This window comes from Amycolatopsis orientalis (genome assembly GCF_000943515.2).
Taxonomy (GTDB): Bacteria; Actinomycetota; Actinomycetes; order Mycobacteriales; family Pseudonocardiaceae; genus Amycolatopsis; species Amycolatopsis orientalis.
This window is the reverse complement of sequence record NZ_CP016174.1, coordinates 5,997,221-6,227,906: the sequence shown is the minus strand read 5'-3', so window position 1 is coordinate 6,227,906 and position 230,686 is coordinate 5,997,221. Positions and strand designations below refer to the sequence as shown.

Annotated in this window: 110 protein-coding genes and 2 pseudogenes (1 of these 112 only partly in view); 62 read left to right on the top strand and 50 right to left on the bottom strand. The window is 70.0% G+C overall.

The features are described 5' to 3' along the window. Positions 1–766 precede the first annotated feature (766 nt). Positions 767–994, top strand: a complete 228-nt coding sequence (locus SD37_RS42815) for a hypothetical protein (RefSeq protein ID WP_145926740.1) — start codon at positions 767–769, stop codon at positions 992–994. A gap of 366 nt (positions 995–1,360) precedes the next feature. Continuing rightward, a complete protein-coding gene (locus SD37_RS44125) occupies positions 1,361–1,489 on the top strand; it encodes a hypothetical protein (RefSeq protein ID WP_256376516.1) in 129 nt (42 codons plus the stop codon). Positions 1,490–1,620: 131 nt separating this feature from the next. On the opposite strand, the gene SD37_RS26820 is transcribed toward SD37_RS44125, so the two are convergent. Continuing rightward, positions 1,621–2,682, bottom strand: a complete 1,062-nt coding sequence (locus SD37_RS26820) for an ATP-grasp domain-containing protein (protein WP_044849904.1) — start codon at positions 2,680–2,682, stop codon at positions 1,621–1,623. Positions 2,683–3,176: 494 nt separating this feature from the next. Here SD37_RS26820 and SD37_RS26815 point away from each other — a divergent pair, with 494 nt between their 5' ends. Further along, a complete protein-coding gene (locus SD37_RS26815) occupies positions 3,177–3,797 on the top strand; it encodes a hypothetical protein (protein ID WP_145926739.1) in 621 nt (206 codons plus the stop codon). A gap of 6 nt (positions 3,798–3,803) precedes the next feature. Here SD37_RS26815 and SD37_RS26810 read toward each other — a convergent pair whose 3' ends face one another. From SD37_RS26810 to SD37_RS42805, 3 genes are all read right to left on the bottom strand, one after another. Continuing rightward, positions 3,804–4,700, bottom strand: a complete 897-nt coding sequence (locus tag SD37_RS26810) for an SDR family oxidoreductase (RefSeq protein ID WP_044850147.1) — start codon at positions 4,698–4,700, stop codon at positions 3,804–3,806. A 174-nt stretch (positions 4,701–4,874) separates the two neighbouring features. Then, the gene (locus SD37_RS26805; RefSeq protein WP_044849902.1) at positions 4,875–5,381 is read right to left on the bottom strand and encodes a hypothetical protein; all 507 of its coding nucleotides are present in this window, start codon (positions 5,379–5,381) and stop codon (positions 4,875–4,877) included. A 104-nt stretch (positions 5,382–5,485) separates the two neighbouring features. Then, entirely contained in the window at positions 5,486–5,641 is a 156-nt protein-coding gene (locus SD37_RS42805) for a hypothetical protein (protein ID WP_145926738.1), read from the bottom strand. Positions 5,642–5,905: 264 nt separating this feature from the next. Here SD37_RS42805 and SD37_RS26800 point away from each other — a divergent pair, with 264 nt between their 5' ends. Together SD37_RS26800 and SD37_RS26795 are read left to right on the top strand one after the other, a co-directional pair. Further along, positions 5,906–7,510, top strand: a complete 1,605-nt coding sequence (locus tag SD37_RS26800; RefSeq protein ID WP_145926737.1) for a hypothetical protein — start codon at positions 5,906–5,908, stop codon at positions 7,508–7,510. A 173-nt stretch (positions 7,511–7,683) separates the two neighbouring features. Further along, the gene (locus SD37_RS26795; RefSeq protein ID WP_044849900.1) at positions 7,684–8,547 is read left to right on the top strand and encodes a hypothetical protein; all 864 of its coding nucleotides are present in this window, start codon (positions 7,684–7,686) and stop codon (positions 8,545–8,547) included. Between the two features lie 31 nt (positions 8,548–8,578). On the opposite strand, the gene SD37_RS26790 is transcribed toward SD37_RS26795, so the two are convergent. Beyond that, positions 8,579–10,147 carry an MFS transporter gene (locus SD37_RS26790; protein ID WP_044849899.1) on the bottom strand — a complete coding sequence of 523 codons (1,569 nt, stop codon included), beginning with the start codon at positions 10,145–10,147 and terminating at the stop codon, positions 8,579–8,581. 186 nt (positions 10,148–10,333) lie between these two features. Between SD37_RS26790 and SD37_RS26785 the strand changes: the two genes are divergently transcribed. Further along, the gene (locus tag SD37_RS26785) at positions 10,334–11,242 is read left to right on the top strand and encodes a TetR/AcrR family transcriptional regulator (protein ID WP_201788849.1); all 909 of its coding nucleotides are present in this window, start codon (positions 10,334–10,336) and stop codon (positions 11,240–11,242) included. A 91-nt stretch (positions 11,243–11,333) separates the two neighbouring features. Here SD37_RS26785 and SD37_RS26780 read toward each other — a convergent pair whose 3' ends face one another. The 4 genes from SD37_RS26780 to SD37_RS26765 form a co-directional block, all read right to left on the bottom strand. Then, entirely contained in the window at positions 11,334–11,918 is a 585-nt protein-coding gene (locus SD37_RS26780; RefSeq protein ID WP_044849898.1) for a hypothetical protein, read from the bottom strand. A gap of 339 nt (positions 11,919–12,257) precedes the next feature. Then, on the bottom strand, positions 12,258–13,031 hold the full coding sequence (locus SD37_RS26775) for a DUF2310 family Zn-ribbon-containing protein (protein WP_044849897.1): 774 nt from the start codon (positions 13,029–13,031) through the stop codon (positions 12,258–12,260). Positions 13,032–13,189: 158 nt separating this feature from the next. Then, entirely contained in the window at positions 13,190–13,843 is a 654-nt protein-coding gene (locus SD37_RS26770) for a hypothetical protein (RefSeq protein WP_044849896.1), read from the bottom strand. 95 nt (positions 13,844–13,938) lie between these two features. Then, positions 13,939–14,157: a hypothetical protein gene (locus SD37_RS26765; RefSeq protein WP_174567859.1), complete on the bottom strand. Its 219-nt coding sequence runs from the start codon at positions 14,155–14,157 to the stop codon at positions 13,939–13,941. Positions 14,158–14,387: 230 nt separating this feature from the next. Here SD37_RS26765 and SD37_RS26760 point away from each other — a divergent pair, with 230 nt between their 5' ends. Both SD37_RS26760 and SD37_RS26755 read left to right on the top strand, forming a co-directional pair. After that, on the top strand, positions 14,388–15,443 hold the full coding sequence (locus tag SD37_RS26760) for a terpene synthase family protein (protein WP_044849894.1): 1,056 nt from the start codon (positions 14,388–14,390) through the stop codon (positions 15,441–15,443). A 38-nt stretch (positions 15,444–15,481) separates the two neighbouring features. Next, a complete protein-coding gene (locus tag SD37_RS26755; RefSeq protein ID WP_044849893.1) occupies positions 15,482–16,333 on the top strand; it encodes a hypothetical protein in 852 nt (283 codons plus the stop codon). 48 nt (positions 16,334–16,381) lie between these two features. On the opposite strand, the gene SD37_RS26750 is transcribed toward SD37_RS26755, so the two are convergent. Both SD37_RS26750 and SD37_RS26745 read right to left on the bottom strand, forming a co-directional pair. Further along, entirely contained in the window at positions 16,382–17,491 is a 1,110-nt protein-coding gene (locus SD37_RS26750) for a serine hydrolase domain-containing protein (RefSeq protein ID WP_044849892.1), read from the bottom strand. A 143-nt stretch (positions 17,492–17,634) separates the two neighbouring features. Continuing rightward, on the bottom strand, positions 17,635–17,931 hold the full coding sequence (locus SD37_RS26745) for a YkvA family protein (protein ID WP_044849891.1): 297 nt from the start codon (positions 17,929–17,931) through the stop codon (positions 17,635–17,637). Positions 17,932–17,997: 66 nt separating this feature from the next. Here SD37_RS26745 and SD37_RS26740 point away from each other — a divergent pair, with 66 nt between their 5' ends. Next, the gene (locus SD37_RS26740; RefSeq protein ID WP_044849890.1) at positions 17,998–18,549 is read left to right on the top strand and encodes a hypothetical protein; all 552 of its coding nucleotides are present in this window, start codon (positions 17,998–18,000) and stop codon (positions 18,547–18,549) included. Between the two features lie 61 nt (positions 18,550–18,610). Here the strand turns inward: SD37_RS26740 and SD37_RS26735 are convergent, their stop codons facing one another. The 4 genes from SD37_RS26735 to ccrA form a co-directional block, all read right to left on the bottom strand. After that, a complete protein-coding gene (locus SD37_RS26735; protein WP_044849889.1) occupies positions 18,611–18,835 on the bottom strand; it encodes a hypothetical protein in 225 nt (74 codons plus the stop codon). A 76-nt stretch (positions 18,836–18,911) separates the two neighbouring features. After that, positions 18,912–20,720: a feruloyl-CoA synthase gene (locus SD37_RS26730; protein WP_044849888.1), complete on the bottom strand. Its 1,809-nt coding sequence runs from the start codon at positions 20,718–20,720 to the stop codon at positions 18,912–18,914. After that, positions 20,717–22,309 (bottom strand): HAL/PAL/TAL family ammonia-lyase, encoded by a 1,593-nt coding sequence (locus SD37_RS26725; protein ID WP_044849887.1) that lies wholly within the window; start codon positions 22,307–22,309, stop codon positions 20,717–20,719. Before SD37_RS26725 ends, SD37_RS26730 begins: the two co-directional genes overlap by 4 nt. Positions 22,310–22,343: 34 nt before the next feature. After that, positions 22,344–23,567 (bottom strand): crotonyl-CoA carboxylase/reductase, encoded by a 1,224-nt coding sequence (gene ccrA / locus SD37_RS26720; protein WP_044849886.1) that lies wholly within the window; start codon positions 23,565–23,567, stop codon positions 22,344–22,346. Positions 23,568–24,177: 610 nt separating this feature from the next. Between ccrA and SD37_RS26715 the strand changes: the two genes are divergently transcribed. After that, positions 24,178–26,544, top strand: coding sequence for a penicillin acylase family protein (locus SD37_RS26715; RefSeq protein WP_052674811.1), 2,367 nt, complete (start codon positions 24,178–24,180; stop codon positions 26,542–26,544). Positions 26,545–26,618: 74 nt separating this feature from the next. On the opposite strand, the gene SD37_RS26710 is transcribed toward SD37_RS26715, so the two are convergent. From SD37_RS26710 to SD37_RS26700, 3 genes are all read right to left on the bottom strand, one after another. Further along, a complete protein-coding gene (locus SD37_RS26710; RefSeq protein ID WP_044849884.1) occupies positions 26,619–29,366 on the bottom strand; it encodes a helix-turn-helix transcriptional regulator in 2,748 nt (915 codons plus the stop codon). A gap of 388 nt (positions 29,367–29,754) precedes the next feature. Next, the gene (locus SD37_RS26705; protein ID WP_044849883.1) at positions 29,755–30,948 is read right to left on the bottom strand and encodes a DUF418 domain-containing protein; all 1,194 of its coding nucleotides are present in this window, start codon (positions 30,946–30,948) and stop codon (positions 29,755–29,757) included. Further along, entirely contained in the window at positions 30,945–31,271 is a 327-nt protein-coding gene (locus SD37_RS26700; RefSeq protein ID WP_236725126.1) for a hypothetical protein, read from the bottom strand. Before SD37_RS26700 ends, SD37_RS26705 begins: the two co-directional genes overlap by 4 nt. Before the next feature lie 265 nt (positions 31,272–31,536). Here SD37_RS26700 and SD37_RS26695 point away from each other — a divergent pair, with 265 nt between their 5' ends. Next, positions 31,537–32,310, top strand: coding sequence for an ABC transporter ATP-binding protein (locus SD37_RS26695; RefSeq protein WP_044849881.1), 774 nt, complete (start codon positions 31,537–31,539; stop codon positions 32,308–32,310). Further along, complete coding sequence (locus SD37_RS26690; RefSeq protein ID WP_145926736.1) at positions 32,295–33,851, top strand: hypothetical protein; 1,557 nt, start codon at positions 32,295–32,297, stop codon at positions 33,849–33,851. Before SD37_RS26695 ends, SD37_RS26690 begins: the two co-directional genes overlap by 16 nt. A 200-nt stretch (positions 33,852–34,051) precedes the next feature. Here SD37_RS26690 and SD37_RS26685 read toward each other — a convergent pair whose 3' ends face one another. Further along, positions 34,052–35,317: a cytochrome P450 gene (locus tag SD37_RS26685; RefSeq protein ID WP_044849880.1), complete on the bottom strand. Its 1,266-nt coding sequence runs from the start codon at positions 35,315–35,317 to the stop codon at positions 34,052–34,054. Positions 35,318–35,520: 203 nt separating this feature from the next. On the opposite strand from SD37_RS26685, the gene SD37_RS26680 reads away from it, so the two are divergent. From SD37_RS26680 to SD37_RS26635, 10 genes are all read left to right on the top strand, one after another. After that, entirely contained in the window at positions 35,521–37,026 is a 1,506-nt protein-coding gene (locus tag SD37_RS26680; RefSeq protein ID WP_044849879.1) for an ArnT family glycosyltransferase, read from the top strand. A 173-nt stretch (positions 37,027–37,199) separates the two neighbouring features. After that, on the top strand, positions 37,200–38,612 hold the full coding sequence (locus SD37_RS26675) for a class I adenylate-forming enzyme family protein (RefSeq protein ID WP_044849878.1): 1,413 nt from the start codon (positions 37,200–37,202) through the stop codon (positions 38,610–38,612). Next, positions 38,609–39,532, top strand: a complete 924-nt coding sequence (locus SD37_RS26670; RefSeq protein WP_044849877.1) for an ACP S-malonyltransferase — start codon at positions 38,609–38,611, stop codon at positions 39,530–39,532. The genes SD37_RS26675 and SD37_RS26670 overlap by 4 nt, the downstream gene beginning before the upstream one ends. Positions 39,533–39,588: 56 nt before the next feature. After that, positions 39,589–54,897, top strand: coding sequence for a type I polyketide synthase (locus tag SD37_RS43910; protein ID WP_145926735.1), 15,309 nt, complete (start codon positions 39,589–39,591; stop codon positions 54,895–54,897). Positions 54,898–54,958: 61 nt separating this feature from the next. Further along, entirely contained in the window at positions 54,959–57,307 is a 2,349-nt protein-coding gene (locus tag SD37_RS26660) for a PQQ-dependent sugar dehydrogenase (protein WP_236725125.1), read from the top strand. 313 nt (positions 57,308–57,620) lie between these two features. Next, positions 57,621–74,414, top strand: a complete 16,794-nt coding sequence (locus SD37_RS26655) for a type I polyketide synthase (RefSeq protein ID WP_065912992.1) — start codon at positions 57,621–57,623, stop codon at positions 74,412–74,414. 25 nt (positions 74,415–74,439) lie between these two features. Beyond that, positions 74,440–92,457 (top strand): type I polyketide synthase, encoded by an 18,018-nt coding sequence (locus SD37_RS26650; RefSeq protein WP_083255320.1) that lies wholly within the window; start codon positions 74,440–74,442, stop codon positions 92,455–92,457. A 277-nt stretch (positions 92,458–92,734) separates the two neighbouring features. Then, positions 92,735–108,427, top strand: a complete 15,693-nt coding sequence (locus tag SD37_RS26645) for a type I polyketide synthase (RefSeq protein WP_065912991.1) — start codon at positions 92,735–92,737, stop codon at positions 108,425–108,427. Positions 108,428–108,474: 47 nt separating this feature from the next. Then, positions 108,475–129,426: a type I polyketide synthase gene (locus SD37_RS26640; protein WP_065912990.1), complete on the top strand. Its 20,952-nt coding sequence runs from the start codon at positions 108,475–108,477 to the stop codon at positions 129,424–129,426. A gap of 28 nt (positions 129,427–129,454) precedes the next feature. Next, a complete protein-coding gene (locus SD37_RS26635; RefSeq protein WP_044849875.1) occupies positions 129,455–134,857 on the top strand; it encodes a type I polyketide synthase in 5,403 nt (1,800 codons plus the stop codon). A 235-nt stretch (positions 134,858–135,092) separates the two neighbouring features. On the opposite strand, the gene speB is transcribed toward SD37_RS26635, so the two are convergent. Continuing rightward, positions 135,093–136,082: an agmatinase gene (gene speB / locus SD37_RS26630; protein WP_236725123.1), complete on the bottom strand. Its 990-nt coding sequence runs from the start codon at positions 136,080–136,082 to the stop codon at positions 135,093–135,095. 178 nt (positions 136,083–136,260) lie between these two features. Beyond that, positions 136,261–136,491 carry a hypothetical protein gene (locus SD37_RS26625; protein WP_044849873.1) on the bottom strand — a complete coding sequence of 77 codons (231 nt, stop codon included), beginning with the start codon at positions 136,489–136,491 and terminating at the stop codon, positions 136,261–136,263. A gap of 182 nt (positions 136,492–136,673) precedes the next feature. On the opposite strand from SD37_RS26625, the gene SD37_RS26620 reads away from it, so the two are divergent. The 7 genes from SD37_RS26620 (at position 136,674) to SD37_RS26590 (ending at position 146,336) form a co-directional block, all read left to right on the top strand. Continuing rightward, positions 136,674–137,684 carry a daunorubicin resistance protein DrrA family ABC transporter ATP-binding protein gene (locus tag SD37_RS26620; RefSeq protein ID WP_044849872.1) on the top strand — a complete coding sequence of 337 codons (1,011 nt, stop codon included), beginning with the start codon at positions 136,674–136,676 and terminating at the stop codon, positions 137,682–137,684. Further along, entirely contained in the window at positions 137,681–138,487 is an 807-nt protein-coding gene (locus tag SD37_RS26615; protein WP_037309219.1) for an ABC transporter permease, read from the top strand. The genes SD37_RS26620 and SD37_RS26615 overlap by 4 nt, the downstream gene beginning before the upstream one ends. A gap of 290 nt (positions 138,488–138,777) precedes the next feature. Continuing rightward, on the top strand, positions 138,778–140,436 hold the full coding sequence (locus SD37_RS26610; RefSeq protein WP_065912989.1) for a flavin monoamine oxidase family protein: 1,659 nt from the start codon (positions 138,778–138,780) through the stop codon (positions 140,434–140,436). Between the two features lie 91 nt (positions 140,437–140,527). Continuing rightward, positions 140,528–141,685 carry a sensor histidine kinase gene (locus SD37_RS26605; RefSeq protein ID WP_418189830.1) on the top strand — a complete coding sequence of 386 codons (1,158 nt, stop codon included), beginning with the start codon at positions 140,528–140,530 and terminating at the stop codon, positions 141,683–141,685. Positions 141,686–141,758: 73 nt separating this feature from the next. Beyond that, complete coding sequence (locus SD37_RS26600) at positions 141,759–142,397, top strand: response regulator (protein WP_037309211.1); 639 nt, start codon at positions 141,759–141,761, stop codon at positions 142,395–142,397. A gap of 4 nt (positions 142,398–142,401) precedes the next feature. Then, the gene (locus tag SD37_RS26595) at positions 142,402–145,362 is read left to right on the top strand and encodes an AAA family ATPase (RefSeq protein ID WP_044849869.1); all 2,961 of its coding nucleotides are present in this window, start codon (positions 142,402–142,404) and stop codon (positions 145,360–145,362) included. Between the two features lie 224 nt (positions 145,363–145,586). Then, positions 145,587–146,336: a thioesterase II family protein gene (locus SD37_RS26590; RefSeq protein WP_044849868.1), complete on the top strand. Its 750-nt coding sequence runs from the start codon at positions 145,587–145,589 to the stop codon at positions 146,334–146,336. A gap of 127 nt (positions 146,337–146,463) precedes the next feature. Here the strand turns inward: SD37_RS26590 and SD37_RS26585 are convergent, their stop codons facing one another. Together SD37_RS26585 and SD37_RS26580 are read right to left on the bottom strand one after the other, a co-directional pair. Beyond that, complete coding sequence (locus SD37_RS26585) at positions 146,464–147,282, bottom strand: MBL fold metallo-hydrolase (protein WP_044849867.1); 819 nt, start codon at positions 147,280–147,282, stop codon at positions 146,464–146,466. A gap of 66 nt (positions 147,283–147,348) precedes the next feature. Beyond that, positions 147,349–147,957 (bottom strand): TetR/AcrR family transcriptional regulator, encoded by a 609-nt coding sequence (locus SD37_RS26580; protein WP_044849866.1) that lies wholly within the window; start codon positions 147,955–147,957, stop codon positions 147,349–147,351. Positions 147,958–148,058: 101 nt separating this feature from the next. On the opposite strand from SD37_RS26580, the gene SD37_RS26575 reads away from it, so the two are divergent. Next, positions 148,059–149,189: an FAD-dependent oxidoreductase gene (locus SD37_RS26575; RefSeq protein ID WP_044849865.1), complete on the top strand. Its 1,131-nt coding sequence runs from the start codon at positions 148,059–148,061 to the stop codon at positions 149,187–149,189. Beyond that, positions 149,186–149,806, top strand: coding sequence for a DUF3159 domain-containing protein (locus SD37_RS26570; protein ID WP_044849864.1), 621 nt, complete (start codon positions 149,186–149,188; stop codon positions 149,804–149,806). Before SD37_RS26575 ends, SD37_RS26570 begins: the two co-directional genes overlap by 4 nt. 8 nt (positions 149,807–149,814) lie before the next feature. Here SD37_RS26570 and SD37_RS26565 read toward each other — a convergent pair whose 3' ends face one another. Both SD37_RS26565 and SD37_RS42800 read right to left on the bottom strand, forming a co-directional pair. After that, the gene (locus SD37_RS26565) at positions 149,815–150,627 is read right to left on the bottom strand and encodes an arginase family protein (RefSeq protein WP_044849863.1); all 813 of its coding nucleotides are present in this window, start codon (positions 150,625–150,627) and stop codon (positions 149,815–149,817) included. Then, positions 150,620–151,327: a GntR family transcriptional regulator gene (locus SD37_RS42800; RefSeq protein ID WP_052674807.1), complete on the bottom strand. Its 708-nt coding sequence runs from the start codon at positions 151,325–151,327 to the stop codon at positions 150,620–150,622. The genes SD37_RS26565 and SD37_RS42800 overlap by 8 nt, the downstream gene beginning before the upstream one ends. A 99-nt stretch (positions 151,328–151,426) precedes the next feature. Here SD37_RS42800 and SD37_RS26555 point away from each other — a divergent pair, with 99 nt between their 5' ends. Then, positions 151,427–152,413 (top strand): Rossmann-fold NAD(P)-binding domain-containing protein, encoded by a 987-nt coding sequence (locus tag SD37_RS26555; RefSeq protein WP_044849862.1) that lies wholly within the window; start codon positions 151,427–151,429, stop codon positions 152,411–152,413. A 117-nt stretch (positions 152,414–152,530) separates the two neighbouring features. On the opposite strand, the gene SD37_RS26550 is transcribed toward SD37_RS26555, so the two are convergent. After that, positions 152,531–153,538 carry an RNA polymerase subunit sigma-70 gene (locus tag SD37_RS26550; RefSeq protein WP_044849861.1) on the bottom strand — a complete coding sequence of 336 codons (1,008 nt, stop codon included), beginning with the start codon at positions 153,536–153,538 and terminating at the stop codon, positions 152,531–152,533. A 1,020-nt stretch (positions 153,539–154,558) separates the two neighbouring features. On the opposite strand from SD37_RS26550, the pseudogene SD37_RS43905 reads away from it, so the two are divergent. The 4 genes and pseudogenes from SD37_RS43905 to SD37_RS26540 all read left to right on the top strand — a co-directional run. Beyond that, positions 154,559–155,077: pseudogene (locus tag SD37_RS43905) on the top strand (ABC transporter permease); the annotation flags it as partial. Positions 155,078–155,143: 66 nt separating this feature from the next. After that, a pseudogene (locus SD37_RS43900) lies at positions 155,144–156,067 on the top strand (ABC transporter ATP-binding protein); the annotation flags it as partial. A 3-nt stretch (positions 156,068–156,070) separates the two neighbouring features. Continuing rightward, the gene (locus SD37_RS43895; protein ID WP_418189829.1) at positions 156,071–156,928 is read left to right on the top strand and encodes an ABC transporter permease; all 858 of its coding nucleotides are present in this window, start codon (positions 156,071–156,073) and stop codon (positions 156,926–156,928) included. Between the two features lie 28 nt (positions 156,929–156,956). Further along, entirely contained in the window at positions 156,957–157,931 is a 975-nt protein-coding gene (locus SD37_RS26540) for a glycine betaine ABC transporter substrate-binding protein (RefSeq protein WP_044849860.1), read from the top strand. A 41-nt stretch (positions 157,932–157,972) separates the two neighbouring features. Here SD37_RS26540 and SD37_RS26535 read toward each other — a convergent pair whose 3' ends face one another. After that, a complete protein-coding gene (locus SD37_RS26535) occupies positions 157,973–158,866 on the bottom strand; it encodes a LysR family transcriptional regulator (RefSeq protein ID WP_044849859.1) in 894 nt (297 codons plus the stop codon). An 82-nt stretch (positions 158,867–158,948) separates the two neighbouring features. On the opposite strand from SD37_RS26535, the gene SD37_RS26530 reads away from it, so the two are divergent. From SD37_RS26530 to SD37_RS26515, 4 genes are all read left to right on the top strand, one after another. Beyond that, complete coding sequence (locus SD37_RS26530) at positions 158,949–160,169, top strand: MFS transporter (protein ID WP_052674805.1); 1,221 nt, start codon at positions 158,949–158,951, stop codon at positions 160,167–160,169. Between the two features lie 84 nt (positions 160,170–160,253). Continuing rightward, positions 160,254–160,907, top strand: a complete 654-nt coding sequence (locus SD37_RS26525; protein ID WP_044849858.1) for a TetR/AcrR family transcriptional regulator — start codon at positions 160,254–160,256, stop codon at positions 160,905–160,907. Continuing rightward, positions 160,904–162,568 (top strand): FAD-binding dehydrogenase, encoded by a 1,665-nt coding sequence (locus SD37_RS26520; protein WP_065912988.1) that lies wholly within the window; start codon positions 160,904–160,906, stop codon positions 162,566–162,568. Before SD37_RS26525 ends, SD37_RS26520 begins: the two co-directional genes overlap by 4 nt. Positions 162,569–162,741: 173 nt before the next feature. After that, the gene (locus SD37_RS26515) at positions 162,742–164,700 is read left to right on the top strand and encodes a pentapeptide repeat-containing protein (RefSeq protein ID WP_065912987.1); all 1,959 of its coding nucleotides are present in this window, start codon (positions 162,742–162,744) and stop codon (positions 164,698–164,700) included. On the opposite strand, the gene SD37_RS26510 is transcribed toward SD37_RS26515, so the two are convergent. After that, complete coding sequence (locus tag SD37_RS26510; protein WP_167369661.1) at positions 164,670–165,626, bottom strand: GlxA family transcriptional regulator; 957 nt, start codon at positions 165,624–165,626, stop codon at positions 164,670–164,672. The genes SD37_RS26515 and SD37_RS26510 overlap by 31 nt on opposite strands. Positions 165,627–165,746: 120 nt before the next feature. Here SD37_RS26510 and SD37_RS26505 point away from each other — a divergent pair, with 120 nt between their 5' ends. Both SD37_RS26505 and SD37_RS26500 read left to right on the top strand, forming a co-directional pair. Then, the gene (locus SD37_RS26505) at positions 165,747–166,337 is read left to right on the top strand and encodes an isochorismatase family protein (RefSeq protein ID WP_044849855.1); all 591 of its coding nucleotides are present in this window, start codon (positions 165,747–165,749) and stop codon (positions 166,335–166,337) included. A gap of 70 nt (positions 166,338–166,407) precedes the next feature. Beyond that, on the top strand, positions 166,408–168,147 hold the full coding sequence (locus tag SD37_RS26500; protein WP_044849854.1) for a pyruvate dehydrogenase: 1,740 nt from the start codon (positions 166,408–166,410) through the stop codon (positions 168,145–168,147). Positions 168,148–168,187: 40 nt separating this feature from the next. On the opposite strand, the gene SD37_RS26495 is transcribed toward SD37_RS26500, so the two are convergent. Then, positions 168,188–168,586 carry a winged helix-turn-helix transcriptional regulator gene (locus tag SD37_RS26495; protein WP_044849853.1) on the bottom strand — a complete coding sequence of 133 codons (399 nt, stop codon included), beginning with the start codon at positions 168,584–168,586 and terminating at the stop codon, positions 168,188–168,190. Between the two features lie 65 nt (positions 168,587–168,651). On the opposite strand from SD37_RS26495, the gene SD37_RS26490 reads away from it, so the two are divergent. Continuing rightward, positions 168,652–169,530 carry an alpha/beta fold hydrolase gene (locus SD37_RS26490; RefSeq protein WP_044849852.1) on the top strand — a complete coding sequence of 293 codons (879 nt, stop codon included), beginning with the start codon at positions 168,652–168,654 and terminating at the stop codon, positions 169,528–169,530. A 39-nt stretch (positions 169,531–169,569) separates the two neighbouring features. Here the strand turns inward: SD37_RS26490 and SD37_RS26485 are convergent, their stop codons facing one another. The 7 genes from SD37_RS26485 to SD37_RS26455 all read right to left on the bottom strand — a co-directional run bounded on the left by SD37_RS26485 (position 169,570) and on the right by SD37_RS26455 (position 188,154). Further along, positions 169,570–170,610, bottom strand: coding sequence for an ornithine cyclodeaminase family protein (locus tag SD37_RS26485; RefSeq protein WP_044849851.1), 1,041 nt, complete (start codon positions 170,608–170,610; stop codon positions 169,570–169,572). Further along, positions 170,607–171,533: an ornithine carbamoyltransferase gene (locus SD37_RS26480; protein ID WP_065912986.1), complete on the bottom strand. Its 927-nt coding sequence runs from the start codon at positions 171,531–171,533 to the stop codon at positions 170,607–170,609. Before SD37_RS26480 ends, SD37_RS26485 begins: the two co-directional genes overlap by 4 nt. A gap of 9 nt (positions 171,534–171,542) precedes the next feature. After that, positions 171,543–172,538 carry a 2,3-diaminopropionate biosynthesis protein SbnA gene (gene sbnA / locus SD37_RS26475; protein ID WP_044849849.1) on the bottom strand — a complete coding sequence of 332 codons (996 nt, stop codon included), beginning with the start codon at positions 172,536–172,538 and terminating at the stop codon, positions 171,543–171,545. Further along, positions 172,525–173,469 (bottom strand): threonine ammonia-lyase, encoded by a 945-nt coding sequence (locus SD37_RS26470; RefSeq protein WP_044849848.1) that lies wholly within the window; start codon positions 173,467–173,469, stop codon positions 172,525–172,527. The genes sbnA and SD37_RS26470 overlap by 14 nt, the downstream gene beginning before the upstream one ends. Beyond that, positions 173,466–180,305: a non-ribosomal peptide synthetase/MFS transporter gene (locus tag SD37_RS26465; protein WP_065912985.1), complete on the bottom strand. Its 6,840-nt coding sequence runs from the start codon at positions 180,303–180,305 to the stop codon at positions 173,466–173,468. The genes SD37_RS26470 and SD37_RS26465 overlap by 4 nt, the downstream gene beginning before the upstream one ends. Before the next feature lie 20 nt (positions 180,306–180,325). Continuing rightward, positions 180,326–185,344 (bottom strand): non-ribosomal peptide synthetase, encoded by a 5,019-nt coding sequence (locus SD37_RS26460; protein WP_145926732.1) that lies wholly within the window; start codon positions 185,342–185,344, stop codon positions 180,326–180,328. A 365-nt stretch (positions 185,345–185,709) separates the two neighbouring features. Continuing rightward, positions 185,710–188,154, bottom strand: coding sequence for an ATP-binding protein (locus SD37_RS26455; RefSeq protein ID WP_065912983.1), 2,445 nt, complete (start codon positions 188,152–188,154; stop codon positions 185,710–185,712). A 262-nt stretch (positions 188,155–188,416) separates the two neighbouring features. Between SD37_RS26455 and SD37_RS26450 the strand changes: the two genes are divergently transcribed. From SD37_RS26450 to SD37_RS26435, 4 genes are all read left to right on the top strand, one after another. Continuing rightward, complete coding sequence (locus SD37_RS26450) at positions 188,417–189,892, top strand: cellulase family glycosylhydrolase (protein WP_083255087.1); 1,476 nt, start codon at positions 188,417–188,419, stop codon at positions 189,890–189,892. An 81-nt stretch (positions 189,893–189,973) separates the two neighbouring features. Beyond that, the gene (locus SD37_RS26445) at positions 189,974–190,495 is read left to right on the top strand and encodes a DinB family protein (protein ID WP_044849845.1); all 522 of its coding nucleotides are present in this window, start codon (positions 189,974–189,976) and stop codon (positions 190,493–190,495) included. Between the two features lie 90 nt (positions 190,496–190,585). Further along, on the top strand, positions 190,586–191,086 hold the full coding sequence (locus SD37_RS26440; RefSeq protein WP_065912982.1) for a TetR/AcrR family transcriptional regulator: 501 nt from the start codon (positions 190,586–190,588) through the stop codon (positions 191,084–191,086). 14 nt (positions 191,087–191,100) lie between these two features. Further along, positions 191,101–191,451, top strand: a complete 351-nt coding sequence (locus SD37_RS26435) for a hypothetical protein (protein WP_044849843.1) — start codon at positions 191,101–191,103, stop codon at positions 191,449–191,451. A 680-nt stretch (positions 191,452–192,131) separates the two neighbouring features. Here SD37_RS26435 and SD37_RS26430 read toward each other — a convergent pair. Continuing rightward, on the bottom strand, positions 192,132–193,064 hold the full coding sequence (locus SD37_RS26430; RefSeq protein WP_044849842.1) for a carbon-nitrogen hydrolase family protein: 933 nt from the start codon (positions 193,062–193,064) through the stop codon (positions 192,132–192,134). 113 nt (positions 193,065–193,177) lie between these two features. Here SD37_RS26430 and SD37_RS26425 point away from each other — a divergent pair, with 113 nt between their 5' ends. From SD37_RS26425 to SD37_RS26405, 5 genes are all read left to right on the top strand, one after another. Beyond that, the gene (locus tag SD37_RS26425) at positions 193,178–194,242 is read left to right on the top strand and encodes a DUF4037 domain-containing protein (RefSeq protein WP_044849841.1); all 1,065 of its coding nucleotides are present in this window, start codon (positions 193,178–193,180) and stop codon (positions 194,240–194,242) included. After that, positions 194,239–194,898: a helix-turn-helix domain-containing protein gene (locus SD37_RS26420; protein WP_044849840.1), complete on the top strand. Its 660-nt coding sequence runs from the start codon at positions 194,239–194,241 to the stop codon at positions 194,896–194,898. Before SD37_RS26425 ends, SD37_RS26420 begins: the two co-directional genes overlap by 4 nt. Positions 194,899–194,902: 4 nt before the next feature. Continuing rightward, a complete protein-coding gene (locus SD37_RS26415; RefSeq protein WP_052674802.1) occupies positions 194,903–196,054 on the top strand; it encodes a cytochrome P450 in 1,152 nt (383 codons plus the stop codon). Next, positions 196,051–198,057, top strand: coding sequence for a HelD family protein (locus SD37_RS26410; RefSeq protein ID WP_044849839.1), 2,007 nt, complete (start codon positions 196,051–196,053; stop codon positions 198,055–198,057). Before SD37_RS26415 ends, SD37_RS26410 begins: the two co-directional genes overlap by 4 nt. 213 nt (positions 198,058–198,270) lie before the next feature. Continuing rightward, entirely contained in the window at positions 198,271–206,583 is an 8,313-nt protein-coding gene (locus SD37_RS26405; RefSeq protein ID WP_044849838.1) for a SpvB/TcaC N-terminal domain-containing protein, read from the top strand. A gap of 294 nt (positions 206,584–206,877) precedes the next feature. Here the strand turns inward: SD37_RS26405 and SD37_RS26400 are convergent, their stop codons facing one another. Next, the gene (locus tag SD37_RS26400; protein ID WP_044850132.1) at positions 206,878–208,221 is read right to left on the bottom strand and encodes an NAD(P)-binding domain-containing protein; all 1,344 of its coding nucleotides are present in this window, start codon (positions 208,219–208,221) and stop codon (positions 206,878–206,880) included. 103 nt (positions 208,222–208,324) lie between these two features. Between SD37_RS26400 and SD37_RS26395 the strand changes: the two genes are divergently transcribed. Next, positions 208,325–209,170 carry a helix-turn-helix domain-containing GNAT family N-acetyltransferase gene (locus SD37_RS26395; protein WP_044849837.1) on the top strand — a complete coding sequence of 282 codons (846 nt, stop codon included), beginning with the start codon at positions 208,325–208,327 and terminating at the stop codon, positions 209,168–209,170. Here SD37_RS26395 and SD37_RS26390 read toward each other — a convergent pair. The 7 genes from SD37_RS26390 to SD37_RS26360 all read right to left on the bottom strand — a co-directional run bounded on the left by SD37_RS26390 (position 209,167) and on the right by SD37_RS26360 (position 215,558). Beyond that, positions 209,167–209,622 (bottom strand): DUF2243 domain-containing protein, encoded by a 456-nt coding sequence (locus SD37_RS26390; RefSeq protein ID WP_044850131.1) that lies wholly within the window; start codon positions 209,620–209,622, stop codon positions 209,167–209,169. The two genes, SD37_RS26395 and SD37_RS26390, sit on opposite strands and share 4 nt — an antisense overlap. Before the next feature lie 126 nt (positions 209,623–209,748). Then, positions 209,749–211,221 carry an FAD-dependent oxidoreductase gene (locus SD37_RS26385; RefSeq protein ID WP_044850130.1) on the bottom strand — a complete coding sequence of 491 codons (1,473 nt, stop codon included), beginning with the start codon at positions 211,219–211,221 and terminating at the stop codon, positions 209,749–209,751. Positions 211,222–211,322: 101 nt separating this feature from the next. Further along, the gene (locus tag SD37_RS26380; protein ID WP_044849836.1) at positions 211,323–211,643 is read right to left on the bottom strand and encodes a lycopene cyclase domain-containing protein; all 321 of its coding nucleotides are present in this window, start codon (positions 211,641–211,643) and stop codon (positions 211,323–211,325) included. Continuing rightward, a complete protein-coding gene (locus tag SD37_RS26375) occupies positions 211,640–211,984 on the bottom strand; it encodes a lycopene cyclase domain-containing protein (protein WP_044849835.1) in 345 nt (114 codons plus the stop codon). Before SD37_RS26375 ends, SD37_RS26380 begins: the two co-directional genes overlap by 4 nt. After that, positions 211,985–212,947 (bottom strand): phytoene/squalene synthase family protein, encoded by a 963-nt coding sequence (locus SD37_RS26370; RefSeq protein ID WP_044849834.1) that lies wholly within the window; start codon positions 212,945–212,947, stop codon positions 211,985–211,987. It lies immediately after the preceding gene. Beyond that, positions 212,944–214,461: a phytoene desaturase family protein gene (gene crtI, locus SD37_RS26365; RefSeq protein WP_044849833.1), complete on the bottom strand. Its 1,518-nt coding sequence runs from the start codon at positions 214,459–214,461 to the stop codon at positions 212,944–212,946. Before crtI ends, SD37_RS26370 begins: the two co-directional genes overlap by 4 nt. Continuing rightward, positions 214,458–215,558: a polyprenyl synthetase family protein gene (locus tag SD37_RS26360; protein ID WP_044849832.1), complete on the bottom strand. Its 1,101-nt coding sequence runs from the start codon at positions 215,556–215,558 to the stop codon at positions 214,458–214,460. Before SD37_RS26360 ends, crtI begins: the two co-directional genes overlap by 4 nt. A gap of 409 nt (positions 215,559–215,967) precedes the next feature. Here SD37_RS26360 and SD37_RS26355 point away from each other — a divergent pair, with 409 nt between their 5' ends. The 4 genes from SD37_RS26355 (at position 215,968) to SD37_RS26340 (ending at position 218,833) form a co-directional block, all read left to right on the top strand. Continuing rightward, the gene (locus SD37_RS26355) at positions 215,968–216,858 is read left to right on the top strand and encodes a MerR family transcriptional regulator (protein ID WP_044849831.1); all 891 of its coding nucleotides are present in this window, start codon (positions 215,968–215,970) and stop codon (positions 216,856–216,858) included. A gap of 92 nt (positions 216,859–216,950) precedes the next feature. Continuing rightward, entirely contained in the window at positions 216,951–217,964 is a 1,014-nt protein-coding gene (locus SD37_RS26350) for a DUF5914 domain-containing protein (RefSeq protein WP_174567856.1), read from the top strand. A gap of 43 nt (positions 217,965–218,007) precedes the next feature. Further along, the gene (locus SD37_RS26345; protein ID WP_044849829.1) at positions 218,008–218,232 is read left to right on the top strand and encodes a DUF6480 family protein; all 225 of its coding nucleotides are present in this window, start codon (positions 218,008–218,010) and stop codon (positions 218,230–218,232) included. 127 nt (positions 218,233–218,359) lie between these two features. Beyond that, a complete protein-coding gene (locus SD37_RS26340) occupies positions 218,360–218,833 on the top strand; it encodes an SRPBCC family protein (protein ID WP_044849828.1) in 474 nt (157 codons plus the stop codon). Between the two features lie 54 nt (positions 218,834–218,887). On the opposite strand, the gene SD37_RS26335 is transcribed toward SD37_RS26340, so the two are convergent. Both SD37_RS26335 and SD37_RS26330 read right to left on the bottom strand, forming a co-directional pair. After that, on the bottom strand, positions 218,888–219,703 hold the full coding sequence (locus tag SD37_RS26335) for a serine hydrolase (RefSeq protein WP_044849827.1): 816 nt from the start codon (positions 219,701–219,703) through the stop codon (positions 218,888–218,890). Between the two features lie 147 nt (positions 219,704–219,850). Next, the gene (locus tag SD37_RS26330; RefSeq protein WP_044849826.1) at positions 219,851–220,423 is read right to left on the bottom strand and encodes a dienelactone hydrolase family protein; all 573 of its coding nucleotides are present in this window, start codon (positions 220,421–220,423) and stop codon (positions 219,851–219,853) included. A 150-nt stretch (positions 220,424–220,573) separates the two neighbouring features. Between SD37_RS26330 and SD37_RS26325 the strand changes: the two genes are divergently transcribed. Further along, positions 220,574–221,206 (top strand): hypothetical protein, encoded by a 633-nt coding sequence (locus SD37_RS26325; RefSeq protein WP_052674801.1) that lies wholly within the window; start codon positions 220,574–220,576, stop codon positions 221,204–221,206. A gap of 47 nt (positions 221,207–221,253) precedes the next feature. On the opposite strand, the gene SD37_RS26320 is transcribed toward SD37_RS26325, so the two are convergent. Beyond that, positions 221,254–221,652 (bottom strand): hypothetical protein, encoded by a 399-nt coding sequence (locus tag SD37_RS26320; protein WP_044849825.1) that lies wholly within the window; start codon positions 221,650–221,652, stop codon positions 221,254–221,256. Between the two features lie 653 nt (positions 221,653–222,305). Here SD37_RS26320 and SD37_RS26315 point away from each other — a divergent pair. Continuing rightward, positions 222,306–225,620: a fibronectin type III domain-containing protein gene (locus SD37_RS26315; RefSeq protein WP_236725122.1), complete on the top strand. Its 3,315-nt coding sequence runs from the start codon at positions 222,306–222,308 to the stop codon at positions 225,618–225,620. 64 nt (positions 225,621–225,684) lie between these two features. On the opposite strand, the gene SD37_RS26310 is transcribed toward SD37_RS26315, so the two are convergent. Next, a complete protein-coding gene (locus SD37_RS26310; RefSeq protein WP_044849824.1) occupies positions 225,685–226,125 on the bottom strand; it encodes a hypothetical protein in 441 nt (146 codons plus the stop codon). Between the two features lie 154 nt (positions 226,126–226,279). On the opposite strand from SD37_RS26310, the gene SD37_RS26305 reads away from it, so the two are divergent. From SD37_RS26305 to SD37_RS26295, 3 genes are all read left to right on the top strand, one after another. Then, entirely contained in the window at positions 226,280–227,224 is a 945-nt protein-coding gene (locus SD37_RS26305; protein WP_044849823.1) for an RNA polymerase sigma-70 factor, read from the top strand. An 85-nt stretch (positions 227,225–227,309) separates the two neighbouring features. After that, a complete protein-coding gene (locus SD37_RS26300) occupies positions 227,310–228,494 on the top strand; it encodes an NAD(P)/FAD-dependent oxidoreductase (protein ID WP_044849822.1) in 1,185 nt (394 codons plus the stop codon). A 58-nt stretch (positions 228,495–228,552) separates the two neighbouring features. Further along, positions 228,553–229,407 carry an NAD(P)H-binding protein gene (locus SD37_RS26295; protein ID WP_044849821.1) on the top strand — a complete coding sequence of 285 codons (855 nt, stop codon included), beginning with the start codon at positions 228,553–228,555 and terminating at the stop codon, positions 229,405–229,407. 194 nt (positions 229,408–229,601) lie between these two features. Here SD37_RS26295 and SD37_RS26290 read toward each other — a convergent pair whose 3' ends face one another. Continuing rightward, on the bottom strand, positions 229,602–230,686 hold the 3' portion of the coding sequence (locus SD37_RS26290; protein ID WP_044849820.1) for an FAD-dependent oxidoreductase. 508 nt of this gene lie beyond the right edge of the window; 1,085 of the gene's 1,593 nt are visible here — the last part of the coding sequence; its start codon lies beyond the right edge, outside the window; it ends in the stop codon at positions 229,602–229,604.

The following is a 230,686-nucleotide window of genomic DNA, read 5'->3' as shown; positions in this document are numbered from 1 at the left end:
CCACTCCAGCCGACGGCCGGGCCCCCCACGGGCCTAGGCGACCTCTGCCGGGCCACGGAACGTGACCGGGCGCGTGGCCGGATAACCCCTACTATTTGAGGGGTAAGCCAAATGTGGCGCGTCCCGGTGCGGGTCCGGACTGGCTGACGGAAGCCGGGCCGTGACCACGGGTGTCCACAAGGGACACCTTCCCGGCGATCAATGTCCGACTTGGGCAGTTTGCCCGACCCCGCACAGGACCGCACAGATCGACATCAATCGGACACCGAGTCGCTGGAAACTGTCCTTTATGGACAGTCAGGAGGCGCGCCCCGCCTCCTCGGGGAACCCCTCGCCAACCTCACGGTAGTGAAGGCCTCCTTCACTACCGTGAGGGCAGACAAGGGGGACCTTCACGGCGGCGACCCGATCGCGCCACGTTTGCCTTACCCCTCTATAACCGGCCGCCGGCGGGGAGTTCAAACTGATCCGAACGAAAGGCCGTTCATCACCAAGATGCTCGGCGCGGGGTCGATCGCCGAAGCCGACGTCCGGGAGTCCGCCCACACCGAACCAGTGGACACCACCAACCCAGAGGATCCGCGCGACGTCGCGCTCACCGCCCAGCGGTCCCGTTGCCCGGGGCCGCGAAGAGTACGGACGTTCGCCACAGCGCCTTGGTACGAATGGATCAACGTCGGCGTCCACAAAGGCGGCTGCGTTTGGTCAGTAGGGGATAAGGGCATCACGGTCTTGCCGTAATTCGTTCTATGTGGGGAGTCGATCGGTGGCGTCGTACAACGTGAAACCCTCTAAACCTGTCGCTGTTTTCGGGGCGGTGGGCGGGATGGCGATGCTGGTGTTCGTTCTGGTCAGCGGAATCGGCCGCGGCAATGGCTTTGTCTGGTTGTGGGCGGTTCTCTGCGTCGGGGTGGTGGGTTTCAACCTGTGGGCGGCGTTCAGCAAACGAGGCGCCACCGAGGTGGTCGAAGGCCGTCCCGCGGGCAAGCCGTGAATTGACGGGCTGAAGAGTCGTCCGCGGTGTGACCTTGGTTTCAGCCGCGCGTTGTCGGGTGCCTCGGGCCAGCTCCGCCGTTCGTAGCGCGGTCAAGTCCGATGTGGATAGATGGCTGGCATCCCTGGCACCGAAGCATGTCCCGTGGTCAGTCCCTTGCACGCCAAGGCCATGATCCGGGCTGTTCGAGGGCGGCTCCGGGGCGGTGTGGATGTCGTGATCCGCACCGTCCCGGAAACCACCCGCGCGACGCGTCAGTCGAGATCGTCCTGGATCCAGTCCAAGACGGAGGTGTGTGCCGGTCGCCAGCCGAGTCCGGCGGAGGCGCGGCCTCGGATCCGGCTGTTGGAGGCGAGAACGTACAGGGTGAGTTCTTCTCCCCAGTGGGCGACGGCGTCGTCGATGTCCCACGCCTCGGCGGGGCCGAGGCCGTACTTCCGGGCGATCCCGGCGGCGATGTCGCGGAACGACGCTTCGCCGTTTTCGGCGAAGTAGAACGACCCGGACGGACACTCCTGGGAGCTGCTGGCCTACAACGCACACGCCCTGGGCGACGACACGAGCGCCGGCCAGGATTGACGCCGCGGGACGTCTGGACCACGCCCGCCCTCTGGCACGGCTGAGCGTCACCGGCCGGTCTTCTCCTCCAGAGAACGGCGTCGAGCCGTCACGTCGTCGGGGTCGTCGCCGAGGACCAGTAGTTGCAAGGTGCTTTGCCTGAATGGGTTGTCCGTACGGCCGGTGTCATGACCGGCCACGATGAGCAGGCCACCGGCGGCTAATGCCGGGCGTATCTCGGCGAGCAGGTCGGTGAGTGCGCCGGCGACGGTCAGCTTCACGGACTCGGCGGGGCGGTCGAGGGCGTCGGGGCGGACGGACTGCATCGCCAGCAACGGGATCGACCCACTGGTGATCCGGAAGTTCAGGTCGAGCACGACCTGCTGACCGTCCTGGGTTTGGGCGCAGTCGAGGCTGCACAGGCCGCGGTAACCGACATCGGCCGCGCGCTGGGTGATCGCCAGGCATTCGGCGAGCAGTTCGACGGGAGGAGCGGTGACCGCGCCGAATCTGCCGCCGGTATAGACCCCGGTCGTGTCGACGCGTTGTTCGGTCACGGCCAGCAGACGGGCCCGCGCGTCCGTGCCCACGTAGAACTGCAGGCCCCAGTTACGCAGGATCTGCAGGTACTCCTCGACGACGAACTCGGTGAGCACGTCGGTGAACGCCGGCAGCATGATCTGCTCGTCGGCCCGGTGCAGGTAGACGTCGAGGCTGCCGCCGTGCGCGTCGTTGGTCGCGGCCTTGAGCACCCACGACTTCTCCGCCGGTGCCGCCTCCGCGAGTTGCCCGCGGGTCACGACGCTGCGGTGCGCTTGAAAACGCGGATCGACCAACGTGGTGATGCTGGCCTTGTTGTTCAAGTAGCCGACGAGTTGCGCGCTTTTGAGCGCGCGTTCGTCCGGGCAGAGCGTGGTCGGCTGAGGGTACTCCATCGACAACAGCAGGCCGTCGGACATCGCTTCGGTCACGCGGGCGGCGAATTCTCCTTCGCTTCGGAACTCGCGCAGGTCTGTGCCGACCGGCAGGCCGCTGTCACGCAGGTGCGCCAGCAAATCCGGGTCCGTGCCACCGGCGCTGCAGATCACCGGCGTGTCGGCCGCGACCGCGATCGGTCGCGCGGAGACCACGTCACGGCTGTGGCGGTGCCTGTTCACTGGTTCGGTGGCGGCCAGTTCGGGGCGCGCGCAGACGGCGATGCCGGGACCGTATACATCGGTGAGAGAACGAGGAGCGCTGACGGTGTGCGGCAGAACGACTGGAACAGTGATGGAGGGTCTCCTGTGGAGTGAGTTGGGCCTGCCGGAACCGGCTTTGGCAGGTGAGGAGAGCCGAGGAGGGACGACAGCGTCGGCCAATCGACTGCGGCGACCACCGGCAGCGGGGAGCCTTGCCCCGGACCGGCGTCGTCAACAGTGTCACGCCTGCTGCCTGGTCACCATGCTACGTCTTGACCTTGGTGTATGGGTAGGCACGCAGGGTGGCCACGTCGGTACGGGATCTCGGCATGAGCGTGCGGTGGTACGACCCGACCTAGTCCATGCGAGTGACAGATGCTGGCCATCTGTCACATCGCGCAATGATCTTTGCTAGCGTCCGGGAACCGACTTGAGGAGACTGGACGATGGCAGGAGATCTCGGGCGACGGGCGGCCTTCGGGATGGCGGCGACCGCCGGCGGCGCGTTACTGGCAGGCGGCACCGCGGCCGCGACGGAGTCCACTGTGGACTCCACGGTGGAAGGCAAGCACCAGGTGAGCCCGTCGTTCACCGTGGTGGACAAGCGAGGACGGCAGCGGTTCCTGCTCGACAGTCGTAAGCCGCCGCTGATCATCGACGGCCAGACCTACCCGCCCGAGCGGCGCTCCGGACCGGAGAACGGGTCCTATCTGATCTTCAACGACGAGACCGGTGACGAAAAGGGCGGCCTGCTCGTCCATCCCAGCGGCGGCCATATCGCCTTCGACTATCCGCACGCGGTGGACGGGATCAATCTCAGCCTGTCCGCGAAGGACGGCGTAGGTGGTGCGGGCCTGACCATCAACGGCATTCCGGATCCCGATGCGGGGCCCGGTGTCCGTGCCACGCCGCGCGCGGCCTTTGGCTGCCACACCAACTTCGGCGCGCAGCTGGTGTTGTGCGATTCCCAAGGGCGGCCGCGAATCGTGCTCCAGGTCGACGAGAACGACCGGCCGACCATCAAGATCCTGGACGGGGACGGCAAAACGGTCAACGAACTGGCCTAGCGCCTCTCAGGTCAGGGGCTGGCCGCCGGTGATGCCCAGCATCTCGCCGCTGACATAGCTGGAATCCTGCGAAGCGAAGAACACGTAGGCGGGTGCTAGTTCGGCGGGCTGGCCGGCCCGGCCCATGGGCACCTGCTCACCGAAGGATTCGACCTGTTCCTTCGGCATGGTTGCCGGGATCAGCGGCGTCCAGATAGGACCCGGCGCGACCGCGTTCACCCGGATGCCCTTGTCGGCCAGATCCTGTGCGAGCCCCTTGGTGAAGTTCGCGATCCCCGCCTTGGTCGTGGCGTAGTCGAGCAACTCCGGTGACGGCTGCGAGGCCTGGATGGAGGACGTGTTGATGATGGCCGACCCTCGCGGCATATGCGGCACGGCGGCCTTGCAGAGCCAGAACATCGCGTAGAGATTGGTCTTCAGTACGCGGTCGAACTGCTCGGTGGAGATTCCGAGCAGGCCTTCTTGGCTGCTCATCTGGTAAGCGGCATTGTTCACCAGCACGTCGATGCCGCCGAGGGTGGACACCGCCGTGTCGATGATGTGCCCACAGTGACGCTCGTCGCGAATGTCACCGGGTACGAGTTCGACGCGCCTGCCGGCTTCGCGCACCAGTTCGGCGGTGCGTTCGGCGTCGTCCTGTTCTTCCTCCAAATAGGACAGCACGAGATCGGCGCCCTCCCGGGCGAAAGCGATCGCCACGGCCCGTCCGATACCGGAGTCACCGCCGGTGATCACGGCCTTGCGGTCCAGCAGTCGCCCGCTGCCGCGATAGGACTCCTCACCGTGGTCGGGTGGAGGATCCATGGTTTCGCCCGAGCCGGGGTGTCGCTGCTGTTGCCCCGATTGCTCTTCCGGGCTCGGATGCCGCTCCGCGGTTTCCTGGCTGTGCTGGTCTTCCGTCATGTTCGCCTCCTGAACCGGGGACGAGGGTTCGAAGTCACCGCCTTGATACCACCGGTCCGCCACGACAAAACCCGCCGAGGGCTGAATTACGCTCACCCACCCGGGTTCGTATGTTCGAACTGGTCGGTCTCGGGCATCAGCCCGAAATGGTCGGCCTGCGGTGCAGGAAGCCGGTCAACTGTTCGCCGCCGTGTCATCGAAGTACTCGATGCTGCATCCGTCCAGTCGCTGTGCGGCGTCTGATGCGTGGGCTGTGCAGAGCGAGCCGGTCGCGCCGTCGCGATCGGTGGCGATCGCCGCGGCCGGTTCCGTGCAGGGGGTGTGCAGCCGGTCGTAGTCCCACGTGTTGCCGCAACCGGTGGTGGTGCACCAGGCCCGGTCGCCGAGCGAGTGCAAGGTGACGCCGTGGACAGGACAGATGCCCCAGGGGACGTCGCATAGATGGGGATCGCGGGAGACCCGGACGCGGGTCAGGTACTCGGCGGCCCGGGCGATCTCGCCGGTGTAGCCGGCCAGATCGTCGGTGGCTTCGTTCATCGGCTGGGCGAGGCGTTGCAAGTGGCTGTCGTCCGCGGCCTCGAGGCGGGCGGCCACTTCCGCGGTCCGCTCGGCGAGAGCTTCGGCGTCGGCGGCTAGGGCCCGAAGTTCGGCTGGGACGGGTTCCGGCGTCGGCTCAGGCATGGTGGTCCTCGTTGGTGCGGTGGACTGGAAGTGTTACGCGTAAGCACGTGGCCCCGGTCCGGCCGAAGCGCGGACCGGGGCCCTCGGTACGAACGACATGAGGCTCAGAACCAGTGGGCGCGGCCGCCTACCTTGCGTCCCGTGCCGCCGAGGATCGCGAGAACCACGCCCACGACGGCGAGAACGGCGCCGATGGTGGTCAGTACGGGAATGTCGACGATAAAGCCGATCACGAGAATGATGACTCCGAGCACGATCATGGTGACTCACTTTCCTGGTGCGGCAGGAGGGATCCGCCGCCGCGATGGGGACAGGGCTCGTATTGCCCACACTGGAGTCACGTCAAACACCGCCGCGCGCCGCGTCTCAGGGTTTCGGGGCGGTCATTCGTGGGTAGGGCGTTGAGTTGTCGTGACGCGCCGTCGTCGGTACGTGTGTGCGTCACCTCAGCGCTGTCAGCGCCATGAGAGTGCGTTGCGGGTGGTCGCCGGTGCTGTGAGGGGGCGGTAACCTGCACGCTACCGATGGGGAGGGTGGTCGCCGGCATGGTCGTCATGGACAACCTGACCCTGCAAGGCGCGTTACGCGTCCTCGATCCGGATCTTCGCCACGCGCCAGGGCTCGTCGATCGGACCGGTGACGGCAAATGGGACTACGAGCTGAACCAGGACCTGCGCTGTTGCGTGGATCTGGCGTGTCTGGGTCAGCTGGTGCAGAACATCGTGCTCTTCGACGAGATCGGCACCGGCCGCGGGCTGCTGCGGTCGTGGTATCCGCAGCCGCGGCAGGCGATGCGGTTCCGGCGCCGGCCGCTCTGGCCGGACACCACGCTGGTGGAACCCCTGAGCCTTCCGCCGGAGTTCGACGGTCTGGACACGGTGCTGTCCGTGGTCGAGGACGGCGACTGGTTGGACTCCGTGGCGGTGTCCGCCGTCTTGGCACGAGACTGCGTGGACAGTGAACTGTTCGCCGGCTACATCGCCCGGCTGGCACAGGAAGGAGCGCTCGGCACGTTCCTGGACATCACCAGCGCGTACTTCGAAACCGGCTACTCCGATAGCGGGATCTTCCCCGACCTGGGCGAAACGATGGAATTCCTTCACCTGCTGTACCTGATCCGGGACGAACGCGATGCCGCCGGGCCGATCCCGCCCACCACGGCCGGCGAGCAAGATGTCGAAGTGCTGGAGGAGCGCGTCCGCGCGCTGAGGGAGAGGGCCCGTGTCCTGGAGGCGACGACCACCGCCGCCGAGAGGTTCATCGCGGCCGAGGAATGGGCCCGGCAACGGCAGGACAGGACGAAGGCGGGGGCCGAGGAGTTCTTCGGCATCCCGGTGGCGGGCTCGAACCTGGTGGAGAAGAAGTTCGCCGAAGGGGATGTGCTCCGTACTGTCTGCGCCACCCTCTACTACCAGCGCTTCGCCGACTCGATGGCCGCCTCGTACATGCCGCACCCGTTGCGTGCCCCGTTCGCAGTGCTTCAGGAGGCGGTCGAGAACCGTCGTGCCGGGGTCAGCGAAGCTGAGGTGGTGGCGACCCTCGAGTATCTGCGGGCGTGCCGGGCCCGTGAGATCAATCGGGTCGTCGCCGATCGCGGTGCTTCGGCGGGACTGTATGTCGACGTCGAACTGCCGTTCGTCCTGGCGGCTGTCCTTCACGAAGCCGACTCCTCCACGAACGTCATCGAAGCGGCGCTGAGTCTTCGTGAGACCAGGAAGGCGAAGAACCTGCGCTCGTGGTTCACCGACCTGCACCTCCGGGTAGCGCAAGGAGACATCGCGTTGGGGGAGCTGGAAAGCAAGTTGGAGGATCTGCGCGACGCTGTCCGGAAATGGCAGCCAACCGGTCCTGAGTTCCAGGTGACGGCAGGGCTCAACCTCGGGTTCGCGTCCGTGCAAGCGAGTGCCAAGAAACAAACCTTGTCACGGCTGCCGAGACCACCGAGGCGCTTGCGGTTCCTTCAAGACCTCAACCGGATCGGCGAGGCCACCCCGCGGCTCGCACCGGTGCTGGCTCGCGTCTTCGGAGAGGACATGGCACGTTCCTGGACCACCGGCCAGGCAGTCTTCTCCCGTGCGACAGGCGTCGCCAAGGAGTTTCCGTTACTCGACTTGCGCACGCCGAAGTAAGGATTGCCGTTATGGGCCTGCCACTCCACGACTTGAGGTGCCGGGTTCCCCGGGTGTGAGGACCGTGCGATGGCGGCGGGGCCGGGCTGAGCGGGACGGATGTGAAGGGATCATCACACGTGGGCAGGCGCAGGAACCGGGACTACGAGCGACACTTCCGTCACGTTGCCGGTGTGGTGGTGGGCCGTGTGCTGGACGAGGACACGCAGTCGATTCTGCGGATGCTGCCCGGGCAGCCGTTCGTCTCCGCGACCGCGTTCGCCGCTTCGATGAGCGGGAGAGATCACTCCTCGGAGATGAACGCCTTCGTCGAGAAGACCTTCGATGCCTGGCTCTACTTCGACAACCACGGACCCCGCCAGGTTGGATTCCGGGTACCTCAAAGCGTGCTGCCGGAGACGACTGCCGCCGGTTACGCCGTGGGAGATGGCCTTGAGGGGCTCGCTGTGGAGCGCGCAGGGAGTGACCTGCTGCTCCGGTTCCGGTATTACGCCGAGGACGACGAGGGATTCAACATGGGGGAGGAAGGTGACGGGTGGCTGCATCGCATCCTTCCTGTCCGTGAGGAGCTGCTCGCGGGCCACCTCGACACACTGGAACTGGCTGGCCTCCTCGGGGAGTACGGGGACCGGATGGACGGAGACCTGCCCGCCGAGTACGGCCTGTCGAAGGCGGGCCGGGCGTTGGCCGCCTACCTGCTCATCGACCCGGCGATCCTGGAACGCTGGTCTTCCGAACGAGGTGGGATGCGCTCGGTCGAGTCCTTCCGGGACTGGATCGCCGGCCGCGGTGATCTCATCCCGGTGGCGCGCTGGGAGTTCGCCGCCGCCGATCCGGCCAAGTCGTTCCAGATCCGGCTGGGCCGCTTGCCCGAGAACTGTGAATACGGACGCTGGTACGTGACCGCTACGGAGGCCCGTGGTGAACCCTTGGCCTTCGCTACCGAGGACGAGGCCCGACGCGGCTATCACGACGAGGCCCTCCGGCTGCAACGCCTCAACGATCCAGGCCGGTGGCGCGAACTGGACCCGAACTGAGCCCGGTGATCGCCGATGGGAGCCCCGCGAGTCACGACGTGGATTTCATGGTGGGCGGTTCGTCGGCTTGGTCGTGGCCGTCGTGCTGGGTTGTGTTCGCGGCTCGGAGCATGGCGGCGATCAGGATGGCTCCGCCTGCCGTTACGAGAGCGCTGACCATCGCGGCGATCCGCATCTCGTGGGTGAAGGCGTGGAAGGCCACGCTCCGCAACGCTTCCGCGGTCTGGTGCGGTAGCGCCAGTGCGGTGTCGACTGCTCCGCCCAGAGTTTCCTCCGCTGCCGCCAGTTGCGGGGGGTTGAGGCCGGCGGGGGCCTGGGACGCGAGTTGTGAGCGGTAGACGGCGGTGCCGATGCTGCCCAGGACCGCGATCCCCAGCGCGCCGCCGAATTCGGCGGAGGTCTCCGCCAGCGCGGAGGCGGCACCGGCCCGCTCCGGCGGTGCGGCGGACAAGATCACCTCGGTGACGACGGCGGCCACGCCGCCGATGCCGAGCGAGACCACGGTCAGGGCACCGACCAGATAGCCGATGCCCGAGTCGGTGCGGATCAGGGCCAGCCCGATGTATCCGGCGGTCGCCACCACCAGGCCGGCGACCATCACGGCGGGCTTGCCGATCCGGTGCGCCATCGCGGTGGCCAGGGCGATACCCGCGGGCATCACGAGGAACGTGGGCAGCGACCACAAAGCGGACTCGAAGGGGCTCATGCCGAGCACCAGCTGCATGAACTGCCAGTTGAACAGCGAAAAGCCGATCATGGCGAAGGTGTCCAGTGCGTTGATGAGCAGTGGCACGGTGAAACGGCGAGTGCGGAAGAGCGCGAGGTCGATCATCGGGTTCACGGTCGTGCGCTGGCGATGGATGAACAACGCGCCCACGGCGAGGCCGGCGAGGACACTGACGGCCGGGGTCCAACCGAAGCCGTGCTCGGCCATCAGTTTGATGCCATAGATCACCGCGAGGATGGCGACCAGGGACAACAGGGCACCGAGCAGATCGAACCGGCCTGGCCTGGAGTCGCGGTACTCGGGCAGCAGCACCGGCCCCAGTGTCAGCAGCAGGATCATGACGGGGACGTTGACGAGGAAGACCGAGCCCCACCAGAAGTGCTCCAGCAGCAGACCGCCGATGATGGGTCCGATGACGGCGCCGCCCGCGAAGCCGGCCGTCCAGACGCCGACGGCGGTGGCTCGTTGCCGGTCGTCATGGAACATGTTCCGGATCAAGGAGAGGGTCGAGGGGGCCAGCGTGGCCCCGGCGATTCCCATGAGAGCGCGTGCCGCGATCAGCACTTCGGGGCTGGACGTGTAGGCGGACAGGACCGAGGCGATACCGAAGGCCGCGGCGCCGGTCAGGAGCACTCGCCGTCGTCCGATGCGGTCTCCGAGGGTGCCCATCGTGATCATCAGGCCGGCCAGCAGGAAGCCGTAGACGTCCATGATCCACAGGAGTTCGGAGCTGCTCGGCTGGAGGTCGGCCGTCAGGGAGGGGAGCGTGACGAACATGACGGACAGGTCCATGGACGCCAACACACAGGGCAGGACCAGGACGGCCAGTCCGGCCCACTGCCTGGTTCCGGCTCTCTTGCCTTCTTCGATCATTCCGTCGCTCCCGAGCTTATTTCGTCACGTTTTGCGTACTTAATACGCATGAACGCGTACAAGATACACATGCGGGCACGGGCGGCAGCAAACGAATTATTCGCGCGAGAAACACCTGTTCAGTGCGATGTGATCGATGTGGGATAGAATTTCGTCACAACCTCGTAGCTTGTGACGATAAGGGGCATGATGGCAGAGTCGTCGGCTTGTATGTCCTGCGGAAGGGCGCTGGAGCCCGCGGAACGGGGACGCCCGCGGCGCTACTGTTCCCGGGCCTGCCAGGCGCGGGCCTATCGGGCGCGCAGGACGGAAGAGCTGGTCGACGTCCCGGAGGAGAGCGGCACCGCTCCACATCTCACGATCGAGCGCATCGTGAGGGCGGGGATCGGGGTCGCGGACGCCGAAGGGCTTGACGCGCTGTCGATGCGGCGGGTCGCCACAGACCTTGGAGCGAGCACCATGGCCCTGTACCGGCACGTGACATCCAAGGACGAACTGGTGGCTCTGATGGTGGAGGCCGCGCTGGCCGACGCCCCGCTGCCCGACGTGCCGCCGCGTGACTGGCGGCACGGCCTCGAACGAGCCGCCTATCGCGATTGGGAGCTCTACCACCGCCACCCGTGGATCCTGTCGAAGGTCCTCGTGACGACCCGGATCCACTCCAGTCCGGCACTCGCGGCAGACAGCGAAGTTGCCTTCTCCTCCTTCGACGGACTCGGCCTCGACCCTGCCGACGCCTTCCGATACATGTTCACCTTCGCCTCCTACGTGCAGGGTGTGGCCCTGACCTACGTCAGCGATGTGGAGGCGGAACGACAGGCGCGGACCATCGCGCCGCGGTCGGCGCGCACCCGGGACGAGGAACGCCGCCGGATCTTCGACCATGGCGCGTACCCGCGGCTCGCCCCCGCGATGCGCGCGGGCGCCGACCCCTGGAACCTCGACGCCCTGTTCGCCGCGGGTCTCGACGGTGTCCTGGACGGCATCGCGGCCGACCTCGAACGGCGGCGAATCGAAGCCTCCGCTACGGCAGACGGCTCCGCCGCGCACCCCAGGACGTCCGCGGACGACCAGGCCGACCCCGCGAGCCGATAGGTCCCCACGCGACGACTCACCGAGCACTGTCCTCCGGGTTCAGAAGGAACTGGATCTCGTGGACGGATCCCGAAGGTGTCCACCGAGACTTCTATCGCGCCTCGCGGATACTGAAAGTCGTGATGCAGAAGCCGCCGTCCGCCGTCCGATCCGCGATCACGGTGCCCCTGGCGGACCGTCCTTTGACGACTCCGGTGACGTCGGCCAGGACGAACTTGGCGGTTCCGCCGGCCCTGGTGACCTCGACGCGGGAACCTAGCGGGAGAAGTGAGTCGATCTTGTCGTCCATGAACCGCTTCCGCGCCTCGCAGGCCGCCGCCACCGCACCCGCCCTGTCGCTCCCTGCGATCTTCGCGAGGAAGTTCATGACCACCTGAACACCCTCCGCGGGCGGCTTCGGAGCCGGGCGTACGGTCACGGTGACCCTCGGGCGGGTCGTGCGGCCGGCCGTGGTCCTGCTCGGGCTGCTCATCGGAGTGGAGGTTGTCGCCGGGCTGGAGGACGGGGCGGGCAACGAGATCCCGGCGCTCTTGCGGAGCAGGAACCCCGGGGCGGCGAAGCCGGTGACGCAGAAGGCGATCAAGGCGATAACCGCGACCAGGATCCCGAGGGCCACGCGGGGTTCGACGGTCGAGGGCGGGGTGTGCTGCTGGTCGGCCGGCCTTGGACAGGTCATCGGATTCACCTTTCGCGCGGATCTGAATTGGCGATCCGACGGAGCCTTCGGGGCGTGGGTTCCGAACCTTTCGGAGTCCTTACGGATCCGAGTAAACTGTTCCGTGGCAAGGAAAATCGTGCTTCGGGCAGTTTTGGTGATCTTCGCCGGGTGAATCTTCGATGGGCCTGCTTGCGAACAGTGACCACACCTCGGGATAGCGAACAGAGCGGGGCCTTCCTCGATCCTGGAAGCCGTTGCCAGTGAAATGTGTTCCGTAGCCGGGAAAGTCCGTTCGCGGGTGAGTTGTGAGACCGGACGGCCGCGGGGGGCTTGAACCGGTGCGTTCGCAGGGCGAGGTCAGTCGCAGGCGAGGTTGGACAGCAGCCGGCAGTGGTCACATCGGAAATCGAAATGATCGAGCAAGGGCTCGGCCAGCCGCCACCCGCGGTGGCAGGATGGGCAACTGAGTTGTTCCTCCCCGCGGCGGCGGCCGTGATACCGGAACAGGTAGTAGTAGGTGGGGTGTCCGGTGGACTCGGTGATCCGGTCGCAGATGTCGCGGCCGCGTCGGGTCAGGCTGCTGCGTAGACCGCTCATCTCGGTCAGGCCGGGGTATTCCAAGGTCGAGCAGTTCATTTGCAGCGTGTCGCACGCCTGGTAATCGGACTGCCAGGACATGACCAGGTTGTAGCTGGACGGGTCGGTCGGCGGGATCCGGTACAGCGGGACAGGGCCGAAGCAGTCCAGGCACCGTAGCGGCGACTCCACGTGCAGGTAGGTGGTCCAGAGCAGGTACCCGCCGGGTTCCCGGCAGGTGCACGGCTGCGCGCTTCCGGGATCCGGACCCAGGACCTCGACCAGCGGTGTGTCCAGCCCAGCTGGCGTGAGCCCGTCCAGGCCGCGACGGACCCACTGGTTGTGCAGTCGCGGCTCGAGGCTGACCGGCTCGGGCACCATCACCACGGCGCGGTACTCCGGGCCGGTATCGAAGACCGGCCAGTCCTGCCCGAGGATCTGGCCGTTCTGCCGCAGCGCGCCCAGCAGCCCGCTGATCGCGCCGGCCCGGGCGTCCTCGTCTGCGACGGGCAGCACGCTGACCTTCTTGAAGGTCAGCTGTATGACATGGACCATGGCAAGATCATCACACCGCTCCCCCGCCCGCGACCACCCGATTTCCGCTGTGGCCGTACATGGTGCAGGTGGCCCTACGGGTCATGCCCGCGGGGCGGACTTTCACCCTCGACGGCGTCCAGGGTGCGTCATCTCGGAAGCGGAGAGCGTTCTCCTGGTCAGCGATGACCGAGTTCGCGGAACCTCGTCGGTCCGGGGAAGCTGACGCTTTCGTAGCGGACCCATTTGCGTTTCCGGCCGCGGACCTCCTCGCAGGTGAGTTCGATGCGGAGGTACACCAGCCGAGGATTGCCGGGTTGAGCGCAGTCGATGACGAATTCGCGGGTCGTGTTCCGCACGAAGGTGTGAACCCGGTTCTCCGCGGCGACCGAGACTTCCTCGTGAGGCACCGAACTATCGGGGCGTACGGCCGTCAGTGTGACCCGGACCTGAGGGCCCTTGGTCATGGTGACCGCCACGGCCTTCTTGCCCGGTTTCGACGAAGTCCCCGGTTTCAGCTCGAATTCTGGACCGTCCGCTTCGTCTCGGACGGCGCGGGCGTCCTGCAGGGCGGCGTCGGCGATGTCCGCCTGTCTTTGCGTGGCGTGGGCCGAGGTTTCCGCGCTGTCGGCGGCCCGCCAAGCGGCGGACGCGGACTCCTTCGCCGATTCGGCTTGGTCCAGCGCAGCCTTCAGGGCGGCTTCCGCTGTCGCTACTTGCTTCTCCGTCGCTTTCCGTGCTTTGCGTGCTTCTGCCGCTTGCCAGGCGGTGATGCCCATCGCGACGAGAGAGACGCTCGCCGCGATCGTCGCCACGATCGTCTGTCCGTCCATCCCGGGCCTCCCTTCGGCGACGTTCGGGCACGCGCACCGCCGCTGTGCTCGGTAGGGTAGCCGTGGCGCGACGAGGTCCCCGCTCGGCTCTCGACCTACTCCTTGCGGCGGCTGACGGCCAAACCGACGGCGAACTTGATCTCGGTGGAGATCACGGCGGAGGTCTGGATGATGGCGCCTACCCCGATGGCGACGGCCGTGGCGGCGACGAAACTGCCGATCGCCCCGCCGTCACGGTCATCAGCGCGCTCCGCCTGCCGTATGCCAGGGCGCGGCTGATCGCGAACAGCACGGCGGGGCCCGGGATGAGTCATGTCCTCCGGCGAGGTCGAGGAACTCGCCGCCGCTGTGGCCATAGTGGACTTTCGTCGTGCCTCGGTGCCGCTGTCCGCTGCGTCGATACGCTCATGGTGAATGCCCGGTTCATTCGGGTGAAGCCAAAGAACACCTCTACGCGAGCCCTCTGAGAGTGGCTTAATGTCAGAGGTCGTTGACATCGTCGCGAAGGAGGACAAGCAGGCCGGCCGAGAGACGTGGAGGACTTGTGAGTCTGGACGATGATCATCGGGAGGTCTCCGAACCCCTCAAGTTCCCCATGCCGTTCCAGGCGCGGGTGAACCCTCACTTGGACATGTTGCTCCAGCGGTCGGAATCCTGGGCCCGGGCCATGGGAATGCTCAGCGGCGGTGGGCATCCCGACGACTGGGCGGTCTGGGACGACTTGTCGGTGTTCCACACGATCGCCGCACCTGAGCTGACTGCTTATTGCTGGCCTGTCGCGCCGCCTCGTGCAGCTGCGCTGCTCCACGACATCATGGTCTGGTACTTCGCGTTCGACGATCATTTCCAGTGCCGGTACAAGGTCACGAGGGATACCGACGGTGCACGAGAGCATATCGAACGCCTGCCGACCTTCATGCCGCTGACGCCGGATGAACCCGTTCCCTCGCCGAGGAACGCCGTGGAGGAAGGGCTGGCAGACCTGTGGCCCCGGCTCATCGAGTCGCGACCGGCACGCTGGCGTAGAGACTGGAAGGACGGGATAACCCGGTTCTGCGCCGGTGCGATCCAGGAGATGGTCCACCTCGCGACGGGCAGGGTCCTCGACCTCGTGGAATATGTACAGCTGAGGAGAGAGACCTTCGGCTCGTACACCGCGGCGTTCTATGTGGACATTTCCACCGGTGTGACGATTCCCGAGAAGATCAGGAACAGCCGGGAGATCCAGGTCCTGCTCGATTCCTTTATGGATTACATGGCCCTGAGCAACGATATCTTCTCGTACGAACGGGAAATCGACGACGAGGGATGTGCGACCAACCTGGTCTTGAGCGTCCAGAATCTACTGGGCGGTCCCTTGCCGCAGGCCGTGAGTATCGCCAACGACCTCGTCAGCGCGCGCTTGCGCCAGTTCGAATACACGCTGGACGTGGAACTTCCCGAAGCTGCCGCACGGCTGAAGCTGAATGACGCCGAACGTGCCGATCTCGCTGCCTGGGTGGAAGGTGCGAGTGACTACTTGTCCGGCATACTCGCGTGGCACGTCAAAGCGGCACGTTATCGAGCCCGGGTCCCTCTGTCGCGCGGCGAGCGGACCTGAGGGGGAGCGGGGCTGACCACGGCTGACAGACTGCGGGGATGATCGTCGGATACGTCCTCGCGCTGCTGGCCGCGCTGGCCTCGGGTGCCGGCTCGGTGCTGGAGTCGATCGGTGTCCGTCGCGCGGGCGCCTATGGCGGCAGCGCGCTGGACCTGGTGCACCTGCGGCGCCAATGGGTCTACTTCCTGGGCATCGGCGTCGACCTGGTCGGCTTCACCGCCGCGGCGGCCGCGTTGCATCGGCTGCCGCTGTTCCTGGTCCAGTCGGTGCTGGCGTTCAGCGTCGGCGTGACCGCCACGATCTCGGCGTTCATGGGCACGCGCCTGGCGGCGCCGGGCTGGGTCGCGCTGGGAGTCGGGGCGATCGGGCTGATCCTGCTGGGCCTGTCGGCGCAGCCAGGGCCGGCCAAGGTGCTCCCGTCGGCTTGGCGCTGGGTCCTGCCCGCGATGGCGCTGGTCGTGGGGGCGATCGCGTGGTACGTCAGGCGGTTCGACCGACCGTGGGCCGCGCAGGTGCTCGGCTTCGCGACAGGTGTCGGCTTCAGTGTCGTCGGTATTTCGGCGCGCACCCTGGACGTCTCGTCGTCGGGCTGGGCGATCCTGGTGGAACCGGCCGTGTGGGCGATGATCCTGAACGGCCTGGCCGCGGCGGTCTCGTTCGCACTGGCCCTGCAGAAGGGCGGCGCGACGGCGGTCAACGCGATCATGTTCACCACGAACACGGCGTTGTCCTCGGTCATCGGCCTGGTCTTCCTCGACGACAGGGTTCGCGACGGCTTCGCCGCCTTCACCATCGTGGGCCTGATCCTGGCCATGTCGGGCGCGATCGTCACCGCCCACTTCGCCACGCAGGCCAAGGAACCCGTCCGTGCCACCGTGGCGGCTTCGTAGCCGAGAGTGCCCGTGCTTTCGGCAGGGAGAGCACGGGCACCTCTCTCGTCAGCAGAACACTTCGGTGAGCAGCTTGCGGAGCGCCTCGTCGGCGTCGCCGCCGGTCGGCGCGCTGGTGACCGAGAGCTCCAGCCGCTTGGTGGTGTCGGGCGTGGTCAGCAGCTGCGAGGAGTAACCGGGGATGCCTCCGCCGTGACCCCAGACCTTGCTCCCGCACGGCAGGGTCTCCACCTGCAGGCCCAGGCCGTACCCGGGGCTGACCGCGGTGGTCCTGGTGATCTCCTGTTGTTGCGCGGGCTTGAGCAGCCTGCCGCTCGCCAGCGCGACGCCGAACGTGTCCAGGTCCCGGGTCGTGGAGATCATCTCGCCCGCGGCCCAGGCGACCGACGGGTTGATGCGGGTGATGTCGTTCGGCTTGCCCGCCACGGTCACGTAGCCGTGGGCGTGTGGCCCCGTGATGTCGACGTCGTCGCCGGGAAGTTCGGTGTCACTCAGGCGCAGCGGCTTCAGGATCCGCTGCTCGACGGCCTTCTCGTACGGCCGGCCGGTCAGCTTCTCCACCAGCAGGCCCGCGACCACGTAGTTGGTGTTGGAGTAGCTCCACCGGGTGCCGGGGTCGAAGTCGAGCGGCTTGCCGGTGGCGATCTTGAGCAACTCCTCGGGCGTCCAGTGCTTGAAGCGGATCGGCTCGAACTCGTCCGGCCTGAGCGGCAGGGCTTGGGTGTAGTTGTAGAGGCCGCTGGTGTGCTGCAGGATCTGGCGCACGGTGATGCGGCCGTCGACCAGGCCGGGCAGGTAGCGGACGACCGGCGCGTCCAGGGCGACCTTGCCTTCGCCCGAGAGTTGCAGCAGCACCGTCGACACGAAGGTCTTGGTGATGCTGCCGATACGGAACCGGCCGTTCTCCGGCACCGGGCGGTTCGAACCCAGTTCCGCCTTGCCGGAGCGCGCGGTGAACCGTTGGCGACCGTCGGTCACCCTGGCCTGCACGCCGAGGGCCGCGCCGCTCGCGGTGATCTGGTCCAGCGCCTCCTGCACGACGTCGCGGTCGGCGCTGGTGTCGGCGAGCGCGGTGCCCGTGGTGGTGATCAGGCCGGCCACGGTGAGCGCGGCCACGAGCTGGAGCTTCTTCAAAGGGCGTGAAAATCTTCGGTGCATGATGAGGTGAATCTCCCCTCGGATTCCGGATTTCCCCTGCCGACGCTAGCCGCGGGTGATCAGCGGGCGCCGTAACGGAAAAACACAACCACTCGAACAGAGCAGTACACCCGGCGATCGCATCCCGATTCGGTTCGCGGTTCTCAGTCCAAGCGGCGGTCGTCGCGCGTCTTCTTGTTGAGCGAGCTGCCGACGTAGATCAATCCGCCGGCCAGGACCACGATATCGTCGAAGTAGATCGGGTCCGGCAAGAGATCGAACGGGAAAACCGTATAGACCAGAGAAAGCCAATAGGCGATCTTGGTGGGCACCGGCGTGTCCGGCCGGTGGACCTGACGGTGTTTCCGGACCAGCTTGATCACGAGGAAAAGTGCGGCCAAGACGAGGACGACGAGCACCACGATGGCCACGACGCCGAGTGTCGCCGGCAGGGAGTCCACGGATCTCCTCTCGTCGCAAGGTCGCGGCTGCCCGATGGTAGCCGTGTCAGGACGGGAAGGGGGGATATGCACAGAGATGCCTGGCGGGGACCGCCCGACGACATCTTGGGCCATCCCGTACCGATCGAGCAGTTCGTCGTCAGGACGGACGACACGGTCGTCGCGTTGCAGCACGTTCTCGCTTTTCGGGAGGGCTGTTGTTTCACCCTGCAGTCGGCCGTCCGGCGGGGTTCCTTGGACGAGGCGGCCTGGAGGGCGTTGACCGACAGACAGGCCACCAGAGGTTTCCCTCCCGAACCGACCGACATCGACCTGAAGTTCGGAGTCCGCTTTCCCGACGGCTCGAAGGCCAGTACGGTCGGCGACGTCCACCAAGGCTGGACGAATCCCGCCGCTCGGCCGGAGGTTCCCAGGCTCGTCGACGCGGGCAGCGGATTCAGCAGCGACGACCGGTATTACCAGAGCGAACAGCGCCTTTGGCTCTGGCCGCTCCCTCCGCCAGGTCCCTTCGAGTTCATCATCGAGTGGCGGAAAATGGGTATCGGCGCCACCGCGACGACGATCGACGGAAGAGCCATCGTCCGCTCCGCGCAACGGGCTCGCCCGTACTGGCCGTGATCTCCGGTCCCAAGGGCCGAAGAGATCACATCGAAGTGGCCGGACGGGGCGGCGGCGGCTGTTAGGGTCCGGCCATGCGGGTGTGGTGCTGTGGCCTGGTGGTGAGCGCGAGTGTGCTGCTCGGCGCGTGCGCCGGGGGCGGGCCGGGCGTGGGCCAGGTGGTCCCCGTGACCACCACGAAGGCCCCGAAGACGGTGGAGACAGGTCCCGTGAAGACGACGACGTCGCCGCCGGGAACCCCGACGACCACCACGACCCAGCAGACGCCGGGGACGACGCGGACCACGACGACTCATCGCGCCACGACGACCGCGAAGCGCCCGACGACTCCGCATCGGGCCCCCACTACCCGCAGACGCTAGTCAGGTCGAAGCGGGCAGTTCGGCAGCCGGGGGCGCCGCGTACGCCGGGCGGACGACAGCAGGATCCAGCGGCTCCTGGTACATCGAAGCGATCAGAGCCGCTCTCCGGGTGACGACGGCGCGCTGGTTGATGTAGCCCTTGTCGGTGATTTCACCGTGATCGAGACTGGGTGGTTCGGTGACCAGCAGCAGACGTTCGATCCGGGAGGCCGATCCGGCGCCCTGATTCAGCTCGGCCAGCTTGCGCGCCAGGTGCAGCCGCACGTCCGGATCTTCGTTGTGGCGTCCGGGCCGAAGCCAGCACAACGCCGAGACGGACGATCGGTCCGCTCCCACCACCACCGCGTCGGCCAGGATCCCGGTCGTGGCGAGCAAGGTCTCCCTGAGACGCCCGGGTGCGACCCACGTTCCGCTGGACAGCTTGAAATCCTCGGCGATACGGCCGTCGAACACCAAGCCTTGGCGAGGATCGTCGTCGTCGACGAGCCGGACAGCGTCACCGGAGCGATAGTATCCCTCGTCGTCGAACACGGTGTCGTTGTTCATGCCGACATAGCCCGCGGTCACCGAGGGGCTGAGCACTCTGATTTCCTGACGGGCACCGTGGGGTACGAGCTTGACCGAGACCCCGGGCAGCGGCACACCGATGCCGTCGCGGGCCGAGCCGTAGGTCGAAGTCGCGGCCGGTCCCGTTTCGGTCGCTCCCCAGGACGAGACCACGGGGATGTCGCGTCCGGTCGCCTTTTTCGCGAGCCGGTGAAGTCGGCCTCGGAGGCCGCCGTCGAGCGCGGCTCCGGCATAGAGGATCAGTTCGGCCGCACTGAAAACCTGTGACGCGAGTTCGTGGTCCTGCTCGAGCCGATGTACGAGCATGGCGTAGCCGGCCGGGACGTTGACACAAATGGTGGGAGGCGCGGACCGCAGTGCTTCCAGGGTGCGGTCGAAGAGATCCGGCGTCGGCTTCCCGTTGTCGATGAAGAGACTTCCGCCGTTGCGCAGCGCGAGATGCAGGTTGTGATTACCGCCGAATGTGTGGCTCCACGGCAGCCAATCGGTCAGCACCGGCGGGGTCCTTGCCACGAAGGGCCAGATCTGCCGGAGCATCTGCTGGTTGGCGGCCAGCATGGCGTGCGTGTTGAGCACGCCTTTGGGGACATCGGTGGATCCCGACGTGAAAAGGATCTTGGCGACGTCGTCACCGGTCACCGCCTGGAACGCCCGATCGACGTCGGCGGTCACGGTCGTCCGCAGCAGTTCATCGAGTGACTCGTGGCGTGGCCCGCGGGCATTGCGGGCCACCAGCTCGCGACAGGCCGGGCCGCGGACAGCGGTCACGGCGTCGAGCGCGGGGCCGAACAGCTCACCATCGTCGGCGAACACCAGGCCGGGCCGCACGAGTTCGGTGATCGCCCGCAGGCGAAGGTGGGTGTCCGACCGTACCGAGTACGCCACGCTCACCGGAACGATCGGTGCTCCGATGGTGTAGCACGCCAACGTGAGCAGGAGATGGTCGATCGTGTTCCCGGACAGGACGAGCAAAGGGCTCGTCCGTCCGAGACCACGATCGAGCAACGCCTGGGCCAGCGCGTCGACCCGCGTTCTCGCCTCGCCATACGTGACGGGAAGCCAGTCACCGGACGGACCGCGTTCGGCCGCCAGGACTTGGTGAGGCGTCTCGCGTGCCCAGGTGCGGAGCGGATCGGCGAGCGAGCGCGGGTAGGGCCCGAGCGGCTCGGTGGAACGAAGGATCCGTACGCCGTCCGCCCCGTTCTCGCACGTGATCGCCGGCTCCGCGAAGACTTCTTTCATGGCATGGGATCGATGGTCAGTTCGCCGGATTTGATGAGGGCGGTGACCTGCTCGATGTCCTCGTCGAGCGCGCGGTCACGGTCGAGAAACGGGGACACCGCGCGAATCTGGTGGTAGACGGCGAGCGTCGGGCTGCTGAGGTAGTCGAGCCCGCGGAGGTCGGCCGCCTGGCACAGGGCGATCAGCTGGATCGCGGCGATCTGCTGCACGAGTTCGACGACGGAGCGCGCGTCACGGGCAGCGATGGTGCTCATGCTGACCTTGTCCTGGTTGTGCGCTTCGGTCGACCGGGAGAACGACGTCGCCGGCATCGTCCACTTGAGGGCTTCCGCCGCCAGCGCGGACGCGGTGATCTGCATTCCCTTGAACCCGTGGAAAAGGCCGGCTTCGAAATTGTCGTGGGCGAGCCGCGGGATCAGGTTGGGGGTCAGCCCGTTGTTGAACTTCTCGTCGACGATCAGTTCGAGTTGGCGATCCAGGAGGTCGCCGACGCTGGCCACGGCCGTCTTCACCGAGTCCATCGCCTGGCTGACGTGTCCACCGTAAAAGTTCCCCCCATTGTGGACGGTGCCGGAAGCCGTGTCGAACAAGGGATTGTCGTTGGACGAGTTGACCTCCACGGTGAGCCACTTGCGTGCCCAGCCGACCGTGTCCCGTGCCACCCCGATGACATGCGGGGCGCAGCGAATCGAATACCGGTCCTGGATCGGTTGTTCGAGTTCGCGGAAGTTCACATCGGGATGGATCGTGGGTTCGTCGATCGGCGCCACGGAGGAGAGCAACCGCCGGATGGCGCGTGCGCTGGTCATCATCCCGTCGTGCGGTTTCTGCAGAAACAGGAACTCCGCGAAGTGGCCAGGGTTTCCGGCGAGTACCTGACTCGCCATGGCGGTGCAGCACTCCGCGACCTCGGCGACACGCTCGGCGTCGTGCACGGCGAGCGCGGCGTACGCCGAAGAGAAAGACGTTCCGTTCACCAGCGCGAGGCCTTCCTTGGCCTCCAGGGTGAGCGGCTGGATCCCGCACTCTCGCAACGCGTCCGCCGCTTGCTTGAGGACACCTCGATGGGACACGGTGCCCTGTCCGGTGATCATGGCGGCCAGATAGCTGAGCGGGACCAGGTCGCCGCTGGCGCCTACCGAGCCACGCTCGGGAATACGCGGCAGGATCTCCGCGTTGAGGCAGTCCACAATGGTCTGGATGAGTTCCGGGCGCACCCCGGACGCACCGCGGGCGAGGCAATTGGCCCGGACGACCATCGTCGCCCGAGCTACTTCCGGGGTGGCGTACGGACCCACGCCGGTGGACAGGAAGCGGATCAGATTGTCCTGCAGCTGGGCGGTCTTGTGCTTCGAAACCTGGCGGGTGTTGCTGTCGCCGAATCCCGCGGTCACGCCGTAGATCGGCAGTCCGGACGTGACGAGCTCGTGCTTGAGGGCGTTGGATGCTTCGATGCGCCGCCGCGAATCCGCGGATAGCGCGAACACCTGCGTACCAGGAGATCGTGCGGCGAGTACGAGCTCGTCGATCGTCAGTTCGCGACCGTCGATGGAGATCTCGTCAAGTTGGTGCGAGGTGGTCAAAGACATGGGCCGGGCTCCTCCTAGTGCAATCCTGCGAGTATTACTCGGTCGCGTTGATGAGGGCGGCCGCGTTGCCGGGAGGCAGCTCGTTGGAGTGCATCCGCTGATGCACCTGCCCCAGCTCGTGGAATCCCACCGTCGTCGACAGACACGGGTCCAGGCGTTTCGCTCCCACCAGTTCGATCACCGCGCGGCACTGTTTGGCGTTGGCGAAATGCGATCCCTGGAGCCGCTTCTGGCGCATCCACAGGAACCGCAGGTCGATGTCGGCGTGGTAACCGGTGGTGGCGCCGCAGATCACGATCATGCCGCCGTTGTCACCGACGTACACCGAAGTGGGCAGCGTGTCCTTACCCGAATGTTCGAAGACGATACGCGGGTTGCGGCCCTCGCCGACGATGCTCCACAGAGTGGAACGGAACCTTTTGACCTCACTCATCCATGCTTTCGTCGCGGCGGCGTCCGCCGCGTCCGGGATCGGGCCCCAGTGAGTGAAATCATTGCGATTGATCACGCCGGCGGCGCCGAGTGCCTTGCAGTAATCCGCCCTGGATTCCGTGGATACCACCGCGACCGGTATACCCCCGAAAAGGCGGACGATCTGAATGGCCATCGAACCGAGTCCGCCGGCGCCACCCCAGATGAGGACGACGTCGCCCGGCTGGACCGTATGGGGCTGCCAGCCGCAGAGCTGCCGGTACGCCGTCGCCGCCGAGACCATGAAGCACGCCGCCTCCGGCCACGAAAGCTGGACAGGCTTGGGATGGCACTGGTACTCGTCGACCAGGGCGAATTGCGCGAACGAACCATAGTTCGATTCGTAGCCCCAGGCTTTCTGGGTCACCGAGGCGATCGGATCGACACCCATTCGGATGTCCGCCGCACGCTCGTCCCATTGGCAGCCTGAAACGACGACCTCGTCGCCGACCTTGACCTGGCGGACACCGTCACCGACCGCCCACACGATGCCCGCCGCGTCCGAGCCGCCGATGTGGAAGTCTTCCGGCGCACCGTGCCGTTGCCGCATCGCGATGACGTCCAGCGGTTTGCCGAGGGCGGCCCACACGTTGTTGTAGTTGATCCCCGCGGCCATCACGAAGACGAGGACTTGACCGTATCCGGGCCGCGGGGTCGGCAGAACCTCGTGCTGAAACGCTTGGTCCGGTTGGCCGTAGCGGTCTTGGCGGATTACCTGCGCATGCATCTGATCCGGGACATAACCCACGGGAGGGAGTTCCCCGATATCGTAGAGATTTTTTCCCATTGAGGCACTTTCCTGCGATCGTGAGGAGGGAATTCAACGGCAATACACTCGATTAGCGGCCTCTGTGCAAGTAGCCCCCAAGGTCAACTATTCGCTGTGCTGATCGCTTCGCGCCGCTCCCCGGTATTCCGCGCGTGCCCGGGTCGGTCGGGCGGGTGCCGAACATGACGCCGTCGAGCAGGAATTCAGCCATGGTGCTGAGCCTCCGTGTTCGTCCGGCAGTGAGGTTTCGCGGAGAAATGACTCTCGGGAAGTCGCGGGTATGGTGCCGGAAAGAAGATTCCCGCGTCGGTGCGTCCGGGTTTCCCAGGATGTCCGTCGCGCGAGGGGACCGTCAACCCCTAGCGATGCCCCTAAGGCACCCAGTACCGCGACCGGATACCAGCGGTAACACCGGTTGTCAGCGGCGAATCGAGTGTTTCGCGACGAATAGGGGTCAGTTGGTGGCGGCTAGGGGCTGCTTTCCCGTCGAGGCCCTCAGTAGCGTGCGGACGACAAACTATCGTCGTGCCGCCGTGCGCGAAGACGGCTCGGATGTTCGCGTGTTTCCGTGACACGTTCGGCAATCCCACCCGTGCCGCGAGACGGGGTGAAACAGGGGGAGAGTGCGATGCGTTGGCGGCTGTGTCTTCTTGGGACGGTCTTCCTTGTCGGCCTGGCGGGGATGCCACCCGTCACGGCCGACGCGACTACTCGCTGGCCGTCGGTCACGCAGCAGGTGCGCGGCGTGACCGAACCGGTGGACCTGCTGGTCGACAAGTGGGGTGTACCGCACATCTACGCGCGGAACACCCCGGATGTGTTCCTGGCACAGGGTTTCGGCGCCGCCCGCGATCGAATCTTCCAGATGGACCTGTGGCGGCGCAAGGGTTTGGGCCTGCTTTCCGAAGTACTCGGCGAATCGTTCGCGGAGCAGGACAGGGCCGCCCGGCTGTTCCTCTACCGCAAGGACATGACGCAGGAGTGGGCCAAATACGGTCCGGAGGGCAAGCTCGCCGCGACGCGGTTCGCCGAGGGCGTCAACGCCTATGTGGACTTCCTGGCCGCCAATCCGGCCGCGCTGCCCGAGGAGTTCCGGAAACTGGGCTATTCCCCGGCCCGCTGGAGCGCCGAGGACGTGGTGCGGATCCGCGCGCACGGGCTCAGCCAGAACCTCAGAAGCGAGGTGTCGCGCGCGAAGATCGCCTGTGCCGGCGGGATCGAGGCCGATCGGTACCGGGTCCGGCTCGAACCCGCGCACAGCCCGCCGGTTCCGGCCGGGCTGGACCCGTGCGCGCTGCCCGACGATGTGACGCGGGTGTTCACCCTCGCTACGGGCGGGCTGGACTTCAGCGCGGGTGCGAACGTGGCCGACCCGCTCGTCGAGGCACCCGAGGGCAGCAACGCCTGGGTGGTCGGCACGAACCGGAGCAGCACCGGACGACCGGTGCTGGCTTCGGATCCGCACCGCGCCCTGCCGGCGCCCGCGTTGCGGTACGTGTCCCATCTGAACGCGCCAGGGCTCGACGTGATCGGCGCCGGTGAGCCGTTCGCACCCGGGATCTCGCTGGGGCACAACGAGGTCTCCGGGTTCAGCCTGACGATCTCGGCGATGGACCAGGAAGATCTCTACGTCTACGAACTCGATCCCGCCGATCCGAGCCGGTACCGCTACGGCGGCGGCTGGGAGAAGTTCACCACCGTCACCGAGCGGATTCCGCTGCGCGAGGGGGGTGCCAGGGAGGTCGTGCTCCAGTTCACCCGGCACGGTCCGGTGATCAAGACGGACACCGCCGGCAACCGTGCCTACGCCGTGCGTGCCGCCTGGCTGGAGCCGGGGATGTCGCCCTATTACGGCAGCCTGAAGCATCTGCGTGCCAAGAACTTCGGCGAGTTCAAGCAGTCGGTGGACACCTGGGGCGCGCCCGGGCTTAACCACGTGTACGCGAACACGTCCGGGGAGATCGGCATGGCCGTCGGCGGACTCGCGCCGCGGCGCACCGGGTACGACGGACTCCTCCCGGTGCCGGGGGACGGGCGATACGACTGGAACGGCTTCATACCAGCCTCGGAACTGCCACGCGTCCACAATCCCGCGAACGGACTCGTCGTCACCGCCAACGAGTACAACGGGACGACGCCGGGGGTGGGCTACGAATGGAGCAATGCCGCGCGGTACCAGCGGATCAACGAGGTGCTCGGGTCGAAGCCGCGCAGCACACCGGCCGACTCCGCGACGCTGCAGAACGACCAGCTCTCCCTGCAGGCGCGGCGGCTCGTCACGCTGCTGCAGCCGTTGAGCAGTACCGATCCGGCGGTGGCCGAAGCGTTGTCGTTGCTGAAGAGCTGGAACGGGGTGCTGGACGCGGGGAGCGCACCCGCGATGCTGTTCGAGGTGTGGTTCATGTGGCACCTCGGGCCGAACTTCCTGTTCTCGGTGCTACCTCCGGCGGTGGCAGGCGCGATCTTCCTGCCGGACCAGGCGGTGCTGATGGACGCCATGGAGAACCCGGACCGGTACTTCGGTGCCGGTGGCGCAGCCGCCAGGGACCAGCTGCTGCTGAGGACCCTCGGTACCGCGCTGGCGGACGCCAAGCGGCGCGGCGGCGCGGATCCGGCCCAGTGGCAATGGGGCGGGCTGCACCAGGTGACGTTCGCGCATCCGCTGGCACCCAAGGTCGACCAGGCGACGGCCGCCCGGTGGAACGCGGGGCCGGTGCCGATCGGCGGGTCGTGGCATACGGTGAATTCCTCGGTCTACAGCCCGGTCGATTACCAGGGCCTGGCCGGACCCTCGTTCCGGATGGTGCTCGACGTCGGGAACTGGGACGCCGCGCAGATGATCAACGCGCCCGGGCAATCCGGTGACCCGAATTCGCCGGGCTACGAAGCGATGACCGAGAAATGGCGCACCGGCAAATACGTCCCGCTCGTCTACAGCCGCGAGGCGGTGGAGCGGAACACCGTCCTGAGTATCCGGCTGGTGCCGAAGCCCTGACGATCCCGCCCCCACGGACGGCAGCCCCGCACTACGGCTAAGTGCGGGGCTGCCTTGTGTGGTGAGAAGAGCTGTCAGGCGATACCCGCCAGCTCGGTGGGCAGGTCGGTGCGGCGGCTGACCTTGAGCTTGCGGTAGGTCTTGGTCAGATGCTGCTCGACCGTGCTCACGGTGACGCACAGCTTCCGGCTGATCTCCTGGTTGCTGTGGCCGAGCGCGGCGAGCACCGCCACCCGCCGTTCCGCCGTGCTCAGCGGCTCCAGCGGGTTGAACTCGTCCGCGACCTCGGCCGAGCCCGGCAGCGGTTTGCTGTGCACGATCAGCCTGCTGTGGAGCACGTTGGCGTGCGCGACCTTCGAGAGCTGGATCGCCCGCCTGGCGAACATCCTGGCCCGGTTCGTCTCGCCCAGCACCTGACCGGCCTGGCTCAGATCGGCGAGGGTGTAGGCCAGTTCGTACGGGTCACCACAGTGCTGGAGCAGGTCCACGGCCTCCTGCAGCAGCGGCACCCGCTTGCGGAGATTGTCGGTGGAGGCCAGCACCCGCAGCGCGACCGCCCTGATCCGCGGCCCCCGGCTGCCGGGCAGCTCCAGCTCCTCGGTGACGAGACGCTGAGCCACATCGCCGCGGCCGAGGCGGACGTACACCCTGGCCGCGTCGCTGCGCCACTGGGTGAGCGCGGGATAGTCCAGCCCCCATCGGCCTGCGCGGTCGCCTGCCATCTGGAAGTCGTCCAACGCGGCGTGCAGCCGGTCGGTCGCCAGGTGGTAGTGCCCGCGTGCCTGCAGGTACTGCAGCCAGAACCGGGTCTGGTGCGTCGTGCGCGGCATCATATGCGTGAGCTGCTCGGCCGCTTCGTCGAATTTGCCCATCATGGTGTTGGCCAGCACCAGATGCGCTCGCGGCGAACCGATCGCCACCCCCCAGCCCTGCGGCGGCATGATCTCCAGCGCCTTGAGCGCGTGGGCACGCGCCTCGGACGGGTTGCCCAGCTGGAGCGCGATCGCCGCGCGCAGATCGGTGAGGATCGCCCGCCAGGTGGTCGCGTTGCGGTTCTCCGCCTCGGCCAGCAACTCCTTGCACCACTCCGTGGCACGGTTGGGGCATTGGGCGTACAACAGCGTCTGCAGCGCCGACAACGCGCACTCGATGGGCATGTCGCTCATCCGCCAGCTCTGCAGCACCTGCTCGGCGTCGTGCACGCTGTCCGAGGTCGTGCCGTCCTTCAGCACGGTGAACAGGGTGCTGCCGGCGGCCTCGCCCCGATCCGCGAAGGCCGGGTCGACGGTGTCCTCCACCAGCCGCGGATGGAAGAACCGCAGCCACTGCACGGTCATCCGGTAGTCGGCGGTCAGTGCGGGGCCGGCGTCGGCGATCGTGTCCCGGAGACCAGCGAGCACTTCCTTGGCCTCGTCGGCGAAACCGTGCCAGGCCAGCCATCGGGCCAGCGGCGGCGCGTGCTCCCGTGCCAGCAGTCCGTGCCGAAGGTCGGCCGTGAGCCGGCTGAGGTGCTGACCGGCCGCGGCCGGATCCACCAGCCACTGCACGCCTGCCAGCCGTACGGTCAGCTCCGCACGTTGCCGCTCGTCGGCGCAGGTGCGCCGCGCGAGGTCCAGATAGGACACGGCGGCCCGGAGATTCGCCTGGGCGACAGCCTGTTCCGCGGTGTCCCGCAGGAAGGTGGTCGCCCACGTCTCGCCGGACTCTCCCGAAGCGGCGATGTAGGCCGCGACCTCGGCCGCCTCGGCGCCCTCGTCGTGCAGCAGCTTGGCCGTGCGCAGGTACAGGGCCGTGTGCTCCTGGCGATCGAGGTCGGCCAGCACCGCGTTCCTCGCCGCCGGGTCACGGAACCGGCCGTCCACGGTCAGCCCGCCGCCGTCCACAAGGGAGAGGAGGTCGGCGACGTGTGACGGGTACATGTCCGTCACCTTGGCCACGTTGGCTGTCGTGGCGAGTTCGTCGAGCACGGCCACCGCCCGCAGCACGCGAGCGGCGTCGGGATCGGCGCGGTGACAGTAGGACAGCACCGCCTGCCGGTAGTTCTCGCCGGTGACCGGGGCCGACGGTGGGGTCTGGTCGTTTCCGGCCGTCGCGGTGGCGGCCAGCCAGTCCTCCGCCAGCGCGCACACCAGCATCGGATTGCCGCCGGTCAGTTCCGCGCAGGCGGTGACGAAGGATTCGGCGGGAATACCGTCCAGCCGTTCGGCCAGCAGTTCGCCGACTCCGGTGGCGGACAGCGACTGGAGCCGGACGTGCCGCGAATGCGGCTGGCGCATGACCTCGGTCCGGAGCCGTGCCGAGCCCTCGCCGGTTCGTTCCGCGAGGACCATCAGAACCCGGGCGGACCGGATCCGCCGCTGGAGATGAAGCAGGGTGTCGGTGGACGATCGGTCCGCGAAATGCGCGTCGTCCACGGTGATCACTACTGGCCGTTCCTTGGCCATTTCGAGCACGAGCGCGCAGATCTCCTGCGCGAGCAACAGGGTCGTCTGATCGAAGGCCGGCGGGTCTTGGTCGGGCTGCCTGCTGGTGGGCAGGCCGGCCGAAAGCAGGTACTCCGCTTTCGCCGCGACGTCTTCGGGCACGGCCGCGTTGCGGAACAGCTGTCCGACCACACCCATTCGGAGCGTCTGCTCCACCGGCGAGGCCGTCGCGCTGAGGACTAGCGCACCGGAGTTGATCGCCTGGTCGTTGAGTCGTTCCAGCAGCTCGGTCTTACCGCTGGCCACGCCACCGGAGACGAGACAGGCTCGACCCCGGCCGCCGTTTTCGAACACTTTGTTCAGCTGGTCAGAAAAGACATCTCTTTCTGCGATGGACATAGTTAACCCCCCATAGGGCTTTTGTGACATCACCGTTCCATTGACTCAGCGTCAATTCCCCAGAATCCACGTGTGAGTGAAGTTACCGTACCACCTGATCGGGTGTAACGGTGACAGTTCCCACCGGGACCGATCTCAGGGTAGCGGTGAGCGGAGCGCTGCTTCTTCAGGCGAGTTCACCTGAATGGAGCTGCGGGAACGGCGTTTATGGGGAGGGGCGAGTAGGGGGTCCTATCAGAATAGGGGTTGAGTGGGGTCGTTCTTTCCGCATGCGGGCATGACGGTACCGCCACTCGTCCCGACTCTAGTCGGTTGGTTAGTGGCCAACTGGCCTGCGGGTCACGCCGCAGCCAAGGATTAACGAGGCTTTTACCTCCTCAGTCTGAGATCAGGTGACCACCTTCGAGGTCTGCGCGCCGGTGGGCGCCGGGGACCAGGAGCCATAGGTGACCGCGCGTAGCAGCCATTCGACCGGGCCGTAACGGAACAGCCGCAGCCACAGCTTGCTCACCACGAGCTGGACGACGAACAGGCCGAGGGTCAGCAGGAGCACGGTGCCCGGCCGCAGCTTGCCGATCAGTCCGGCGCCGAGGCCGGTGAAGATCAGGGCGCAGACGAGCGACTGGGTGAGGTAGTTGGTCAGGGCCATCCGGCCGCCGGCGGCCAGGAAACCGGTCGGTATCTTCAGGCGCGGCGACTGAAAGACCCGCAGGGCCGTGGCCACATAAGCAGCGGTCAGCAGGGGTGCGGTGGCATAACCGACCGCGGTGGCCAGTGTGTCGTGGGTGCCGCCGAAGCTGGCGAAGATCAGCGCTCCGGAGAGCCCGATCGGCAGGCCGACCCACTGGAGCAACCGCAGTGCCTGCCCGTGTGCGCTCGGGTCCGCCAGCGCCCGGCGCTTGCCCAGTGCCAGCCCGATCAGGAAGGAGGCGAGGGCGAGCGGGCCCTGCACGGCGAGCGTGCCGAGGCTCCACGGCAGCGTCTTGAGGTGTTCGGACAGCACTTGGCCGGCGCTACCGCGCAGTGCTTCGGTGGATCGGGCGCCCTCGATGAGCGCCGACGCCGGGTCCGTGGCGATCGCGCCGGACAGGCCGACCAGCACCATCGCGATCGTGGTGGCGACGGTCAGCAGACCCGCGATCACCATCGCTGTCCGTGGGCGAATGTTACGGACAGCGAGCAAAATCAGACCGAGAACGGCGTATGTCGCCAATATGTCACCGGGGAACAGCAGTACGGCGTGCGCGATGCCGAGGGCGAACAGGGCCGCGAGCCGCCTGAGGAAGGCGGGCTTGAAGGGGTTACCCCTACGCTCGGCCGAATCCATCTGCAGGGTGAAGCTGTATCCGAAAAGGAACGAGAAAAGCAGATAGAACTTCATCGTGAACAAAAAGAAGATTGTCCACTCGACCGCGTCGTCCAGCCAGGAATTTAATGTCGGGTCCGCGATTCCGGTGAAGGCGTAACCGGAGGAGAACAAGGCCATGTTCACGGCGAGCATGCCCAGCAGGGCGAACCCGCGGAGCGCGTCCACGTGTATCAGGCGGGTGCCGCCTGAGCCTGTCGCGCCGCCGTTGTTCATGAGATGCACACCTGTTTGAGCTTGTCGATGTTGCGGACGGTGTCCCGGACCCAGGTGGCGAACGTCTCGACCGTCTCGCGCTTGTTCCGCTGGGACTTGGCGTACTGGTCGGCGAGTCCGCCGACGGCCCCGCCGACCTCCTTGTCGGTGACCTTTCCGGCCAGATCGCGCAGCCGGTTCGCCCGGCTCTGGAGCTCGTCGGCGTCCCGCTCACGGTTCTTGTAGTCCGGCACCATGGCGGCCAGGTTGAGCGCCTGCACGCACGCCTTCGCCTTGCTGGTCGTGGCGTTGGCCTGGTCGGTCTCTTTGCAACCGCTTGCCAAGACAAGCAACGTGACCAGCAGTAATGAGCACTTCCGAGCCATTCGCGCGGTCATCTGCACCCTCCGCCGTAGCCGGAAAATCGGACATAATGATCTGATTGCACCGATGCTATTGATCTCCGCATGTCCTGACGATCGGCGTAGAGAGGGATATCGGCCTCATCAAAAGGGAGGAGGCGACTGCCGAGCCTGGTACCGATTGACGAGGGTGTGCGGCGGCGGGCTGTGCTCCAATCGAGCGGTGCGAGAAGCGACGACGGCCCCTGTGACGACCGACGACGCCTCGGCCCCGCTGGAGATCTCCGGGCTGCGGAAAGTGTTCGGTGACAAGGTCGCGGTCGACTCGGCCGAGCTCACCGTCCGCCGCGGCTCGTTCTTCGGTCTGGTCGGGCCGAACGGCGCCGGAAAGACCACCACCCTGTCCATGGCCGTCGGCCTGCTGCGACCGGACGCCGGCTCGGTGCGGATCTTCGGTGTGGACGTGTGGCGTGAGCCTGCGAAGGCCAAGGCGTTGATCGGGGTGCTGCCGGACGGCCTGTCCGTGCCCGAGCGGCTCACCGGCCGTGAGCTGCTGGTCTACAGTGGCCTCCTTCGTGGCCTGGACCGGGAGACCGCCAACTCGCGGGCCGCCGAGCTGCTGCAGGTGATGGGGCTGGCCGAGGCCGAGCGGACGCTGATCGTGGACTACTCCGCGGGGATGCGGAAGAAGATCGGCCTGGCCAACGCGTTGCTGCACGCCCCGAAGCTGCTGGTGCTCGACGAGCCGTTCGAAGCGGTGGACCCGGTGTCGGCGGCCACCATCCGGATCATCCTCAACCGGTTCGTCGCCGCGGGCGGCGCGGTGGTGCTGTCCAGCCATGTGATGGCGCTGGTGGAGCTGATGTGCGACCACGTCGGCGTGATGGCGGACGGCAAGGTGGTCGCGGTCGGGCCGGTGGACGAGGTCCGGGGCGGCGAACAGGGTCTCGAGCAGGCGTTCGTCGCGCTGGTCGGCGGGCACACCGAAGGGGCGGAGGGGCTCGCGTGGCTGTCGTCCTGATCCGGATGCGCCTGCGGGTGCTGGCGCATTCCTTCCGGCCGGAGCAGGCGATCACCAGTATCGCCAAGCTGCTGCTCGGCCTGCTCGGCGCCGCGCTCACCATCGGGCTGGCGGCGGTCGGCCTCGACACCGACGAGATCACCGCGGACCTGCTCGGCCTGGTGTTCCTGGCCTGGTTCGTCGGCTGGATCATCGTGCCGCTGCTCTCCGGCGGCGGGGACGAGACCCTGCGCCCGGAGCATTTCGTGCTGTTCCCGATGACCTCCCGCCAGCTGGCGACCGGACTGCTCGGGGTCGCCTTCGTCGGTGGCGGAGCGCTGGTCACCCTCCTCGCCGGAGTCGCGCTGGTGGTGTTCGGCGCCGGTCTCGGCGCCGCCGCGACGCTGGTCGCCATTCCGGCACTGCTGCTGCAGACGGCGTTCTTCGTCCTCGCCTCCCGGGTGGTCCTCGCCGCCCTCGGCGCCGCGCTGAGGTCACGCCGTGGGCGGGATCTGGCGCTGCTGCTGGTCGCGGCGCTCTGCGTATGCGGCTTCCTGCTGCGGTACCCGATCCAGTCACTCGGCCCGGAGATCGTGCGCGGGAACGCGCCGGGGTTCTCCACGCTGCTGCACCTGCTGCCGTCGGGCTGGGGGATGGCGGCGGTCGAGGCGGCGGCACGGGCCGACTGGCCGATCGCGCTCGGCGCGCTGCTCGGACTCGCGGTGCTGATCGCGCTGCTCCTGCTCGCGTGGGCGCCGTTGATCGAACGCCGGATCACGGCCAGGGCCGCGACCGGCCGCAGCCGCCGGGCCGGATCCGACGGGCTGCTCGTCCGGCTGCTGCCGGCGACCCCGCTGGGCGGCGTCGTCCAGAAGGAACTGCTCACCTGGGGCCGCGACGCGCGTCGCCGGGCGGTCCTGGTCACTTCGCTGGCCGCGCTGCCGGGCGCGGTGGTGCCGGCGTTGAGCGGCGCCGAGCTGTTGCTGCCGTTCGCCGGGTTGTTCGTGCTGGGCCTCGCCTGCGCGGAGACTTCGAACCTCTACGGACTCGACGGTGGCGGTATGTGGCACACCCTGGTGGCGCCCGATTCCGCGCGGGCCGACGTCCGTGGCCGTCAGCTGGCGTGGGCGCTCGTGGTGGCGCCGTTCTGTATCGCGCTCACCGTGGGCTTCACCGTCTTCAGTGGACTGGACTGGGCTTGGCCGTGGGTGCTCGCGCTCCTGCCCGCGGGCATCGGTGGCTGCGCGGGCTCGGTGGTGCTGCTCTCGGTGATCGCCGCGTACCCGGTGCCGCAGAACTCCGACAGCAATCCGTTCACCTCGGGCACCAACCCGCACTACCTCCAGCTGGGCCTCGTCCCGCTGCTGCTCACCGCGATCGGACCGTCGACCGCACTGCTGATCCTGGGGTTGGCCGAGGGCCGCCCCGCGCTCAGCTGGCTGGCCGTGCCCGTCGGCGTGTGCGTCGGTGCGCTGATGTGGTGGCAGTGCGGCCGTCAGGCGTATCGCCGGCTCGAGCTCCGTGGCCCGGAGCTGTTCAAGGTGGTACGCCAGGGGGTGTGAAGGGGGCCTTGTGGTGCGACCGAGTCCTGTGGCGCGCGTCTACCTCTTCATCGTCGCGGGTTCGAGCCCGGTCGCCTAGGTTGATCAACACAGGATCAGGGACATGCCCCGGGACCCGGCGCACCCCCGAGCGTGGAGGATTTGGGACGTTCAACGTCCCAAATCCTCCACACTCGAACCCTCTCACCCTGAGTGACGCCTCACTGCCCGCTCAGCGGCAGGGTCCGCAGACCGCGGATCACCAGCGACCGGCGTACTTTCGGCTCGCCCGCCAGCTTCAGCTTCGGCATCCGGGCGGCGAGGGCCTGGAACGCCACCTCGCCCTCCAGCCGGGCCAGCGGCGCGCCGATGCAGTAGTGGATGCCGCTGGAGAAGGAAAGGTGGTCCGGGCCGTCCGTGCGGTTGAGGTCGAACCGGTCCGGTTCGGTGTAGACCTCGGGATCGCGGTTCGCCGCGCCGATCAGCAGCACCACCTGGGTGTCCGCGGGAATGACCGTGCCGTTCAGCTCGACATCCTCGTGCGGCAACCGTTGTGACTGCTGCACCGGCGACTCGTAGCGCAGTGTCTCTTCGACGGCTTTCGCCGCCAGGTCCGGGTTTTCGCGCAGTTGGTCCCACTGGTCGGGATGCCGCAGCAGCGCGAGCGTGCCGTTGCCGATCAGGTTCGCCGTGGTCTCGGACCCCGCGATGGCCAGCAGGCCGAAGATGTTGACCAGTTCCTCGGCGGTCAGCTTCTCCTCGGCCCTCGCCTGAACGAGACTGGTGGTCAGATCGTCACGGGGATCGGCCCGCCGCTGGTCGATCAGCTCGCCGAAAAGGACCGTGAGTTCCTGGATCGAGATACGCAGCTGCTTGGCGAACTTCACCGAGCTGACGCCGTCGAGCGTCGCGCCGATCACCGCGCCGTGGCGCAGGAAGTCCGTCCAGCGCTCTTCGCCGATGCCGAGCAACTGGCCGATCACGACCAGCGGCAGCCGGGTGGCGAACCCGGACATCAGGTCGAAAGTCTCTTCGCGCTCCAGCTCGTCGAGCAGCTCCTCGCAGGCGCGTTCGACGGCGGGCCGGAACCGCTCGATCGTGCGCGGGCCGAACGAGGGCGCGACCAAGCGGCGCAGCCTGCCGTGGTCCGGCGGGTCCAGCTCCAGGAAGGACACGTCCAGTTTCGGCGCGTCCTTGAGCCCACCGTTCATCAGTTTTCCGTCGGTGGTACGGATTCCGAAGCGTTTGTCGCGGAGGATCGAGTCGATCAGCGGATGGCTGGCGGTGAGCCACGGCCCGAGTTTGCTGCGGTGCAGCGGCCCGAGCTCCCGGACCCGTTGATGCACCGGGTACGGATTCTCCTGGCCGCGCAACAGATCCGCGAACGGATCGCCGAGCACCCCGCTGAGCCGGACCAGCGCCTTGGCGGCGAGCAGGGTCGTGCCCAGCCGGAGATCACCGACGCGGCTCTGGGTGGCGGTCACCATGGAAAGTCCTCTCCGCGAAACGGGAACAACCAGTGACCGCAATCGTTCCACGGAAGTCTTCCCCGCCGTGCCGGGACGAACCCCTAGCCATCCCCTACGCGGCCCCAGAACACTTTCCCGCGGTAGAGGAAGGAGCGCGCCCGACAGTACGGTCGGGCGAAGTCGCCCGGGAACCCCGGGGCCCAGCGCGGTGGGGGATCTCAGTGGAGCAGAGCGTTTCGGCGATCTCGACGGCAAGCGAGGTCCAGGAAGTCGACGCCGATCGTCGACCGGTGTTCGCCCGGGCACCGGTCGCGATCGTGGCCGCCGTCGTCGGGCTGGCGCTGTTGGTCACCAGCGGCTCCTACGGCTACCACCGGGACGAACTCTACTTCCTCGCCGCGGGCGCGCATCCGGACTGGGGTTACGTCGACCAGCCGCCGCTGGTGCCGCTGCTCGCCTGGGCGCTCGACCAGATCTCGGGCGGTTCGCTGGTCGTGCTGCGGCTGCCGGCGATCCTGCTGGCGGTGCTGGGCGTGTTCGTCACGGCGATGATCGCCCGCGAGTTCGGCGGCGCGCGACGGGCGCAGGTGATCGCCGCGGCGGCCTATGGCGCGGCGCCGATCACGCTGCTGGCCGGGCATTGGCTGGCGACCAACTCGGTGGACATGTTCTTCTGGGCGCTGGCCACCCTGCTGCTGGTGCGCTGGGTGCGCACCAGAGACGACCGGCTGCTGCTCCTGCTCGGGATCGCCGCCGGGGTGGCGTTGCAGGCCAAGTACCTGATCGTGTTCTTCCTGGTGTTCGCGGTGGCGGCGGCCGCGCTCGCCGGACGGCGGGAACTGCTGCGCCGTCCGATGCTCTGGGCGGGTGCGGCGATCGCGGGCGTCTGCGCGCTGCCGACCGTGCTTTGGCAGGCGGCGAACGGCTGGCCGCAGATCGAGATGAGCGAAGCGATCGCGCAGAGCGCCGAAGCCACCGGCGGCCGGGTCGGCTACCTGCCGACGTTGCTTTCGCTGGCCGGGCTGCCCGCGCTGCTGCTCCTGTTCGGCGCGGGACGGCTGCTGTGGTCGGACAGGCTGCGGCAATGGCGGTTCCTCGGATTCACCGTCGTCGCCCTGCTGGTGGTGTTCATCGCGATCAACGGCCGCGCCGACTACCTGGCCGGGGTCTTCCCGTTGTTGCTGGCCGCGGGCGCCGCCGGGCTCGGACCGTCGCCGCGTACCCGGTGGGTGCCGTGGGTGGCCTGGCCGGTGCTGCCGGTTTCGGCCGCGCTGGCCGCCGCGTTGATGCTCCCGATCTATCCGGTGGCCTCCTTGGCGAGCTCCCCCCAGGGGCCTGCCGAATCGGCGCAGACCGTGGGCTGGCCGGAGTTCGCGGACGCCGTCGAGCGGACGCGGCGGACGATGCCGCCCGGCACGGTCGTGCTCACCGCGGACTACGCCCAGGCAGGTGCCCTGTACAAGTTCGCGCCGGGGCTCGCCGTCTACAGCGCGCACCGTGGCTACGCGTATTTCGGTGTCCCGCCGGAGAACACGACGACGGTGTTGTTCGCCGGGTCCGATCCCGGCGAACTGGGGAAGTACTTCGGCTCGGTGCGACCGGTCGGCACGACCGGAAACGCTTACAACGGACTGAAGAACCTGGCGCTGGACATCCCGCTTTGGATCTGCGACAAGCCGCTGGACAGCTGGCCGCGGCTTTGGGAACGCATGCGCCATATCGCCTGAACCGGCCGGTCCCGTTCGCGGGACAGGGGTTGGGGCGGGGTGCGGGGTGAAGGGGGTGATAGGGGTATCCCTTCCCGAACAACGGTTTTAGGCTCGCTTCGGCGGTACTTGCGTTGGTTCGCCCATGATGCCGGGTAGTTCCGGCGATTTCCGTCCCGGTGTGGAGGAATACCATGACTGCGAGAATTTTCGCCCCGGACTCGGTGCGTACTTTTTCCGAACTCGAACGCGAAGTGGTCGGCGTCGCCGAGGCGCTGCGGCAGCGGGGTGCGGGACCCGGCGTCCGTGTCATGCTCAAGGCAGGCAACTCCGCCGGGTACGTGAGCACGCTGTTCGCGCTGATGCACGTCGGCGCCTCGATCGTGCTGGTGGACCAGCAGGAACGTCCGGAGGAGACGCGCCGGATCGCGCAGCGCGCCAGTGTGAAACTGATCATCGCCGACGACGACGCGCCGCTGGCCGACGTCGACGACACGTCGTTCATCTACGAGCTGATGATCGACGCGCCGGGCTTCGCCCCCGCGTATCCCCGAGTGTCCTTTGAGGACTGGTGCGAGCTGCCGGACAGCCTGCTGATGTGGTCCTCGGGCTCCACCGGCGAACCCAAGGGCATCGTCAAGAACGGTGGCCGGTTCCTGCGCAACCTGCGGCGCAACGCCGACCAGGTGGGCCACACCGAACAGGACGTCCTGCTGCCGCTGCTGCCGTTTTCGCACCAGTACGGCCTTTCCATGGTGGGCATCGCCTGGCTGGCCCGGTGCTCGCTGGTGATCGCGCCCTACCGCCGCCCGGACCGGGCGATGCTCATGGCGGGGCAGTGCGGGGCCACCGTCGTCGACGCGACCCCGGCCACCTACCGGAGCATGCTCAACATCCTCCGCAAACGCCCGCAGGTCAAAGACCAGCTGCGCACGGTACGGATGTTCTGCAGTGGTGCCGCGCCGCTGGACGGGCCGCTGGTGGACGCCTACGTCGAAGAGTTCGGGCTGCCGCTGCTGGACAGTTACGGCAGCACGGAAGCGGGTAACGTCGCCTTCGCCACCTCGGAGAACGCTGTCGGCTGCGGCCGCGCGATGCCGGGACTGACGGTGGAGGCGGTGGACGACGAGGACCGGCCGGTGGCCGCCGGCGAGGTCGGCGAGCTGATCATCCACACCCCGGACATCCTGACCGGCTACCTCGCCGAAGACGGCACTGTCGCCCCTGTCGACCAGGAGACCTACCGCAGCGGCGACTTCGGCTATCTGGACCCGGACGGCAACGTCTTCGTCCTCGGCCGTAAGTTCGCCGTGCACCGCAACGGCTTCACGCTGTATCCGGAGATCATCGAGCGCAAGTTGAGCGCCGCGGGCTGCTCGGCGAAGCTGATCGCGCTGCCGGACGAGCAGCGGGGCGCGCGCCTGACGCTCTTCGTCGAGGACGAACAGCTGCGGGAACCCGCGCACTGGCGGCCGCTGGTCGACGACGTGCTGGCGGAGTCCGAACGGCCGAACCGGATCCGCGTGATCGAGCGGTTCCCGTTGAACCGCAACGGAAAACCGGACCGCGGTCAGCTCACCGAACTCGCCACCGGGGCCGGGGAATGACCGCGGCGGAAACAGCGTACTTCTTTCCCGGCCTGGACGGGTTCAAGCTGGCCGAGATCGGCAAGTTCCTCGTACTCAGCCCGTTCGCGCGCGATCGGCTGGCGGTCGCCGACGAGGTGCTCGGCTACTCGGTCACCCGCGCGCTGCGCGAATCCGACGACTACGCGTCCCCCGCGGCTCGTGCCGCCACTCTGGTGAACGCGCTTTCCCTGGCGGACTGGGCGAAAGAGAACCTGGGGGAGCCCGGCTTCTGCGTCGGCATGAGCTTCGGCGAGCTGATCACCGCGGCGTACGCGGAATGCCTGCCGTTCGCCGACGCCGTCCGGATCGCCGCCGGGGTCGGCGAGTGCGAACTCGACTACTTCCGCACCGCGCACCAGGATCTCGTCACCCAGGTGGTGACCAGGGTGGCCGCCGAACGGATGGACGAGCTGCTGTCGGATCTGTCCGATCGCGGGGTCTGGTACGACCTGTCCGGGCACGTGGACGACGGCCACTACCTGATCACCATGGCGGAGAAGCATCTGGAGGAGTTCACCGCCGGGGTCGGCCGGGCAGGCGGGTACTCGTTGTACGCCATGCGCCCGGCCGCGCACTGCAGTGCCTTCGGGCCACTTCGCGACCGGATCGAGGCGGAGGTGCTGCGCGGCACCGTGTTCGCCGACCCGTCCGTGCCCGTCGTGTCCGATGTGGACGGTTCGGTCCTGCGGACCGGCCGTGCGGTGCGGGAACTGGTGCTCAGCGGCTTCCTGCGCCCGCTGGAGTGGCGCTCGACGGCCGGTGCGCTGGCCGGGCTCGGCGTGCGCAGGCTTTGTGTGGTGGGACTGGACCGGATGTGGTTCCGGCTCGCGGTCACCAAGAAGAACTTCATCGTGGAACAGGTGAACCAGACCACGGTGCTGCGGCACCGGCGGGGCTGACCGCGGCGCGGTGCCGGTTCGCTCGGACAACAGGTTGAGATGGGGAGTCGTTGGCCATGGCCAGTGCGGATGATGTCATTGAGAACTCCGTCCGGACGGCCGCGCTGCGCGACCGCTTGACGGCCGCGTCCGCCGCGGAGCGCGCCCGGACGCTGCTCCGGCTGGTCCGGGACCAGGTCGCGGACGTGCTGGCGCATGTCCGGCCGGAGACGGTCGGCCCGCGAACGGTCCTGACGGACCTCGGCTTCGACTCCCTCGCCGCGGTGGCCCTGCACCGCGGGCTGGTCGAGGCGACCGGGCTCGATCTCCCGGTGACGATGGCCTTCGACCAGCCGACGGTGTCGGCGCTGGTCGAGTTCCTCGAAGGTGAACTGCTGGGCCGCACCGCGTCCGGAGCGGCCAGCGCGCGGACGGTCCACGACGACGGTGAACCGATCGCCATCGTCGCGATGGGGTGCCGTTTCCCCGGCGGCGCCGAGACCCCGGACCGGTTCTGGGAGCTGATCGCCGAAGGTGCGGACAGCACCGCCGGATTCCCCGAGGACCGCGGCTGGGACCTCGCGGCCCTGTTCGGCCAGGACGACGGTAACCGTGCCGTGAGCACCACCCGCCGGGGCGGGTTCCTCGCTGACGCCGACCGGTTCGATCCGGCGTTCTTCGGCATCAGTCCGCGTGAGGCGCTGGCCATGGATCCGCAGCAGCGCCTGTTGCTGGAAACGTCATGGGAGACCTTCGAGCAGGCCGGGCTCACTCCGGATTCGCTGCGCGGGAGCCGGACCGGCGTCTTCGTCGGCGCCGAGAACCACGAATACGGCCCGCGTACGGCCCAGGCGCAGGACGGGCTCGAGGGCTACCTCGTCACCGGGACCGCGGCGAGCGTGGTCTCGGGCCGGATCGCCTACACCTACGGCTTCGAGGGTCCGGCGATCACCGTGGACACCGCGTGTTCGTCGTCCCTGGTCGCCCTGCACCTCGCGGTGGCCGCACTGCGCCGCGGCGAATGCGACCTGGCGCTCGCCGGCGGGGTCGCGGTCATGTCCGGCCCCGCGTCGTTCGTCGCCTTCAGCCGCCAGCAGGGGTTGGCCGCCGACGGCCGCTGCAAGCCGTTCGCGGCCGCCGCCGACGGGACCGGCTGGGGCGAGGGAGCCGGTCTGGTCCTGGTCGAGCGGCTGTCCGACGCGAAGCGCAACGGACACCGCGTGCTGGCGCTCGTCCGCGGCTCCGCGGTGAACTCCGACGGCGCGAGCAACGGCCTCACCGCGCCGAACGGCCCCTCCCAGCAGCGGGTCATCCGCGAGGCACTGGCGTCGGCCGGACTGGAGCCCGCCGAGGTGGACGTCGTGGAGGCACACGGCACCGGGACGAAACTGGGCGACCCGATCGAGGCGCAGGCCCTGCTCGCCACCTACGGCCAGGACCGGCCGGGCGACCGCCCGCTCCTGCTCGGCTCGGTCAAATCGAATATCGGGCACACCCAGGCCGCCGCCGGTATCGCCGGGGTGATCAAGATGGTGCAGGCGATGAGCCGCGGCGTCGTGCCGCCGACCCTGCACGTCGACGAGCCGACGCCGTTCGTGAACTGGGCCGCGGGCGCCGTGCGGCTGGTCACCGAGACGACGCCGTGGCCGGAACTGGACCGCCCGCGCCGGGCGGCGGTGTCCTCGTTCGGGATGAGCGGGACCAACGCGCACACCATTCTCGAACTGCCCGAGCCCGAGCCGGTGCCCGCGTCCGAGTCCGAAAAGGACACTCACCGTCGGGTGCCCTGGGTGCTGTCGGCGCGGTCGGAAGCCGGGCTTCTCGCACAGGCCGCCAGGCTGAAGGACTTCGTGGCGGAGCTCGAAGCGCCTGGCGTGGCCGAGATCGGTACCGCGCTCGCCACTACCAGGACGGCGTTCGAGCACCGCGCGGTGGTGACCGGCTCGGTGCTCGACGAGCTGCTCGCCGGGGTGTCCGGCCTGGCCGAGGGTTCGGTGCCGGCGGGCACCGTGCGCGCGACCGTGGCGGAGAACGCCGACAAGGTCGTGTTCGTCTTCCCCGGCCAGGGCTCCCAGTGGGCGGGCATGGCGGTTGACCTGCTGGAAAGCTCGCCGGTGTTCGCGAAGCGGCTGCGTGAGTGCGCGGCCGCGCTGGAGCAGTTCGTCGACTGGTCGCTGCTCGACGCGCTGGGCGCGGACGCGCAGGACCCGTGCTGGACGCGGGTCGACGTGGTGCAGCCGGTGCTGTGGGCGGTCATGGTGTCCCTGGCCGAACTTTGGCGGTCCGCCGGGGTGGAACCGGCCGCGGTCATCGGCCATTCACAGGGCGAGATCGCCGCCGCCTGTGTCGCGGGAGCGCTGAGCCTCGACGACGCCGCGTGGGTGGTGGCCCTGCGCAGCAAGGCGATCGCGGCGAGCCTCGCCGGTCGTGGCGGCATGCTGTCCCTGGCCGCGCCGGTGGCCGACGTCGAGCGGCGCCTCGGCGGCTGGGGTGACCGGTTGTCGGTGGCCGCCGTCAACGGGCCGAGCGCCACAGTAGTCTCCGGTGACCCCGAAGCACTGGAAGAGCTGCAGGCCGCCTGCACGGCGGACGGTATCCGCGCCCGCCTGGTGCCGGTGGACTACGCCTCGCATTCCGCGCACGTGACCGAACTCGAGACGCATCTGCTCGACGTGCTCGCCCCGATCGACCCGCGCACCCCGCGCATCCCGTTCTATTCCACTGTGGACCAGTCCTGGCTGGAATCCCCCGTCGTCGACGGCGGCTACTGGTACCGGAATCTGCGCCAGACCGTGCGGTTCGCCGAGTCCGTGCGCGCGGTGCTGGACGCGGGGCACGGCGCGTTCATCGAGATCAGCGCGCATCCGGTGCTCACCGCCGCGATCGGGGAAACGATCGAGGCCGCCGGTGCCGACGCGGCCGCGCTCGGCACACTCCGCCGCGACGACGGCGGGCAGGATCGTGTGCTGGCCTCGCTGGCCGAAGCTCATGTCCGCGGCGTCACGGTGGACTGGAGCGGCTACTTCGCCGGAGCGACCCCGTCACCGTTGCCGACCTACGCCTTCCAGCGCGAGCGGTTCTGGCTCGACGCCGGGGAAAGCGGGCCCGCGGACCTCGCCGCCTACGGCCTCGGCCCGGCCGGGCACCCCATGCTCGGCGCGCTGGTCGGGGTGGCGGGCGACGACGCGCAGCTGTTCACCGCGAGCCTGTCGGTCGCCGCACTGCCCTGGCTGGCCGACCACGCCGTGGCCGGGAACATCCTGGTGCCGAGCACCGCTTTCGTGGAACTAGCGCTGCACGCGGGCAGCCGTCTCGGCGCGGAAGTACTGGAGGAACTCACCCTCGAAGCGCCGTTGATCGTGCCGGAGCGGGACGCGGTGGAACTCCAGCTGACCGTGGGCAGCCCCGATGGCGAAGGCCGCCGGACGCTGGTGGTGCACGCCCGGCCCGCCGGGGGAGAACTGCTGGACACGCCTTGGACGCGGCATGCCGCCGGCGTGCTGGGGCAGGCTTCGAACAGCGAAGGGCAGCGGTTCGCCTGGCCGCCGCCGGGAGCGGAACAGCTTTCGCTCGACGGTCTGTACGACCGGTTCGCCGCCCAGGACTGCGTCTACGGTCCGGCCTTCCAGGGGCTGCGGGGCGCTTGGCTCGCCGGGGACGAGGTCTTCGCCGAAGCCGTGCTGCCCGAAACGGAGGAGTCCGCCGGGTTCGGGTTGCATCCGGTGCTGCTGGACGCGGTGCTTCAGGCGACCGAACTGGCCTGGCCGGTCACCGGCCCGGCCCGGCTGCCGTTCGCCTGGTCCGGGGTCACGCTGCACGCCGCGGGCGCGACGAACGTGCGTGCCAGGATCACCCGGGCCGGCGCGGAGTCGGTGCGGGTCGAGGTCACGGACGGCACCGGTGCCCCGGTCGTCTCGGTGGACTCGCTGGTGACCCGCCCGGTGGCGCTGGAGCGCGAAGGTCATCTGCCGCCGGATTCGTTGTTCCGGCTGGACTGGACCACCAGGCCGCTCACCACCGGGGAGACCCCGGAGCACGAGATCGCCGACCTGTCCGACGATTCGGCGCAGGTGCACGAAACCGCCGCCGCGGCGCTCGCCGCCGTACAGCGGTGGCTGGCGGACGAGAGCCGGGGCGCGGCGAAGCTCGTGGTGGTCACCCGGGGCGCGACCGACGGCACGAACCCCGCGCAGGCCGCCGTCTGGGGTCTGGTGCGCTCGGCGGAGGTGGAACACCCCGGCCGGTTCGTGCTGGTCGACCTCGACGGTGAACCGGCTTCCGCCGCCAAGCTGCCCGTGGTGATCGCGTCCGGGGAGCCCGAGGCCGCCATCCGGCGGGGAACGGTACTGCTGCCCAAACTGACCAGGGTGCCCGCACCGGCCGTGCGACGGCTCGACGACGGCGGGACGGTGCTCGTCGTCGGCGGCACCGCCGGGCTGGGCGCGCTGCTCGCCCGGCATCTGGTGGCCGCGCACGGGATACGGAAGCTCGTGCTGACGAGCCGCCGCGGGATCGGGACGCCGGGCGCCGAGGAGCTGCGGGCCGAACTGGTGGCCGCCGGTGCGGAGGTCACCGTCACCGCTTGCGACGTCGCCGACCGGGAGTCGGCGGCCGCGCTGCTCGACGGTATCGCGGACTTGACGGCGGTGGTGCACACCGCGGCCGTCCTCGACGACGGCCTCGTCGAGGACCTCACCCCGGACCGCCTGTCCGCGGTGCTCCGGCCCAAAGTGGACGGTGCGCGCAACCTGCATGAGCTGACCGCCGGTACCGGGCTGGCGGCGTTCGTGCTCTTCTCGTCCGTGGCCGGGACGTTCGGTGGCGCCGGGGTAGCCGCGTACGCCGCCGCGAACTCCTTCCTCGACGCGCTCGCGCAGGCCCGTGTCGCCGGGGGTGCGCCCGCGGTGTCGCTGGCGTGGGGTGTCTGGGGCGGTGGCGTCGGGATGACGGCGCGACTGTCCGAAGTGGACCTTCGACGGCTGGCCGCGGAGGGGCAGGCGCCGCTGACCCCGGCTCAGGGACTCGCGTTGTTCGATGTTGCCCTCGGCGGGGAAAACCCTGTCCTGCTGCCCATGTCGCTCGATCGCGCGACTCTGCGCGCCCAGCCGGACACGCTTCCCGCCCTGCTGCGGGGCCTCGTGCGCGGGCCTCGGCGCGTGGCCGCGGCCGCCGCCTCGGCCGACGGCTCGCTGGTGGGCAAGCTGGCCGGGCTGCCGTCCGCGGACCGCGACCGGATGCTGCTGGAGCTGGTCCGGGCGCAGGCGTCGGCGGTGCTCGGGCACAGCGGTACGGACGCGGTGGGCGACCGGAAGGCCTTCCGTGAACTGGGTTTCGACTCGGTGAGCGCGGTGGAACTGCGGAACCGCCTGAACTCCGCGACCGGGTTGCGGCTGCCCGCGACCCTGGTCTTCGACTTCCCGTCGCCGCTGAGCCTGGCCACCCACATTCGCCGGTTGCTGCTCGGCGAGTCCGAGACCCCGGTCGCGGCGACGACCGCGGTGACGGCGGACGAGCCGATCGCCATCGTCTCGATGAGCTGCCGGTTCCCCGGCGGCGTCAGCACGCCGGAACAGTTCTGGGACATGCTCGCCGCCGGCGGCGAGGGGATCGGCGACTTCCCCCAGGACCGCGGGTGGGACCTGGCCGGGCTGTACTCGCCGGACCGGGACCGCACCGGTACCAGCTACACCAGCCGTGGCGGGTTCCTCTACGACGCGGCCGAGTTCGATCCGGGGTTCTTCGGGATTTCGCCCCGTGAGGCGCTGGCGATGGATCCGCAGCAGCGGTTGCTGCTGGAGACCTCGTGGGAGGCGTTCGAACGAGCCGGGATCGACCCGCTGTCCCTGGCGGGCAGTGCTTCCGGTGTCTTCGTCGGTATGTCCTATCAGGACTATGCCTCCCGGCTGAACCGCATCCCCGAAGAGGTCGAGGCGTATACGGGCAACGGCACGTCGCTGAGTGTGGCGTCGGGTCGGGTGGCGTATGCGTTGGGGTTGGAGGGTCCGGCGGTGACGATTGATACGGCGTGTTCTTCGTCGTTGGTGGCGTTGCATTTGGCGTTGCAGTCGTTGCGTCGGGGTGAGTGTGGTTTGGCGTTGGCTGGTGGTGTGGTGGTGATGGCGTCGCCGGATATGTTTGTGGAGTTTTCTCGTCAGCGTGGGTTGGCGGTGGATGGTCGGTGTAAGGCGTTTTCGGCGGATGCTGATGGTTTTGGGTCTGCTGAGGGTGTTGGTGTTGTTGTTTTGGAGCGGTTGTCGGATGCTCGGCGTAATGGGCATCGGGTGTTGGCGGTGGTGCGTGGTTCTGCGGTGAATCAGGATGGTGCGTCGAATGGTTTGACGGCGCCGAATGGTCCTTCGCAGCAGCGGGTGATTCGTGCGGCGTTGTCGGATGCGGGTCTTTCACCGTCTGATGTGGACGCGGTGGAGGCGCATGGTACTGGGACGACGTTGGGTGATCCGATCGAGGCGCAGGCGTTGTTGGCGACGTATGGCCAGGATCGAGAGCGGCCCTTGTGGCTCGGTTCGGTGAAATCGAACCTGGGACACACACAGGCCACGGCCGGGGTCGCCGGGGTGATGAAGATGGTGCTCGCCATGCGACACGGCGTGCTGCCGAAGACCTTGCACGTCACCGAGCCGAGCGAGAAGATCGACTGGGACTCCGGCCCTGTCGAGCTGTTGACCGAGGCAAGGGACTGGCCGGACACCGGCAAGCCGCGGCGGGCGGGAGTGTCCGCGTTCGGGATCAGCGGGACCAACGCCCACGTCATCCTGGAGCAGGCGCCGGAGATCGTTCCCGCGCCCACCGTGCCGGTTTCCGTGCGGCCATGGGTGATCTCGGCTAAGACGCCGGAGGCGGTGGAAGCGTTCGCCGGTCGGCTCTCCCGGTATTCCGGTGACGCCGCGGGTGTGGCGGCGGGGCTCGCCGGTCGTTCGGTGTTCGAGCATCGTGCGGTGCTCGTGGGCGAGGACCAAGCCGGTCTGGCGGCCGCGTTGGCGTCGGGCGGGTTGCCTGCTGGGGTAGTGCGGGGTTCTGGTTCCGGTGTTGAGCGTGTGGTGTTCGTCTTCCCTGGTCAGGGTTCGCAGTGGCTGGGTATGGCGTCGGCTCTCTTGAAGGAGAGCCCGGTTTTCGCGTCGCGGATGGCGGAATGTGACAGCGCTTTGCGGTCCTTTGTGGACTGGTCGTTGTTTGACGTGCTGGACGACGAGGCTGCGTTGGGCCGGGTTGATGTTGTTCAGCCGGTGTTGTGGTCGGTGATGGTGTCGCTGGCCGAGGTGTGGCGTTCGCTCGGTGTGGTTCCTTCTGCCGTGGTGGGTCATTCTCAGGGTGAGATCGCGGCGGCGGTGGTGGCTGGTGGTTTGAGCCTGGAGGATGGGGCTCGGGTGGTGGCCTTGCGGAGCCAGGCCATCGCTGCCGAGCTGGCTGGTCTCGGCGGGATGCTGTCGGTGGCCGCGCCGGTGACCGAGGTCGGCGAGGGTGTGTCGATCGCTGCGGTGAACGGCCCGAACGCGGTAGTGCTCTCCGGTGACCCCGAGGCGTTGGCCGCGACGAAGGCCCGATACGAGGCCGAGGGTGTCCGGGCTCGTTTGGTGGCGGTGGATTACGCGTCCCATTCCGCCCATGTCGAACGGATCGAAACGCAGCTCGCGGAGTTGCTCGCGCCAGTGACGCCGCGGTCTGGCGATGTTCCGTTCTATTCCACAGTGGACTCCCGATGGTTGGACACCACGGAACTGACGGGTGGCTACTGGTATCGGAACCTGCGCCAGACAGTGCGGTTCGCTGATGCGGTAGAGCAGCTGGCCAGCGAAGGTCAGCAGATGTTCGTCGAGGTCAGTGCTCATCCGGTGTTGACGATGGCGATCGAGGACACCGTCGACGTTCCGGTGGTCGGCACACTACGCCGCGACGAAGGCGGATTGGACCGGTTCCTCCTTTCGGCGGGTGAGGCGTTCTGCCACGGCGCCGACGTCGACTGGCACACGCTCCTCGGCAAGGCCGGGACCGTCCCCGAGGATCTGCCCACGTATCCGTTCCAGCACGAGCGCTTCTGGCTGACCGATGCCCAGCCGGATCTCGCGGTCGCAGCGGAGTCCACTGTGGATGCTCGCTTCTGGAACGCGGTCGGCCAGGAGGACCTCGCCGGTCTGGCGAAGACCCTCGGTACGTCCGAAGACCAGCAAGCCGCGCTGCAGGCCGTGCTTCCCACCCTCACGTCCTGGTATCGCGGGCATCAGGAGCAGGCCGAAAAGGACAGCAAACGGTACGGCGTTTCCTGGCAGCCGCTCGATCCGCCCGGCGTCCCGAAACTCGACGGCACGTGGGTCGTGCTGTCTTCGGCCGCGGACAGCGGGCACCCGTGGGTCCGCGGCGCACTCGACGCGATCACCCGGGCCGGTGCGGCGGTGCGGCACCTCGAACTCGACGAGCAGGACACCGATCGCGCGGTGCTCGCCGGGAAACTCCGGACGGCGCTCGAAGACGGGGTCGAACCCACCGGTGTCCTTTCCCTGCTCGCGTTCGACGAAAACGGCCACAGCGTCCACCGTGCGGCACCGCTCGGGCTGGCGCTCACCGTCGCGCTGGTCCAAGCGCTCGGGGACGCCGGTGTGCGGGCGCTGCTGTGGTGCGCCAGTGACGGCGCGGTGTCCGTGACCCCGGCCGAGGCGCCGCGGAATCCGGCACAGGCCCAGGTGTGGGGGTTCGGCCGGGTCGTCGGCCTGGAACACCCCGAGCGTTGGGGCGGCCTCGTGGACCTGCCCGCCGACGTGACCGACGGCGCCCTCGCCGGACTGGCGAGCGCGCTCGGCAACGTCGCGGAGGAAGACCAGCTCGCCGTCCGTGCCACCGGCGTCCTCGTCCGCCGCCTGCTGCGCACCCCGGCCGGGGACGTCCCGGTCCGGACCTGGCGACCGGAGGGCACCGTCCTGGTGACCGGGGGAACGGGCGCGCTGGGGGCACACGTCGTCCGCTGGCTCGCGCGCAACGGAGCCGGGCACGTGCTCGTCACCAGCCGCCGCGGCCCCGACGCCCCCGGCGCCGCGGAACTCCGCGACGAGCTGGCGGAGCTGGGATGCCCGGTGACGATCGTGGCCTGCGACGTCGCCGATCGTGCTTCGCTCGCCGAAGTACTCACCGAACACCCGGTCAGCGCGGTGTTCCACGTGGCGGCGGTGCTCGACGACAGCCTGATCGACTCGCTCACCACCGCGCAGATCGACCGGGTCACCCAGGTCAAGGTCGGCGGCACCCGCAACCTCCACGAGCTGACCAAGGACCGCGACCTCTCCGCGTTCGTGCTCTTCTCCTCGTTCGCCGGCACCACCGGCGGGCCGGGCCAGGGCAACTACGCGCCCGGCAACGCGTTCCTCGACGCCTTCGCGCAGCAACGCCGTGCGCACGGCCGCACCGCGACCGCCGTCGCCTGGGGACCGTGGGCAGGCGGCGGTATGGCCGAGGGCGACGGCGGGGAACTGTCCCGGCGGCACGGGCTCAAGGACGTCAGCCCCGAGCTGTCGCTGGCCATCCTCCAGCAGGCACTCGACCACGACGAAACCTTCCTGACCGTCGCGGACATCGACTGGGAACGGTTCTTCCTCGCCTTCACCTCGTCGCGGGCGCGGCCGTTCCTGCACGGGGTGGACGACGTGCGGCGGATGCTCGCCTCCGGCGCGGGCGGCGACATGGTCGGCGCGGGCACGGCGAAGAACGCGGCCCCCGCGTCGGCCTCCGAACTCGGCGCACGGTTGGCGAACCAGCCGGCCGCCGACCAGGATCGCGAGCTGATGCGACTCGTCCGCGAGCAGATCGCCACCGTGCTCGGACATGCCGACGCCGAACGCATCGAGGCCAAGAAGGCCTTCCGTGAACTGGGCTTCGACTCGGTGACCGCGGTCGAGCTGCGGAACCGGCTGAATGTGATCACCGGGCTCCGACTGCCCGCCACGCTGATCTTCGACTTCCCGTCACCGGCGGCGCTGGTCGCGCATTTGCGCAAGGAGGTCCTCGGCGAGGCCGAAAGCACCGCGCCGGTCACGGCCGTCCCCGTGGCAGCCACGGACGAACCGGTGGCCATCGTGGCGATGAGCTGCCGTTACCCGGGCGACGTGGAGACCCCGGAAGACCTGTGGCGAATGCTCGCCACCGGCGGCGAAGGCATCACGGACTTCCCGGTCGACCGCGGCTGGGACGTCGAGGCGCTCTACGACCCGGACCCGGCGGCCGAGGGCAAGACCTACACCCGCCGCGGCGGTTTCCTGCACCGGGCAGGCGAGTTCGATCCAGGCTTCTTCGGGATTTCGCCCCGTGAGGCGCTGGCGATGGATCCGCAGCAGCGGTTGCTGTTGGAGACGTCTTGGGAAGCCTTCGAGCGGGCAGGCATCGACCCGCTGTCCCTCGCGGGCAGTTCGTCGGGAGTCTTCTTCGGAATGTCCTATCAGGACTATGCCGATCAGCTGAACCAGGCGCCTGACAGCGTTTACGTCGGAGTCGGCAACACCGCGAGTGTGGCGTCGGGTCGGGTGGCGTATGCGTTGGGGTTGGAGGGGCCGGCGGTGACGATTGATACGGCGTGTTCTTCGTCGTTGGTGGCGTTGCATTTGGCGTTGCAGTCGTTGCGTCGGGGTGAGTGTGGTTTGGCGTTGGCTGGTGGTGTGGTGGTGATGGCGTCGCCGGATATGTTTGTGGAGTTTTCGCGTCAGCGTGGGTTGGCGGTGGATGGTCGGTGTAAGGCGTTTTCGGCGGATGCTGATGGTTTTGGGTCTGCTGAGGGTGTTGGTGTTGTTGTTTTGGAGCGGTTGTCGGATGCTCGGCGTAATGGGCATCGGGTGTTGGCGGTGGTGCGTGGTTCTGCGGTGAATCAGGATGGTGCGTCGAATGGTTTGACGGCTCCGAATGGTCCTTCGCAGCAGCGGGTGATTCGTGCGGCGTTGTCGGATGCGGGTCTTTCGGCGTCTGATGTGGACGCGGTGGAGGCGCATGGTACTGGGACGACGTTGGGTGATCCGATTGAGGCGCAGGCGTTGTTGGCGACGTATGGCCAGGATCGGGATCGGCCCTTGTGGCTCGGTTCGGTGAAATCGAACCTGGGGCACACGCAGGCGGCCGCGGGTGTCGCGGGCGTGATGAAAATGGTCATGGCGATGCAACACGGGCTGATCCCGGCGACGCTGCACGTGACCGAGCCTTCTCCGCATGTGGACTGGTCTTCCGGCGAGGTGCGGCTGGCGACGGACTCCGTCGAGTGGCCCGAAACCGGCAGGCCGCGGCGGGCGGGCGTGTCCGCGTTCGGGATCAGCGGGACCAACGCCCACGTCATCCTGGAAGAAGCACCACCCGTCGAAGCCGAGGTTTCCGCGGCCCCACCCGTGCTGCCGTGGGTCATGACGGGCAAGACCCCGGAAGCACTCACCGCGCTGGCGTCCCGGGTGGCCGAATACGGCCTCGACCGCAATCCGGCCGACGTCGCCGCCGGGCTCGCGGGTCGTTCGGTGTTCGGGCATCGTGCGGTGCTCGTCGGTGAGGATCAGGCTGGTTTGGCGGCCGCATTGGCTGGGGGTGAGCAGCCCGCGGGTGTGGTGCGGGGTTCCGGCTCTGGTGTTGAGCGTGTGGTCTTCGTGTTCCCCGGTCAGGGTTCGCAGTGGCTGGGCATGGCCTCGGCTCTCTTGGAAGAGAGCCCGGTTTTCGCGTCACGCATGGCGGAATGTGACAGCGCTTTGCGGTCCTTTGTGGACTGGTCTCTGTTGGATGTGCTGAACGATGAGGCTGCGCTGAGCAGGGTTGATGTTGTTCAGCCGGTGTTGTGGTCGGTGATGGTGTCGCTGGCCGAGGTGTGGCGTTCGCTCGGTGTGATTCCTTCCGCCGTGGTGGGTCACTCCCAGGGTGAGATCGCGGCCGCGGTGGTGGCTGGTGGTTTGAGCCTGGAGGATGGGGCTCGGGTGGTGGCGTTGCGAAGTCAGGCCATCGCCGCGGAGTTGGCTGGTCTGGGCGGGATGCTGTCCGTGGCCGCACCGGTGACGGAAGTCGATGAGGGTGTGTCGATCGCTGCGGTGAACGGTCCGAACGCCGTGGTGCTCTCCGGTGACCCCGACGCACTCGCGAAGGCAAAAGCTCACTATGAGGCCGACGGTGTCCGGGCCCGTTTGGTGGCGGTGGATTACGCGTCCCATTCCGCCCACGTCGAACGGATCGAAACGCAGCTCGCGGAGTTGCTCGCGCCAGTGACGCCGCGGACGGGCGAGGTTCCGTTCTATTCGACTGTGGACTCCCGATGGCTGGACACCACGGAACTAACGGGCGGCTACTGGTATCGGAACCTGCGCCAGACAGTGCGGTTCTCGGACGCGGTAGAGCAGCTGGCCAGCGAAGGTCAGCAGATGTTCGTCGAAGTCAGCGCTCATCCGGTGTTGACGATGGCGATCGAGGACACCGTCGACGTCCCCGTGGTCGGCACACTTCGCCGCGACGAGGGCGGTCTGGCGCGATTCCTGCTCTCTGCGGGTGAGGCGTTCTGCCACGGCGCTGACGTCGACTGGCGGGGCTTGCTCGGCAAGGCCGGGACCGTCCCCGAAGACCTGCCCACGTATCCGTTCCAGCACGAGCGTTACTGGCCGGATGGCGTGAACGGCAACGGAAACGTCGTGTCCGCCGGACTCGGCGCCACCGACCATCCGCTGCTCGGCGCGGCGGTCGAACTCGCGGACGGTGAGGGGCTCCTCTTCACCGGCCGGGTGTCCGTGCACAGCCACCCCTGGCTGGCAGAGCACGCCGTCGCAGGCACGATCCTGTTCCCTGGCACCGCATATCTCGAACTGGCCATCCACGCAGGCGACCAGATCGGCTGCGGTCACCTCGAAGAACTGGCCATGGAGACCCCGCTGGTCCTGCCTCGCAGCGGCGGCGTGCAACTGCAGCTGGTCGTGGCCGAGCCCGGCGAGGGCGGTCGCCGCGGCGTCGAGTTCTACTCCAGGCTCGACGACGGCGAGTGGACCCGGCACGCCGCCGGGGTGCTCAGCCCGGCCGCACCGGCGGCCACCGAGGACCTGACGGCCTGGCCCCCGCCGGGCGCGGAAGCCGTCGACGTCGCCGGGTTCTACGCCGGGCTGGCCGAACAGGGTTACGAGTACGGACCGGCGTTCCAGGGCCTGCGGGCCGCTTGGCGCCGGGACGACGAGGTGTTCGCCGAGGTCGCCCTGCCCGAGGCGCACCGGTTCACCGCGGACCGGTACGGCCTGCATCCCGCCCTGCTGGATGCGGCGATGCAGGCCACCGAACTCGGCGGCTTCGACGAGGACGGGGAGACCCGCCTCCCGCTGCTGTGGACCGGCGTCACCCTGCACGCCACCGGCGCCGCCGCACTGCGCGTCCGGGTCGCGCCCGCCGGGCCCGACGCCGTGGCCGTCGACGTGGCCGATCTCGCCGGGGCTCCGGTGGCGTCGGTCGCTTCGCTGGTGGCGCGCCCCGTGTCGGCGGAACAACTCGCCGCGGCCAGGTCCGCCGGCCGGGACGCGCTCTACCGGCTGGACTGGACGCCCCTGCCGGTGGAACCACGGACCGGTGAACGGCCGGTACTGGTGGGCGGCGACCACCTGGGCCTCGGCGCCGCCGGCCTCGAACCGGTCGAGTACGCGGATCTTCCGGTGCTCGCGAAGGAACTCGCCGAAATCCCGCCGATCGTCCTCGCCACCTGCCCCCCGGCCGCCGAGGACGAGCTGACCACCGCGATCGGGGCGGCGACCGGCCGGGTGCTCGGGTTGGCGCAGGACTGGCTGGCCGACGAGCGGTTCGCCGACGCGAAACTGGTGCTGGTGGTCCGTGACGCGACGGCACAGTCCGCGATCACCGGTCTGATCCGGTCCGCGACCGCGGAGAACCCCGGCAGGCTGGTGCTGGCGCACGTCGACGATGACCCGGCTTCCCTGCGGGCGCTGCCCGGCGCGCTGGCCACCGGGGAACCGGAGTTCGCCGTGCGCGCGGGACAGGTGCTCGTCCCGCGGCTTGCCCGAGCCGGGCAGCCCACCGGGGAGCCGGTGACGCTCGACGCGGACGGCACGGTACTGATCACCGGCGGCACCGGCACCCTCGGCCGTCTCCTCGCCCGGCATCTCGTCTCCCGGCACGGTGTCCGCCACTTGCTGCTCGTCAGCAGGCAGGGACCCGAGGCCGAAGGTGTCGGCGCACTGGTCGCGGACCTCGCCGAACTCGGCGCCGAAGCGACGGTCGCCGCCTGCGACGTGTCCGAACGGGAGGAGATCCGAGCCCTGCTGGGAACGATCCCGGCCGACCGGCCGCTGACCGCGGTGGTGCACACCGCCGCGGTACTGGACGACGGCGTGTTCGGCTCGTTCACCCCGCAACGGGTGGACAAGACCTTGCGCCCCAAGGCTTACGCCGCGATCCACCTGCACGAGCTCACGAAGGACCTCGACCTCAGCGCCTTCGTGCTCTTCTCCTCCGGCGCCGGGGTCTACGGCAGCCCCGGGCAGGCGAACTACGCGGCCGCGAACTCGGTGCTGGACGCGCTGGCCGAGCAGCGCCGGGCAGCCGGGCTCCCCGCGATCTCGCTGGATTGGGGACTGTGGGCGAGCACCAGCAACCTCACCGGCACGCTGGGCGCGGCGGACTTGAGCCGCATCGCCAGGGAAGGCGGCCTCGCGATCTCCGACGAGGACGGTCTGGCGCTGTTCGACGAAGCGCTGCGGCACAACTCGCCGGTGCTGATGCCGTCCCCGATGGACACCGCGGTGTTGCGGGCCCAGGCCAAGGCGGGCACGCTGCCGCCGCTGCTGAGCGGACTGGTGCGGGCGCCCGCCCGTCGCGGCGCGGCGGGTACCGCCTCCACCACGAGTGGGGACGACCGCGAACAGGCCGCGTTGCTCGGCAGACTGGCCGGGCTGGACCACGACGGCCGGGCCGAGGTGTTGCTGGACCTGGTGTGCGGGCACGCGGCCACCGTGCTCGGGCATCAGAGCGCGGCAGCGGTGGATCCGCAGCGGGGCTTCCTCGAGATGGGCTTCGACTCACTGACCGGGATCGAGCTGCGCAACCGGCTCAACGCGGCGGTCGGGCAGCGGCTGCCCGCCACGCTGATCTTCGACTACCCGGCGCCGGAAGCGGTGGCCGGTCTGCTCGCGGAGAACCTGGCGGCCATCAGTTTGTCCACTGTGGACGCTCCGCCGTTGCTGGGCAGGCTCGACAGCCTGGACGCGGAGCTGGCCGCGCTGACCCTGGACGAGCGGTCGCGCGCCCAGCTGGTCGAGCGGCTCACCGCGCTGGCCGCCCGGTACGGCGGCGGCACGACGGCGGACGGCGGACTCACCGAGAAGATCGACGCCGCCTCCGACGACGAGATCTTCGACTTCATCGACAACGAACTGAAGGCGTGATCGGTCGAGAGACCCGACCACTGCCGGAGTTCGGTAACCGAACAGATCGAGGCTGAATGTGATGCGAAAGATGACACGACGGCGGTTACGGCCCTCAGCGCTGCTGGTCGCGGCGCTGTTGGGGACCACGCTGGTCTCCGGCGTCGGCGGCCAGGCCGCCCAGGCGGCGCCGCCGGTCCCGGCGCGCCAGCCGGACGAATCGGTACTGCGCCCGGCCGAGGCCCGGCACGAACCCACGAGCGCGCTGCCGCCGGGATTCGCCCAGCAGACCGTGGTCTCGGGCCTCACCGAACCGACCGCGGTGGCGTTCGCGCCCGACGGCAAGACCTTCATCGCGGAGAAGTCGGGGATCATCCGGGTCCGGGACTCCGTCGACGCCACGACCGGCAAGGTCTTCGCCGATCTGCGGACCGAGGTGTTCGACGGCTGGGACCGCGGCCTGATCGGGCTGGCCGTGCACCCGAAGTTCCCGCAACAGCCCTACGTCTACGCGCTCTACACCCACGACGCGCCGCCGGGGGAGACCGCGCCGAAGTGGAACGACAAGTGTCCGTCGCCGCCGGGGTACACCGAGGACGGCTGCGTGGTCACCAACCGCATCGTCAAGCTGACGATGGGCGCCGACGGGATCGCCGGCGCGCCGGAGACGCTCGTCAGCGGCTGGTGCCAGCAGTACCCCAGCCACACCGCGGACACGCTCGCCTTCGGTCCCGACGGCCTGCTGTACGCCAGCGCCGGTGAAGGCGCCAGCTTCAACTTCGTCGACTACGGCCAGCAGAAGAACCCCTGTGCCGACCCGCCGGGCGGCGCGGGCACCAATCTGACCATTCCGGACGCCCGTGGCGGTTCGCTGCGCTCGCAGTCACCGCGCCGCCCCGGGGGCGAGCCGATGGTGCTCAATGGCACCGTGATCCGCGTCGACCCGCTGACCGGCCAGGGCGTGCCCGGCAACCCGTACGCGTCGAGCACCGACGAGAACGCGCGCCGGATCGTGGCCTACGGCATGCGCAACCCGTTCCGGTTCACCCTGCGCCCGCAGACCGGTGAGGTCTGGCTCGGCGACGTCGGCGAGACGCTGGCGGACGAGATCAACCGGTTCACCCCGGACCCGGCGAAGGCCCCCAACATGGGCTGGCCCTGCTTCGAGGGCAAGGATCCGCATCCCGGCTGGAAGGCCGCCGGGCTGAAGCTGTGCGAATCCCTCTACGCGGAGGGCGGCGATCACAAGCCGGTCCTGCAGTACGCCGGCGGCGCCAAGGTTTCGCCGGACGACACCTGCCCCAACACCAGCGGTGCCTCGTTGTCCGGGTTCGCTTTCGCGGACGGCCAGACCCTGCCGGAGCCCTACCGGAACTCGCTGTTCTTCAGCGACAGCACCCGCGGCTGCATCTGGGTGATGGGCAAGGACGCGCAGGGCGCGCCGGACCCGGCCAAGGTGACCACCTTCGCCAGCGGTCTCGGGGTGCCGGTGCAGCTGGCGTTCGGACCCGGCGGCGGCCTGTACTACGTCTCGGTCGACACCGGCGAGCTGCGCCGGATCACCTACGACAACGACCCGAACGTCGCGCCGAAGGCCGTGATCAAGGCCAGGCCGACAGCCGGGCGGTCCCCGCTGTTCGTGCGGTTCGACGGCCGCGGCTCCACCGACCCCGAAGGCGCGCGCCTCCGGTACGAATGGGACCTGGACGGCGACGGGCAGTTCGACGACGCGAGGGGGCCGGTGACGAGCTGGGTGTACCTGAAGAAGCAGTTCGTGCGCCCGGCGCTGAAGGTCACCGATCCCGGCGGCAAGAGTTCGACGGCCAAGGTCGACGTGGTGGTGGACAACGCCCCGCCGCCCGAGCCGGTCCCGGTGATCACCACGCCCGCTCCCACCCTCACCTGGCAGGTCGGCCAGCGGGTCTCCTTCTCCGGTGGGGCTTCCGACCCCCAGGACGGCGCGTTGCCCGCCTCGGCGCTGGACTGGAAACTGACCATGCGGCACTGCGCCGGGGACGGCCACTGCCACAGCCACGACATCGAGACGTTCGCGGGCACGGCCTCGGGTGAGTTCGCCGCGCCCGACCATCCCTATCCATCGCATCTCGAGCTGACGCTCAGCGCCACCGACTCCGACGGCAACGTCAGCACGAAGACCGTGGAGCTGCAGCCGCAGACCGTGGACGTCACGTTCAAATCCGATCCGCCGGGTATCGGGGTCACCGTCGGCAACTACGGCGTGGTGACGGACTCGACGGTGAAGGTCATCGTCGGCACCGCGCTCTCGGTCAGCGCCGCGGGCAAGATCGAGATCCCACCGTACGAGCTGGTGTTCGACAAGTGGGGCGACGGCGCCGGGGCCAGCCGCATCATCAAGGCGCCCGAGCAACCGGCGACCTACACCGTCTATTACCGGGTCTGTCCCTGTTGACGTCGTGAGTGGTAAGTGTCGTTCTAACGACACTTACCACTCACGACCAGCCCGAGGTGGGGCCCGCCATGCCTTTCCGGTGTGGTGGGCCCCGCTTCGGTGTGCCCGCGTTTCGCCTGCTCCAGCTGTTGACCTAGGGGCGGTTAGGGGTTGTCGGTCCTTCTCCGGCGCAAATATTCTCAGCGGGAATTCTGGGGAAACGTGCGTGTACGGGCAATTCTTTGTTTCGCGGATTCCCGCGGACGCGGTCAGACCGCGAGGTTTTCGCGCGGGCCGCGCGCGTGGGGAGTTCGTCGTGAAGAGGTGGCGTTGAGTGAGCAATGAGCAGAAGCTTCGGGACTACCTCAAACGTGTGACCGCGGACCTGGCGCAAACGCGCCAGCGGCTGCAGTCGGCAGAGGCGGCCGAGAGCGAACCGATCGCGATCGTGGGCATCGGCTGCCGGTTCCCCGGCGAGGTGCGCTCCGCCGAGGACCTCTGGGAGCTGGTCCGCGCCGGTGGCGACGCGATCGGGCCGTTCCCCGCCGATCGCGGCTGGGATCTCGAGGCGCTCTACGATCCGGACCCCGACCGGCCGGGCAGCAGTTATGTCCGCGAAGGCGGGTTCCTGTCCGACGCCGCTGATTTCGATGCAGGGTTCTTCGGTATCTCGCCGCGTGAGGCGCTGGCGATGGACCCCCAGCAGCGGCTGCTGCTCGAGGTTTCGTGGGAGGTGCTCGAAAACGCCGGGATCGTGCCCGCGTCACTGCGCGGCAGCCGGACCGGGGTGTTCTCCGGCGTCGCCTACTTCGACTACCTGAGCCGGTTCGCCGGCGCCGAGCTTCCCGCCGACCTGGAGGGTTACGTCGGCAACGGCAACGTCGGCAGCATGGCTTCCGGCCGGATCGCCTACACCCTCGGCCTCGAAGGCCCCACCCTGACCGTGGACACCGCGTGCTCCTCGTCGCTGGTCACCCTGCATCTGGCGGTCCGTGCGCTGCGGGCGGGCGAATGTGATCTGGCGCTGGCGGGCGGGGTCACCGTCATGCCGAGCCCGGCCACGTTCCAGGACTTCAGCCGTCAGCGCGGGCTCGCCGCCGACGCGCGCTGCAAGGCCTTCGGTGAAGGCGCCGACGGCACCAGCATGAGTGAAGGCGTCGGCATGTTCCTGGTGGAACGGCTCTCCGACGCCAGGCGCAACGGGCACACCGTGCTCGCACTGGTCCGCGGCACCGCGGTCAACTCCGACGGCGCCAGCAGCGGGCTCACCGCTCCCAACGGGCCTTCCCAGCAGCGGGTCATCCGCGCCGCGCTCGACAGCGCCGGGCTCAAACCGTCCGATGTGGACGCCGTCGAGGCACACGGCACCGGGACTTCGCTCGGTGACCCGATCGAGGCGCAGGCGCTGATCGGGGCGTACGGGCAGGATCGGGCGACCCCGCTGTGGCTGGGCTCGGTGAAGTCCAACATCGGGCACACCCAGGCCGCCGCCGGGGCCGCGGGCGTGATCAAGATGATCATGGCCATGCGGCACGGTGTGCTGCCGAAGACACTGCACGTCGACGCACCCACGTCCAAAGTGGACTGGACCGCGGGCGCGGTCTCGGTGCTGACCGAAGCCCGGCCGTGGCCGGAGACCGGGCAGCCCCGCCGCGCCGGTGTCTCGTCGTTCGGCATGAGCGGGACCAACGCCCACGTCGTGCTCGAACAGGCGCCGTCGGACGAACCCGCGGAGCTTCCGTCGAACGTCCCGGCGGTGGTTCCGTGGGTTCTTTCGGCCAAAACGCCCGAGGCGCTGCGGGGCCAGGCCGCACAGCTGAAGCAGGCCATCGGCTCGTCGGCGGACGTCGCTGACGTGGCGTACTCGCTGGCGACCACCCGGTCGTCGCTGGAACACCGAGCGGTCGTACTGGGCGAAAACGGCGACGACCTCCTCACCGCCCTGACGGCTCTGGCCGACGGAACGACGTCACCGGATGTGGTGACCGGTGTCGCGACGCGCGGTAAGACCGCGTTTTTGTTCGCTGGTCAGGGTTCGCAGCGGGTTGGTATGGGTGCTGAGTTGTATGCGGAGTTCCCGGTTTTCGCTGAGGCTTTTGATGCGGCGTGTGAGTTCCTGCCGCCGCTAGGGGATCTTGGTCGGACTGAGTTTGCGCAGCCTGCGTTGTTCGCTCTTGAGGTTGCGTTGTATCGGCTTGTCGAGTCGTGGGGTGTGCGTCCCGATTTCCTGTTGGGTCATTCGATCGGGGAGATCGCGGCTGCGCATGTCGCGGGTGTGTTCTCGTTGGAGGACGCGGGCAAGCTGGTGTCGGCTCGTGGTCGTTTGATGCAGGCGTTGCCCGCTGGTGGTGTGATGGTCGCGATCGAGGCGACCGAGGACGAGTTCACACCTACGGCCGAGTTCGGGATCGCGGCCGTGAACGGTCCGAACTCGGTAGTGATCTCCGGTGCTGAACCTGTGGTTACCCGGATTGCGGAAGAGTTCGCGGCTAAGGGGCGTAAGACGAAGCGTCTTGAGGTGAGTCATGCGTTCCATTCGCCGTTGATGGAGCCGATGCTCGCCGAGTTCGCCGAGGTTCTTGAGAGCATCACGTTCGCTGCACCGCAGATCCCGGTGGTGTCCACTGTGTCCGGTGGGCTGGTCGCAGACCTGACGTCGCCGCAGTACTGGCTCGATCACGTACGTCAGGCAGTGCGCTTCGCCGACGGCGTAGGAACTCTTGCCGCACAAGGCGTGACCCGGTTCGTCGAACTCGGACCCGACGGCGTGCTGACGGCGATGGCCCAGGGCTGCCTCCCCGAGACCGAAGCCCTTCTCGTGCCGTTCCTGCGGGCCGACCGGCCCGAGGTCCGCAGCGCGGCGGGTGCCCTGGCCGCCCTGCACACCCGCGGCGTCCCGGTCAACTGGACCGCGCTGGTCAGCGGGCGCCGGATCGGGCTGCCCACCTATGCCTTCCAGCGCGACCGGTACTGGTTCGACGCGCCGCCCGCCACCGGGCGCTCCGCCGCGACCGGGCTCGGGCTCGCCGCCACCGAGCACCCGCTGCTCGGTGCCGTGATCGAACTCGCCGCCGGTGAGGAGACCGTCCTCACCGGCCGCCTGTCCCTCGCCACCCACCCGTGGCTCGCCGGGCACGCGGTGCACGGGCGGATCCTGGTGCCCGGCACCGCGTTCGTGGAACTCGCCGTCCAGGCGGGCGATCGCGCGGGCTGCGACCAGGTCGACGAGCTGATCATCGAGGCCCCGCTCTACCTGCCGGAAACCGGTGGCATCCGGCTGCAGGTGTCGATCGGTGGCCGGGACGAGCGCGGACGTCGTGAACTCGGCCTGTACTCCCAGCCCGAGGACGACCCGGACGCCGCATGGACCCGCCACGCGGCGGGCTTCCTCAGCTCCGCCCCCCGGCGGACGTCGGACGCCCTCGCCACCTGGCCGCCGGCGGACGCCGAACCGGTCGAGCTCGGCGACTTCTACGCGGACGCCGCGCGCCAGGGATTCGCCTACGAGCCCCCGTTCCAGGGGCTGCGGGCTGTCTGGCGCCTCGGCGACGACGTGTTCGCCGAAGTCGAACTGCCGTCCGAAGCCAAGGCGGACGCGGACCGGTTCGCGGTCCATCCGGCCTTGCTGGACGCCGCGCTGCAAGCGCTCGCGTTCGGGGACCTGATCCCCGGTGGCACCGCGGGCAAACTCCCCTTCGCCTGGACCGACGTCGCGGTCCACGCGGTGGCAGCCACCGCGCTGCGGGTCCGGCTGAGCCCGGCAGGGGCCGACGCCGTGGCCGTACTGGTCGCGGACGGAGCCGGTGAACCGGTCGCCGAGATCGGCTCGCTCACCCTGCGACCGCTCGCCGCGGACGCGCCGGCCGACACCCATCGCGACAGTCTGTTCCGGCTGGACTGGCTCCCGGTTCCCGCCGGGGACGCGCGGCCGTCCGTCGCCGTGTTCGGCGACGATTTCACCGATTTCGCGGAACTGGCGGCACGGGACGAGCTGCCCGGCCACGCGGTGGTTCCGTTCACCGCGACGACGGCGGACCTCGCCGGGCAGGTCGGCCGGGTGCTGCGGCTGGTACAGGACTGGCTCGCCGAGGAGGCGCTGGCGGACACCCGGTTCGTCCTGCTGACCCGTGGCGCGGTGACCACCGGCGAGGACGCCGCGCCGGAGCCCGCCGCCGCGGCCGTCTGGGGACTGCTGCGGTCGGTCCGCGAGGAGAACCCCAGCCGGGTCGTGCAGATCGACGCGGACGACGGCCACGCGTCCGTCGTGGCCGCGTTGTCCTCCGGCGAACCGGAGGTGGCTGTCCGCGACGGGAAGTTGTTCGGTGCGAGGCTGGTCAGGGCCGAGCCGGTGGCCGCGCCCCCGTCCGGTCCGTGGCGACTGGAGAGCCGCCGGAAGACCACCCTGGCCGAACTCGCGCTGCTGCCGTGCCCCGAGGCCGCCGCGCCACTGGCGCCGGGGGAGGTCCGGGTTTCGGTCCGCGCGGCCGGCCTGAACTTCCGTGACGTGCTCAACGCGCTCGGCATGTACCCCGGCGACGCCGGGCTCATCGGCGTCGAAGGGGCCGGGGTGATCACCGAGCTCGGCTCGGAGGTCACCGGGCTCGCGGTCGGCGACCGGGTGCTCGGGCTGCTGCCCGGCGGTTTCGGCCCCCTCGCGGTCACCGACGCCCGCACGGTCGTGCGCATGCCGGAGCACTGGAGCTTCACCGAAGCGGCTTCGGTCCCGGTTGTGTTCCTCACCGCCTTCTACGCGCTGCGGGACCTCGCCGGTCTGCGCGCGGGGGAGTCGCTGCTGGTGCACGCGGCGGCGGGCGGTGTCGGCATGGCCGCCGTCCAGCTGGCGCGGCACTGGGGCATCGAGGTCTTCGGCACCGCGAGCGCCGCCAAGCAGCCGGTACTGCGGGAGCTCGGCCTCGACGACGACCATCTCGCCTCGTCCAGGGACCTCGAGTTCGCGGACAAGTTCCTCGCGACCACCGGCGGCCGCGGGGTGGACGTCGTACTGAACGCGCTCGCCAACGAGTTCGTCGACGCGTCGTTGCGCCTGCAGCCGCGCGGTGGCCGGTTCCTGGAGATGGGCAAGACCGACATCCGCGAACCCGAAGAGGTCGCCGCCGCCCACGAAGGCGTGCGCTACCAGGCATTCGACCTCGGCGACGCCGGTCCGCGGCGGATCGGCGAGATGCTCGGCGAGGTGCTGGCCCTGTTCGACGAGGGCGCGCTCGACTTCCTGCCGATCCGCACCTGGGACGTCCGCCGGGGCGCGGAGGCGTTCCGGTTCGTTTCCCAGGCCAAGCACATCGGCAAGGTGGTGCTCACGGTGCCGCGCCCGCTCGACGAGCAGGGCACCGTCCTGATCACCGGTGGCACCGGCACCCTCGGCGGGCTGGTCGCCCGGCACCTGGTCACCGAACACGGCGTGCGGCATCTCGTACTGGCGAGCCGGACCGGCCGCGCCCCCGCGCTGGAGGCCGAGCTGACCGGTCTCGGCGCGCGGGTCCGGATCGCGGCGTGCGACGTCGCGGACGCGGATCAACTGGGCGCGCTGCTGGCGGAGATCCCGGCCGGGCATCCGCTCACCGCCGTCGTCCACGCGGCGGGGGTGCTCGACGACGGGACCATCCCGACGCTCGATGACGACCGGCTCGCCGGGGTGCTCCGGCCCAAGGCGGACGCGGCCCTCGTGCTGCACCGGCTGACCCGGCACCTCGACCTCGCCGAGTTCGTGCTGTTCTCCTCCGGTGCCGGGGTTTTCGGCAGCCCGGGCCAGGGCGCCTACGCCGCGGCCAACGCCTGTCTCGACGCGCTGGCCGAGCAGCGCCGCGCCGCCGGCCTGCCCGCGGCCGCACTGGCGTGGGGGCTGTGGGCGGAAGCCAGCGGGATGACCGCGGGACTCGGGGAAACCGACCGCGCCCGGCTGGAACGCGGTGGCAGCACGGCTTTGTCGAGCGAGCAGGGGCTCGCGTTGTTCGACGTCGGCCGAGGCGGTCCCCACGCGACGCTCGTGCCCGCCCCTCTCGATCCGGCCGAACTCCGTGCCGAGGCCCGCGCGGGCACGCTCCCGGTGCTGCTGCGCGGCCTGGTGTCCGCCGGTTTCCGGCGAACCGCTTCGGCCGCGACGACCGCACAGGGCGGTGAACTCGCCAGGCGGCTGGCCGGACTGTCCGAAGTGGACCGTGAACAGGCGCTGGTGGACCTGGTCCGCGCCGAGGCCGCGGTGGTGCTCGCCCACCGTTCGGCCGACAGTGTCGATCCCGGCCGCGCCTTCAAGGAACTCGGCTTCGACTCCCTGACCGCGATCGAACTGCGCAACCGGCTCAGTGCCGCCACCGGGCTGAAGCTCCCGGCGACCCTGGTCTTCGACTATCCGGCGCCGATCGTGCTCGGCCGGTTCCTCGGCGAGGAGCTGCGTGGCGGCGCCGCGGGCACCGCCACCCCGGCCCGCGCCACCGCCGGGGTGACCGACGAACCGATCGCCATCGTCGGCATGGCCTGCCGCCTGCCGGGCGGCATCGACGGCCCGGACGGGCTGTGGCGGCTGCTCGAGGACGGCACCGACGCGATCGGCCCCATGCCGTCCGACCGCGGCTGGGACATCGACCGGCTCTACGACGCCGACCCGGACAAGGCCGGGACGATGTACACCGTCGACGGCGGCTTCGTGACCGGTGCCGCCGACTTCGACCCAACGTTCTTCGGGATTTCCCCGCGTGAAGCGCTCGCGATGGATCCGCAGCAGCGGCTCTTGCTGGAAACCTCGTGGGAGGCGCTGGAAAGGGCGGGTATCGACCCGCTGTCCTTGCGCGGCTCCGCCACCGGGGTGTTCGCGGGGGCAGGCGGCTCCGACTACGCGAACGTGCTGAAGAACGCGCCCGCGGAAACGGAGATGCACGTCCTCACCGGTACGGCGGGTGCGGTGGTCTCGGGCCGGATCGCCTACGTCCTGGGGCTGGAAGGTCCCGCGGTCACCGTCGACACCGCGTGCTCGTCCTCACTGGTCGCGTTGCACCTGGCGACCCAGTCCCTCCGGCAGGGTGAATGCGATCTCGCGCTGGCCGGGGGTGTCACGGTGATGGCCACCCCGGCGACGTTCGTCGAATTCAGCCGCCAGCGCGGTCTCGCCGCCGACGGCCGGTGCAAGCCCTTCGCCGAGGGCGCGGACGGCACGGGCTGGGGCGAGGGCGCCGGAGTGCTGCTGGTGGAACGGTTGTCGGACGCCCGGCGGCTCGGCCACCCCGTGCTCGCGGTGGTGCGCGGCAGCGCGGTGAACTCCGACGGCGCGTCGAACGGCTTGACGGCGCCGAACGGTCCTTCGCAGCAGCGGGTCATCCGGGCGGCGCTGGCGAGCGCCGGTCTTTCACCGTCCGATGTGGACGCTGTCGAGGCGCACGGCACGGGCACCGCGCTGGGCGACCCGATCGAGGCACAAGCGCTGCTGGCGACCTACGGCCAGGACCGGGACGAACCGTTGTGGCTGGGTTCGGTGAAGTCGAACCTGGGGCACACCCAGGCCGCGGCCGGGGTCGCGGGCGTGATCAAGATGGTGCTGGCGATGCGGCACGGCGTACTGCCGAAGTCGTTGCACGTGGACTCGCCGTCGTCGCAGGTGGACTGGTCGGCCGGGGCGGTGGAACTGCTCACCGAGGCCAGGCCCTGGCCGTCGGCCGGGCGTCCGCGACGGGCGGGGGTCTCGTCGTTCGGGATCAGCGGGACCAACGCGCACACCATCATCGAGCAGGCACCCGCCGGGGCTCCGGCCCGCCCGTCCGCCGCGCCGTCGGTACTGCCCTTGGTGCTCTCGGCGAAGAACGGCGCCGCGTTGCGGGCGCAGGCTGCGCGGCTGCGCTCCTTTGTGGACTCTCCGGCGGACCTGGCCGATGTGGCGTTCTCACTGGCGACCACCCGGGCCGCGCTGGAGCACTGCGCGGTCGTTCTCGGCGAGGACAAGGACGAACTGCTGCGGTCGCTGACCGCGCTGGCCGACGGCGAACCCTCGGCCACCGTCGTGACCGGGACGCCCGTGCGGGGCAAGCTCGCGTTCCTGTTCAGTGGTCAGGGTGCCCAGCGGGTGGCCATGGGACGGGAGCTGTACGCGGAGTTCCCGGTGTTCGCCGAGGCGTACGACGCCGCCTGCGCCCACCTGCCTTCGGGGTTGCGTGAGGTCGTGGCCGGTGACGCCGAAGCGCTGAACCGGACGGAGTTCTCCCAGCCCGCCCTCTTCGCGATCGAGGTCGCGCTCTATCGGCTGGCCGAGTCCTGGGGGATCCGGGCCGACTTCCTGCTGGGGCATTCGATCGGCGAGGTCGCGGCGGCCCATGTGGCCGGCGTGTTCTCCCTGGCCGACGCGGGCAAACTGATCACCGCCCGCGGACGGCTGATGCAGGCGCTGCCCGCCGGCGGGGCGATGGTGGCGGTGCAGGCGACCGAGGACGAGTTCGAACCGGACGGCGAATTCGGGGTCGCCGCGGTGAACGGTCCCGATTCGGTGGTCCTCTCGGGCGCCGAGGACGTGGTGAGCCGGATCGCGGCGGAGTTCGCGGCCAAGGGCCGCAAGACGAAGCGGCTCGCGGTCAGCCACGCGTTCCATTCGCCGTTGATGGAGCCCATGCTCGCCGGGTTCGCCGAAGTACTCGACACCCTGACCTACCACGAACCGGCGATTCCGCTGGTGTCCACCGTGTCGGGGACCGTGGCCACCGGACTCGCTTCACCCGGATACTGGCTCGACCATGTCCGCGCCGCGGTGCGGTTCGCCGACGGGGTGGGGGAACTGGCCGCGCAGGGCGTGACCACCTTCGTCGAACTGGGCCCCGACGGGGTGCTGAGCGGACTCGCCCAGCGCGCCCTTCCCGACGCGGAAAACCTGTTCGCGCCGGTGCTGCGCGCGGACCGGCCCGAGGTGCGTTCGGCGCTGAGCACGGTGAGCGAGCTGCACACCCGCGGGATCGCGGTGGACTGGACCGCCCTGCTCACCGGCAACCGGGTCGAGCTGCCCACCTACGCCTTCCAGCACGAACACTTCTGGCCGAAGGGGATGGGCGGGAACGGCGACCTCACGGCCGCCGGGCTCGGCAACGCCGACCACCCCCTGCTCGGGGCGGAAGTGGAGGTCCCGGACGGCGAACTGGTCCTCACCGGCCGCCTCGCGCTGGCCACCCACGGCTGGCTGGCCGACCACGTGGTCAACGACCGGGTGCTCCTGCCGGGGACCGCGTTCGTCGAACTGGCGCTGCAGGCCGGGAAACGGACCGGATACGACCGGCTCGCCGAGCTGACGCTGTCCGCGCCGCTCGTCCTGCCGGAGAGCGGCGGGGTACGACTACAGGTGGTCCTGCGCCCGGCCGACGAAGCGGCGGGCCGGGAGATCGCGATCTTCTCGCGTCGCGACTCCGACGGGGAGGAGTGGACTCAGCACGCCGTCGGCACGCTGGTCGCCGAGCCGTCGGCCGCGCAGCCGGGCGCGCTGACCGCCTGGCCGCCACCCGGCGCGGTACCCGTCGAAGTCGGTGAGTTCTACGAGAGCTTCGGCGAGGGCTTCCGCTACGGCCCGGCCTTCCGCGGCCTGCGTGCCGTGTGGACTCTCGGGGACGACGTCTACACCGAGGTCGAGCTGCCGTCGGAAGAACACTCCGAGGCCGCCAGGTGTGGCCTGCACCCCGCGCTGCTCGACGCCGCGTTGCACGGAATCGGGTTCGGCGGGTTCGTCTCCGACGCGGACGCCGGTTTCCTGCCGTTCGTGTGGACCGACGTGACGCTGCACGCCACTGCGGCCACGACCGTGCGGGTCAAGATCGGCCCGGCCGGACCGGACGCGGTGTCGGTGCTGGTCGCCGACGCCGAAGGGGCCCCGGTCGCCGAGGTCGGCTCGTTGGCCCTGCGTGCGGTGACCGCGGATTCGGTACGGGACTCGGCGATCCCGGCGGACACCCTCTGGACGGTCGACTGGGTCTCGCTCCCGGCCGGACCTGTCGTCGACACCGAGGTGACCGTGCTCGCGGAACTTTCGGAGTTGACCGGCGAAGTACCCGCGACCGTGGTCGTCGACTGTGCCGCTGTCGGAGCGGCTGCGGGCGACCTGACTTCGTCGACCCTCGCACTCGTCCAAGAATGGTTGCGGGACAAGGCTTCCGAGGACTCGCTGCTGGTGATCCGGACGCGAGGCGCGGTCGCGACGAGCGCGGGCGAGGACGTCCGCGACCTCGCCGCCGCCGCGGTCCACGGCCTGCTGCGCAGTGTTCAGTCCGAGCACCCCGGCCGCGTGCTGGTGGTGGACGTCGACGACGACCCGCGGTCCCTCGGGCTGGCGCTGTCCCTCACCGGCGAGCCGGAGATCGCGGTACGGGGTGGCGAGCTTTTCGTGCCCCGCCTCGCCCGCGTTTCCCGTACCGCCGAGCTGGCGGTGCCCGCGGACGGGCCTTGGCGGCTCGACAGCGTCGGCAAGGGCACGCTCGGAAACCTCAGCCTGCTGCCTTGGCCCGCCGCGCGGGAACCGTTGGGAGAGCTGGACGTCCGCGTCGCCATGCGGGCCGCGGGGGTGAACTTCCGTGACGTGCTGAACGCGCTGGGCATGTATCCCGGCGACGCCGGGCTGATGGGCATGGAAGGCGCCGGGGTGGTGCTGGAGGTCGGTGCGAAGGTCACCGGGCTGGCTCCCGGCGATCGTGTGCTCGGCCTGATCTCGGCGTCCTTCGGTCCGGTTGCGGTGGCCGACTCCCGGATGCTGGCCAGGATCCCGGCCGGATGGTCCTTTGTGGACGCCGCATCGGTGCCACTGGTCTTTCTCACGGCGTTCTACGCTTTGCGCGATCTGGCCGACGTCAGGTCGGGTGAGGCGGCGTTGATCCACGCGGCCGCGGGCGGTGTGGGTATGGCCGCTGTGCAACTTGCCCGGCATTGGGGTCTTGAGGTTTTCGCGACGGCGAGTGCTGCCAAGTGGGACGCGGTTCGTGCGCTGGGTGTGTCGGATGATCATCTGGCGTCGTCGCGGGATACCGGCTTCGAGGCGAAGTTCCTTGCCGCGTCTGAAGGTCGTGGTGTGGATGTGGTGCTCGATGCGTTGGCGGGCGAGTTCGTCGATGCGTCGCTGCGGTTGCTTCCTCGTGGTGGCCGGTTCGTGGAGATGGGCAAGACCGACGTTCGTGAGCCGGAGCAGGTCGCGGCCGAGTTTCCCGGTGTTGCCTATCGGGCGTTCGATCTGATCGAGGCCGGTCCGGCGCGGATCGGTGAGATGTTGTCCGAGCTGGTCGGCTTGTTCGAGGCCAAGGTGTTGTCGCCGTTGCCGTCCCGGGTGTGGGATGTGCGGCAGGCGCCGGAGGCGTTCCGGTTCATGTCGCAGGCGAAGCATGTGGGCAAGGTCGTGCTCAGCGTTCCGCAAGCGCTTGATCCGGCTGGGACGGTGTTGATCACTGGCGGTACCGGGAATCTGGGTGCCTTGGTGGCAAGGCATCTTGTCGGTCAGGGTGCGCGGAAGCTGTTGCTGGTGAGCCGTCGTGGTGCGGCGGCCCCGGGTGCGGACGCGTTGGTCGCTGAGTTGACCGGTCTGGGTGCCGAGGTGTCGGTAGCCGCGTGCGATGTGGCCGATCGGGACGCGCTGGCCGACCTTCTGTCCACTGTGGACTTGACGGCGGTTGTGCATACCGCCGGGGTGCTGGACGACGGCGTGGTGGAGTCGCTGACTCCTGACCGTGTCGCCGGAGTGTTGCGTCCGAAGGCGGACGCCGCGTGGAACTTGCACGAGTTGACAAAGAGCCACGATCTTGCGGAGTTCGTGGTGTTCTCCTCGGCCTCGGGAGTCTTCGGCAACGCCGGGCAGGCGAACTATTCAGCGGCGAATGTCTTCTTGGACGCACTCGCGGCTCACCGCCGGGCCGAGGGTTTGCCTGGACTTTCGTTGGCGTGGGGGCTGTGGGACCAGGAAGACGGCGGCATGGGGGCGACCCTCGGCGCCACCGACCGCGCCCGCACCGCCCGGTCCGGTAGTGCCGCGATCCGCCCGGAACAGGGGCTGGCCCTGTTCGACGCCGCCCGTGCGCGGGCCGCGTCGCTGCTGGTCCCCGCACCGCTCGCCCCCGCCTCTCTGCGGGACACGGCCGTCCCGGCACTGCTCCGGGGACTCGCCCGGCCGTCCGCGCGGCGCGCGGCCTCCGGCAAGGTGGGCGACGGCGGTTCCCTGGTACGGGAGCTTTCCGGGCTGTCCCAGGCGGAGCAGGACAAACAGCTCACCGACCTGGTGCGGGCCAACGCGGCGATCGTGCTCGGATACGCCTCGGCGGACCGTATCGAACCGCTGCAGGCGTTCAAGGACCTCGGGTTCGACTCGCTGACCTCGGTCGAACTGCGCAACCGGCTGGCTTCCGCCATCGGCGCGAAACTGCCGGCCACGCTGATCTTCGACTACCCCAGTCCGGCGGCGCTCGGGACCTACCTGCGCACCGAACTGCTCGGCGCCGAACCCGCCCCCGACGCCGCACCGGTGCGGCGGCAGGCGGTCACGGACGATCCGATCGTCATCGTCGGCATGGCCTGCCGCTTCCCCGGCGGGGCGAACTCGCCGGAGGAGTTCTGGGACCTGCTGCTCCAGGGCCGCGACGCGATTTCGGAGTTCCCGGCCGACCGCGGCTGGGACGCCAAGGCGCTGTATCACCCGGACCCCGCCCACGAGGGCACGACCTACACCGTCGAAGGCGGGTTCCTGCACGACGCCACGGAGTTCGATCCCGGCTTCTTCGGCATCTCGCCCCGCGAGGCGCTCGCGATGGACCCCCAGCAGCGGCTGCTACTGGAGACCGCGTGGGAGGCCTTCGAACGCGCCGGGCTGGACGCCACCGGTCTGCGCGGCACCGCCACCGGCGTCTTCGCCGGGACGATGGGCCAGGACTACGCCAGTGTCCTGCGGAACGCTCCGGCGGAGACCGAGGCACACGCGTTGACCGGCAACGCGGCGTCCATCGTGTCCGGGCGCATCGCCTACACCCTCGGGCTGGAAGGGCCCGCCGTCACCGTGGACACCGCCTGCTCGTCCTCACTGGTGGCCTTGCACCTGGCCATGCAGTCGCTCCGGACGGGCGAATGCGACCTGGCACTGGCCGGTGGCGTGACCGTGATGGCCACTCCCGCGGCCTTCATCGACTTCAGCCGCCAACGGGGGCTGGCGGAGAACGGACGCTGCAAGCCGTTCTCGGCCGACGCCGACGGCACGAGCTGGGGCGAAGGCGCCGGCATGCTGGTCGTCGAGCGGCTCTCCGACGCCAGGCGGCACGGACACCCCGTGCTCGCCATCGTGCGGGGCAGCGCGGTCAACTCCGACGGCGCGTCCAACGGACTGACCGCGCCCAACGGTCCCTCGCAGCAGCGGGTGATCAAGGCGGCGCTCGCCGGGGCCGGTCTCACACCGTCCGATGTGGACGTCGTGGAGGCACACGGCACGGGGACCTCGCTGGGTGACCCGATCGAGGCGCAGGCGCTGCTGGCGACCTACGGCCAGGACCGCGAGCGGCCGCTGTGGCTGGGTTCGGTCAAGTCGAACCTCGGGCACACCCAGGCCGCGGCGGGCGTCGCGGGCATCATCAAGATGGTCATGGCGATGCGGCACGGTGTGCTGCCGAAGACCTTGCACGTGGGCCAGGCGTCACCGCATGTGGACTGGTCGTCCGGCGCGGTGGAACTGCTCACCGAAGCCCAGCCGTGGCCCCGGAACGGGACCCCGCGCCGGGCGGCGGTCTCCTCGTTCGGGATCAGCGGGACCAACGCGCACACCGTCCTCGAAGAGGCACCGGAAGCGCCGCCCGCCGCGGTGACGCCCGCCCGGCCGCTGGTGCCGTGGGTGCTCTCCGCCAAGTCGGCGCCCGCGCTGCGGGCACAGGCGAGCAGGCTCCGAGACCGTGTCCTCACCGGCACGGCCCCGAACCCGGTCGACCTCGGCTGGTCGCTCGCCGCTTCCCGCGCCGCTCACGAACACCGCGCGGTGGTGCTCGTCGAAGACCTCGCGAGCGCGGGCGCCGGCCTCGGCGCGGTGGCGGCGGGGGAGGCACTCGCAGGTGTGGTGGAAGGTACCGCGAAAACCGGCAAACTGGCCTTCCTCTTCACCGGACAGGGCGCCCAGCGCCAGGGAATGGGCTCAGGGCTGTACCGCGAGTTCCCGGTGTTCACCGAAGCCTTCGACGCCGTCTGCGCGGAACTCGATCCGAAGCTCGGCCGGTCACTCCGGTCGGTGCTCGAAGACGAACCGGAGCTGCTCGACCAGACCCGCTTCACCCAGGCGGCGCTGTTCGCGCTCGAGGTCGCGTTGTTCCGGCTGGTCGAATCCTGGGGCGTCCGCCCGGACTTCCTGCTGGGGCACTCCATCGGTGAGATCGCCGCCGCGCACGTCGCCGGTGTGTTCTCCCTCGCGGACGCCGCCGCTCTCGTGGCGGCTCGCGGATCGCTCATGCAGGCACTGCCCTCCGGCGGCGCGATGATGGCGGTCGAGGCCACCGAGGACGAAGTACTGGTGCAGCTGAAAGCCGTACCGGACGCGGTGGACGTCGCCGCGGTCAACGGGCCGCGGTCGGTGGTGATCTCCGGCGCCGAAGCCGCGGTGCTCTCGGTGGCGGACCGCTTCACCGAACAGGGCCGCCGGACCAAGCGGCTGGCCGTCAGCCACGCGTTCCACTCGGCACTGATGGAGCCGATGCTCGCGGAATTCGCCGAGGTCCTCGGCGGACTCACCTTCGCCGAGCCGCGGATCCCGATCGTTTCGAACGTGACCGGCGAGGTCGCCACGGGATTGTCCGAGCCCGCGTACTGGACCGCGCATGTCCGCCAGGCCGTCCGGTTCGCCGACGGGGTCGGTTTCCTCACCGGTGCCGGCGTGACGACGTGGCTCGAACTCGGGCCGGACGGCGTGCTGTCCGCGATGGCCCGCGAGTGCCTGCCGGAGCAGGGGACCGAGGCCGCCTTCGCCTCGGTGCTGCGCGGCGAGCGCGACGAAGCGCGCGCGGCGCTCGGTGCGCTGGGAAAGGTGTGGGCGAGCGGCGGGAAGGTCGACTGGGCCGCGTACTTCGGCCCGGCCAACCGGGTCGACTTGCCGACCTACGCCTTCCAGCGGCAGCGGTACTGGCTCGACGCCCCGGCCACCACACCGGTGGACCAATCGTCCGAAGTGGACAGCCGGTTCTGGGAGGCGGTGGACCGTCAAGACCTCGGTTCCCTGGCGGAGGATCTCGCCCTCGACGTCGACCAGCCGCTCAGCGCGGTGCTCCCGGCGATGGCGGCGTGGCGGCGGCAGCAGCGCGATGAGTCCGTTGTGGACGGACTGCGGTATCGCGTGGACTGGCAACGGCTGCCCGAACGGCGGACCGGGGGTGTCCCCGGTTCCTGGTTGCTGCTGGTACCCGCCGACGGCCATCCGGCCGCCGAGGTGCTGGGCCGGGCACTCGGCGCCGAGGTCCGGACCCTTCCGCTGCCGTCGGACCCCGGCCACCGGGAAACCGGGTACACCGGCGTCGCCGCCTTGCTGCCCGCAGGCGCACGCGCGGCGACGGACGCCCTCGCCCTGATCCAGGCGCTCGGCACGGCCGGGATCGACGCGCCGTTGTGGCTGCTCACCCAGGGAGCGGTCGCCACCGGTGGCGGTGACCGGCTCGCCGACCCCGCGCAGGCACAGGCCTGGGGTCTCGGCCGCGTCGCCGGGCTCGAATTCCCCGGCCGATGGGGCGGCCTCGTCGACCTGCCCGCCGACTGTGACGACCGTGCCGCCGAGCGGGTACTGGACGTGCTCGCCGGGGACGAGGACCAGGTGGCCGTGCGGTCCACCGGGACGTTCGCCCGGCGGCTCGTCCGGTCCGCGAAACCGGCGGGAGCCGGGGCTTGGCGGCCGTCGGGCACGGTGCTGATCACCGGCGGTACCGGCGCGCTGGGCGCGCGGGTGGCTCGCTGGGCGGCACACAACGGCGCCGGCCACCTGGTGCTGACCAGCAGGCGGGGCGCCGAGGCGCCCGGTGCCGGTGACCTCGCCGCGGAACTGCGCGGACTCGGTGCCGAAGTCACAGTCGCCGCCTGCGACGTCGCGGACCGCGACGCCGTCGCCGCCCTGCTCGAAAGCCTGCCCGCCGGGCCGCTCTCGGTGGTGCACGCGGCCGGGGTGTCCCGTTCGGCGCCACTGGAAGAGACCTCGGCGGCCGAGTTCGCCGAGGTGCTCGACGGCAAGGTCGCCGGTGCGGACCACCTGCACGAACTCACCCGCGACCGGGAGATCGACGCGTTCGTCGTGTTCTCCTCCATCGCGGGGGTCTGGGGCAGCGCCGGGCAAAGCGGTTACTCGGCCGCCAATGCCGCGCTCGACGCGTTGATCGAGCAGCGCCGCGCCGACGGGCTGCCGGGGACGGCGGTCGCCTGGGGCCCGTGGGCCGAAGGTGGCATGGCCGATGGTGAGGGCGGTGAACAGCTGCGGCGGCTCGGGCTGTCGGGGCTGGCGCCCGAGCGGGCGCTTCTCGCGCTGGCCGGGGCGGTCGGCGCCGGTGACGTCGCGGTGACCGTCGCCGACGTGGACTGGGCGCGGTTCCTGCCGGTCTTCACCTCGGCCCGGCCCGCCCGGCTGTTCGACACGCTGCCGGAGGCCGCCACCGGAGCGGCCGAGGCCGGGGAGCCGGGGCGGCGGGACGAGCTGGCCGGGATGAGCCCGGCCGAACTCCGGCGCACCCTGCTCGACCTGGTCTGCGCCGAGACCGCCGCGGTGCTCCAGCTGCCGGGCGGCGGCGACGTCGGTCCCGCGCGCCCGTTCCGCGACCTCGGGTTGGACTCGGTCACCGCGGTGGAGCTGCGGGACAGGCTCGCCTCGGCGGCCGGGGGCCCGTTGCCCGCCAGCGTCGTGTTCGACCACCCGAGCCCGGACGCGCTCGTCGCGCATCTGGCCGCGGAGATAGCCGGGGACGGTGACGAGTCCGGCGAGTCCGATGAGGACGGTCAGCTTCGCCGCGCGCTGGCGCTGATCTCGCCCGCCGCGCTGCGGGAGGCCGGGCTCACCGGCACGCTGCTGCGGCTGGCCGGGCTGGCGGCCCCGGATTCGCCGGACCAGTCCGGGGACGGGGATCTCCTCGACACGATGGATCTCGACAACCTGGTGAAGATCGCGCTCGACGGCAATTCCTGATTGACACGGCCAGATGGGGATGATGATGGGTACGCCTTCCGAAAAAGTCGTCGATGCGCTGAGGGCGTCGCTCAAGGAGACCGGCAGGCTGCGCGAACAGAACCAGCGCCTGCTGGACGCCGCGCGTGAGCCGATCGCCATCGTGGGCATGGCCTGCCGGTACCCCGGCGGGGTCGCTTCGCCGGAAGACCTCTGGCGGCTGCTCGCCGACGGGACCGACGCGGTCGGCGGTTTCCCCGCCGACCGCGGCTGGAAGCTGGCCGAGCTTTACCACCCGGACCCGGACCACGCGGGCACCAGTTACGCCCGCGAAGGCGCGTTCGTCCACGAAGCCGGGCAGTTCGACCCCGGACTGTTCGGCATTTCCCCGCGTGAGGCGCTGGCGATGGACCCCCAGCAGCGGCTGCTGCTGGAGACCTCGTGGGAGGCCTTCGAACGCGCGGGCATCGCCCTCCCTTCGGTGAAGGGCACCCGGACCGGCGTGTTCGCCGGTACCAACAACCAGGACTACGTCTCGTTGCTCGAGAACGGCCCGGACGAGCTGGAAGGCTTCCTCGGCACCGGGAACGCGGCCGCGGTGCTGTCCGGCCGGGTGGCCTACACGTTCGGGCTGGAAGGTCCGGCGGTCACCGTCGACACCGCCTGTTCCTCGTCGCTCGTGGCGCTGCACCTCGCGGTGCAGGCACTGCGCAACGGCGAGTGCGACCTGGCGCTGGCCGCCGGAGTCACCATCATGTCCACCCCGGCGGCGTTCCTGGACTTCAGCCGTCAGCGTGGCCTCGCGGTGGACGGCCGGTGCAAGCCGTTCGCCGAAGCCGCCGACGGCACCGGCTGGGGAGAGGGCGCCGGTGTGCTGCTGGTGGAGCGGCTGTCGGACGCCCGGCGCGCGGGACACCAGGTCCTGGCCGTGGTGCGGGGATCGGCGGTGAACCAGGACGGCGCTTCCAACGGGCTGACCGCGCCGAACGGCCCTTCGCAGCGCCGGGTGATCCGGGCCGCGCTGGCCAACGCCGCGCTCACCGCGTCCGAAGTGGACGTTGTGGAGGCGCACGGCACGGGGACCTCGCTGGGTGACCCCATCGAGGCGCAAGCCTTGCTGGCGACGTATGGCCAGGACCGTGAGCGGCCGTTGTGGCTCGGCGCGGTGAAGTCGAACATCGGTCACACGCAGGCCGCCGCCGGGGTGGCGGGCGTGATCAAGATGGTCATGGCGATGCGGCACGGAGTGCTGCCCAAGTCGCTGCACGTGGACACGCCTTCGTCCAGGGTGGACTGGACGGCCGGTTCGGTGGAGCTGCTCACGGAAGCCACGCCCTGGCCGGAAACCGGGCGCCCGCGGCGGGCGGGGGTCTCGTCCTTCGGCTTCAGCGGCACCAACGCGCACGCGGTGCTGGAACAGGCCCCGGCGGACGACGCCGTGCGGGTCGAGCCCACCGCGCCGTCGGTGGTGCCTTTCGTGCTGTCCGGCAAGACCCCGGCAGCCCTGCGGGCACAGGCCGACCGACTCCTGTCCGTTGTGGACAGTGGGGCGGACCTCGTCGATGTGGCTTTCTCCCTGGTGGCCACCCGCACGGCTCTGGAGCATCGCGCCGTGGTGCTCGGGGACGACCTGACGGCCGGGTTGACGGCGCTGGCAGCGGGAACTTCGACGTCTTCCGTGGTCACCGGGGCGGTTTCCCGTGGCCGTTCGGCGTTTTTGTTCGCGGGTCAGGGTTCGCAGCGGGTGGGTATGGGGGCGGAGCTGTATGCGGAGTTCCCTGTTTTCGCTGAGGCGTTTGATGCGGCGTGTGAGTTCCTGCCGCCTCTAGGGGATCTCGGGCGGACTGAGTTTGCGCAACCGGCGTTGTTCGCTCTTGAGGTTGCGTTGTATCGGCTTGTCGAGTCGTGGGGTGTGCGTCCCGATTTCCTGTTGGGTCATTCGATTGGTGAGATCGCGGCTGCGCATGTTGCTGGGGTGTTCTCTCTGGAGGACGCGGGCAAGTTGGTGTCGGCTCGTGGTCGCCTGATGCAGGCGTTGCCCGCTGGTGGGGTGATGGTCGCGATCGAGGCGACCGAAGGCGAGTTCACGCCGACGTCCGAGTTCGGGATCGCGGCCGTGAACGGTCCGAACTCGGTAGTGATCTCCGGTGCTGAACCTGTGGTTACCCGGATTGCGGAAGAGTTCGCGGCTAAGGGGCGTAAGACGAAGCGTCTTGAGGTGAGTCATGCGTTCCATTCGCCGTTGATGGAGCCGATGCTCGCCGAGTTCGCCGAGGTTCTTGAGAGCATCACGTTCGCTGCACCGCAGATCCCGGTGGTGTCCACTGTGTCCGGTGGTCTCGCCGCGGACCTCGCTTCACCGCAATACTGGCTCGATCACGTTCGTCAGGCAGTGCGCTTCGCCGACGGCGTAGGAATCCTTGCCGCACAGGGTGTGACGTCCTTTCTCGAACTGGGCCCCGATGGGGTGCTGAGCGGGCTGGCGCAAGGCTGCCTGCCGGAGTCGGACGCCCTGTTCGCGCCGATCCTGCGGGCCGACCGGCCCGAGGTCCGCACCGCGATCACCGCGCTGGGCGCGCTCCACACCCGGGGCACCGAGGTGGACTGGACCGCGCTGGTCACCGGGAACCGCGTCGAGCTGCCCACCTACGCCTTCCAGCACGAGCGGTACTGGTTCGATCCGGCCGACGCGGCCGAGACTGGGGCCGGTGCCGACCCGATCGACGCGGAGTTCTGGGCGGCCGTCGAACGGGACGACGTCGAATCGATCGCCACCACGTTCTCCGTCGACGCCGACCAGCCACTGCGCGCCGCACTGCCCGCACTGGCGGCGTGGCGGCACCGTCGGCGGCAGGAAGCCGAGGCGGACTCCTGGGCCTACGAGATCGACTGGCGGCCGCTGACCCCCACGGACCCCGCCGATCCCGACGGCCGCTGGCTGGTGGTGCTGCCCGAGCCGCACCAGGACACGCGGTTGCTGGCGGCCTTCGGTGACCGCGCCGAGGTGCTGGTCCTCACCGGCACCCCGGACCGCGCGGAGCTGGCCGCCCGCCTCGCGGACCTGGCCGGGTTCACCGGCGTACTGTCCAGAATGGATGGTGCGGGCACCTTGGTGCTCCTGCAGGCACTCGGCGACGCCGGGTTCGAAGCGCCGCTCTGGGCGGCGACCCGGCAGGCGGTGTCCGTCGAACCGGCCGACCGGGTTGCCCGGCCGGAAGAGGCTCAGCTCTGGGGCCTCGGCCGGGTGGCCGCGCTGGAACACCCCGACCGCTGGGGCGGGCTGCTCGACCTGCCCGCCGAAGACGACGAACAGACACTTAGGCACACACTGGCCGTCCTGGGCGGCACAGAGGACCAGCTCGCGATCCGGCCGTCGGGTGTGTTCGCCCGCAGGCTGGTCAAAGCCGCCGTGACCACGGGAACCGACCGGTCGTGGCAGCCTCGGGGCACCGTCCTGATCACCGGCGGCACGGGCGCGCTCGGCGCGCAGGTGGCCCGCTGGGCCGCGACCGCCGGAGCCGACCGGCTCGTGCTCGCCGGCCGCCGGGGGCCGGACGCGCCGGGCGCCGCCGAGCTGACGGCGGAACTCCGTGACCTCGGCGCCGAGGTCACGATCCTGGCCTGCGACGTCGCCGACCGCGCCGCGGTGGCGGAACTCGTCGCCACCGCGGGAACGCTGACCGCGGTCGTCCACACCGCCGGGATCCTCGACGACGGTGTGCTCGACAGCCTGACCGCAGACCGCCTCGCCGCCGTGCTGTCCGGCAAGGCGGACGCGGCCCTCCACCTGCACGAACTCACCCGCGACCTCGACCTCGACGCGTTCGTCCTGTTCTCCGCCTTCGCGGGCACGATCGGCAGCGCGGGGCAGGGGAACTACGCGGCCGCGAACGCCGTGCTCGACGCCCTAGCCGAGCAGCGGCGTGCCGATGGCCTGCCCGCCACCGCGATCGCCTGGGGCCCCTGGGCCGGGGCCGGGATGGCCGCCCGCGCGGCGGGCGGTCTCGACGCGCTGGGGCTGCCGTCGATGGCTCCGGACGTCGCGCTCGAAGCGCTCGGCCGGGCCGCCGGGGGAGACAGGGCGGTCACCGTGGTGGCCGATGTGGACTGGGACAGGTTCGCGCCTGCGTTCCGCGCCGGACGGCCCAGCCCGCTGCTGGCCGAACTCGCGCCGGTGCCCGAGGAGACCGGGCCCCGCCTCACCGGGCTGGCCGCCCGCGTCGCCGGTCTCGATCCGGCCGAGCGGGAACGCGTCGTGCTCGCCACCGTCCGCACCGAAGCCGCCGCGGTCCTCGGGTATCCCGATCCGGCGCTGGTGGACTCGGGCAGCGCCTTCCGCGAGCTCGGTTTCGACTCACTGACCGCGGTCGAGCTGCGCAACCGGATCGCCACCGCGACCGGTCTGAAACTGCCGAGCAGCCTGGTTTTCGACTATCCGACCCCCGCCGCGCTCGCCGCGCATCTGCTGGCGGGACTTCTCGGCGCCGAGGCGGAAACCCCCACGGCGGTCGCCGCGCCCGCCGTCACCGACGAGCCCATCGCGATCGTCGCGATGGCCTGCCGGTTCCCCGGCGGGGTCGCGACCCCGGAGGACTTCTGGCAGCTGCTCGTCGACGGCCGCGACGCGATGACCGGCTTCCCCGCCGACCGCGGCTGGGACCTCGGCCCGCTCCGGACGGGTGCCTCCACCGCGCTGAACGGCGCCTTCCTCGATGACGTCGCCGGATTCGAGCCCCGCTTCTTCGGGATCTCCCCGCGCGAGGCGCTGGCGATGGACCCGCAGCAGCGGCTGCTGCTGGAGACCTCGTGGGAGGCCTTCGAACGTGCCCGCATCGCGCCGGATTCGGTCCGTGGCAAGCGGATCGGCGTGTTCGCCGGTACCAACGGCCAGGATTACGTCGCGCTGGTGGACCAGGGCGGCGAGGAGACCGAGGGATACCTGGGTACCGGCAACTCCGCCAGCGTGCTGTCCGGCCGGGTGGCCTACACCTTCGGGCTGGAAGGCCCGGCGGTCACCGTCGACACCGCCTGCTCGTCGTCGCTCGTGGCGCTGCATCTCGCGACGCAGGCACTTCGTGGCGGCGAATGCGAGATGGCGCTGGTCGGCGGCGTGACGGTCATGTCGACACCGAGCGCCTTCGCCGAGTTCAGCGCACAGGGCGGACTCGCCGCGGACGGCCGTTGCAAACCTTTCGCGGCCGCCGCCGACGGCACCGGCTGGGGTGAAGGCGTGGGCATGCTCCTGGTGGAGCGGCTGTCCGACGCCCGCCGGCACGGCCGCCGGATCCTGGCCGTCGTCCGCGGCAGCGCGGTCAACTCCGACGGCGCCTCGAACGGGTTCACCGCGCCGAACGGTCCCTCGCAGCAGCGCGTGATCCGCGCCGCGCTGGCGAACGCGGGGCTGCGACCGTCCGAAGTGGACGTTGTCGAAACACACGGCACCGGTACCGAACTGGGCGACCCGATCGAAGCGCAGGCACTGCTCGCCACCTACGGGCAGGACCGCGAGGAGCCGTTGCTGCTCGGCGCGGTGAAGTCCAATATCGGTCACACCCAGGCGGCGGCGGGCGTGGCGGGCGTGATCAAGACGGTGCTCGCCCTGCGGCACGGCACGCTGCCGCGCACGCTGCACTTCGACGGGCCCAGCCCGCACGTCGACTGGTCGGCGGGCCGGGTTTCCGTGGTGGACCGGACGCGGGCCTGGCCCGAAACCGGCCGTCCGCGCCGGGCCGGGGTCTCCTCGTTCGGCCTGAGCGGTACCAACGCGCACACCGTGCTCGAACAGGCGCCCGCCGAGGTCCTGGCCGAGACCGTGCCGGAGCGGCCGGATCTCCCAGGTCTCCTCGCTCTGCCGCTGTCCGGCAAGACACCGGACGGACTGAGGGCGCAGGCGAGCAGGCTCCGCGAGAACGTGACCGACGCGGAAGACCTCGTGGCCACCGCGTATTCGCTCGCCGTGACCCGATCGGCACTGGACGAGCGGGCCGTGGTCCTCGGCGCCGACCGTGACGAGCTGCTGGCCGGTCTGGACGCGCTCGCGGAGGCCAAGTCGTCGGCGCAGGTGATCCGCGGCTCGGCCGCGCCGGGCGGGGGCGCCTTCCTCTTCACCGGACAGGGCGCGCAGCGGCCGGGCATGGGTCGTGAGCTGTACCAGCGTTTCCCCGTCTTCGCGAAGGCGTTCGACGAGGTGTGCGAGAACGTCGACGGCCTGCTCGACCGCCCGCTGCGCGAAGTGGTTTTCGCCGCCGCCGGGACACCGGAGGCGGATCTGCTCGACCAGACCGGCTACACCCAGGTCGCGCTGTTCGCCGTCGAGGTCGCGCTGTTCCGCCTCACCGAGTCCTTCGGCATCCGGCCGGACGTCCTCCTCGGCCACTCGGTCGGTGAGATCGCCGCCGCGCACGTGTCCGGGGTGCTGTCGCTCGCGGACGCGTGCAAGCTGGTTGCCGCTCGCGGCAGGCTGATGCAGGCACTTCCCTCCGGGGGCGCCATGGCGGCGCTCGAAGCGACCGAGACCGAGGTGCTCGCCCTGCTCTCCGGCGACGTGGGCATCGCCGCGCTCAACGGCCCACTGTCCACTGTGGTCTCCGGAGCCGAAACCGACGTCGACGCCGTGGTCGCGCGGCTCGCGGCGACCGGGCGCAAGACCCGGCGCCTGCGGGTGAGCCATGCCTTCCACTCGCCGTTGATGGAACCGATGCTCGAAGACTTCGCCGAAGTGCTGCGAGGGCTGCACTTCGGCGAGCCCACCATTCCCGTGGTGTCCAACGTGACGGGCGAACCGGCGACCGCGCTGGGCGTCGAATACTGGCTCGCCCATGTCCGTCAGGCCGTGCGGTTCGCCGACGGCGTCGCCGTGCTGCGGGACCGGGGTATCTCGACGGTGGTCGAGCTGGGACCGGACGGCGTGCTGTCCGCGATGGCGAAGGAAACCCTGCCGGACGTCACGTACCTGCCGGTGCTGCGCAAGGACCGGCCCGAGGGGAACTCGCTGTTCGCCGCGCTCGCCGGGCTGCAGGTTCGCGGGCGGACACCGGATTGGGCCGCGATCTACCCCGGCGCGGGCCTTGTCGATCTCCCGACCTACGCCTTCCAGCGGGAGCGGTTCTGGCTCGACACCCCGGCCGCGGCAGGCCACGCGGGCGAGCCCGTCGACGCCCGGTTCTGGGAGGCGGTGGAGCGGGCCGACCTCGACTCGCTGGCCGCGACCCTTCAGATCCGCGGCGAGGACCGCGAGCCGCTGCGTTCGCTGCTGCCTTCGCTCTCGGCTTGGCACCGTCGCCGGTCCGACCTCGCCGAGACCGCGGGCTGGCGCTACCGGATCGCCTGGGAACCGTTGTCCGGCGGCGAAAACGCCCCGTCCGGCTCCTGGCTCGTGGTGCTTCCCAGTGGATATGAGACGACGGAGCCGGCACTGGCCGTCGTGGCCGCCCTGCCCGGCGCCCGGACGGTGCGCCTGACCCCGGCCGAACTTGACCGCGAAGCCCTCGCGGGTGTGCTGCGCGAACACGCCCCGGACGGTGTGGTGTCCCTGCTCGGCCTCGCCGACTGGGGTGTCGCCGGATCCCTGGTGCTGTTCCAAGCGCTGTCGGGGCTCGATACGAGGATCTGGGCGGTGACCAGGGGCGCGGTCTCGGTGTCCCCGGCCGATGGGCCGCCCGACCCGGTCGCCGCGCAGCTGTGGGGTATCGCCAGGGTCGCCGCGCTCGAACTGCCCGCCGTCTGGGGCGGGATCATCGACCTTCCCGCCGACGGGAGTCCACTGGCCGCCGAGGCGATGTCGCTGCTCGGCGGAACCGAGGACCAGGTCGCGGTCCGGCCGTCGGGACGCTTCACCCGCAGGCTCGTCCGCGCGGCGCCGTCCGGCGAGGAGGCACCGGTCTGGCGGCCGTCGGGCACCGTGCTGGTCACCGGCGGCACCGGCGCGCTCGGTGCCCAGGTGGCCCGGTGGCTCGCCGGCCGCGGCGCCGAACACCTGGTGCTCTGCGGTCGTCGCGGCGCGCGGGCCGAAGGCGCGGCCGAACTCGCCGACGAACTCCGCGCGCTCGGCAGCGCGGTCACGCTGGCCGCCTGCGACGTCGCCGACCGCGCCGCGGTGGAGGGGCTCCTGCGCGGGCTCGCCGACGACGGCACCCCGGTGCGGGCGGTCGTGCACGCGGCGGGTGTGCCGCAGCTGACCGCGCTGGCCGACACCGATCCCGCCGAGTTCGCCGAGGTGGTGGCCGCCAAGGTGGCGGGTGCTCGCCACCTGCACGAACTCGCCGGGGACCTGGACGCCTTCGTGGTCTTCTCCTCGATCGCCGCCACCTGGGGCAGTGCGGGGCAAAGCGGTTACGCCGCGGCCAACGCCTACCTCGACGCGCTGGTGGAACTGCGCCGGGGCCAGGGGCTCAGCGGCACGTCGGTGGCGTGGGGCCCGTGGGCGGGCGACGGCATGGCCGCCGGCGAGGCCGGGGCGCAGCTGCAGCGGCTCGGCCTGACCGGGCTGGCGCCGGAGCTGGCCACCGCGGCGCTCGGGTACGCGCTCGACCACGACGAGGTCACCGTCACCGTCGCGGACGTCGACTGGCCGCGGTTCGTCCCGGTGTTCACCGCGCACCGGCCCAGTCCGCTGCTGGCGGCCGTGACCGAGGCCGGCACCGTCGCCGAACCGGCCGAGTCGGCGCTCTCCACGCGGGTGCGGGCACTGCCCGAAGCCGCCCGCCAGGAGTTCTTGCTGGACCTGGTCCGCACCGAGGCCGCCGCCGTGCTCGGTTACGCCGGTCCCGACGCCGTTTCCGCCGGTTCGTCGTTCCGCGAACTGGGCTTCGACTCGCTCACCGCCGTCGAGCTGCGCGATCGCCTGACCGAGGCGACCGCGCTCAAGCTCACCGCGACCCTCGTGTTCGACTATCCGACACCCGAGGCGCTGGCCGGGTACCTGCGCACCGAACTGTCCGGCGGCACCACGGCCGCCACCACCGCGGTGAGCAGGACGGCCACGGTGACCGACGAGCCGATCGCCATCGTGGGCATCGGCTGCCGGTTCCCCGGCGGGGTCGCCTCGCCGTCGGACCTGTGGGCGCTGCTGGCCGAAGGCGGCGACGCGGTCTCCGCCTTCCCCACCGATCGCGGCTGGCAGCCGGACGCCGGTTACGCCCACGAGGGCGGGTTCCTCCACGACGCGGCCGGGTTCGACGCCGAGTTCTTCGGGATCTCCCCGCGTGAGGCGCTGGCGATGGATCCGCAGCAGCGGATCCTGCTGGAGACCTCCTGGGAGGCGTTCGAGCACGCCGGTATCGACGTCTCGACGCTGAGGGGCAGCCGGACCGGAGTATTCGTCGGCGCGGGCCCGCAGGGTTACGGCGTCGGGGCGGGAGACCTGCCGGACGCCGTGGAGAGCCACCTCATGATCGGCACCACGCCGAGCGTGGTGTCGGGCCGGGTCGCCTACTCCTTCGGGCTGGAAGGCCCGGCGGTCACGGTGGACACCGCCTGCTCGTCGTCGCTGGTCGCGCTGCACTGGGCCGCGCAAGCGCTCCGGCAGGGGGAGTGCGAGCTGGCGCTCGCCGGCGGGGTGACCATCATGTCGACGCCGACCGCGTTCGAAGGGTTCAGCGCGCAGGGCGGGCTGGCCGCGGACGGCCGCTGCAAGGCGTTCTCCGAGGGCGCGGACGGCACCGGCTGGGGTGAAGGTGCCGGGATGCTGCTCGTGGAGCGGCTGTCGGACGCCGAGCGTCACGGCCACCGGGTCCTGGCGGTGGTGCGCGGGAGCGCGATCAACTCCGATGGCGCGTCGAACGGGCTGACGGCACCGAACGGTCCGTCCCAGCAGCGGGTGATCCGTGAGGCTTTGGCGAGTGCGGGTCTGGCACCGTCCGATGTGGACGCTGTCGAGGCGCACGGTACGGGTACCGCGCTGGGTGACCCGATCGAGGCGCAGGCGTTGTTGGCGACCTACGGCCAGGACCGGGATCAGCCGTTGTGGCTGGGTTCGGTGAAGTCCAACCTCGGCCACACGCAGGCCGCGGCGGGCGTCGCGGGCGTCATCAAGATGGTCATGGCGATGCGGCACGGTTCGCTCCCGAAGACCCTGCACGCCGCGGAGCCGACCTCCCGGGTCGACTGGTCGGCGGGCGCTGTCTCCCTGCTGACCGAAGCCCGCGACTGGCCGGACGACGGCCGGCCGCGTCGCGCCGGGGTGTCTTCGTTCGGTATCAGCGGCACGAACGCGCACATCATCCTGGAGCAGGCGCCGCCGGCGGCGGCACCGGAGCCCGCGCGTTCGCCCTCGGTGGTGCCGTGGGTTCTCTCCGCCAAGAGTGAGCAAGCCCTGCGGGCACAGGCGGTCCGGCTCCGGTCCATTGTGGACGATCTGACGGCGGCACCGGCGGACGTCGCCAACGTCCTCGCCACCGGACGGTCGGCACTGCCGTACCGGTCGGTGGTGCTCGGCGGCGACCGTGCCGAACTCGCGCGCGCCCTCGACGTCCTGGCCGCGGGCGAGTCCGCCGCCGGGGTGGTGCGCGGGGAACAGGGCAAGGGCAAGGTCGCCTTCCTGTTCACCGGGCAGGGTTCGCAGCGCCTGGGCATGGGCCGCGAACTGGCCGCGGAGTTCCCGGTGTTCGCCGAGCACTTCGGGCTGGTCTGCGCGGGGCTGGACGAGCTGCTCGGCGGGTCGGTGGCCGAGGTGACGTACGCCGGTGGCGACCTGCTGGACCAGACCATGCACGCTCAGGCGGCGTTGTTCGCCGTCGAGGTCGCGCTGTTCCGGCTCGCCGAGTCCTGGGGAGTGCGGCCGGACTACCTGATGGGGCACTCCGTCGGCGAGATCGCCGCCGCGCACGTGTCCGGGGTGCTTTCGCTCACGGACGCCTGCAAACTGGTGGCCGCCCGCGGGAAGCTCATGCAGGCCTTGCCGTCCGGCGGGGCGATGGTGGCCGTGGAGGCCACCGAAGACGAGATCCTGCCGCTGCTGAGCGGAGCCGAGGAGCACGCCGGCATCGCCGCGGTGAACGGCCCCCGCGCCGCGGTGCTGTCCGGCACGGAAGAGGTGGTACTGCGCGTCGCGGCCGAGCTCGCGGAGCGGGGCCACCGGACCAAGCGCCTCCGGGTCAGCCACGCGTTCCATTCCCCGCTGATGGAGCCGATGCTGCCCGAGTTCCGCGCGGTGCTGGAGACCCTGACGTTCGGTGTCGCGGAGATCCCCGTGGTGTCGAACCTGACCGGCGCGGTCACCGACGACCTCGCCTCGCCTGGCTATTGGCTGGCGCACGTACGCCAGGCCGTCCGGTTCGCCGACGGCGTGCGGACGCTGCACGGCCTCGGGGTCACGACCTTCCTGGAGGCCGGCCCGGACAGCACGCTCAGCACGGCCGCGCGGGACTGCCTGCCCGACGCCACCGGGATGGACTTCATCCCGCTGTCGCACCGGGACCGGCCCGAGGTGCGCACCGCGGTGACCGCGCTCGCCCGGCTGCACGTGCGGGGCGTGGACGTTCGCTGGAGCAGTGTCGTCGGCGGTGCCCGGCCGGAGCTGCCGACCTACGCCTTCCAGCGGGAGCGGTATTGGCTGACCGCCGCCGCACCCGCCCCGGCGGGCCGGGGAGACGGCGACCCGGCGTTCTGGGAAGCGGTGGACCGTGAGGACACCGCGGCGGTGGCCGCCTCGTTGCGGGTCGGCGAGGAGGAACTCGCGACGGTGCTGCCCGCGTTGTCCGCGTGGCGACGGCGTGGCACCGAAAAGTCCACTGTGGACTCCTGGCGGTACCGGGCGGACTGGCGGCCGGTGTCCCAGCCCGCCGGTCCGCCGTCCGGCCGGTGGCTGGTCGCGTTCCCCGAAGGACTTCAGGACGATGAAGCCGTCAGCGGCCTGCTGTCGGCGCTGGGTGCGCACGCGGTGCCCTTCGGCCTGACCGAAACCGATCGCGAAACCCTCGCCGACAGCCTTCGCAACGCCGGTGAGGGACTGACCGGCGTGGTCTCGTTGCTGAGCTTGGCGGGCGAGGGGGTGCTCACGTCCATCGCGTTCGTCCAGGCGCTGAACGACGCGGGGATCACCGCGCCCTGCTGGGCGCTCACCCGGGGCGCGGTGTCGACGGGACCGTCGGACCGCGTCGCGGATCCCGCGCAGGCACAGACCTGGGGTCTCGGCCGGGTGGCCGGGCTCGAGCAACCGGCGCGCTGGGGCGGTCTCCTCGACCTGCCGGCCAAGGCCGACGACCGGACCTTCGCCCAGGTGCTCGGCGCGCTGGCCGGGGCCGAGGACCAGCTCGCGATCCGGCCGTCCGGGGTCTTCGCCCGGCGGCTGGTCCGGGCCGCCGATCCGGTGGAGACCGGCTGGCGGCCGAGCGGGACCGTGCTGGTCACCGGCGGCACCGGCGCGCTGGGCGCGCGGGTCGCCCGCTGGGCCGCCGAGGGCGGTGCCCGCCACCTCGTGCTGACCAGCCGCCGTGGCCCCGCCGCCCCGGGGAGCGCGGCGCTGGAAGCCGAACTCCGCGCGCTCGGCGCCGAGGTGACCATCGCCGCCTGCGACGTCACCGACCGGGAAGCCGTGGCCGCTCTGCTGCGCGAGCACCCGGTGTCCGCCGTGGTGCACACCGCCGGGGTACTCGACGACGGCATGCTGGACAGCTTGACGGCCGAACGAGTCGACGCGGTTTTGAAGTCCAAAGTGGAGGGTGCGCGGATCCTGCACGAGCTGACCGGTGACCTGGACGCCTTCGTGGTCTTCTCGGCCTTCGCCGGTGCGGTGGGGAGTGCCGGGCAGGCGGCGTACGCCGCCGCGAACGCCCACCTCGACGCGTTGATGGAGCAGCGCCACGCCGACGGCCTGCCGGGCACCGCCATCGCGTGGGGTCCGTGGGCGGGCGACGGGATGGCCGCCGGGGTCGCCGCCGGACTCGGCGCGCTCGGCCTGCCGGGGATGGAACCCGAGCTGGCGGTGCAGGCACTCGGGGTCAGTGTGGCCGCCGGGCGGCCGTCGGTGATCGTGGCCGACGTGGACTGGGCCCGGTTCGCGCCGTTGTTCAGCGGCACCCGTACCGCCCGGCTGCTGGCCGAGTTGCCGGAGGCGGCGATCGCCGGAACCGGGGAACCGGCCGAAGCGGCGCCGGGGTTGCTCGACGGCAAGCTCGCCGGGCTTTCCCGGTCGCGGCAGGAAACCGTGCTGATGGACCTCGTGCGGGCCGAAGCCGCCGCAGTGCTCGGATATCCCGGACGGGACTCGGTGGCGCCCGACCGGGCCTTCCGCGACCTCGGGTTCGACTCCCTGACCGCGGTGGAGCTGCGGAACTCCTTGGAGGCCGCCACCGGGCTGCCGCTGCCGAGCAGTCTCGTCTTCGACTACCCGACGCCGTCGGTGCTGTCGGCCTGGCTGTGCGCCGAACTCGTCGGCGACACCGCGGCCGTGGCCGAACCCGCCGTGGTCACCGGACGGGCCGACGAGCCGATCGCGATCGTCGGCATCGGCTGCCGGTTCCCCGGCGGGGTCCGCTCGCCGGAGCAGTTCTGGAGCCTGATCGCCGACGGCCGTGACGCCGTCGGCGGTTTCCCCACCGATCGCGGCTGGGATCTGGACCGGCTGCACCACTCTGGCGACGGGTCCTCCGACGCCAAGGAGGGCGCGTTCCTGCACGGCGCCAGTGAGTTCGATCCGGCGTTCTTCGGGATCTCCCCGAGGGAGGCGCTGGGGATGGACCCGCAGCAGCGGTTGGTGCTGGAGACCTCGTGGGAGGCCTTCGAACGGGCCGGGGTCGACCCGGAGTCCGTGCGGGGCAGCCGGACCGGGGTGTTCGTCGGCTCCAACGGCCAGGACTACCTGACGCTGGTGCTGGAGGCCGAGGAGAACCTCGAGGGCTACCGCGGCACCGGCAACTCGGCCAGCGTGATGTCCGGCCGCGTCGCCTACGCGCTGGGGCTGGAGGGACCGGCGGTCACCGTCGACACGGCGTGCTCGTCGTCGCTGGTCGCGCTGCACTGGGCCGTGCAGGCCCTGCGCGCCGGGGAGTGCGAGCTGGCGCTGGCAGGCGGGGTCACGGTGATGTCGACGCCGGGCGCGTTCGTGGAGTTCTCCGCGCAGGGCGGGCTCGCGGGTGACGGCCGGTGCAAGGCGTTCGCCGAGGGCGCGAACGGCACCGGCTGGGGCGAGGGCGTCGGGATGCTGCTCGTGGAGCGGCTGTCGGACGCCGAACGCCACGGTCATCCCGTGCTGGCGCTGGTGCGCGGGAGCGCGATCAACTCCGACGGCGCGTCGAACGGGTTGACCGCGCCCAACGGACCTTCGCAGCAGCGGGTGATCCGCGCGGCGCTGACGAGTGCGGGGCTCTCACCGTCCGATGTGGACATGGTGGAGGCGCACGGCACAGGCACCGCGCTGGGCGACCCGATCGAGGCGCAAGCGCTGCTGGCGACCTACGGGCAGGACCGGGAGCAGCCGCTGTGGCTGGGCTCGGTGAAGTCCAACATCGGCCACACGCAGGCCGCGGCGGGCGTCGCCGGGATCATCAAGGCCGTCATGGCGATGCGGCACGGCCTGCTGCCGAAGACGCTGCACGTGGACGAGCCCACCTCGCAGGTGGACTGGTCGGCCGGTGCGGTGTCGCTGCTGACCGAGGCCCGGCCGTGGGAGGAGAACGGACGTCCCCGGCGCGCGGCGGTCTCGTCGTTCGGGATCAGCGGGACCAACGCCCACACCATTCTCGAACAGGCTCCGCCGGTCCCGGCGTCGGCGCCCGCCGTGCCGTCCGAACCGTCGGCCGCCGTGCCATGGGTGCTCTCCGCCCGTGACGAGTCCGCGCTGCGGGCGAGGGCCGCCGAACTCAAGTCCTTTGTGGAGTCCGGTGCGCCCGAGGTCGCGGACGTCGCCTTCTCGCTGGCCGCCCACCGGTCCGCGATGGACCATCGCGCCGTGGTGATCGGCGGGGACCGGGCCGAGTTGGTGCGGGCGCTCGACGTCGTCGCCGAAGGTGGCTCGGCGCCCGGGATCGCCCGCGGTGTGGTCTCCACCGGCCGGACCGCGTTCCTGTGCACCGGGCAGGGTTCACAGCGGCCGGGGATGGGCCGCGAGCTGAGCACGGAGTTCCCGGTGTTCGCGGAGGCGCTCGCCGAGGTCTGCGCGGAGTTCGACCGGTACCTGGACCTGCCGCTGCTCGAGGTGATGCTGAGCGATCCCGCTTCGCTGAACCGGACGGAGTACACCCAGGCGGCCCTGTTCGCCCTCGAAACCGCGCTCTTCCGCCTGCTGGAGTCGTGGGGGGTGCGGCCCGATTTCCTGCTGGGGCACTCCGTCGGGGAACTCGTCGCGGCCCATGTGTCCGGGGTGTTCTCGCTGGCGGACGCCTGCAAACTGGTGGCCGCGCGCGGCAGGCTGATGCAGGCACTGCCTTCGGGTACCGACGGCGGGGGAGCGATGGTCGCCGTCGAGGCGACCGAGGACGAGGTACGGGCCCTGCTGGAGGCGGGCGGGGGCGCGGTCGACATCGCCGCGATCAACGGCCCGCGGTCCGTGGTGCTCTCCGGCGCCGACGCCGCGGTTTCCGAAGTGGCCGGTGAGTTCGCCGGACAGGGCCGCAAGACCAAGCGGCTGGTGGTGAGCCACGCGTTCCACTCCTCGCTGATGGAGCCGATGCTCGAAGAGTTCGCCCGCGTCCTCGACACGATCGACTTCCACGAGCCCGAGATCCCGGTGGTGTCCAACGTGACCGGCTCGCTCGGCGGCGAGCTGGCCACGCCCGCTTACTGGGTTTCGCACGTCCGCGAGGCCGTGCGCTTCGCCGACGGGGTGGCGACACTGGCCGCCGAGGGGGTGACGAAGTTCGTGGAACTCGGGCCGGACGGCGTGCTGACCGCGATGGCACAAGGCTGTCTGCCCGACGGGGAACCGCTGTTCGTACCGGTGCTGCGTGGCGACCGGCCGGAGGCGCGGACCGCCGTGACGGCCGTCGCGGCGCTCTACGCCCACGGCGCGGCGGTGAACTGGTCCGCGTTCGTCGAGGGCGACCGGGTCGACCTGCCCACTTATCCGTTCCGGCGGGACCGGTACTGGGTTTCCCCCGCCGTATCCGGCCAGGTCGCGGCGGACGCGGTGGACGAGCGGTTCTGGGCGGCGGTGGACACCGGGGATCTCGAATCGCTGACCGGCCTGACGGCGGCGAGTGGCGACCAGTCGCTGAGCAGTGTGCTGCCGGCGCTCTCCGCCTGGCGGCGCGGGCAGCGGGAGTCCTCCGTGGTCCAGGGCTGGCGCTACCGCGTCGGCTGGACGCCGGTCACCGCCACCGGTGGCAGGCCGCCGGGCCGGTGGGTGGTGGCCTGCGAGGCCACCGACCAGGCGGCGACCGCGCTCGCCACCGCACTGGACGCCGAGCTGATCTCCGGCGTGACCGGCCGTGACGGCTGGGCCGCGAGGCTCACCGAAGCCGGCGCGGACGGCGTACTGTCCTTTTTGGACGCCACCGCCACGTTGGCCCTGGTGCAGGCGATGGTGGACATCGAGAGTGCGGGCAAGGTGTGGGCCGTCACCCAGGGGGCGGTGTCCACCGGCCCGGCGGACCGGGCGGACGCTCCGGAGCAGGCGCTGGTGTGGGGCCTGGGCCGGGTTGTGGCACTGGAGCGGCCCGAGGTGTGGGGTGGCGTCGTCGACCTGCCCGCCGACTTCGGCGACGACACGGTGACCACCTTGCTCGGGTTGCTGGCCGACGGGACCGAGGATCAGGTGGCGGTGCGGCCCGGCGGCGTGTTCGCCCGGCGGCTGACGCCTGCCTCTCCGGCGGTTTCCGGGCCTTGGCGGGTTTCCGGTACGGCGCTGGTGACCGGCGGCACGGGCGCTCTCGGCGGGCACGTCGCCCGGTTGCTCGCCCGGCGTGGCGCCGGCCACCTGGTACTGGTGAGCCGCCGTGGCGCGGAGTCCCCCGGTGCCGAGGAGCTGGCGGCCGAGCTGCGGGACCTCGGCGCCGAGGTCACCCTGGCCGCCTGCGACGTCGCGGACCGGGCAGCGACGGCCACCCTGCTCGACGGTCTGCCGGATCTCTCGGTCGTCGTGCACGCCGCGGGGCTGGCGCAGTCGACGGCGTTGCCGGACTGCACCGAGGCGGAGTTCGCGGCGGTGATCTCCGCGAAGGTCGACGGTGCGGTGAACCTGCACGAGCTCACGAGGGAAAGGCCGCTCTCCGACTTCGTGGTGTTCTCGTCGATCGCGGCCACCTGGGGAAGCGGCGGGCAGAGCGGTTACGCGGCCGCGAACGCGTTCCTCGACGCCCTGATCGAGCAGCGGCGCGCCGACGGGCTCCCGGGGCTGGCGGTCGCCTGGGGTCCCTGGGCGGGCGGCGGCATGGCCGAGGGCGAGGCAGGCGAGGGCCTGGCGAAGCGGGGCTTGCGGGCACTGGACCCGGAGCGCGCGCTGACCGCGCTGGAGCAGGCGCGGGAAGACGTCACGGTGACCGTCGCCGATGTGGACTGGAACCGGTTCGCGCCGGTGTTCACCACGCGGCGGCCGAGCCGGCTGCTCACCGGCCTGCCTGAGGTCCGCGAGCTTGTCGAGGACACTGCCGTGGTGGACGAAGACAGCTCGGCAGGCCTCCGCGACAAGCTGGCCGGGCTGGAACCGGCCGAGCGGTCCAGGACCGTGCTCGAACTGGTGCGGGCCGAAGCGGCGACGGTGCTCGGGTACGGCGGCCCCGAGGCGATCGAACCGGGCCGGGCGTTCCGCGAGCTGGGGTTCGACTCGCTGACCGCGGTGGATCTGCGCAACCAGCTGCGGGCCGCCACCGGGCTCACGTTGCCCGCCACGCTGGTCTTCGACTACCCGAAGCCCGCGGTGCTGGCCGACTACCTGCTGGCACAGCTGGGGTCCGGCGAAGACTCGGGCGTGGACAGCCTGTTCGGGCAGCTGGACCAGCTCGACGCCACCCTGGCACGGCTGGCGGCCGACCCGGAGGTGCTCGGCTCGGTCACCGCCCGGCTGAACGCCGCGCTGGCGAGGTTGACCGGCGACGGCGACACCGCGGAGGAGACGGCGGTCGCCGACCTGCTGGACGATGCCTCGGACGACGAGATCTTCGCGTTCATCAACAACGAGCTCGGCAGGTGAGGGCGTTCCCGCGGGCGAATTCCTCCGGGAATTCGCCCGCGGGGAAATCGTGAAAACAATTGTTCGCGCTATGCTTTTCCGGAAATGGAAATCGGGAATAACGGTGAACAATGCGCAGGTCGTCGGCCTGTGTCGCTGATGTGCGGTACCTAGGGGTCACCTAGGGGTTGTCGCCCCCGTCGCTCGTCGAATACTTTTTTCTTTGGTTCCCGGCACCGCGATCGATCGTGCCGGTCAAGGGTGTATTCGTGGTCTGCGGTGATCGAGGTGGCTCAGATTGGCCAGTGAAGACAAACTTCGCGAGTATCTCAAGTTGACCACCACTGACCTGCATCAAACGCGCAGGCGCCTGCGCGAACGGGAAGTGGCCGAGCAGGAGCCGATCGCCATCGTCGGCATGGGCTGCCGGTACCCCGGCGGGGTCCGCACGCCGGAGGAGCTGTGGGACCTGGTGCTGGCGGGCACCGACGCGGTCGGCGGCTTCCCCGACGACCGCGCCTGGGAGCTCGACCAGCCGGAGTTCGCCCGGCTCGGCGGGTTCGTCGACGACGCCTCCGGGTTCGATCCCGCGTTCTTCGGTATTTCCCCGCGTGAAGCGCTCGCGATGGACCCGCAGCAGCGACTGTTGCTGGAGACCTCGTGGGAGGCCTTCGAGCGCGCGGGCATCGCCCCCGACGCGGTGTCGGGCGCGCGGATCGGTGTGTTCATGGGCACGAGCAGCCAGGACTACGCCGCGGTCCTGCGCGCCTCCGCCGAAGACACCGAGGGCCACCTGCTCACTGGCAACGCCGCCGCCGTGGTGTCCGGGCGGCTTTCGTACACCTTCGGCCTGGAGGGCCCCGCGGTCACGGTCGACACCGCCTGCTCATCCTCGCTGGTCGCGATCCACCTCGCCGTGCAGGCCCTGCGCCGCCGCGAGTGCACGATGGCGCTGGCGGGCGGCGTGATGATCATGTCCACGCCCGGCGCGTTCCTGGAATTCTCCGCCCAAGGCGGGCTGGCCGCCGACGGCCGGTGCAAGGCGTTCGCCGAGGGCGCGGACGGTACGGGCTGGGGCGAAGGCGTCGGCGTGCTGTTGGTCGAGCGGTTGTCGGACGCGCGGCGGCTCGGGCATCGGGTGCTGGCGGTGGTGCGTGGTTCCGCGGTGAACCAGGACGGTGCGTCGAATGGTTTGACGGCGCCGAATGGTCCTTCGCAGCAGCGGGTGATCCGCGCGGCGTTGGCCAGCGCTGGGCTCTCACCGTCCGATGTGGACGCTGTGGAGGCGCACGGTACGGGTACCGCGCTCGGTGATCCGATCGAGGCACAGGCGTTGCTGGCGACTTACGGCCAGGACCGGGAGCGGCCGCTGTGGCTCGGTTCGGTGAAGTCGAACCTGGGACACACACAGGCGGCCGCGGGTGTCGCGGGCGTGATCAAGATGGTCATGGCCCTGCGGCACGAAAAACTGCCGAAGACACTGCACGCCGACCAGCCCTCGTCCCATGTGGACTGGACAGCGGGTGCGGTCGAGCTGCTGACCGAGGTTCAGGACTGGCCGGCGGGCGCCACTCCCCGCCGGGCAGGGGTGTCCGCGTTCGGCATGAGCGGGACCAACGCGCATGTGGTGGTCGAAGAGGCTCCGGCGGCCGAACCCGTCGACACGGTGCCCGCGCCGGTGGCGCCCTGGGTGTTGTCGGCGAAGTCGGCGGACGCGCTGACCGAGACCGCCGCCCGGCTCGCCGGCTTCGCCGCCGACCGTGAGGTTGCGGGCGTGGCTGCGGGGCTCGCGGGTCGCTCGGTGTTCGGGCACCGTGCGGTGCTCGTCGGCGAGGATCAAGCCGGTCTGGCTGCCGCGTTGGCTGCGGGTGAGCAGCCTGCCGGTGTGGTGCGGGGTTCTGGTTCGGCTGTTGAGCGCGTCGTGTTCGTGTTCCCCGGTCAGGGTTCGCAGTGGCTGGGCATGGCGTCGGCTCTCTTGGAAGAGAGCCCGGTTTTCGCGTCACGCATGGCGGAATGTGACAGCGCTTTGCGGTCCTTTGTGGACTGGTCGTTGTTTGACGTGCTGGACGACGAGGCTGCGTTGGGCCGGGTTGATGTTGTTCAGCCGGTGTTGTGGTCGGTGATGGTGTCGCTGGCTGAGGTGTGGCGTTCGCTCGGCGTGATTCCCTCGGCGGTGGTCGGCCATTCTCAGGGTGAGATCGCCGCGGCGGTGGTGGCTGGTGGTTTGAGCCTGGAGGACGGGGCTCGGGTGGTGGCCTTGCGCAGCCAGGCCATCGCCGCGGAGTTGGCTGGTCTGGGCGGAATGTTGTCGGTGGCCGCGCCGGTGACCGAGGTCGGCGAAGGTGTGTCGATCGCCGCGGTGAACGGCCCGAACGCCGTAGTGCTCTCGGGCGACCCCGAGGCGTTGGCCGCGACGAAGGCCCATTATGAGGCCGAGGGTATCCGGGCCCGTTTGGTGGCGGTGGATTACGCGTCCCATTCCGCCCATGTCGAACGGATCGAAACGCAGCTCGCGGAGTTGCTCGCGCCAGTGACGCCGCAGACTGGCGATGTTCCGTTCTATTCCACAGTGGACTCCCGATGGTTGGACACCACGGAACTGACGGGTGGCTACTGGTATCGGAACCTGCGCCAGACAGTGCAGTTCGCTGATGCGGTAGAGCAGCTGGCCAGCGAAGGTCAGCAGATGTTCGTCGAGGTCAGTGCTCATCCGGTGTTGACGATGGCGATCGAGGACACCGTCGACGTTCCCGTGGTCGGCACACTACGCCGCGACGAAGGCGGACTAGAGCGATTCCTGCTCTCCGCGGGGGAGGCGTTCTGCCATGGCGCGGACGTCGACTGGCACACGCTTCTTGGCAAGGCCGGGACCGTTCCCGAAGACCTGCCCACCTACCCGTTCCAGCACGAACGCTACTGGCCGACGAGTTCGCCCGCGCTGCACGGCGACGTCGCCGGGGCCGGGCTCGGCGCCATGGGACAGCACCCGTTGCTCCGTGCCGTGGTCGAAGTGGCCGGGGGCGACGAGGTCCTGCTCACCGGTCGGCTTTCGCTGAGCACCCACCCCTGGCTGGGCGAGCACGTGGTGCTGGGACGGGTATTCCTGCCGGGTACCGCTTTCGTGGAACTGGCGGTACAGGCGGGTGACCGCGTGGGCTGCGCCAGGGTCGAGGAGCTGACGGTCGAGGTGCCGTTGGTACTGCCCGCGACCGGCGGAGTCCAGGTGCAACTCGTGGTCGGCGCGGCCGACGAGGCGGGGACGCGTGGCCTGGTCTTCTACTCCCGGGAAGAAGAGGGGATGCCGTGGACGCGGCACGCTTCGGGCGCCCTCTCGCCGGACCCGGGCACGGCCGAGGGCCTGCGCACCTGGCCGCCCGCGAAGGCCGAACCGGTCGACATCGACGGCCTGTACGCCGGACTCGCGAGTGTCGGACTCGAGTACGGTCCGGTCTTCCGTGGCCTGCGTGCGGTGTGGGAGCGCGGGGACGAGGTGTTCGCCGAGGTCGAGTTGCCGCGTGAGGAGCACGCCGGCGCGGGTGACTTCGGACTGCATCCCGCGCTGCTCGACGCCGGTCTCCACGCACTGGGCGCGGTGTCGTTCGGCGGTGGCGGGGCGTACCTGCCGTTCTCCTGGAGCGGCGTGTCCCTCCACGCGACCGGCGCACCGGCGCTGCGGATCCGGCTGACCCGGCACGCGGGTGACAGCGTGTCGCTCCTGGCCGCCGACGGCGCCGGAAATCCCGTCGCCTCAGTGGAGTCACTGGCACTGCGGCCCGCGTCGGCGACGGGCGCCGGGCGGTCGAAGAACCTGTTCCGGGTCGCCTGGGAAACCCTCCCGCTGCCCGACGCCGAATTCAGCGCACTGCCGGAGTACGCGGAACTGGCCGACGGCGAGCCCGTGCCGGACACCGTCCTTCTGCACTGTGAAGGTGTTGATGGTGATCCACATCGGACTGTCCATAAGGCACTCGCGGTGGTGCAGGACTGGCTGACGCAGGAGCGGTTCGCGGGCTCGCGGCTGGTCTTCGTGACCAAGGGCGCGATCGCCGCGGCCCCCGGTGAGGACGTGCCGGACGCCGCTTCGGCGGCGGTCTGGGGCTTGGTGCGCTCCGCACGTTCGGAGAACCCCGGCCGTTTCGCGCTGGCCGATGTCACCGATCCCGCCGATCTCGGCTTGCTGGCCGCTGCGCTGTCCACCGGTGAGCCCGAGCTGGCCGTGCGGGACGGCGTAGTGCTCGTGCCGCGGCTGACACGTGTCGTCCAGGGCGAAGTGCCGGAGGGAGTCGGCGGGGACGGCACCGTGCTGATCACCGGCGGTACCGGCAACCTGGGCGGACTGGTGGCACGGCACCTCGTCACCGAACACGGCGTGCGTCACCTGCTCCTGCTCAGCCGACGCGGGCCCGCCGCCGACGGAGCGAGCGAGCTGGCCGACGAACTGACCGGACTCGGCGCCGAGGTCGAGGTGACCGCTTGCGACGTCGCCGACCGCGACCAGCTCGCCGCCGTCCTGCGCGGCCTGGACCGGCCGCTGACCGGTGTCGTGCACACCGCGGGCGCGCTGGACGACGGCCTCGTCGACACGCTGACCCCGGAGCGCGTCAGCGCCACCCTGCGGTCCAAAGTGGACTCCGCGGTATACCTCGACGAACTGACCCGTGACCACGACCTCGCCCTGTTCGTAGTGTTTTCGGGAGCCGCGGGGGTCTTCGGCGCCGCCGGACAAGCGGGCTACGCCGCCGCCAACGTCTTCCTGGACGCGCTGGCCCATCGGCGGCGCGCTGCCGGGCTCCCGGCCACCTCACTGGCGTGGGGCCTCTGGTCGCGACTCGGTGGCATCACCGGGCATCTCGGCGAAGCCGACGTAGCGCGGCTCAGCCGTGACGGCGTCGAGGGCCTGAGCGAAGCCGAAGGGCTTGAGCTGTTCGACGCCGCACTGGCCGCGGACGAACCGCTGCTGGTCCCGATCCGGCTCCAGACCGACGGCCTGCGCGGCGCGAAGACCGAGGTCCCGCGGTTGCTGCACGGCCTGGCCGGTATCCGGCCGGGACGTGGCAAGGCCGTGGCAGGCACCGGACTCGGCGACGCGACCCTGCGGCAACGGCTCGCCGCGCTGTCCGGGGCCGACGCCGAACGCGTGCTGCTCGACCTCGTCCGCACCGAAGCCGCCGCGGTCCTCGGTTACCGCTCAGCCGAGGCGATCGAAGCCGATCGCGCGTTCCGCGAGCTGGGTTTCGATTCGCTCACCGGCGTCGACCTCCGCAACCGGCTCAAGGCCGTCACCGGGGTGCGGCTGCCGGCGACGGCGGTCTTCGACCACCCCGCGCCCGCCGTGCTGGCGCGGTTCCTGCTCGATGAGCTGGCCGGTTCGACCCCGGCCGAACGAGCGGCGCCGACCAGGGTGAAGGCGGACGACGAGCCGATCGCCATCATCGGCATCGGTTGCCGTTTCCCCGGCGGGGTGGCTTCGCCGGAAGACCTCTGGGAGCTGCTGACCGCCGAGACCGACGCGGTCGGCGGATTCCCCGCGGACCGCGGCTGGAGCACCATCGCGGACGAGTCCTACGCGCCTCAAGGCGGTTTCCTCTACGACGCCGCCCAGTTCGACCCCGGCCTGTTCGGCATTTCGCCGCGGGAAGCGCTGGCGATGGATCCGCAGCAGCGAGTGCTGCTGGAGACCGCGTGGGAGGCGTTCGAGCGTGCCGGGATCACCCCGGCCCAGGTCCGGGGTAGCCAGACCGGTGTGTTCGTGGGCGCCGCGGCACAGGGCTACGCGGTGGGTGCCGAGGCGCCCGACGGAGTGCAGGGTCACGTGCTGACCGGCACCACGCCGAGCGTCGCGTCCGGGCGGATCGCGTACAGCTTCGGGCTGGGAGGCCCGGCGATCACCGTCGACACGGCTTGTTCCTCTTCGCTGGTGGCACTGCATCTGGCCGCACAGGCACTCCACAAGGACGAATGCGAACTCGCGTTGGTGGGTGGGGTCACCATCATGTCCACCCCGAACGCGTTCGAGGAGTTCGGCGCACAGGGCGGGCTCGCGGCGGACGGCCGCTGCAAGCCGTTCGCCGACGCCGCCGATGGCACCGGATGGGGTGAAGGCGCGGGCATGCTGCTCGTCGAGCGGCTGTCGGACGCTCAGCGCCGCGGCCACCGGGTGCTGGCCGTGATCCGCGGCAGTGCCATCAACTCCGACGGCGCCTCGAACGGGCTGACCGCGCCCAACGGCCCGTCGCAGCAGCGGGTGATCCGCGCCGCCCTCGCGAGTGCCGGGCTGGAACCGTCCGAAGTGGACGCTGTCGAGGCACACGGCACCGGGACCGCGCTGGGTGACCCGATCGAGGCACAGGCGTTGCTGGCGACCTACGGGCAGGACCGGGAAGAGTCGTTGTGGCTCGGGGCGGTCAAGTCCAACCTCGGGCACACCCAGGCCGCGGCGGGGATGGCCGGGGTGATCAAGATGGTCATGGCCCTGCGCCACGGTGTCCTGCCCAAGACGCTGCACGTGGACGCGCCGTCGACGCAGGTGGACTGGTCCGCCGGTGCGGTGGAACTGCTCACGGACGCCCGCGCGTGGCCGGACACCGGACGTCCCCGGCGGGCGGGTGTCTCCTCCTTCGGGATCAGCGGGACGAACGCGCACACGATCCTCGAACAGGCCCCGGTCGCCGAGCCCGCCGCCGCCCCGCGGCTGCCCTCGGTGGTGCCGTTCGTGCTGTCCGGCAAGACCGCCGCGGCCTTGCGAGGGCAGGCCGCGCGGTTGCTGTCCCTTGAGGACAGGGAACTCGCGGACGTGGCCTTCTCGCTGGCGACGACGCGGTCGGCGTTGGAACACCGCGCCGTGGCCCTCGGTGCGAATCGGGACGAACTGCTGACCGCGCTCACCGCACTGGCGGCAGGTACCTCCTCGGCCGACGTGGTCACCGGGGCGGTTTCCGGCGGGCGGTTGGCGTTCTTGTTCGCGGGTCAGGGTTCTCAGCGTGCGGGTATGGGGGCTGAGTTGTATGCGGAGTTCCCTGTTTTCGCTGAGGCTTTTGATGCGGCGTGTGAGTTCCTGCCGCCGCTAGGGGATCTTGGTCGGACCGAGTTTGCGCAACCGGCGTTGTTCGCTCTTGAGGTTGCGTTGTATCGGCTTGTCGAGTCGTGGGGTGTGCGTCCCGATTTCCTGCTGGGCCATTCGATCGGTGAGATCGCGGCTGCGCACGTCGCCGGGGTGTTCTCTCTGGAGGACGCGGGCAAGCTGGTGTCGGCTCGTGGTCGCCTGATGCAGGCGTTGCCCGCTGGTGGGGGGATGGTCGCGATCGAGGCGACCGAGGACGAGTTCACGCCGACGTCCGAGTTTGGGATCGCGGCGGTGAATGGCCCGAATTCGGTGGTGATTTCGGGCGCGGAGTCGGTGGTTACCCGGATTGCGGAGGAGTTCGCGTCCAAGGGGCGCAAGACGAAGCGTCTTGAGGTGAGTCATGCGTTCCATTCGCCGTTGATGGAGCCGATGCTCGCCGAATTCGCCCAAATTCTTGAGGGCATCACGTTCGCTGCACCGCAGATCCCGGTGGTGTCCACTGTGTCCGGGGGGCTCGCCGCGGACATTGCATCGCCGCAGTACTGGCTCGATCACATTCGTCAGGCCGTGCGCTTTGCCGACGGTGTGGAGGCTCTTGCTGCTGAGGGTGTGACGTCCTTCCTCGAACTGGGCCCGGACGGTGTGTTGAGCGGGCTGGCGCAGGGCTGTCTTCCCGATGCCGAGGCGTTGTTCGTGCCGGTGCTCCGCGGTGACCGGCCTGAGGTCCGGACCGCCATGACGGCGCTCGGCGCGCTGCACACCCGCGGTATCGCGGTCGACTGGACCGCGTTGGTCAACGGAAATCCGGTGGACCTGCCCACCTACGCCTTCCAGCGCGACCGCTTCTGGCTGGAGCTGGGCAGCGCTCCCGCGTCCCCGATGGACGAGGTCGACGCGGCGTTCTGGGACGCGGTGGAGCGTGAGGACCTGGAGTCGCTGTCGAAGTCCCTGGCGCTCGAAGCCGGACAGCCCCTGGGTAGCTTCGTGTCGTCGCTTTCGGCGTGGCGTCAACGGCGTCGTGAGTCTTCTGTGGTCGAGGGTTGGCGGTATCGGGCGGAGTGGGTTCCGGTGCGGGTGCCGGAGGCTCGGCCGGATGGTGAGTGGCTGGTGTTGTCGCCGGTGCCGTTGGCCGAGGGTGATGCGCTCGCTGGTCTTGGTGAGGTTGTCGTCATCGACAGCGCGGAGCAGTCCGCGTTGACAGAGTTGTTGGTGCCGGGTCGTTTCGCTGGTGTGGTGTCCTGTTTGGACGCCGAGTCGACGCTGCTGGTGATCAAGTCGGCGACGGGTACGGGTACGAAGGTGTGGGCGGTGACGCGGGGTGCGGTGTCGGTCGGTCGTGATGACCGGTTGTCGGCGCCGGAGCAGGCGCAGGTATGGGGCTTGGGCCGGGTCGCCGCGTTGGAGCATCCCGAGGTGTGGGGTGGGTTGATCGACCTGCCTGCTGCGGGTGATGCCCGGGTGCTGAACCTGCTGACCGGTGTCGAGGATCAGGTGGCGGTGCGGGCGTCCGGCGTGTTCGCGCGCCGTCTGGTGCGAGCGGCGGCTGCCGGTCAAGAACCGTGGGCTTTCAGTGGCACCGCTCTGGTGACCGGTGGCACGGGTGCGTTGGGTGCTCAGGTCGCGCGGTGGCTGGCTCAGCGTGGTGTCGGGCATTTGGTGCTGGTCAGCCGCCGCGGAGCGGCATCGCCGGGGGCGGAAGACCTCGCGGCGGAGTTACGCGAGGCGGGTGTCGAGGTCACTGTGGCGGCCTGTGATGTGGCTGATCGTGCGGCGGTGGCCGAACTCGTTGGCGGGCTCACGGATCTGTCGGTGGTGGTGCATGCGGCGGGTGTCGCGCAGTCGACGCCGCTGGCGGACTGCTCGGTGGAGGAGTTCCGTGCGGTTGTCGAGGGCAAGGTCGCTGGTGCGGTCAACCTGCACGAGCTGACCGAGGGTCTTGACGCCTTCATCGTGTTTTCCTCGATCGCGGCGACGTGGGGCAGTGGTGGCCAGTCTGGTTACGCGGCCGGAAACGCGTTCCTGGACGCGCTGATCGAGCAGCGCCGCGCCGACGGGCTTCCGGGTCTGTCGGTGGCGTGGGGCCCGTGGGCCGAAGCGGGAATGGCCGCGGGTGAAGCAGGTGACCAACTTGCGAAGCGTGGTCTGCGTGCCTTGGCGCCGGAACGAGCGTTGGCGGCGCTGGAAGGCGCGCAGCACGACACCACGGTCACCGTGGCTGACGTCGATTGGGCCCGGTTCGCGCCGGTGTTCACTTCCCGGCGGCCCAGCCCCCTCCTCACCGAACTGCCGGAAGCGGCGAGCATCCAGGTCGAAACCCCCACCTCCGGACTGCGGGAGGAACTCGCCCGGCTGGACCGCGCCGGGCAGCTGGCGACCCTGCTGGAGCTGGTGCGTACCGAGGCCGCCGTCGTGCTCGGGTACACCGGTCCGGACGACGTCGAGCCGAACCGTGCCTTCCGTGAATTGGGTTTCGACTCCCTGACCGCGGTGGAGCTGCGCAACCGGATGGTCCCGGCGGTCGGGCTCGACCTGCCGACCACGCTGGTCTTCGACTACCCCAACCCCCTTGCTCTCGCGGGACATCTGCTCGACGAGCTGATCGGCGGCTTGGCCGAGGAGGCCGCCGAGCGGTCCGTCATGGTGGACGGCGAGCCGATCGCGATCGTCGGGATGGCCTGCCGGTTCCCCGGCGCGGTGGAGAACCCGGAGCAGCTGTGGCGGCTGGTCGCGGACGGGGTGGACGCCGTCGGTGACTTCCCGGCGGACCGCGGCTGGGATCTGGAGACGCTCTACCACCCCGATCCGGAGAACCCTGGCACCACCTACACCCGCGACGGCGCCTTCCTCGACACGGCCGCGCACTTCGATCCGGCGTTCTTCGACATCTCGCCGCGGGAAGCGCTGGCGATGGACCCGCAGCAGCGGCTTTTGCTGGAGACGTCGTGGGAGGCCTTCGAACGCGCGGGGATCGACCCGGTGTCCGTGCGGGGCAGCCGGACCGGCGTGTTCGTCGGTTCCAACGGGCAGGACTACCTGGTGGTGCTGGCCGGTGCCGAGGACAGCCACGACGGTCACCTCGGCACGGGCAACTCGGCCAGCGTGATGTCCGGCCGCGTCGCCTACACCTTCGGGCTGGAAGGCCCTGCGGTCACCGTCGACACCGCCTGTTCGTCTTCGCTGGTGGCCCTGCACTGGGCCGTGCAGTCCCTGCGCAACGGCGAATGCGAGATGGCGCTGGCCGGCGGGGTCACGGTGATGTCCACCCCGGGCGCGTTCGTCGAGTTCAGCGCCCAGCGCGGGCTGGCGGCCGACGGCCGGTGCAAGGCGTTCGCCGACGGCGCCGACGGTACGGGCTGGGGCGAAGGCATCGGCATGCTCCTGGTCGAGCGGCTGTCGGACGCGCGGCGCAAGGGACATCAGGTACTGGCCGTGGTGCGGGGCAGCGCGGTGAACCAGGATGGCGCGTCGAATGGCTTGACGGCGCCGAACGGTCCTTCGCAGCAGCGAGTGATCCGCGCGGCGCTGGCCGACGCCGGGCTGCGACCGTCCGAAGTGGACGTTGTGGAGGCGCACGGTACGGGGACCTCGTTGGGGGACCCGATCGAGGCTCAGGCCTTGCTGGCGACGTACGGGCAGGACCGCGAGGAGCCGTTGTGGCTCGGGTCGGTCAAGTCCAACGTCGGGCACACCCAGGCCGCTGCCGGGGTGGCGGGCGTGATCAAGATGGTCATGGCGATGCGGCACGGAGTGCTGCCGAAGACCCTGCACGTGGATGCACCGTCGGCGCAGGTGGACTGGTCCGCGGGTGCGGTCGAACTGCTCACCGAAGCCCGCGAATGGGCGGAAAACGGGCATCCCCGCCGGGCGGCGGTGTCCTCGTTCGGGTTCAGCGGGACCAACGCCCACACCATCCTGGAGCAGGCACCCGCCGAGGCGGCCGCCTCGCCGCCGGTCACGAGGATTCCTTCCGTCCTCCCGCTGGTGGTGACGGGCAGGTCGGCCGCGGCCGTGCGGGCACAGGCGGGCAGGCTGGCCGCGGCCATGGAACAGGGCACGGACTCGCTGCTCGACCTGGCGTACTCGCTCGTCTCTTCGCGGGCGTCGTGGGAACACCGGGCCGTCGTCGTCGCCGAGGACCGGTCCGCCGCTTCGCGTGCCTTGCACGGCTTGGCCGAGGGCGGCACTGACGCTTCGGTGGTGGAGGGCACCTCGGTCGGCGGGAAGCTGGCCTACCTGTTCACCGGTCAAGGCGCCCAGCGGCTCGGGATGGGACGCGAGCTGTGCGCCGAGTTCCCCGTGTTCGCCGAGGCGTTCGACGCGGCTTGCGCCCAGTTCGACCGGTACCTGGACAAGCCGTTGCGGGACGTGGCGTTCGGCGAGCCCGAGCTGCTGGACCAGACCGTCTATACGCAGGCAGGCTTGTTCGCCGTCGAGACCGCGCTGTTCCGGCTGCTGGAGTCCTGGGGAATCCGGCCGGACTTCCTGCTGGGCCACTCGCTCGGCGAACTCGTCGCAGCGCACGTGGCCGGCGTGTTCTCCCTCGCCGACGCCTGCGAGCTGGTCGCGGCCCGTGGCAGCCTGATGCAGGCGCTGCCGGTGGGCATCGGCGCCATGGTCGCCCTGGAGGCCACCGAGGACGAGGCGCTGGTGCAGGTGAAGAGCGCCGCGGGTGCGGTGGACCTCGCCGCCGTCAACGGGCCGCGGTCCGTGGTGATCTCGGGTGAGGTGGCCGCGGTGCTGCGGATCGCGGACGAGTTCTCCGCGCAGGGGCGCAAGACCAAGCGCCTGCCGGTCAGTCACGCCTTCCACTCGCCACTGATGGAGCCGATGCTCGCGGACTGGGAGAAGGTCCTCAGCGGACTGACCTTCCACGAGCCGCGTATCCCGATCGTGTCCAATGTGTCCGGTGCCGTCACCGGCGAACAGGCCACGCCCGCGTACTGGGTCACTCATGTGCGGGAGGCCGTCCGCTTCCTCAACGGCGTGGAGACGCTCGCCGCGCACGGCGTGACGAAGTTCGTCGAGCTGGGACCGGACGGCGTGCTGACCGCCATGGCACAGGGTTGCCTGCCCGATTCGGACGCCGTGTTCCGGTCCGTGGTCCGGGGCGACCGGCCGGAAGCGCGGAGCGCGATCACGGCGTTGGCCGGATTGTGCGTCGACGGCTCCACAGTGGACTGGGAGACGGTGTTCGAGGGCACCGGTGCCAGGAAGGTCGACTTGCCGACCTACGCCTTCCAGCGCGCGCCCTTCTGGCTGGAGACCACCTCCTTCAGCGGTAAGGCGGAACCCGCGCTGCTCGGGCTCACCGCCGAGGACCACCCGTTGCTGGGAGCCGCCGTGGAGCTGGCCGACGGCGACGGGATGGTGCTGACGGGGCGCCTGTCCCTGCGGACGCACGGCTGGATCGCCGACCACGTCATCCTGGGGCGGGCGCTGGTGCCGGGTACCGCGCTGGTGGACCTCGCCGTCTTCGCCGGCGACCGGGCCGGGTGCGGCCGCGTCGAGGAGCTGACCCTGCAGGCGCCGCTGGTCCTGCCGGAGTCGGACGGGGTGCACCTGCAGGTCGTCGTCGGGGAAGCGGACGACGAAGGCAGGCGCGTGCTCTCGATCCATTCGCGGTTCGACGGCGCGGCCGCCGACGGCGTGTGGACCAGGCATGCCACGGGATCGCTGTCGGCGAAGCCCGGGGAACCCGGCGCAGGGTCGGCGGAGTGGCCGCCTGCCGGAGCGCGACGGGTGGAGGTCACCGGTCTCTACGAAGGATTGGCGGAGGCAGGTTTCGTCTACGGATCGACCTTCCAGGGCCTGCGCGACGTCTGGGTGCGGGACGACGAGGTATTCGCGAACGTGGCGTTGCCTCCCGAAGCGGCCGGTGAGGCCGGGCGCTTCGGGCTGCATCCGGCACTGTTCGACGCCGGTCTCCACGCGTGGGCCCTGCGGGAGGACGCGACCGAGGGCGGGCGTATCCCGTTCGCGTGGTCGGGCGTGTCCCTGTTCGCGGTCGGCGCGACCGAAGCCAGGGTGAAGCTGACCAAGACCGGCGCGGACTCGCTGTCGATCGAGGTGGCGGACAGCACGGGACAGCCGATCGCCTCGGTGGACTCGCTGGTGCTGCGTGCGGTGTCCGAGGAGTCGTTGCCCAGCGCGGGCGATCACACCGGCAACAACCTGTTCCACCTGATGTGGGAGCCGGTCACCCCCGCGGACGCGGCACCCGAGTGGAGCACGTTGCCGGGCTTCGACCTGAAGCCGGTGCGCGCGGACGTGCCACCGATCGTGGTCGTGGACTGCGCGGCCGACGGCCGGGACACGACCGAACTGACCTCTTCCGTGCTGGCACTCGTCCAGGAATGGTTGTCGGAGAAGACCTTCGACGATTCGCGCCTGGTCGTCGTCACCCACCGGGCGGTCGCGGCGAGTACCGGCGAGGACGTGCTGGACCTCGCGGCGTCGGGGGTCTGGGGCCTGCTCCTTAGCGTGCAGAGCGAACATCCGGACCGGGTATCCGTGGTCGACGTCGACGACGATCCGAGGTCACTGGAGCGCGCGTTGGCGGTCACCGGTGAACCTCGGCTGGTCGCGCGTGGTGGGGACGTCTTCGCCGCGCGGCTGGACCGGGCTTCGCGGTCGGCCGATCTGATGCCGCCGACCGGCGACGCGCTGTGGCGATTGGACAGTGTCGGTAAGGGCACGTTGTCGAACCTTTCGCTGCTGTCGTGGCCGCAGGCCGGAGAACCGTTGGGGGAGTTGGACGTCCGGGTCGAGGTGCGGGCCGCGGGGGTGAACTTCCGTGACGTGTTGAACGCGTTGGGCATGTATCCCGGTGACGCGGGTCTGATGGGTATCGAGGGTGCCGGGGTGGTGCTGGAGGTCGGCTCCGGCGTCACGGATCTGGCCCCTGGAGACCGGGTGCTGGGGCTGCTGTCGGGGGCGTTCGGACCGGTGGCGGTGACGGACTCCCGGATGCTGGCCAGGATTCCGGCCGGATGGTCCTTTGTGGATGCTGCCTCGGTGCCGATCGTCTTCCTCACGGCGTTCTATGCCCTGCGTGATCTGATGGACGTCCGTTCCGGTGAGGCGGCGTTGATTCACGCCGCGGCCGGTGGGGTGGGTATGGCCGCGGTGCAGTTGGCGCGGCATTGGGGTGTCGAGGTCTTCGCGACGGCTAGTGCGGGTAAGTGGGACGCTGTTCGGGCGCTGGGTGTGGCGGACGATCATCTGGCGTCGTCGCGGGACACTGACTTCGAGGCGAAGTTCCTTGCCGCCTCCGGGGGTCGCGGTGTGGACGTGGTGCTCGATGCGTTGGCTGGTGAGTTCGTCGACGCATCGCTGAGGCTGTTGCCGCGGGGTGGCCGGTTCGCGGAGATGGGAAAGACCGACGTCCGGGAGCCGGAGCAGGTCGCGGCCGAGTACCCCGGGGTCCGGTACCAGGCGTTCGATCTGGTGGAGGCCGGTCCGGCGCGGATCGGTGAGATGCTGGCCGAGCTGGTGGCCTTGTTCGAGGCCAGGGTGTTGTCGCCGTTGCCTTCCCGGGTGTGGGATGTGCGGCAGGCGCCGGAGGCGTTCCGGTTCATGTCGCAGGCGAAGCATGTGGGCAAGGTCGTCTTGACTGTTCCGCGTTCCCTTGACGCCGAGGGAACGGTGCTGATCACTGGTGGCACTGGGAATCTGGGTGCTTTGGTGGCGCGGCATCTGGTCGGCCAGGGAGCGCGGAAGTTGCTGCTGGTCAGTCGTCGTGGTGCGGCGGCCCCGGGTGCGGACGCGTTGGTCGCTGAGTTGACCGGTCTGGGTGCCGAGGTGTCGGTGGCCGCGTGTGACGTGGCCGATCGGGACGCGCTGGCCGACCTTCTGTCCACTGTGGATCTGACGGCGGTTGTGCATACCGCCGGGGTGCTGGACGACGGCGTGGTGGAGTCGCTGACTCCTGACCGTGTCGCCGGAGTGTTGCGTCCGAAGGCGGACGCGGCGTGGAACCTGCACGAGTTGACGAAGAACCTTGATCTGGCCGAGTTCGTGATGTTCTCGTCGGCGTCGGGGGTGTTCGGCAACCCGGGTCAGGCGAACTATTCGGCGGCGAATGTCTTCTTGGACGCTCTCGCGGCTCATCGTCGGGCGGACGGTTTGCCTGGACTCTCGCTGGCGTGGGGGTTGTGGGACCAGGAGAACGGCGGCATGGGCGGGACACTCAGCTCCGCCGACCGGGCCAGGGTTTCCCGCTCGGGCAGTGGCGCGCTGAGTCCCGAGCAGGGGCTCGCGTTGTTCGACGCGGCCCGTGCCCGGGCCGACGCGCTGCTGGTTCCCACCGTGCTGGACCTGGGCTCAGGCCAGGCGACCGCGGACGAAGTACCCCCGCTGCTGCGAAGCCTCGTCAAGGTGGTGACCCGCCGGGCGGCGGTCTCGTCCGCCGGCGACACCGCGGCGACCCTCGGGGCGCGCCTCGCGGGGCTGACCACGGCAGAGCAGGACGAAACCCTCGTCGAGGTGGTCCGGGAACAGGCCGCACTGGTCCTCGGGTACCACGACTCGGCCTCCGTGGAGCCCGACCGGTCCTTCCGGGAACTCGGTTTCGACTCGCTGACCTCGGTCGAGCTGCGGAACCGGCTCAACGTGGCCACCGGGCTGAAACTGAGCGCCACCTTGGTCTTCGACTATCCGACGCCGTCGGCGCTCGCCGAGTACCTGCGGGGCGAACTGGTCGGCGAAGAGGCCGCTCCCAGCGTGGACGCCGAGCTCGATCGGCTCTCCGGTGCGCTCTCCGCCTTGTCGGCGGACCGGCGCGAACGAGAGCGGATCGGCGCCCGACTCGCCGCGATCCTCGCCGACTGGAACGACGGCAGGCGCGGGCCCGACGAGGACGGTGACCTCGAGGAGGCCACCGCCGACGAACTGTTCGACTTGCTGGACAAGGGCTTCGGCAGCTCCTGACCTGCTCGACCCCTGATCCCGATCGCTTCGAGGGCGGAAGAATTTCGATGGAAAACGAGCAGAAGCTTCTCAACTACCTCAAGCGTGCGACCGCTGACCTGCGTGACGCGCATCGGCGGCTGCGGGAGGTCGAAGAACAGCAGCAGGAGCCGATCGCGATCATCGGCATCGGGTGCCGCTTCCCCGGCGGGGTGCGCTCGCCGGAGGATCTGTGGCGCCTGCTGGAGGCCGGGCAGGACGCGATCGGCGGCTTCCCCGCCGACCGCGGCTGGGACCTGGACAACCTGTACGACCCCGACCCGGGCGCCACGGGCACGTTCCACGCCCGCGGCGGCGGGTTCCTCTACGACGCGGCCGAGTTCGATCCGGGCTTCTTCGGGATCTCACCGCGTGAGGCTCTGGCGATGGATCCGCAGCAGCGGTTGTTGCTGGAGACCTCGTGGGAGGCGTTCGAACGAGCGGGGATCGACGCCGCGACCCTGCGCGGCAGCCAGACCGGTGTGTTCGTCGGCGCGGCGGCGCACGGCTACGGGGTCGGGGTGGACGCCGCCCCCGAGGGCACGCAGGGACATCTGATGACCGGCACCACGCCGAGTGTGGCGTCCGGCCGGATCGCGTACTCACTGGGGCTGGAAGGCCCCGCGATCACCGTCGACACCGCTTGCTCCTCCTCGCTGGTGGCGTTGCACCTGGCGGCGCATTCCCTCCGGCGGGGGGAATGCGATCTGGCCGTGGCCGGTGGCGTCACCGTGATGGCCGGGCCGGGGACCTTCGTGGAGTTCTCCGCACAAGGCGGGCTCGCGGACGACGGCCGGTGCAAGGCGTTCGCCGAGGGCGCGAACGGCACCGGCTGGGGCGAGGGCGTCGGGATCCTGCTGGTCGAGCGGCTGTCGGACGCCTTGCGTAACGGCCACTCCGTGCTGGCGGTGATCCGCGGTTCCGCGGTGAACTCCGACGGCGCGTCGAACGGGCTGACCGCGCCGAACGGGCCGTCACAGCGCAGGGTGATCAAGGCCGCGCTCGCGAGCGCCGGACTGTCACCGTCCGAAGTGGACGCGGTCGAGGCGCACGGCACCGGCACGGCACTGGGCGATCCGATCGAGGCACAGGCGCTTCTGGCGGCGTATGGGCAGGACCGTGAGGTGCCGCTGCTGCTGGGTTCGGTGAAGTCGAACCTCGGGCACACCCAGGCCGCCGCCGGGGTGGCCGGCGTGATCAAGATGGTCATGGCGATGCGGCACGGGGTACTGCCCAAGACGCTGCACGTGGACGCGCCTTCGTCGCATATCGACTGGTCCTCCGGAAGCGTGGAACTGCTCACCGAGGCGCGGGCGTGGCCCGACGCCGGACGTCCTCGCCGGGCGGCGGTGTCGTCCTTCGGCATCAGCGGCACCAACGCGCACACGATCCTCGAGCAGGCGCCTGTCCAGGAGCAGGCCACCGAACGCCGGGCACCCGCGGTGGTGCCGTTCGTATTGTCCGGTAAGACGACGGCGGCGTTGCGGGCCCAAGCGGCCAAGCTGGCGTCCTTTGTGGAGGATGACGACACGGCGCTGACGGATGTCGCGTACTCGCTGGCGACGACGCGGTCGCCGCTGGAACGACGTGCCGCGGTGGCCGGTGCCGACCGTGACGAACTGGTGAGGGCACTGCGGGCGCTGGCCGAGGGCCGTTCGTCCGCGGACCTCGTCGAGGGTTCCGTCGGCCGCGGCAAGTTGGCGTTCTTGTTCGCTGGTCAGGGTTCTCAGCGGGTTGGTATGGGTGCTGAGTTGTATGCGGAGTTCCCGGTTTTCGCTGAGGCTTTTGATGCGGCGTGCGAGTTTTTGCCGCCGTTAGGGGATCTCGGGCGGACTGAGTTTGCGCAGCCTGCGTTGTTCGCTCTTGAGGTTGCGCTGTATCGGCTTGTCGAGTCGTGGGGTGTGCAACCGGACTTCCTGTTGGGGCACTCGATCGGTGAGATCGCGGCCGCTCATGTCGCGGGTGTGTTCTCGCTGGAGGACGCCGGGAAGCTGGTGTCTGCTCGTGGTCGGTTGATGCAGGCGTTGCCCGCAGGTGGTGTGATGGTCGCGATCGAGGCGACCGAGGACGAGTTCACACCTACGGCCGAGTTCGGGATCGCGGCGGTGAACGGTCCGAATTCAGTGGTGATCTCCGGTGCCGAGGCGGTTGTCGTCCGGATCGCGGAAGAGTTCGCGGCGAAGGGTCGTAAGACGAAGCGGCTGGACGTCAGTCATGCGTTCCATTCGCCGTTGATGGAGCCGATGCTCGCCGAATTCGCCGAGGTTCTCGACGGCATCACCTTTGCCGCACCGCAGATCCCGGTGGTGTCCACTGTGTCCGGTGGTCTCACCGCGGACTTGACGTCGCCGCAGTACTGGCTCGATCACGTGCGTCAGGCAGTGCGTTTCGCCGACGGCGTGAAAGCTCTTGCCGCTGAGGGTGTGACGTCGTTCGTCGAGTTGGGGCCGGACGGTGTGTTGAGCGGGCTGGCGCAGGGGTGTCTGCCTGACGCCGAGGCATTGTTCGTGCCGGTGCTCCGCGGTGACCGGCCTGAGGTCCGCACCGCCATGACGGCGCTCGGCGCGCTGCACACCCGGGGAACCCGCGTCGACTGGACGGCCCTCCTGGCGGGCGAACGGGCCGACCTGCCCACCTACGCCTTCCAGCATGAGCGCTTCTGGCTGGAGTTCGGCGGCGGTTCCGCGGCCGAAGTGCGGGACGGCGTGGCCGACAGCGAGTTCTGGGACGCCGTCGAGCGTGCCGACATTCGCACGCTCGCCGCCGAACTGCGGGTCGCGGGCGAGGACGAGCAGTTCCTGGGCGCGTTGCTGCCCTCCTTGTCGGCGTGGCGTCAGCGGCGTCGCGAGTCTTCTGTGGTCGAGGGTTGGCGGTATCGGGCGGAGTGGGTTCCGGTGCGGGTGCCGGAGGCTCGGCCGGATGGCGAGTGGCTGGTGCTGTCACCCGAGCCGTTGGCCGAGGGTGATGCGCTCGCTGATCTTGGTGAGGTTGTCGTCATCGACCGCGCGGAGCAGTCCGCGTTGGCGGATCTGTTGGCATCTGGTCGTTTCGCTGGTGTGGTGTCCTGTTTGGACGCTGAGTCGACCCTGGTAGTGGTGCAAGCCGCGGTGGGTACCGGTATCAAGGTGTGGGCGGTGACCCGGGGCGCGGTGTCGGTCGGTCGTGGTGACCGGCTGACCGCCCCGGAGCAGGCGCAGGTATGGGGCTTGGGCCGGGTCGCGGCACTGGAGCATCCCGAGGTGTGGGGTGGGTTGATCGACCTGCCCGCCTCCGGGGACCCTCGGCTGTTCGGGGTGCTCGCGGGGGTCGAGGACCAGGTCGCGGTGCGGGCGTCCGGGGTGTTCGCGCGCCGTCTGGTGCGGGCGGGTGCGGCGGGTCAGGAACCGTGGGCTTTCGGTGGCACCGCTTTGGTGACCGGTGGCACGGGTGCGTTGGGTGGTCAGGTCGCGCGGTGGCTGGCTCAGCGGGGTGTTGAGCATCTCGTGTTGGTCAGCCGCCGGGGGATCGCTTCGCCTGGGGCCGAGGATCTGGCCGCGGAGTTGCGGGAGTCGGGTGTCGAGGTCACCTTGGCGGCCTGTGATGTGGCTGATCGTGCGGCGGTGGCCGAGCTGGTCGATGGGCTCGAAGGTTTGTCGGTGGTGGTGCATGCGGCGGGGGTCGCGCAGTCGACTCCGCTGGTGGACTGCTCGGTGGAGGAGTTCCGTGCAGTTGTTGAGGGCAAGGTCGCTGGTGCGGTCAACCTGCACGAGCTGACTGAAGGTCTTGACGCGTTCATTGTGTTTTCGTCGATCGCGGCGACGTGGGGCAGCGGTGGCCAGTCTGGTTACGCGGCCGGAAACGCATTCCTGGACGCGCTGATCGAGCAGCGTAGGGCGGACGGGCTTCCGGGTCTGTCGGTGGCGTGGGGCCCGTGGGCTGAAGGTGGCATGGCCGCGGGTGAAGCAGGTGAGCATCTCGCCAAACGTGGTTTGACCGCTCTGGCGCCGGAGCGGGCCTTGGCAGCGCTTGAAGGTGCGCGGCACGACACCACAATCACTGTGGCTGACGTCGATTGGGCCCGGTTCACGCCGGTGTTCACCTCCCGGCGCCCCAGCCCCCTGCTCACCGAACTGATCGACGTGACTTCCACCGTCGAAGAGCATCGGGACACCAATGAGCTGCGGACCAGGCTGGTCGGCCGTCCCCTCGCCGATCAGCGGCGGCTACTGCTGGAGCTGGTGCGTGCCGAAGCGGCGGCGGTACTGGGCTACTCCGGGCCGGAGGCCGTCGAGCAGGACCGCGCGTTCCGTGAGCTGGGTTTCGATTCGCTGACCGCGGTGGAGTTGCGTAACCGGATGGTCCCGCTGGTCGGGCTCGACCTGCCGACCACGCTGGTCTTCGACTACCCCAACCCCCTCGCCCTCGCGGAACACCTCCTGAGCGAACTGCTCGGTGCGCGGGAAGACGTCGTGGCCACCAGCGTGGCCGCCAGCGACGAGCCGATCGCGATCGTCGGCATGGCCTGCCGGTTCCCCGGTGGCGTGCACTCGCCGGAACAGCTGTGGAGCCTGCTCGCCTCCGGTGAGGACGCGGTCGGCGGCTTCCCGGAGAACCGCGGCTGGGACCTGGAAGAGCTGTACCACCCCGAGCCGGGCAACCCCGGCACGAGCTACACCCGCGACGGCGCGTTCCTGTACGACGTCGGGGAGTTCGACGCACGCTTCTTCGGGATCTCACCGCGTGAAGCCGTGACGATGGACCCGCAGCAGCGGCTCCTGCTGGAGACCTCCTGGGAGGCCTTCGAACGCGCGGGCATCGACCCGGCATCCGTCCGAGGGAGCCAGACGGGAGTCTTCGTCGGCTCGAACGGCCAGGACTACCTCTCGGTGCTGCTGGCCTCCTCGGACCTCGGGGACGGCCACCTCGGCACCGGAGTGTCCGCGAGTGTGGTTTCCGGCAGGCTGGCCTACACGTTCGGGCTCGAAGGCCCGGCACTGACCGTCGACACGGCGTGCTCGTCTTCGCTCGTCGCCCTGCATCTGGCCGCGCAGGCCCTGCGCAACGGCGAATGCGAGATGGCACTGGCCGGCGGTGTGACGGTGATGGCCACGCCAGGGGCCTTCGTGGACTTCAGCGCCCAGCGTGGTCTCGCGGCGGACGGCCGGTGCAAACCCTTCGCCGAAGGTGCCGACGGCACCGGCTGGGGTGAAGGCGCCGGGATGCTGCTGGTCGAGCGGCTGTCGGACGCGCGGCGGCTCGGTCACCGGGTGCTGGCGGTGGTGCGTGGTTCCGCGGTGAACCAGGACGGTGCGTCGAATGGCTTGACGGCGCCGAATGGTCCTTCGCAGCAGCGGGTGATCCGGGCCGCACTGGCCAACGCCGGGTTGCGACCGTCCGAAGTGGACGTCGTGGAGGCGCACGGCACGGGTACCTCGCTGGGTGACCCGATCGAGGCGCAAGCCTTGCTGGCGACCTACGGGCAGGACCGCGAACAGCCGTTGTGGCTGGGCGCGGTGAAGTCCAACATCGGTCACACGCAGGCCGCTGCCGGGGTGGCCGGCGTGATCAAGATGGTCATGGCGATGCAGCACGGCGTGCTGCCCAAGACCCTGCACGTGGACGCGCCGTCATCGCAGGTGGACTGGTCCGCGGGCGCGGTCGAACTGCTCACCGAGTCGCGGTCGTGGACGGCGGGGGAGGCGCCGCGCCGCGCGGGCGTCTCGTCGTTCGGTATCAGCGGTACCAACGCGCACACCATCCTCGAAGAGGCGCCGGAGACGCCCGCTGTGGAGACCACGGTGCCGCCGTCGATCGTGCCGATGGTGCTTTCGGCGAAATCCGCGGAAGCCCTTCGAGCGCAGGCCGAACGCCTGCGGCTGCTGGTGACGGAAGGCGGGGACACCGCCGCCGTCGCCCGCTCGCTGGCCACCACCAGGTCCACTTGGGATCGCCGGGCGGCGGTCGTCGGAGCGGACCACGACAGCCTGCTCGCGGGCATCGCCGCCCTCGCGGCCGGGGAACAGGCTCCGAGCTTGGTCGAAGGCACGGCCGACTCCGGTAAGACCGCGTTCTTGTTCGCTGGTCAGGGTTCTCAGCGGGTGGGTATGGGGGCGGAGCTGTATGCGGAGTTCCCCGTTTTCGCTGAGGCGTTCGACGCGGCGTGCGAGTTTTTGCCGCCGTTAGGGGATCTTGGGCGGACTGAGTTCGCGCAACCGGCGCTGTTCGCGTTGGAAGTTGCGCTGTATCGACTTGTCGAGTCGTGGGGCGTGCGTCCCGATTTCCTGTTGGGTCATTCGATCGGGGAGATCGCGGCCGCGCATGTTGCTGGCGTGTTCTCTCTGGAGGACGCCGGGAAGCTGGTGTCGGCTCGTGGTCGTCTGATGCAGGCGTTGCCCGCCGGTGGGGTGATGATCGCTATCGAGGCGGCCGAGGACGAGTTCGTGCCGACGGCCGAATTTGGGATCGCGGCGGTGAATGGCCCGAATTCGGTGGTGATCTCAGGTGCGGAGTCTGTTGTCGTCCGGATTGCTGAGGAGTTCGCGGCGAAGGGGCGTAAGACTAAGCGTCTTGAGGTGAGTCATGCGTTCCACTCGCCGTTGATGGAGCCGATGCTCGCCGAATTCGCCCAAATTCTTGAGGGCATCACGTTCGCCGCACCGCAGATCCCGGTGGTGTCCACTGTGTCCGGTGGCCTGGCCGCAGACCTCGCTTCACCGCAATACTGGCTCGATCACGTTCGTCAGGCAGTGCGCTTCGCCGACGGTGTGGAGGCTCTTGCCGCTGAGGGTGTGACGTCGTTTGTCGAGTTGGGCCCGGATGGGGTGCTGAGCGGGCTGGCCCAGGGCTGCCTGCCTGACGCCGAGGCATTGTTCGTGCCGCTGCTCCGCGGCGACCGGCCTGAGGTCCACACCGCGGTCACCGCCCTGGGCACGTTGCACACCCGCGGCGTCCCGGTCGACTGGACCGCGTACTTCGGCCCTGGCGAAAAGGCCGATTTGCCCACCTACGCCTTCCAGCGCGAGCACTACTGGCCGAAGATCTCCGGCCTGGTGGCCGGCGACGTGACCGGCGCCGGGCTCGGCGCGGCGGACCACCCGCTGCTCGGCGCCGCCGTGGAACTGGCCGGCGGCGACGGCCTGGTCCTGACCGGCAGGCTCTCGGCCCGGACACACCCCTGGCTGGCGGACCACCGGGTCCAGGGCCGGGTGCTCGTACCCGGCACCGCACTGCTGGAACTCGCGGTCGCCGCCGGTGACCGGACAGGCTGCGACTTCGTCGAGGAACTGACGTTGTCCGCACCACTCGCGCTGCCCGACTCCGGCAGCGTCCAGGTGCAGGTCGCCGTCGGCGCGGCCGACGAGGCCGGGCGACGTGAGGTGTCGATCCACTCCCGCACCGAGGGCGACTGGACGACCCACGCCATCGGAACCCTCGCCCGCCGCGCCGTGCGACCCGGGGCCGGGTCCGCGGAGTGGCCGCCGTCCGGCGCGCGCGAGGTGGACGTTTCCGGTCTGTACGCCGGAATGGCGGAAGCGGGCTTCGGTTACGGCGACAGCTTCCAGGGCCTGCGGGCGGCCTGGGTCCTCGGTGAGGAGATCTTCGCCGAGGTCGAGCTGCCGCGGTCCGTCCGCGACGAGGCCGGCCGCTTCGGACTGCACCCCGCCCTGCTCGACGCGGGCCTGCACGCGCTGGCCCTCCGCGCGGGCGACGGTGGCGGTGGCGGCCGCGTCCCGTTCTCCTGGACCGGGTTCTCCCTGTTCGCCGTCGGTGCCGCCGTGGTCCGCGTCCGGCTGACGCCGTCCGGCGCGGACACGGTGTCGATCGAGGTCACCGACACCGAAGGCCGTCCCGTGGCGGCGGTCGAGTCCCTGGTCATGCGGGCGTTGTCGGAGCACCGGAACGCCGACTCGGACGCGCTGTACCGCCTGACCTGGGAGCCGATCTCCCTGCCCTCGGGCGAGACGACACCGGTCGTGACGGTGGAGTGCGTCTCCGGTGGCCGGACGACGGCCGAGCTGGTTTCGACGATGCTCGCGGACGTCCAGGGCTGGCTGGCGGCCCGCACCGTCGAGGACACGCGGCTGATGGTCGTCACCCGTGGCGCGGTGGCGGCCGAGACCGGGGAAGCGGTCCGTGACGTGCCCGCGGCGGCCGTCTGGGGTCTGCTGCGCACGGTGCAGGCGGAACACCCCGGCCGGGTGCTCCTCGTCGACGTCGACGAAGACCCGCGCTCGGGGGAGGCACTGGCCGTCGTCCCGAACGGTGACGAACCCCAGGTCGTGATCCGTGGCGGCGAAGCGTTCGCCGCGCGGTTGGGCCGGGTTTCGCGGTCCGCCGACCTGACGCCGCCCGACGAGCGGACCTGGCGCCTCGACAGCGTCGGCAAGGGCACGTTGTCGAACCTGTCGCTGGTGTCCTGGCCGCAGGCCGGGGAACCGTTGGGGGAATTGGAAGTCCGGGTCGAGGTACGGGCGGCCGGGGTGAACTTCCGTGACGTGCTGAACGCGCTGGGCATGTACCCCGGCGACGCCGGGCTGATGGGTATCGAAGGCGCCGGGGTGGTGCTGGAGGTCGGCGCGAAGGTCACCGACCTGGTACCCGGCGACCGGGTGATGGGCCTGCTGGCGGGCGCGTTCGGCCCGATCGCGGTCACCGACTCCCGCACGGTGGCGCGGATTCCGGCCGAGTGGTCCTTTGTGGACGCAGCCTCGGTGCCGGTCGTCTTCCTGACCGCGTTCTATGCCCTGCGTGATCTGATGGACGTCCGTTCCGGTGAGGCGGCGTTGATCCACGCGGCCGCCGGCGGTGTGGGTATGGCCGCGGTGCAACTTGCCCGGCACTGGGGGCTGGAAGTCTTCGCGACGGCGAGTCCTGCCAAGTGGGACGCTGTTCGCGCGCTGGGCGTGTCCGATGACCATCTGGCGTCGTCGCGGGACACCGGTTTCGAGGCGAAGTTCCTTGCCGCCTCTGAAGGTCGCGGTGTCGATGTGGTCTTGGACGCGTTGGCGGGCGAGTTCGTCGACGCGTCGCTGCGGTTGTTGCCGCGTGGTGGCCGGTTCGCGGAGATGGGCAAGACCGACGTTCGTGAGCCGGAGCAGGTCGCGGCCGAGTACCCCGGTGTTGCCTATCGAGCATTTGACCTGATCGAGGCCGGTCCGGCGCGGATCGGTGAGATGCTGGCCGAACTGGTCGGCTTGTTCGAGGCCGGTGTGCTCTCGCCGTTGCCATCCCGGGTATGGGATGTGCGGCAGGCGCCAGAAGCTTTCCGGTTCATGTCGCAGGCGAAGCACGTGGGCAAGGTCGTGCTCAGTGTTCCGCAACCGATCGATCCAGCGAGGACAGTGCTGATCACCGGTGGCACCGGGAATCTGGGTGCCTTGGTGGCAAGGCATCTGGTCGATCAGGGCGCCCGGAAGCTGCTGCTGGTCAGCCGTCGTGGCGCGGCGGCACCTGGTGCGGACGCGTTGGTCGCTGAGCTGACCGGCTTGGGTGCTGAGGTGTCGGTGGCCGCTTGTGATGTGGCCGATCGGGACGCGCTGGCCGAGCTACTGTCCACTGTGGATCTGACGGCGGTTGTGCATACCGCCGGGGTGCTGGACGACGGCGTGGTGGAGTCACTGACGTCCGACCGCGTCGCCGGAGTGTTGCGTCCGAAGGCGGACGCCGCGTGGAACCTGCACGAGCTGACGAAGAGCCACGATCTGGCCGAGTTCGTGATGTTCTCCTCGGCCTCGGGAGTGTTCGGCAACCCGGGGCAGGCGAACTACTCGGCGGCGAATGTCTTCCTGGACGCTCTCGCGGCTCACCGCCGCGCCGAGGGTCTGCCCGGACTTTCGCTGGCGTGGGGATTGTGGGACCAGGAAGACGGCGGCATGGGGGCGACCCTCAGCTCCGCCGACCGGGCCAGGGTCTCCCGCTCGGGCAGTGGCGCGCTCAGCCCCGAACAAGGTCTCGCCCTGTTCGACGCCGCCCGCACCCGCGCCGACGCGCTCCTGGTGCCCCTGAACCTGAACCTCGGTTCGGGCCAGGCGACCGCCGCCGACGTACCCCCGCTGCTGCGTGGCCTCGTCAAGACGGTGACCCGCCGCACGGCCGCGTCCGCGGTGGCGGAGTCGGCCGGTTCACTCGGGCAACGGCTCGCGCTCCTGTCCGTGGCCGCCCGGACCGAGGAACTCATCCGGATCATTCGTGACCAGGCCGCCCTCGTGCTCGGTTACCAAGACGCCGAGCACGTCGTTCCGGAGTCGTCCTTCCGCGAGCTGGGGTTCGACTCACTGACCGCCATCGAGTTGCGCAACCGCCTCAACCAGGTCACCGGGCTGAAACTGCCGGCCACGCTGGTCTTCGACTACCCGACACCGCTGGTGCTCGCGGCTTTCCTCCGTGCCGAACTGGTCGACGAGGACGCCGTGGACCTCGCCCCGGTGGTCCAGAGCCGTCCCGCCGCCGACGAGCCGATCGCGATCATCGGCATCGGCTGCCGGTATCCCGGCGGGGGCGGCTCGCCCAAGGAACTCTGGGACCTGGTGGTGTCCGGGCGCGACGCCATCGGCGGCCTCCCGCTCGACCGCGGCTGGGACCTCGACCTCGACTCCGTCAGGGAAGGCGGATTCCTCTACGACGCGGCCGAGTTCGATCCGGGCTTCTTCGGGATCTCACCGCGTGAGGCTCTGGCGATGGATCCGCAGCAGCGGTTGCTGCTGGAGACCTCGTGGGAGGCGTTCGAACGAGCGGGGATCGACGCCGCGACCCTGCGCGGCAGCCAGACCGGCGTGTTCGTCGGCACCGCCACCCAGGGCTACGCCGTCGGTGTCTCACCGCTGCCGGACGGGGTCCGGGGACACCTGATGACCGGCACCACCCCGAGTGTGGCGTCCGGCCGGGTGGCTTACACCTTCGGGCTCGAAGGCCCGGCGGTCACGGTCGACACCGCGTGCTCCTCTTCGCTGGTGGCTCTGCATTGGGCGGCGCAGGCGCTGCGGAACGGCGAGTGCGACCTCGCGCTGGCCGGTGGGGTCACGGTGATGTCCGCGCCGGGCGCCTTCGTCGAATTCGACGCCCAGGGCGGTTTGTCCGCGGACGGCCGGTGCAAGGCGTTCGCCGAAGGTGCGGACGGTACCGGCTGGGGCGAGGGTGCCGGGGTGCTGCTGGTCGAGCGGCTGTCCGATGCCCGGCGTAAGGGACACCGGATCTTGGCCGTGGTGCGTGGTTCCGCGGTGAACCAGGACGGTGCGTCGAACGGGTTGACGGCGCCGAATGGCCCGTCGCAGCAGCGGGTGATCCGCGCCGCGCTGGCCAACGCCGGGCTTCGACCGTCCGAAGTGGACGCCGTCGAGGCGCACGGCACCGGGACTCCGCTGGGTGACCCGATCGAGGCGCAGGCGTTGCTCGCGACGTACGGCCAGGACCGTGAACAGCCGTTGTGGCTGGGGTCGGTGAAGTCCAACATCGGCCACACCCAGGCGGCCGCCGGGGTGGCGGGCATCATCAAGATGGTCATGGCCCTGCGCCACCAGATGCTGCCGAAGACCCTGCACGCCGGCACGCCTTCGTCCCATGTGGACTGGAGTGGCGGTGTCGTCGAGCTGCTCGGCGAGTCCCGTGCGTGGCCGGAGACCGGCCGTCCCCGGCGCGCGGCGGTCTCCTCGTTCGGGATCAGCGGGACCAACGCGCACACCATCATCGAGCAGGCGCCAGCCGAGGCACCTCCGGTGCCGGCGCAGGGCCCCGCCGTGCTGCCGTTCCTGTTGTCGGGCAAGACGACGGCCGCGTTGCGCGCGCAGGCCGCCCGGCTGCTTCCCCTCGCCGAAGACCCGGCGGTGTCATTGCCGGATCTGGCTTTCTCACTGGCGACGAACCGGTCCGCGCTCGAGCGGCGGGCGGTGGTGGCTGGCGCCGACTCCGCCGAGCTGGCGCGGGCGCTGGCCGCGCTCGCCGAGGGGCGGTCGTCCGCCGAAGTGACCGAAGGTGTCACCGGCCGCGGGAAGACCGCGTTCCTGTTCACCGGTCAGGGCGCGCAGCGGGTCGGGATGGGGCGCGAGCTGCATGCCGAGTTCCCCGCTTTCGCCCAAGCCTTCGACGACGCCTGTGAGTTCCTGCCGCCGCGTCTTCGCGAGGTGGTACTGAGCGAGCCGGAGCTGCTGAACCGGACGGAGTTCGCCCAGCCCGCGTTGTTCGCGGTCGAAGTGGCCCTGTACCGCCTGCTCGAATCGTGGGGGGTGTGCCCCGACTTCCTGCTGGGACACTCGATCGGTGAGATCGCCGCGGCCCATGTCGCCGGGGTGTTCTCCTTGGAGGACGCGGGCAAGCTCGTCTCCGCCCGTGGCAGGCTGATGCAGGCGCTGCCCTCGGGCGGGGCGATGATCGCGATCGAGGCGGCGGAGGACGAGATCGAGCCGGCCGCCGGGTTCGGGATCGCGGCGGTCAACGGTCCGACGTCGGTCGTGGTCTCCGGGGACGAGACGGTCGTCACCGCGGTGGCCGCCGAGTTCTCGGCCAAGGGCCGCCGGACCAAACGAGTCGAAGCGAGTCACGCGTTCCACTCGCCGCTGATGGAGCCGATGCTCGCGGAGTTCGCCGAAGTACTCGACGAGATCACGTTCAGCGCACCGATGATCCCGATGGTGTCCACTGTGTCCGGTGGGCTCACCGCGGACCTCGCTTCACCGCGGTACTGGCTGGACCACGTGCGTCAGGCGGTGCGGTTCGCCGATGGCGTGCGGATGCTGGCCGAGCAGGGAGTGACGTCGTTCGTCGAACTGGGCCCCGACGGGGTCCTGACGGCGATGGCGCAAGGCTGCCTGCCCGGGACGGACGCGGTGTTCGTGCCACTGCTCCGTGCCGACCGGCCCGAGGTCCGTACCGCGATCACCGCGCTGGGCGCGTTGCACACGCGGGGTGTCGCGGTGGACTGGTCCGCGTTGCTGAGCGGGAACCCCGTCGACCTGCCCACGTATGCCTTCCAGCGGGAGCGGTACTGGGTCGAGCCGGCGCGGGCCGCCGGTGCCACCCGCCCGGACGAGGTCGACGCGGCGTTCTGGGATGCGGTGGAACGTGAGGATCTGGAGTCGGTCGCCGCCGAGCTGGCGATCGATCACGAGCCTGCCCTGGGCACCGTGGTGTCTTCGTTGTCCGCGTGGCGTCAGCGGCGCCGCGAGTCTTCCGTGGTCGAAGGTTGGCGGTATCGGGCGGAGTGGGTTCCGGTGCGGGTGCCGGAGGCTCGGCCGGATGGTGAGTGGCTGGGGTTGTCGCCGGTGCCGTTGGCCGAGGGTGATGCGCTCGCTGGCCTTGGTGAGGTTGTCGTCATCGACCGCGCGGAGCAGTCCGCGTTGGCGGAGTTGATGGTGCCGGGTCGTTTCGCTGGTGTGGTGTCCTGTTTGGATGCTGAGTCGACGCTGCTGGTAGTGCAGGCCGCGGTGGGTGCCGGTGTCAAGGTGTGGGCGGTGACCCGGGGCGCGGTTTCCGTGGGCGGGTCGGATCGGGTGTCGGCGCCGGAGCAGGCGCAGGTATGGGGTCTGGGCCGGGTCGCGGCACTGGAGCATCCCGAGGTGTGGGGCGGGTTGATCGACCTGCCCGCCGCGGGTGATGCCCGGGTGCTGGGTGTGCTGACCGGGTCTGAGGATCAGGTTGCGGTGCGGGCGTCGGGTGTGTTCGCGCGCCGTCTGGTGCGGGCTGATGCTGCTGGTGCGAAGTCGTGGACCTTTGGTGGTACGGCCTTGGTCACCGGTGGCACGGGTGCGTTGGGTGGTCAGGTCGCGCGGTGGCTGGCTCAGCGGGGTGCTGAACATCTGGTGCTGGTCAGCCGCCGGGGAGTGGCCTCTCCAGGGGCGGAAGATCTCGCCGCGGAGTTGCGAGAGTCGGGTGTCGAGGTCACCGTGGCGGCCTGTGATGTGGCTGATCGTGCGGCGGTGGCCGAACTGGTCGGCGGGCTCACGGATCTGTCGGTGGTGGTGCACGCGGCAGGTGTCGCGCAGTCGACACCGCTGGCGGACTGCTCGGTGGAGGAGTTCCGTGCGGTCGTCGAGGGCAAGGTCGCTGGTGCGGTCAATCTGCATGAGCTGACTGAAGGTCTTGACGCGTTCATTGTGTTTTCGTCGATCGCGGCGACGTGGGGCAGTGGTGGCCAGTCTGGTTACGCGGCAGGCAACGCGTTCCTGGACGCGCTGATCGAGCAGCGTAGGGCGGACGGGCTTCCGGGTCTGTCGGTGGCGTGGGGCCCGTGGGCTGAAGCGGGGATGGCCGCGGGTGAAGCGGGTGAGCATCTCGCCAAACGTGGTTTGACCGCGTTGGCGCCGGAGCGGGCGTTGGCGGCGTTGGAAGGTGCGCAGCACGACACCACAATCACGGTGGCTGACGTCGATTGGGCCCGGTTCGCGCCGGTGTTCACTTCCCGGCGGCCCAGTCCGCTGCTCACCGAACTGATCGAGGTCGAGGACGCCACCGACGAGCCCGTCGGTGCGGGTTCGGCCGAGCTGCGCGCCAAACTGGCCGGGCTCGCCCCGGCCGTCCGGCGGCAAGCGGTCCTGGACCTGGTTCGCGCCGAAGCGGCGGCCGTGCTGGGCTACTCCGGACCGGAGGCTGTCGAACAAGACCGCGCCTTCCGTGAACTGGGTTTCGACTCGCTCACCGCGGTGGAGCTGCGTAACCGGATGGTCCCGCTGGTCGGGCTCGACCTGCCGACCACCCTGGTCTTCGACTACCCCAACCCCCTCGCCCTCGCGGAACACCTCCTGGGCGAACTGACCGGGGTCCACACCGCGATCACCACGGCCACCACGGCGGCCGCCGCCGACGAACCGATCGCGATCGTCGGGATGGCCTGCCGGTTCCCGGGCGGTGCGCACTCACCGGAACAGCTGTGGCGACTGCTGTCGGAAAGCCGCGACGCGGTCGGGCCCTTCCCCGACAACCGCGGCTGGGATCTGGCGGAGCTGTACCACCCCGAGCCGGGCAACCCCGGCACGAGTTACACCCGTGACGGCGCTTTCCTCTACGACGTCGGGGAATTCGACCCGCAGTTCTTCGGGATCTCCCCGCGTGAGGCGCTGGCGATGGACCCGCAGCAGCGGCTCCTTCTGGAGACCTCGTGGGAGGCCTTCGAACGCGCCGGTTTCGACCCGGCCGAACTCCGGGGCAGCCGGACCGGCGTGTTCGTCGGCTCGAACGGCCAGGACTACCTTTCGGTACTGCTCGCCTCGTCGGACCTCGGCGAAGGACAGCTGGGCACCGGGGTCTCGGCGAGTGTGGTCTCGGGCCGGCTGGCCTACACGTTCGGACTCGAAGGTCCGGCCGTCACCGTGGACACCGCCTGTTCCTCTTCGCTGGTCGCGATTCACCTCGCCGTGCAGGCACTGCGCAACGGCGAGTGCGACCTGGCATTGGCGGGCGGCGTGACCGTCATGTCCACGCCCGGCGCGTTCCTGGACTTCAGTGCTCAGCGCGGATTGTCGGCGGACGGCCGGTGCAAGGCGTTCGCCGGGTCCGCCGACGGCACCGGCTGGGGCGAAGGCGCCGGCATCCTGCTGGTGGAACGGCTGTCCGAGGCCACCCGCCAGGGCCACCAGGTGCTGGCCGTGGTCCGGGGCAGCGCGGTCAACCAGGACGGCGCGTCCAACGGGCTCACCGCGCCGAACGGTCTCTCCCAGCAACGCGTGATCCGGGCCGCGCTGGCCAACGCCGGACTCGGGACGTCCGATGTGGACGTCGTCGAGGCACACGGCACCGGCACCACCCTCGGCGACCCGATCGAAGCCCAGGCGCTCAACGCGACCTATGGGAAGGACCGCGATCGCCCGCTGTGGCTGGGTTCGGTGAAGTCGAACCTCGGGCACACCCAGGCGGCCGCCGGGGTCGCCGGAGTGATGAAGATGGTGCTGGCGCTGCGGCACGGCCTGTTGCCGCGAAGCCTCCACATCGACACTCCATCGCCCCACGTGGACTGGACCGCCGGGGCCGTCGAACTGCTGACCGAAGCCCGTGAGTGGCCGGAGCGCGAGTCGGCGCGGCGGGCGGGTATCTCCGCGTTCGGGATGAGCGGCACCAACGCCCACCTCATCCTGGAGGAGGCGCCCGCGTCCGTACCCGCCGATGTCGTTCCGGTGGCGGTCACGCCGTGGGTGCTGTCGGGCAAGTCGCCGGAGGCGGTGGAAGCGTTCGCCGGTCGGCTCGCCGAATATGCCGGTGACGCCGCGGGCGTGGCGGCGGGCCTGGCCGGTCGCTCGATGTTCGGACATCGTGCGGTGCTCGTCGGCGAGGATCAGGCTGGTTTGGCTGCCGCGTTGGCTGCGGGTGAGCAGCCCGCGGGTGTGGTGCGGGGTTCTGGTTCGGCTGTTGAGCGTGTGGTGTTCGTGTTCCCCGGTCAGGGTTCGCAGTGGCTGGGCATGGCGTCGGCTCTCTTGAAGGAGAGCCCGGTTTTCGCGTCACGCATGGCGGAATGTGACAGCGCTTTGCGGTCCTTTGTGGACTGGTCTCTTCTTGACGTGCTCGACGACGAGGCGGCGCTGAGCAGGGTTGATGTTGTCCAGCCGGTGTTGTGGTCGGTGATGGTGTCGCTGGCTGAGGTGTGGCGTTCGCTCGGCGTCATTCCCTCGGCGGTGGTCGGTCACTCGCAGGGTGAGATCGCCGCCGCGGTCGTGGCTGGTGGTTTGAGTCTCGAGGACGGGGCTCGGGTGGTGGCCTTGCGCAGCCAGGCCATCGCCGCCGAGCTGGCCGGTCTCGGCGGGATGCTGTCGGTGGCCGCGCCGGTGACGGAGGTGGGCGAGGGTGTGTCGATCGCCGCGGTGAATGGCCCGAACGCGGTGGTGCTCTCCGGTGACCCCGACGCACTCGCGAAGGCAAAGGCCCGGTATGAGGCCGAAGGTGTTCGCGCCCGTTTGGTGGCGGTGGATTACGCGTCCCATTCCGCCCACGTCGAACGGATCGAAACGCAGCTGGCTGAGCTGCTCGCGCCGGTGTCCCCGCGGTCTGGCGAGGTGCCGTTCTATTCCACTGTGGACTCCCGATGGCTGGACACCGCGGAGTTGACGGGTGGTTACTGGTATCGGAATCTGCGGCAGACGGTGCGGTTCTCGGACGCGGTGGAAACGCTGGCTGCCGAGGGGCAGCAGATGTTCGTCGAAGTCAGCGCTCATCCGGTGTTGACGATGGCGATCGAGGACACCGTCGACGTTCCCGTGGTGGGCACGTTGCGCCGCGACGAAGGCGGTCTGGCGCGGTTCCTCCTTTCGGCGGGGGAGGCGTTCTGCCACGGCAAGGACGTCGACTGGCACACCCTCCTCGGCAAGGCCGGAACCGTTCCGGAGGATCTGCCCACGTATCCGTTCCAGCACGAGCGCTACTGGCCCAGGGTGGACGCGTCCTCCGGCGGAGACGTCACCACCGCCGGACTCGGCGCCACCGACCATCCGCTGCTCGGTGCCACGTTGGACTTCGCGGGCGGCGACGAGGTCGTGCTCACCGCCAGGCTGTCGGTCTCGGCGTCACCGTGGCTGGCCGAGCACGTGGTGTCGGGCCAGGTGTTCCTGCCGGGCACCGCTTTCGTCGAACTGGCGGTCCAAGCAGGCGACCGGGTGGGCTGCGCCACGGTGGACGAGGTGACGATCGAAGCGCCGCTGGTCCTGCCCTCGACCGGCGGGATCCAGCTGCAGCTCGTCGTCGGTACCCCGGACGAAGAGGGCACTCGCGAGCTGGTCTTCTACTCCCGCGAGGCGGACGGCGAGCCGTGGACACGGCACGCCTCCGGCGCCTTGTCGCCCGAATCCGGCGCCCCGGACGAGCCCGGCGACCTCCGCGAGTGGCCGCCCGCCAGGGCGACCGCCGTGGACATCGACGGCCTCTACGATGGCCTCGCCGCGGCAGGACTGGCCTATGGTCCGGTGTTCCGCGGGCTCACGGCGGTCTGGGAACGCGACGCCGACGTGTTCGCCGAGGTGGAACTGCCCCGCGAGGAGTCCACCGAGGCAGCCCGGTTCGGGCTGCACCCGGCACTGCTCGACGCCGGCCTCCACGCACTGGGCGCGGTGTCGTTCGGTGGCGGCGGGGCGTACCTGCCGTTCTCCTGGACCGGCGTGACCCTGCACGCGACCGGCGCGCGGTCGCTGCGCGTCCGGTTGACGCGTCACGACGGCGACAGCGTGTCGATCTTCGCCGCGGACGGCGCGGGCGACCCGGTGGCGGCGGTCGAGTCCTTGGCCCTGCGGCCCGCCACCACGGCGGGCACCGTGCGGTCGAAGAACCTCTTCCTGGTCGGCTGGGACAACGTCGCACTGCCGTCCACTGAGCTGCTGGACCTGCCGGAACTGCGGGACGTCAAAGCGGACCAGCGCCCGGAAACGGTGCTGCTGCACTGGCTTCCCGGCACCGAAGGCCCGCACCCCGCCGCGCACCGCGTGCTGGCCGTGGTGCAGGACTGGCTCGCGGACGACCGGTTCACGGACTCCCGGCTGGTCTTCGTCACACGCGGGGCGATCGCCACCACGCCGGACGAAGACGTGCCGGACGCCGACGCGGCCGTGTTGTGGGGGCTGGTGCGCTCCGCGCAGTCGGAGAACCCCGGCCGGTTCGTGCTCGCCGACCTCGGCGGTCCCGAAGACCTCGACAAGCTGCCGCCGGCGCTGCGCAGCGGTGAACCGCAGTTCGCGTTGCGCGACGGGCAACTGCGGGTACCGAGGCTGGTTCCCGCCGACCGCTCCACGGCGTTGACCCCGCCCACCGGGGAGCCTCACTGGCGCCTCGACCTCACGGGCCGGGGCACGCTGGAGAACCTGGCCCTGCTGCCCTCCCCGGACGCGGCGGCCGAACTCGGCGAAGGCGAGGTGCGGCTGCGGGTCCGGGCGTCCGGCGTCAACTTCCGCGACGTGCTGATCGCGCTCGGCATGTACCCCGACGACGTGCCGCTGGGCAACGAGGGCGCGGGCGTCGTCCTCGAAGTCGGTCCCGGGGTCACCGGGCTCGTTCCCGGCGACCGGGTGCTGGGGGTGTTCGCCGGTGGTGTCGGCCCGGTCGCCGTCGCCGACAGCAGGCTGCTGGCGAAGCTGCCATCCGGATGGTCCTTTGTGGAGGGTGCGTCGGTGCCGGTGGTGTTCCTCACCGCCTACTACGCGCTGCGGGACCTGGCGGACCTCCGGCGCGGCGAGACCGTGCTGGTGCACGCCGCCGCGGGCGGGGTCGGCATGGCCGCCGTGCAGCTCGCCCGCCACTGGGGCGCCGAGGTGTACGGCACCGCGAGTCCGGCGAAATGGCAGGCGGTCCGGGAACTCGGCCTCGACGACGGGCATCTCGCGTCCTCGCGGGATCTCGGGTTCGAAGCGCGGTTCGCCGACGCCACCGAGGGCCGGGGGATGGACGTGGTGCTGGATTCGCTCGCCCGCGAGTTCGTCGACGCGTCCCTGCGGCTGCTGCCCAGGGGCGGACGGTTCGTCGAGATGGGCAAGAGCGACCTCCGCGATCCGGAGCTGGTCGCCGCCGAGCATCCGGGGGTGCGCTACCGCGCCTTCGACGTGATCGAGGCGGGCGCCGAGCGGATGGGGGAGATCCTCCGCGAGGTCATGGCGTTGTTCGCCGACGGCGTGCTTCGGCTGCCACCCATCCGGACCTGGGACGTCCGCCGCGCCCCCGAGGCGTTCCGGTTCCTGTCACAGGCCAAGCACGTCGGCAAGGTGGTGCTCACTCAGCCACGCCGTCTCGACCAGGCGTCGACCGTGCTGGTCACCGGCGGCACCGGCAACCTGGGGGCCTTGGCCGCCCGGCGGCTGGTGTCCGGCCACGGCGTCCGTGACCTGGTGCTGACCAGCAGGCGCGGACCGGACGCGCCGGGTGCGGCGGAACTGGTGCGCGAGCTGACCGAACTCGGCGCCCGGGTCCGGATCGTCCGCTGCGACGTGGCGGACCGGGCGGAGGTCGCCGAGGTGGTCTCCGGGATCGGCGACGCGCTCGCCGGTGTGGTGCACACCGCGGGCACCCTCGACGACGGGCTGATCGGCGATCTCACCCCCGAGCGGCTCAGTGCCGTGCTCCGGTCCAAAGTGGACGGCGCGGCGCATCTGGACGAGCTGACGCGGGGGCTGGACCTGTCGTTGTTCGTGCTCTACTCCGGCGCCGCCGGGGTGTTCGGCGGGCCGGGACAAGGCAACTACGCGGCGGCGAACGTCTGGCTGGACGCGCTGGCGCACCGGCGTCGTGCGGCTGGACTGCCGGCGACGTCGCTGGCCTGGGGGCTCTGGGCCCGGCTCGGCGGGATGACCGCGCATCTGGGCGAGGCCGAACTCGCGCGGCTGAGCCGGGACGGCGTCGGCGGGCTGGACACCGACGAGGGACTGGCGCTGTTCGACACCGCGCTGGCCATGGACGAGCCGCTGCTGCTGCCGATGCGGCTGGATGTGGCGGGCCTCCGGCGTCAGCGGCCGGACGACGTCGCGCATCTGTTGCGCGGCTTCACTTCCGCCACGACGTCCCGCAGGGTCGCGGGCGAAGCGAAGGAAGGCAATGAATCCAAGCTGCTCAAACGGCTGGCGGGCCTTCCGGCACCGGAGCAGGAGGCCATCCTGCTCGACCTGGTGCGGACCGAGGCGGCGGCCGTACTGGGCTTCCCCTCGGCCGCGGCCGTCGAACCCGCGCGGGCGTTCCGCGAAGTCGGTTTCGACTCGCTGACCGGGGTCGAGCTGCGCAACCGGCTCGGCAAGGTCACCGGCGCCAAGCTGGCGCCGACGCTGGTGTTCGACCACGCCACCCCGGCGGCGCTCGCCGCGTTCCTGCGGGGCGAGCTGGCGCCGAGTGGTGCCGAAGAGGCGGCTTCGGACGTCCTCGACGAGCTCGGGCGGCTGGAACTGGCGGTGACCGGACTCGCCGACAACGGCGAGACCACGGCGGAAGTGGCCACCCGGCTGCGGGCTCTGCTGGCCCGCCTGACCGGGGACGAGGCGGAGAACGGCGTCTCCCAGCGGATCCAGGACGCCACGGCGGACCAGATCTTCGACCTCATCGACAACGACTTGCAGATCTCTTGATCGCACCGGCGGAGAAACGAGCACAGCCATGAGCACTGAGCAGAAACTTCTCGACTACCTGAAGCGGGTCACCGCGGACCTGCACGACACGCGTGAGCGGCTGCGGAGCGCCGAGGCGGCCGCGGGGGAGCCGGTCGCCGTGGTGTCCATGGCGTGCCGGTACCCGGGCGGGGCGAATTCGCCGGAGGAACTGTGGCGGCTGGTCGCGGACGAGGTCGACGCGATCACCCCGCTGCCCGTCGACCGCGGCTGGGACGCCGCCGACGGCGAAGGCGGGTTCATCGACGACGCGGGGCACTTCGACGCCGCGTTCTTCGGGATCAGCCCGCGTGAGGCGCTGACCATGGACCCACAGCAGCGGGTCCTGCTGGAGCTGGCCTGGGAGGCACTGGAACGCGGCGGGTTCGACCCGGCGGCGCTGCGGGGCAGCCGCACCGGCGTGTTCGTCGGCGGCACCACCTCCGGCTACGGCCTCGACGGCGAGGGTGTCGCGCCGGAAGCCGAGGGCTATGTGCTCACCGGGACGGCGCCGAGCGTCCTGTCCGGCCGGGTGGCCTACACGCTGGGACTGGAGGGCCCGGCGCTGACCATCGACACCGCCTGTTCGTCGTCCCTGGTCGCGCTGCACCTGGCGATGCAGTCGCTGAGACGCGGTGAGTGCGCGCTCGCGCTCGCCGGCGGGGTCACCGTGCTCGCCTCACTCGCCGTGTTCCTCGACGCCAAGGGGCTCGACGCGGCCGCCGCGGAGTCACGCTGCAAGGCGTTCGGCGCGGGCGCCGACGGCACCGCCTTCGCGGAGGGGGCGGGACTGCTGACCCTGGAACTGCTGTCCGACGCCGAACGCAACGGCCACGAGGTGCTGGCGGTGCTCCGCGGCAGCGCGATCAACCAGGACGGCGCCAGCAACGGGCTGACCGCGCCGAGCGTCGCCGCCCAGCAGCGCGTCATCCGCGACGCGCTCACCTCCGCCAGGCTGACGGCCTCGGACGTGGACGCGGTGGAGGCGCACGGCACCGGCACCTCGCTGGGCGACCCGATCGAGGCCACCGCCCTGCTGGCCACCCTGGGCCAGGGCCGTCCCGCGGACCGGCCGCTGCGCCTCGGCTCCATCAAGTCCAACATCGGCCACAGCCAGGCCGCCGCCGGGGTGGCCGGGGTGATCAAGATGGTGCAGGCGATGCGGCACGGTCTGGTGCCGCGGAGCCTGCACGTGACCGAGCCGACCCCGCACGTGGACTGGTCCTCCGGTGCGGTGGAGGTGCTCACCAAGGCCATGCCCTGGCCGGAGACCGGCCGTCCGCGGCGCGCCGGGGTGTCCTCCTTCGGGCTCAGTGGCACCAACGCGCACCTCATCGTCGAGCAGGCGCCCGCCGGTACGCCGTCACCCGTGGCCGGATCCCGTCCGGCGGCGACGGTGCCGTGGGTGCTGTCGGCCAAGTCGCCGGCCGGGCTGCGCGCGCAGGCGGCCCGGCTGCGCGCGTACATCGACGCGGAACCCGGGCTCGACCCGGCCGACGTCGGGCATTCCCTGCTGACCACGCGCAGCCGCTTCACGCATCGCGCGGTGCTGGCCGCGGACACCCTGGAGGAGTTCTCGGCCCGGCTCGGCGTGCTCGCCGAGGGCGGGGAGCCGGACGGCGCCGCGCACGGGAGCCCGGTCCGCGCCGGCGGCCGGACGGTGTTCGTCTTCCCCGGCCAGGGCTCGCAGTGGCCCGGGATGGGCGCGAAGCTGTACGCGGACTCCGCGATCTTCGCCGAAAGCGTGCGGACCTGTGACGCCGCCTTCGCGTCCTACGTGGACTTCTCCGTGGCGGCGGTGATCCGTGGCGACGAGGGCGCCGCCTCGACGGACCGGCTGGACGTGGTGCAGCCGGTGCTGTTCACGATGATGGTGTCGCTGGCCGAACTGTGGCGTTCCCACGGTGTCCGGCCGGACGCGGTGACCGGGCATTCGCAGGGCGAGATCGCCGCCGCGTACGTCGCGGGCGCGCTCACCCTCGACGACGCCGCCCGCATCGTCGCCCTGCGCTCGCGAGCCTTGCTGGAAATCGCCGGCCAGGGCGGGATGGCTTCGGTCTCACTTCCGCACGCCGAGGCCTCCGCCCTGATCGAACCCTGGGACGGGCTGACCGTCGCCGCGGTGAACGGTCCGGCGCTGTGCACGGTCGCCGGGGACCTGGCTCAGCTGGAGGAACTGCTGGCCCTGTGCGAGCAGCGCCGGGTGCGGTCACGGCGGATCCCCGGCACGCCGGGCGCCGGGCACTCGCCTCAGGTCGAGGTGCTGCGGGAGCGGATCCTGCGGGAGCTGGCCCCGGTCCGCCCACAGCAGACCGAGGTGGCCTTCCACTCCACGGTCACCGGCGCCCGGATCGACCCGGCGGAGCTGACCGCCGCCTACTGGTACCGGAACATGCGGCAGCCGGTGCTGTTCGAACCGGCGCTGCGCGGGCTGATCGACGACGGCTTCGACCTCGTGGTCGAAGCCGCGCCGCATCCGTTGCTGCGCAACGCCGTGCACGCGATCGCCGAGGACGCGGGCGCGGAGGGGGTCGCCGTCGTGGGCTCCCTGCGCCGTGAGCAGGGCGGGATGCGGCAGTTCCTCGTCTCGCTCGGCGAGGCTTTCATCGCCGGTACCGAGGTCGACTGGCCGGCGGCCTTCGCGGGGGCCGAACCCCGGCGGATTCCGTTGCCCACCTACGCCTTCCAGCGCCGCCGCTACTGGAACATCCGTCAGGCCGAGCCGGCGCCCGCCACGGCGGACCCGGTCGGTGGCCGCTTCTGGGAACTGGTCGGCGACCAGGACCTGACCGAGCTGGCCCAGCTGATCGACGTCCCCGACCCCGACGCGCTGGGCGCGGTGCTGCCCGCGTTGTCCGGCTGGTACCGGCAACGGGCCGATCTGTCCGTTGTGGACTCATGGCGCTACCGGGTGGAGTGGCGGCCGGTCGGGCTCGGCACGAGCACCCCGCTCACCGGCGACTGGCTGGTGCTCGTACCGGAGGCGCCCGATGAGGACGTGGCCGCCGTGCTGCGGGCACTCGCCGATCGCGGAGCCAGGGTGTACGAGCTGCCCGTGCCCGTCGGCGACCTGCGGCGCGAGACACTGGCCGAGCGGTTTTCGGGGCTGCCGGGGTTCGACGGCGTGCTGTCCCTGCTGGCCTTCGAACCGGAACGACGGCCAGGGCAGCGGGCACTCGCCGGGCTCGTCGTCGTCCAGGCACTCGGCGACGCCGGGCACACGGCCCCGCTGTGGCTCTGCACGAAGGCCGCGGTCGCGACCGGTACCGCGGACACGGCGCCCGACCCCGGCCAGGCCACGGTGTGGGGGCTCGCGCTGAGCGCGGCGCTCGAATACCCGGGACGGTGGGGCGGGATCGTCGACCTTCCCCCGGTGACCGGCGACCGGGTGACCGGGCTGCTCGCCGACGTGCTCGCCGGAGCCGGGGACGAGGACCAGCTCGCCGTACGGGCCAACGGGGTGTTCGGCCGGCGGCTGGTCCGAGCCCCGGCCGGGGACGAGCCCGAGTCGCGCTGGCAGCCGCGGGGGACCGTCCTGATCACCGGTGGCACCGGTGCGCTCGGCGGACATGTCGCGCGCTGGCTCGCGGCGGGCGGCGCCGAGCACCTCGTGCTCACCAGCAGGCGGGGCGCGCAGGCCCCGGGTGCCGCCGAACTCGAAGCCGAGCTGAGCGCGCTGGGCGCCAAGGTCACCATCGTGGCCTGCGAGGCGTCCGACCGCGGCTCGCTGGTCGAACTGCTCGACGTGCTGCCGCCGTTGTCCGCGGTCGTCCACACCGCCGGGATCGCTCCCTCCGTCCCGCTCGACGAGACGACCCCGGAGCTGCTCGCCGACGTCTTCGACGGCAAGGTGACCGGCGCCGAACTGCTCGACGAACTCACCGCGGGCAGCCCGCTCGACGCCTTCGTGCTGTTCTCCTCGGGCGCGGGCGTCTGGGGCGGGATCCGGCAGGGCGCCTACGCCGCGAGCAACGCGGCGCTCGACGCACTGGCCGAACGCCGCCGCGCCCGCGGCCTCGCCGCGACTTCGATCGCCTGGGGCGGCTGGGACGGCGACGGGCTCGCCGTGGGGCCGTACCGGGCCGCGATGCTGCGGCGCGGGGTCCGCCCGATGGCGCCCGAACTCGCCGTCCGGGCGCTGGCACAGGCCCTCGACCGCGGTGAGACCACGCTGACGGTGACCGATATGGACTGGCCGGTCTTCGCGCCGGTGTTCACCGCCACCAGGCCGAGCCGGCTGCTGGCCGAACTGACGGAAGCCGCTGCCGTGGCCGAAGAGCCCGCCGAGTCCGAGGCGGGCATCGCCGCCGGGCTCGGGGCGCTGCCGCCCGATGAGCGGCTGTCCTTCGTGGTCGACCAGGTGCGGGCCGTCGTGGCCGCGGTGCTGGGTCACCCGGACGCGACCGCGGTCGAACCCGGCGCCCACCTGCTGGAGGCCGGATTCGACTCGCTCACGGCGGTGGATCTGGCCAAGCGGCTCACGGCGGGGATCGGGCGCCCGGTGCGCTCGACCGCGGTGTTCGAGTTCGGCACCCCGGTCGAACTGGCCCGGCATCTGCTCACCCTGGTGGGAGAGCGGGCCGAGGCGGCCTCGGCGCGGCCCGCCGGCACACTCAGCGCACTCTACGAGCGGGCGGGCGAACTGGGCCGGATCGACGAGTTCATCGCGCTGCTGAACACCGCCGGCACCTTCCTGCCGACGTTCGGCTGCGCGAAGGACCTGCCCTCGCCCCCGGAGGCGGTGCGGCTCGCGGAGGGACCGGCACCGACGCGGTTCGTGTGCGTGCCGCCGTTCGTCGGCAAGACCGGCCCACAGCAGTACTCCCGGTTCGCCGCCGAGCTCCGCGCCGAGCGGGACCTGTTCGTGTTGCCACTGCTGGGTTTCCTCACCGGGGAGCCACTGCCCGCCGACGCGGGCGCGCTGCTCGACGTGCACCAGGCGGCCATCGAGGAGCAGGTCGGCGAAGGCCCGTTCGTCCTGGTCGGCTACTCGTCCGGCGGGGTCATCGCCCACGCGCTGGCACGACGGCTGGAGAACGAGGGTATCCACCCGGCGGCGGTGATCCTGCTGGACACCTATTCCCAGGTGGACCTCGCGGCGATCGGGGACTCGATCGCCGACACCTGGCAGGGCCTGATCGACCGGGACCGCACCGCCGACGACGCCTGGGGCGAGGCCTGGCTGACCGCGATGGGCCGCTACTTCAACCTGGCGTGGACCCCGGAGCCGATCTCGGCGCCCACCCTCCTCGTCCGAGCCGCCGAGCCGCTGGGCGACGGCGGGCAGGCGACCTGGACCCTGCCGCATTCCACAATGGACATTCCGGGGAACCACTTCGGGATCATGGAGAACGGCGCGGCGGACACCGCACGCGCCATCAGCGACTGGGTCGTCGCGGAACTCGAAAGCTGAGACCGCGTCTTCCGACGGTATGACTCAGGAGGGCGACCTGACGGCGGGTCGCCCTCCTGAGTCATTCGGAGAACCGGGGCGGACCAGGGGGAGGGTCTGCCCCGGCTTACACAGACCCGCGTCCGGCGGGGGAACCGGGCTGGGGGGTATCCGGGAACCCCACCGGACGCGGGCGTCGCGCGGGCCGTGCCGGACGTCCGGCACGGCCCGCGCGGTCCCCGGGGACCCCCGCTCGTCAGCCCTTGAAGGCGAAGGGGATCTCACCCGAGGCGACCGGGTGGAGATAGTTGCGGGAGCTGATGCCCGCCTTGCGCATGGCCAGTCCGCTGATCGACTCCAGGATCACCCGGCGGGCGAGCATCGCGGTGACGTAACCGGGGTCGAGATGCGGTGCCACCTCCACCACGTCCAGCCCGGCCACCGGCATCTCGTGGCACAGCCTGCGGAACGTGGTGAGGATTTCGCGGCTGGTCAGGCCGCCGGGCTCCGGGGTTCCGGTGCCGGGCGCGTACGCCGGGTCCACCACGTCGATGTCCAGCGAGACGTAGACGACCTCGGCGTGCGCGGTGGCCTCGTCGATCACCTTGTCCACCACGGCCGGCAGGCCGGTCCGCTCGATTTCGGCCATGAAGTGGGTGTGGATGCCCTGTTTGCGCATCCAGTTGAACAGCTGGTTGTCCGGTGACCCCGGCGTGCGGATGCCTGCCTGCACGATGTTGCGCCCGGGGATGCCCAGTTCGTTGACCAGCCGCCAGATGGTGGTGGCGTGGGTCTTCGCGTGGCCGTAGATCTCTTCGTGGCAGTCGGGATGCGCGTCGAAGTGCACCACGGCCAGTTTCTCTTTGCCGTACTTCTCGGCCAGCGCGCGGACACTGGGCACCATGACCGAGTGGTCACCGCCCATGATCACCGGCACCGCGCCCGCCGCGACCACCTCGCCGACGACCTCGCCCACCGTGCCCTCGGTGTTCTCGATACTCCACAAGTCCACCGCGGCGTCCCCGTAGTCCACCACCGTCAGCTCGGTGAACGGTTTCACCCGCGTGCTGGCGTTGACCAGCTCGGCGGTGTTGTTGAACAGGTATCGCTCGTCCGACCGCAGTGCCCGCGGGCCGAACGCCGCACCGCGGTGTCCGGTGGAGGTGTCCACCGGGGCGCCGAGCACCGCCACGTCCACCTTCCCGGCGACCAAGTCCTCCGGGGTCAGGCAGATCGGCAGGCTCATGAACGTCGGTACACCCACATACGCGGGCTGATTGTCGTTGCGGTGCAAGCTGATCGGGCCCGGTGTGCGCGGCGGCCTCGAATTCGGATCGACCGGATAAGGCCAGCCACTGCGTGTCGTCGACGGCGAGTCCACTTCATACCCCTCCCCGGGTAGTCAAGTGCCCTGTCCGTGCGGGTCAGTTGTCCTTGTTCTTGCGCAGGTACTTGTCCTTCTCCTTGAGCAGGTACTTGCCGCCCGCCAGGAGGCCGCCGACCACGATCAGCGCGATGCTGATCGGGATCTCGAACCCGTTCAGCGCCTCGATGTGGTTGACCAGGAACCAGCTCTTGCCGCTGTCCGCCTGCAGGTTGTTGATCAGGCCGCCGATTCCCTGGACGACGAACAGGATTCCGATCAATTCGAGCATCTCGTACTCCTCGGTGCTGCCACCGGCACTCGGCCGACGACGGTGAATTCCTTGTAAGAACCATAGAACGGCACGGCCGCGGGCAAATCATTCAAGAGTACCGACAGGCTCATCACTTCGGAGGAGTTTCGCCGCTAGATCGGATCTCGCGGCGGAGCCGCCGGATCTTGCGCCTTCAGGATATGACGGCAAGTACGGCGGAGAAGAGCAGAACCCCCGGTGGACGCCGGGACTGCCCGGCGATCGAAACCACCGGGCTGACCAAGAGTTTCGGCGCCCACCGGGCACTGGACGGGCTGGACCTGACGGTGCCGCCCGGCATCGTCTACGGGGTGCTCGGCCCCAACGGTGCCGGCAAGACGACCGCGGTGAAGGTGCTGGCCACGCTGTTGCGCCCGGGCGGCGGCACGGCCCGTGTCTTCGGGCACGACGTGAGCGCCGAACCGGACGCCGTGCGCGCCAGGATCAGCCTCACCGGCCAGTACGCGTCGGTGGACGACGTGCTCACCGGGGCGGAGAACCTGGTGATGCTGGCCAGGTTGCTCGGCCACGGCAAGGCGGCGGCACGGCGGCGGGCCGGGCGGCTGCTGTCGGCCTTCGGGCTCGACGAAGCCGCGGGCAGGCAGGTCAAGACCTACTCCGGCGGGATGCGCCGTCGGCTCGACATCGCGGCCAGCATCATCCGCACCCCCGACCTCCTGGTGCTCGACGAGCCCACCACCGGCCTCGACCCGCGCAGCCGGGTCCAGGTGTGGGACATCGTCCGCACGATCGTCGAGCAGGGCACGACGGTGCTGCTGACCACGCAGTACCTGGAGGAGGCCGACCGGCTGGCCGCACGCATCGCGGTGATCGACCGCGGGCGCGTGGTTGCCGAGGGCACGCCGGGCGAGCTCAAGGCCTCCGCCGGGGCCGGCACCGTCCACCTGCGACTGTGCGATCCCGCCGATCGCCACACCGCCGAGGCGGTGCTCGCGCGTGTGCTGTCCGCACGCGTCGAGTCCGACCCCGATCCGCTGGTCCTCAGCGCGCTGGTGGCGGTCGCGGGAGCGGAGAAACAGGCTTCCGCCGTCCTCGCCGAGCTCGACGACGCCGGGGTCCGGGTCGACAGTTTCACCTTGGGCAGGCCCAGTCTCGACCAGGTCTTCCTCGCCCTCACCGAGCGCACCGCGGGACAGGAGACGGACGGATGACCGAGGTCGCGCTGAAATCCGTGCTCGCCGAAGGCGACGCCCCGAGCCGTCCCAGTGCCTGGTCGGCTTCGCTGACCTTCGGCTGGCGGTCGATGCTCAAGCTCAAGCACATTCCCGAGCAGATCTTCGACGTGACCGCGTTCCCGGTGCTGATGACGCTGATGTTCACCTACCTGTTCGGCGGCGCGCTGGCCGGGTCCACAGCGGACTACCTGCAGTTCCTGCTGCCGGGGGTGCTGGTCACCAGCGTCGTGATGATCACCATGTACACCGGCACCGGGGTGAACGGCGACATCAAGGACGGGGTGTTCGACCGGATCAGGACCCTGCCGGTGTGGCGGCCCGCGGCGCTGGTCGGCGCCCTGCTCGGCGACGCCGTGCGGTATTCGGCGGCTTCGGTGACCATTCTGCTGCTGGGCCTGGTGATGGGGTTCCGCCCGGCGGGCTTGCTCGGGGTGCTCGGCGCGATCGCCCTGCTGCTGCTGTTCTCCTTCGCGTTTTCCTGGATCTGGACCATGTTCGGGCTCCTGCTGCGCTCGGAGAAGTCGGTGATGAGCGTGAGCATGATGGTGGTCATGCCCGGCACGTTCCTGAGCAACGTCTACGTGGACCCGGCGACCATGCCGGGCGCGGTGCGGGCCGTGGTGAACGCGAACCCGATCACGCATGTGGTCTCCGCCGTGCGCGGCCTGATGGCCGGTCAGTTCCCCGGCGGCTGGATTCTGTCCACAGTGGCCTTCTCCGCCGTCATCACCCTGGTCTTCGGCACGATCAGCATGCGGTTGTACAACCGTCGCGAATGACGCCGGTACCGCGGGTCGTGAGTGGTAAGTGTCGTTCTAACGACACTTACCACTCACGACACTTGACCGGCTTGATCGCCAGGTCCTCTGTAGTCCTTCACGGCCAGCCGCTAACGAACTCGCGACCCATCGGCGGGCCCCTATCCACCCCTGAACGTGCAAAGCGGGGGTGGCAGGGGTTGTTCGTCCGGAAGGCGCGGAAATACTGTCGGAATTCGCGGGCCGAAGGGGGCAGCGGAAACGAACGTCCCGCGAATTCCCAGTGAACTCCGTCGAGAGGTTGCCGACCGATGTCTCTGGCCACCCCTGACGTGCTGACCATGCTGGTCCCGGACTTCCCGTTCGGCTACGACGAATGGCTGCGCCACCCGGCCGGACTGGGCTCGCTGCCGTCGCATCGCCACGGCACCCCGGTCGCGGTGATCGGCGGCGGCATGTCCGGTATCACCGCCGCTTACGAACTGATGCGCCTCGGCCTGCGTCCGCACGTCTACGAGGCCGAGCAACTCGGCGGCCGGATGCGTTCGGTGCCCTTTCCCGGCCACCCCGGCTATTTCGCGGAAATGGGCGCGATGCGGTTCCCGGTTTCGGCCGCGTCGCTGTTCCACTACATCGACAAACTCGGGCTGCGCACCGCCCCGTTCCCGAACCCGCTCGCGCCGCAGACCCCCGCCACGATGATCAATCTGTACGGCGGGCGCCAGTGGGCACGCTCCGCCGAGGACCTGCCCGCCGAGTACCAGGAGGTCAGTGACGCCTGGGCGAAGGCACTGCAGGAACGGGCCGCGCTGGCGACCATGCAGGAGGCGATCGCCCGGCGGGACGTGCCGCTGATCAAGGCGCTGTGGGACCGGTTGGTGCGGGAGTTCGACGACCTGTCGTTCTACGGCTTCCTGGCCAGTACCCCGGCGTTCCAGTCGTTCCGGCACCGGGAGTTGTTCGGCCAGGTCGGCTTCGGGACCGGCGGCTGGGACACGGACTTCCCCAACTCCGTCATCGAGATCCTCCGGGTGGTCTACACCAGGGCCGACGAGGACCAGGTGAGCATTCTCGACGGCGCCCAGCAGGTGCCGCGCGGACTGTGGGCGCATCCCGCCGAGCGGCCCGCGCACTGGCCGGAAGGCACCTCGCTGGCGGGGCTGCACGACGGCGGCCCCCCTTACCCCGCGGTGACCCGCCTCGCCCGCGACGGCGACGGTTTCCGGGTAGAGGACGCGACAGGCGCCGTACGCAAGTATCCGGCGGTGGTGTTCAGCCCGCACGTGTGGACGCTGCTCAACCGGATCGACGCCGACCCCGGCCTGCTGCCCGCCGAGCACTGGGTCGCCGTGGAGCGCACGCACTACATGGGCGCCTCCAAGCTGTTCGTGCTGACCGACCGGCCGTTCTGGCGTGACGTCGATCCGGCGACCGGCCGGGAGACCATGGGCATGACGCTGACCGACCGGATGCCCCGCGGGGTCTACCTGTTCGACCGCGGGCCGGACGAGCCGGGCGTGATGTGCCTGTCCTACACGTGGAACGACGACTCGTCGAAGTTCGCCACGTTGTCCGCCGAGGAGCGGTTGGACCTCCTGCTGGGCAAACTCGCGGCGATCTATCCCGGAGTGGACATCCGCTCGCATGTCGTCGGCCCGCCGCTGGCGATCACCTGGGAGACCGAGCCGCGGTTCATGGGCGCGTTCAAAGCCAACCTGCCCGGCCATTACCGCTATCAGCGACGGTTGTTCACGCATTTCCGGCAACGGGACATGGCGCCGGAGCACCGCGGCCTGTTTCTGTGCGGTGACGACATCTCCTGGACCGCGGGGTTCGCCGAGGGCGCGGTCACCACGGCGCTCAACGCGGTGTGGGGAGTGCTGAACCACCTCGGCGGGCAGACGCCGCCCGGCAACCCCGGTCCCGGCGACGTCTTCGACCGGATCGCGCCCGTGGATCTGGGGCCATGACCCGGATCCCGGGCGGATGCCACCGCTCATCACTTAGGAGGATGTGTGGCGTATGAGCATGTGCTCTCATGGTCAGGTGTCTTCGGTCGTAATGGCGGCTTTCCACCGTCTTTCCAGAAATCGCCAGGACCAGCTGATCGTCCTGGGGTACTTCTGTGGCGGCACGGTGTTGTACTGCACCGGTATCTACCCTGTGCTCGACCAGGGTTCCGCGCCGATCTGGCTGCGCATCGCGGTGCTGGCGGTGATGTGCGGTCTCCAGCTGCTCCGCCGCCGCGCGCCGGTGGTCGGCCTGGCTTTGGCCCTCATCCCGTTGACCGGCGACGTCGTGCTGGGCACGTCCGCGCCGATCCTGATCGCGCTGGGAGATCACCTGTACTGCGCGGTTCTCTACAGTTCGCAACGGGTCGGCCGGGTGGTGACCACCATCGCCGTACTGGGCACCTTGGTGGGCACGGTCGTGGCGCTGACCCTGGTCCCGAATTGGCGGCTGGCCATCTTCGTCGTGGTCGCCTGCGCGCCGTTCGTCGTGATTCCGGTGTGGTGGGCGGCGAACATCCGGCAGCATCGGATCATGGCCGAGTCCGAACGGGCGGTTTCGGCGCAGCTGGCCAGGATCGCCGATCTGGACCGCAAGGCGGACGTGGCGGCCGAGCGGGCGCGGATGGCCAGGGATCTGCACGACGTGGTGGCCGGGCATCTGTCAGCGATCGCCATCCAGTCCGAGGCCGCACTGTCCATCAAGGACCCGGACAGTGCCCGCAAAGTCCTCACTTTGGTGCGGGAGAACAGTGTCAGCGCACTGACGGAGATGCGCTCCATCATCACGCTGCTGCGCGCGGACGGCAGCGGCGTCGACGAGAGCACTTCACCGCCCCGGCTCAACGAGCTGTCGAAGCTGGTCGAATCGGCCAGGGCGGCGGGTATGCGGGTGGACGTCCACAACACGCTGAGCCATTCCGCCACACCTTTGCCCGCCGCGGTCGACCTGGCCGCGTATCGCATCGCGCAGGAGGCGTTGACCAACGCCATCAAGCACGCGCCGGGTGCCCGGGCCTCGGTGGCCATCCAGCACAGCGAGGGCACGCTCACCCTGGAGGTGAGCAACGAACTGGCCGGGCAGACCCGCCGAGGCAGCGGCGTCGGGCTGTTGAGCATGCGTGAACGTGCCATCGCGATCGGTGGCTCGTTCAGTGCCGGTCCCGTGCCGCGCGGCTGGCTGGTCCGTGCCGTGCTGCCGGTGGACTAGGGCTGGTGACAGTGGGTCGCCGGCTGGTAGATTTTTTCGACTCGTAGGCGTAGTTCGCAGAAAAGGTGCACCGGTGACCATTCGTGTGCTCGTCGCAGACGATTACGGCGCCATCAGGGCCGGACTCGCGATGATCCTCAACGACGCCGACGGTATCGAGGTGATCGGTGAGGCGGCGGACGGCGGCGCGGCGATCGCCCAGGCCAAGGCCCTCAATCCCGACGTGGTGCTGATGGACCTGCGCATGCCGGGGATCGACGGCATCACCGCCACCCGGCGCATCGTCGAGGAGGGGCTGGCCCAGGTCCTCGTACTCACCACCTTCGACCTCGACGAGGACGTCTACAACGCGCTGCGCGCGGGTGCCGCCGGGTACCTGCTGAAGTCGGTCGACGCCCCCAAGCTGGTGGACGCCGTGCGGGTGGTGGCCACCGGCGAGGGCGTGCTGTCGCCGAAGATCGCCCGCAAGCTGATCTCGACCTTCGCGTCCATCGCGCCGCCGGCCCCGACCCCCGCGGTGAATCTGGACGAACTCACCGAGCGTGAGCGTGAGGTGTTCGACTGCCTCGGCGAGGGGCTGTCCAACGCACAGATCGCCGGCCGCCTGTTCATCGCCGAGACCACGGTGAAGACACACGTGTCGAAGGTGCTCGGCAAGCTGGGGCTCCGGTCGCGCGTGCAGGCGGCGATCGTCGCCCAAGAGCCCACCTGAGGTCATGGACTCGGACCTGATCGGGCGCGCCGGGCCCGCCGGGCTGCTGCGCGCCGCGATCGCCGGCGACCAGGGCGCCCTGTTCCTGGTCACCGGCGAGGCGGGGATCGGCAAGACCGCGCTGCTCGCGGCCGCGGCCGCCGAGGCGGCGGAATCCGGTGCCCTGGTGGCCACCGCCTCCTGCTGGCAGCCGGGCCCGGCTGCCGGGCACTGGCCTTGGCAGCGCGTGCTTCAGGCACTGCCAGGGACCCCTGTCGCAGCCGAAGACGATCCCGGCGTGCTGGTGAGCCGGATCGCCGCGCTCGCCCGCGACCGGCCGCTCCTGCTCGTGCTGGACGACCTCGACCATGCCGGTCCCGACGCTTTACGGGTGCTGGAGTTCGTGGCCCGGCACACCGCCTTCGACCGGGTGGTGGTGCTGGCCGCCTGCCGTGACCCCGGGCCGGGCTCCGCGCTGGCACCGTTGGTCGCCAGGGCGAGGGTCGTCCCGCTGACCGGCCTGAGTCGGGCGGAGGTGGGCGAACTGATGACCCGGCTCGTCGGTGGACCGCCGGACGACTGTCAGGTGGCCGCCCTGCACCGGCGGACAGGCGGCAATCCCGCCTTCGTCGAGCAGACGATCCGGTTCCGGCAGAGCACCGGGTCCGCCACGGCGATCGCCCCGGGGATCGCGGAGACCGTGCGTGCCCGCCTGGCGAGCCTGCCGCCGCCGGTGATCCGGACGCTGTCCGCGGCCGCGGTGCTCGGCCTGGAGTTCCAGTCCGAGCTGCTGCCCGCGATGACCGGTGACCCGGCGCTCCGGGTCGAAAGGCTGCTGGACACGGCGATCGGGGCCCGGTTGCTGGTGGGCGGCCAGGACGGCCAGTTCTCCTTCGTGCACGGGGTCGTCAGGGAGACGCTGTGCGAACAGCTCGGTGAGGACGAGATCGGCGGGCTGCACCTGGCGGCTGTCGAGGCCTACGCGCGGGTGCCGGGCTGGGCGGGAGGCAGGTTTTCCGGCGAACTGGCGCACCACGTCTACCACGCGGGAGCGCGGCTGGACCGGGGGCGCGCGCTGCGGTACCTGCTGTCCGCCGCCCGGGATCCCGGGCGCAAGCTCGCGTCGGAGGAACGGGTACGGCACTACCGGCGGGCGCTCGAACTCGTCGACGATCAGCGCGCGCGAGTGAAGATCACACTGGACCTCGCGCACGAACTCCAGCTGGCCGGCGAACAGGGCCTGGCGTGGCCGGTGTTCCAGGAAGCCGCCACGCTGGCCAGGAAGCTGGACGATCCCGAGCTGATGGCCAGGGCCGCGCTCACGTTGTACCGCGGCCCCGGCGCGGACGAGGCACTGCTCGCGGAGGCGCACGGCAGGTTGTTCGGCGAACTTCCCGGACGGCCGGCGGCCGCGGTGCTGGCGAACGGGATCGCCGAACGGATCACCGGTCTCGCCCGGCGGGAAGGTGACGACGAGGCATTGGGATTCGGGCTTTCGGCGCAGCACGACCTCCTGTGGGGGCCGGGCACGGCGGTCGAACGGGAACGGCTGGCCGCGGAGCTGACGGAAACCGCGCGCCGGACCGCCGACGTCGAAATGGAGCACTACGCGACCGACCTGCGCTGGGTGGCGTTGCTGGAGCTCGGAGACCCTCGCTACGCGGACTATCTCGACAGGTTCGTGGCGCTGGCCGCGAGCTCCGGCGGGCCGGAGGCCGGCGCGGTGGCGCTGGCCGACCGCAGTATCGCCGCGACCCTCGCCGGCCACTTCGCCGAGGCCGAGGAGCTGCTCGACGCGGTGAGCGACCAGCACGCGGCGTTCATGGTCCACCACCTGCGCTGGGCACTGCTGCTGCAGCAGGGCCGGTTCGGCGAACTCGCGCGGCTGCACGAGTCACTCGGCAGGCGGGACTACCCGTTCCCGCAGCTGATCGAAGCCGTCACGGCGGTCGAGGCGGGGGATCACGACTCCGCGCTGCGTTTCCTCGCCGAAGTGCCCGAGGGACCCGAGCCGTTCCCACGGATGGTGATGCCGTTGTGGCTGCGATTCCTGGCGCAGATCGCGGCCGCGACGGCGGACCCCGCGTTGGGTGAAAGGGCGCGTGCCGGGCTCCGGCCGTTCCGCGGGCTTTGGCTGGTTTCGTTGCACGGCGGCGATGTCAGCGGGCCCGTGGCGCTGTGGCTCGCCGCATTGGACGCCGCGGGGGGCGACTGGAACGCCGCGATCGCCGGGTTCGGGGAGGCCCGCCGCCAGGCGGACCTGCTCTCCGCGTTGCCCTGGTCGCTCGAAGCCAGGGCGGGGTTGGCGAACGCCTTACTGGCGAGGAGGTCGGAAGGTGATCTCGACGCCGGATCGACCCTGCTGGACGAGGTCGAAGCCGAAGCCACCCGTATCGGTATGCACGGCCTGGCCGAGCGCGCCCGGCGGATCCGCGCGGCCGCTCGCGGTCCGGACGCGGAGTTCCGCCACACCGGCGAGGTCTGGCGGCTGGGTTACGCGGGCCGCACCATCCACATGCCCGCGACCAAGGGGCTCCGAGACCTGCACACCCTGCTCGGCGCACCCGGAACGGCCGTGCCCGCAACGGTTCTGCTCTCCGGTGGCGCGATTTCGGGGCTGCTGCTCGGCGCGGACGAGATCCTCGACGAGACGGCCAAGTCGAGGTACAAGGTCCGGCTGGCCGAACTCGACGCGCTCATCAACCAGGCGACCGAAGTGGGGGACCTCCACCGCGCGGCCGAAGCCGACAAGGAACGCGACGCGTTGCTGGGTCAATTGCGCGCGGCCGCCGGGCTCACCGGCAGGCCCCGGCGGCTGGGGGACGAGGCCGAGCGCGCACGCAAGACCGTCACCGCCCGCATTCGGGACACACTGCGCAAACTCGACGACCGCCATCCCGCGCTGGCCTCGCATCTGCGCGAAACCGTCACCACCGGCTCGACGTGTACCTACCAGGCCGACCCTCCGGTCCGATGGCTCCGGTGAATCCCGGCGGGACCCACAGATTCGCCGGAAGGCGGCGCCTTTTCGCCCCATTCGCGCGCCGGGACTTTCCGCTGTGAGCACGGTTTCTCGGAAGGTCCCGCTGCCGGTTTCCTGTGGTACGGTGCGAAAGAAGCTCGATGTCGAGCCATTGGGGAACTGGGGAAGCAACCGAATTTTCGTGGCAGCGCGGCGCGCTGCCCGGCTGCCATGGAGTGGGGCTACCTATGTCTGTCAAAGAAAGCGATGCCGGCTTGTGGGTCCGCCGGTTCCACCAGTGGGACTCCGCGCCCGCGCGCGTCGTCTGCCTCCCGCACGCGGGTGGTTCGGCGAGCTACTTCCTGCCGGTGTCGAAAACCCTGGTGGGCAAGGCGGAAGTGCTCGCGATCCAGTACCCCGGACGGCAGGATCGCCGTCATGAGAAAGCCTTCACCAGCGTTCCCGCCCTCGCCGACGCGGTCGCGGCCGTGCTCGCCCCCTGGCTCGATCGCCCGTTCGTCCTTTTCGGACACTCGATGGGCGCCAGTGTCGGGTTCGAGGTGGCACGCCGATTGGAGGCCGCGGGCTCCGTTCCGGTGGCGTTGTTCCCGTCCGGCCGCGTGGCCCCGAGCCGGGCCAGGGACGAGCGCGTCCACCTGCAGGACGACGCCGCCTTGATCCGCGCGGTGAAGGAACTCAGCGGCACCGACTCGCAGATCTTCGCCGACGAAGAGCTGCTGCGCATGGTCCTTCCCGCACTGCGCACCGACTACACCGCCGCCGAAACCTACCGCTGGGAACCGGGACCGCCGCTGGCGACGCCGGTGCACGCGCACATCGGCGACCGTGACCCGAAGGTCAGCGTCGACGAGGCCCGCGACTGGGAGAAGCACACCACGGGCGGGTTTTCGCTCACCGTGCACTCCGGCGGGCACTTCTACCTCGACCAGCACGCGGCGAAGGTCATCCAGGCGATCGCGGATGTCCTACCGGCGTAAGCCTCTTCGGTCCTTCATGGACGCGGGCACCAAGCCGCGAGAGGGTCGCGAGCGCCACGCTTGAGACACTGAGCGTCCCTGGCGAGGCGCACGGGACATCCGGCTCACTTGGCACCCCGGACCAGGATCAGCCAAGGTGGTCGTTCGCGCCGCTGATCCAGGCGAGGTAGCGCTCGGAGGAACGGCGTACGGCCGCCTTCGCCTCCGTTCGCAGAGTGCCGCCGGTCAAGGCGTAGAGCCGTTCGAACTCGTAGGGTTCGAGCCGGTCCACGATCCGCTGGACCAGTCCGGCCGACAACGGGATCGCGTTGGGGTAGCTGCGCATGAAGGTCACCCACCCCGGGGCGGCCACCGGCACGATGGTGTCGCCGACCAGCAGTGAACCTTTCCCGGTGGCGATGTGGGCGACCGCGGCGCCAGGGAAGTGCCCGCCCGCTTCGATGAGCGTGATCCCGGGCAGGATGTGCTCGGTACCGCTCCATTCACGGATCACGGGGTCTTCCCGCCGCACCCATCGCCGGTCGGCGGAATGCACCAGTACGGGGACGTTCCCGAGGTGGTGGCTCAGGCTCACTTGTGAGCCGTACATATGCGGATGGCTCGCGACGATGGCCGCGGCTCCGCCGAGTTCGGCGATCTTGTCGAGCAGCGGCCGGTCGAGCACGTTGGGCGGGTCCCACAGGAGATTGCCCTCACTGGTCTGGACCACATACGTCCACTGGCCGATCGCGAACTCCGGTTCGCGGTGCAGGCGGTGGATACCCGGCTCCGGTTCTTCGTGGATCAGCTTGTGCGGGTTCGCGGCGAGTTCGTCCACAGTGGTCCAGGACTGGCCGGACTCGCGGACGTACTGTCGTTCGTCCGCGCAGATCCGGCAGACACCGGCCGGGGGTTCAGCGGTATCGGGATGTTCGACGCCGCACGTGCCGCAGATCCAGATGGTCATGAGCCCAGTCTCGGACCTCCAGTCGACTTGAAGTCAAGGCCTTCGATTCCTTGCTGTGGCGGCCATTCACGATGGCGGAGTGCGTCCGGTCAGGCACTGCTGCACGAGCGGGCCGAACATGGTGGCCAGCTCGTCGACGGACGCCGAGGCGATCGGTTCGACACGGACGATGTGCCGGGCCACCGCGAGGCCGAGGATCTGGACGTTGACCATGGCCGCCCGCCGCGTGGCGTCCGGGGTGTCGAGCAGGGCCGCGAGCCTGCCGGTGATCTCCCGGTCGATGAATTCGCGCAGCAGCGCTTCGGATTTCGGATCGGTGGGCGCCGATCTGGTCAGCATGACCAGCGGTGCGCGGTCGGACTTGTCGAGGTTCTCCACGAGTGTCCGGACGATGCGCTCGCCCATCGTGTCGAGGCTGCCGTCGAAGATCGACTCGATGGCGGGCGGGACATGCTCGGACATTTCGATGACGGCACCGAACAGGCCCTGTTTGGTGCCGAAGAAGTAGAACACCATCGCCGGGTCGACCCCCGCCGCGGTCGCGATCGCGCGCACGGTCGTGCCGCTGTACCCGTTCTGGTCGAACAGTTCGCGGGCCACCCGCAGGACTCGCTGCTTGCTCTCCGCGCCGGACCGCCAGCGTCCGGGGCGGCGGCGGTCATCGTGTTCCGTCATCGCCTCCGCAGCCTAACACCCCTTTCTTCATCACCTGGTGGAGTTTTATCGGAATCCGCCCTAGTGTGTTCTTCATCAGGTGATGAAGAATGGGGTGCGAGATGAGAGTGATCGTGGTCGGTGCCGGTCTGGGCGGGTTGACGCTCGCTCACGGGTTACGCCGGGCAGGAGTGGACGTCGTGGTGTACGAGCGAGACGGGGCGTCGGGGCGCCGGCAGGGCATCAGCCTGCACGTCGACGACCGCGGCGCCTCGGCGCTGCGCGCGTGCCTGCCTCCGGCGCAGGTCGCGATGGTGGAGGCCACCATGGGAGGACACCGTGAACAGGCCTTGACGCTGGGCGCCGTGGACGGGGAACTCGCCGTCACGGGCGCACTGCCGTGCGACGGCGTCGCGGGCCGGGCCCGGCCCGGACGGCAGGTCCACCGGCCGCTGCTGCGGGCGGTGCTGCTGACGGGCTTGGCCGACGTGGTCCGCTTCGGGGCGGAGTTCACACGGTTCGAGCGGTGCGCCGACGGCACGGTCCGGGTGTGGTTCGCCGACGGTCGCACGGACACCGCGGATGTCCTCGTCGGTGCCGACGGGATCGGATCGGCGGTCCGCCGCCGGTTCCTGCCCGGCGTGCGAGTGGTGGATACGGGACAACGCATGATCATGGGCGCGACCCCGCTTCGCGCCGTCGCCGCGACCGGGCTGCCCGCGCTGGTCGGCGACAGCCCGGCCGGCGCACACGTGGACGGCACGATGATGGTGGTGGGGGTCCTGCGGTTCACCGAACCGCCCCTGGCGGCACGGCGGCGGTGGCTGCCCGCCTTGCCGCACAGCGCGGTCGCCGGGATCGAGGACTACGTGATGTGGGCCTTGCCCACCACACAGGAGCGGCTCGGCTCCGCGCCGGTGTGGCAGCGGGCCGAGGAGCTGACCGTGGAGCTGCCCGCGGCCCTGCGGTCGGTCGTCGTCGAGGCGTGGCCGGACGCCACGGTGGTGCTGCGCGGCGGAATGATCCCACCGCCGCCCGTGTGGCCCGCCGGTCCGGTGACGGTCATCGGCGACGCGATCCACCTGGCCCCGGGTTTCGGTGGCAACCTGGCGATGCAGGACGCGCACCACCTGTGCGACGCGCTGGTCGAGGCGTACCACGGCAGGCTCGATCTGCTCGGCGCGATCGGCGCCTTCGAGGACACGATGCGCCGCACCGGTTTCACGCCTGCCGCGGCGAAGGCGAGCGCATGAGCCTCGGCATGCTGTCGCGGAAGTCGTTGTCGTTGTTCAGCGCGATCGGTGGTTGGCGCACGGTCGCCGAAGGTGTCGCGTCGCGAGCGCTGTTCCTCGTCGCGTATCTGGTGACCGGGCAGGTGCTGACGGCCGCGCTGGTCGCGGTCGGCGGCGTGGTCGTGCTGGCGGTGGTGCGGCTGTGCACCGGCGGTAAGGCCTGGCAGCCGGCGATCGGCTTGATCGTGGTCGGCGTGTCCGCGCTGCTGGCCGGAAGCACCGGACAGGCGGCCGACTTCTATCTCGTCGCCGTCCTCTGGCAGGCGGGCGGCGGGGTGCTCTTCCTGGTGTCCATGCTGGTGGGCTGGCCGATGATCGGGTTGGTGATGGGGAAGCTGCGCGGGGATCGCCTCGCCTGGCGCCGTGATCGACCGCAGCGGCGGCGCTATCACCTGTGCACGGCGGTGTTCCTGGCCAAGTTCGTCATCGCCACGGCCGCGTTGGTGCCGCTGTACGCGGCCGAAGCGGTCGTCCCGCTCGGGGTCGCCGCCACGCTGGTGGGAGGCGCGCCCGCGACCGGCGTGTGCGTCTATCTGTGCTGGCGAATCCTCCGCGAGGCCCCACGGGTCTCCCAGTAGCCGGACGGTCAGCCGTCTGCGGGTTCGGGCCAGGTCAGTCCGGCGCCGAGTGCCGCGGTGAGGCGGGTGATCGTCTGACGGCTGTTCTGGGCGTTGACGTGTTCGGGGAGCCACGCGCAGGCGAGGTAGGCGGCGGCGATGTCGGCGGAGGCGCAGGCGGCGGCCAGGCATTCCCCGATCTGAGCCAGGGAGGGTCCGGGGCCGGAGGGAAAGCGTGCGCCGGGCAGCTCGGCGCCGTCGATGACGTCGATGTCGAGGTGCAGGTAGACGGGGACGGGGCCGAGCCTGCCGAGGGCGGAGGTGATCGCGGCGGGGTCGGCGGGCACGCGATGGACGTGACTGGTGGTGAGGGAGTCCCGCTCGGCGGGATCGAGGTCGCGGGCGTCGGCGAGCACGACGCTGGTATCGGGGATGGGCCGCAGGCCGAGCGTCTCGTCGAACAGGTCAGGCGTGCGGCCGGTCAGCATGGCCAGTGCCATGCCGCCGAGGTAGCCGCTGGTGGAGATGGCTGGGGTGTTGAAGTCGCCGTGGGCGTCGAGCCAGAGCACGGCCAGGTCGCGATGGCGACGCTGCAGCGCGGCCACCGCCGCGCGGGAGGTGGGGCAGTCACCGGAGAGCACCAGGGGCCTGGCCGCCTGCGTCACCACGTCGGCTGCCGCCTGGTGCAGCAGGCTCATCCGGGCGGCGACGGAGCCGGCGGGGAGGGCCGGGCGGATAGCCGCGGTCGCGGTCGCGGGGATCGGGAAGGCCGGGATGTACTCGTCGAGGTGCCAGGGCGTGACGATCAGATCCCAGGTGCCGGGGGTGCCGTGGTCAGCCACGAGGTGTCTCTCTTTCGTTCCGATGGGCGAGCAGGTCGAGCAGCCGTCGCAGTTCGGCGGCGCCGGCTCGCAGATGCGCGGTGAGTTCCGCCCGGGCTTCTTCCGGGCTGCCGTGCAGCGCGTCCAGCAGCTGTCGGTGGTCGTCTGTGAGGCGGCCGAGTTCCCGGCGGGAGCGCTCGGCCAGTGCCAGGGCGAGGCGCTGCTCTTGCTGGAGCTGCGCGTGGAAGCGGCGCAGCCGGGGACTGCCGGTGGCCGAGACCAGGGTGGTGTGGAAGAGCCGGTCGCCGTCGAGCGCGGCGGTGACGTCGCCATGGGCGAAGGCCTGTTCTATCTGGTCGACCAGGTCGGCCAGTTTCGCGTAGATCTCCGGGTCCCGGGTTCTGGTCAGGGCGTCGGCAGCGGTCAGTTCCACGGAGGTGCGGGCGGCGTAGATATCGGCGATGTCCGGCCCGGTGATGTCCGCGACGACGATGCCGCGGTTCATCTGGTGGCTGACCAGTCCTTCGCTCGCGAGGGTCCGCGCGGCTTCGCGGACGGTACTGCGGGAGATGCCGAGCTCCGTGGCAAGGGCGGCTTCGCGCAGCGGCATGCCGGGCGGCAGCCGTCCGGACAAGATGGCCTGCCGGAGGGCTTCGGCGGCCTGGTCGGTGGTGCTCTGCCGCTGAATGCTCGCACCCAGGCCGGTGATCGGGTCCTTCACGGGCGCAATATTGCCATATTGTCTGACAATCTGGCTAGGTGGACGTCCGCTGTCAGCGAATCCGCCTGGGGGGAGCGGATCCGGTGCTTGTGTGGGGGTATGGAGATCTTGGTTCTGGGTGGAACGGCCTGGGTGGCTCGGGAGCTGTCGCGGCAGGCGATCGAACGCGGCCATCGGGTGACCTGCCTCGCGCGTGGCGAGAGCGGAGAAGTCGCGGACGGAGCGACGCTGGTCGTCGCCGACCGGCGTGATCCGTCGGCGTACGAGCCACTGCTCGACCGGGTATGGGACGCGGTCGTCGAGGTGTCATGGCAGCCGGGCTTCGTCCGCGGAGCGCTCGACGTGCTGGGCGGCAAGGCCGGGCACTGGGTGTACGTCTCGTCTGGCAACGTCTACGCCTCCCATGCCGCGCTGGGCGCGGACGAGTCCGCGGCCCTGCTCGCCCCGACCGTCCGGAGCGAGCTCGGCCACGAGTTGTACGGCGAGGCGAAGGTCGCCTGCGAGCAGGCGTCCACGGCCGCCGTGGGCGACCGCCTGCTCATCGCCCGAGCCGGGCTCATCGGCGGGCCCGGTGACCACACCGGGCGTTCCGGCTACTGGGTCGCCCGTGCCGCACGCGATCCGCGAGGGCCGATGCTGGTCCCCGACACACGGGCCATCCCCACCCAGGTGGTCGACGTGCGGGACCTCGCCTGCTGGCTGCTCGATTCCGCGGAGACGGGAACCACCGGCACCTACAACGCCGTCGGCCCGGTCGTTCCGTTCGAAGAGTGGATCGGGCTGTCCCGCGCCGTCGGCGGGCACACCGGTCCGGTCGTCCACGCCGGCTCGGCCTGGCTGCTCGCCAACGGAGTCGCCCAGTACATGGGGCCCGAATCGCTGGCGATGTGGCTGGTCGAGCCGGGCTGGGAAGGGTGGTCGGCCCGGGACGGGTCCTCGGCGCGCGCCGCGGGACTGCGTCACCGGCCCCGGGAGGAGATGCTGGCCGACACACTGCGCTGGGAACGGGAGCAGGGCTTGGACCGGGAAAGGCGCGCGGGCCTTAGTGCCGAGCGCGAGCGCGAATTGCTCGACGCCCTCGGCTGACGGCTCCGGCTCGGCACTCGCGGGACTGACCCTGCGCAAGCAGTCGACTAATTGCGCCGTTCTTCGCCGCGAACCGAGATGGAAAGCCCAGACCCGGTCATGCCGGAAATGGTGGAATCACAGTGCCGGGGGCAGGCCCAGCCATGGTTTGCCGGTGGCGTCGAATCCGGTGAGCTCGGCGATCTTGCCGTCGACGATGCGCAGCGCCGCGACGGCGAACAGCCGGTGCTCCGGATCGCCGGGGGTGCGGAGGTACAGCGCGGCGGCGGGCATGCGGTTGACCGTCGTGGCGATACCACGCCAGTCGTCGTGGCCGTGCTGGAACAGCCCGCCGGAGACCCAGCCGTCCACCGCGTCCTTGGCCGTCGTCGTCGAGGTGCCCGACTCGGGCAGCATCGCGAAGCGCAGATCTTCGCGCAGCAGGGAGATCAGCCCGTCGAGGTCGTTGCGCTCATGGGCGTCGATATACGACTTCACCACGCCGCGCTCGTCCTTCGACAGCTCGTGGGTGGCGGGGCCGCGCCAGTCGAGGCGGCGGCCGGGCAACTGTTCGCGCATCGTCACGCGCGCCCGCTGCAGTGCGCTGGTCACCGACGCGACGGTCAGTTCGAGGGCGCCGGCGACCTTCGGCGCCGGCCAGCCGAGGACGTCGCGCAGGATGAACACCGCCCGCTGCCGCGGCGGCAGGTGCTGGACGGCCACGATGAACGCCAGCTCGATCGTTTCCCGCGCCACCACCGATTCTTGGGGGTCTTCGGGGAGCATCCGGTCGGGGTATGGCTGCAGATACAGCACCTCGGAGCCGGAGCCCGGCAGCTCGATCGGTACGGGAGTGCGGTCGTTGCGCTTGTCCAGGAAGTCGAGGCAGGCGTTCGTCGCGATCCGGTACAGCCAGGTCCGCAGCGAGGCGTTGCCCCTGAACGACTCCCGCTTGTTCCATGCCCGCAGGAACGTCTCCTGCGTGAGGTCCTGGGCGTCCTCGTAGTTCGCGAGCATCCGGTAGCAGTGCACCTGCAGCTCACGCCGGTGGCGCTCGGTGAGGAGCGCGAACCGCGCCGTGTCGCCTGAGCGGGCCATCGCGATGAACGTGGCCTCGTCGGCGCCCAGCGGGCTGGCATCGGTCATGGTCGTCAATCCTTCCACCGGTGTGCGGGTGCTACCGGAACCGACGATGGGGCGAAGGATTTCTCATCGGTGACGCCGTCGTCTTTGTGCGCGGCGGTGGTTCAGTGACCTGGTGTGGCATTGGGTCGAGGGCATTGGTTGTGTGGATTTTGTTCCGTTAGATGAACAGAAATCCACACGGTCCGGCGTGACCGGTCCGGCTGCTCGCCGCGGTGTCCTGAAGGACCCCTTTGAGGAGGTGAACGTCGCAAAGGGGTCCTTCGCGACGCGCCTTCTGCTGTACCGGGTTGAGGGCTTTGGGTGTGTGGATTTTGGGGCGTTGGATGTCCAGAAATCCACACGGTCCCGCGTGACTGGTCCGGTCGCACCGGCCAGACTGGTGGGGATGGGAGGGGTGTGTGGAAATAGGGACGGTGAACGTCTCTATTTCCACACACCCCTGACCCTGAGTGACAGCGCGGCCGACCGGCTGCTCGACGCGCCTTCTGCCGTACCGGGTCGAGCGCCCTGGCTGTGTGGATTTTGTTCCGTTAGATGAACAGAAATCCACACGGTCCGGCGTGACCGGTCCGGCTGCTCGCCGCGGTGTCCTGAAGGACCCCTTTGAGGAGGTGAACGTCGCAAAGGGGTCCTTCGCGACGCGCCTTCTGCCGTACCGGGTTGAGGGCTTTGGGTGTGTGGATTTTGGGGCGTTGGATGTCCAGAAATCCACACGGTCCCGCGTGACTGGTCCGGTCGCACCGGCCGGACTGGTGGGGATGGGAGGGGTGTGTGGAAATCGGGACGGTGAACGTCTCCATTCCCACACACCCCTCACCCTGAGCGACAACTCGCGTCGAACTGTGGACAGGAGCCCCGCGGACATGTTGGGCTGAGACTCGGCCGAACCCGACTCGGTCGGCGATTTTCCGCCCTGCGACGTCGAGGAGCGACGCCCTGAGCCTGTCGGAGTACCTCCGCGAGAACTGGATCGACGTCGTGAACGACGCGATCCTGCACGTGGATCTCACCCTGGCGGCGATGGCGCTGGCAGTGCTGGTCGGAATGACGATCGGTCTGCTCACCTACCGGCGGCGGTGGCTCGGCGCGATCGCGACCACGACGACGGCGGCGTTCCTGACCGTCCCGTCCATCGCGCTGCTGGGCATCCTGATCGGCCCGTTCGGGCTGGGGCTGACGAATGTCCTGTGCGCGCTGGTGCTCTACGCGCTCCTGCCGATCACCCGCAACACGATCGTCGGGCTGCGCGGCGTCGACCCGGCCGTGGTGGACGCCGCGCGCGGGATGGGGCTGGGCCGCGCGCGGCTGTTGTGGCGCGTGCGCCTGCCACTCGCGTGGCCGGTGATCCTGTCCGGCATCCGGGTCTCGACACAGATCACGATCGGCATCGCGGCCATCGGCGCGTACGTCAAGGGTCCCGGTCTCGGCAACGAGATCTTCGACGGGCTCGGCCGGTTCGGCTCGGTCAACTCACTGAACCAGGTTCTCACCGGAACGCTGGGGATCATGGTGCTGGCGCTGCTGTTCGACCTGGCCTTCGTGGTGGTCGGCAAGCTGACCACCCGGCGACGTCCCCGTGCCGCCCGGACGGTGACGTCGGGGGAGGTGGCCGGATCGGGCGGCGAGACGATCGAGCTGCGGGACGTCAGCAAGCACTACCCCGGACAAGCGGTGCCGGCGGTCGAACGCCTGACGATGCGGATCCCCGCGGGCGAAATCGTCGTGTTGACCGGTCCGTCGGGATGCGGCAAGACGACGACCATGCGGATGATCAACCGCCTCGTCGAGCCCACCGCGGGCGTCGTCACGATCGGCGGCACCGATGTGTCGGCGCTCGACCTCGACGAACACCGGCGCAGCACCGGCTACGTCATCCAGCAGATCGGGCTCTTCCCGCACCTGCGGGTGGACGCCAACATCGGCGTGGTGCCGCGGCTGCTCGGCTGGACCCGGCGGCGCGTCGCCGGGCGCGTGCGCGAGCTGCTCGACGTCGTCGGACTGAGCCGCGAGCACGGCGTCCGGTACCCGCGTGAGCTTTCCGGCGGTCAGCAGCAGCGCGTCGGGGTGGCGCGGGCGATGGCCGCGGATCCGCCGGTCATGTTGATGGACGAGCCGTTCGGCTCCACCGACCCGATCACGCGCGCCCGGCTACAGGACGAATTCCTTCGCCTGCAACGGGAAGTGCGCAAGACGATCGTGTTCGTCACGCACGACTTCGACGAGGCGCTCAAGATCGGCGACCGGATCGCCGTGCTGCGGCCGCGGTCGGTGATCGCGCAGTACGACACGCCCCAGGCGATCCTCGCCGCGCCGGCGGACGACTACGTCGCGAGCTTCGTCGGCTCGAAGCGGAATCTGAAGCGGCTCGCGTTGATCCGGGTGGGAGACCTGGACCTCCGGCAGGTGGCCGGTCCGGACGGTCTGCCGGAGGTCCGGCCCGACGCCACCCTGCGCGACGCGCTGGATGTGATGGTGCGGACCGGCAGCACCGAGGTCGTGGTCACCGAGGACGGCACCGCGCGGCCGCTGGGGGTGTGCGACCTGCCCATCCTCGTCGCGGCGCTCAAGTCCCCAGACGAGGCGCCTCCGCCAACGATCCCGGACGTCGAGGAGGCGCCTGCCCCGGAGACCGCAGCGTTCGCAACGACTACAGCGTCCACGCGGCCTCGCCGTCGCCGGCTCGGGCTGCTGGTGCGCCCGGTCCTGTTGATCCTTGCCTTGTTGGCACTCTTCGCAATCGTGCGCGCGCACCCGATCGACTCGATCGAACAGCGCTTTCTCAACGCCGACGAGATCTTCACCGAACTGGGCGAGCACTTGCGGCTCACGTTGATCTCGACGGTGTGCACCATCGCCATCGCCCTCCCCCTCGGCATCCTGCTCACCCGCGCCGGCGCCCGCTGGGCCAGGCCCATCGGCCTGGGGCTGGGCAACCTCGGCCAGGCGATCCCGTCGATCGGGCTCGTCGTGCTGCTCGCGCTCTGGATCGGCACGGGCACCGCGACGGCGGTGACGGCGCTCGTCGTCTACGCGACCTTGCCGGTGCTGCGCAACACGATCGTCGGCCTCGACGGTGTCGACCCGACCCTCGTCGACGCCGCGCGCGGCATGGGCATGGGCAAGACGGCCATCCTGTGGCGGATCGAGCTGCCACTGGCAGTTCCGGTGATCCTCGCCGGGATCCGGACCGCGCTGGTGCTCACCGTCGCCAGCGCGACGCTGGCGACGTTCATCGACGGCGGCGGTCTCGGCGGCGGGCTGGTCGCCGGGATCGGCCTGTACCGCCCGATCCTGAGCCTGACCTTCGGCATCATCGTCGCCGCGCTGGCGCTTTTCGTCGACTGGCTGGGGCTGGTCGCCGAGGAGTTCCTGCACCCGCGCGGCTTGTAGCCCGACCGACTTCAAGGAGGACCGACCCATGCGGATGCTCCAGCGCACGACCGCCGCCATGCTCGCGCTCGTCACGGCGGCGTCGCTCGCGGCCGGCTGCACGATCGGCAAGGACGAGACCGGTGCCCAGGTGGGCGCGGGATCCATCAAGAAGATCGACTCGCTGAACGGCGCCCAGCTCCGGGTCAGCTCCAAGGAGTTCGACGAGCAGCTGCTGCTCGGCCAGATCGCCCTCGTCGCCCTGCAGGCGGCCGGGGCGAGCCCGCAGGACAAGACCAACATCACCGGTTCGAGCAACGTCCGCCAGGCGCTCACCAGCGGCGCTGTCGACCTGTACTGGGAATACACCGGCACCGCCTGGATCAGCTACCTCAACCAGACCAAGCCGATCAGTGACCCGCAGGCGCAGTACGACGCGGTCAAACAAGCCGACATCGCCAACGGCGTCACCTGGTGGGCCCGCTCGCCGGCCAACGACACCTATGCCCTCGCCGGCAATCCGGCGACATTGGCCCGGACCGGCGTCAAGACGCTGTCCGACTACGCGGCCCTGGTGAAGCGGGACCCGGCCGCGGCCTCGACCTGTATGGGCCCGGAGTTCAAGAGCCGGGACGACGGGTTCCCCGGACTGGCGAAGACCTACGGCTTCACCCTCCCCGACCCGCAGGTGCACCTGCTCAACGACGCCGTCGTCTACCCGAGCATCGGCAAGGGGGAACCCTGCGGCTTCGGCTCGGTCGCTTCCACCGACGGGCGCGTGGCCGCGCAGCACCTCACCGTGCTCGAAGACGACAAGCACTTCTTCCCGACGTACAACCCCGCCATCACGATCGCGACGGGTGTCGCGCGGAAATACCCGCAGCTGGAGCAGGTCTTCACGCCGATCGCCGAGAAGCTCGACACCGCGACGCTCACGGACCTGAACCGGAAGGTCAGCGTCGAGGGCCAGAAACCCGCCACGGTCGCCCGCGACTGGCTCAAGTCGGCGGGCTTCATCAGCTGAACCGCACGCGGGGATCGCGTCCTCACCACCGTTGACGGCGACTACATCTGCTCGGCGACAGCCCGCGCGACGTCGACGGCGATCGCGCGTGCCCGGATCGCCAGCGGGGACTCGGTACGCCACGCGGGCCAGTGCAGGGACAGCTCCCTGGTGGGCGACGGGCTCAGCCGGTGGATGCCGAGCCGCTCGTCGGACCAGGCGTCGTTACCGTGCAAGGCGAGCCAGGGCAGCACGGCCCAGCCGATGCCCACCCGCACCATCGACAGGATGGTTTCGTGGCCCGTCGTGCGGAAGACGAAGCGTGGCTGCGCGCCGGCGCGGGCGAGCGTCCGCTCCAGCCAGCGTTGATGGTGGGTGGGCGGCCAGGCGACCATCGGGACATCGTCGAGCAGACGCGTCCGCACCGGGCCGTCGGGGAACGTGCCCGCGCTCGTCACCAGGAGGTACGGCTCGTCGAAGAGTTTGACGTGCTCGACGTCGCCTTCGACCGCGTCGTCGTGGAACAGCAGGTCGAGATCCCCGATCCGCGGGGCCTCGGGTTTCACGTCGGACAGCCTGATGTCGCAGCCGGGATGCTCGTCGAGCAGCCTGCTGATGACGGACGGCAGGATCAGGTTCGACACGCTCTGGAAGGTGCCGATGTCGATCCGGCCGTGGCCCGCGCGGAAACGGTCGACGGCGTCGGTCAGCTCCGTCGCCTTCGCCAGCAGATCGCGGCCGTGGGCCAGGACCACCTCGCCGAGTGGCGTGATCCGGACCGGCCTCGGCCCGCCCGGCCGGTCGAAGACCGCGCCGCCGACGGCCTTCTCCAGCGCCGCGATCTGCTGGCTCACCGACGATTGGGTGTAGCCGAGACGGACGGCCGCTTGGCCGAACGTTCCTTCCTCGGCGACCACCGCCATGGCCCGCAGATGACGCAGTTCGACGTTCACCATGGGTTTAACATAAGCCCTGGCGATGGCTTTCATCGAATATCATCGCTTTTTTCAATGGCTTTACCGCCCTAGCGTCAGAGCCATGACGACTTCGAGCACGATCACTCCGGCAGCCCTGAACCGACCGGCTTGGCCGAACCTGGGGCTGCCCAGGCTGGTCTGGTCCTTGGCGGCAACGCACTTCGTCGGCAGGGCGGGCGGTGTGGTGCGGTCGTTTCTGGTGCTGTACCTGACGCAGGCGCAGCACCTCTCGCCCGCGACCGCCGGCGCGGTGGTCGCCGCCGTCGGGGTGGGGGACATCGGCTCCCAGCTGCTCGGGGGCTGGCTGGGAGACCGGATCGGCCGGCGCAACACGATGCTGGTGGGGCATCTGGGTGCCGCCGTGGCGCTCGCCGCGCTCGGCTCGGCGGATTCGATGCCGGGGATCTGGGCCGCCGCGGTCGGAATCGGGCTGACCATCGAGCTGTTCCGGCCGGCCGGATCGGCCGCGGTGGCCGATCTGCCCGCGCGGCAACGGATCCGTGCGTTCGGGTTGCTCTACTGGGCGGCGAACCTCGGGTTCTCGGTCGCCACGGTCATGGCCGGGATCCTGGCCACATATGGCTACGGACTGCTGTTCTGGACCAACATCGTGGCCTCACTGGCGGCGGCGCTGATCGTCTGGAAGCTGGTTCCGGAAACCCGTCCGGCCGGATCGGCGCGGACGCGGGGAGCGCTGCTGCCCGTGGTGCTGCGGGATCGGCTGATGCTCGCGATGATGGCGATCCACGCCGGCTACTTCACCCTGTTCCTGCAGACGTTCACGACGCTGCCGTTGCTGATGACGGGCAACGGGATCCAGCCCACGACCTACGGTGCGGTGCTGGCGCTGAACGGCGTCGCCATCGTGATCCTCCAGCCGGTGGCCGTCCGGTTGCTCGCCGGCCGCGACGGCGGTGTGGTGTCGGCCGTGTCGATGCTGCTCGTCGGGGTCGGCGCCGCGCTCGGCGCCCTGAGCCACAGCACCACGGCTTTCGCCGGATCGGTCGTGATCTGGACACTCGGCCAGATCGGCATCGCCGTCCGGTTCGGCGACACCTTCGCCGACCTCGCCCCCGCCGCGCTGCGGGGCAGGTACATGGGCCTCGCCTCGACCACCTGGAGTGTGGGAGCGGTGCTCGGCCCGCTGGTGGGGACCGCCTTGCTCGATCTGGCCGGGCCGACCGTGCTCGCGTCGGTGTGCGCGATCGGCGGACTCGCCCTCTTCGCCGCCCAGCGGGCGCTCGTTCCGGCATTGCGCCACCGGACCGTCGCGCGGCGCTGATCCACGGCAGTGTGCCGGGTCACCATCCTCCCGGTTGCATACATTCATGTATCCGATGCATTCTTGTATCGAACGGGAGGCGTGATGACCGCAGGTCGAGAGAGAACCGGTCCGGTCCGTGAGCCGAGGGTGACCAAACGACGCGCCGAAACCCGGCGCCGGTTGCTGGACGCGGCGCTCGAGGTCTTCGCCAGGGAAGGATTCGGCCGCGCGACCGTCGACGAGGTCTGCGCTCAGGCCGGCTACACCCGGGGAGCGTTCTACTCGAACTTCGTGTCGTTGGACGAGCTGTTCCTGGCCATGTGGGAAGAGCGGTCCGCCGAGCAGATCGCCCGTACCCGCCAGGCGTTCGAGGCAGGGGACTTCCCGGCGGTGTCCGATGTGGACGGTGTCGTCGGCGAGATACTGCGGGTCGTCCCGATGGACGAGGAGTGGTACCGGGTGAGCGCCGAATTCACCGCGCACGCCCTGCGTACACCCGGGCTGCGGAAGGTGATCGCCGCGCGGGAGCGGGCGATCGCCGCGTCGTTCATGCCGTTGCTCCTGGCGCTGCTCGCCCGCATCTGCCGGACCGTGCCCGATCCGGACGCGCTGGGGCAGGCCTTGATCGCCGTGCACGACGGCACCGCCGCCCAGTGCTTCACCGAACCCGACGACCCCGTGGTGTGGCAACGCCGGGCCGAGCTGTTCGGCCGCGTCATCACCGCTTACAGCATCGAAAGCAGGAACCGATCATGACCGGAGAACCGGACGTCATCGTGGTGGGAGCCGGTCTCGCCGGTCTCGTCGCGACCTACGAACTCACCAAGGCCGGGCGCCGGGTGCTGGTCGTCGAACAGGAGAACCGCGCCAACCTGGGCGGCCAGGCGTTCTGGTCGCTCGGCGGGATCTTCCTCGTCGACAGCCCGGAGCAGCGGCGCAACGGCATCAAGGACTCCTACGAGCTGGCCATGCGCGACTGGCTGGACTCCGCCGGCTTCGACCGCGACGACGAGGACCGCTGGGCCCGCCAGTGGGCGCAGGCCTACGTCCGGTTCGCCGCCACGGAAAAGCGGCGGTACCTGCACGATCTGGGACTGCGGTTCACTCCCGTGGTCGGCTGGGCCGAGCGCGGGGGAGGCACGGCGGACGGCCACGGCAACTCGGTGCCGCGGTTCCACCTGACCTGGGGCACGGGCCCGGAAGTGGTCCGGGTCTTCGCCGAGCCGGTGCTGGAGGCCGAACGCGACGGGCTGGTGCGGTTCGCGTTCCGCCACCAAGTCGACGAGCTGATCGTCGAGGACGGCGCCGCGGTCGGGGTGCGGGGCACCGTGCTGGAGCCGTCGGAGCTGGACAGGGGCAAGGCGTCGTCCCGGGTCGGCGTGGACGACTTCGAACTGCGCGCCAAGGCGGTGCTCGTCACCTCGGGCGGCATCGGGCACAACCACGACCTGATCCGCGCCAACTGGCCGGCCGATCGTCTCGGCCCGTGCCCGCGGACGATGATTCCCGGCGTGCCCGCCCACGTCGACGGCCGCATGCTCGCGATCAGCGAGCGAGCCGGTGCCGGGCTGGTCAACCGCGACCGGATGTGGCACTACACCGAAGGCTTGCACAATTGGGACCCCATCTGGCCCGGCCACGCCATCCGGATCATCCCCGGCCCGTCGTCGATGTGGTTCGACGCCACCGGAAAGCGGCTCCCCGCCCCGAACTTCCCCGGCTTCGACACCAACCAGTCGATGAAGGCCATCCTGTCGACCGGCTACGACTACTCGTGGTTCGTGCTGAACCAGACGATCATCGACCGCGAATTCGTGCTGTCCGGGTCGGAACAGAACCCCGACATCACCGGCAAGGATCTCCGCCGCACGCTGACCAGCCGCGGCGGCAAAGGCGCCCCTGGTCCGGTCGAGGCATTCAAGAACCAGGGGGTGGACTTCGTCGTCGCCGACACCTTGGACGAACTCGTCGCGGGCATGAACAAGATCAGCCGCGGTCCGGAGCTGGAACCCGCGGAGATCGAACGCCAGATCGCCGCGCGCGACGGCCAGGTCGGAAACCGGTTCTCCAAAGACCTCCAGCTCATGGCGATCGCCAACGCCCGCCGGACCCTGGGGGATCGGCTGGGGCGAGTGGCGAAGCCGCACCGGCTTCTCGATCCGGCGCACGGGCCGTTGATCGCGGTGCGCCTCAACATCCTGACGCGCAAGACGCTGGGCGGGATCCAGACGAACCTCGATTCGCAGGCGATGCGCGCCGACGGCTCGCCGTTCCCCGGCCTGTACGCCGCCGGTGAGGTCGCCGGATTCGGTGGCGGGGGCGTGCACGGCTACAACGCGCTGGAAGGCACGTTCCTCGGCGGCTGCATCTTCTCCGGCCGCGCCGCGGGCCGGGCCCTCGCGCGCAGCCTTCAGTAGGCCTTTCCTCAGTAGGCATTTCTTCGGGGCGGAGGTGAAGGGGACTTTCCCCGCATGCGATGCGGTGAAGGGCGCTTTCCTCGCATCACATGCGGGGAAAGCGTCCTTCACCTCCGCCGGGCCGGCAGCTGAAGACGTGTCGTCGCCAGGGCTCCTCGCGGCATGATGTGCGGGTGGACACGCTACCGCCGTCTCCGGGCCCGTTCGAACCGTCCGCGCAGCCGCCGATGTCGGTGCTCGTGTATCGACAGCAGGCGGATCCGCCGCGCGAGCTGCCGGTGTTGTCGAACCGGGCCATCGGATGGGCGGCGACGGCGTTGATCGTGCTCGGCGCCGGGGTCGCGGTGGTGCTGCTGGTCGCGTTCGGCGACGGCGGGCACTCCGGGCGGCTCGAAGCGATCAAGACGGCGGGCACGATCGTTCTCGGTACCGGTGGCGCGGCCGCGTTGTGGCTGACCGCCCGTCGGCAGCGGACCTCCGAGCTGAGTCTCAACCAGGCGCACGCGGCGCACGCGACGACCATCGCGGACGCCGAGGCCCGCCGGATCACCGACCTGTACGGCAAGGCCGCCGATCAGCTCGGTTCGGCGCAGGCGCCGGTGCGCCTCGCCGGTCTGTACGCGCTGGAACGGCTTGCGCAGGACAACCCGGCGCAGCGTCAAACCATCGTCGATCTGCTGTGTGCGTATCTGCGGATGCCTTACCAGCCACCACAACGCGAACCAGTGCGGCGCCCCGGGGTCTCGCGCCCGTTACTGGGCAGCCAGGCGCGGCAGCGGGCGTCGGTGCGGCTGGCGCCGCCGGCACCGCGCGCGGACGCGCTGACCGCCGAGTACGCGGAAGCCGAGCAGGAGCGCCAGGTCCGGCGGACCGCGCAGACCATTCTGTTCCGGCACCTGAAATTCGGCACGAAGGACGAGCCGGTCGACACCTTCTGGCCCGACATCAACCTGGACCTCACCGGCGCAGTGCTCGGTCCGGCCAACCTGATCGGTTGCCGTATCGTCGCGGCGGACTTCACCGACGCCACCTTCACCGGCGACGTGTGGTTCAACGACGTCCGGTTCGGGTTGAACGCCGTGTTCGCGGGCGCGCGGTTCACCGGAGTGGCCCAGTTCGCCAATACCCGTTTCGACCACGAAGCGGATTTCCGCCGGGCGACCTTCGACAAGGCCGCCCGGTTCGCGGACGTCGACTTCCGAGGGAACACGACGTTCAAACAAGCGGACTTCCGCGCGGAGGCGGTGTTCACCGGTGCGACCTTCGCCGTCGACGCCTGGTTCGCCGAGGCCGATTTCGGCGGCGAAGTCAGGTTCGGCAAGGCGCGGTTCGCCGGGCTGGGAGTATTCGCCCACACCCGGTTCGCCGCCAACGCCTACTTCGCCCACGCCCACTTCGACATCGGGGCAGACTTCAGCGAAGCCCGGTTCGACGGCGCGTTCACCGGGTTCGTCGCCGCGAACCTCGGCAGCGCCCGGTTCCACGCGACCGAGTTCGGCCGGAACATCGAGTTCACGGGCGCTCTTTTCGCCGAAGACACCACGTTCACCATGGCGCGGTTCGACGCAGGCGTCGAGTTCACCCGGACGCGGTTCCACGGCACCGCTCACTTCGGTGGTGCGCGGTTCACGAAGCCCGCCGTGTTCGAAGAGGCTGTGTTCGTTGGCGACACAAGGTTCCATGACTGCCGCTTCGACGGGTTGACGACGTTCGAACGGGCTCGGTTCGAGGCGAATGTGTGGTTCGAGAGTACGGAGTTCGTCGACAGTGTGGGATTCACGAAGACGGTCTTCCGCGGCGAAGTGAAGTTTCTCAACACGAGATTCGGCGAGGTCTGCGGATTCTTCGAGGCACGGTTCGAGAACGACATCGTCTTCTCCTGGATCCGTTTCGGCGGACCGGTTTCTTTCACCTGCACCGACTTCGCGCGACCCCCTCGTATCAACACGGTGTGGGTCCGGGCGGATGTACGGAAAATCGGCTCGGGCAGTGTTTGGCCTCCTGGGACCGAAGTCCGTGATGTCTGTGAACGTCCGTATGTGGCTTCGGAAGGCGAGTGGGGGACGCTGGTGCTTGCGCGGCCGGACGATCCGGCGGGCTCTCACGCGCCGCCGGAGAACTCGACCCGGTAGCGGGTCGGCGTCGTGCCCAGTGCGGCGGCGAAGTGCTCACGAAGACGGGCAGGCGTACCGAAACCGGATTGGGCGGCGACGGTGTCGACGCCGAGCGTGGTCGTCTCGAGGAGGTGCCGCGCCCGCGCCAGGCGCTGGGCGACAAGCCAGTTGTGGACGGTGGTCCCGGTGCGGGCGCGGAACGAGCGGGTGAAAGTGCTCCTGCTCATATGGGCACGGGCGGCGAGGCCGTCGATGCTGTGCTGTGCGTCGAGATGGGACTGCGCCCAGTTCATCACGTGGGTGAGCGGATCCTCGTCCGGGGCGGGGACGGGGAACTCGATGAACTGGGCCTGGCCACCGGGACGGTGCGGCGCGGCGACGATCCGCCGGGCGACGCGGTTGGCCACGACCTGACCGGCTCGGCGGGCGAGCAGATGCAGACAGGTGTCGATCCCGGCGGTCGCGCCCGCGCCGGTCACGACGTCGCCCTCGTCGACATACAGGTCTTCGGGACGCAGCTCCGCCGCGGGGAAGCGCCTCCGGAACGTTTCGGCCCACTTCCAGTGGGTGGTCGCCGCGCGGCCGTCGAGGATGCCGGCGTCCGCGAGGGCGAAGACACCCAGGCAGAGCCCGACGACGAGCGCTCCGCGTTCATGCGCGGTCCGCAGCGCGGCGGAGACGGGCGCGGGCGTCGGGGCTTCCGGATCGGACCACCACGGCACGACGATGATGTCGGCGTCCGCGAGCGCGCCGAGGTCGGCGGGGACGTCGATGGCATAGCCGGCGCTCGTGGCGAGCAGGCCCGGCTTCAGGGCGACGACCGTGATCGGCCACGGCTCCATGTCGCCCACCGGGGATTCGGGTCCCCAGACCAGTGACGGCACGGCGAGGTGGAACGGGCTGATCCCCTCGAACGCCAGGACGGCCACCCTCGGAGCGCTCATCGATCCCTCTTCCCTCGGATACCGGCCGATCTCGACCATGCCTGACCCGAATCCGTATCTCGATATCGGATCGGGTCAGCCACGATGGTAGCCGTACCGACGGAAAGCGAAGGAAATCCGATGACCAGCACCACTCTCCGCGAAATCAGCACCCTGCCGACGACCCCCGCGACGCTCTCGGACGCGACGGTGATCCTCGTCGACTACCAGAACACCTACACGCGCGGCGTGATGGAACTCGACGGCTGGGAAGCGGCGCTCGACGAGGCCGCCACGCTGCTGGCGCGTGCCCGCGCCGAGGGCGCGACGGTCATCCACGTCATGCACGACGGCGGCGAGGGCAGCCCGTACGACCTCAAGCAGGACATCGGCCGGATCCACGAGCGCGTCGCCCCCGCTCCGGGTGAACAGGTCGTGGTGAAGACCGCGCCGAACTCGTTCGTGGGAACACCGTTGGGGGAACTGGTCGACGCCGCCGGGCATCAGGACGTCGTCGTGGCCGGGTTCATGACCCATATGTGCGTCACCTTCACCGCGGAAGGCGCGTTCCTGCGCGGGAACACCCCGACCGTGGTGGCGGCCGCCTGCGCCACGCGTTCGCTCCCGTCCGTCGCGGGCGCGGTGACCGCCGCGGACCAGCACCGCGCGGCCCTCGCCACGATCGGTGATCTCTACGCCGTCGTCGTCGGCTCCACCGCCGAGCTCGGCTAGGACCTGCGAGGCGGCGCCGGCACGTGGATCATGAACGGTGTCCCGCCGCCGGAGTACCGAAGGGGTCGTGATGGCCAAGCCCAACGTCGCCGAGCAGTTCGTCCAAGTCCTGGTGCAGGCCGGGGTGGAACGGATCTACGGCGTGGTCGGAGACAGCCTCAACCCCGTCGTCGACGCCATCCGCCGCACCCCGGGCATCGACTGGGTGCACGTCCGCAACGAGGAGGCGGGCGCGTTCGCGGCGGCCGCCGAGGCCCAGCTGACCGGACGGCTCGCGGTGTGCGCCGGCAGCTGCGGTCCCGGCAACACCCATCTGGTGCAAGGACTTTACGACGCGCACCGCACCGGGGCCCCGGTGCTCGCGCTCGCCTCGCATATCCCGTCCGGTCAGATCGGGACCGGGTTCTTCCAGGAGACCCATCCCGAACGGCTGTTCGTCGACTGCAGTGGCTATTGCGAGCAGATCAGCGGGCCTGCCCAGATGCCGAGGGTGCTGCGGATCGCGATGCAGCACGCGTTGTCCCGCGGCGAGGTGTCGGTGCTGGTGCTGCCTGGCGACGTCGCACAGCTCGACGCGGTTTCGCCCACCGGGAACGGGGCGCCGGTCACCGAGCACGGGACGGTCGTGCCGCCCGAGCCGCAGGTGGCCCGCCTCGCCGAGCTGATCAACGAAGCCGGGACCGTCACCTTGTTCGCCGGTGCCGGGGTGCGCGGCGCGCACGCCGAGGTGATGGAGCTGGCCGGGGCCGTGCAGGCCCCGGTCGGCCACAGCCTGCGCGGCAAGGAGTGGATCCAGTACGACAATCCCTACGACGTCGGAATGAGCGGCCTGCTCGGCTACGGCGCCTGCTACCGGGCCATGCACGACGCGGATCTCCTGGTGCTTCTCGGCACCGATTTCCCTTACGACTCCTTCCTTCCCCAAGCGCGGACCGTGCAGATCGACCACGACGCGACCCGGCTCGGCAGGCGCACCCCGCTGGAACTGGCGGTACACGGCGACGTGCGGGAGACCCTGCGGGCCGTCCTGCCGCTCCTGCGCCGCAAGACCGACCGCACGTTCCTGGACCGCATGCTGCGTGATCACTGCAAGACCCTGGAACGGGTCGTCGACGCCTACACCCGCGACGTCGAACGGCATGTGCCCATCCATCCGGAGTTCGCCGCGGACCTCCTCGACGAACTCGCCGCGGACGACGCGATCTTCACCGTCGACACCGGCATGTGCAACGTCTGGGCGGCCCGGTACCTCACGCCCAACGGGCGCCGCCGGGTGATCGGGTCGTTCCTGCACGGCACCATGGCCAACGCCCTGCCGCACGCCATCGGCGCGCAGTTCGCCTACCCCGGACGGCAGGTCGTGTCGATGTCCGGCGACGGGGGACTGGGCATGCTGCTCGGCGAGCTGCTCACCGTGGCGTTGCACGATCTTCCGGTCAAGATCGTGACGTTCAACAACTCCTCGCTCGGCATGGTGAAACTGGAAATGCTGGTGGACGGCCTGCCCGACTACCAGACCGATCACCGGCCGGTCGATTTCGCCGCCATCGCCAGTGGCGCGGGACTGCGCGCCGAGCGGGTGACCGAGCCGACCCGGCTGCGTGCGGCGCTCAAGGAGGCCTTGAGTCACGACGGTCCGGCGCTGGTGGATGTCGTGACGGATCCGAACGCGTTGTCCGTCCCGCCGCACATCACCGCCGGTCAGCTCGGCGGATTCGCCTTGGCCGCGAGCAAAGTGGTGCTCGAAGGCGGGGTGGGCCGGATGATCGACCTCGCCCGGGCCAACCTCCGCAACATCCCGCGCCCCTGAGACCGCCGTCCCGGCGCGGGCCGTGGTTCCACGGTCCGCGTCACTCGCCGTCCGGCCGGGCGTCGTTGATCGCGTTGAGCCGATCGATCTCGGCCATGTGCCGCTCCGCCCACGCCCGGACCGCCGCGAGCGGGATCTCCAGCGACAAGCCCAGTTCGGTGAGCCGGTAGTGCACCCGCGGCGGCACCGTCGGCTCCACCCTGCGGGTGACCAGGCCATCGCGGACGAGGCTGTGCAGGGTCACCGACAGCATTTTCTGTGAGACACCGGGCATCCGCCGCCGCAACTCGGCGAACCGCACCTCTTGCGGGGCGGCGTCGGCGAGCACCTTGATGGCCATCGACGTCCATTTCGTGCCGATGCGGTCCAGCAGCCGCCGGGTCGGGCACTCCGGCGAGAACAGATCACCACGCGCGGCGCGCTTCGTCCGAGTGGTCACCTGGACCTCACCACCTGTCGGCAAGGTGCCGTCTTGGCAGCACCGTCGGGGTTACTTACCGTTTCATGGTAACCAAAGGTGACCACCTGGAGGACTCCTTGCCGACTTCCCCCATCATGCTGACGCGGATCGCGACCAACGGCATCGAGGCCTCCGTGGCGACGGCCGGTACGGGTCCGCCGGTCGTGCTGCTGCACGGTTTCCCGCACACCTGGCAGCTCTGGCGCGAGGTCATCGGCCCGCTGGCCATGCGTCACCGGGTGATCGCCCCGGACCTGCGAGGATTCGGCGCCAGCACCCGTGCCGTCGACGGCTACGACGCGGGCACCCTGGCCGCCGACCTCGAAGGAATCCTCGACGCACTGGGCGAACCCACCGCGGCCGTGGTCGCCATCGACGCCGGTGTCCCGGCCGCCACCTTGCTTGCGTTACGGCGACCGGACCGGGTACGGCGGCTCGTCGTCATGGAATCACTGCTGGGGTCGCTGCCCGGCGCCGAGGACTTCCTCGCCGCCGGTCCGCCCTGGTGGTTCGGATTCCACGCCGTCCCCGGTCTCGCCGAAACGGTCCTGATCGGCCATGAAGCGCAGTACATCGACTGGTTCCTGCAGGCGGGCACTCGCGGCCGCGGTGTGCCACCGGAAATCCGCGACGCGTTCATCGCCGCCTACACCGGATCCGAGGCGCTGCGCTGCGCCTTTTCCTACTATCGCGCCCTGCCCGCCAGCGCACGCCAGCTCGACGACGCCGTGGCGCGCGGCGGACTCGCCATGCCCACCTTGGCGATCGGCGCGCATCCGGTCGGCGCGACCCTGGAACGGCAGCTGCGCCCCGTGGCGAGTGACCTCACCGGACACCTCATTCCGGACTGCGGCCACATCATCCCGCTTGACCGGCCCCAAGAACTGCTGGACCTGCTGGTGCCCTTTCTCGCGCTCTCGTGAGTGGTAATGACGGTTAGAACCGTCATTACCACTCACGAGTCAGGAGCCGAGGTGGACGACGGTTCCGAGGCCCTCCGCCCGCGCCCTGGCGGACACCGCCGCGTACAGCGCGACATCCAGGACTCCCATACCGAACGGGTTCAGCACCACATACGGCGATGCGACACCGGGCGTGCGGTGCCTGCCCGTCAGGACGCCGCCCAAGGTGCCGTCGAGGGGGCGGGCGGGCCCCTCGGAACCGGGGCGCCCGAACACGCCCTCCGCCATCAGCCTGCCCAGCGGGCGGCGGGGGTTGTCGGCCACCAGGTCCACGTCGTCGACGTACACCGCCGCCGCGTCGCGAAACGTCGTGTCCGTCAGGTCGCCGAGGGAGACGTTGATCAGCAACGCACCCGGCGCGGCCCAGTCCGGTTCGGCGTAACCCTCGTCCATCGTGGTCGTGAACACCGCGATCCCGGCCGAGGACACGGCTTCCCGCGCGGTCGGGCAGATCCGCACGGAGACGCCGGGGAGTGCGCCCGCCAGTGCCCGCGCGGCCTCGGGCGACCGGTCGTACAGTGCCACGTTCCGCAGGGACGGCAGCCGTTCGGTGAGCAGTGCCGCGTGCATCCGGCCCTGCGCACCGCACCCCACGACGGCCAGCGAGACCGCCTCGCCGTAGCCGAGCGCGTCCACCCCGGCCGCGCTCACCGCGGCCGTCCGGACCGCGCTCAGGAGACCGGCCTCCATGATCGTGGTGATCCGGGCGGTTTCCGCGTCGAAGCACAGGCCGATCCCGCCCGCGCGTTCCAGCCCGCGGGCCGGATTGGACACGCTGGCGTTGATGATCTTCATCCCGTACGCCGACCGCACCGCGCCCGGCATCCCGATCGACCGGGTGTAGGCGCCTCGCGAGTTCTCCCAGCGCAGGTACGCCTCGGCGGGCAGCAGGCCGAGGCCGCGGTCATGATCGGCCAGTGTTTCGCGGACGATGTCGACCGGGTCGAGGTTCGTCAGGCACTTGCGGACGTCGTCACGGGACAGCAGCGTCACCTCGCCCGCCCCGGACAGGCCGCTGTCGGCCACGTCGAACCAGCTCATGCTCCCTCCGCCCCACAGCACCACTCGAGCGCGGCCATCGCGCTGTAGAGCTTGTTTTCCGCCTGGGCGAAGGCGATAGAGCGCGGACCGTCGAGCACGTCGGCCGTGACCTCCTCGCCCCGGTGCGCGGGCAGGTCGTGCAGGAAGAGCGCGTCCGGGCTGGTCCGCCACAGCTCCGCCGTCACCTGGAACGGCGCGAAGACCGTGCGCCAGTCCGGGTCCGGTTTGGACGTTCCGGTGGTCTGCCACCGGGTGGTGTAGACGATGTCGACGTCCGCGGGCAGATCGAGGACGTCGTGTCGCTCCACAAGGGACGAACCGTGGCGGGCGGCGTGCTTGCCCGCGCGTTCGAGCACGTCGGGGTCGACCCCGTAGCCGGGCGGGGTGCGCAGGTGCAGTTCGGTGCCGGGGAAACGGCTGAGCGCCAGTGCCAGTGCCGCCGCGGTGTTGTTGCCCTCGCCGAGATACAGCATGCGGACGCCGTCGACGCGGGCGAAGCGCTGGACGATCGTCGTCAGGTCGGCCAGTGCCTGGGTCGGGTGCTCGTCGGCGCTCATCGCGTTGACGACGGCCATCCGGTCCTGTGCCGCGATGGCCCGCAGCTCCGCCGGATCCGCCGCGGTACGCGCCACCAAGACGTCCAGCATCGACGACAGCACGCGTCCGGTGTCCTCGATGGACTCCCCGGTGTTGGTCTGGAGGTCGTCCGGGCCGTAGGCGATGATCCGGGCGCCCAGCCGCAGCGCGCCCGCCGAGAACGCGGTGCGCGTGCGGGTGGACGTCTTGCGGAAGTGGATGCCGACGACCAGACCGTCCAAAGTGGAATAAGTCGCGCGCGGACGTTCCGCCAGGAAGACCGCCCGGCGGACGATGGCGCGCAGCTCGTCGTCGGTCAGGTCGTCGAGTGAGATGAGGTGACGCAAGAAAACTCCTCAGGAGGTGGTGGCCAGGACGCGGGTGGTCACTTCGGGCACTTCACCGAAGTGACCGCGGACCCAGGCGTCGGAGTAGATGGTGTCGAGATAGCGGTTGCCGTCGTCGGGGAAGACGAGGACGCACCGGGAGCCGGGCGGGATGCGGTCGCGCAGCTTCGCCAGCGCGGCCACGGTCGCGCCGGACGAACCGCCCGCCAGGATGGCCTCGCGCGCGACGAGTGTGCGGCAGGCACGCACGCATTCGAGGTCGGTCACGTGGACGACCTCGGTCACCGCGGCCGGGTCGACCAGCGGTGGCCGCCGTCCGGCGCCGTGGCCAGGGATCCGGCGCTCTTCGGTCGGCACGTGGAAGATCGCGCTGCCCGCCGCGTCGACCGCGACCAGCTTCGTGTCCAGTCCTTCGCGCCGGATGTAGTCGGCGCAGCCGCGCATCGTGCCGCCGGTGCTGACCGCGCAGAACAGGTAGTCGACGCGGCCGTCGAGAGCGTCGGCGATCTCGCGCATGGTGTGTTCGTGCGCCGCCGGGTTGAGCGGGTTCGCGTACTGATCGGGCCAGAACGCGTCCGGCAGCAGCGCGAGAAGTTCGCGCACCCTGGCGATCCGGGCGCCGAGCAGGTCGCCGTCCACCGGGGCGGTGACGACCTCCACCTTGGCGCCGTAGGCCCGGAGCAACGCGAGGGTCTGCGCGGTCGTGCGGGTGTCGACCACGCACACCAGGTCGAGCCCGAAATACGCGCACATCTGCGCGAGCCCGACGCCGAGGTTGCCCGAAGTGGACTCGACGACCACCGACCGGCCGGGAACGAGTGTGCCGGAGCGGATCTCGCCGTGCAGCATGTTCAGCGCCGTCCGGTCCTTGACGCTGCCGCCGGGATTGAACTTCTCCAGCTTCGCGAACACCCGGGAGCCTGCCAGCGGGACGACCCGATCCAGGGCGACCAGGGGAGTGTTCCCGATCGTCGCGAGCACCCCGCCGATTTCAGCCGTGCTCAACGGACACCTGCTCTCTCCTTGCCCCCAGTGGCGGCGCGGCGACGTTCCCGCCGGAGACGACGGCGACGACCGCCTTCCCCGGCGGCCCGGCGCGCCCGGTCAGGTGGGCGGCGGTCGCCACCGCACCGCTCGGTTCGGCGACCACGCCGAACCGGTCGAACAGGAACGCCTGCGCGTCGACGATGCTTTCCTCGTCGACGGTGATCACATCGTCCACAAGGGACTTGACGTGCTCCCACGCGAGTTCGCCGAGCACGGGCGCGCGCAGGCCGTCGGCGATCGTCCGGTAGGTCCGTGACACCGGCCAGCGCGTCAGGCGGCCGGTGCGGAACGATTCGGCCGCGTCGGCGGCGAGTTCGGGTTCCACGCCGACGACCCGCGTGGACGGCGAGTACGCCTTGACCGCGACGGCGACGCCGGCGAGCAGGCCGCCGTTGCAGACCGGGACCAGGACGGTGCCCGCGTCCGGCAGGTCCGTGACGATCTCCGCGCCGACCGTGCCATGGCCCGCGATCACCGCGAAGTCCGCCGACGTGATCAGCGTGGCGCCGGTGCGGGCCAGCAGGGTGGCCGTCGCGGATTCCCGTTCTCCAGGTGGCACGACGACGACTTCGGCGCCGAGCGCGCGGACCGCGTCGATCTTCAACGCGGGCGCCGTTTCCGGCAGTACCACCGTGGCCTTCACCCCTTGCCGGGCCGCGGCGTAGGCCACCGCGCGGCCGTGGTTGCCGGACGACTGGGCCAGCACCTGGCCCGTCAGCCCGGCGACCGCGTTGAGCGCCCCGCGGACCTTGAACGAACCGGTCCGCTGCCGGTTCTCCGGTTTGATCCACAGGCCGCCGACCGGCCCGAGCACCGGCGTGCGGCGCACCGAGTACCGGATCCGGTCGGCGGCCCGCTCGACGTCGGTCCCGGTCACCAGGCGGGTCACCGGGTCACCGCCCGGTCGGCCAGCGCCTGGACGCGGTCGAGATCGGCGTCGACCTCGGTGGGCGGGGCGGCGTCCGGCAGGAGGTCCTCGATGTCCCGCAACCGCCGGTACCGCAACCCGAGCACGCCCCAGACCACCAGGACGATCCCGGAGAACACCATCAGCGCGGCGACCCCGGCGTGGGAATCGTTGGCGGTGACCGGATCCAGCGCGCTGAACCCGCGGGCGAGCGGGCCGAACCAGTCGGACAACGCGCCCGCGGTGAGGAAACCGAGCGGCGACATGGCCGTGGCCAGCATGACGTTGATGGCGAGCACCCGGCCTTGGAGATGCTGGCCGACCTTCGTCTGGATGATCGACAGCCAGTGCGCGTTGCCGATGCTCATACAGGCCAGCCGGACGAACAGGCCCGCGGCGATCACCACCGCCGACGGCCAGACGCCCATCAGCAGCACCCCGATGCCGGAGCCGACGACGAAGCCGATCATCCCGGTGGCACGCCGTTTCGTACCGCCCCACCAGATCACCACCACGGCCCCCACCGCGGCGCCGACACCCCCGGCGGCGCTGACGAACCCGAGTTCGCCCGGGGTCCCGATCGACAGCACCAGCGGCGTGATCGCCACCCACATCAGCGCGGTGAAGTAGTTGACCACGGCGAAGTAGCCGACCATCGCCAGCAGGGGTCTGCGGCGCAGCACGAACGTGAAGCCGCCGGTGAGTGCCTTGCGGAACGGCTCTCGCCGGGTGAAGAAGAGCCGGTCGGGGAACCGCACGGCCAGCAGGGTCGCCACACCGACGGCGAAGGTGGCGGCGTCGACCACGACGACCGACGTGAGACCGGACAGTCCCATGAGGACACCGCCGAGGATCGGCCCGAGCACGGTACCGAGGCCGAGGCCGATGTCGGCCAGCGCGTTCGCCTGCGGCAGGGACGGCTTCGGCACCAGCTGGGCGATCGCGGCGAGGTAGGCGGGCCGGTGGAACGCCGAGGCCAGCGACGTCACCCCGACGATCACGCAGACCGTCGGCAGATCCAGTCGCCCCAAGGCGACGAGGACGGCGAGCGCGACCATCGCCGCCCCGCTCACCACATCGCAGGCCAGCATGATCCGGCGGCGGTCGAGCCGGTCGGCGAGCGCGCCGCCGACCGGGGTCAGCAGCATGCTCGGCAGCCGCGCCAGCAGCACCACGAGCGCGAGGTCGAACACCCGCCCGCTGCGCTGGTAGGCCCAGACGCCGAGGGCGAACGAGCTGAGTTCGTTGCCGATCATCGACATCGCCTGGCCACCGGCGACCGTGTAGAAGGCCCGCAGTCCCCGGCGTCCGGTGGTCACCGGGACGTCCTCCACGCGCGGAGGCAGTTTTCCTTTCGCCCATTGGGAAAGCCGGGTACGCAGCACCTCGGCGACTTCCGCCGCTTGGTGGCGGAGAAAATAGTGGCCGGCCTTCGGGAGTACCGCGAGGTCGACGCGGTCGGCGAAGGCACCCCACTCGCGGTGCCGTTCCTCGTACAGCTCGGTGGCCGGGTCGCTCGCCCCGACCACGCACAGGATCGGCGCGGCCAGCCGGGTTTCGGTGCCGAGTTCGCGGCCGAACCAGGCCTGCGCCTGCGCGGCGTCGTGCCGCAGGCCCCGCAGCATCGCGGCGCTCGCCTTCTCGTCCATGTCGTCGAGGAGGCCGCCGCCCGCGCGGAGCGTGTCACGGTAGAGCCGGTCGGACACCCACCGCTCGCGCGGGAATTTCCGTTGCAGCCATGCGGAAAGACGACCGGGCAGACGGGCGGCGGGGAAGCTGCCCGCCGCCACCACGCCCAGGACGGTCCGGCCGTCGGCCTCCAGCCGGGCGGCCAGCGCGGTGGCCACGGCGGAGCCGACGCAGTGCCCGTACAGCGCGACCGGGCCGGTGACCGTCCGGCCGATCTCGTCGGCGAGGGCGGCCACGATCTCGTCGATCGTGCCGAACTCCTCGTCCGGGCGGGCGACGTCGTGGCCGGGCAGTTCGACCGCGCGGACGTCGACGCCGTCGAGTTCGTTGGCCAGCGGCTGGAACACCGCGGCCGACGCGCCGCCGTAGGGCACGCAGATCAGCGTCACCTCCGCCGTGGCGGCCCGCGCGGGGGACAGGCGGTGGAGCATGCCGCCGGTCTCCTCGCCCGCGTCGAGGTAGGCGGCCAGTTCTCGGACGGTCGGGCGCAGGAACAGGTCGATGACGCGCAGCCGTTCGTCGAGCAGCCGCACCGCACGAACTGCGGTGAACGAATGCCCGCCGAGCGCGAAGAAGTCGTCGTCGACACCGACCTCGGGCACGTCGAGCACCCGCGCCCACACCTCGGCGACCCGCTGTTCGGACGGCGTCGCCGGGACGCCGCCACCGCGTTTCGCCGCGACGGGGGTGACCGTTTCCCCAGGGGTGACGGTCACGCCGACCGTGGCGTCCACATCGGACAGAAGGGCTTCGAGGAGCTCCTGGAAGTCCGCGACGATCCGTTCGGCGGTCGCGGCGTCGAACAGGTCGGTCCGGTAGGCGAGTTCGCCCGAGTAGGTGTCGCCTTCGTTGACCAGCGCCATGCTGAGGTCGAACTTCACGCGTTCGGTCGTCGAGGGCAGCGGTGTGACGTCGAGGCCGGGGATCTCCGGTTCGGGCGCGGGCTGGTCGAGGACGTTGAGCAGCACCTGGAACAGCGGCGTCGCGGACATCGTGCGATCCGGTCTGAGCCGTTCGATGATCGCTTCCAAGGGTGTTTCGGCGTGCGCGAACGCGCCGAGCACGGTCTCCCGGACCCGGCCGAGGAGTTCGCGCACGGTCGGTTCGCCGCCCAGATCGGTGCGCAGCACGAGCGTGTTGACGAAGCAGCCGACCGTGGCTTCGACGCCCGAGTGGTGGCGGCCGGATTCCGGCACGCCGACGGCGACGTCGTCGGCGCCCGCGAGCCTGCCGAGCAGGACCTGCCAGCCGGCGAGCAGCACCATGAACGGGGTCGCGCCCGTCTCACCGGCGACACGGCGGAGCGTCGCGGTGAGTCCGGCGGGGAGCGTGTAGCGGACGTGCCCGCCGGACCAGGCGGCCACCGGCGGCCGCGGCCGATCGGTGGGCAGGGGGAGCAGAGGCGGTAGCCCCGAGAGGCGCTCGCACCACCAGTCGAGGTCTTCCGGACGCTGCCGTGTGGCCTGCCAGGCCGCGTAGTCCGCGTACTGCACGGGAACCGGGGCGGGCGTCCGCCCGTTGTAGGCGGCGGCGAGGTCGGTGCCGATGATGCCCCGCGACCAGTTGTCGGTGGCGATGTGGTGGATGGTGATCGCCAGGACGTGATCGTCGTCGGCGACACGGAACAGCTTCGCCCGCCAAGGTGGTTCGCGGTCGAGCGCGAACGGCCGTTCCACTTCGGCCCGGTACGCGGCCGTGACGTCGTCCGTATCCACTGTGTCCACAACGGACAGTGAGATCGCGTCCACTGGCAGCGGGACGGCCATCGGGACACCGTCGCGGTCTTCGATCACGCTGCGCAGCACCACATGCCGGGCCGCGACCTCGCGGACCGCACGGGCCAGGGCCTCGGTGTCCAACGGGCCGCGCAGGCGCAGCACGATGTCCCGGTTGTAGGCGGATCCGGGCTCCAGCAGGTCCAGGAACCACAGCCGGGCTTGCGCCGACGACAGCGGCGCGGGCGCCTCGGGGTCCGGTCGCACGGGGATGGGCGCGCCGCCGGACACACCGTCCGTGTCGGCCTCCAGCATCGCGGCCAGCTCCGCGAGCACCGGGTACTCGAACAGCGTCCGCACCGACACCTCCCGGTGCAACGCCTCGCCGAGTCGTCCGGCGACCCGGACCGCGGCGAACGAATGGCCGCCCACGGCGAAGAAGTCGTCGTCCGCGCCGACATCGGACCGGTCGAGGACCTCCGTCCAGATCCGGGCGACCAGGCGTTCCGCGGGGGTGGCGACCGGGCGGCGCACCGCCGGGGCGGAGGCCGCGACGGCGGGCAGCGCGGCGCGGTCGATCTTGCCGTTCGCGTTGAGCGGCAAGCGATCCAGCACCGTCAGCGACGCGGGCACCATGTAGTCGGGCAGCCGCTCCCGCAGCGTCCGGCGCACGGCGGCCACGTCGAGTCCCGGCCCGACCAGCCAGGCGGCCAGACGCCGGTCGAGGCCGTCGCCCACCGGCAGCACCACGGCCTCGGCGACCCCGTCGACGTCCCGCAGCGCCGCGGTGACCTCGCCCAGCTCGACCCGGTTGCCGCGCACCTTCACCTGGTCGTCGGCGCGGCCGCGGAACTGCACGGTGCCGTCGTCGCGCACACGCAACAGATCCCCGCTGCGGAAACACCGGACGCCCGTACCGAGCGGATCCGGCCGGAACCGCTCGGCGGTCTGGGTGTCGTCGCCGAGGTAGCCACGCGTGATCTGCGGGCCGCCGATCACCAGCTCACCGGGCAGACCGGGCGGGACCACCGCACCGGCGCGGTCGACGAGGTAGCCGACCACGCCGGGCAGCGGCGTGCCGAGCGGCACGTAACCATCCCGCTCGTGGCCGGGGATGGCGGCCACGTCGCAGGTCATCGAGATCATCGTGCTTTCGGTGTGCCCGTAGTGGCTCTGCACCCGAAGCCCGGGCTTGGCCGCCTCGACGCGTTCGACCAGTGACCACGGGCAGGCCTCGCCCGCCAGGATCAGCAGCGCCCTCGGCAGTACCGAGGCGAGATCTCCGTGGCGTGCCAGGAGTTCCAGATGACTGGGCACGCACTTGAGCACGTCGACCGGATGTTCCGCCAGGTAGCCCGCGAACGCCTCCGGATCCATCGCGGTGTCCCGGTCGACCAGATGCACCGTGCCGCCGGTGGTGAGGGCGCCGTACACGCAGGTCAGGCCGAAGTCCGCGGCCGGGGTGGAGACGACCGCGAACGACGCGCCGCCGACCTCGCCGAGCCGGGGCAGCATCCCGGCGAGGTAATGCGCGACGTTGCGGTGCTCGACCGCGACACCCTTGGGCGAGCCGGTCGAACCGGAGGTGAAGATGACGTGGATGAGGTCGTGCCCCGCCACCGTGACATCCGGCCGCGTCGCAGGCCTGCCCGCGACGGCGTCGTCGACGGTCAGGACGGTGACGCCGGGAACGGCGATGTCCAGGCCGGGCTGGACGAGCAGGATCCGCGCCTTCGCGGTGCCGAGGATGGCGGCCACGCGCGAGCGCGGGTAGGTGGTGTCCATCGGCAGGTACGCCCCGCCCGCCTTCATGATGCCGAGCACCGCCACGGCGACGTCGGTGCCCTGTTCCAGCAGCAGCCCGACCGGCTCGTCGGCGGTCACGCCCAGTTCGCGGAGCCGGTGCGCGAGCCGGTTCGCCCGCTCGTCCAGCTGCCGGTAGGTGAGCGACCCGGTCGCGCCGACCACGGCGACGGCGTCCGGGACGCAGTCGGCGGACCGCTCGATGAGCACGTGCACGGGCGGGTATCCGGCGGCCTCCGGTGCAGGCCCGGCGAGCACCGGGCCGGTCACGGCTTCGAGGGGGACCTCGGCGACCGGCCGGTCGAGGTCGGCGGTGACGCCGTCGAGGAATGCGACGAACCAGCGGGCGATCCGCTCGGCCGTGCCGGGGTCGAACAGGTCCGTGCGGAAGGACAGCCCACCGCGGTAGGCACCGTCCACTCGGGACAGTGCGAGGTTCAGGTCGAATTTGACGCCGCGCACCGGCGCCGGGAGTACCCGCGCGTCGAGGCCTGGCCACCCGGGCATGCCCGGCGGATCGTCGAGGACGTTGAGCATGACCTGGAAGACCGGCGAGGCGTCGAGACTCCGCTTGGGCGCGAGCCGTTCGACGATCCGTTCGAAGGGCACGTCCGGATGGGAGAAGGCGTCGAGCACGGTGTCTCGGACGGCGGCGATCAGGGTGCGGCCGGTGGTGACGCCGGAGAGGTCCGTGCGCAGGACGAGGGTGTCGACGAAACAGCCGACGACCCGCTCCGATCCGGGTCCCCGCCGACCCGACTCCGGGACGCCGACCGCGACGTCGTCCGTGCCCGCGAGACGTCCGAGCAGCGCCTGCCAGCAGGCGAGCAGGACGGCGAAAGGCGTGCAGCCGGCCTCCCGGGCGACGTGCTGGAGCCGGTTCGTGAGCGCGGCCGGGATTTCGACGGGCACCTCGGCCCCTTCACCGGAGGCGACGACGGGGCGCGGCCGGTCGGCGGGAAGCTCCAGCACTCCGGTCCCGGCGAGCTTCCGGCACCACCAGTCGAGATCTTCGCCGTGCGGCCGCGGAGGGGTCAGGTCCGCGTACTGGCGGGACGGCGGCTCCGGCACGGGGCCGGTGCCGATCCGTGCGGCATAACAGGCGGCGAGGTCTTCGAGCACGACGTCGACGGAGGCCGCGTCCATCGAGATGTGGTGGAAGGTCAGGCGCAGGAGGTGGCGGTCTTCCGCGGCTTGGAAGAGGGTGGCCCGCATGGGCGGCTCGTCGGCGAGGGCGAAGGGCCGGTCGGCCTCCTCGTCCAGAGGGGTCACGGTGTCCACAATGGACACAGGAACCTTGTCGGCAGGCAGGGGGACCGCACGCGGTTCACCGTCGGCTTCCCGGTAGACACTGCGGAGGACGACGTGCCGCTGGGCGACGTCCCGGACGGCGGCGAGCAGCGCCGTGGTGTCGACGGGTCCGGTGAGTTCGACGGTGACGGGGATGTTGTAGGCGTGCCCGTCGGGTTCGAAGCGGGAGAGGAACCAAAGCCGGGCTTGCGCGGGGGAGAGCGGCGCGGGGCGTTCACCGGCGCCGCCGCGCAGGGCGGCCGCGGCGCGCTTTTCGAGCAGGCTCTGGAGATGCTGTGGTGCGGGGACCGTCTCGGTCATGGGGTGCCTTTGGTCGGTGGTCATACCGTGCCGCCCGAGGGCACGGTTTCGAAGGCCGTCATGGCCAGGGTGTTCAACGCCTTGGCGAACTCGCGCAGGACCGGGTGGTCCAGCACGTTCTCCACCGGGATCGGGAACCCCAGCGCCGCCGCCAGGCGATCCGCCACCTGAGCCGCCTTCGCCGGATCGCCGCCGAGCGCCGCGAAGTCGTCCAGTGCGCCGACCCGGTCGTGGCCCAGGGTCTGGGCCCACACGACCGCCACCAGTTCTTCGACCGGGCCCGCCGGTTCCACTCGCAGGCCGCCCAGCTGGGCGGTGAAGTCCGACAGCACCGGGTGGTCGAACAGCGTCCGCACGGTGATCCGGCGGCCCGCCCGCTCGCGCAGCGAACCCACCACCCGTGTCGCCGCCAGTGACCGGCCGCCGAGCGCGAAGAAGTCGCTGTCCGGGCCGATCTCGCCGACGTCCAGGCAGGACCGCCAGACCTCGGCGACCACCGCCTCGTCCGGTGAAAGCGGCGCCGAGGAGGCAGTGGTGGTAGCCGGGAGCGGAGGCAAGCCGCGGCGGTCGAGCTTTCCGTTGGGCAGCAACGGAAGGGCGTCCAGGATCAGCCATCGGCTCGGCACCATGTACCCCGGCAGCAGCGCGCGGACGTGCCGTTGAGCGGCCGACGGGTCGGCCGTCGCCGGGGTGAGATAACCGGCCAGGTGGGCGTCGGCGCCGTCCGCGAGCACCGTCACCGCCGCGTCGTCCACATCGGACAGTGACCGCAGCACCGCCTCGATCTCGCCCAGTTCGAACCGGTTGCCCCGCACCTTCACCTGGTCGTCGGCGCGACCGAGGAAGTCCAGCGTGCCCTCCGGCCGCCACCGGACGAGGTCGCCCGTGCGGTACCAGCGGCCGTCCTCTTCGGTGACGAACGAGGCCGCCTCCGGCTGCCCGCGGTAGCCCCGCGCGACACCGCTCCCGCCGACCCACAGCTCGCCGATCGCGCCCGACGGCACGGGCCTGCCCCCGCTGTCGCGCACGGACAGGCGGGCACCCGGCGTCGGCTTGCCGATCGGCACCCCGGTGGACCCGGGTGTGACGCGGTGCGCGGTCGCCGCGACCGTCGCCTCCGTCGGGCCGTACCCGTTCCACAACTCGCCCACCAGCGGTAACACGCGGGCGGCGAGGTCGGGGTCGAGCGCTTCGCCGCCGAGCAGCAACCGCAGCGACGGGTCGCCAGGCCAGTCCGCGGCGAGCAGCATCCGCAGGCTCGTCGGCGTCAGATCGACGATGGTGACGCCGCTTTCGGCGAGCCACCGCGCGAGCCGGTGGCCGTCGACGGCGTGGTCGCGGTCGGCGAGCGCGCACCGTGCCCCCGAGGCGAGCGGCCACCACAGTTCTTCGACGGAGACGTCGAACGCCAGCGGCGCGACGGCCGCCATGGTGTCGCCCGGGCCCATGCCGTGTGACACCTGACGCGATCGGACGAAGGCGTGCAGGTTCGCATGCGTCACTTCGACGCCCTTGGGGCGGCCGGTCGAGCCGGACGTGTAGAGCACGTATGCCAGCGACTCGCCGCTCGGCAAGACCAGTTCCGCAGCGGCGGCGTCCGGTACCGAGTCGGCGTCCAGCACCGTGCCCGGCAACGCGGCGGCGGCGTCCCGGGCGCTTCCGCGAGTGAGGACGACCTTCACGTCCGCCTCGGTGACGAGCTGGGTGAGCCGTGCCGCCGGCAGATCGGGGTCGAGCGGCAGGTATCCGGCGCCCGCCCGCCAGACGGCCAGCAGCATCGCGGGGAGCAGTTCGTCGCGGGGCAGGCACACCCCGACCGCGTCCCCCGCCCGCACGCCCGCCGCGAGCAGGGCGCGCGCGACCCGGTCGGCCCGCGCGACCAGCTCCCGGTAGGTCAGCGTGGCCACCGCGAGCGCGTCCGGCGTCCGTTCGGCATGGCGCAGGACGGCGTCCGGGACACTGACCACTTCGGACGGTGGCAGCGGGGCGCCGGTGCCCCAGCCGCTCAGTTCCGCGCGTTCCTCGGCCGTGACCAGATCCAAAGTGGACAGAGCGGTGTCCGGTGTGGACACCGCGGCCCGCAGGATGTGCAGCAGTGACCGGCTGAACCAGCGCGCGCGGGCGGGGGAGAGCAGGGCCGGATCGTGCTCGACGATCAGTTCACCGCCGCCGACGTGCTCGTTGACGAAGACCGTGAGCGGGGTGTGGCTGCCGCCGGTGGGCAGTTCGCCGAGCAGGTCCAGCCGGACGCCGGGCCCGTGCGCCGACAGCGGGAGCCCGGACGGCTGGACCGAAAGCGACACGGGCGTGAGCGGCATCCCCGCCGGACGGTCGCCGCCCCAGAGTCCCGTCAGGTCGCCTGAGGACAGGCCGCGGTGGTCGATCGCCCGCACGGTGGTCGTCATGGCCGTGCGCAGCAGATCGCGGAACGAACCGGCCGGATCGGGGCGCAGCCGGACGGGCAGCACCTCCACCAGCGGCCCCACCGTATGGACGAGATCGGCGGAACCCCGCCGCGCCGCGGCCGTGCCGAGCAGGACGTCCGAGCCGTTGACCAGCGATCCGGTCAGCACGCCCAGCGCGGAGAGGTAGACCGCGAACGGCGTGACCTCGGACGCCGAGGCGAGCCGATCCACCGCCGCGCGCAGGTTTTCCGGCAGGGGAACGGTCACCCGCTCGCCGAGGAACCGCTGTGCCCCCGGGGCGGGCCGGTCGAACAACGCGTCCGGCGGGACCGCTCCGGCCAGCTCGGCCGACCAGTACCGCGTCAGCCGCTCGCTTCGGCCGAGTGCTTGTTCGCGCAGGGCGACGTCGCCGATCTGCGCCCGCGGCTCCGGTGCTTCCGCCCCCGCCAGGCCGGTCATGATCTCGCTGATCGAAACGCCGTCGGTGGCGATGTGGTCGGAAACGATGATCAGCTCGGTGATTTCGTCCGCGACGCGGAGCGCGGTGATGCGCAGCAACGGTGTTTCGGTGCTCAGGTCGAACGCGTGCCGCGCCGCGCCGGCGGCCAGTTCCTCGGGGTCGGCTCCCTTGACATCGTGGACGTCGAGCGGAACGGGGGCCGGAGGACCGATGACGAACAGCGGCTCACCGTCGTGTTCCTGGACGGTGCCGCGCAGCGCGTGATGGCGGGCCACCAGCGCGTCCGCCGCGCTCTGGAGTGCCTCGCGGGAGAACACGCCGTGGAGCCGCAGACGCCAGGCGGCCGTCGTGGCGGTGCCCGTCGGGCTGAGCTGGGCGAGGGGCCACAGGTCACGTTGCGTGTGGGTGAGCGGGAAGACCTCGCGGCGCGGGTCGGCGACCGGTTGCGCCACCGCTTCGACGGCCGATGCTTCGTCGAGCCGCCGCGCGACGGCGGCCACCGTGCCGTCGGCCAGGAAGTCCTCCAGGCTGATCGCGCGGCGGGTGGTTTCACGCAGCCGCGCGACCGCTCGCGCCGCGGCGAGCGAGTGCCCACCGGAGTCGGTGAACCGGTCGTGCACGCCGATGTCCGTCAGCTCGAAGGCCGCCGTGACGACTTCGGCGACCAGCCGTTCGGTGCCGGTGCGCGGAGCGACGAACTCGGCCGAGGCGTCGCGATCGAACACCCAGGCCGCCAAGGCCGCCCGGTCGGCTTTCCCGGTGGTACCGCGCGGGATCGCGTCGAGTACCGCGATCCGCGAAGGGACCAGATGTCCGGGCAGCCGGGCCCGCAACCAGCCGAGCAGTTCCGCTTCGGTCGGCCGGTCGCCGTGCGGTTCGGCGAACCCGACCAGCCGTCGTTCCCCGGACTCGTCGGCCGGGGCGAGTACGACCGCGTTGCCGACCGCCGGGTGGGTGAGCAGCACGGCCTGCACCTGACCGGGTTCGACCCGGAACCCGCGGACCTTGACCTGGTCGTCGACACGGCCCGCGAAGTGGTACACGCCGTCGTGCCGCCGGACGAGGTCGCCGGTGCGGTAGTGCCGGACGCCGTTCTCGGTCACGTACTTGCTCGCGGTGAGCTCGGGCCGTCCGAGGTAGCCCCGGGTCACCAGCGCGCCGCTGACCCACAGCTCGCCGGTTTCGCCGTCCTCGAGTGGACGGCCGTGCGGGTCGCGCACGGAGAACTCCGCGCCGGGCAGCGGGGTGCCGATGGGCGGGTCGGCGGGCTCGTCGCGGCCGACCTCGTACGACGAGCAGTTCACGGTGGCCTCGGTCGGGCCGTAGCAGTTGACGATCCGGCGGACGCCGTCGTTGCGGTGGATCCGCTCGACGAGCGCGCGGCTCAGCGGTTCGCCGGCGATGGCGACGGTCCGCACGGAAGGCGGCAGCGGTGTGCGGGCCAGGACGGCCAGCACGGACGGGACCCCTTGGACGAACGTGACCTCGTCGCGGGCGGGGAGATCGGGCAGCGCCAGCAGGTTCTCGGCGAGGACGAGGCCGCCGCCGGTGACCAGCGGCGGGAACAGTTCCGCGACCGACGCGTCGAAACACACCGAGGCGGCGCCGAGCACGCCCCGCAGTTCTTCGTCGGTGTACGTGAGGGCGGCCCAGCGCAGCAACGCGAGTACGTTGCGGTGCTCGACTTCGACACCCTTGGGACGCCCGGTCGAGCCGGAGGTGTAGATCACGTAGGCGAGGTCCGAACCCGTGCCCGTGACACCGGGGGACGAGGTGTGCGCGAGGTCGATGTCCGCGACGGCGAGCACGGGAACCGGTTCGTCCGCGCCGGGTTCGTCCACCACGACCAGCCGCAGCCCGGCGTCCTCGACGATCCCGGCGACCGCCGCACGCGGGGCGGCCGGATCGAGCGGCACGTACGCGCAGCCCGCCTTCAGCACGCCGAGCAGCACCGGCACCAGCCACGGTCCGCGACGCAGGCGCACGCCGACCAGCGCGCCGCGCGACAAACCTCGGCGCAGCAGCGCGTGCGCCACGGCGTTCGCGGCCCCGTCCAGTTCCCGGTAGGTCGTCCGCCGGTCCCCGGCGACGACCGCCTCGCGGTGCGGTGTCCGGCCCGCCTGGTCCTCGAAAGCTTCGTGTACCCGGTCGGCCATGCCCAGTTCTGCCCGCAACTCCGCCGAACTCCTTTACGCCCCAGTCGGTCCGAAGTGGACCTCGGCAGATTCAACTGGGGCCGGACCGGCACGGCCATGAACAACCGACCGGAACTTCGGGGGCGGAAGTTCCGGTCGCCCGACGTCGCTCACCAACCGGAACCGCGGGCACACGGACCGCGATTGACCAGGCGATAAAGGGGACTTTCAGGACACCGGCTCCGTCGAGGACCGGCGCGTGCGTGACGGGTTCGGGGGCGTGATCCCGCGACGATGAAGGAATTGGGACACTCAACGTCCCAATTCCTTCATCGTCGGCTTGCGCCATGACGAATGAGTGCCTGACCGGCATACCCACCGGCGCAGCCGAGGGAAGGAGGCCTTCACGCGCGGCCGGAAATACCCATGGCCTCATAAAGTGCCCGTGCGCGCCGCCGGTACGGGCGAGCCTTCTCGGTCTCCCCGGCGTCCTCGTACGTCGCCGCGATCCCTTCCAGTGCCCGGGCTTCCTCGTGCTGCTCACTGGTCAGCCGGGCGACGTCGCGGGCCCGCAGGTAGTGCGACAGCGCCGCCGCACGGTCTCCGCCCGCCCGGGCGGTGTCGCCCAAGCCGTTGTGCGCCAGCGTTTCCAGCGGACGGATGCCGGTCACGGCGGCGATCTCGAGCGCCTGCTCCTCGTACTCGCGCCCGGTCACCGGGTCGCCGAGGTGCAGGTGCACCAGCCCGAGGTACACCAGCGCGTAGCCCTCGGCCTCCCGGTGCCCGGCCGCCCGGCTCACGATCAGCGACCGGTCGAGGTGCTCGCGAGCCTCCTCGTAGCGGCCGAGCGCGCGGTAGACGTCGCCGAGGTTGTGCAGTGCGATCGCGACGGCGGCGTTGTCGCCGATCTGCTCGGCGATGTCCAGCCCCCGCTGATAACACCGCCGCGCGGCGTCCAGCTCGCCCAGATGCTCGTGGACGAACCCGAGATTGCCGTAGGCCCGGCCTTCGTTGAGCGTGTCGCCGACCTCGCGGGCCAGGTCGACGGCCTCCCGGAGGTGGTGTGCCGCCTCCGGGTACCGGCCCAGCTGCGCGTACACCGTGCCCAACGTGGTGAGCGCGCGGGCGGTCGCGGTCCTGCTGCCCGGTACTTCGAGGCAGGCCGTGAGGTGCTCGACGGCTTCGTCGTACCGGCCGACGCGGGCGCAGATGGCGGCCACGTCGGTCAGCGCCTGCTGTTCGCCGAACGGGTCCCCGGCCCGGCGCGCCTCGGCGAGCGCGAAGCCGTGCAACCTGTGCAAGACGTCGTAGTGGCCGTGCAGGCGCAGAGCCTGCCACAGCACGGTGGACAGGTCACGGGCGTACGCGGTGCCGCCCGCGGCCGCCGACTCCTCGGCGATCGCGAGCAGCGTGGGCAGTTCGATGGCCAGCCAGGACGCCGCCTCCTCGGAACCCTCGAACGTCCGGCCGCCGACTTCCGGGGTCAGGAGCGGCCGCCGGTTCGGGTCACGCGGCGCGATCGCGTCCGCGGCGGCGGCCGCGCCGGACAGGTAGTGCCCGGCGAGACGGCGCATCGCGGCCGGTCGCCGTTCGTCGGCGAGGCTGCGCGCGTAGTCGCGGACCAGGTCGTGGAACTCGTGACGGCCGTCCGCGCGGTGGTCAAGGAGATGTCCGGCCACCAGCGCCCGCAGCAGCCGCCGTGTCTCGGCCGCCTCGGCGTCCAGCAGCACCGCCGCGGCTGCCGGGTCCCAGTGCTGACCGGGGTGGGCCCCGAGCAGCCGCAACGCGCTCGCGACGTCGCCGGGCAGCGCTTCGTACGACCACGAGAGCACCGCGGGCAGCGACGTCCTCGCCTCCTCGGTGGTGAACGCGTCGAGCCGGTCGTTCGCCGACCGCATCGCCGCCGCCACCTCCGCCAAGCCGCGTTCGTGCGCCAGGCGTTCGCCGACGATCCGCAGGGCCAGCGGCAGTCCGCTGCAGCCGGACACGATGTCGGCGAGCGCGGTTTCGTCGGCACCGAGCCGGGCCTGGCCCGTGAACCGGCCGAGCAGCGCGACCGACTCGTGGTCGTCGAGCGGCGGCACGGTGATCCGGTGGGCGTCGTCGCTCACCGCCAGTCCTTGCAACGTCGAGCGGCTGGTGACGACCACGACGCAGCCCGCGTGCCCGGGCAGCAGCGGCCGGACCTGGTCCGCGGACCGCGCGTTGTCGAGTACGACGAGCACCGAACGGGTGGCCAGCACACTCCGCAGCAGCGCCGAACGGCCGTCGAGGTCCGTCGGCACCTCCACCCCCGGCACGCCGAACGCGCGCAGGAACGAGTGCAGCACTTCGCTCGGGTCGGCGGGCGCACCCGGGCCGTAGCCGCGCAGGTTCGCGAACAGCTGACCGTCCGGGAACTCCGCGCGGACCGACTGCGCCCAGTGCACGGCCAGCGACGTCTTGCCCACCCCGCCCATGCCTTCGAGGACGGCGACGACCACGGCCCGGTCGCGAAGGGCGGCCAGGCCGTCGAGCGTCGCGAGTTCGGCACGCCGTCCGGTGAACGACGTGCTGCCGGACGGCAGCTGGGCGGGGACCGAAACCGGAGGCGGCGCACTGGACGGCCGCGGCGCGGGGTCGGCGTCCGGCAGATAGTGCCGCACGAACCCGGCGACCTGATCGTTCCGCAGGCCCAGCCCGCGGGCCAGTGCCTCCAGCGACCGCCGCCGCGGCCGGGCGACGCGGCCGCGTTCGATGTTGCTGATTCCGCGCACCGTCAGCCCGGTGCGCTCCGCCAGCTCCTCCTGCGTCAGTCCGGCCACGCGCCGCAGTTCTCCGAGCAGGTTCGTCCCAGGCTGACCGTCCACTGCGGCAGGCTAATCCGCTTTCGTGGCGGGACAGGGGAGAACGGGCGGATCCGGGCGAGGCGTGACCGTCCGCAGCCGGTCCGGCACCGTCGGCCCGCGCCGTGAGCCGATTGGCCCGCCCGGCCCAATCGCCGGTCGGCGGGGGGATGAATTCCCCTCCGGAGTCGCCTCCGGAATTGACAGGACATCCCCAGATCGGCCACCGTGACTGATCTGGGAGCGCTCCCAGGGCAATCGGTTCACCGTGCACAAAGGAGTGTCCATGGGTGTGACGGCAAGAAAACTCCTCGTCGTGGCGAGCGCCTGCGCCGCCGTGGCGCTGTCGGCGGCGCCGGTCTCCGGAGCGAGTACCGAGGCCGCGGCATTCGCCTGCCGCGTGGACTACACCGCGAAGGACTGGGGCTCGGGCTTCGGCGTCTCCGTGACCATCGCCAACCTCGGCACCACTGCCGTCGACGGCTGGACCCTGACGTATTCCTACGCCGGAAACCAGACGCTTCAGCAGGGCTGGAACGGCCTTTGGTCGCAGTCCGGCAAGCAGGTCACCGTGCGGAACGAGACGTGGAACCGCACCATCGCGGCCGGTGGCAGTGTCCAGCCGGGCGCGAACTTCTCCTACAGCGGCAGCAACGGCACCCCGGCGGAGTTCGCGGTCAACGGCGCCGCCTGCACCGGAGTCCCGCCGACCGAGCCGCCGGCGGGCGGGCCCGCGCCGGCGTTGAAGGTGTCCGGGAACCAGCTGACCGCCGACGGCAAGGCCTACCGGCTGCTCGGCGTCAACCGCGCCGGCGGCGAGTTCGCCTGCGTGCAGGGCAAGGGCATGTGGGACAGTGCCCCGGTCGACCAGGCGTCGGTCGACGCGATGAAGACCTGGCACATCCGCGCCGTGCGCATCCCGCTGAACGAGGACTGCTGGCTGGGCCTGTCCGGCTCGCCCAGCGGGCCCGCCTACCAGCAGGCGGTCAAGGACTACGTGAACCTGTTGGTGGCCAACGGCATCAACCCGATCCTCGACCTGCACTGGACGCACGGGCAGTACACCGGCAACGTGTCGGCGTGCGCGGACGTCAACGCCACCTGCCAGAAGCCGATGCCGAGCATGCAGTACACGCCGACGTTCTGGGCTCAGGTCGCCACCGCGTTCAAGGGCAACGACGCCGTCGTGTTCGACCTGTTCAACGAGCCTTACCCGGACGCGGCCGACAATTGGGCGAACGCGGCCGCCGAGTGGCGCTGCCTGCGCGACGGTGGCCAGTGCACCGGCATCGGCTACGAGGTGGCGGGGATGCAGGACCTGCTCGACGCGGTCCGCGCGACCGGCGCGACGAACGTCGTCATGACCGCCGGGCTCACCTGGACCAACGACCTCTCCCAGTGGCTGACGTACCGGCCGGTCGACCCGCTGAACAACGTGGTCGCGTCGTGGCATTCGTACAACTTCAACGCCTGCAAGACCTCCGCCTGCTGGGACGCCCAGATCGGCGCGGTCGCCGCGCAGGTGCCGGTGCACGCCGGGGAGATCGGCCAGGATTCGTGCGCGCACGACTACCTGGACCAGGTGACGGCGTGGCTGGACGCGCACCGCCTCGGGTACACGGCGTGGACGTGGAATCCGTGGGGCTGCAGCGGCGGCAACGTCCTCATCCAGGACTACGCCGGGACCCCGACCAGCACCTACGGGGAGGGCTTCAAGGCACACTTGCTGAGCGTGACGCCCTTCGTGGCGGGCCGACCCTGAAACCTGCGCGCCGCCGGTTCGAGCAGGTCGGGCCCGTTAATCGCCTCGCATCGGACGCGAAGATCGGGAAGGCTTCGCGCGATGATCAGAATCGATGACACGCCGCCCGCGTGGGACGAGCGCACCCAGCTCACCACGTTCCTCGACTACGCACGGGACACCGCACGCGCCAAATGCGAGGGCGTCTCCGAGGAGAACGCACGCAAGTCGCTCCTGCCGGGTTCGCCGTTGATGACCCTGTGCGGAGTGATCAACCACCTCCGCTGGGTGGAGTACTACTGGTTCCAGGTGGTGTTCCTCGGTGAGGAAGACCAGGGTCCGTGGACCGATGAGGACCCCGACCGCGAAATGCGGATCGCCGTCGAATTCCCGCTCGCGCGGATACTCGGCGAATACGCCGCCCAGAGCGCTCGTTACCGTGAACTGGTCGCCGCGAACGATCTGGGCGAGCGGGCCCGGCGAGCGGTCCGCGACGGTCTCCACGTCGATCTGCGCTGGATCCTGCACCATCTCGTCGAGGAGACGGCCCGCCACAACGGCCACCTGGACATCCTGCGCGAGATGCTCGACGGCACGACCGGCGGCCGCACCGCTGGGGACTGACGCGGCGGGGCCGAGCCGGGAAACCGGACGCTGAATTTTGAGGAACGATCGTTCTTGACTGATCGTTCCTCAAAAGGCTATCGTCGTGGAATGGGCAGGCGGAGGGCTTTCGACGAGGACGAGGTGGTGCGTGCCGCGGTGGAGTTGTTCGGTGGCCGCGCGTACGACGGAGTGTCCATCGACGATCTCGTCAACCACCTCGGCGTGCACCGCAACAGCCTGTACAAGACGTTCGGCAGCAAACGCGGCCTCTACCTGGTCGCCTTGCGCCGTCACATCGCCGACGACGTCCAGCCGTTGGCCGAAGCGCTCGCCGCGGCGACGGATACCGCGACCGCGCTACGGCTCGTCACGTCGGCGGGCCTCGGTCTGCTGCTGCTCGCGGCGGTCGAACAGGCGACGGCGGATGAGGAGGTGGCCGCCGAGGTGGCCGCGGCCTTGGCCGCCGTCGACCAGGCGATCGCCGACGCGCTCGGTATCTCCACCGCCCTGGCCGCCGCCCTCACGGCGGCCGCACTGGGCATCCTCGTGCGCGGCAACGTCGAAGGGGCAGGCGCCGCGCCGGCTCACCGTCTCAATTCTCCCGACTGACAAGGAAAACAGCTATGGCATTGGTCAACATCGACGGCGGCGACCTCGTTGTCGTCATCGAGGGTCTCGACAAGCTCTGGGCCCTCAAGAGCAGCCTGACCATCCCGCTGGCCAACGTCCGCGGCGCGACCGCCGACCCCGGAATCGCCGCCGATCCCAAGGGAATCCGCGCACCGGGCGCCCACTTGCCCGGCGTGATCACGGCGGGCACGTTCCACCTCGACGGCGAAAAGGTCTTCTGGGACGTCAAGGATCCGTCGAAGGCCGTCGTGATCGAACTCGCCGACGAGCGCTACACGCGCCTGGTCCTCCAAGTCGACAACCCGCGCGAGACCGTCGCGCTGGTCGAGAAAGCCTTGCGCTGAAAGAGCGTAGTGCGATGTCGCCCGCGCTGGCGCGGCAGGCGCCAGAGCGCGAACCCGATCCCGGCCTAAGGCAAACTTGGCGTGTTCACACAACGCCCACCTCGCCGTGAAGGCCTCCTTCCCTGCCCTCAGAGTCAGGGTCCCGGCAAAGTCGCAGGGCGTCGCCGGTTAGATGAGCCGAGACCGAAGCGCCCGTTTTCGGGTAATGCGCACGGGTTCGTCACGAGGCCGCGCCTTCGCCCCATATGGTCACTCGCTGTGGCTGGCGATGCGCAAGTGTTACCGCCCGTGAGGGGTGTGTGGATATAGGGACGTTCAACGTCCCTATATCCACACACCCCTCACGTCGGTCGCCGTCCTGGGGGCGGCACGGACCGGCAGTTAGGTGACTTCGCCGGGCCAAGCCCGGTCCGTGAAGGGCTCTTTCCCCGTCCTGAAGGCAGGGTCCCGGCAAAGTCGCGGAGTTGCTGGTCTGTGCTGTTCTTGATCGTCCGGGTGTGGCATCGCCGGCGCCTCCACACTCGGGGCACGCCCCAGGACGAAGGGGCGCCTGACCTGCACAATGCCGACTTTGCCGGGACCCCGACCTTGAAGGTAGGGAAGGAGGCATTCACCACCCGCCGATGCGATCCCTGGGCCTTACCCCTCAATAAGGCAATGAAGCGACGACCTGGCACCAACTAGTCGAGAAAAGTCGCGGACGTCAACCGCTTCCGGTCCACGGTCACCCGGAAGACATCCGGCCTGCCGTAATGCCCGGTCGGGTCGAAATTCTGCCGGGCACCACGCACCGTCGTGGGGTCGATATCGGCGATGACGAGCCGTTCCTCGTCCTTGACGGGTTCCGCGATCCACCGGCCGTTCGGCCCGGCTATCGCGGAACCGCCGTCATAGGGGGAGATCTGCCCGGCGGCCAGGATCTCATCCCGCAGGGGGAAACCGGCGGGCACGTCCGCGTAATCGATCAGCGCACCGGCCGCGAGCGAGTACATCCTGCCCTCCAGCGCGATGAACCGGGTGATGTCGCCGGTCAGTCTCGTCGATCCCGGCCACACCGACACATGCAGGTCCGGAGCCTGCGCGTAGAGTGCATGCCGCGCCAACGGCATCCAGTTCTCCCAGCAGCACAGACCGCCGACCCGTACCCCGCCGACCTGGTGCACCTGAAGACCGTGCCCGTCCCCGTTGCCCCACACCAACCGTTCCTCGAAGGTCGGCACGAGCTTCCGGTGCACGCCACAGACCCCGGCCACCGGGTCGATCGCGAGCAGCGTGCAGTACACGGTGCCGCGTCCCGGCCCACGCTCGGCGATCCCGAGATAGGTGAACACACCCTGGTCCCGGACGCACTCGACGATCAGGCGTAGCTCGGGGCCGGTCAGCTCGACGGCGGCCTCCTGGTACGCCGCATACGCCGACTCCTGCTTGGCGTCGTCGAGCCTCGCGCCTTCGGGCTGAGTGAGCCAGATCGGGTAACCGGGAAGGAAGGTCTCCGGGAACACGACAAGCTCCACCCCGGCTTCCGCGGCCCGTCCCACGAAGTCGATCACCTTGCGCACCCCGGCTTCCCGGTCCATCCACGGACTACGGACCTGGGCGGCGGCGACACGCATCACGAGCTCCTTCGACTGGGTGGGACCCCAACCTAGCCGCCGAGATCGAGGAAGGACGGGCTTCGCCGAAATCCGGTTGGCTGCCGTCGGCCACTCCTGCCAGGGTGGCTGACGTGACGCGATCCTTCCTGCCCGGCCTTGAGCTGTCCCGGCTGTTCCATGCCGAGGTCGTCGCGCCGATCCTGGAGAAAGTGCTGGACGAGGTGCCGTATTCGGTGGCGCTGATCGGCTGGGGATCGGAGGTGCAGGGCTACGACACGGTGCGTTCCTCCGACCACGCCTGGGGTCCGCGGATGCAGGTTTTCCTTGGCAGCGAAGACTTTCATGCTCGTGGCGCGGAGCTGGACGCCGTGCTTGATCGCGAGCTGCCTGCCGAGTTCAGCGGTTACCCGGTCCGTTTCGCCTTCCCGTCGGGCGCACCGGCCCGGCATTGGGTGCACGTGATGGATCTGCGGGGTTTCTTCATCGAGCAGCTCGGCGCCGACCCGGAGGGCGGCCTGCCGATTTCGGCCTGGTTGACAGTCCCGACCCAGGTATTGCGTGAGCTGACCGGTGGTGCGGTCTTCCACGACGGGCTCGGTCTGCTGGAGCCTTACCGGGATCACCTGGCCTGGTTCCCGGACGACGTGTGGCGCTATGTCCTGGCCTGTCAGTGGATGCGCCTGTCCCAGGAAGAGCCCTTCGTCGGCCGCTGCGGTGAGGTCGGCGACGATCTGGGCTCGGCCGTGGTGGCCGCGCGCCAGGTCCGTGACCTGATGAAGTTGTGCCTGTTGATGAAGCGGGTGTATCCGCCCTACAGCAAGTGGCTGGGCACGGCCTTCGCCGCGCTGCCGTGCGCTCCGGCGTTGACTCCGCACCTGGCCGGCGCGCTGGCCGCGCGAGGCTGGCAGGAACGCGAGCAGCACCTTTCTCCCGCCTACGAGATCGCCGCGGAGATGCACAACGATCTCGGTCTCACCGAGTCACTGGAGCCGACGGTCCGCTGTTTCCACGACCGGCCGTTCCTGGTTCTGGACGCTCACCGGTTCACCGACGCCCTTGTCGCGACGATCAGTGATCCGGCCATCAGGGCTCTGCCGCCGGTCGGGGCGATCGACCAGTACGTCGACAACACCGACGTGACCGACCGGGGCCACGCCGATCTCCGTCGCCGCTACATCGCGGGCCCCGGGCTGTGACCAGCGACTTCGCCCCGCCCGCCGACCTGGCCGACCGCGTCGGCCGGGTATGGCGGCGCAGCGGGGAGCTGCCGCCCGCCTTGCCGCAACCGTCGGTGGACCTGCTGGTCTTCGCGGACGGTTCGTTGTGGTTGACCGGCCCGGAGACCGAGGCCAGGACCGGGAGCCTGACCGAGCCGTTGACGGGGGTGCGGCTGCGGCCGGGGACATGTGCCTCCGTGCTGGGGATCGCCGCGGACGAGGTGCCCTTGACTGGGATGCCGTTCCCCGGTTCGGGACTCGACGACGGGCTACGGGCGCTGCGGGCACCGGCCCGTCCGGCCGATCGGGTGGTGGGTCAGGTGCTCGAGGCCATGCGCGTGGCCCCTGGGGCCCCGGTTTCCCGGCACGCGGCCGCGGTCGGGTTGTCCGAGCGGCAGTTGCGTCGCCGGTTCCTGGTGGCGGTCGGGTTGAGCCCGAAGGCGTACACGCGGGTGCTGCGGTTGCACCGGGCGATGGCGTTGGCGCGGTCGTCTCCGGTGCCGGACTGGGCGGAGATCGCTGTCCGCAGCGGGTTCTACGACCAGCCGCATATGCTCGCGGAGTTCCGGCGCGCGGTCGGGGCGTCGTGTGTCCGTTTCTTCCAAGCGGCGAGCCGTGGGCGGAGAGCACCCTGAGGCCATGTCCCTCGAGGAGATCTTCGCTTTCCACGAACAAGAGGTCGGCCCGATACGGTTCGACGAGCCGTTCGGTGGCTGGGTGGCCACCCGGTACTCCGACGTGAACAGGGTGCTTACCGAGCACGAGGTGTTCTCCTCCGACGAACTGCGCTACAGCACCCAACCAATTCCGCACAGCTCGAATCCCTTGTTGCGCGGCCTGCAAGCGACCGATCCGCCCCGGCATCATGCGTTACGCCGGATCGTCAGCCAGGTGTTCACGCCGCGGGCCGTGGCGTCGTTGGAACCGTTGATCGAGGCGAAGGTCGACGCTCTCCTCGCCTCGGCCGGGTCGACCTTCGACTTGATCGGCGAAGTGGCCTATCCGCTGTCGGTGCACACGATCGCGGGTCTGCTCGGCGTGCGGCCGTCGCGGTGGCCGGATTTCGTCCGGTGGACCGAAGCCATCACGTCGTTCTTCGGCACGTTCGCCGCCGACGAGACCCGCCAGGCCGCGTTCCATCAGGCGTTGACGGAAATGGGCGCTTACTTCCGCGAGGAATTCGAGCGGCCGGAAGGCATCATCGGAACCCTGATGACGTCGGACCTCACCGAGCACGAGGTGATCGACTTCTGCACCTTGCTTTTGATCAACGGCCACGAGACCACCAAGTCCCTGCTCGTGAACGCCATCCTTTGCCTTGTCTCCCGACCGAAGCCCGCCGACATGCGATCGGCCGTCGAGGAGGTTCTTCGCTACCTGCCGCCCACGGGCGGAACAGACCGGTTCGTCACCCGGCCCACCACGCTCGGCGGTCGGGAACTTCAGCCAGGCCAACGGGTGGTCGCGATGATCACGGCGGCCAACCGTGACCCCGGGGTCTTCGCCGACCCGCATACCTTCGACCCGAACCGGAAGTCCAACCCGCACCTGTCCTTCGGTCACGGCATCCACTTCTGCCTGGGCGCCCACCTCGCCCGGATGGAGGTGCGCATCGCCCTCACCGCCCTGCTCGACCGCCCGTGGCGGATCACGGACCTGGACACCCACCGGACCCCGGTCGGTATCGACGTCCTCAAAGTCACCCTCGCGCCCGGTCGCAGGGCGGCTGACACCGCGGAAAAGAACAAGACTGTTCCTTCCCGGATTCCCCCCGCATCCTCGTCGGCATGAGCAGCGGGGAACTCGCGATCGAGCAGCGGTATCTGACGGATCTTTATCGGCGGCTGGACGCCTTGCGCGCGCAGGCGGCCGAGGGGGAAGGAGAATTCTGGCGCGGGGAACTGGCCCGCCTGGAGTCGGTGGAGGACGGGCTGTGCTTCGGACGGCTGGACCTGGCCGACGGCCGGCGGGTCTACATCGGGCGAATCGGGTTGTTCGACGGAGATGAGCCGTTGCTGCTCGACTGGCGGGCACCGGCGGCCAGGCCGTTCTACACCGCGACCGCGGTCGACACGCAGGGCGTGCGGCGACGCCGCCGGATCACCACCCGCGGGCGGACGGTGCTCGCGCTGGACGACGAACTGCTCGACGCGGAGACCGGCGAGGACCGGTTGGTCGGCGAGGCGGCGTTGCTGGCCGCGCTGTCCGCGGACCGAACCGGGCGTATACACGAGATCGTCACCACCCTGCAAGCGGAACAGGACCGGATCGTGCGCGACGAGTACCCCGGCGTGCTGGTCGTGCAGGGCGGGCCGGGGACCGGGAAGACCGCGGTCGCCCTGCACCGGCTGGCCTACCTGCTCTACACCCGGCCGCGCCTGCGCGCAAACGGCGTGCTGGTGATCGGCCCCAGCCGGATCTTCCTGGACTACATCGGCCAGGTCCTGCCCGGCCTCGGCGAGCACGCCGTGGTCACGGAGACGGTGCCGGATCTGTGGCGCGGTAAGGCCGAATGGGTCGAATCCGCCGCGGAAAAGGGCCACGCGGAACTGGCCGGCCGGGTGGCGGACGCGGTGCGCGCGCGGGTGCGGATCCCCGACGAGACCGTCGAATTCGAGTTCGAACAACAGGTGCTGAAGCTGGACCCCGTTGTCTTTCGGCACATCGTGGATTCCGTCAGAGGGCGGGGACTTCCGTACCGCCAGGCGCGGCTCCTCTTCGAGAAGGAGGTCGTGGACCGGCTCGCGCGGGATCTGGCCGGCCGGCTGGAAAGCGTCGTGCTCACCGAGACGGGCGAGGCCATCGACGGTGGCAACGCCGACGGCAGTCTGAGCGCGGCCGACCTGCGCGCGCTGGCGGCGGCGGGAGTGGTGATCGATCCGGACGAGCCCCCGGCGCCACGCGACCTCCTGGACGACGCCGACCGGGCGGGACTGCGAGCCGCGTTGCTGGCCGACGCCGGTGTCCGGCGTGTGCTGGACGAGCTGTGGCCGCCGTTGACCGCGGAGGGGGTGATCGCCGGACTGACCGGCGGCACGCCGTGGAGTACCGCGGACATCCCGCTGCTGGACGAAGCCGCCGCGGTGCTCGGGGAGGGCGTGGCGACCTTCGGGCACGTGGTCGTCGACGAGGCACAGGAACTGTCCGAAATGGACTGGAGAATGCTGATGCGCCGGTGTCCGGCCAAATCGATGACCGTCGTCGGTGACCTGGCCCAGACCGGGAGCACGGCGGGCGCGACCGGCTGGGCCGAGGTGCTCCGGCCGCATGTCGGCGAGCGCTGGCGGCTGGCCCGGCTGACCGTCAACTACCGCACCCCGGCCGAGATCATGGCCGCCACCGAGGACCTGTTCGCCGCGCATCACCCGGAGTCGCGGCCTCCCCGCTCGGTCCGCTCGACCGGGGAGCCGCCGTGGCGGTCGCGCACCACGGCGGCTGAGTTGGCCGACGTCGTCGCACGCCTCGTCGCGCGTCACGATGGGGGCAGTCTTGCGGTGATCGCGCCGACGGTGCACCGGGATCGGCTCGCGGTGGCGCTGCCGGTCACGGTCCCGCCGGACCTCACGGACCCGGTCGTCCTGCTCTCGCCCGGCGAGGCCAAAGGAGTGGAGTTCGACTCGGTGCTGATCGTCGACCCGGCGGCGATCATGGCCGCCGGCCCGTTGGGTCACAACGATCTCTATGTCGCGATGACCCGCGCGACGCGGCGGCTCGGCGTGGTCCACCCCGGCCCGTGCCCGGCGGAACTGGTGCGGATCCCCGTATGTCCCGGTGAAGGGAACATCCTCCCGTAGCAAGGGAAATTCCCGGAAGTGGTGTTTCATCGGGATTTCATCGACGGTCGATACCGTCGCGGAGATCGATACTCGCCCGGATGCCCTTGTCTGGTCACGGTTGTCCGCCGCGGGCTTTCGCTCCCGCATCACCGTTCGATCCCGTTCGCGACGGTCCTTGTCGCCGGACGGGACCAAATGGCCTAATTCATCGATCCAAAGGGGGTCGGGGGCATGGCTGCCTTCGCCTGGACTCGTCCGGTTCGTCAGCACCGCCGGGCCGTGGTGGTCGCGCTGATCTTGGCGTTGGTGGCGATGACGGTCCCGGGCGCGGCACCGCCTTCGCTGCTCGGGGCGGCGCAAGGATCGGGCGCGGATGGAGCAGTCGCGGCGCCGGAACATCCGGAGGGGACGTCCTTCGATCCGAACCAGATCAAGGACATCAAGGCGGCCGATCCGGGTGCCGGGGTGAACCTGATCGGACCGCCGTCGGCGAACAACCGGGGCGATGCGCGAATGTCGTATCCGCTGGAGGTTCCCCGGGGGCGGGCGGGGCTGGAGCCGAAGTTGTCGGTGGCTTACAACTCTTCGGGGGCGAACGGCTGGCTGGGGGTGGGGTGGGATGTTTCCCTGCCGGCCGTCACGGTGGACACCCGCTGGGGTGTGCCGCGGTATGACGCGGGGTTGGAGACCGAGACCTATCTGCTGAACGGTGAGCAGCTGACGCCGGTGGCCCATCGGGGTGCGTTGCAGGCCCGGACGGCGGAGAAGGTGTTCCACGCCAAGGCGGAGAGCCGGTTCGACCGGATCGTCCGCCACGGGGACGGACCGGCGAACTACTGGTGGGAGGTCACCGACAAGGCGGGCACCCGCATGATGTTCGGCGGGGCGCCCGATACGACGCTGGCCGACAAGGCGGGCCGCATCGCCACCTGGGCGGTCCGCGAAGTCCGTGACACCAACGACAATCTCATGCGCTACCACTACACGCGGGTGGACGACGGCGGCACCGAGAAGTCGACGGTGCCGGGAAGCAATCTGTATCCGCGGCGGATCACCTACACCGGCCACGGCGCGACCGAGGGCAAGTACTCGGTGACGTTCCTGCGTGACCGGGACCGGGGCGAACCACGTCGCGCGGACGTGCAGATCGATGCCCGGGGCGGGTTCAAGAAGGTGACCGCGGACCTGCTGCGCCGGGTGGAGGTCAAGCTGGACGACCAGCTGGTGCGCGCTTACGAGCTGAACTACCGGGCCGGCGCGTTCGCCAAGACGCTGCTGGCGTCGGTGTCGCAGTTCGGTGAGGACAACAAACTGTTCAACACCCACTCGTTCGACTACTTCGACGATGTCCGGGACTCCGGCGGCAACTACACCGGCTTCGCGAAGGCGGCAGGGTGGTCGGTCCCGGATGACGACCTGGGCGTGAACATCCGTGAAGGTGAGGCGAGCGCGATCTCGGCGAACACCTCCGTCGGGTTCGGTGCGCATTTGTTCGCCGGTTACAACGTGCAGGGGCTGCCGGTCAAGCAGGGTGGCGTCGGGCTGAAGGTCGGGTTCAACGCCGGCCAGTCCGATGGCCTGTCGGCGTTGGTGGACGTGAACGGCGACAACCTGCCGGACAAGGTGTTCCGCAAGGACAACGACGTGTACTACCGGCCCAATCTGGCCGCGCCCGGCGGCACGCCGAAGTTCGGTGACACACCGCTGAAGTTGCGTGACCTGCCGGGTATTTCCACCGAGCGGACGTTGTCGGGCACGATCGGTGTCGAGGCGTTCGTCCTCGCTGTCGCCGCGCAGCTGGACTTCGTGGGGACCACGACCACGTCGGACCGGTTCTTCAGCGACGTCAACGGTGACGGGATCACCGACCTGGTCAACAACGGCGGCGTGTTGTTCGGCTACCTCGACGCCAACGGGCATCCCGCCTACAGCGCGGATTCCACCCGTACCCCGGTGCCGGTCGGCGGTGGCGCGGTGACCGGCGAGATCGTCGGTGACCAGACCGCCCAGTTCAACCAGCAGGTCGACAACTCGCCGCTGCTGGACTCGGTGCGCCGCTGGGTCGCGCCGTTCGACGGCACCGTGCGCGTCGACGGCCGGGTGCAGCTGACCGTGGACCCCTCGCCCGCGCGCGCCGCGTACACCAAAGCCGACGGTGTGCGCGTCACCATCCAGGCCAAGGACACCGAACTCTGGGCGCAGCGAATCGGCCCGGACGACCACACCGAGTTCACCCCGGCCAATGTGTCGGCGATCGCGGTGAAGAAGGGCGACGCGCTCTACTTCCGCACACAGTCCATTCTGGACGGAAAGTACGACACGGTGGCGTGGGACCCCACGATCACCTACACCGACCTGGCGGCCGGTACGGACGTGAACGGGCTGGCGAACACCGTGTTCCGCGCGTCGTCGGACTTCACCCTCGGCGGCCGTTCGTCGCAGGTGATGGTGCCGGTGACCGGCACGCTGCGGCTGACCGGCGACGTGGTCAAGAACAAGGTGACCTCGGATGACGTGACCGTGGTGATCACGAAGGGCAACGGGGTGCACGCTCCGGCGGAGGTGCTCCGCAAGGTCCTGCCCGCCGGGTCGACCGGGACCACCACGATCGACATGAGCCTCCCGGTCAGCCAGTTCGAGAAGATGTCATGGCACATCAAAACCGACTCCTCGATCGACGTCTCCGCGGTGTCGTGGGTGCCGAAGGCGCACTACACGGCCGCGCCGGGGGTGGAGTCCCTGGTCGACGACAAGGGGCAGCCGACGCTGGTGATCAGCCCGCCGTTCGACGTGGACATGTACCCCGCCGACACCCTCACGGCGCCGCAGCAGACCTACAAGGTGACCAAGACCGGGAAGCTGCGGATCCGGCCGGGCGTGAAGCTCAACTTCGGCTTTCCCGGGCCGAACAAGATCGCGTTCACCGTGAAGAAACGCGGTGGGCAGCTGCTGGGCAAGCGGGTCGTCGACATCGTCAACGGGCAGTACGGTTCGCCCGGCCAGGACCTGGACGTGGTCGTCCCGGTCACCGAGGGCGACGAGCTGTATCTCGACCACTCCACGACGGATCCCTCCCTGTTCGGTTTGGTCGCCGAACAGTCCGCGAAGGTCACCTACGACCTCACGTCCCCATGGCCGACGTTCAGCCCGGCACCGAGCGCGATGCACGGCTCCGCTCAGCAGGGTGCGTTCCCGCAGCCCTACCGCGGCTGGGGTGTGATCGGCTACCAGGCCAACCGCGACCGCGCCACCCAGCCGATCAAGCAGGCCGAACTCGCGATCGACCAGAGCTTCAAGGACGCCCTTCCCAAGGAACCCAAGGAAGCCGACATCCCCGGGTTCGCCGCGAACCCCCGGATCGCCATGCCCCGGCTCGCGATCTTCGCCGCCAACCCCGCCAAGGGCGGCTGGGCCGCGCAAGACGAATCCTCGTGGTTCACCGGCACCATGGCGACCAGTTCCCGCCTCGGCGCGGACACCATCGACATCGTCACCGACGCCGACGTCGCAGGCGACCGCACGGTGATGCGCCGTGGGGTCACCGGCCAGGTGTCCGGCACCCTGTCCGCCGGCCCGTTCGGGGGCACCGTCGTCGGTGGCATCACCGCCGGGTCGGTGGACTACGTCGACCTCAACGGTGACCGGTTCCCGGATGTGGTCGGCGCCAAGGAGATCCAGTTCACGGACATGAACGGCGCGCTCGGCTCCCGACGGGGGACGCTCGGCGGCAACGTCCGCGAAACCGACAACTTGTCCGGCAACGTGTCGTACTCCGCGGGCAGCGAGGCCGCTACGCTGGCCAGCGCGCTGGGCCTGGCCGCGCCCGAAGCCGGGAGCAGCAACAACACCGCCACTTCCGGCCCGGTCCAACCGGCGCTGGGGATCGGTGGCAGTCTCGGCGGCGGTGAGTCCGACACCCGGGTCGATCTCGTCGACATCAACGGCGACGGTCTACCGGACAAGGTCTTCGCCAACGGCGACGTCCAACTCAACCTCGGCTACAGCTTCGCCGCCAAGGAACCCTGGCCGGCGGGCCCGATCAACGACGCCTCCACTCGCAACCTCGGCGTCAACCTCGGGTTCAACGTCGACAACTACGGCTTCGCCGGTGGTCTCTCCGCCGAACTCGGCACCTCGTTCACCAACGCGAGCATGGTCGACATCAACGGCGACGGCCTCGCCGACCGCGTCTTCACCGATGGCGCCAACCCGATCAAGGTCGCCATCAACACCGGCACCGGCTTCACCGCGCCCACCCCGTTCCGCGGCAGTTTCACCGACATCGCCGTGGACAAGAACGCCACCCTCGGCGCGGGCGTCTACTTCACTTTCCCTGTCCCCACCCCCGTCGGCACGTTCGTGTTCAACCCCGGCGTCAACGCCTCCACCGGTATCGGCCGTGCCGAGATCGGCCTGCGCGACGTCAACGGTGACGGACTGGCCGACCACGTGAAATCCACCCGGGACAACGAGTTGATGGTCGCGGCCAACCAGACCGGCCGTACCAATCTGCTCCGTACGGTGACGCGTCCGATGGGCGGACGGGTCGAGCTGGACTATGCCCGTACCGGCAACTCCCAGGCGATGCCCGAGTCCCGCTGGGTGCTGTCCCGTACCAGCGTGTCCGACGGTCATCCCGGCGACGGCGCCGACACCCAGCTCAGCACCTACCGCTATGAACAGGGCGCATACGACCGGCTCGAACGCGAATTCCGCGGCTTCGGCAAGGTCGTCACCGAACAGCGCGACCCCGGCGCGGCCGACGCGCTGTACCGCTCGACCACCGACGAGTACCGTACCGACAGCCCGTACACGACCGGTTTGGTCGCCCGGACCCTGACCGCCGACAACGCCGGACGCCCGCTCACCGAAACCGTCAACAGCTATCAGCTGCGCGACACCGCGCCGGGCAGTGCTTTCGCCGCTTTGTCCCGAGTGGACAAACGCTTCTACGAAGGCGCTGATAAACCAGGCAAGTCCACTTACACCGAAATGGCGTATGACGACTTCGGCAACCTGATCCGCTCATTCGACGCCGCCGACGAGGGTGGCGCCGACGACGTGGAAACCACCTACGGCTACAGCGCGTCCGACCCGGCGTGCCGCGACCGCAACATCGTCGGTACCGCCAATGTGCTCAATCAGCACGGCACCGACGGCGGCGCCGTGTCACGGCACAGGGAATCCACAGTGGACTGCGAGACCGGTGTGGTGCGGCAGGTCCGCCAGTACCTCACCGACACCGTTTCGGCGAATGTCGATCTGGAGTACTTCCCGGACGGGAACCTGAAGGCAGTGACCAAACCGGGTAACAAGACCGGACAGAGGTACCGGCTGGAGTACGGATACGACGCTGTCGTCGGTGTGCACGTCGAGTCTATTGTGGACAGCTTCGGGCTGCGCTCCGGTGCGACGCACAACCTCAAGTACGGGCAACCGGAGCGCACCACGGACCAGAACGGCCAGCAGGTGCTGCGCGGTTACGACAGTGTCGGGCGGCTGGACACCGTGACCGGACCGTACGAGATCGGGTCCGGCAAGGTCACGATCGACTTCGATTATCACCCCGAAGCCGCGGTTCCCTACGCCACCACGCGGCACCTCGATCGCGACGCCACCGGTGTCCGTGAGGACACCATCGACACCGTCACCTTCACCGACGGCCTCAAACGCGTGCTGCAGACGAAGAAGGACGCGTCGGTCGCGGACAAGCCCGGTGACGACCCGGAACAGGTCATGACCGTGTCCGGCCGTGCCAAGTTCGACTTCCTCGGCCGTGCGGTGGAGCAGTACCATCCGGTGACCGAGCCCAAGGGGAGCGGAAACACCACGTTCAACGTCACTTTCGACACGGTGGCCCCGACTCGCTTGTCGTTCGACGCGCTGGACCGGCCGGTCAAGACGGTCGCACCGGACGAGGTCACGACCACCGTGGCCTACGGCTTCGGTCCCGACCGCGCCGGTGTCACCCGGTTCGAAACCACCGCGACCGACGGCAACGGCAAGCAGAAGCGCAGTTACACCGATCTGCGGGAGAAGACCACCGCGGTCAAGGAGTTCAACCCGGCCGGCGGGCAGCCGGTGATCTGGACCAGCTACGGCTACGACCCGCTGGGGCAGCTCACCACCGTGGTGGACGACAAGAACAACACCACCCGCTCCGACTACGACACCCTCGGCCGTCGCACCGTGCTCGACAGCCCCGACGCGGGCCGCACCGAGTCCCGCTTCGACCTGGCGGGGAACCTGACGGTGAAGATCACCGCAGGCGGCAAACAGGTCGAGTACGACTACGACCACAACCGTCTCACCGCGGTCCGCTATCCGACGTTCCCGGCGAACAACGTCACCTATGTTCATGGCGCGCCCGGTGCGCCGGACAACGCCGCGGGCCGGATCACCGAGATCCGCGACGCGGCGGGCACCGTCACCCGCGGCTATGGCCCCTTGGGTGAGACCACCCGGGAAACCCGCACCATCAAGATCGCCGGGCAGGCGGATCGCGGCTACACCACCGGCTGGCGCTTCGACGCGTTCAACCGGGTCCTGCAGATGACCTATCCCGACGGCGAGGTCCTCCGCTACGACTACGACACCGGCGGCCAGGTCACCCGCGCCACCGGCACCAAGAACGGCACCGACTACCTCTACCTCGGCCGCATCGACTACGACAAGTTCGGTCAGAAAGTCCTGCAGCAGGCCGGGAACGGGGTGCGCACCACCTACACCTACGACCAGGCCGACCGCAGGCTCGCCACGCTGAAGTCGAAGACGCCGGGTGCCGTCGAGTTCCAGAACCTGGGCTACACCTACGACAACGTCGGCAACATCACCAAGCTGAGCAACACCGTGGCGGCCGGTGGCGCAATCGGTGGGCCGAGCAGCCAGACCTACGGCTACGACGACCTCTACCAGCTCACCTCCGCCGGCGGCCAGTACACCACCAAAGACAACCAGCAGGACAAATACACGCTGGCGCTGAGCTATGACTCCCTCCACAACACCACCACCAAAACCCAGCACCACGAGATCACCGGCACCTCCACGCAAGCGGCGTCACTGAACCGCGGGCCGAACCCTGTGTCGCCGGTCGGTGGTGGCGGAGGAAGCCCGGCGTCGCTGGGCCCCCTGACGGTCGGGCCGATCGAGCCGGTCGCGGGGCAGGACGACAACAGCTACGACTACAAGTACGACTACGGCAGCGGAAAACCGCACGCCCCGAGCAAGGTCGGCCCGATCACGCAGGCCTACGACGCGAGCGGCAACCTCACCGACACCGTGAACACCGCGGCGGGCGAGACCAAACGTCGCCAGTACGTGTGGGACGAGGAGAACCGCCTCGCCTGCAACCAGGACGCCGCCACCGCGACGGTCCCGCAAACCCCGGCAGGCTGCCAGGGAGCCACCGTCGGCTACACCTACGACATGGCCGGCGAACGCGTCATCAAACAGGGTGACGGGCTGTCCCTCTACCCCAACCGCGGCTACAGCGAACGTAACGGGACCGGCTACAAACACATCTTCATCGGGGACAGCCGCCTCACCACCAAGACCGTCGCCGCCGACGGCCCCGAGAACACCCAGTCCTACTTCCACGCCGACCACCTCGGGTCGTCCGGTTACGTCACCGACAGGCAGGGCAACGTCACCGAGCACCTCGAGTACATGCCGTTCGGGGAGACGTGGGTTGAAGAGAAGGTCGGGGGAAGCGGTACACCGTACAAGTTCACCGGTAAGGAGCTCGACGAGGAAACCGGTCTCTACTACCACGGCGCTCGCTACTACAACCCGAGAACGCAGCTTTGGGCGAGCGCGGATCCGGCCCTTGCTGAATTCATGTCCGGCTCCAAGGCCGCGGGTGGTATCACCAACCCCAGCAACCTGGCCGCCTACACCTATGCCCACAACAATCCGGTCATCCTGACCGACCCCACCGGCAAGTGGCCCGTTCTCGACGAACGGACTATCAGGAACTTGAGGTCTTGGTACCCAACACAGACCGTAGATCCCCAAGGTAACCCGGCTGGCCCACGGGTGGAATACTTTGGAATGGATCTCAGTCCGCGAGAGATGGAGTTATTCCAATCCAATAAATGGGAGATAGGAAGGGCGGCATACGCACGCGAAGAGGCTCTTAATCGTACGGGCAAAATCTACGGATGCGGCGAAGGCTGCGGGGATCCCTACAAAAATGCCAATGCGTTCCAGCATGCGTACTGGAGTGCAGTGCTTTCGGTAATGTTCGGCGTAGACGGATCGAAGACGCTTACCGACGCCCATGAAGCTTACTCGGGGAACGATCTGGACGATGAGCTAATGGATCTGTACAACAATCAGGTTGGCCGGAGCGTGTTCGAAGCTCTTGAAAGAAAGCTTGGTCAGCGGCCAACCATTGACGACCTTGGTCAACTTGCCGATATGGTGGTGAACGCGGTCGACAATGGGGATACGATCAGGCGGCGACATGGTGGCGGATTCGAGCGCACGGCACCTGAGCCGATTCCCAAATGCGCCCGCCCGGCGGGTGAACGCACCACGTGCTGATGTCGAACACTTGAATTGACCGATAGGCGGCGTCTTTAGGGAGTCATGCGCGCTGCCTTCGAAAGTTCTGACTGTCCCTGTTGGTCCCGAGCAGTTTGCCGGGGCCAACAGGGACAACTGCATATTTACGTTACTGAGACTGCTCCCATCGGCACTGGCCAGCTTTGGGTGGTGTCCTGATCGGTCCCGCCAGGAATAATGCTGCTGGAGCGTCTGAGGCGCTTTACCCCTGAAACCTAACGGCACTATGTTTGTACTTCGGAACCGCAGGGATCAGCGCGGACCGTGTCGCGATCAGTGATCAGCGATCGTGGCCGACGGCGCGGACAGGGTCAGGAGTTCCGGAGCTGCGCAGCAGCTACCGGAGGCCGGCGCGTCGTCCGGTTCGTCGAACAAACCGGCACCGCCGCAGACGCCGGTTTCCGCCAGCCGCAGCTCGACCCGTGCGGCGGCTTCGTGGTCCCCGGCCAGCTGGGCGGCGATGCTGCGCACCTGTTCGTAGCCCGTCATCGCCAGGAAGGTCGGCGCTCGGCCGTAGCTCTTCATCCCGGCCAGGTAGAAGTCCTTCTCCGGATGGGACAGTTCCGCCGCGCCGTGCGGATAAACGGTTCCGCACGAGTGGACGTTCGGATCGATCAGCGGCGCGAGCGCCACGGGGGCCTGCAGCGTCGGGTCCAGCTCCAGTCGGATCTCCGACAGCCAGGTGAGATCGGGGCGGAAACCGGACAGGGTCACGACCTCGTCGATCTGCTCGATCCGCTGGCCGGTGGAGGAGATCAGGGTCAGCCGTCCGTCGGTGTCGCGTTCGACCGCGTCGGTGCGGAAACCGGTCACCACCGTGATCAGGCCGGAGTCCACCGCCGCCCGGGCCCGCAGCCCGAGCGCGCCCCGTGCCGGGAGCTGATCGGCCTCGCCGCCACCGAAGGCGTTGCCGACCGCGCCTCGGCGCAGCACCCAACTGATCCGCGTCTCCGGCGAGTCTTTCGCGAGTCCGGACAACGCGACCAGCGCGGTCAACGCCGAATGCCCGCTGCCGGCGACCACCACATGCTTGCCGGCGTACCGCGCCCGCACCGTCTCGTCGCTCAGGTCCGGGACCCGGTAGCCGATCCGGTCCGCCGCCGCCCGTTCACCGATGGCGGGAAGTCCTTCGCCGCCAAGCGGATTCGGCGTCGACCAGGTCCCGGAGGCGTCGATCACCGCCCGGGCGGCGATGCGCTCTTCCGAGCCGTCGGCGGTGCGGACGTGGACCGTGAACGGCTCGTCGTCCCGGCCGCTGTCCACCACCCTGTCCCGGCCCCGGCGCGCCACTCCGATGACCTCGGCGTCGAACCGCACCCGCCCGTCGAGGGCCGTCGCCAGCGGGCGCAGATACTGCTCCGCCCATTCCGCGCCCATCGGATACGTCTCGCCATCGGGCCGCACCCAATCGGTCCCCGCCAGCAGCCGTCCGGCCGCGGGGGCGACCAGCTCCGACCACGGCGAGAACAACCGCACGTGGTTCCAGGCCGCCACATCGGCCCCTGCCCGGGCCCCACGTTCCAGCACGAGCGGCTCGATGTCCCGTTCCAGCAGCTCGGCGGCGGCCGCCAGCCCCACCGGACCGGCTCCGATCACCACGACAGGCAGCTCGTTCATCCCCATGCACCTTTCATCGATCAGGCTCGATTGAAGCGATGCCGGGGACTGTATCGACCGGGATCGATTGACGCAACCATCGATCCTGGTCGATACTGACGGCATGACGACGGTTGTGCCCGTTTCCCTCGCCGGTCTCCTACCCGAGCGCGAAGCCGCGACGTACGCGGGCTGGTTCGCCTGCCTCGCTGAACCGATGCGGGTCAAACTCCTGCACGCCGTCGCGACCTCATCTCGCGGCCTGACCGTCGGCGCGCTGACCGAGATCCTCGGGACCAGCCAGTCCACCTGCTCCCATCACGTACGGAAGCTGGCCGAGGTGGGATTCCTGCACCTGCGCAAAGAGGGCACGGCCACCGTCGTGACGATCAACCAGGCCTGCTGCAGCGGGCTGCCCCACGCCGCCGACGCGGTGATGGGCCTGCTCGCGCCGCGTCCGTGCTGCCCGGACAACCTGCCCGAAGACGTCACCGTCCGCGCACTGGCCGAAGGCGACTGGAACGCGGTGCGCCGGATCTACGGCGAAGGCGTCGCCACGGAACTGACCACGTTCGAAACCGAAGTCCCGCCTCGTAAAGCGCTCGACGGGAACTGGCTTTCCGGGCATCGCTGGGTCGCCGAGATCGACGGCGAGGTCGTCGGTTGGACGGCGGCCACGCCGATATCGGCGCGTGAGCACCAGCAAGGGGTCGCCGAGACGTCGGTCTGCGTCGCGGAAGGCCACCGTGGCCGCGGAGTGGGGAAAGCCTTGCTCTTCAAGCAGGTCACCGAAGCCGACGCCGCCGGGATCTGGACCCTCCAGACGTCGATCCTCACCGACAACCGCGCCGGCATCGCGCTGCATCACAGTGCCGGCTACCGCACCGTCGGAATCCGCGAACGCATCGTCCAGCGTGAAGGCACTTGGCACGACACCGTGTTCTTGGAACGCCGCAGTCCGGTCAGCTAGCCGGTCGCCCGGCGCGAAGCGGGACGAGCCGATCGCGAGAGCAGCACGCCGATCACCATCAGCAAGGCTCCCAGCAGCAGGAAACCCAGGTCGTACGCCAGTTGGCCGGGGCCGGTGCGGACATGGTGCACGCCGAGCAGCAGATGGTCCACGGTGCCCTCGACGAGGTTGAACACGCCCCAGCCTGCCGCCATCCCGCCCCAGAGCATCCGGGAAGCCAGCCGCTCGCCCCGGTTCAGCAGCACGACACCGGTGACCACGAAGATCAGGCACAGCAGGTGGAACAGCCCGTCACCGACCATGTTGAGGTGCAGGTCCTCCGGGGTGACGGGGGGATACCAGCTCGACAGCATGTGGTGCCAGCCCAGGATTTGATGGGCGAAGATGCCGTCGACGAACCCGCCGAAACCCAGTCCCAGGAGTACCGCTGCCCGATTCACGACGCTGCGCATGTCCGGACGGGTAGCCCCGAGGGAAGCGCCCAAACGCCCGTTGACCGAAGGGGCTGAAGGGCGCTTTCCCCTCATCCGATGCGAGGAAAGCGCCCTTCACCGCGTGTGATGCGGTGAAGGGCCCCTTTAGCCCGGCGCGGGACGTGGCCGTTTTGAAGCGGCGAGCCGGTTCAGTAGGCCGATCCTGCCCCGGTTGGGTACCGAACGCAGCGGATGGCCTTCGAGGCCCCAGCGCCGCAGGAGGACGTTGGCCGCCGCCCAGCCCGTGGCGGCCGCGCGTTCCATGAGGGCGACGGGCAGATCGATCCGGATGCCGTCGCCCGCGAGTGCCAACGCCGCGTCCGGGGTTTCGACGGTGGGACGTCGGGCGAAATCGCCGACGCCGAACAACGGGCAATCCTCGCGCCACAGCGTGATTTCCCCGACGACGTGCGCGTTCCGGCTTTCCGGGTAGATCTCGTGAAGCCGGGCGTCGACGGCTTTGGCCAGGCTGTCGTCCGGCGTGGCCGCGTAGGCGTGCAGTTCGACGACCGACCCGCCGGTGCGCGCGGCCCAGCGACGGGCCTCTCCCTCGTACCGGTCGAGCAGGCTGATGTTGTCGAGTGGCGGCACGCTTCCGGTGCCGAGAAAGGGCGGCCGCGCGGCGTCCACCGGCCGGTCGAGCCACAGCCTGCGCACCAGGAACGGTGGTGCGGTGCGCAAAGCGGCGATGTCGCCGCGCCACGTGGCCGATCCGACACTCGGTGACGCGGCGACGATCTGACGCAGCCCGGTCACGTCACAGGCGAGTACCGCCGCGTCGAAGTGCGCTGTCCCATCATCGGTCTCGATGGCGAAGCCGCCGGGCTCGCGGTGAAGAGCGGTGACGGCCACGCCGGTGCGGATGTCGGTCCGCCGGGCGACGAGGTAGCCGGCGAGGGGATCCCACAGTGCCTGCGGGAACGGATCGGTCGGCACGTCGAAGACGAGTCCTTCACTGGAGCCCAGGAAGTACAGGTGGAACATGGTCGCCAGTTCCGCCGCGGACAGGTCGCGCGGGTCCGCGAAGAAACTGCGGGAGAAGACCTCGAAGGCGAGGTGCCGGGCGGCCGCGGGGAAGTTGATCGCTTCGAGGAACGACGCCGCGTCGACCCCGTCGAGCCGTTCGTAGGTTTCCGGCACGCTCACCGTGGCCAGCGGCAGGGCTTCGCGGCCCTTGAGCCGCAGGAAATCCCGTGGGGTGAAGGTGGGGCTTCGCCAAGCGAAGGCGACGGCGTTCCATGGCGGCGTACGGGGCAACCCGGCGAAGGTGTCCGTCCGCCCCTGTGCGTCGAGCAGGGGATAGTCGGAGAGCGGCGCCAGTCGTTCGAGGCGCGGGTCGGTCCGCTTGAGCAGGGCGCGAAGGTTGTAGTACTGGCGGAAGAAGGCGTGGAAGCCCCGGCTCATGGTCACCGCGGTGCCGTCGGGCAATCGTTCGGACCAGCCGCCGACCCGGCCACCCAAGTGGTCTTCCCGCTCGAAGACGGTGACATCGACGCCGCGTTCGGCCAGCGCGGTCGCGGCGGTCAGGCCGGCTATCCCGCCACCGACGACCGCCGCGGTGGGACGCCGTCCCAGCATGCCCGCGTCGGAGAGGCCGGGCGCTCCCGGCCTCGTGACGGCACGAGGATCGAGCCCCAAAGGCACAGCCGCGCGCGGAAGTCCGTCCCGTTCCAGATCGTTCACCGGGCCTCCTCACCGAGCCGGGCGCGTTCCCACAGCAGCAGGACCGCGGTCACCAGCGCGAAACCGAACAGGAAGTCCTCGACCGGGATGTGCCAGGGAAACCTCCAGCCGGTGATGTGCTCCGGCGCGTACAGGACGATCGGGGCGGACAGCTTGGTCAGCCAGCCGTCGACCGGGATCTGGAAGCCGGTGACGATGGCCATCGTCAGCCAGTAGGCGGCTTTGCGGAACAAGCCCGTCTTCAGGACGGCCAGTTCCAGGACCACGACCACGATCACCGCGGCGACGGCCGGAACGGTGTAACCCCAGGGCATCATCGGCGGACCGCCCGCCGGTTTTCGCGTCGCCGGACCGCGGTGAGCGACAGCTGGACCATTTCGTAGGTCAGCAGCCCGCACACCGGGATGACCACGAAGAAGAGGACCTCCTCCAGCGGGATGCCGAGCGGGGCGCGGACACCGGTGACGAATTCCGGCGCGTAGTGCCAGACGCCCCCGGCGATCGCCAGCGCGTCCCAGACGAGGAAGACGACCGCCACCGGAAGGAGCGCGCGGGCGAGGTGTCTCGGCCGCCGGTAGACGCGGGCGCCCGCGATCTCCAGCGGCAGCGTGATCAGGACGCACGCCGCCAGCACGATCAAGTACTCCGCCTTGCCCATTCAGCCCACCGCCGCCGGGGGAGCGGGCGCGGGATGCCGCCTGCGTGCCCATTGCGCACGCGCCAGCGCGCCGCACGCGACCGCGAGCCTGCGGCCTTGGGACACCGTCGCCCGCCCGGCGAAGACGTCGTGATCCGCGCTTTCGATCCTGTCGAGGATTCGCCCGTACAGTGCCGCGGCGGTGGCCACGCAGGGGCGCGAAACGGGATGCAGCATCGCGATTCCCGGCCGTGCCTCGGCGTAGACGCGCCGCGTCCGGGCGATCTGGTCCCGGATCGCGGATCGCACGGCCGAGTCGGCGCGACCGCGCCCGGCGCACCACGACAGCCGTTCCCGGTCGACGCGGTGTTCCTTGAGTTCGTCGGCGGGCAGGTAGACGCGTCCCCGGCCGAGATCCTCGGCGACGTCACGGAGGAAGTTCGTCAGCTGGAACGCCTTGCCCAACGCCGCGGCTCGCGGCGCGGCCTCTTCACGGCGCGACACGGCGCCGAGCACGGGAAGCACCTGAAGGCCGATCACCTCCGCCGACCCGTGCACGTAGACGTCGAGATCCTCGCGTGTCGCGTAGTCGGTCACGCTCAGATCCATCCGCATGGAGGTGAAGAACGCGCGGAAGAGCTTCTCCTCCAGTCCGAACCGGGTGGCGGTGTCGATCACCGCGGTCAGCAACGGGTCCTCGCTCGCTCCCCGGGAGAGGTCACGTAGAAACCGATCCTCCACAGAGGACAGACGGGCGGCCAGGGACTGTGGCGTGGCGCCGGGTTCCGGTTCGTCGACGATGTCGTCGAGCCACCGGGCGAAACCGTAGAGCGCGTGGATCGCCGGACGCTGGGGTGGCGTCAGCAGCCGGGTCGCCAGGAAGTACGTGCGGCCGTGTCGGGCGTTCATCTCACGGCACCAGGCGTAGGCGGAGCGCAGCCCGGGATCGTGGATGCCGGCGGCGTCGAGTTCGCGACGGGTCATCGGGCCTCCTCTCTCGCGAGATCGAGAATCCGTGGACGTCGTTTCGGCACACCGGTGATCCGGTCGGCCGCGAGCCGTCCCGAGATCAGCACCGTCGGCACGCCGACGCCCGGCACCGTCGCGCCACCGGCGAGGACGACGTTGTCGGTGCCACGGGGGAAATTCCTGGGCCTGAACGGTCCTGTCTGGGCGAAGGAATGCGCGTAACTGAAGGGGGTGCCGGCCACATGCCCCCGATCGGCCCAGTCGGCGGGACTGATGACCTCGGTGAACTCGGGTTCGAAATCCGGAAGCAGCCGTTCGCGTGCCACCGCGAGGATCTCTTCCGCATACGGACCCGCTTCGCTGAGCCAGTCGATCGGGCCGCGATCGAGATTCGGTACCGGGGCGAGGATCGAGTAGAGCTGACGGCCCGACGGGGCGAGTCCCGGATCGGTCGCGGTAGGCCGGGTGATCAGCAACGAGGGGGCGGTCATCCGGCGTCCGGTGGTGATGAGCTCGTCGAACGTCGAGTGCCATCCCCGCCCGAAGGAAATGGTGTGGTGCGCGATTCCGGAGCCGTCACCGGGGCCGCCGGCGTGCACGACGAGAGCCGACGGCGCCGGACGCAACGGGACCGGCCGCCGGGGCGCCCTGCCCAGCAGACGGTGGCTCTCCGGCAGCTCGGTCGTCAGCACGACGGCGTCACACGGATGACGATCGCCGCCCGCCGTGCGGACGGCGGTGATCCGGCTACCTGTCCGTTCGAGTTCCACCACGGCGTCGCCGTAGTGGAAGGTGATCCCGTTCGCGGCGGCGACCCGTGCCAGCGCCTGGGGGAGTGCGGCCACCCCTCCGGGCGGGAAGTACACCCCGCCCACGGTGTCCATGTAGGAGATGACCGCGTAGAGGGCCAACGCCCGCATGGGCGATTCACCGGCGTAGAGCGCTTGGAAGGTGAAGACCCGTTTCAGGCGCTCATCGGACAGGAACGTGCCGATCTTCGCGTCCAGCCGCCGGAATCCGCCCAGCGCCACCAGCCGGGCCAGGTCGGGATGGACCATGCCCAACGGGGAATCGATGTTCGCGTCGATGAACCGGGCGAATTCGACGTGGTGCAGCCGGGTCAGCCAGTCGCGCAGGCGGACGTATCCCGCCGCCTCGGCGGGACCGGCGAACTCCCGGACCGCGTCCGTCATCGCCGCGGCGTCCGAGTGGACGGGAAGGCCGCTGCCGTCCGCGAAGCGGGCCACATAGGCCGGATCGAGCCGGGTGAGCGGTAGTTCAACGGACAGTTCCGCGCCGACAGCGCCGAAGGTGTCCTGCAGGATCGAAGGCATGGTGAGCACGGTGGGCCCGGTGTCGAGCCGGTAACCCTTGCGCTCCAAACACCCCGCCCGGCCGCCGGGACCCGGATCCCGTTCGAGGACGACGACTTCGCGACCACGCCCGGCCAGATGCAAGGCCGCCGCGAGGCCGGACAGACCCGCTCCGACAACGACCACCCGGTCCGTCCGGCCGGTCACCGTCTTCATTGGTCCCGCTCCGTGCACCGGGCGGCGAGAAGGGACAGCGCTTCCGCGGCGTGCTCGGTAAACACCGCCGGATCGAGGACGGCCAGTGCCTTGTCGGCGCGTTCCCGGATGAGTTCGCCGAGGCGATCGCGAGCCCCGGACGCGACGATCAACTCGCTCCAGCGGGCCACCCCGTCGTCGCCCACGACGGGAAGTCCGAGCAGCTCGCCGAGTTCCGCGCGCTGCCCGCGGCCCGCCATTTCCGCCGCCAGCACCACCACGCTGGACGCCTTCCGCTCACGTAGATCCTGGCCGACCGGTTTACCGGTGACGGCCGGATCGCCGAAAACCCCGAGCAGGTCGTCCCGGAACTGGAACGCCTCACCGATCAGTCCGCCGAACTCGGCCAGTGCGGCCAGCACGTCCGGTCCGCAGCCGGCGAGCGCGGCGCCGAACTCCAAGGGCCTGCGAACGGTGTAGTTACCCGACTTCCGGCGAAGGACGTCCAGCAGTTCCTCCCAGCCGGGAAGGGAACGCGCGTCGTTGACCAGGTCGGCGAGCTGCCCGACGGCGAGTTCCGCCCGCATCAGGTCGTACCGTGGCCAGCCCCTGGCCAGCGTTTCCGCGGCCAAGCCGCATTCACGCAACATCCGCTCGGACCAGATCAGGAAGAGATCGCCCGCCAGCGTCGCGGCGGACTCGCCGAATCGGTCAGCGGATCCGGCCCACCCCTGTTCGGCGTGCCACCGCGCGAAGCGGACGTGCAGGGCGGGACGGCCGCGGCGGGCCGGGGAACCGTCCATGACGTCGTCCTGCGCGAGCGCGAAACAGTGCAGCAGCTCCAGACTGGAAGCCGCCCGGAGCGCGGACTCGGCTTCCGGCTCGCCGCAAAGCCAGCCCACATAAGCGAACATCGGCCGAAGACACTTTCCGCCGGCGACGAACTCGGGAAGCACGGTTTCCGCGAGTTCCCCTTCACCGTGCCCTGAAAAGTGTTCGATCGCGCGCGCCCGGACGAATTCGAGCGCTTCGGTCCGGCAGCGCTCCCCGAGCATGTCCAGCCACCTGTCCGGCGCCTCGTCCGGCGGCAGCACCTCCGCCGCCATGGTCGACGCCATGCGACTGCCCCTCTCGCCGATCGGAGTTTCGATTCACAACCGTTGCACTACGGGTGTACTTTGTCTACTAGATCCAGCGGCGCCGTCGCAACTTGGGCAGTTTCGCTGTCAGCGGCCTGAAAGTGAGGGAGTACCCCCTCCTTCGCGCTTCAAGCGTGGATCGTGTGTGCATCGAAAATGACTGCCGTCGGATCGAAGGTGTGACCTTCGATCACCCTGCCGGGCCCAGCGTGCTCCCCCACGCGGCCGGGTCCGGAAGCCGGCGGCGCCCGGCGGCATCGGCCTCCCCCCGGTGCCGCCGAGGCGCCGCCGGGCGCCTCCTGTCGGACCCTCCTGTGGACGGTGTTCGCGCGCTTGTTTCGTGTGGACTCGTAAACTGGGCCGAACGGGTAGGGAAACGTGGTGTTGGATGGACGTCGGCGAGGTGAGCGGTCGTAGTGGTCCCCGTGCCGGGGGTTCGTGGACTCCGGGCATGGTGGCCGAGACGCTGGGTGTCTCGCCGGTCACGCTCCGCACCTGGGCGTCCCGTTACGGTGTCGGCCCGTCCTTGCGGGCCGACGGGCGCCATCGGCGGTACTCCGACGAGGACGTGCGCAGGCTGCAGTACATGCAGAGGCTCATCCAGCGCGGTATCCGTGCCCGCGAGGCGGCGGCCGCCGCCTTCTCCGACGTCGAGGACGTGGTTCCCGAAGTCCCGCTCGAGCGCCGGATAGACGAGCTGGAGCAAGCCGCGGAAGAGCTGGGCTTCGCGTCCCTCGCGGCGATGCTCGACGAGACGCTCGACGCGCTGGGCGCGGCGAGCACGTGGACCGACGTGCTGTTGCCGATCCTGCGCGCGCTCGGCGGCCGCTGGCTGCGGGGTGACGTGTGTTTCGAGTCGGAGTGGGCGCTCACCACCGAGGTTTCGCTCGCTCTCCAGCGATACGTCGGCAGATTCGCGAAAGTGCCGCCGGAGCGGTCGGTGCTCATCGCCTGCTGCCCGGACGAACGGCACAGCCTGCCGGTCGAGGTGCTGCGCGCTTCGATGATCGAGGTGGGTATCCCCGCGATCTACCTCGGCCAGATGGTGCCGGGGGAGACCATGGCCGGGATGGCGTCCAAATTGGACCCGTTGCTCATCGTGCTGTGGTCGATGTCCGCCAACACCGTCGACGACGTGCTGTGCCAGCGGTTGCAGCGCCTCGGTTTCGAGGTCGCCGTCGCGGGCCCCGGCTGGGAAGGACTCAATGTCCGCGGAGCGCCTTGGGTCAACGACCTGGCTGGGGCGCTGGACCTCGCCGCGGAGCGGCTGAATTCCTGACTCGACCGGCGAACCGTTGCGGAACCGCTCCAAGTGCCACAGGATGAACCACGGAGAAGCTCATCCCGACGACGTGGATCAGGAGTGTTCCCGTGGACTTCAGGCGGCAGGTGGTCGAGCGTTGGCCTGCCAGGTGGCCGGTACAGCCGTTTCGCGAACCGGCTTGGGCGCGGCAGGAACCGACTTACCGCGAGTGCAGCCCCGCGCTCATCGACGCCGCGGTCAAACGCGCGGACGCCCGTCCCGCCGGCAACTGGTTCGTCGCCGGGGCCAGCCGGGACATCCGCCGCGACAAGCCGTTCGGCTTCCGGGTGGGCGGCCGGGAACTCGTCGCCTGGCGTGGTGCCGACCGCGAGCCAGTCATCGGCCCGGGAGCCTGCCCGCACCTGGGTGCCCCTCTCGCCGACGCACGTGTCCACTGTGGCGAGCTGGTTTGCCGTTGGCACGGAATGAGAATCGGGCCTGAACGACCGGGATGGTCGCCCTTCCCGGCCTACGACGACGGTGTGCTCGTCTGGGCTCGTCTCGACCGCTTCGGCGGAGAACGCCCCACTGATCGGCCTGTCGTGCCGCCCCGCCCCAGTGGTGGCGTCGCCATCGACGCGGTCGCGACCCTGACCGGTACCTGCGAGCCGGAAGACGTCGTCGCCAACCGGCTCGATCCATGGCACGGCGCCTGGTTCCATCCGTATTCGTTCACCCGCCTGCGAGTGGTGTCCGCGCCGCGGGGAACCGACGTCGCCGACGCCGACGACCGGTTCGTCGTCGAAGTGACCTTCCGGCTCGCCGGCAAACTCGGTGTCCCGGTGATCGCCGAGTTCACCTGTCCGGAACCGCGTACCGTGCTGATGACCATCATCGAGGGCGAAGGGGCGGGCAGCGTGGTGGAAACCCATGCCACGCCGCTCGGCGACGGCGCCGACGGCCGTCCCCGGACCAGCGTCATCGAGGCGACGATCGCCACCTCCGACCGGCCGGGTTTCGGCAAGGCCGCGCGGATCGCGCCGATGCTGCGGCCGCTCATGCGCCGCGCTTCGGCCCGGCTCTGGCGGGACGATCTCGCCTACGCCGAGCGGCGTTACGCGTTGCGGACCGGACGCGCCTGAGTTCGTTCTGCCCGCCGGCGGCGTTCCTGTCACCCTGGATGTCATGAGCAGCGCACCAGGACCGGAACCGGAAGACGTCCCTGGCTTGGAGGTGGGCGGATCCGTGCCGCCGGGCGACACACCACCCGACGCCGGGCAGACCTCGGGGCTGTCACATCCGCAGCCGATTCCCTCACGGGGGCCTTCGATCATCACCCTCGTCGTGATCGGCATCCTCGTCGTGGGCGTCGCCGGCTTCTTCATCCTGCGTGCCCTCGATCTTCTCTGAAGAGGTCGCCAGTCCCGAAGAAGTGCATCGATAGCGGATCGGTTTGCCGGGCCGGATCGGCGGGTAGCCGAAGGGCGTCCGCGCACCCCAGGTGCGGCGACCAGTCTCTTTTCAAGGAGCTATCGAGATGAGCACGATCACCAAATCGGTCGACGTCGAAGCCGATGTGCCTTCGGTCTACAACCAGTGGACCCAGTTCTCCGAATTCCCCCGGTTCATGGAAGGCGTGGATTCGATCGAGCAGATCGACGACACCCATACCCGCTGGAAGACGACGATCGGCGGGGTGACCCGCGAATTCGACGCGACGATCACCGAGCAGCACCCCGACGAACGCGTCGCCTGGCAGTCCGATTCCGGGCCCAAGCACGCCGGAGTCGTGACCGTGCACCGTCTTGACGACGCGCACACCCGGGTCACGGTCCAGATGGACATCGACCCCGAAGGCTTTGTCGAGAACGTGGCCGACAAGCTCGGCATCCTCGACCGTCGTGTCCAGGGTGACCTGGACCGGTTCAAGGTCTTCGTGGAGAACCGTGACGGTCAGGAGACCGGTTCCTGGCGCGGCGACGTCGAACGTTCGCCGCAGCGGCCGAACTGAGCCAGTGGCGGCGTCGGGCCCGATGGGGGATCCATCGGGCCCGACGCGGCGCGGTCAGCCCTTGAAATATCCCTTGAACAGGATTTCGCTGATCTTCGTGGTGGTCTCCTGACCGGTTTCGAAGCCGTTCTGGATGACCTTGGTGTTGTTCATCAACGCGAGGGTGAATCGCTCGTGCGGCCCGACGAAGCCGACCGAGTTCATGATCCAGGAGCCGTCGTCGTTGTCGTCGGACCAGCCGTCCTTGTTGCCGGGGCGGGCGGCGGACCCGGCGCCCCAGACGCCCCACTGCTGGTTGACGTCGACGTTGCGCATCTCGTGGACGATGTAGTCGCGGTGCTGACGGGGCAGCTTGGTGAGGACGTAGTTGATCAGCCGGTCCAGGTCGTTCGCGGTGGTCAGGATCCAGCCCCAGTGGTGCGGGTGCTGGTCGGTGAACCGCATGTCGGTCATCCCGTAGGACGGGAAGCGCTTGGCGAACTCGGCTTCGCCGCCGTACCGGGTCCACAGGGTGTGGGCGGCGGCGTCGTCGCTGGAGTTGAGCATCCGGTGCATCAGATCCCGGTCTTCGGCGGTCAGCTTGACCGCCCCGGAGTCATTGCGCAGCAACAGGTCGACGACCATGGCCAGCTTCGGGGTGGAACAGGCCCAGATGAGGGTCCCGGCGGCCGCGCTCCGGTAGACGGCACCGGTCCATCGGTCCCGGAGGACGATGCCGGTCTCCCCGGGCCTGCTGTCGGCGTACGCCTGGGCCTGCGCGATACGTGCCGTGAGTTCCCGGTCGAACCGGGTCGTCGCACTGGCGGGCGTGGCAGGCGCGAACGCGAGCACCGCCAGTATCGCGGTCAGGATGGCGGACAGTCTCTTCATGTGTTCCCCAGTTCCGCTAACGGATCTTCCTGAGCTTCAAGGCGTTCGCCGGTGCCGGAGGTTGCCACATACCGGCCAACAGTGACGACGGTCACATTCCGGTGGAGCGGTGGGCTGCCGACTGTCCACTATGGACACGGCCGGGTCTTATCGTCGAAGAAACTCCAGTGTGCGTTCGAGCAACAGTGCGCCCGCGGCCGCGTCGTAGGACGCGAGTGTGCGGTCGGCGAAGTAGTGCTGGTCGCCCGGGTAGAGGAACAACTCGGCCTGCCCGGTGGCGGCGACGAGCGCGCGTGCCGCGTCGAGGTCGCCCTCGCCGGCGAAGATGGGGTCGGCATCCATGCCATGAACCTGGGCCGGTACACCTTCGGGCCAGGCGGGACTGAACTCCGAGACCGGCACGCACGCGTAGTAAAGCAGCGCTCCGCGCGCGCCGGGCCGGGTCTGGGCGAGCTTCTGCGCCGGGAGCGCGCCCACCGAGAATCCGGCGTAAACCAGGTCCGAAGGCAGGTTTTCCACGGCCAGGGAACCGCGTTCGAGCACCTCGCCGAAACCGATCTGTCCGAGGTAGGCCATGCCCTTCTCCACGGTGTCGAACACGTGGCCCTCGAACAGATCGGGCGTCCACACGACGTGCCCGGCACGGCGCAGCTCGTCGGCGAAACCCGTGATCCCCGGCGTGAGCCCCAGGGCGTGATGGAACAGAACGACCTCGGACATTCCGACCTCCTTGAGGCTCGACGCGGACGAACCATGAAGTTAGCGGTGCCCGGAAAGGCTCGCAGCGGCTGCCGACGCGGTCCCGCCACAGATCGTGATGCGGCGCAAAGGCGAGATCCTCGGCAGACGTCGCTGATAACGTGCTGAAGCGTGTTCACCACCGTTGAGCGGGGCAGGGTTCGGGACAAGCTGGTGGCGGCGGCGAAGGCCGATCCGAGGATCGCGGCGGCGGGGTTCGCCGGGTCGAGCGCGTATGGCGAAGAAGACGAGTGGTCCGATATCGACCTCGCGCTGGGGCTGGCGCCCAGTGTCGATTACGACGACGTGGTCGCCGCCTGGACCGAGTCGCTTTACCGGGAGCACGGCGCGGGCACCCACCTGGACGTCCGGGCGGGGAGCACGTTGTTCCGCGTGTTCCTGCTCCAGGGCACCCTTCAAGTCGATATCGCGTTCTGGCGTGCGGAGGAGTTCGGCGCGACCGGGCCGCGCTTCGAAGTGCTGTTCGGTAAGGCGAATGACGTCGAGAAGACCCAGCCTCCGGTGGCGGCGAACCTGATCGGCTGGGCCTGGCTTTACGCGCTGCATGCCCGGTCGAGTATCGGCAGGGGACGGGTCTGGCAGGCGGAGTACATGATCAGCGGCATGCGGGACCAGGTGTTCGCCCTCGCTTGCCTGCGCCATGACGTTCCGGCCGTCCAGGGGCGCGGCATGGACGACGTGCCTCCTGACGCGGCAGCGCCGCTCATGGCCGCGCTGGTGCGCTCGCGCCCTCGTGAGTGGTAATGACGGTTAGAACCGTCATTACCACTCACGAGACCGGACCGGGTCGCTCACTGGGCCGGATCGCCGGTTCCAGTCGCGGTTTCTTGGTCCTCGGTGAAGGAATGGAAGTCGAATCGGACCGTGCCCGCGTCACCCGCCGAACGAGCGGCGACCGGGTCGATGATCCCGGCCGTACCGGGAGCGTCCAGGCGGGCCAGCAGACGCGCGAGCAGTTCGGGGCCTTCGACGGGCTCGGCGGAGGTCTGGATGAGCGTGCGGTGCAGGATCCCGATGTCCCAGCCGCTCGTGGTGCCGCTGCCCGCGGGGAGGGAGACGGTGGCATCAAGCAGCCATCGCGGCGCCTTGCCGGGAATCGACGGTGTGGCATGCGCGGTCAGGCCGATGACCTGATCGGCGCGGAGGAGGCCATCGCTGAGAGTCCGTATCCAAACTCTCTCCAACCCCATGAAAGCTCCTTCGGCTCGGTGGAAGGGATCCTGGTCAGTTCCGGGTGAGGTCGTCCAAGTGGTACTTCCGCGCGGCGACGGCGACCGCGGTGACGATCCCCGTGACCACGGCGCTGAAAACGAGCACAGCTGTCATATCCGGCACTCCAACCTTCGGAGAACGTTCGGGAAAGCCGGCGGTGGTCCGCGGCGCCGGGCCACCGCCGTCAGCACGCCGAGGCCGCGCGATTGGCACTCGCGGCCCTAGAGTGCTAATTCTCTCTTAGCATCACCCGGCCGGAGCGCGCAACCGCCTGGCGGGGGCGTGTGGAAGATTTCGCCGGGGCGACGACTGTTGGCCAGTATCCGTCGAGCGCCCTGCCGGGATCGCGTTCGAGCTGTCCCGCGCCTGACAGGTTTGCCGATGAAGAATCGCGTGCCGGTGACAACTGTTTCGAATTGTCGCGGCGGAATTGGACTTTCCCTTGCCTGCCCGGCCCGCGGATGTGTTAATTCCGTGTGGCCTGCTTGTGGCGCCCCTGTATTCCGCTGAGGCGGACCGCGTAAAGGCTTTTTTCTCGTGTCGTTGTTTCAGTGGGTTGTGAGCGATCAGTGGAGAGTGACCTGTGAAGCACAGAAGACGTAATCGAAGACTGGCCGGAGGAGTCGCCGCGGTGACCACGGCCGCCCTGGTGGCGCTGGGTCTCGCCGTCAGCTCGGGCACCAGCACCGCGGCTCCGGGTGAGCTCACGCAGACCTATTCCTGCCCGTTCCCGTTGATCGGCAATCAAAACGTTTCGGTGACGATCAAGACGACACAGCCGTCGACGATCGAGGCCGGAAAGCTGACTCCCGCCATCGAGATCGCGGCCGTGTCCAATGCGGGGAAAACCGCGACAGACGGCCTTCGTCTCGTCGGCGCGGAAACCATCAAGGGCACCGCGAAAGCGACTTCGACCGTGAAGATGCCCGGCACTCAGGGCGCGTTGACGGTGAAGGTCGACTCCGACGTGCCGAACCAGCCCATTCCCGCGTCGGGCAACGATCTCATCGTCAACGCCAAGGGCAGCGCGCCCGCGTTGCGGTTCGACCAGCCGGGTACCGCGACGCTCGCGGTGAACGGTCTCCAGCTGGTGATGACGCCGCTCAAGGCGGACGGCACCTTGACCGGGCTCGGAACCTTCGTTTCGGACTGCACCCTGGGGCAGGGACAGGAAACCGTCCTGCAGACCTACACGGTGACCGGTTCCGCCGTCACCCCGGAAGCCGTTGTCGGCACGGGTAATCACCCGCCGCTGCGTCAGATCTACAGCTGCCCGTTCCCCTTGATCGGCAACCAGGACGTGTCGGTCGACATCAACGCCACGCTGCCGGACACGGTGCCGGTGGGCCAGTTCACGCCCAAGATCGACATCACGGCGGTGTCCAACGCGGGCAAGACGGCCACCGAGGGCCTCCGGCTCGTCGGCGCCGAAACCATCAAGGGGTCGGCGCTGGCCACCTCGCTGGTGTCCAGTCCACAAGGGCATCTCGCGGTGGGCGTGCCGACGGCGATCCCGCAGCAGCCGATTCCGCCGGTGGGCAACGATCTGATCGTCAACGCGGGCGGTGCCGCCCCGTCGCTGCGGTTCGATCAGCCGGGAACGGCGACCCTGTCGGTGCACGACCTGGTGCTGACGATGACGCCGCTGACGGCTTCCGGCGCGGAGACCGGCCTCGGTACCTTCGTCGCGGACTGCACGCCCGCGAACGGGCAGGCCAACGTGTTGCACACGTTCACGATCACGGCCGCCCCCGACACCGTCCCGCCTTCGGCGCCGGGCGCGGCGACGGTCGGTGAAGTCACCCAGAACAGCGTCGCGCTGTCCTGGGGCGCCGCGACCGACAACGTCGCCGTGACCGGTTACGACGTCTACGAAGGCACCAACCTCGTCAAGTCCGTGACCGGCACCTCGGTCACGGTCGACGGGCTCACGCCGGACAAGGACTACAGCTTCACGGTCAAGGCCAAGGACGCCGCGGGCAACGTCTCCCCGGCCACCGCGCCGGTGACCGCCCACACCACGAAGGCCCCGGACACGCAGGCGCCGACGACGCCCGCGAACCCGCGCTCGACCGGGACCACGCAGACCAGCGTGACGCTGGCGTGGGACGCCTCCAACGACAACGTCGGTGTCACCGGTTACGACGTGCTCCGGGGTACCGAAGTGGTCAAGTCGGTCACGGACACGAGCGCCACGGTCGAGGGCCTGAGCCCGGACACCGAGTACTCGTTCACGGTGGTCGCGAAGGACGCCGCCGGGAACAAGTCGCCCGCCAGTGCCGCGGTGACCGCCCGGACGCAGACCGGTGCCGACACGCAGGCCCCCAGCGTGCCGGGCGGCCTGCACTCGACCGGAGCGGCGGCGACCAGCGTCGGTCTGGCCTGGGACGCCTCGACCGACAACGTGGGCGTGGCCGGTTACGACGTCTACAACGGCACGACCCTGGTGAAGTCGGTGACGGAACCCAGTGCCACGGTCGACGGGCTGACCGCCGACACCGAGTACAGCTTCACCGTCGTCGCGAAGGACGCGGCCGGGAACAAGTCGGAGCCCAGCGCAGCGGTGACCGTGCGGACGCCGACCGTCCCGGACACCGAGGCGCCCGGCGTCCCGGCCGACCTCGTCGCGGCGGACGTCAGCCAGTCCAGCGTCAAGCTGTCCTGGAAGGCGGCCAGTGACAACGTGGGTGTCGTCGGCTACGACGTCTACAACGGTGCCACCCTGGTGAAGACGGTGACGGAGACTTCCGCGACGGTCGACGGCCTCGCGCCGGACACGGAGTACTCGTTCACGGTGGTCGCGAAGGACGCCGCGGGTAACGCGTCGGCCGCCAGTGCCGCGGTGGCCGTCCGGACGCAGGCCGCGCCCGACACGCAGGCTCCCGCCGCACCGGGCAACCCGCGTTCCACCGGGACCACGCAGACCAGCGTGAGCCTCGAGTGGACCGCCTCGACCGACAACGTGGGCGTCACCGGGTACGACGTCTACAACGGTACGACCCTGGCGAAGTCGGTCACCGGCACCACGGCGACCATCGACGGTCTCACGGCGGGTACGGAGTACTCGTTCACGGTGGTCGCCAAGGACGCCGCGGGCAACGCGTCGACCCCGAGTGCCGCGGTGACCGTCCGGACGCAGGCCGCGCCCGACACGGTGGCCCCGGGTGTGCCCGGGAACGTGCGTTCCACCGGCACGACCGAAACCACCGTCGTGCTGGCCTGGGACGCCGCGACCGACAACGTCGGTGTCACCGGGTACGACGTCTACAACGGTGCGAACCTCGCGAAGTCGGTCACCGGCACCACGGTGACGGTGGAGGGCCTCACGGCCGACACCGAGTACACCTTCACGGTGGTCGCGAAGGACGCGGCGGGCAACAAGTCGGCTCCCAGCGCGGCGGTGACGGCGAAGACCAAGCCGAAGAGCACGCCCGGCGTGCGGTACAGCTACGACCTGGCGGGCAAGTCCCAGCTGAAGAAGCTCAGCGGCCCGATCGACCTCCGCGGCGGTATCGACGCGGCGATCAACCTGGCGAACGGGACCTTCGACGCCGACCTCACGCTGAACCCGACGAGCGCGAAGTTCACGCTCTGGGGCTTCGTCCCGGTCAACGCGAAGATCGAGTTCGCGCCGGCGGGCAAGACCACGGGAACCCTGGCCAACGGGGTGCTCAAGTCGACGTCGGCGGTGACGGTCAAGCTGCCGCGGATCAGTGTCTTCGGCATCCCGGTCTCGTCGAGCCCGACCTGCCAGACGAAGACGCCCGCGCAGATCCCGTTGCAGTCGAAGGCGGGCTTCGACCCGCTGGCGGGTGGCAAGCTCAGCGGTACCTACACCTTGCCGCCGCTGAAGGGCTGTGGCTTCCTGAACGAGCTCGTCTCCGCGGTCGCCACCGGCCCTGGCAACACGGTGGAGGTGAACCTCACCCCGCGTCCGGTCAAGTGAAACGCGTGAAGGCCCCCTTTCCTCGGCTCAGCCGAGGGAAGGGGGCCTTCACGCGCAAGCTCGGTCAGCGGCGGCCGGCGGCCAGGATGACGAGGAACTGGCCGCCCCCGGGCTCGACATTGGCGGTCACCGGCAGCCCCGGTACCAGCCGGGAGAACCGGTCCACCAGCCACTCCGCCGCCTCGCGGGCGTCCCGCTCGGTCGGGCACCGCGCCACCATCTCGCGGCCACCCTTGCGCTCCAGCCTCCCGGCGACCGTGATCAGCGGCGCGGGTTCGACCACGTGCAGGCGATCCGGCCAGGCGATGACCACCTTGACCGCGCCTTTGCGGGTGTTGCACCCGCGGTGCGCGAGCCGCTCGGGGATCTTGGCCTTCCGGTCGGCGGTGCGGCTGTCGACGCTGGGTCCGCGAGGGTCGTTCACCGACATGCCGGGGTCGACCGGTTCGTCGCACACCCAGCAGCGCCAGCCATCGCGCTCGGCCACGTCATCAAGGAGACTCACCCGGGCAAACTAGCCTGCCAGGGCGCCGCCCGCGCATCGCACCCGCCCGCGCGTCGTCGAAGGCCGTGAAGGACTCCTTGAGGGACTCAGGGTCCCTCAAGGAGTCCTTCACGGACGGGACCACGGTCGTCGGTGAGGATGGTTAACTTCGACCATGCTGATCGGTGCGCGCGAGGTCGAGCTGTTCGAGGGGGCCAGGGGCAGGCTGGAGGCGATCGCCTACCGCCTGCTGGGTTCGGCGAACGACGCCGAGGACGCCGTACAGGACACGTTCCTGCGCTGGCAGTCGGCCGACCGGGAGCTGATCGAGACGCCCGAGGCGTGGCTGACGAAGGTGCTCACCAACATCTGTCTCAACCGTCTCACCTCCGCGCGGGCCAGGCGGGAAACCTATGTGGGGCAGTGGTTGCCCGAGCCGGTCTTCGCCGGGGACCGGATGCTCGGCCCGTCGGACACCGTCGAGCAGCGTGAATCGGTCTCGATCGCGATGCTCGCGCTGATGGAGCGGCTTTCGGCCAAGGAACGCGTCGTGTACGTGCTGCGCGAGGCGTTCGGTTACTCGCACGGTGAGATCGCCGAGGTGCTCGACCTCACCGAGTCGAACTGTCAGCAGATCTACCGGCGCGCCAAGCAGCATCTGGCCGCGGAGAGGCGCCGCGTGCCGGTCGACGCGGCCGCGGCCCGCAAGATCGTCGAGGAGTTCCTCGCCGCGGCGCTCAGCGGCAAGACCGACTCGCTGGTGAGGATGCTGACCGACGACGCGATCAGCGTGGGCGACGGCGGCGGCGTGCTGTTCTCGTTGCCGCGCCCGGTCACCGGGGCGACGCGGGTGGCGAGGTTCCTGCACGGATTGTTCAAGCCCAGTGCGGCGAAGTGGTCGCTCATCGGCGGCCGTCCCGTCCTGTTCGCCGCGGTCGTCAACGGGATGCCCGCGCTGGTGCTGGAGGTCGAAGGCCAGATCGCCGGGATCGTCACGCTGGACGTGACCGACGACGGTATCGCGGCCGTCCACGCCCAGGTGAACCCCGCCAAGCTCGAACGCGCGGAGCGCCATTGGGCCGTTGCCGACCAGGGAGAACCGCTTCCCGACACTTGGTGACCCGGATCACATCATTCCGCTGTCAGGTTTCGCGCCGCTGTCCGGTTCAGGGAGCGACACCAGCCGGACAGGAATGAGGGAAGCCATGAAGCACCAGATCGTCGTCCTCGGGGCCGGATACGCCGGAGCCAACGCCGCCGGCCGCCTCGCCAAGCGCCTGCACCCCGCCGACACCGAGATCACCCTCGTCAACGCCGACCCCGAGTTCGTCGAGCGCGTCCGCATGCACCAGCTCGCGACCGGTCAGGACCTGGAGCCACGCGCGCTGGCCGATGTCTTCGCGGGCACCGGCGTGCAAGTGCGGGTGGCGCGCGTGACCGCGGTCGACGCCGAACGCAAGACCGTCAGCCTCGCGGGCGCCGACGGACCCGGCGAGATCTCCTACGACACGCTCGTCTACGCGCTGGGCAGCACCGCCGCCGACTGCGGTGTCCCCGGCGTCGCCGAGCACGCCCACAGCGTCGCCGGCAAGCAGTCCGCGCTGCGGCTGCGCAAGCGCCTGGCCGACCTCGCCGCGGGCGGCACCGTGCTCGTCGTCGGCGGTGGTCTCACCGGCATCGAAGCCGTCACCGAGATCGCCGAGGCCCGGCCGGACCTCGACGTCTCGCTCGCCGTCCGCGGCGACCTCGGCGGCTGGCTGAGCGAGAAGGCCCAGAACCACTTGCGCCAGGCCTTCGACCGGCTCGGCATCACCCTGCACGAGCACACCGACATCGTGGGCGTCGAGCCGGCGGGCGCGGTCACCGGCGACGGCCGGGCGATCCCGGCCCAGGTGACGGTCTGGACGGCCGGTTTCGCCGTCCACCCCCTCGCCGCGGCCACCACCTTGGAGGTCTCCGCGACGGGACAGATCGTCGTCGACGAGACGATGCGGTCGGTCTCGCACGAGGACGTCTACGCCGTCGGTGACGCCGCGCTCGCCCCGGGCGCGAGCGGTACGCCGCTGCGGATGTCCTGCGCCTCGGGAGTTCCCACCGCGCACCAGGCGGCCGACGCCATCGCCGCCCGCCTGACCGGATGCCCGCTCCCCGCGAACAAGATCGGCTACAGCGGCCAGTGCATCAGCCTCGGCCGCCGCGACGCGGTCGTGCAGTGGGTGACCCCGGACGACCAGCCCAAACCGTCCGCGCTCACCGGCAAGACCGCCGTGCGCGTCAAGGAGATGATCTGCAAGTCGGCGGCCTGGAGCATCTCCCACCCGACGATGCTGATGCCGTTCCGTCGTCGCCGGATCGTTCCGGCCGAAGAGCGGCTCGCGATCCCCGCCTGACCCCTCCCTTGTTCCACAGTGGACAGATCTGTCCGCCGAACAGAAGGACGAACCCATCATGATCCTGATCACCGGAGCCAACGGCGTCGTGGGACGTCGAGTGACGGATATGCTGCTACAGGAAGGCGCGGCCGTCGCCGCGGTCACTCGCGGCCTCGGCGAAACACCCTCTCCCGACGGCGTGAAAGTCGTCAGCGGTGACCTGTTCAGTCCACAGTGGATCGAACCGGAACTGGAAGGGGTCGAGGCGATCCAGCTCAGCCCGCGTGCGACCGGCCCCGGCCTCGCCGAGTTGGTGAAACTGGCCGAAAGACAAGGTGTACGGCGGCTGGTGCTGCTGTCGGCCACCACGGTGGAGTACCCGGCGGGAGAGGCCCGGTTCGCCGCGCAGTTCAAGGCCGCCGAGGACCTCGTCGCCGGTTCCGGTCTCGAATGGACGGTCCTGCGGCTGGCCGACTTCGCCGCCAACGCGCTGGCCTGGGCGCCGCAGCTCAAAGCCGGTGACGTGGTACGCGGCGCGTATGCCCAGGCCGCCACGTCGCCGATCCACGAGGCCGACATCGCGGCGGTCGCCGTACAGGCCCTCACGGGCGGCGCCCATGCGGGGATGGTCCACACGCTGACCGGCCCGCATTCCTTGGACCAAGCCGAGAAGGTGCGGATCATCGGCTCCGCCGTCGGCCGGGCGTTGTCCTTCCAGGAACTCCCGCCCGAACAGGTGCGGCAGGGCATGCTCGCGCAAGGATTGCCCGAAGAGGTCCCCGCCCGGCTGCTCGGCTCCCTGGCCGACTACGCCCTCCGCCCCGGCCCCACCACCAGGACCGTGGAAGACCTGCTGGGCAGGCCCGCGCTCACTTTCGCCGACTGGGTACGGGACAACGCTTTCGCCTTCACTGAGCCTTTTCCATCCTGAGGTTCCGAGGTGGGGAGTCGTGAGTGGTAAGTGTCGTTAGAACGACACTTACCACTCACGACCAGGCCGACCCCGCTCCCTCGCGACCTGGCGTCGGGCGGGAGGGGCTGAAGGGCCCTTTCCCCTCATCTCACACGGCGAAGGGCGCTTTCCCCGCATGCGACGCGGGGAAAGCGCCCTTCAGCCCGGCTTCGTCAGCTGGCCCTTGCCCGGTCGGCGGTGTATCCGAGCAGGGTGCGCAGGGCGGAACGGACGGCGCGGTCCGGGTCCGCCGGCAGACCGTGCGACCGCCAGGCGACGAAACCGTCCGGGCGAACGAGAAGGGCGCCGTCCGGTCCGGTACCCGCCATCCGCGCGAAGGCGGCGCGATCGCCGTCGGCCATGGCCGCGGTGATCCGCCGCACGCGCAGCTCTTCCGTGCCCACGGTGAGCCAGCCGGTGCCGCCGTCACCGGTCATCAAGGTCCATTGTGGACCCAAAAGGTCGAGTGTGGACAGTCGCCGGCCGCCGTCGGTGAGCCAGCGGTGGGGCAGGCGGTGGCCGGGCGCCGCCCGGTCGTCGAGGACGTCGGGCGGCTCGGCGTCGTCGGTGAGCACCGCGCGGGAGTCGTAGCGGTAGAACATCATCCCGCGCAGGTAGTCGGCGGCCGCCTGCGCGTAAAGCTGTTCTGGGTCTTGATGGGCCTGGTAGCCGCGGAGCAACCGGCGGGACAGCGCCAGTGACGCCTCGGCGGCGGCGCGGCGTTCGGGCTCGTAGCTGTCGAGGAGGGCCTCGTCGGCCTGGCCGCGCAGGACGGCGGCGAGTTTCCAGGCGAGGTTGTGCCCGTCCTGGATGCCGGTGTTCATCCCCAGCCCACCGGCGGAACTCTGCACATGGGCGGCGTCGCCCGCCAGGAACACCCGGCCGCGCCGGAGCGCCGAGGCGATGCCGGCCGCGGCCTCCCAGGCGTTGCATTCGATCAGGTCGATCGGCACCGTGTCGTCGCCGATCGCCGCGCGCAGCAGGCTCAAGGTCCGCTCGGGCGACAGCCGGGCGAGTCCGGCCGGTTTGCCGGGGTAGTCCATGAGGTGCGAAGACCAGCGGTCACCGGCCGCGCCCTTCGCGAACAGCGTGCAATAGATCTGTTCGTTGCGGATGAAACAGGCGTGCGTGGCCGATTCCGGCAGCAGCTTCCGCAGGTCGGCCCGGAAGAAGGCGGTGTTGAGCCTGCCGTCGACCCGCCGGTCGGGCAGGTCGACGCCGAGCAGCTCCCGCACCCGGCTGCGGGCACCGTCGGTCC

Excerpts from the sequence above, each read along its gene's own strand:
- SD37_RS26650 (WP_083255320.1), top strand. The coding sequence starts at position 74,440 with ATGGGTACGCCTTCCGAAAAAGTCGTCGATGCGCTGAGGGCGTCGCTC.
- SD37_RS26410 (WP_044849839.1), top strand. The coding sequence starts at position 196,051 with ATGAGCAGCGGGGAACTCGCGATCGAGCAGCGGTATCTGACGGATCTT.
- SD37_RS26575 (WP_044849865.1), top strand. The coding sequence starts at position 148,059 with ATGAGAGTGATCGTGGTCGGTGCCGGTCTGGGCGGGTTGACGCTCGCT.
- SD37_RS26580 (WP_044849866.1), bottom strand. The coding sequence starts at position 147,957 with ATGACGGAACACGATGACCGCCGCCGCCCCGGACGCTGGCGGTCCGGC.
- SD37_RS26530 (WP_052674805.1), top strand. The coding sequence starts at position 158,949 with ATGACGACTTCGAGCACGATCACTCCGGCAGCCCTGAACCGACCGGCT.
- SD37_RS26625 (WP_044849873.1), bottom strand. The coding sequence starts at position 136,491 with ATGCTCGAATTGATCGGAATCCTGTTCGTCGTCCAGGGAATCGGCGGC.
- SD37_RS26500 (WP_044849854.1), top strand. The coding sequence starts at position 166,408 with ATGGCCAAGCCCAACGTCGCCGAGCAGTTCGTCCAAGTCCTGGTGCAG.
- SD37_RS26670 (WP_044849877.1), top strand. The coding sequence starts at position 38,609 with ATGACCGCGGCGGAAACAGCGTACTTCTTTCCCGGCCTGGACGGGTTC.
- SD37_RS26390 (WP_044850131.1), bottom strand. The coding sequence starts at position 209,622 with ATGCGCAGCGTCGTGAATCGGGCAGCGGTACTCCTGGGACTGGGTTTC.
- SD37_RS26510 (WP_167369661.1), bottom strand. The coding sequence starts at position 165,626 with ATGAGCGCTCCGAGGGTGGCCGTCCTGGCGTTCGAGGGGATCAGCCCG.
- SD37_RS26640 (WP_065912990.1), top strand. The coding sequence starts at position 108,475 with ATGGAAAACGAGCAGAAGCTTCTCAACTACCTCAAGCGTGCGACCGCT.
- SD37_RS26615 (WP_037309219.1), top strand. The coding sequence starts at position 137,681 with ATGACCGAGGTCGCGCTGAAATCCGTGCTCGCCGAAGGCGACGCCCCG.
- SD37_RS26440 (WP_065912982.1), top strand. The coding sequence starts at position 190,586 with ATGGGCAGGCGGAGGGCTTTCGACGAGGACGAGGTGGTGCGTGCCGCG.
- SD37_RS26540 (WP_044849860.1), top strand. The coding sequence starts at position 156,957 with ATGCGGATGCTCCAGCGCACGACCGCCGCCATGCTCGCGCTCGTCACG.
- SD37_RS26715 (WP_052674811.1), top strand. The coding sequence starts at position 24,178 with ATGCGTTGGCGGCTGTGTCTTCTTGGGACGGTCTTCCTTGTCGGCCTG.
- SD37_RS26305 (WP_044849823.1), top strand. The coding sequence starts at position 226,280 with ATGCTGATCGGTGCGCGCGAGGTCGAGCTGTTCGAGGGGGCCAGGGGC.
- speB (WP_236725123.1), bottom strand. The coding sequence starts at position 136,082 with ATGAGCCTGCCGATCTGCCTGACCCCGGAGGACTTGGTCGCCGGGAAG.
- SD37_RS26360 (WP_044849832.1), bottom strand. The coding sequence starts at position 215,558 with ATGGCGTCGACCATGGCGGCGGAGGTGCTGCCGCCGGACGAGGCGCCG.
- SD37_RS26505 (WP_044849855.1), top strand. The coding sequence starts at position 165,747 with ATGACCAGCACCACTCTCCGCGAAATCAGCACCCTGCCGACGACCCCC.
- SD37_RS26660 (WP_236725125.1), top strand. The coding sequence starts at position 54,959 with ATGCGAAAGATGACACGACGGCGGTTACGGCCCTCAGCGCTGCTGGTC.
- SD37_RS26330 (WP_044849826.1), bottom strand. The coding sequence starts at position 220,423 with ATGTCCGAGGTCGTTCTGTTCCATCACGCCCTGGGGCTCACGCCGGGG.
- SD37_RS26370 (WP_044849834.1), bottom strand. The coding sequence starts at position 212,947 with ATGACCCGTCGCGAACTCGACGCCGCCGGCATCCACGATCCCGGGCTG.
- SD37_RS26550 (WP_044849861.1), bottom strand. The coding sequence starts at position 153,538 with ATGACCGATGCCAGCCCGCTGGGCGCCGACGAGGCCACGTTCATCGCG.
- SD37_RS26300 (WP_044849822.1), top strand. The coding sequence starts at position 227,310 with ATGAAGCACCAGATCGTCGTCCTCGGGGCCGGATACGCCGGAGCCAAC.
- SD37_RS26785 (WP_201788849.1), top strand. The coding sequence starts at position 10,334 with ATGATGGCAGAGTCGTCGGCTTGTATGTCCTGCGGAAGGGCGCTGGAG.
- SD37_RS26485 (WP_044849851.1), bottom strand. The coding sequence starts at position 170,610 with ATGAGCTGGTTCGACGTGGCCGACAGCGGCCTGTCCGGGGCGGGCGAG.
- SD37_RS26755 (WP_044849893.1), top strand. The coding sequence starts at position 15,482 with ATGATCGTCGGATACGTCCTCGCGCTGCTGGCCGCGCTGGCCTCGGGT.
- SD37_RS26605 (WP_418189830.1), top strand. The coding sequence starts at position 140,528 with ATGGCGGCTTTCCACCGTCTTTCCAGAAATCGCCAGGACCAGCTGATC.
- SD37_RS26610 (WP_065912989.1), top strand. The coding sequence starts at position 138,778 with ATGTCTCTGGCCACCCCTGACGTGCTGACCATGCTGGTCCCGGACTTC.
- SD37_RS26490 (WP_044849852.1), top strand. The coding sequence starts at position 168,652 with ATGGTAACCAAAGGTGACCACCTGGAGGACTCCTTGCCGACTTCCCCC.
- SD37_RS26570 (WP_044849864.1), top strand. The coding sequence starts at position 149,186 with ATGAGCCTCGGCATGCTGTCGCGGAAGTCGTTGTCGTTGTTCAGCGCG.
- SD37_RS26445 (WP_044849845.1), top strand. The coding sequence starts at position 189,974 with ATGATCAGAATCGATGACACGCCGCCCGCGTGGGACGAGCGCACCCAG.
- SD37_RS26435 (WP_044849843.1), top strand. The coding sequence starts at position 191,101 with ATGGCATTGGTCAACATCGACGGCGGCGACCTCGTTGTCGTCATCGAG.
- SD37_RS26400 (WP_044850132.1), bottom strand. The coding sequence starts at position 208,221 with ATGAACGAGCTGCCTGTCGTGGTGATCGGAGCCGGTCCGGTGGGGCTG.
- SD37_RS26815 (WP_145926739.1), top strand. The coding sequence starts at position 3,177 with ATGGCAGGAGATCTCGGGCGACGGGCGGCCTTCGGGATGGCGGCGACC.
- SD37_RS26320 (WP_044849825.1), bottom strand. The coding sequence starts at position 221,652 with ATGGGGTTGGAGAGAGTTTGGATACGGACTCTCAGCGATGGCCTCCTC.
- SD37_RS26525 (WP_044849858.1), top strand. The coding sequence starts at position 160,254 with ATGACCGCAGGTCGAGAGAGAACCGGTCCGGTCCGTGAGCCGAGGGTG.
- SD37_RS26375 (WP_044849835.1), bottom strand. The coding sequence starts at position 211,984 with ATGGGCAAGGCGGAGTACTTGATCGTGCTGGCGGCGTGCGTCCTGATC.
- SD37_RS26520 (WP_065912988.1), top strand. The coding sequence starts at position 160,904 with ATGACCGGAGAACCGGACGTCATCGTGGTGGGAGCCGGTCTCGCCGGT.
- SD37_RS26590 (WP_044849868.1), top strand. The coding sequence starts at position 145,587 with ATGTCTGTCAAAGAAAGCGATGCCGGCTTGTGGGTCCGCCGGTTCCAC.
- SD37_RS26710 (WP_044849884.1), bottom strand. The coding sequence starts at position 29,366 with ATGTCCATCGCAGAAAGAGATGTCTTTTCTGACCAGCTGAACAAAGTG.
- SD37_RS26295 (WP_044849821.1), top strand. The coding sequence starts at position 228,553 with ATGATCCTGATCACCGGAGCCAACGGCGTCGTGGGACGTCGAGTGACG.
- SD37_RS26355 (WP_044849831.1), top strand. The coding sequence starts at position 215,968 with ATGGACGTCGGCGAGGTGAGCGGTCGTAGTGGTCCCCGTGCCGGGGGT.
- SD37_RS26675 (WP_044849878.1), top strand. The coding sequence starts at position 37,200 with ATGACTGCGAGAATTTTCGCCCCGGACTCGGTGCGTACTTTTTCCGAA.
- SD37_RS26465 (WP_065912985.1), bottom strand. The coding sequence starts at position 180,305 with ATGACCGAGACGGTCCCCGCACCACAGCATCTCCAGAGCCTGCTCGAA.
- SD37_RS26585 (WP_044849867.1), bottom strand. The coding sequence starts at position 147,282 with ATGACCATCTGGATCTGCGGCACGTGCGGCGTCGAACATCCCGATACC.
- SD37_RS26380 (WP_044849836.1), bottom strand. The coding sequence starts at position 211,643 with ATGATGCCCTGGGGTTACACCGTTCCGGCCGTCGCCGCGGTGATCGTG.
- SD37_RS26780 (WP_044849898.1), bottom strand. The coding sequence starts at position 11,918 with ATGACCTGTCCAAGGCCGGCCGACCAGCAGCACACCCCGCCCTCGACC.
- SD37_RS26430 (WP_044849842.1), bottom strand. The coding sequence starts at position 193,064 with ATGCGTGTCGCCGCCGCCCAGGTCCGTAGTCCGTGGATGGACCGGGAA.
- SD37_RS26740 (WP_044849890.1), top strand. The coding sequence starts at position 17,998 with ATGCACAGAGATGCCTGGCGGGGACCGCCCGACGACATCTTGGGCCAT.
- SD37_RS26770 (WP_044849896.1), bottom strand. The coding sequence starts at position 13,843 with ATGGACGGACAGACGATCGTGGCGACGATCGCGGCGAGCGTCTCTCTC.
- SD37_RS26810 (WP_044850147.1), bottom strand. The coding sequence starts at position 4,700 with ATGACGGAAGACCAGCACAGCCAGGAAACCGCGGAGCGGCATCCGAGC.
- ccrA (WP_044849886.1), bottom strand. The coding sequence starts at position 23,567 with ATGGGAAAAAATCTCTACGATATCGGGGAACTCCCTCCCGTGGGTTAT.
- SD37_RS26705 (WP_044849883.1), bottom strand. The coding sequence starts at position 30,948 with ATGAACAACGGCGGCGCGACAGGCTCAGGCGGCACCCGCCTGATACAC.
- SD37_RS26450 (WP_083255087.1), top strand. The coding sequence starts at position 188,417 with ATGGGTGTGACGGCAAGAAAACTCCTCGTCGTGGCGAGCGCCTGCGCC.
- SD37_RS26635 (WP_044849875.1), top strand. The coding sequence starts at position 129,455 with ATGAGCACTGAGCAGAAACTTCTCGACTACCTGAAGCGGGTCACCGCG.
- SD37_RS26765 (WP_174567859.1), bottom strand. The coding sequence starts at position 14,157 with ATGACTCATCCCGGGCCCCGCCGTGCTGTTCGCGATCAGCCGCGCCCT.
- SD37_RS26685 (WP_044849880.1), bottom strand. The coding sequence starts at position 35,317 with ATGGTGACCGCCACCCAGAGCCGCGTCGGTGATCTCCGGCTGGGCACG.
- SD37_RS26415 (WP_052674802.1), top strand. The coding sequence starts at position 194,903 with ATGTCCCTCGAGGAGATCTTCGCTTTCCACGAACAAGAGGTCGGCCCG.
- SD37_RS26405 (WP_044849838.1), top strand. The coding sequence starts at position 198,271 with ATGGCTGCCTTCGCCTGGACTCGTCCGGTTCGTCAGCACCGCCGGGCC.
- SD37_RS26805 (WP_044849902.1), bottom strand. The coding sequence starts at position 5,381 with ATGCCTGAGCCGACGCCGGAACCCGTCCCAGCCGAACTTCGGGCCCTA.
- SD37_RS26335 (WP_044849827.1), bottom strand. The coding sequence starts at position 219,703 with ATGAAGAGACTGTCCGCCATCCTGACCGCGATACTGGCGGTGCTCGCG.
- SD37_RS26750 (WP_044849892.1), bottom strand. The coding sequence starts at position 17,491 with ATGCACCGAAGATTTTCACGCCCTTTGAAGAAGCTCCAGCTCGTGGCC.
- SD37_RS26535 (WP_044849859.1), bottom strand. The coding sequence starts at position 158,866 with ATGGTGAACGTCGAACTGCGTCATCTGCGGGCCATGGCGGTGGTCGCC.
- SD37_RS26800 (WP_145926737.1), top strand. The coding sequence starts at position 5,906 with ATGGGGAGGGTGGTCGCCGGCATGGTCGTCATGGACAACCTGACCCTG.
- SD37_RS26730 (WP_044849888.1), bottom strand. The coding sequence starts at position 20,720 with ATGAAAGAAGTCTTCGCGGAGCCGGCGATCACGTGCGAGAACGGGGCG.
- SD37_RS26725 (WP_044849887.1), bottom strand. The coding sequence starts at position 22,309 with ATGTCTTTGACCACCTCGCACCAACTTGACGAGATCTCCATCGACGGT.
- SD37_RS26345 (WP_044849829.1), top strand. The coding sequence starts at position 218,008 with ATGAGCAGCGCACCAGGACCGGAACCGGAAGACGTCCCTGGCTTGGAG.
- SD37_RS42805 (WP_145926738.1), bottom strand. The coding sequence starts at position 5,641 with ATGATCGTGCTCGGAGTCATCATTCTCGTGATCGGCTTTATCGTCGAC.
- SD37_RS26340 (WP_044849828.1), top strand. The coding sequence starts at position 218,360 with ATGAGCACGATCACCAAATCGGTCGACGTCGAAGCCGATGTGCCTTCG.
- SD37_RS26790 (WP_044849899.1), bottom strand. The coding sequence starts at position 10,147 with ATGATCGAAGAAGGCAAGAGAGCCGGAACCAGGCAGTGGGCCGGACTG.
- SD37_RS26555 (WP_044849862.1), top strand. The coding sequence starts at position 151,427 with ATGGAGATCTTGGTTCTGGGTGGAACGGCCTGGGTGGCTCGGGAGCTG.
- SD37_RS26775 (WP_044849897.1), bottom strand. The coding sequence starts at position 13,031 with ATGGTCCATGTCATACAGCTGACCTTCAAGAAGGTCAGCGTGCTGCCC.
- crtI (WP_044849833.1), bottom strand. The coding sequence starts at position 214,461 with ATGAAGACGGTGACCGGCCGGACGGACCGGGTGGTCGTTGTCGGAGCG.
- SD37_RS26395 (WP_044849837.1), top strand. The coding sequence starts at position 208,325 with ATGACGACGGTTGTGCCCGTTTCCCTCGCCGGTCTCCTACCCGAGCGC.
- SD37_RS26620 (WP_044849872.1), top strand. The coding sequence starts at position 136,674 with ATGACGGCAAGTACGGCGGAGAAGAGCAGAACCCCCGGTGGACGCCGG.
- SD37_RS43910 (WP_145926735.1), top strand. The coding sequence starts at position 39,589 with ATGGCCAGTGCGGATGATGTCATTGAGAACTCCGTCCGGACGGCCGCG.
- SD37_RS26595 (WP_044849869.1), top strand. The coding sequence starts at position 142,402 with ATGGACTCGGACCTGATCGGGCGCGCCGGGCCCGCCGGGCTGCTGCGC.
- SD37_RS26385 (WP_044850130.1), bottom strand. The coding sequence starts at position 211,221 with ATGCTGGGACGGCGTCCCACCGCGGCGGTCGTCGGTGGCGGGATAGCC.